The following is a 230,686-nucleotide window of genomic DNA, read 5'->3' as shown; positions in this document are numbered from 1 at the left end:
GTTCCGGGGCAGGACTTTTTGCAGCCTGCGTGGCTGCGGTGCTGGGACAGATCGCGGGCGTTGTTTTGTTTGACATTGTAGTGTTAAAAGAACTGCCCAAGGTGGATTATAACTGGAGCGGAACACAGGCAAGGGCGCTGACCGCATCGGCCATTCTTTTGTTTGTGTCGGTGTTTCTGGATTTTTATATTTTTTCTGCAGCGAAGTATGCCATCGATGCCCACCTGGGCGATGCAGCCAGCGGCTATTTCAATGTGATCTTTATGCCGACCTCGGTTATCAATCTGGCGGCAGGTTTTGTGATCCGCCCATATCTGACCTATTTAACGGACTGCTGGAATGCGCACCGTTTTTCAGATTTTCGAAAAGCTGCTCACGATCATGGCAGTGATCGGTGGTCTGACGGTTCTGGCGGTCGGCGGGACCGTGGTGCTTGGAAAGCCGGTGCTTGTGCTTCTGGAATGGCTGCTTGGTGCGGCATACAGCGGAAAGCTGACAGCACTCTGGCCCGCCTTTGTCATGATCGTGCTGGGCGGCGGTTTTTATGCAGTTTTAAATCTTTATTATTATGCGCTGGTCATTTTGCGGAAGCAGAAGCTGATCTTTGGCATTTATGTGGTGCTCACGGTACTGGCGGCAGTCCTGGCTCCGAAGATGACGGTGGCATTTGGGATTCTGGGCGCGGCAGCAGCCTATCTGGTGCTGATGGTCATCATGGCAGCCGGATTTGTGGGTGGCGCCTGGATCGAAATCAAGAGGGAAATGAAGGAGGAGCGTCATGACGGTTGATGTATTGATCCCGGTGTACAAGCCGGACCGGCGGTTTGCCAGACTGCTTCAGATGCTGAAAAAGCAGACGGTAGTGCCAGACCGGATCATTATCATGAATACAGAAAAAGCGTACTGGAATGCGGACGGATACCGGGATATCCCTGGAATGGAAGTCCATCATCTGACAAAAGAAGAGTTTGACCACGGCGGTACCCGCAATCTGGCGGCGTGGTACTCGGAATCGGACATCATGATCTTTATGACCGATGACGCAGTTCCGCAGGATGAATACCTGATCGAGAACCTGTTAAAGGGACTGGAGCAGAAGGGACCGGACGGCGAAGCGGTGGCAGTGGCTTACGCAAGACAGCTTCCGGCAAAGGACTGCCGCACGATCGAGCGCTATACCCGTGCATTCAACTATCCGGATACGCCGATGGTAAAGACGAAAAAAGATGTCAGTACCATGGGGATCAAGACCTACTTTGCTTCCAATGTGTGCTGTGCGTACCGCAAGGACATTTTCCGCAAGCTGGAGGGCTTTGTGAACAGCACCATCTTTAATGAGGACATGATCTACGCGGCAGCGGCTATGGATGCCGGTTACGCGGTGGCTTATGTGCCGGAGGCCAAGGTAGTCCACTCGCACAATCTGACGCCGATGCAGCAGTTCCACCGCAATTTTGATCTGGCGGTATCCCAGGCGGAGCATCCGGAGGTGTTCGCGGATCTGAAGTCAGAGGGAGAGGGAATCCGCCTCGTGAAACAGACGGCAAAGTACCTGTTGCTGCACTTTAAGGGTTTTCTGATCCCGGAGCTGGTTGTCAGCAGCGGCTGCAAATATCTCGGCTACAAGCTGGGACGAAACTATGAAAAACTTCCGAAAAAGATGATCCTCTGGTGCAGCATGAGCCCGCTATACTGGGAAAAGAAATGGAGGAGAAAAGCATGATGACCACAACCCTGCGCATTGCACTGATCCTGGTGTCTCTTGGCACCTTTTCCATGATCATGCGCAAGATCCGCCAGTCCCGGATGCAGATCGAGAGCGCGATCTTCTGGATTGTGTTAGCCCTGGTGCTGGTGGTGTACAGTGTATTTCCGAAGGTGGCCGATGCCTGCGCCAGCCTGCTTGGAATCTACGCCACAACGAATTTTCTGTTTTTGTTCGCGATCTTTGTGCTGATCTTAAAGGTCTTTTTTATGAGTATCCACATCTCACAGCTGGAGAGTAAGATCAAAGAGCTGGTCCAGGCCATGGCACTTGAGGAGAAAAAGTATGAAGAAGAAAAACGCTAGTCTGATCGCCGGCATTTTGTGCCTTGCGGTTGCAGCTGCCTGGCACAGTCTGGATGTTAAGACCGGGATTCAGGCGACCGGTGCTTCCTGGCAGATGGGACAGTATCTGCTGTTGTCGGCTCTGGTGGCAGCGCTTGCTGCCGTGTGCGGGTATTTCCTGCTGGAAAAGAACATTCCATGGTCATTTCCGAAGCTGGCGGTGCTCATGGCAGGAGGCCTTGGCGTGCTGTATCTCTTTGTGCTGCCGCCGCTTTCGGCGCCGGACGAGATCAGCCATTATGTCAGTGCTTACCGCCTATCCTCCCAGCTAATTGGACAGCCACAGCGCGACCGCTACGGCCGGGTGCTTTTACGGGCGCAGGATGCCTGGGTGGAGGATCTGGACGGGGATTTTATCTACGAACCCGATGAAGATGGAAACCTTCAGGTGACGGAGGAGAGCCACGAACAGGCGGTGAAGCTGGGCGAGACTCTGGATGAGTCCACCTATGAGTTATTTCATGCATTAGGAATCAATGGTCAGTACGCTCCGGAGCGTACTGACGAAATTCAGGCACAGGGTGCTTACGTGAGTTCCACCTACCCGCCGGTCACGACTACGCCGCTTGCCTATGTGCCCCAGGCGATCGGCATCAGCGCGGCAAGGCTTCTGGGGCTGAATACGGTCTGCCTTTTGTACTTTGGACGGTTGTGCAACCTGCTCTTTTTTATAGGAATGCTTTATTTGGCGGTGAAGCGGATCCCGTTTGGGAAAGAAGTGCTTCTGGGCGTGGCACTTCTGCCGATGACGCTGCACCTTGCGGCTTCGTTCTCTTATGATGTCATGATCCTCGGCTGCATGTTCCTTTTAACAGCTGTCTGTCTGGACCTGGCTTTTGAAGCGGAACGGGTCCGCATCCGGGATGTGGTGCTGTTAGCAGTTCTGGCGGCGGTGGCAGGTCCGTGCAAGATGGTCTACGCGCCGATGCTTGGCCTGTGCCTGCTGGTTCCGGTCCGAAAATTTGGCGGTGCAAGAAACTGGTTTGTCAGTGCGTTTGTCGTGGCGGGTGCGTGGGCCGTGTCCATGTATCTGGTTAATAGCCAGGTCATCACCACTTACGCGACGGCGACGGAGGCAGACAGCTATGTGGCTTGGGCAGAAGAAGCCGGTTTCAGCATGAACCTTCTCATCCATAATCCGGTGCTTCTGGTGCGGATGTTTTACCAGACCCTGGTGTGGAATGCGAAAGACATGCATATCACCATGATCGGAGGATGGCTTGGAAATCTGGACCAGGTGCTGGATGTGCCGTATCTGGTTGTGTGGATCCTTACATTATGTCTGATCGGTCTGGCACTGAAGATTCCGGCCGAGCAGATCCGCATGAATCTGCGCCAGCGGTTCTGGGTGGGAGTTCTTGCAGCGGCCTGCGCGGGGCTTACCATGTTGTCCATGCTGATCGCGTGGACACCGCTCAGCTCCCGGGTGATCCTGGGCGTGCAGGGCCGGTATTTCCTGCCATTTCTGCCGGTGCTTCTGCTGGCTTTGAAAAATCATACGGTAGTTTTGACAAAGGATAAAAACCGTAGTATATTGTATCTGATGTGCTGTCTGAACGGTTATGCGCTGGTGCGTCTGTTCAGCATTGTGTGCATCCGTTTGTAAAACCTTAGAGAAATGAAAAGTGAGGAACAAGAATAATGGGAAAGATCAAAGTAACATCCTGTGATATCGAGGGACTTTATGTGATCGAGCCGACCGTATTTAAGGATGAGCGCGGCTATTTTGTAGAAACTTACAACCAGAATGACTTCAAGGAAGCCGGACTGAACATGGTATTTGTACAGGACAACCAGTCCATGTCCGTGAAGGGTGTACTGCGCGGCCTGCATTTCCAGAAACAGTATCCGCAGGGCAAGCTGGTGCGTGCCATCCGTGGTGCCGTATTCGATGTAGCAGTAGACCTGCGTGCAAACTCCAAAACCTACGGAAAGTGGTTTGGCGTGGAGCTGACTGCTGAGAACAAAAAGCAGTTCTACATCCCGGAGGGCTTTGCACACGGCTTCTTAGTGCTGTCCGATGAGGCAGAGTTCGCCTACAAGTGCACCGATTTCTATCATCCGGGCGATGAGGGCGGTCTGGCTTACAACGATCCGGAGATTGGCATTGACTGGCCGTTCGAGGAAGGTGTGGAGCTGATCATCTCTGAGAAAGATAAAAAGTGGAGTGGTCTGAAGGACACCTTCAAATTTAATGAGGAATAAAAATTTATGAATTATGTAATTTCTCTGATGAAAGAAATCGTCAGGAAACGAAAACTCATCTGGGATCTGGCGAAGGCTGATTTCCGAAAGCGCTTTGTCGGTTCGTACTTTGGCATCGTGTGGATGCTGGTGCAGCCGATCGTCACGGTGCTCATCTATTTCTTCATCTTCCAGGTGGGATTTAAGAGTGTGCCGCCGGTTCCGGGAGTGCCGTATGTGCTCTGGCTGATCCCGGGCATTGTGCCGTGGTTTTTCTACAGCGAGGCTTTAAACTGCGTGACAGGGTGTCTGCAGGAATACAGCTATCTGGTGAAGAAGGTTGTGTTCCAGGTTGAGATCCTTCCGATCATCAAGCTGATCTCCTGTATGCTGGTGCATGCCTTTTTCGCAGGGATCATGCTGGTCGTGTTCTTATGCTACGGCAGACTGCCGATGGCAACCTGGATCCAGATCTTGTATTACAGCTTCGCGGCAGCCATGCTGGCCCTGGCATTCGGTTACCTGACCTCTGCGGTCAATGTCTTCTTTAAAGACATGGCGCAGATTGTCAGCATCTGTCTGCAGTTTGGCATGTGGCTGACCCCGATCATGTACCAGGAGACCATGTTTGCGGACAAGGCTCCGTGGTTTGTGACGATCTTAAAGCTGAATCCGTTTTACTATGTGGTTGCCGGATACCGCGACAGCATGCTCACCGGAAACTGGTTCTGGGAACGCCCGAAGCTTGGCATTTATTTCTGGGTGGTAACGCTCGTCATCGGGCTTTTGGGACTCCGGGTGTTTAAACGGTTAAGACCGCATTTTTCTGACGTGTTGTAAGGCTTGAAAAGAAAATGGTTTCTTGCGTTTTAAGCTGGCAGTTCCGGTAAAAAGAAAACGTATGACAGATAAGGGGGAATCATATGACCGAGTTAGAATTTCGCAACAAAGTCACATGGTTCTCTTTTGCGCTCAGTCTCTTGGTGATCTGGGTCCATTCCTATAATGCAGAGCTGTTTCTGGGCTATCAGGCAATGACCGGAACGGTTTATGTGCTGGAGCACCGGATCGGAGACTGGTTTGGGCAGATTGCGGTGCCGGGATTTTTTATGATCTCCGGGTACCAGTTTTACCGGAATTTCAGCTGGGACAAACTGAAAGGCAAATGGCAGAGGCGCGTAAAAAGCCTGCTTGTGCCGTATATTGTCTGGAACTTTCTTTACTATATCTGTTATGTGATCGCAAGCCGCGTTCCGGCACTGTCTGATGTGGTGGGAAAAGGCGTCGTAAAGCTGTCGCTTCAGGCGGGGGTGGAAGCCGTGGTGGCCCACACCTACAACAATGTGTTCTGGTATCTGTACCAGCTCATCTGGCTGGTGGTGCTGGCACCGGTTCTTTATATGCTGCTAAAGCGTGTATGGAGCGGCTGTCTGTTGCTTGCTGCCTGCTGGATTCTGGTGCGGTTTAGTCCATCCGGACTTTTGGTAAACCCGGATGCGCTGATCTATTACGGCACGGGTGCCATGCTTGCACTGCACTGGAAGGCAGTGGCAGAGCAGTGTGAAAGCAGGATGTGCTTTTGGACCGGAATGTTTAGTATGGCAGCAGCGGCGGCCGTCTATTATGTGGGACTCTGGCAGGCACATATCCCATCCTTTGTTTTGTGCCGTGTTCTGGCGGTGGCGGGATTCTGGCTTGTGCTTCCGGGAAAACATCTCCCGGCGGCGAAGGAGTTTATGAAACACAATTTTTTCCTGTATGCGGTTCACTTTGCCATTGTTCGGCTCATCAACAAGACGGCAGCCCGGATCGGAATCATAGGGACAGCAAACTGGTATGGACCGTTCCTTTTGTTTTTGTTCATGCCGGTTCTGGTGCTTGTGATCAGCAGTGTGACCGGGGCATGGATGCGAAGGTACCTGCCGCGTGTATGGAGGTTGCTGACGGGAGACAGATGAATGGGCAGATAAATGGTTATTTTGGGGAATCCGGGGAAGCTGTCTGCGATTGTCTGTCACCATCACAACCACTGTGAAGTGTGATGGATCTGTGATAAATAAATAGGAGGAGATGCGATGATAAAAAATATTGTATTCGACATGGGGAAAGTTCTGATTTACTACGAATCCATGCGGGCATGCCGCCATTTTATTGAAAATGAGGAAGACCAGAAAGCGGTCTGTACGGCTGTGTTCGATTCCCCGGAATGGATCCTGCTGGATATGGGAGTCATTTCTGAAGAAGAGGGACTCAAAAAAATGTGCGCGAGACTTCCAGAGCGTCTGCATGAAGCGGCGAAGCTGTGTTTTGACAACTGGGAGAAATACTGCATGTGGAAAAATAAAGATATGGAGGCACTGGTGCGGGAACTGAAAGCAAAAGGGTATGGCCTTTATGTCTGCTCCAATGCGTCTGTCCGGCTGCCGTCCTGCTACAAAGAGGTGATCCCGGCTGTCGAATGTTTCGATGGACTGCTCTTTTCTGCCGAGGTGAAATGCTTAAAACCGCAGAAAGAGATGTATGAGCATTTCTTCAACCGCTTCAGATTAAAGCCGGAGGAGTGTTATTTTATCGATGATCTGTCGATGAATATTGAGGGAGCAAAAGCCTGTGGTATGGATGGGCATTGCTTCGCAGATGGCAGCATGGAAAATCTGAGAAAGGATTTAGAGAAGGTATTATGAGTAAAGCAAATTTGAATTTTGAGAAGACCAATGAGGAATTGCTTCAGTTCCTCGACAACAGCCCAAGTGCATTCCACGCAACGGCAAATATGTGTGAAATGCTGAAAAACGCTGGATTTACCCGTCTGTATGAAGGAGAAAAATGGAACCTGGAGGCAGGAAATGGTTACTATGTGACCAGAAACGATTCTGCCCTGATCGCATTCAAGATCCCGAAACAGGATTTCGCAGGCTTCCAGATTATGGCAAGCCACAGTGACTCTCCGGTCTTTAAGATCAAGGCGAATGCGGAGATTGCCGTGGAGAACCAGTATGTGAAGCTGAACGTGGAAAAATACGGCGGCATGATCTGCTCCACCTGGCTGGACCGTCCGCTTTCCGTGGCAGGCCGCGTGATCGTGCGCACTGCTGATGGCATTGCAACAAAGTTAGTTAACGTAGACCGTGACCTGATGATCATCCCGAATCTGGCCATTCACATGAACCGCCAGGTGAACGACGGGTATGCGTTCAATGCCCAGAAGGATATGCTTCCGCTCTTCTGCGAAGCTGCCGAAAAGCAGGTAAAGGGCTGCTTTACTGAGCTGATCGCAAATGAGGCCGGTGTAACGGCAGAGGATATCCTGGATATGGATATGTTCTTATATAACCGCATGAAAGGTACCCTGCTCGGTGCAGATGGCGAGTTTATCGCAAGCCGCATTTGGATGATCTGCAGTGTGCATTCGCATCCTTAAAGGGCTTTCTGGCAGCAGAGCCGAAGGACAGCGTAGCTGTTCACTGCGTATACGATAACGAGGAAGTGGGAAGCGGAACCAAACAGGGCGCAGAATCTACGTTCTTAAAGGATGTGTTAAACCGCATCAATACCGGCATGGGCCGCACCCAGGAAGAGTACTTAACCGCACTGGCATCCAGTTTCATGGTATCTGCAGACAATGCGCATGCCATCCATCCGAACCAGCCGGATAAGGCAGATCCGACCAGCCGCCCGTATATGAACCAGGGGATCGTCATCAAATACAGCGCAAACCAGAAGTACTGCACGGATGCAGTTTCAGCAGCCGTATTCAAGACCATCTGCGAGAAGGCAGAGGTTCCGTACCAGGTATTCTTAAACCGTTCCGATATCCTCGGCGGTTCCACCCTGGGCAACATCTCCGGAACCCAGGTTGCATTAAATACCGTAGATATCGGCCTGCCGCAGCTTGCCATGCACTCCAGCTATGAGACCGCTGGAAGCCGCGACACTGCATACCTCATTGAGGCAGCAAAGGTCCTTTATTCCGGAAGCTTTACCGGAAAAGGAGACGGGGCTTACCGTTTAGGTTAAAAAAATTCCATGCACAGGAAATAAATTGCCATTTAGGGCAGAGCGCGTTATAATGGGCGCAAAGATTACTGTCTGCGTGGGAAGTGTAACGCGCAAAAATGGAAAATAAAAATCTTTGAGAAAAACAAAGGAGTTTCATATCATGACAAAGATCAGAACAAGATATGCACCGAGCCCGACCGGCCGCATGCATGTAGGTAACTTAAGAACCGCACTGTACGCATACCTCATCGCCAAGCATGAGGGCGGCGATTTCCTCTTACGTATCGAGGATACCGACCAGGAGCGCTTCGTTGAGGGTGCAACCGAGATCATTTACCGCACTCTGGCTGAGACCGGTCTGGTACACGACGAAGGTCCGGACAAAGACGGCGGCTGCGGTCCGTACGTGCAGAGTGAGCGCCAGAAAGCGGGCATCTACTTAGAGTATGCCAAAAAGCTGGTAGAAAAAGGCGAGGCTTATTACTGCTTCTGCACCCAGGAGCGCTTAAACTCCTTAAAGAAGACCGTAAACGGCGAGGAGATCATGACCTATGACAAGCACTGCCTGCACTTAAGCAAGGAAGAGGTAGAGGCAAACCTGGCAGCAGGCATGCCATATGTCATCCGCCAGAATAACCCGACCGAGGGCACCACAACCTTCCATGACGAGATCTATGGAGACATCACCGTAGACAACTCTGAGTTAGACGATATGGTCCTCATCAAATCCGATGGTTACCCGACCTACAACTTCGCAAACGTGGTAGACGACCATTTAATGGGAATCACCCATGTTGTACGTGGCAACGAGTACCTGTCCTCCTCCCCGAAGTACAACCGTCTGTACGATGCGTTTGGCTGGGAGGTTCCGGTTTATGTACACTGCCCGCTGATCACCGATGAGTTCCACAAAAAGCTTTCCAAGAGAAGCGGCCACTCCTCCTTCGAGGACCTGATCGAGCAGGGCTTTGTATCCGAGGCGGTTGTAAACTATGTGGCACTGCTTGGCTGGTCCCCGACCGACAACCAGGAAATCTTCTCCCTGGAGGAGCTGGTAAAGGCATTTGATTACCACAACATCAGCAAGTCCCCGGCTGTATTCGATATCACAAAATTAAAATGGATGAACGGCGAGTACTTAAAGGCAATGGACGCAGACCGTTTCTACGAGCTGGCAGAGCCGTACTTAAAGGCTGTCATCAAGAAAGATCTCGATTTAAAGAAGATCGCAGGCATGGTAAAGACCCGTATCGAGATTTTCCCGGACATCGAGGCACAGGTAGACTTCTTCCAGGAGCTGCCGGAGTACGATGTGGCTATGTACACCCACAAGAAGATGAAGACTAACTCCGAGAATTCCATGCAGGTATTAAATGATGTGCTGCCGATCCTGGAAGCACAGGAGGATTTCACCAACGATGCACTTTACGCAGCATTATCTGCTTATGTATCCGAGAAAGGCTACAAGACCGGCTTTGTAATGTGGCCGATCCGTACCGCTGTATCCGGCAAGCAGATGACCCCGGCCGGTGCGACCGAGATCATGGAAGTGCTTGGCAAGGAAGAGTCCCTGGCACGTATCCGCAAGGGCATTGAGATGCTTTCTGCAGTGAACGCATAGGAAGCTGCACATGGAGCCTGTCTGGGATGCTTTTGTGACAGAGAGATTTCAGACGGCCAGACGAAGAAAGGAACCGCATACATGGCGTTTCATGAATCACAGCTGCAGGCCATCCATCACCGGCAGGGTCCGATGATGGTGCTTGCAGGACCGGGATCCGGCAAAACCACGGTCATTACCCACCGGGTGAAATATCTGGTGGAAGAGTGCAGCGTGGAGCCGGGAAGCATCCTGGTCATTACCTTTACAAAGGCCGCTGCACAGGAAATGCGGCAGCGATTTGAGAAGCTGACGGAGGGACGCAGACTCCCCGTCAGCTTCGGTACGTTTCACGCAGTATTTTTTGCGATCTTAAAGCGTGTGTACCGCTACGATGCCTCCAATATCGCGCGGGACGAACAGCGCACCGCCATCATCCGGGAGCTGGTAGACCGCTACCAGATGGATGTCGAGGACGAGGCAGAGTTCATTTCCCAGATTCTTTCGGAGATCAGCCTGGTAAAAGGCGAGATGATGAATCTGGACTATTATTATTCCAAAAACTGTTCAGAAGAAATGTTCAAGAAGCTGTACCAGGGCTATGAAAAAGCCATGGTCGAGAAAAGCCTTCTGGATTTTGATGATATGCTGGTGCTCTGCTATGAGCTGTTTACCCAGAGAAAAGACATTCTGGAGGCATGGCAGAGAAAGTACCAGTATATCCTGATCGATGAGTTCCAGGACATCAACCGGGTGCAGTATGAGATTGTCCGGATGCTGGCAGCACCGCAGAATAACCTGTTTATCGTGGGTGATGATGACCAGTCCATTTACCGCTTCCGCGGTGCGAAGCCGGAGATCATGCTCGGGTTTGAGAAGGACTATCCCCAGGCAAAACGCGTTCTTTTGGGGATAAACTACCGCTCTACTTCCAATATTGTGGATTACGCCGGCCGTCTGATCCGCCACAATAAAACCCGTTTCGAGAAAGAAATCCGCGCAGCAAGGGGAGCTGGAAGACCAGTCACGACGGTCGGATTCGCGGATGCCCCGACCGAGACCAGGACGATCATAAAAGAAATCCAGGATTATGTGCAGATGGGCTACCGCCTGTCGGATATTGCCGTGCTCTACCGCACCAGCATGGAGCCGAGACTCCTCATGGAACGGTTGATGGAATACAACATTCCATTCCAGATGCGGGATGCACTGCCAAACATTTATGAGCACTGGATCACCCAGGACCTTCTGACCTACATCCGCATCGCGGCAGACCCGCTGGCGGAAAAACACCAGGCAAAGCGTGCCGATGCCCTGCGCATCATCAACCGGCCGAAGCGCTACATCAGCCGGGAAGCGCTGGATGGGCAGATCGTTTCCTGGAATCAGGTCAAATCCTGGTACCGGTCGAAGGACTGGATGGTGGAGCGCATCGAAGATCTGGAATATGACTTAAAGATACTAAAAAAACTGGCACCGGTGGCTGCAGTCAATTATATCCGCAAAGCCATTGGCTACGACGAATATCTGAAGGATTATGCAGAGTACCGCCGCATGAAGCCGGAGGAACTCCTGGAACTGGCAGACCAGATCCAGGAGAGTGCATCCGGGTATAAGACTATGGATGCCTGGCTCCTTCATATGGAAGAATACGGCGAACAGCTCAAGCAGCAGGCGCAGAACCAGGAAGCACGGGATCAGGACTGCGTGGCTCTTATGACCATGCACAGCTCAAAAGGGCTGGAGTTTCCGATTGTCTATATCATGGATGCAAACGAGCGGGTAACCCCGCACCACAAAGCTGTCCTGGACGCGGATCTCGAAGAAGAACGGCGCATGTTTTACGTAGCCATGACCCGCGCCAAAGACCGGCTCCATGTGTATTACACAAAAGAACGGTACGGAAAACCGCAGGAACGGTCGAGGTTCATTGATGAGTATCTGTATCCGGAAAACACAGCACCTGGGGAATTTAAACCTGGGCCAGCGCCAAAAGGAATGGCAGGGAGGTACAGTAATGGAGGAAAATAGACAGGGTCTTGTGCACATATACTGCGGTGACGGCAAAGGCAAGACCTCTGCAGCCGTGGGTCTGGCTGTTCGTGCGGCAGGTCGCGGCATGAAGGTCCTGGTAGTGCGTTTCTTAAAAACAGAAAACTCCGGGGAAGTGGAAGTGCTTCGGAGTATTCCAGGCATCACCGTCACCCACTGTGACCGTACCTTTGGCTTTGTGTTCCGCATGAACGAGGAACAGAAGGCAGAAGCCGCCCGGTATTACCAGAAACGTTTTGAGACAGCGGAAAAAGAAGCAGAAAGCGGAAACTATGACCTGCTGATCCTGGACGAGATCCTGGCATCCTGCAATTATGGCATGGTGCAGGAACAGTCTGTACTGGAATTTCTGCATACAAAACCAGCGGGGCTTGAGGTTGCCCTGACCGGACGGGACCCGTCGGAGAAAATGGTGGAGCAGGCGGATTATGTATCGGAGATCCACATGGTAAAGCACCCTTACCAAAAGGGAATTCCGGCGAGGAAGGGTATTGAATTTTAAAACAGCCAGCCGAAAGTCAGCCGAAAAAATATCACCGGAATCCGCAAAACATATTGCCTAAAACATTCCGGTCAGCTATAATGAACTGGCAACGTATTGGCAAGAAAAATCAGCGAGGTACATTTTTATGGCAAAGAACCAGAACGAAGAGATGGATTTAGAGCAGGAGGAGATGACTGTAACCCTCACCTTAGATGATGGCAGCGAAGTAGAGTGTGTTGTGCTCACCATCTTTGAGGCAGGCGACCGTGACTATATCGCACTGCTCCCGACCGAGGGCGCAGAGGCAGAAGAGGGCGAGGTATACTTATACCGTTATGAGGAAGATGAAGACGGTAATCCGAGCCTGGATAACATCGAGGATGACGACGAGTATGAAGTTGTAGCAGATGCTTTCGACGAGCTGCTGGATGACCAGGAGTTCGACGAGATCGTAGGCGAGGATGAACTCGACTAAACATAATAATATCGCACGATAACAAACGAGGGGCGAAAGTTCCCGCAGCCGCCATACATGGCGGCTGCGGGAACTTTCGTCCCTTTGATGTTTACTGTGCAATATTGCAATATCGCGAATTGAAAGAAAATCGTCAGATTATTGCAATTCAAATGCGTTGACAAATACCAGTAGAAAAAGGTATCATAAGCTATAGCAATTAGGGTGTTATGACTGGAAAAGGAGATCGATCGTTATGAGAAAAAATATGTTTAAGGTTATGGCGCTGAGCCTGGCTATGGCTACATTATCCAGCACGGCAGCATTTGCAGCAGGCTGGGGCAAGGTTGGCAGTGAGTGGTATTATTACCAGGAGGACGGAACCGTGGCAAGAAATACCTGGATCAATACACTGGTCAGCAACGATGAGTCCGGAGAATTGAGCTACCAGGTTGGCAGCAAGGATTTCGTGACCGAGGAGGGCAAGAGCATTGCCGCTTCCTACTGGGTACAGGGCAATGGTGTTATGGCAACCGGATGCTGGGTAGCGGACGGCGACACCTGGTACCGGGTAGATAACAAGGGCATGATCATGAAAGACCAGGTTTACACCGAGAACAAGGATATGTATTACCTCGATGCCGATGGAAAAATGCTGACCAATGGCTGGTATCAGAACGAGGAAGGCAAGTGGTACTACATGGGTGAGGATGGCAAGCAGTCAAGAATGGCTGGAAGACCATCGACGATGCAGAGTATTACTTCTTAAAGAGCGGTACCATGGCAACGGACGTGAACATTCCGGGCGGCGGACACGTTGGTGCGGATGGCAAGCGCGACCGCTAAGGAAAGGATGGATGCAGGACGATGACAACGTTTATGAAAAAAGCAGCAGTGCTTTGCATGGCAGCAGTGCTGGCATTGTCTTCTGCATTCTGCAGCTTTGCGGAGAACGGCTGGAAACGCAGCGGAAGTGTATGGAATTATTACTATTCCAACGGGAAGATGGCAAAAAACACCTGGATCAAGAATGGCGATGTGCTCTTCTGGATCGAGGAAGATGGCACCATGGCTACCTCCAAGTGGCATGAACAGGATCATATCTGGTACTATCTGGATGCCAGCGGTGCCGCCGTAACCGGCTGGAAAGAGATTGATGACAAGTGGTATTACTTCCGGGAAGACCATGCCATGGCAACGGATGAGACCATTGGAAGCTATTATGTTGGCAAGGACGGAGCCTGGGACAGCCGCAAATGACCGAATGAGGGACAGATGGCAATGACTGCGGGGATGCAAAATCCACAAAACATGTTTTGCCATGTTTGGCAGTCGGAAATATCTGAAAAAGTACTGGAATCGCCGGAGGGGATATGCCTTCCGGCGATATTTTTTACCTTTCTGATAACTGCAAGTTATGAAGACAATTCCTATCTCGTATGGATTTTTCTGTATAAATTCCAGTGTATCAGTTGAAAAATGACAATAAATGCGTTAATATGGGAAGAAATACGTTCCTTTTTGTTCTATAGAATCATTGCCTGAGAAATGAAAAGCTTTGAACAGGAACGAAAATACCACCGATCAAGAAAAAGGGAATGGATCAGAAAGAGGTAAGACATCATGAATTGTAATATCGTAACGATCCCTGGAGATGGAATCGGACCGGAGATTGTGCGCGAGGCGTGCAAAGTCCTTGATAAAGTAGGAGAGGTATACGGACATACTTTCCAGTACACAAAAATCCTGATGGGCGGCTGCTCCATCGACGAATACGGAGTTCCGTTAACCGATGAGGCACTGGAGACCGCAAAGAAGAGCGATGCAGTTTTACTTGGCGCTGTGGGCGGCAATGTAGGAAATTCAAAATGGTACGACGTGGCACCGAACTTAAGACCTGAGGCGGGGCTGCTGGCAATCCGCAAAGGTCTTAATTTATTTGCGAATCTGCGTCCGGCTTACCTTTACAATGAGCTGGCAGATGCATGCCCGTTAAAGAAAGAGAACATCGGCGACGGTTTTGACATGATCATCGTCCGTGAACTGACCGGTGGTCTGTATTTCGGTGAGCGTCATACTGAGGAAGTAAACGGTGTGATGCAGGCAACCGATACCCTGACCTACAACGAAAACGAGATCCGCCGGATTGCCATCAAGGCATTTGACATCGCCATGAAGAGAAGAAAACACGTCATCAGCGTGGATAAGGCAAACGTGCTGGATTCTTCCAGACTCTGGAGAAAGGTAGTCGAGGAAGTTGCCAAGGATTACCCGGAAGTAAAGCTGGAGCATATGCTGGTCGATAACTGTGCTATGCAGCTTGTTATGAACCCGGCTCAGTTCGATGTGGTCCTGACGGAGAATATGTTTGGTGACATCCTTTCGGATGAGGCCAGCATGATCACCGGTTCCATCGGTATGCTGTCTTCTGCAAGCCTAAACGAGACCAAGTTCGGTATGTATGAGCCGAGCCACGGTTCCGCACCGGATATCGCAGGCAAAGACCTGGCAAACCCGATCGCAACCATTCTTTCCGCAGCGATGATGCTTCGTTATTCTTTCGATATGGATAAAGAAGCCGATGCGATCGAGGCAGCTGTGCAGCAGGTACTGACCGACGGTTACCGCACCGGAGATATTTACAGCGAAGGCTGCAAGAAAGTCGGAACCACCCAGATGGGCGATCTGATCGCAGCACGCATCCATTAATTTTCAGAATAAACAGTATAGAATTGACAGGCTGGTGTCCGCGTATGCGGATACCGGCATTCACATGAGGAGGAGTCAGAATATGAGAAGTGATAATGCAAAAGCAGGAATGCAGCAGGCACCGGCCCGCTCCCTGTTCCGTGCACTGGGATTGACCGATGAAGAGATGGAGCGCCCGTTAGTCGGTATTGTAAGCTCCTACAATGAGATCGTTCCGGGACATATGAACCTGGACAAGATCGTGGACGCAGTAAAGCAGGGCGTTGCCATGGCAGGCGGTACCCCGATCGTGTTCCCGGCCATTGCAGTGTGCGACGGTATCGCCATGGGCCATGTGGGAATGAAGTATTCTCTGGTAACCCGTGACCTGATCGCTGACTCTACCGAGTGCATGGCTATGGCACATCAGTTTGACGCACTGGTCATGGTTCCGAACTGTGACAAGAACGTTCCGGGACTTTTAATGGCAGCAGCCCGCTTAAACATCCCTACCGTGTTCGTCAGCGGCGGCCCGATGTTAGCCGGTCACGTAAAAGGTGAGAAGCGCAGCCTTTCCAGTATGTTTGAGGCAGTAGGCTCCTATGCAGCAGGCCTTATGACTGAGGAAGATGTGAAAGAGTTCGAGTGTAAGGTTTGTCCGACCTGTGGCTCCTGCTCCGGTATGTATACCGCAAACAGTATGAACTGCCTGACCGAGGTTCTTGGTATGGGCTTAAAGGGCAACGGTACCATTCCGGCTGTTTATTCCGAGCGTCTGGTTCTTGCAAAGCATGCAGGTATGGCCGTTATGGATATGTTAAAGAAGAACATCCGTCCGAGAGATATCATGACTGAGGCTGCATTCCGCAATGCCCTGACCATGGATATGGCTCTTGGATGCAGCACCAACAGTATGCTGCATCTGCCGGCGATCGCGCATGAGGCAGGCGTTGAGTTAAACGTAGACATCGCAAATGAGATCAGCGCGAAGACTCCGAACCTGTGCCACTTAGCACCGGCCGGACATACTTACATGGAAGATTTAAACGAGGCAGGCGGTATCTACGCAGTGATGAACGAGATCAGTAAGTTAGGTCTCTTAAATCTGGACTGCATGACCGTAACCGGTAAGACCGTCGGCGAGAACATCAAAGACTGTGTCAACAAGAATCCGGAGATCATCCGTCCGGTTGACAACCCATATTCCAAGACCGGCGGTATCGCAGTGCTCCGCGGTAACCTGGCACCGGATTCCTGCGTGGTAAAACGTTCCGCAGTTGCACCGGAGATGCTGGTGCATGAGGGACCGGCCCGCGTCTTCGACAGCGAGGATGAGGCGATCGCAGCCATCAAGGGCGGCAAGATCGTAGCAGGCGATGTTGTAGTCATTCGTTATGAGGGACCGAAGGGCGGCCCGGGCATGAGAGAGATGTTAAACCCGACCTCCGCTATCGTTGGTATGGGCCTTGGCTCTACCGTAGCCCTGATCACCGACGGACGTTTTAGTGGAGCTTCCCGTGGCGCTTCCATCGGACATGTAAGCCCGGAGGCAGCAGCAGGCGGCCCGATCGGATTGGTAGAAGAGGGCGATATCATTTCCATCGATATCAATGCCAACACCATCAACATGAAGGTTTCCGATGAAGAACTGGCAAGACGCCGTGCAAACTGGACTCCGAAGACCAAAGAGGTGACCGGTTACTTAAAGCGTTACGCAGCATTGGTAACCAGCGCAGACAAGGGCGCTATCTTAAAAGGAAACTAATTCATGTAACCCGTACCAGAGATAGATAAGGAGTGTTTTCACATGGCGGAGACCAGAGTACTTAATGGATCAGAAATCCTAATCGAATGTTTAAAAGAACAGGGTGTAAAGACCGTGTTCGGTTATCCGGGAGGAGCCATTTTAAATATCTACGATGCGCTTTACAAGCATCAGGATGAGATTACCCACATCCTGACCTCCCACGAGCAGGGCGCATCCCATGCGGCAGACGGTTATGCGAGAGCCACCGGAAAGGTCGGTGTATGCCTGGCCACTTCCGGTCCGGGTGCGACCAACCTGGTAACCGGTATCGCGACCGCATTTATGGATTCCATCCCGATGATAGCGATCACCTGTAACGTAGGCGTGAGCCTGCTTGGCCGCGACAGCTTCCAGGAGATCGACATCACCGGTGTGACCATGCCGATCACCAAATACAATTTCATTGTAAAAGATATTACAAAGCTGGCAGATACCGTCCGCCGCGCATTTACCATTGCGCAGAGCGGAAGACCCGGCCCGGTCCTCATCGATATCACAAAAGATGTAACTGCGGCAGAGTATGAGTATACGCCGCAGGATCCGGCACCGATTGAGCGTCAGACCGATACTATCCGTGAGGAAGACATCGAGACTGCACTGGAGATGATCCGCAACAGCAAGAAGCCGTTTATTTTCGTAGGCGGCGGTGCCGTGCTTTCCGGTGCATCCGACGAGTTAAAGGTGCTGGCGCACAAGATCCAGGCACCAGTTGCCGATTCCCTGATGGGCAAAGGCGCATTTGACGGAACCGATGAGCTTTACACCGGCATGGTAGGTATGCATGGAACCAAGACTTCCAACTTCGGCATCAGCGAGTGCGATCTGCTGATCGTGGCAGGTGCCCGCTTCAGTGACCGTGTGACCGGAAATGCTTCGAAGTTCGCAAAGAACGCAAAAATCCTTCAGATCGATGTCGATCCGGCTGAGATCAATAAAAACATCCACACCAGCGCAAGCATCATCGGCGATTTAAAGGTTGTCCTGCGCAAGCTGAATGCCCGTCTGGACCCGATGAACCATGAGGAGTGGATCCAGCACGTAGAGCGGATGAAAGACATGTACCCGCTCCGCTACGATAAGACCCAGCTTACCGGCCCGTTTATCATGGAGACGATTGATGAGCTGACCAAAGGCGATGCTATCATCTGTACCGAGGTTGGCCAGCACCAGATGTGGGCTGCCCAGTACTACAAATACAGAAAGCCGAGAACCTTTCTCACTTCCGGCGGTCTTGGCACCATGGGCTACGGCCTCGGTGCTTCCATCGGAGCGAAGATGGCCTGCGGCGATATGGGACATCCGGATACCCCGGTGTTCAACATTGCCGGAGACGGCTGCTTCCGCATGAACATGAATGAGATCGCTACAGCGACCCGCTACAATATCCCGGTCATCCAGGTTGTGGTAAACAACCATGTACTTGGAATGGTGCGCCAGTGGCAGAACCTGTTCTACGGAAAGCGCTATTCACATACCGTATTAAATGACGCAGTTGATTTTGTGAAGCTGGCTGAAGCCATGGGAGCAAAAGCCTACCGCGTGACCAGACAGGAAGATTTGAAGCCGGTCCTGGAAGAGGCCATTGCATTGAATGCACCGGTACTGATCGAGTGCCAGATCAACTGCGATGATAAGGTTTACCCGATGGTATCCCCGGGTGCCCCGATCCAGGATGCATTCGATGATACCGATCTGAAGATCAAATAACTGGAAACGTATCAAACAGTTATATAATTGAATAACAGGATGACTTAGAGAACAGAGAAAAGGTTATCTTTATATTTTGTCCGTAACGATTCGGGACAGGTGTTTTTTGCATACCTCTGTTCCGGATCGTTATTATATATTGATACCAAGGAGATAAAGGTCAGAAATCCGGAGCAGGCTTGCCTGCAGGAGGAGTTTTGAACCTGGTCAAATGGTATCGAAAAAATAAATGGAATATGAAAAGAAGGAGGAAGAAACAATGGGAAGAGTCTACAATTTCTCAGCAGGACCGGCCGTATTACCGGAGGAAGTCCTGAAGGAAGCCGCAGAAGAAATGCTTGATTACAGAGGCACCGGAATGTCAGTGATGGAGATGAGCCATCGATCTAAAGCCTTTGAGACCATCATCGAAGAAGCGGAGCAGGACCTTCGGGATCTGATGAACATTCCGGATAACTACAAAGTGCTGTTCTTGCAGGGAGGCGCCCATCTGCAGTTCTCCGCCATTCCGCAGAACCTGATGAAAAACGGCGTAGCGATTATATCATCACCGGTCAGTGGGCGAAGAAGGCATTCAAAGAAGCGCAGAAATACGGAAAGGCAGTGGCTGTTGCATCAAGTGAAGACAAGACCTTCAGCTACATTCCGAACTGCTCTGACTTGCCGATCGACGATGATGCGGACTATGTTTACATCTGCGAGAATAACACGATCTATGGCACCAAATACAAAACTCTGCCGAACACAAAGGGAAAAACGCTGGTGGCTGATATCTCTTCCTGCTTCCTTTCCGAGCCGGTAGATGTAACCAAGTACGGCCTGCTTTACGGCGGAGCCCAGAAAAATGTCGGACCGGCCGGTGTTGTGATCGTGATCATCCGCGAGGACCTGATCACGGAGGATGTCCTTGCCGGAACCCCGACCATCTGCCAGTACAAGGTGCAGGCAGACGCGAAATCCCTTTACAATACCCCGCCATGCTACGGCATCTACATCTGCGGCAAGGTATTTAAGTGGTTAAAGAAGCGCGGCGGCCTGGAGGCAATGAAAGAGTATAACGAGAAAAAGGCAAAGATCCTCTACGATTTCCTGGATCAGAGCAAGCTGTTCCATGGAACGGTTGCCAAGGAAGACCGCTCCTTAATGAATGTTCCGTTCGTTACCGGCGACAAGGACCTGGATGCAGAATTTGTAAAAGAAGCAACGGCCGCAGGATTTGTAAACTTAAAGGGACACAGAACCGTAGGCGGCATGCGTGCCAGCATCTACAATGCCATGCCGATGGAAGGTGTAGAGAAGCTGGTAGAGTTCATGAAAAAGTTTGAGGAGGCGCATCAGGCATGAGAAAGATCCATTGCATCAACGCCATTTCCAAATATGGCACAGACCAGTTTACGCAGGAGTATCAGCTGACCGATGAGGTAAATGAGGCAGAGGGTATTCTGGTCCGCAGCGCATCCCTTCATGAAATGCAGTTTTCTGACTCCCTGCTTGCTATTGCACGTGCAGGCGCAGGTGTGAATAACATTCCGTTAGAGGCCTGTGCACAGGAGGGCATTGTGGTGTTTAATACCCCGGGTGCCAATGCGAACGGCGTAAAAGAGCTGGTATTGGCAGGACTGTTTTTGGCATCTCGTGACATTGTGGGCGGCATCGAGTGGTGCAAAGCCAACAAAGAGGATGCAAACATTGCCAAATCGGCTGAGAAAGCGAAAAAAGCTTTTGCAGGCTGTGAGATCAAGGGCAAAAAGCTGGGCGTGGTCGGTCTTGGCGCGATCGGTGCCGAGGTTGCAAATACAGCAATCGCCCTGGGCATGGAAGTTTACGGCTATGACCCATACATTTCCGTCAATGCGGCATGGCGTCTTTCCCGTGATGTTAAGCACACCACCAGCTTAGATACCATCTGCCAGGAGTGCGATTACATCACCCTGCATGTCCCGGCTGTGGATTCCACAAAAGGCATGATCAATAAAGATGCACTTGACCAGATGAAAGATGGTGTCGTGATCTTAAACTTTGCCCGTGACATCCTGGTAAATGAGGATGATCTGGCAGAGGCATTGAAGTCAGGCAAAGTCAAAAAATATGTGACCGATTTTGCGAATCCAAAGTCTGTAAATTTGGAGAATACCATTGTGATCCCGCATCTTGGCGCTTCGACTGGGGAGTCCGAGGACAACTGTGCGAAGATGGCTGTTCAGGAGATCATGGATTATATGGAGAACGGCAACATCCGCAATTCCGTGAACTATCCGGCGTGTGATATGGGTGTGAAGAAGACAGCCTGCCGTCTGGCTGTGCTGCATTTAAACATTCCGAACATGATCGGCCAGATCACCGGAGTGCTGGCTGTCGGAAAGATCAACATTTCCGACATGACCAACAAGAGCCGCGATAAGTTCGCATATACGCTGATGGATCTGGAGCATGTGCCGGATGAGACTATGGTGGAGAAGCTCAATGCCATCGAAGGCGTGTGCAGAGTCAGATTGATCTGATGAAGAAAAACGCAGGAATTTCATAGAGACTGCCGGGACAGGGAGGACAGCGCATTAGTGATGTCGGCCTGTTTCCCGTCAGAAAATTAGCGAAGAAGGCTGGGGATATCAAGAAGTCCCCAGCCTTGCTGGTTTCTGGGGAGTCCCAGGTCGACTGCCCGCTCCCGGAGAAAGAGCTTTACATCCCGGTTGGACATTTCCGGGTGCTGCTCTAAGAGGAGGGCAATAGCACCGGAAACATAAGGGGTAGCCATGCTGGTGCCGCTTTTAACGGCATAACCGCCGCCGGGACTGCAGCTTTTGATGGCAGCCCCGGGTGCGACAATGTCCGGCTTGCAGATGCAGGCGCGGGTAGGTCCTCTCCCGGAATAGTCAGACATGCGGTTTCCCATAACGTTGACTTCCTGGTGATCGTCAGAACAGCCAACCGTGATGACCTTGCGGCTGATGCCGGGGGTGGTGATGGTGCCGCTTTTTGGCCCCATATTACCGGCGGCAACGACCACGGTAAAGCCGGAGTCCCAGGCTTCTTCCACACCGCGGACCAGGGCAGAGTTTTCGTTCATGCTCCGGCCAGAAAAGGAGCCGACCGAAACATTGATGATCCGGATATTGTAGCGTTCCCGCTGCTGTATGATGGTATGGAGCCCGGCAAGCACGTCGGAAACATAGCCGCCGCCCCGTTTGTCCAGTACCTTTACAGGGACCAGGTGGCAGCCCGGGGCGATTCCGCAAAAACGCCCGGCGCTTTCTTTTCCGTTCCCGCCGATGATGCCGCAGACATGGGTGCCGTGCCCGTTGTCATCATAGGGGACTCTGCGACGGCGTACCATATCAAAAAACGCAGCGATGCGCGGCTTAAGGTCTTCATGCGGAAAACACCCGGTATCCAGAACTGCTACGCCGATACCGCGCCCGGTAAGGCCGTCCGGGCTGTGTGCAGGGGAAAATGGGGAGGCTGTACTCATGGGGAACCCCGGCATTTTTTTTACTGTTAGGATATTCTGGAGAGAAGGCAGTTGTGCGGCTGCAGACACAGGATGCAGGCAGGAATTTTCTGAACTGGAAAATCCGCACGATAAAGTCCTGTCTGCGGATTTGGCCGATTTAAGAATATCTTCATAATCTATTTAAACATTATACAAACATTTTCGTAAGGCATATGTTATACTAAAGTCAGAAAAAAGATAAACATCTGAACTCCTTAAAACTTTTTTGAAACGGATATGTAAGAAAAACCTGTGCAACCATCACGGCACAGGCTTTTTTCTTTTTATTTCTCGTGTTCTTTTATTTGACATGTACTTTGCGGCATGCTATAGTGAAAGTGCAGTCCAAATGGGCAGTTCTGCCCGTATTTCTAAAAAATTTTAATTCAAAAATTCCCACCCCGAAGAACAATAATTTGTTGACATTTGAAGCAGTTTATACTATGATTATAACATTGGAAAGAACATCTGTTCGCTGCTGGCGCTGGGCCAGTGGGTACGGTGGTTCTACAGTTGGAGGATTATAACATGAATAAAGACGATAAATTAAAAGCATTGGATGCTGCCATTACACAGATTGAGAAGTCTTACGGAAAAGGTTCTATCATGAAGCTGGGAGATTCCGGTGCAAACATGAACATCGAGACCGTCCCGACCGGTTCCATCAGCCTGGATATCGCACTGGGCCTTGGCGGTGTGCCGAAGGGCCGTGTCATCGAGATCTACGGACCGGAGTCCAGTGGTAAAACAACCGTAGCGCTCCATATGGTAGCTGAGGTGCAGAAGCGCGGCGGTATTGCCGGTTTCATCGACGCTGAGCATGCCTTAGACCCGGTATACGCGAAGAACATCGGTGTGGACATCGACAACCTTTACATTTCCCAGCCGGACAACGGCGAGCAGGCGCTGGAGATTACCGAGACCATGGTCCGCTCCGGTGCAGTAGACATTGTCATCGTGGACTCTGTTGCAGCCCTGGTACCAAAGGCCGAGATCGACGGCGAGATGGGTGATTCTCACGTAGGCCTTCAGGCACGTCTTATGTCCCAGGCCTTAAGAAAACTGACCGGTATCATCAGCAAATCCAACTGCTGCGTTATCTTCATCAACCAGCTTCGCGAGAAGGTCGGTGTTATGTTCGGAAACCCGGAGACTACGACCGGTGGCCGTGCACTGAAGTTCTATTCTTCTGTCCGTATGGATGTGCGCCGTGTAGAGTCCATCAAGCAGGGCGGCGAGGTCATCGGTAACCATGTCCGTGTGAAGGTGGTTAAGAACAAGATCGCTCCGCCATTCAAAGAGGCAGAGTTTGACATTATGTTTGGTCAGGGCATTTCCAAAGAAGGCGATATTCTGGACCTTGCAGCCAAGGACGACATCATCGAGAAGAGTGGTGCATGGTATGCTTATGCTGGAGCCAAGATCGGCCAGGGCCGTGAGAATGCCAAGACCTATTTGCGCACACATCCGGCAGTCTGTGCCGAGGTGGAGAGCAAGGTCCGCGAGAAGCATGGCCTTCCGGCGGACGAGACTGTAGCAGCACTGGCTGCAAATGCAGCAGAGGAAGAAGCACAGGACGCAGAAAATACCGGTGCTGAGCTGACAGACGAGGAGTAATTCCATGAAAGTCTGGACCGTACAGGGCAGGGACATGCCGCAAAACAAAAAAACAGATAAGGCAGATGCAGACATCGTCCAGGCGGAAGAAGGCCAGAAGCTTCACGGGCAGTCCTGGAAGACTGCCAAGGCAAAGAAAGGCAGCCAGTCAGGAAGGTTTGCACGTTCAGAAAAAACAGCCCGGGAGTGCGCACTCGCACTCCTGGAGTTTCGTGACCGCACCGAGAGGGAAATGCGCCAGAAGTTAAAAGAACGGGAATATGGCCCGGAAGAGATCGAGGAGACGGTACTCTTTTTAAAGGAGTACCGTTATTTAGACGATGAGGCTTATGCAGGGCGGTATATCCGCTCTTGCGCGTCCCGGAAAAGCCGCCGCCAGATCCGGGCAGATTTAGAGCGCAAGGGAGTTTCGCGGGAGATCATTGACCTCTCTTTCCAGGAGGAGGCGGTGGACGAGGAAAGCCAGATCGAAAAGCTTCTTTTAAAGAAGGGTTATGAGCCGGGAAAGCGCATGGAACCGGCAGATTACCGGAGGCTCATGGGTACTTTGGGACGGCGTGGATTCAGTAGTGAAGCCATCCGCAGGGTCACGGACCGTATGTCTGAAGACGCAGGATAAGGAACGCAACGGACGTGAAGAACTTCCAGAGAGTTATTGACATAATGCACAAAACAGTTTAAAATTGTAGTGTTGTATTGGTGTACAATGAAAACTAAATAAGGAGGTGCTCCTGTGTCAACGATAATAGCAGTTGTAGTTACACTGTGTGTTGTGGCGCCTATTAGCTGGGCTGTTGCGACCGCGCATCGGAAGAATGCTTACGAAAGCAAGATCGGAACCGCGGAAGAAAAAGCCAGGGAAATAATAGATGAAGCGTTAAAGACGGCAGAGACAAAGAAGCGAGAAGCTCTCCTGGAGGCGAAGGAAGAGTCCTTAAAGACTAAGAATGAGCTGGATAAAGAGACAAAGGAAAGAAGAGCTGAACTTCAGCGCTATGAACGACGTGTGCTGAGCAAAGAAGAGAACTTAGACAAAAAAGCAGAGAACATGGAACGGCGGGAAGCCGGACTTGCATCCCGTGAGGAAGCCTTAAACAAGCGTAACAGTGAGGTCGAGGCCCTGTACGAAAAAGGGATACAGGAACTGGAGCGGATTTCCGGTTTAACCTCCGAACAGGCAAAAGAGTATCTGCTCAGATCCGTTGAGGCAGAGGTCAAGCATGACACTGCCAAGATGATCAAAGAGATGGAGAACAAAGCAAAAGAAGAGGCTGACAAAAGGCAAAGGAGTACGTGGTTACTGCAATCCAGCGATGTGCTGCAGACCATGTGGCTGAAACTACCGTGTCTGTGGTACAGCTTCCGAACGATGAGATGAAGGGCCGCATCATTGGACGTGAGGGACGTAATATCCGTACCCTTGAGACCATGACCGGCGTTGAACTGATCATCGACGATACCCCAGAGGCAGTCGTATTGTCCGGATTTGATCCGGTGCGGCGTGAAGTGGCAAGAATTGCCCTGGAGCGACTGATCGTGGATGGACGTATCCATCCGGCGAGAATCGAAGAATGGTAGAAAAAGCGCAGCGTGAGGTAGAAGCAAACATGCGCGAGGATGGTGAGGCTGCAGCCCTTGAGGTTGGCATTCACGGAATCCATCCGGAACTGATCAAACTGCTTGGTAAGATGAAATTCAGAACCAGCTACGGTCAGAATGCGTTAAAGCATTCCATTGAGGTTGCACAGCTGGCAGGTCTTCTGGCCGCTGAGGTCGGAGCAGATGTCCGTCTGGCAAAACGTGCTGGTTTGTTACATGACATTGGAAAATCCATTGACCATGAAGTGGAGGGCTCCCATGTACAGCTTGGTGCAGATCTTTGCAGAAAATACAAAGAGTCTGCTACCGTTATTAACGCAGTAGAGTCCCATCATGGCGATGTTGAACCGCAGGGCCTGATTCCGTGTCTGGTACAGGCTGCAGACACCATTTCCGCAGCAAGACCTGGTGCAAGAAGAGAAACTGTGGAGACATACACCAACAGATTAAAACAGCTTGAAGAGATTACCAACTCCTTTAAGGGAGTAGACAAATCCTTTGCAATCCAGGCTGGCCGTGAGGTTCGTATCATGGTTATCCCGGAGCAGGTAAGTGACGATGACATGGTTCTGATGGCACGTGAGATTTCCAAGCGCATCGAGGATGAGCTGGAATATCCGGGTCAGATCAAGGTTAATGTGATCCGCGAATCCCGTGTGACAGATTACGCAAAATAATCGTTTTTATGCGGACAGCAGTACAGTATAGCAGCAGAAATGAAAGACCGGTATTGAGAAAATGCCGGTCTTTTTTCATTATATACGATATCATGCTCTGCACGCTATTGTGATATAAAAGCTCTATAGCGTTGAATGATATTTATGTCTGAAAATTGACTTTTTTGCTGTCACCCTTTATACTACATAGAAGAAAAGTCAAAATAAGAAACGGCAATGTGAAAGGACATTACACGATTCGAGAAGTCACTTAAGGGTCCAGAACATGATTCTGGACCGTTTTTGTATGATGGGAAATTGCGTCCTGTCATACAAGAACGCGCCAAGGTACATTTTTTTTCAGCTTTTGCGACAATTTTATGGAGAAGGCGGCATACTGCCACGCCATTCTCACATTGTCCTGCGGTTCGTGAAAAGGTATTGAAATGGGGAAGGAGGAAAATTCAACTGCCTGTTTTGACTTGTTCTGAAAAAAATAAAGCCCACCGATATCTGGTGGCGGAATGGAGCATTTCAAATGATTCATGATGGATTTATCTATCTGGCCACTTTAATGCTGCTGGCAGCAATTTTGGTCAATCTTCCTGTGTACCTGCGGGGAAAAGGCGCACAGACTTTTTTTAAATTTGCACCGCCGATCGTTCTGATCTATTTAGGCATGATGCTTTTATGCACTATGAAAGTATGGGATTTGCAGGATACGTCAGCCGTTTATGTAGCAATTAAAAATCCATTACTCTACGCGATGCTGTTTTTAATGCTGTTGCGTTGTGATCTGAAAAAGATTATTAAATTAGGACCGAAAATGCTGATCGGTTTCTTCTCAGCAAGTATTTCAATCGGTGTTGGATTTGTAGTAAGCTATGGTATTTTCCATAAATTACTGGGCCCGGACAGCTGGAAAGCACTTGCAGCACTGTGCGGAAGCTGGTTAGGCGGCGGCAGTAATATGCTGGCGGTTCAGGCAATTCTGGATGTAAGTGAAGAAAGTCTGGCATATGCCTGGTAATGGACTCGGTTTGTGCAGTGATCTATGTTATGTTCCTTCTGTGGGTGATCAATTTCTCTAAGGAATTCAACTCCTGGACAAAGGCAGATGTACGTCTGATCGATGAAGTAGGAGCATCTCTGGAAAAAGAGGCAAGGGAGGACAAGAGACCTCTTGCATGGAAAAACATGCTTCTTTTGATCGGTGTATCCTTTTTTGTATCCTCTCTGTCCAAGGATGCCGGTGTTATGGTTGCTTCCGTTCTGCCTGTTTTTGATAAGGCAACCTGGACGGTCCTTCTCGTAACAGCTGCCGGCCTGATCGCAGCGATGACTCCGTTTGGAAAGATTAAGGGAACGGAAGAGGTTTCCAATATCATTCTTTACATTGTCGTTGCGATGATCGCTTCCAGAGCAGATATCTCTGCTATGGGAAATGCACCGGTATGGCTGGCAGCCGGATTCCTGATCCTGCTGATCCATGTAACGGTTATGGTAATCCTCGCAAAGCTGATCCGGCTGGATATCTTTACCTGTGGCGTTGCTTCGCTGGCGAATATCGGAGGAACTGCGACAGCACCGGTACTTGCAGGTGCATATAGTAACGCACTGGTCCCGATCGGTATTCTGATGGCTCTCCTCGGCAATATTATTGGAACGCCGGGCGGCGCATTTGTAGGATACTTAATGAGCCTGATCGGGTAGAGAACAACAATTGAAACGGGTAACACAAGAGAAACGAAATGAAAGACCGGTATTGAGAAAATGCCGGTCTTTTTTCTTACGTTTTTATGAGAAAACTTACGAATTTGCCAGATAGCTTGACATTGGAAATAGGATGTAATAGAGTGAAACTGTAATAATCCATTTGTAGCTGGAAGAAAAACAGCTAATCCAACTTGATAGAAAATGCTAAAAAACAGCAAGGAACCAATGATAACGGTGAGGGTATCAAAACAGTTGCAAATAAAGATAGAAAGCGAGTGGGGAATATGATGAGTAAAAAGAGATGGATCGGAATGCTTACGATGGCAGCATTGTTCGCCGGACTGATGGCGATGCCGGTTATGGCGGCCAGCAGAAAGAAAATCAAATCGGTAAATATAAAAGTAGAGGCATCGATCACGCCGGAAACCCGGATTGGTTCGGAAGATATCGATGTCGATGTTAAGGACAGCAGTAAGTATTCCTATGATACTTATGAAGTAAATAACAGTGGTTTTGAGTGGGTAGCAACGGATGTTCCGGAAATTACGATTTATCTGCGTGCGGAAGACGGATATTATTTTTCGGTTACAAAACTGAGCGATATTAAACTGGATGGCGCAACTCTGGTAAAAGCATCGAAAGCAGATTCATCGGAAACATTAAAGGTGGTTGTAAAGCTTCCTTCCCTGTCTGAGTATGTAGCAGATTTTTCAGAGGAAGAGACGGTAAATCTGACCAACAATGGTTTTGCAACCTGGAACCCGATTTCTGGTGCAGGAAGCTATGAGGTAATGGTTTACCGCGATGGCAATGCAGTCGGTGTGACTGCCCGTACAACCACAGAAACAAACTATAACCTGAAAAACGAGGTGACCAGGGCAGCCAGCTATCAGGTAAAGGTTCGTCCGGTAAATGGAGAAAATGCTTCCAACAAAGGCAAGTGGGTAGAATCCAACGTGGTTTCCTACAATGCGGACCAGGTTAAGGCAATCCGCGCAGGTGAGGCTGGCGGTCTCCCAGTTTCCGGTGAGTGGAAGAGCGATAACAATGGCTGGTGGTATCAGCACAGCGATGGCACCTACAGCAAGAATGCATGGGAAGAGATTGATGGCAAGTGGTATGTATTCGATGAGAATGGATACATGAGAACCGGCTGGATCGACTGGAATGGTGAACAGTATTATTGTGATAATTCCGGTGCCATGCTGAAAAACACCACGACTCCGGATGGCTATATTCTGGATTACGATGGAAGAATCAAGAGAAACTAATAAAACAGTATACCGTAATCATTTCACACATAGGATTGAAGCTATGTCAGAGGTGGCATATGCGTGACGATTAAGGTATCAGACCCCGCCGGAAACGGCGGGGTCTTTCATGTCCAGCACCCGAGAATATTCCCTGGTTTCCGGATTCTTTACGGTTTCAGACCGGTTCAGCTGCAGAAACTTTACAATCTCATAGCAGTTGATCCAGATTTCATGATTTCCATCCTTCTGGGATTCATCAAAGATCAGCTGCATGCCAAAGTGCAGATGCGGTTCTTCAATGTTGTTGGTGTTTTCCGTGCGGCTGTAGCCGGTGCGGCCCAGATAGCCGATCACATCTCCGGCCTGGACGATGCTTCCCGCTTTTAAGGATTTGTGATAGGGATAGTTCTTTCGCAGGTGCGCATAGTAATAATAGCGTTTTTTATCAAAGCTGCGGATACCGAGCCGCCAGCCGCCATACTGGTTCCAGCCGATGGCTTCCACGTAGCCAGATTCCACGGCAATGATGGGAGTCCCAACCTGCCCCATCATATCATGACCCAAATGCTGGCGTTTGAAACCATAACTGCGTGCAGCACCAAAATCATCGAAATCCTGATAAGGAAAGTTTTTGGCAATGGGAGAAAAGGCTTTGAGGCCGTATTTGCGGACCCAGCGGTAAGCTGGGGTGCGGCTGCCCAAAGCAGAGTTATGGGCAGCATCCGGATCAGCACCGGGAGCCGTACCAGGGCCAGCATCAGAAGCAGAACCAGAAGCAGAACCAGAAGCAGAACCAGAAGCAGAACCAGAAGCAGAATCATCATTGATGTTCTGGGCGACAGGTCCTGTATCTCATAAACACCCACCATCCCGCCCAGAACTGCAGTATAAGCCTCTAAATAATATGCATAGTATTTCATCCCATCGGTCAGAGATGCCATGGTTGCTCCGCTTTTGAGCTTTTCGGCAAGTGTGTCCATGTCGGATGCCTTGTAGCGCGAAAAATCCCCGCCATAGCGTGCGGCAAGATAGGCAAGAAGCTCGATCCAGTTTAAGTGATAATCGGTCGTGTAGCTGTCGACATCCAGACGGAGTGCCTGGCGGAGCGCCTCATTGGTTACAGTAAAGTCGACCCAGTGGATAAAATCTTTTTTTTCGTTATGGGAGGTTGCGCTATCAGAATGTGTACTTACATGGGCAGCAGCAGGGCTGCCTGATTGAAATAGCTGTGCCAGAGGAAGCGGAAACGCGTAAGAGAAAAAAAGCAGGGCTAATGTCAGGATTTCTGCATAAATCAGAAATTGTGTAAAGCGAAAGCATTGTGTGTATAAGAGAAAAAGGACACTGCACTGGGAATGGCGCATGTCCTTTTTGTCTGTCTGTTTTGGATCGTTCATGGCTGAAAACCTCCCATAAAAAGAAATACGGCAGACTGGTAAAGTTCTTTGCCATTTCATTTTATGAGAGGGAGACGGTCGATATGTATTGAGAAAGCTTGTAACTGTCCGGCTTCTTTAGCATTAAGAAAGCGTCAGGATATCGCGGTCCTCCGGAATATAGAGATTGCCGTGGTAATAAGCCTTTCCCTCGGCCATATAAAGCTCTTTCCGTTTTCCGACGGATTTATCTTCGGTATGCCAGAGCACCAGATTCGGGATATGAAGGCTTTCTGCAAGCTCAGCGGCATCCTTGACGGTGCTGTGGTGCTTCTCGTAAGGTTTGAAACGATCGCGCTCATCGTAGAGACAGAACGCTTCGTGAAGCAGCCAGTCGCTGCCTTTGACGTATGGTTCGCAGGCGGCATTATATGGCTCGTCTCCGGCACAGGTCAGTTTCTTGCCGTTTTTTAAGACGGTAGTAAAGCCAAACTGGCGTGCTTTGGTGGAGTGGATATCGAAAAAGGTGACATCGTAATCCAGAATGTGCAGGGTTTCGCTATCGTGAACCGGAATCAAGTGGATGCGGTCACCAATCAGACGGTAGAATTTGTCCTGCAAGGTCAGCTTGCAAAAGGTATCGATGGTGGATACCAGACCGTCGTGACAGTAGATGTTAAAATCACCCTCATATTTGCCGTTTTTCATGCGGGTTGCAATGAAACGTACTAGCCAGATGACGCCAAGAATATGATCAGTATGCTCATGGGTAACAAAGAGATGGTGAATCTGCGGATAATCGATCTTCATATCTTCCAAAATACGGAGAATGCCGTTTCCGCCACCGGCATCGACCATGAAATACTGGTCTTCATCGCGCAGGGCAAAGCAGGTATTGTAATAATGAGTGGCATTTGCATTGCCGGTTCCAAACACATAAAGCTCTTCCATAATTTTTTTCACTCCTTGTAAATAAAAACTAACAAAGTAACAACTTTTCAATTTGTTGTATTTATGGTACTATACTTCTAGGAAAAAAGCAATGTGGCTGCTGCAGAAGCAATACGTGCCTGAGCAGCAATACGAGGGCTTGATAGGAGGAGCATCGTGAGCAAAGAAGAATTTCTCCGGGGACTGGAGAATGCGCTTTCCGGCAATGTACCACCGCAGGTAGTGCGCGACCAGCTCCGTTATTATGATGATTATATCCGTTCTGAGCGCCAAAATGGCCGCACAGAATCGGACATTATGGAAGAGCTTGGTGACCCGCGGCTGATTGCCCGCACGATCATGGACACCACGCCTGGGGCGGCAGAGGGAGAATACGAGGAGTATCATCCGTTTGGCGGATTTACGGGAAATAGTGAAAGAAGCAGACAGGACGAACAACAGCAGACAGCATACGGAACCTATGGCAGCAACGGGAATATTCATTACTATAACCTGAATAAATGGTATTGGAAGCTTCTGGCAGTTGTAATCGTGATTGCGTTTTTTACGCTAGTGCTTACGATCATAGGAGGACTTCTGACTTTGGTAATACCGCTGCTTCCGGTAATCGGAATTGTAATTTTGATCATGTGGCTTGTGCAGGGGCCGCGCCGATAAAACACTGCTGTTCATGCAAGTGTGCCCGGCAGCTTTAGCGCTGCTGTTCATTTTAGTATCTTCTGCAGCACGAAAGTTGCAAATTAAGAACCAGACAGTTCACGTTTTTTGTACGGAACGGTCTGGTTCTTTTGATTTCATAGGAAATTGCGTTCCAAGAAACAAAAATGCTCTGCGAGAATGCATGTTTTTTACATTTATCACAGAAATATGAAGGAAATTATTAAGAAATAGTAAATTCTGCCCAGATTGCTTGACGGAAAAGCGTCACACGTGTATAATCAGTTTGTAACATAGTTAACAATTACGTAATATTTAGAAATAAATCATTCACGATTGGAGAGCGGTTCATGAAGAAAACAGTATTATACATAGCAGCAGTGCTGGCAGTATCAGGCGGTTTAATGTGGCAGAAACCTATGGTTGCACACGCAGAGCCGGAAGTGATCCAGGAAGCTCCGGTTTCTACTGTACTTGAAGTGGCAGCGGAAGAGGATTCCGACGAAGACAACGGACCGGCTCCAGAGATTCAGGCAGCAAAGAAGCTGGAGGAGGAGCTTGCAGCAGCAGAAACAGCTGCAGCAGAGGCAGCAGCCCAGACAGCCAGTGCCCGCCAGAATCTCGTGGACTATGCGCTCCAGTTTGTGGGCGGCCCGTACCGCGCAGGCGGCAATGACCCGCATACCGGTGTTGACTGTTCCGGTTTTGTGCGCTATGTCATGCAGCATGGCGCAGGTATCAGCATGAACCGTTCCTCTGGTTCCCAGGCAACCCAGGGACATGCAGTAAACTCCAGCCAGATGCAGCCGGGCGACCTGTTATTCTATTCCGGTGGTTCAGGCATCAACCATGTAGCTATGTATATCGGCGATGGAAAAATCGTTCATGCCTCCACCTATGCAACCGGCATCAAAATTTCCAAGTGGAATTACCGTAATCCAGTCAAGATTGTAAGCATGTTCTAGCAGATATTGAAGAAACCAGCCGCCACATTCTCGTGGTTTCAGTCGTGGGTTCTTCACGCATGGAATCTGGAACTTGGGAACTTAAAAACGTGTATCCAAAAAACAATCGGACGTTGCTTTTTCCATTGTTTTCCATTATAATGAGGTTGAAGAATGCTGATCCCCTTAATCAGCTTCTTCAACCTTATTAATTATTTATACTCCCTAAGAAAAGCCAGATAGCTCCCCTGTCTGGCTTTTCGCTTTGTGTGCATTCCTGTCTGGTCAGCACGTTGATGTGAAAAGAAAATTCGGAAAAAACAGCTATTGCAGGTGTTTAAAAACTGGAAAAAACCGACAGCTGCGCATCGGTATATTCTCCTTTCAAATTCGCATACTAATCCCGTAACAAATTTGTTAAAGCCAAACAGGAGGTATGCACAATGAGAGATCATTACAGTGATATGGACAACAGCAGAGACTGCCACACTTCCAATTCTATGGATTCTGAGCGGAACAGCAGCCAGAATACCAGCCGCAATTCCAGTCAGAATAAGACCCAGAATACCAGCCGCAATTCCAGTCAGAATAAGACCCAGAACGGCAGCCGTAATTACAGCCAGAATAAGACTCAGAACAGCAGCCGTAATTCCGGTCAGGATAATATGCAGAACAGTACCAAGAACCGGGCACAGAACAGCAGCAGAAGTAATATGGACAACTCTGCAAGAAATTAAGGATATCAAGTTACAATCGGACAACGACTTAGCAAAAGAGGCCGCCTTCTTTATTAGGAAGACGGTCTTTTTATTTTGTAGGAAATTGCATTCTTTCTTTATTCCAACATTATTGCATGGGAAATGTGCATAGATTTCCGATAAAAAATTGTCAAGAATGCTGAAAGTAGGAAATTAGGAGAAAAAATGTGCATCTTGAATTGACGTTAAAAATATAACATGTTATATTTTATAAAACATAACGCGTTATATTTTTAAGGGCAGAAACCGGGTCAAGGATTTCTGTTCAACGATTTTACCAAAGCAGACAAGGAGAAGAAAATGGAAAGAAAAAAGAATAGGGCAGTCTCGTTTTTTGCTGCCTGTATGGCAATTCTGGTCATGTGCTCAGTTCTGGTCTGGGGCTTTCAGACCAGCTGGGGCAATGTAGCGGTCAAACGGCTGAACCTCACCAGTCAGGATGGAACTACTGTAAGTTCCCTTATCTACATACCGAAAAACGCAACCAATGAGACACCGGCTCCGGTAGCAGTCATTTACCATGGACGTTCCAACCATGCCCATTCCAACGATACCTGGAGCATGGAGCTGGCACGCCGCGGTTATGTAGTTTTATCACCGGATTTGCAGGGCGGCGGTGAATCCGACCCGTCTGTAGACCGCAGCATCCAGGCAAAAAGTGTTGCAGAGTACGCAAACAGCCTGCCTTATGTAGAGAAGGATGCGATCAATCTGATCGGTTATTCTGCGGGAACCCAGACAGTTCTTCAGACTTATAAAGCAATGCCGGATCAGATCAAGAGCATCTGTGAGGTATTTGGTCCGTTTATGATCCAGATGGCAGGCGGTATCGATGATGTGGACACGAATTTCTGTCTGATCAAGTCCGACGCAGACCAGTACGACTATTTCTTTATTGGGGATCCGCAGGCTTGTACAGAGTATGTGACAAAAGCAGCTGGTCTTCCGGAGGTTGTTTCCGGAAAAGATTATGACCGGAATGGCAAGCTGTTCCGCTATTCTGAGATCAGCGGAACCCTGCATCAGACTGGAAATATCAGTGGTGAGACGATCCAGGCAATTTTATCCTTCGAATCTACGGTCAATGAAGAACCGGTCAGCCGTCCGGCAGATGATACGGCATGGCTTCCGCAGCAGATCTTTTCTGGAATTGCCTGCGTGACCATGATGTTTTTACTGGCGGCTCTGGTGAACCTGCTGATGCAGAATCCCTTCTTTGCATCAGCAGCGAATCCGGTGCCGGTAAAAGCGCCGAGAAGTGGGGCCAAGGCATGGATTCTGGATGTTCTCTTTGCAGTGATCATCCCGATGATCATTTTTGTTCCGGTGTCTGCTTATGTGATGGTATGGACCGGAGCCGGAACTGTCTGGTCTAAGGTTCTGACATCCGCAAACTTAAATGGTATCATGGGCTGGCTTCTGGTATTGGCAGCGATCGGTATCGTGCGGATGCTTCTGACTGCTTCCAAGCGGAAAAAAGAAGGAAATCCGATGCATCTGTCCGAGTTTGCTCTGGGTGGTGCAGCAGAAAGCAGGATTGACTGGACCAAACCGGCAAAGGGATTCCTTATGGGCTTGATTTGCGTAACCTTTGTGTTTGTATGGCTGGGACTGTTAGAGGGCTTCCTTGGCATCAACTGTCAGGTGTGGAACCTTTCTACTTATTTAAAAATGTGTCCGATGCGGATCTTCCGCGCAATTCCGTATGTGCTGATCATTTTCTTTGTGATGTTCACCGGAAATATGAGTCAGAGAGTGCTGCCTTCCACCGGAAATGAAAAGAAGGATATGTGGATCGCCGTTGCAGTGAATACGGTGATGACGGCGCTTGCATTGTTCTTACTCCTTCTGATCCAGTACGGCGGAAGTATGATGCTTGGAACCGGCCAGACCCTGATTCCGCAGATCGATGTATATGGAACCGGAAAAAATACCAGCTGCGGAGCACTGGACTTTGCCTTTGGTTACTGCTATATGATGGGCGGCACAACCGGAGTTGTAACCTATCTGTACCGTAAATTCGGCAATATCTGGGTAGGTGTGATCCCGGCTGCAATGTTTGCTGGTATGGTGACCTTATCCGGTTTTACTCTGATTGGCTAATGCCACTGCTTTGTTTGCCTCACTGATTCCGTACAGATTGTTCTTTAGGCAGGATATGCATGGCAAAATAGAAATTTCGTTTCTTTTCAAATATAGAAAAATGGATTATAATGTTTTTTACGTAAGCATTCAGTCGTGATATGGTTACGATCTTATCTAGTTTGAGCAGGAGACATGCAGATGAGCAAGGACAGACAGCAGGAAAAAGCCAGGCGATCCAGGGAAAAGCTGTTAGAGGCAGCGGGAAAACTATTTTCTGAAAAAAAGATATCCGATGTCGGTGTCCGGGAGATTGCGTCCGCGGCTGGCTGTACAACTGGAACCTTTTATCATTATTTTACTGGAAAAGATGACATGATCGACCAGCTGTATCAGGATCACGATATAGAAATGGGAAGGCTTCTGCATCAGTGGGCACAGGAACAGGGACCGTACTGTGATAAGATCCGGACGTTTTTTGCACAGACGTTATCTGCCGCAGTGTTGGCGGACGGATGGGAATTTACCTGCTACCGCATCTTCCAGATGCGAAAGCACAGCGATGATAGAGACCGGCTTTATATGGGGATGCAGGAACTGATCCAGAAGGCCATCGATGCAGGTGAGCTGCAGACAGATGCTTCTGCCAAAGAGATCAATGGATATCTGTTTGTTGTTTTCCGGGGAGTTTTGTATGAATGGTGCCTGTGTCCGCCGGAACAAGTATTTTTGCTGGACGAGCGCCTGAAACAGATGACCGGGTATGCGTTGCAGTCATTTCAGAAAAAATAGGAAGGAAGTCTCGAAAGGGGCTTCCTTTTGCTTGTTCTGTCAGAAATTGAGTCTTGTGAAGCAAAAAAGTTCCGCTGGGATGCGTCAGGATCCCGTTGCTGGACACGCCTGCGTAAACAATAGTACCAAAATGTCGGCGGTACAGCTGCGGATTGTCCAAATTCCGTTCCCTTGCATAAGATACAGTAAGAAGCAGGGACAGGCGGGGGATAGGCGGTATGTGGGATCTGATCAGCGGGGCACAGCTGGATGAATATCTGGACCGGGAAATACCACTGTTTTTGGTGGATATGAGGAATCCGGATGCATATTGCAAAGCGCATATCCGGGGAGCGGTAAACATTCCGGCAAATGAACTGAAACAGCGTGTCCGGGAACTTCCGACGGACCGCCTGATCGTTTTATACTGCTATCACGGACCGAACAGCATGCGGGCAGCAAGGTGGCTGGCTTCGCTCGGATACGAGGCGGTTGATGTATACGGCGGGATCCAGGCCTACCGCGGAAAATACCTGGAGTGGGAGTGAGGAAATTTTCCATTGCCGGGCACGCATGCGTGAACAGTAACATGCAAGAAATACGAAACATAGGGTAATTCGTTGACAAGTTTATGGGTGGGTAATAAAATAACAGTATTAATGTCAAGGAAAGATGAGGAAAAAATCAATGAAATACATGTTTGCATCTGATATTCACGGTTCTGCGCATTACTGCAGAAAGCTTCTGGAGGTTTACCGCGAGTCTGGCGCAGAGCGCCTGATCCTGCTTGGAGACCTTTTATATCATGGACCACGCAATGATCTCCCAGAGGAGTATGCGCCAAAGCAGGTCATTGCTATGTTAAATGAGTACAAGAACGAGATCATTGCCGTGCGCGGAAACTGCGAGGCTGAGGTGGACCAGATGGTTTTAGAGTTCCCGGTTATGGCAGATTATGCTATTCTGGTGCTGAATGGCCTGACCTTCTTTGCTACCCACGGACACCTGTTCAACCAGGACCAGATGCCGCCGCTTAAAGCTGGTGATATTCTGGTACATGGACATACTCATCTTCTGAAAGCAGAAAAGGTGAACGGACATTACATCTTAAATCCGGGTTCCACCTCCATCCCGAAGGGTGGAAATCCGGCAACTTATGCAATTCTGGAAGACCAGGATTTTAAGATCTTCGACTTTGACGGAAATGTAGTCAAAGAGGCAAAACTGGGTTAATTAGGAAAGGAACGGTATGGCGACAAAAGTATATGAACTGATTGCACCTTGCCATTTTGGGCTGGAAGCAGTATTGAAAAAAGAAATCCTGGATCTTGGCTACGAGATTTCCCAGGTGGAAGATGGAAAAGTAACCTTTTGGGGAGATGCGGAGGCTATTTGCCGGGCAAACATTTTTCTGCGCACGACAGAGCGCATCCTGTTAAAGGTGGGAGCTTCAAGGCAACAACCTTTGAGGAGCTGTTCCAGGAGACCAAGGCGCTACCGTGGGAGGAGTACATCCCGCAGGATGGCCGTTTCTGGGTCAAGAAGGCCAATTCCATCAAGAGTAAGCTCTTTAGCCCGTCGGATATCCAGTCTATTATGAAAAAGGCCATGGTAGACCGCATGAAGCAGGCGTACGAGGTTTCTGTGATTCCGGAGACCGGGGCAGATTATCCGGTGAGGGTATCTCTGTATAAAGATATTGTGACAGTGGCGCTGGACACCACCGGAGAGTCCCTGCATAAGCGCGGCTACCGCAAGATGACCAGTAAAGCTCCGATCGAGGAGACACTGGCGGCAGCTCTCATTATGCTGACTCCGTGGAACAAAGACCGTATTCTGGTCGACCCGTTCTGCGGAAGCGGAACCTTCCCGATTGAGGCAGCCATGATGGCAGCGAACATGGCACCGGGTATGAACCGCTCTTTTCTGTCTGAAAACTGGAAGCAGATCATCCCGCGCAAGTGCTGGTATGAGGCGATGGATGAGGCCCATGAGATGGTGGACGATACCGTGACTGTGGACATCCAGGGCTACGATCTGGATCCGGAGGTCATCAAGGCAGCCAGAGCTAATGCAGAGCTTGCCGGTGTGGCGCACATGATCCATTTCCAGCAGCGTCCGGTTGCAGAGCTGAGCCATCCGAAAAAATATGGTTTCCTGATCACAAACCCGCCGTATGGCGAGCGAATTGAAGATAAGAAAAATCTTCCGGCTCTCTATACCCAGATCGGTGACCGCTTTAAGGCATTGGACAGCTGGTCTGCATTTATCATCACTTCTTATGAAGATGTAGAAAAATATATGGGCCGCAAGGCAGATAAAAACCGTAAGATCTACAATGGTATGATGAAGACTTATTTTTATCAGTTCCTTGGACCGAAACCGCCGAGAAGAAAGCCGGATGGAGAATTTCGCAAGTAGTGTGGAGAAAGACCAAGTTGAAACAATGTTTTAGAAAAACCTGCGGGATGCTTGCCGCATTCTTATTCATTGCTTCCATAAGCGGATGCCAGGCATTGCCAAAGCCTGAACCGGGAAGTGTTTTTGAGTCGAGGCAGGCGCAGTGGAAGAATCGGGGAAAGCCGGATAAGCAGGAAGGCGGATCAAAGACAAGTAAACAGGAAAGCGAATCAAAGGCAGGCAAACAGGGAATCGAACCAAAGGCAGAGAAAAAAGCGGAAGATAAAACGGAGAAAGAATTATCGGATCAGAGTGCATTGGAAAACGGGGATAAGGTGGAAAAAGGCGATCTCCCTTCCCGTTACGATGCGCGTATTGATGGCCGCACGGCCCCGGTAAAAAATCAGGGTGACCTGGGCACCTGCTGGGCATTTGCATCGCTTTTGTCACTTGAAAGCAGCATGTTGCCGGGCAAATCATACGATTTTTCTGAGGACCATATGTCCCACGATCCGTATTTCCTTCTGGACCAGAAGAGCGGCGGAGATTATATTATGTCCATGGCATACCTGCTTTCCTGGCGCGGACCTGTTCTGGAGGAGGAGGATCCTTACGGGGACGGCATTTCGCCGGAGGGCTTAAAGGCAGTCTGTCATGTGCAGGAAATCCAGATTCTGCCGGAATATGACCGTGATGCCATCAAAGAGGCGGTGTACCGGACCGGAGGCGTGCAGAGCGCCCTTTACACAACGCTTCAGGGCCAGACACAGGACAGCCGTTATTATAAGAAGGAAAACGGGGCTTATTATTATTCCGGGACGCAGCAGCCCAACCATGACGTGGTGATCGTGGGCTGGGACGATGATTATCCGGCTGAAAATTTTACAACCCTGCCGCCGGAAAACGGTGCATTTCTCTGCGAAAACAGCTGGGGAACCGGATTCGGAAAAGACGGGTTTTTCTATGTTTCCTATTATGATACTAATCTGGGAGCAACCAATCTGGTTTATTCTGGCGTAGAACCGGCAGATAATTATGATGAGATTTATCAGAGTGATCTCTGCGGCTGGCTGGGACAGATCGGCTACGGAGGTGAGACGATCTGGGCGGCAAATGTGTACCAGGCGACTGCGAGCGAACAGGAAAGTCAGGAGTCTGGGAACGCTCAGAAAGACTCAAAATCCGGGAACGGACAGAAAAAACAGACGGCTGGAAAAACACAGAAGGTTCAGGCGGCAGGATTTTATGCAGTTGGCCAGAATACCGAGTATGAGATCAGCATTCTAAAGAATGTGCCGGAGCATCCGTCTGATGCAGACTGGAGAGCTTTGAAACGGCAGAAGCTTGGAACGACAAACGGAAGTGTTTCTTATGCGGGATATTATACGATCCCGCTTGCAGAGCCGGTGGAGCTTGAGCCGGGAAAACGTTTTGCCGTGCTGGTTGAGCTCAAAACACCGGGCGCAGTCCACCCTATGGCGATCGAGTATGATTCGCAGGATGGACGGTGCCGGGTTGATCTTACCGATGGTGAGGGCTATATCAGCGCGGACGGGGATCTGTGGGAATCTGCGGAGGAGCAGCAGGCCTGCAATCTTTGTCTGAAAGCATACACGGCATGGGAGTAATCGGAAAGCATGCGCAGTGTTGGAGAAATTCCTGAAAGCATACATTGAGCTGGAACATTTCCCGACGCGTGAATGGGAATGACTGGAGAAATAAGGAGAATATCATGAAAAAACACAGAATCGTATTTGCGACCGGCAATGCCGGAAAGATGAAAGAAATCCGCCAGATCATGGCAGATCTTGACTGCGAAGTGGTATCCATGAAGGAAGCCGGAGCAAATCCGGAAATTGTGGAAAATGGAACTTCCTTTGCGGAAAACGCTGAGATCAAAGCCCGTGCAGTCTGGAACTGCACCGGCGATATTGTGCTGGCCGATGACTCCGGACTCGTGGTAGATTACATCGGCGGCGAGCCAGGCATCTACTCTGCCCGCTATATGGGAGAGGATACCTCCTATGAGATCAAAAACCAGAATATCATTGACCGTCTTGCAGATGCGAAGGGAGAGGAGCGCAGTGCCCGCTTTGTCTGCAACATTGCAGCGGTGCTTCCGGACGGACGCGTGCTTCACACAGAGGCGGCGATGGAAGGACAGATTGCTGAAAAGCCGGCCGGATGCGGCGGCTTTGGCTATGATCCGATCCTGTACCTGCCGGAATTTGGCATGACCTCTGCGGAGCTACCATGGAGCAGAAAAATGCGATCAGCCACCGCGGGAAAGCGTTGGAGGCAATGAAACGGGAGTTAGCGCATTACTTTGAGGAGGAATCCTGATGAAGATACTGATCGTGAGCGATACTCACAGAAAAGACGGAAATTTGTACGATGTGATCGAGAAGGAGAAGCCGCTCGACATGCTCATTCATTTAGGCGATGCGGAGGGAAGCGAATATGTCATTGCAGACTGGCTGAATGAGGGGTGTGAGCTTGTGATGGTTCAGGGCAACAATGACTTCTTTTCTAAGCTGGACCGCGAGATTGAGCTGGATCTGGGACCACACCGCGCTTTTCTGACCCACGGTCATTACTATAATGTATCGCTGGATGTGGACCGGCTGTGGGAGGAAGCATCCGACCGGGGCTGCGACATCGCCATGTTCGGCCACACGCACCGTCCGTATCTGGAAGAGCGGGAAGGGATCACGCTCTTAAACCCAGGAAGCCTGTCTTATCCGCGCCAGGAGGGCAGAATGCCTTCTTATATTGTCATGGATCTGGAAGACGATGGAACCGCGAAATATCATCTGATGTTTCTGGGAGATTAGCGTAAGAAAAAAATGTAAAAAAAGTTTTGAAAAAGTGTTGACAAAATAAGACCTGTATTATATAATTACTCTCGCGTTGTTCGATGGCTCTCGAAAGAGCGCGGGAGAACAAACAGGTTTTCAGTGATCCGGGGTGTGGCTCAGCTTGGCTAGAGCACCTGGTTTGGGACCAGGGGGTCGCAGGTTCGAATCCTGTCACCCCGATTGAAAATGAATACGCGGGTGTAGTTCAATGGTAGAACACCAGCCTTCCAAGCTGGATACGTGGGTTCGATTCCCATCACCCGCTCTTGAAAAGCTAGTCTTTTCAAAAGTGAGTCTGTAGCTCAGCTGGATAGAGCAACGGCCTTCTAAGCCGTGGGTCGGGGGTTCGAATCCCTTCAGGCTCGTTTCTTTCACGAAAGTGAAAGATGAATTTCATAATGGTGGGTATAGCGCAGCTGGTTAGCGCGCCAGATTGTGGCTCTGGAGGCCGAGGGTTCGAATCCCTCTATCCACCCTGATTGTTAAGTCCTTATGCAAGCAATGCGTAAGGATTTTTTACAATCTGATATTTGCTCAAAGTGCGGTGAAGAAGTCCTGAAAGAGTTGATTATATCAGGAAGACTGCAGCAGTTTGAGGCAGACAATTTCATATCCGCGGGCATGGCGGAATTGGCAGACGCGCCAGATTTAGGTTCTGGTGTCACCGACGTGCAGGTTCAAGTCCTGTTGCCCGCATAACAAAAAAGCTCTGGAAAACAGAGCTTTTTGCGTATTTGTGCAACAAAAAAGCCCTGTTCTTCAGGGCCTTTTGTGTATCTGGCAGGGTCTTGTGATATTTTGTGCTGCAGAACCCTGCCAGTCTTATTTCACGGATTATTTGCTCAATGTTCCATTCTCGAAGTAATCGATCTTCATGGAGTGGCGTACATCGGCCAGAGTCTTTGCAGCAGTTGCCTCTGCACGCTTGCTGCCCTCTGCCAGAATGTCGTAAACATCCGGAAGACGCTGCTCCCAGTCTTTTCTGCGCTCACGGATCGGAGCCAGCTCAGCCTGGATCACATTGTTTAAGAACTTCTTGACCTTGACATCGCCAAGGCCGCCGCGGCGGTAGTGGTCTTTCAGCTCGTCCAGGTTGTTGTAATCCGGCAGGAACTCTGCGAAATGCTCCGGACGGCAGAATGCATCGAGGTAGATAAATACCGGGTTGCCCTCAACCTGTCCCGGATCTTCCACACGAAGGTGGTTCGGATCGGTGAACATGGACATGATCTTTTTGCGGATATCCTCCGGCTCATCGGATAAGTAGATGCAGTTTCCGAGGGATTTACTCATTTTTGCCTTGCCATCGATACCTGGCAGACGCAGGCATGCCTGGTTCTGCGGAAGGATGATCTGCGGCTCAACCAGAGTCTCACCGTATACAGAGTTGAATTTGTGCACGATCTCGCGGCACTGCTCGATCATCGGCATCTGGTCTTCGCCAGCCGGTACGGAGGTTGCCTTGAATGCGGTGATGTCTGCAGCCTGGCTGATCGGGTAGGTGAAGAAGCCGACCGGGATGCTTGCCTCGAAATTACGCATTTTGATTTCGGATTTTACGGTTGGGTTTCTCTGAAGGCGGGAAACGGTAACCAGGTTCATGTAATAGAAGCTCAGCTCGGTCAGCTGCGGAACCATGGACTGGATGAAAATAGTGGATTTCTCCGGATCCAGACCGCAAGCTAGGTAGTCAAGCGCAACCTGGATGATGTTGTCGCGGACTTTCTCCGGGTGTTCTGCGTTGTCGGTCAAAGCCTGCGCATCGGCGATCATGATGTAGATTTCATCAAATTTGCCGGAGTTCTGCAGTCTGACACGCTCTTTTAATGAGCCAACATAGTGGCCAACATGAAGGCGGCCGGTAGGACGGTCGCCGGTCAGAATGATCTGTTTCATAAATGATATGGACTCCTTTATTCTTTGTGCGGCTCAGCCGCTGATTCTTCTATTATAATTCTTTCCGTGGGGCACGTCAACTGAATCGAAGGTTTCGGGAGGGGGATTTTCCGAATTTGGAATGCAAAGCTATTGCTTTTTTGACTGGAATCAGATATAATAGACAGGCGTTTATATTCGTATAAATCATTGGGCCATCGCCAAGCGGTAAGGCACAGGACTTTGACTCCTGCACTCGAGGGTTCGAATCCCGCTGGCCCAGCTACAAAAAAGACGAGAAAACTTTTACCTATATGGAAGGTTTTCTCGTCTTTTTTGTGTGCTCTTCATAATCTTCACAAGTGGAAGTTTCAGTGAAAAAATTTTATTGCTGTATACATGAAGTGTATGAGAATATTTGTTTTGAAGTGAGAGCAGTAAACAAAAAACACCAGAGCATTTGCTCTGGTGTTTTCTCGCTTTGATTCTTGATTCTATGACCTCATCGGGAATCGAACCCGAGTTTACGCCGTGAGAGGGCGTCGTCTTAACCGCTTGACCATGAGGCCAGAATCGAGGCGACAAGATTCGAACTTGCGACCTCTGCGTCCCGAACGCAGCGCTCTACCAAACTGAGCCACGCCTCGAAGCGACTCCAATAATATAGCACCTTTTGAAAAATAATGCAAGCACTTTTTTGAAAAAATTTGAAAAAAATTTTATCTTTTTTTGGAAGCGGTTTTTTGCTGCTGAAAAGTGTGAAACGGGCAGGGGAAAAAAGAAAAAGGGAAATCCATGCCGTGTATGAAAGAAAAAACACGTATTTTTCCCGTTTTATGCAATTTGCTAATTGATAAAAATGTGTCAATATGAGAAAATAAACCTATAGTATGCACAGAAAACAGGAGTGTTATGCGCATTCGTGTAAGTCATATGTTTTAATGGATTTGTGAACCAGAATCAATGGGTCAGTACGAACAAGTTTGGAGGATTGAGTTATGAGAGTTACGATCTGTATTGGAAGTGCATGTCACTTAAAGGGATCCAGAGAGATCATCCAGCGTCTTCAGGAACTGGTAAAAGAGCATGGTGTTTCGGATAAGGTAGATTTAAACGGAGCATTCTGCAGCGGAAACTGTGTAAATGGTGTCTGCGTGACGGTAGACGGGGAATTATTCTCCTTAAAGCCGGAAACAACCGATGACTTCTTTGCAAAGGAAATTTTAGGGAGGCTGTAAGCATGGCGATCATTGACTTTAAAGCTACAAAATGCCGTCACTGTTACAAGTGTGTGCGAAACTGCGAAGTCAAAGCCATCATGGTAAAGGACGGCCGTGCGGAGATCATGCCGGACAACTGTATTTTATGCGGGCGCTGCCTGCAGATCTGCCCCCAGTCTGCCAAGACACTGGTCAGTGATCTTGGAAGGGTAAAAGATATGATCGAGGCGGGGGAGAAGGTCGTTGTTTCCATTGCGCCATCTTACATGGGCCTTTTGAAATACCATACTATCGGTCAGGTGCGCTGCGCGCTCATGCGTTTAGGCTTTACCGATGTGCGTGAGACCGCAGAGGGCGCTGCGCTGGTGACAGCGGAGTACGCAAGGCTGCTTTCTGAGGGGACGATGGAAAATATCATCAGTACCTGCTGCCCAAGCGTGAATGCGCTGATCGAGAAATATTACCCGCAGCTGATTCCGTATCTGGCCCCGGTGGTTTCTCCCATGATCGCGCATGGCCGCATGATCAAACAGGAACTGGGAAGCGACACGAAAGTGGTGTTTTTAGGTCCCTGCATTGCCAAAAAGCAGGAAGCGTTAGATCCGCGCCATGCGGACTGCGTCGATGCCGTTTTAAATTTCAACGACATCAGCCGCTGGCTGAATGAGGAAGACATTGTCATTGAAGACTGTGAGGACACGCCGTTTGAGCGGCTGGACCCGCGGGTAAACCGGCTCTATCCGGTGACCAGTGGAGTGATCAATTCGGTTATGGTCACAGAGGAAAAGCAGGACAAATACCGCAAGTTTTATGTGCATGGGGAGAGCAACTGTATCGATCTGTGCCAGAGTATGGTCCGCGGCGAGATCACCGGCTGCTTCATTGAGATGAACATGTGCTCAGGGGGCTGCATCAAGGGGCCGACTGTAAATGATAAGTCGATCTCACGGTTTAAGGTGAAGCTCGACATGGAAGATCGGATTTCCCGTGACCCGGTACCGGAAGCGGAAACAAAGCCGCTGCTGGAAGAAGTATCCCTGCACAAGGTATTTCTGGACCGCACGCCAAAGGATCCGGTTCCTTCCGAAGAAGAAATCCGCGATATTCTTGCAAAGACTGGCAAGGTGCGTCCGGACGATGAGTTAAACTGCGGTGCCTGCGGGTATCCGACCTGCCGCGAAAAGGCCATTGCAGTGTACCAGAAGAAGGCAGAGCTTGACATGTGCATCCCGTTCATGTACGAGAAGTCTAAGTCCTTTGCGAATCTGGTCATGGAGACATCCCCGAATGTGGTCCTGATCGTCGATGCAGATATGAAGCTTCTGGAGTATTCTGCTGTGGGCGAAAAATATTTTGGAAAGACCCGTGCGGAAGCACTGCAGATGTACCTTTACGAGTTCATCGATCCGTCGGATTTCCAGTGGGTGTTCGATACGCACCAGAATATCCACGGCAAAAAGGTGCATTATCCAGAGTTTAAGCTGGATACGCTTCAGAATATTGTATACATACCGGAGCAGAATGTGGTGCTTGCTACCTTTATCGATATTACGAAAGAGGAAGAGCAGGCCAGACTGGAGTATGAGCGCAAGCTAGACACCATCGACCTGGCGCAGAAGGTCATCCACAAGCAGATGATGGTAGCCCAGGAGATCGCGGGCCTTCTCGGCGAGACAACGGCAGAGACCAAGACGACGCTGACGAAGCTTTGCAGATCCCTTCTGGAGGATGGAAGCGACAACGGAGGTAAGTAGAATGGCAATTACCGTAGATGTTGCTTATAAAAGCCTGAATAAGTTTTCGGAGGTCCTCTGCGGGGACAAGGTCGAGCTGTTAAAAACAGACGATTCTAACATCATGATCCTGGCAGACGGCATGGGAAGCGGCGTAAAGGCGAATATCCTTGCCACGCTGACCTCCAAGATCCTGGGAACCATGTTTTTAAACGGGGCAACCCTGGAAGAGTGCGTGGAGACGATCGTGGAGACGCTGCCCATCTGTAAGGTGCGGCAGGTCGCATATTCCACATTCAGCATTTTGCAGGTCTTTCACAGCGGAGATGCGTATCTGGTCGAGTTTGACAATCCGAGCTGCATCTTTATCCGGAATGGCCAGCTGGTGCCGATCCCGCAGAATATCCGGGAAGTCCAGGGCAAAAAGATTAATGAATTCCGTTTTAAGGTCCAGCGCGGAGATGCGCTGATCCTCATGAGCGATGGAACCGTCCATGCAGGTGTGGGCCAGCTTTTAAACTTCGGCTGGCTTTGGGAAGATATTGCCAAATATGCAGTAAAACAGTACGCGCTGACAATATCGGCCATGCGTCTGGCGGCATCCATCTGCCAGGCGTGCGATGAGCTTTACCAGTACCGGCCGGGTGATGACACCACGGTGGCGTGCATGCGCATCATCAACGCGAAGCCGGTACATCTGATGACTGGACCGGCCCAGGATCCTTCCATGGATGAAGAGATGGTGAAGAGCTTTATGTCCGGTGACGATTCCACCAGGCGGATCGTCTGCGGCGGAACCAGCGCCACCATTGTCTCCAGGGTTTTAAAGAAACGTCTGGATGTGTCCATGGAATACGTAGATCCCGACATTCCGCCGATCGCGTATATGGATGGCATCGAACTGGTGACGGAAGGTGTTCTGACGCTGAACCGTGTGGTACAGCTGTTAAGAAGATATGTCAAGAATGAGACGGTATCCGAGCAGTTCTTCCTGGAACTGGACAAGCCAAACGGCGCGTCCATGGTAGCCAAGATGCTGATCGAGGACTGTACGGAGCTGCATCTGTATGTCGGAAAAGCCATCAACAGTGCTTACCAGAATCCGGGATTGCCGTTCGATTTAGGCATCCGTCAGAATCTGGTAGAGCAGCTGAAGACGGTTGTGGAAGATATGGGAAAACAGGTAACTGTAACTTATTATTAAATGATATGAAAATAGAGAGTTGAGGAAGGGTCCGAAAGGCGGACATCCGGAAATGAGGAGGAAAAGAAAACTATGGTAACAAATGACGCAACAATCTTACGCATCAAACACGACGTACTGTATGAGGTAGCAAAGCTGGCATGGGCTGGCGAGCTGGATGAGGAACACAAGGATCAGGTTCCGTACACCATCATCCCGGGACCGCAGGCACAGTTCCGCTGCTGCATTTATAAGGAGCGCGAGATTATCCGTCAGCGTGTCCGCCTGGCAGAGGGCAAATGCCCGACCAGTGGTAAAGATTCCAGAAACGTGGTCCAGGTCATTGGGGCAGCCTGTGAGGAGTGTCCGATCGCATCTTACACGGTAACCGATAACTGCAGAAAATGTATGGGAAAGGCCTGCCAGAATTCCTGTAATTTCGGAGCTATCAGCATGGGGGATACCCGCGCCCACATTGATCCGAACAAGTGTAAGGAATGCGGCAAGTGCGCAAATGCCTGCCCGTACAACGCGATCGCACATCTGGAGCGCCCGTGCAAGAAGGCCTGCCCGGTAGACGCGATTACCTACGACGAGTATGGCGTATGCGAGATTGATGAAAATAAGTGCATCCAATGCGGCGCCTGCATCCACAGCTGTCCGTTCGGTGCAGTCGGCTCCAAAACCTTTATGGTAGATGTCATCAACATGATCAATGCAGGCAAGAAGGTAGTAGCATGGTGGCACCGGCAACGGAGGGCCAGTTTGGAGCTGACATTACCATGGCAAGCTGGAAGACCGCGTTAAAGAAGGTTGGCTTCGCAGATATGGTAGAGGTTGCCTTAGGCGGCGATATGACCGCTGCAGCAGAAGCAGCTGAGTGGGCGGAGGCTTACAAAGAGGGTAAGAAGATGACCACCTCCTGCTGCCCGGCCTTCGTAAACATGATCAAGCAGCACTTCCCGCAGCTGTTAGATAACATGTCCACCACCGTATCCCCGATGTGCGCGATCTCCAGAATGCTGAAAGAGAAGGACCCGGAGACCGTTACCGTATTCATCGGACCGTGTATTGCAAAGAAAAGCGAGACTCTGGACTTAAACATCAAGGACAACGCGGATTATGCCATGACCTTTGGTGAGATCCGTGCCATGATGCGCGCGAAAGGCGTAGAACTTGAGCCGGAGGAAAACACCTATCAGGAAGGTTCTGTATTCGGCAAGCGTTTCGGCAACGCAGGCGGCGTAACCGCGGCGGTGGTAGAGTGCTTCAAGGAAATGAACGAGGATATCACCCCGAATGTAATGAAGTGCAACGGCGCTGCAGAGTGTAAGAAAGCCCTGCTTCTCATGAAAGTCGGCAAGCTTCCGGCAGATTTTGTAGAGGGTATGGCCTGTGTAGGCGGCTGTGTAGGCGGTCCGAGCAAGCATAAGACCGAGCTGGAGGCAAAGAAGGCAAGAGACCTTCTCATCGGTCAGGCAGATGACCGCGAAGTGCATGCAAACTTGAAGAATCTGGGCGTAGACCAGGTGGCAATGCACAGACACTAAGTAAACAATATCACACAGTAACGAACGAGGGCCGAAAGGTTTCGTCCCCGCCATTCGGTGGGGACGGAACCTTCCGGCCCATTTGTGTTTACTGTGCGATATTGTTTAGATTTCGTTTACTTTGCGTTTGATGTATGTAGTGTGCAGCAGGTGATGTGCCTTCTGGCTTCCTGGTTCGCCGAGGAACGTTGCGTACAGCTCCTTGATGGCCGGATTCTCGTGGGATTTGCGGATCGGGTTGTTTTTGTCGGAGTCGTAGAGGACTTTCGCACGCAGGCCGCGGATATCGACGGTGTTGCGTACATAGCCCGGCTGCTGCGGCTGGCCGCCGCCGTTGATGCATCCGCCCGGGCAGCCCATGATCTCGATGAAGTGGTAAGTTGCTTCGCCGGATTTGACTTTCTCAAGCAGCTTCTTTGCGTTGCCGAGGCCGGAGGCGATGGCAACTTTGACTTCCAGTCCGGCTACCGGGTAGGTAGCTTCCTTGATGCCTTCCATGCCGCGGACATCGGTGAAGTCCAGATTCTTTAATTCTTCGCCGGTGAGGGTCTCGACTGCAGTACGCAGTGCAGCCTCCATAACACCGCCGGTTGCGCCGAAGATGACAGCAGCACCGGTTCCAAGACCGAGCGGTGCGTCGTATTCTTCGTCTGGAAGTGTGTTGAATTTCAGGCCGACTTTGCGGATCATGCGGGCAAGCTCTCTGGTGGTCAGGGAGTAGTCAACATCCGGGACGCCGTTTGCGGCTTCATCCGGCCGCTGAATCTCGAATTTCTTTGCGGTACACGGCATGATGGAAACAGACACGATGTCCTTCGGATCCAGTCCCATCTTTTCTGCGTAGTAGGATTTGGCGATGGCACCGAACATTTGCTGTGGGGATTTGCAGCTGGAGAGGTTCTCGGTCATATCCGGGAAGTAGTGTTCGCAGTATTTGATCCAGCCCGGGGAGCAGGAGGTGATGAGCGGAAGCACGCCGCCGTTCTGCACGCGGTCTAAGAATTCATGCGCTTCTTCCATGATAGTTAAGTCAGCGCTGAAGTTGGTGTCGAATACCTTGTCAAAGCCGATGCGGCGCAGCGCAGCTGCCATCTTGCCCTGTACGTTGGTGCCGATCGGATAACCGAATTCTTCGCCTAAAGCTGCGCGGACAGCCGGGGCGGTCTGCACGATGACATGTTTCTTCGGATCTGCGATCGCTGCCAGAACTTCGTCCACCTGGGATTTTTCCTGCAGGGCACCGGTCGGGCAGACTGCGATACACTGGCCACAGGAGACGCAGGAGGTCTCGCCCAGGCCCATGTCGAAAGCAGAGCCGATAAAGGTAGCAAAGCCACGCATGTTGGCACCGATGACGCCAATGCCCTGTACCTTTTCGCAGACTGCAGAGCAGCGGCGGCACAGGATACATTTGCTGTTGTCGCGGATCATGTGAACGGCACTGTCGTCGATCATGGACGGGGTGCGCTCACCATCGTAATAGCCTTCGTCGGTCACGCCGAGTTCTTTACAGAGCTGCTGCAGCTCGCAGTTTCCGCTGCGGACGCAGGATAAGCACTTGCGGTCGTGGTTGGAAAGTAAAAGCTGCAGGGTTTTTCTGCGGGATTCCAGTACTTTCGGGGTATTGGTCCATACTTCCATGCCTTCATTGATCGGATAGACGCAGGAAACTACCAGGCTTCTTGCGCCTTTTACTTCTACCACGCAGATACGGCATGCGCCGATCTCGTTGATGTCTTTTAAAAAGCAGAGTGTCGGAATTTCAATGTGCGCCAGTCTTGCTGCCTCCAGAATGGTGGAGCCTTTTGGAGCACTGACTTCTATGCCGTTAATTTTGATCGTAATATTCTCCATATCCATCCTCCATTACTGTTTGTAGATTGCGCCGAACTTACATTTCTCCATGCAGGCACCGCACTTGACGCACTTGTCGGTGTCGATGATGTGCGGATTCTTGACTGTGCCGATGATGGCGCCAACCGGGCAGTTTCTTGCACACAGGGTACAGCCCTTACATTTGTCTGCGTCGATGTGGTAGGAGAGCAGGGCCTTGCAGACGCCTGCAGGACAGCGTTTCTCTTTGATATGTGCCTCGTACTCATCGCGGAAGTAGCGGAGGGTGGAAAGCACCGGGTTTGGAGCCGTCTGGCCAAGACCGCAGGCGGAGTTTTCCTTGACGTAGTAGCAGAGCTCTTCGAGCTTGTCTAAGTCTTCCATGGTTGCGGTGCCCTTGGTGATCTTGGTGAGGATCTCCAGCATGCGCTTGGTGCCGATACGGCACGGTGTACATTTGCCGCAGGATTCTTCAACGGTGAACTCCAGGAAGAATTTTGCGATGTCTACCATACAGTCGGTCTCGTCCATAACGATGAGGCCGCCGGAGCCCATCATGGAACCGATGGAAATGAGGTTATCGTAGTCAATCGGGATATCGAAATGCTTCGCCGGGATACATCCGCCGGACGGACCGCCGGTCTGTGCCGCCTTGAACTTCTTGCCGTTCGGAATACCGCCGCCGATCTCCTCGATGACTTCGCGCAGGGTGGTACCCATCGGAATCTCGACCAGACCGGTGTTGTGGATTTTGCCGCCCAGGGCGAAGACCTTGGTGCCCTTGGATTTTTCGGTACCCATGGAAGCGAACCATTCCGGACCATTTAAGATGATCTGCGGGATGTTTGCAAAGGTTTCTACGTTATTTAAGATGGTCGGTTTGCCGAACAGGCCCTTCTGTGCCGGGAACGGAGGACGCGGTCTTGGCTCGCCGCGGTTGCCTTCGATGGAGGTCATGAGGGCGGTTTCCTCGCCGCAGACGAATGCTCCGGCACCGAGACGCAGGTCAATGTCGAAATCGAAGCCACTGCCGAAGATATCTTTGCCTAAGAGCTCCATCTCGCGAGCTTGTTTGATTGCAATTTTCAGTCGCTCAACGGCAATCGGGTACTCTGCACGCACGTAGATGTAGCCCTGGCTTGCGCCGATCGCATAACCGGCAATCGCCATAGCCTCCAGGACAGCGTGCGGGTCGCCCTCTAAGACGGAGCGGTCCATGAATGCGCCCGGGTCACCCTCGTCGGCGTTACAGCAGACGTATTTCTGGTCGGCATCGTTCTGCTTTGCCAGCTTCCATTTGAGGCCGGTCGGGAATCCGCCGCCGCCGCGTCCGCGCAGGCCGGAATCTAACAGGCACTGGATGACGTCGTCCGGAGTCATCTCGGTGAGAACCTTACCGAGGGCAGCGTAGCCGCCGGTTCCGATGTACTCTTCAATGACTTCCGGGTTGATGATACCGCAGTTGCGAAGTGCGATGCGGTGCTGCTTCTTGTAGAAGTTGGTGTCGATAAGAGCCTTGACGCCGGCCGGGGTAACGGTCTCCTGGTAAAGAAGACGGGTAACGACACGTCCTTTTAATAAGTGCTCCTGAACGATCTCAGGAATATCTTCTACCTTGACCATAGAGTAGAAGCTTGCGTCCGGGTAGACGATCATGATCGGACCCAGGGCGCAGAGACCATGGCATCCGGTCTGGACAACGGAGACTTCCTTTTCCAGTCCGGCTTTTTTGATCTCTTCTTTTAAGGTTTCCATAATCTGCTGGCTTCCGGAGGAGGTACAGCCTGTTCCGCCGCAAACCAATACATGTGAACGATACATCCGCTTTCCTCCTTATTTCAGATCTGCTGAATTTAATGTGTATTCTTCTACGATATGTCCGCCGATGAGGTGGCGCTCTACAACCTCGGCTGCCTTGTCTGCATTCATCTTAATGTAGGTGATCTTCGGTTTGCCAGGTTCCATGACCTCTACGATCGGCTCATACTGGCAAAGACCGATGCATCCGGTCTGGGTAACGGAAACTTTATCGGTCAGACCTTTTTCCTGAACGAGTGTGGAAAGGGTGTTAAGGACCGGTCTTGCGCCGCTGGCAATGCCGCAGGTAGCCATGCCGACCACAACGCGGGTGTGGGTGTGGTCTTCCGCACGCATGCTGACCTGACTTTGCATTCTCTCGCGGATCGCTCTTAATTCTTCAAGACTTTTCATGTTCGATTAATCCTCCTGTTCTGACGGGGTTTTTGGAAAACAGACCTGTAATCCAAATTTAATAAACAGCTCCTCCGTCGGTTTCGAGTTTGTTTTCTGTCAGATAATCCCTGATATAATTGGAAATTTCAGGTGCGTCAAAAGGAACGCCGCCCAGGATTTCTCGCATTTCGCGGGTGTCGAGCGTGAATTCATTTTGACGATAACGGTAACGGTAGAGAAAATCGGTATCCGGGTGCCCGAGAATCAGGGTGTGGATGGTGGCAGTCATGTCGCCAAGCGGCATCCGGTCGATGTGACCGAGTGCAAAGACCGCGGTGACCGTGGTTCCTTTCCCGGGTTCCGACTCCATCCGGAAGCTTCCGCCGGTGCTTTCCGCAGCGAGCTTGAAAAAAGGAACACCGAGCCCCACTTTTCTGGTTGTGCGGCTGGTGTAGAATGGGTCCGTGACCCGCTCTAACTGTTCGCTTGTCATGCCGCAGCCGTCGTCAGTAATGATGACGGTCAGCCTGTCCGTTTCCGGCTGGATATCTACCGTGATCCGGATGAAAGATGCGCCTGCCCGGGTGGAATTTTCTGCTACATCAAGAATGTTCAAAGAAATTTCCGGCATCATAGGCTACTGGTATTTGGCAAGGATGCCAGGAATATCGTCCGGGGTAAGCCGTCCGTAAACTTCGTCGTTGATCATCATGACCGGAGCCAGTCCGCAGGCGCCGACACAGCGGCAGGAATCCAGGGAAAAACGTCCGTCCGGGGTGCACTCCCCGTTGGTGATGCCGAGCAGTTCTTCCAGTTTGGAAAAGATCGCACCGGAGCCTTTGACGTAGCAGGCTGTGCCTAAGCATACGGAAATCTGATATTTGCCCTTTGGCTGCAGGGCAAACTGGGAATAGAATGTGGAAACGCCGTAGATTTTTTCTAACGGGATTCCGGTTTCGTCGGAAATCATAGTCTGGACTTCGATCGGCAGATAGCCGTAAATTTCCTGCGCCTGCTGCATGATCGGCATCAGTGCGCCTTTGGTGTCTTTCAATTCAGCAATCACCTTTTTCAGAGCCGCTTCCTGCTCGGGGGTTCCGCTGAAAGGAACACATTCTTTTTTACAAGCCATGGTAACCCTCCTCCTTATTGCTATTGTGAAATGTTTATAATATCTTAACATGAAGATGAAAAAAAATCTACAAATTTTCTGTGTTAATTTAAAAACGCAATTCATCTTTTTGTTGATTATTAACAGAAAAGATGATATTCTTACCTTGGAAATATGTTTAGTCTGACAAAAATGTGACAAAATAAAACCTAAAAAAATGACGGAAAATGGCTAAATCAATATGGCCGGTTATAGCCATCTGCGATCATTTACAGGTATCCTATGACAGGGGGAATCTGCTTATGACAGCAAGAGATGTTCAGAAAATCCTCGGGGCGAGAGTCCTTACGGGAGAAGCGTTTCTGGACCGTGAGATCACAAGCGCCTGCGCATCCGATATGATGAGCGATGTGCTGGCTTTTTCCAAAGATCATTCGGTCCTCATTACAGGACTGTGCAATCCGCAGGTGATCCGGACTGCAGAGATGTTAGACATTGTGTGTGTGATCTTTGTCCGCAAAAAAAAACCAGATGAGACGATTCTTTCCATGGCAAAAGAACGTGAACTTATTGTCATGGAAACGGGGCATCGCATGTATTCCACCTGCGGTATGCTCTACCAGGCGGGATTAGGCGGAGGTGCAGTCTAATGGAAAATGCGATCGTATTACAGTATCATATCTCGGCAGATGACTTTACCCGGGCGGGGGAGGCCAGCAGTGATGTAAAAGGGAAATTGAAGCAGCTTGGCATCAGCCCGGCGACCGTGCGCAAGGTTGCCATTGCCATGTATGAGGGCGAGATCAATATGGTGATTCATGCAAAGGGCGGTGAGATCACGGTAGAAATCACGCCGCAGAAGGTCCGGATGATCTTAGATGATGTAGGTCCTGGCATTCCGGATATTGAGCGTGCCATGCAGGAGGGCTATTCCACGGCACCGGATGAGGTACGAAATCTTGGCTTTGGAGCAGGAATGGGACTTCCGAATATGAAAAAATATACCGATGATATGAAAATAGAGACAGAGATTGGCGTCGGGACCAAGATCACGATGGAAGTATTACTTGGGTGAGCATGTGCCGGGCGGGACTGGAAAAATCCCGCTGCTGGTGTACAGCATGCGAACGGCAACAAAATGATAGTTGGAGGTGAGAACGGATGGATAAGTTTTACCATTCCGTACGTCTGGATGAGGACTTGTGCAAAGGCTGCATCAATTGCATCAAACGCTGCCCCACCCAGGCCATCCGCGTGCAGGATGGAAAAGCCCGGATCAACAAAAAGTTCTGCATCGACTGCGGAGCCTGTATCCGGGTATGCCCGCATCATGCAAAGCATGCGGTTTATGATCCGCTTGAGGAAATGAATCGTTTTCAATATACGGTGGTGCTTCCGGCCCCTTCTTTATATAGCCAGTTTAATAATCTGGACGATATCAACATTGTGCTGCATGCCCTTTTGCATATGGGCTTTGACGATGTGTTTGAGGTGAGTGCCGCGGCGGAGCTGGTCAGCGAAGCAACCCGCTCTTACATAACCGAACACGAAGAACAGCTGCCTCTGATCAGTACGGCCTGTCCGAGCGTGGTACGGCTGATCCGGGTGCGTTTTCCGAATCTGATCCCGCATCTTTTGCCGTTAAATCCGCCAGTGGAAGTGGCAGCGGGACTTGCAGTGAAGCGGGCTATGGAAAAAACAGGACTTCCAAGGGAAAAAATCGGAATCTGTTTCCTTTCCCCGTGTGCGTCCAAGGTGACTTATGCGAGATCTCCGATCGGGACAAAAAAGAGTGAGATCGACTGTGTGTTTGCGATCAAGGATGTATATCCGCAGCTTTTAAAATATATGAAGCAGGTGGAGGAAGATCCGGAAAATATCAGCATTTCCGGCAAGATCGGCATCAGCTGGGGACACAGCGGCGGAGAGGCCGGAGGTCTGTTTACGGAGAGTTATCTGGCGGCAGATGGAATAGAAAATGTCATCCGGGTGCTGGAGGATATGGAAGACCAGAAATTTACCGATTTAAAATTTGTGGAGCTGGATGCCTGCAGCGGCGGCTGTGTAGGAGGAGTGCTGACGGTAGAAAACCCTTATGTTGCCGAAGTAAAGCTAAAACATCTGCGCAAGTATATGCCGGTTGCAAGAAGTCATATGGATGCAGAGACTGAGGAGAAAGCAGAAGGCTTGCTCCCATGGACAGAAAATGTTGAATATGAGCCGGTCTACAACCTGGGCGAAAGCATGATGGAGAGCTTTGCCCGTTTAAGCCGGATTGAGGCTTTGAGCAAACAGCTTCCGGGACTCGACTGCGGTGCCTGCGGGGCGCCATCCTGCCGGGCACTTGCAGAGGATATTGCAAGAGGCGAGGCGAAGGAAGAGGACTGTGTGTATGTGATGAAGGAGCGGATGCAGAAGTTCTTGGAGGAACAAAAACGTGAAAAAAGCGAAAATGCGGACGAAAACACAGGAGAAAACACAGTCTGAGTGACAGAATGTGCAGAAAAGGCCTGCAAAAAGACAGGTGATAAGGAGGAATTATGAACGTAAAACAGCTTCTTGACAGTAAAAAATTTCAGGTAATCCATGCAGGCGATGATCTGGAGCGGAAAATTACGACCCCGTTTTGCTGCGATCTTCTTAGTGTAGCCATGGGAAAGGCTCCGGCCGGATGTGTCTGGGTCACGGTTATGGGAAATATGAATACACTGGCCGTGGCCACGCTGGCAGATGCGGCCTGTATTGTGCTGGCGGAAGATGCTGCGCTGGATGAGACAGCAAAAAAGAAAGCAGCGCAGCAGGACATTACGGTGCTGGCTACGGAGCTTCCGGTGTTTGACGCGGCACTCTGGATCTGGCAGCAGATGCAGGGTGGGGAGCAGGAATTATGAACCGGGATGCGCATGCGGTGCAGGCGCAGGAAAAACTGTCGGAACGATGTTCGGATTGCGCAACCCTGAGCTATGACCTGCATATCCATTCCTGTCTTTCTCCATGCGGGGACGATGACATGACACCGGGAAATATTGTGGGTATGGCAGCGATCAAAGGGCTGGATGTGATCGCAGTGACGGACCATAATTCCTGCAAAAACTGTCCAGCGGTCATGAAGCTGGCGGAACAGTATGGAATTCTGGTCATTCCGGGCATGGAACTGACCACGGCAGAGGAAGTTCATGCAGTCTGCCTTTTCCCGGAGCTTTCCGCTGCGCTGGAGTTTGACCGGTTTGTCTATGAAAAACTGATAAAATTTCCAAACCGGGAAGACATCTTTGGAAAGCAGCAGATCATGAACGAAGAAGACATCTGTATCGGCATCGAGCCGAACCTGCTGATCAACAGCACATCGCTTTCCTTTGATGAACTCTGGGATATTGTGGCTGGGCAGTACGGTGGCATCATGATCCCGGCCCATATCGATAAAAATGCCAACAGCCTGCTCTCGAATCTGGGCTTTGTGCCGCCGGAGAGCCAGTTTAGAACCATCGAGCTGCACGACATGGAAAAGCTTTCCAAGCTGCAAAAGAGCAATCCATATCTTACACAGTGCCGCACGATCTGTAACTCCGACGCACATTATCTGGAACATATCCATGAGGCAGAGTATACCATGGCGGTGAAGGAGCGTAGTGCGGCTGGGGTGATCGCGTATCTGAGGGGAGAATTGTAATAGTAATAATATGTAAAATTTTCATGCGCATAAAATGAATTTATAATAAAATAAAATCTATAAATTTGATTTTAAACAGGCAGATTCCTATAATGTAGCTAAAAGTAAAAACACCATAGATAAATTTATGGGGAACAGGAGAAGAGTCATGAATCAATTATTAGGAATCTGCCTTGTCATTTGTCTTTTGACAATCCTGGGTTATGTCTGGGGGAAAATGACACTTGGCACAGTTGCGGCGTGCAGTATGCTTTTGTTTCTGCTGACAGGCTGCATTTCAGCGAAGGATGCATTGGGCAATATTGGAAACAGCAATGTCATTATGGTGCTCAGTATGTTTGTAGTATCCGCTGGATTTAACAAGACACAGTTTGTTAAGATGATCGGACGAAGTGTAAACGTACTGTCTAAGGGAAGCATTACAAAAGTTATGTTTGGCTTTATCTTTGCATCCGTCCTTGCGGCGACTTTAACCGGAAGTGCGGCAGCAGCGTTTTGTATTATGGCTCCGATTGTGGCAGCGAGTTGTGAGGAATTACATATTAGTCCAAGCAAAGTTACGTTCTGTGTTGGTCTTACCTGCATCGCAGCTTGTGGAATTATTCCGGTAGGCGGATCACTTGCGATGTTTGCAGAATTAAATGGATATATTACAGCAAATGACTACGCAGAGTATCAGCTGGCTGTCACAGATCTTTTTAAAGGACGCTGGATGAGCCTTGTGGTACTGGTTATTTATTGTGTATTCCTTGGCTATCGTTTTTCACCGGAACAACCTGTGATTCAGATGGAAAATGGAGCAGATCTGGCTGTAAAGAATAAGAAAGCAGAAGCGTTATCTCCTGCTAAAGAAAAATGTGGATATCTGGTATTCTTTTTGGTAAGTCTGGCATTGATCTTCAACACGCAGTTGAATGCAGGTTTACAGGCGGTGGGTCTGGCACCGTTGGCTTCCTGGGAAATTGTACTTGCAGGTGCTGTGATCATGGTTTTGACTGGCGTTCTTTCCAGTAAAGAAGCATTTGCGTCTGTTCCGTGGGATCTCGGTTTTTTGATTGCAGGAAGCCTTTGCATGGGATCTGCCCTGGCGAATACTGGTGGTGGAGATCTGATTGGTGGAGCCATTGCTTCGGTTGCAGGAAATCTGGGGAATCCGTATCTCGTAGGTGCTGTATTTTATCTGGTTCCGTTTTTCCTCACCCAGATCATGCAGAACCGTACGGTTATGGCAACGTTCCAGCCGATCGCGATTCTTGCATGTAAGGGTATGGGGGTAAGCTGTGTTGAACCGGTGCTTCTGATTGCATCAGCCTGCTGTACCGCATTTATGACGCCAATGGCAACTGCGTGTGTTCCGATGATTATGGATATCGGTGGATACGATGTGAAGTCTCAGTTGAAGCAGTCCGTGTTTCCGGCGATTCTTTTATCGTTGGTAAATATTTTCTGGATCATGACGGTATATCCGTTCTAAGCAGAACAGCGATTACAAAATATAATATGGAGGCAAAGAAATATGGAAGCAAAAACATTTCCTTCCTGCATGGCAGATCTTGAGGTAGATCTGATGCATCCAAACCGGACGCTGGTCCATGGTTTATTTGAAGAGCATACGCTGGTTCATGGCACATCGCGCAGATTTCTCACGTATATTCCGGAAAATCTGGAATACTGTCAGCCATGTCTGGTAACCGCAATTCCTTCCGGGGTGCATCCGGAAGCATATCTGGAAACTTCTGGTTTAAAAGATTTTGCAGAGGAAAAACAGCTGTTTCTGCATGTGGCTTATCCGGAGGATCATTGGAATCCGGACGGAAGTGATGCAGATTATCTGAATGCGATTTATGTGACGATCCAGGCGAGAGACTTTTACATTACTATGCAGGATAATATTTATCTTTGTGGAATCGGGGATGCTTCGTTTGCAGCGCATCAGGCAGCAAAACGTATGGCCAGTGAGTGGAGCGGACTGATGACGTTCGGCGAGCTGAATGGAAATCTTACTCAGGATGCACAGATATTGCATGGGGAGGAAAGCCAGGGCGAAGTAGAACTGAAAATCATGGGAACGAGGGCGCAGCTTCCGGTCTGGATGCGGATATCAGAACGAAACAGCCGGGAGAATTGTTCTGCGATCGCATACTGGAAAGAGCAAAATCACGTGACCGGAATCGCATTGTCCGGAGGTGGGGCAGATGAAATCTGGGCTCCGACTCCGGTCAGGGTCCGCAGTGAGGTGAATGAAGAGTATATTGCGCAGGTCCGGGTTGCAGTTGACACAGAAGATTTTTCCGTGAAGTACATAGAACAGGCATGGGAGTATATTGGCCTAGCACGTCGTCACAGAGGACAGGGCAGAAAGTGTCTGCGTTATTTCAAAGACCCGATTGCCTGCGGGGCAGTGAAATGGGAAAAGAAGGTGGACGGCATCATGCGTACCTGGTATGAATATGTGCCGTCCAGCTGCACACCGGATAAAACATGGCCGCTTGTTTTTGTATTTCATGGACGCGGAGGTACCGCAGAAACCTTCTTTGACCTGAGTGGAATTTCCGCTCTTGCAGAAGAACGACAGTTTATTGCCGTAATCCCACAGGCTGGAATTTACCAGCAAAAAGAGCATGGATTAAGAAATGTGCTGCTTTGGTGCGGGGAATATCAGGGAAAGTCGATCGACGATGTGAAATTTATCCGGGAGATTTATGCAGATATCCAGACCCGCTATGGCATCGACCAGAGTCGTGTCTATGCCATGGGACAGTCCAGCGGCGGGATGATGAGCGATGTGCTTGGCTATGCAGCCGGAGATATTTTTACTGCAGTGGCGCCATGGTCTGCTTTGCGTTCAAACGATATCACGAAAACGAATTATCAGCCGGGCAGCCGGACCGTTCCGACAATGTGGATTTACGGAGACCAGGATTTTTTATGTGCTTCGCATCAGGAAGATCCGGAATTGCCGTTTTCACCGGCACCAAGTATGCGCATTGCATTAATGGAAAAGATTAAGAGCAGGCATCTGGATATTTCCAGAGTGGAAAGTTGGTCGGATTGCCCCATCACCTGGTATTCTTTCCCAAATGAGCAGGGCATTCCGATGCTGGTGGCTGGTGTGGTGTCAAATATGGTCCATGCCAATTATCCAGAGGAAAGCTGGATCTCCTATGACCAGTTTTTGTGCCAGTTTACGAAAGATGAAGAAGGAAATACGTATTATCGCGGGAAAAAAGTGATCTTACAATAGTGAATTTTTGTAATATTCCTGGAACAGCGCAATAAAAGCCTTCTGCGCATTGGAAAGATAGTTTTTTCCCGGAGTTACAATATCAAAGACACGGGATGCAAGCGGAGAATCAATTTTGTAGTACACCATTTCCGGGTGTTTTCCAATAACCATCCAGTCGCTGATGAGGGTAGCTCCGATTCCGGACTGTGCCAGGTGGTAAGCGGTGACCAGCTGGGAAACCTGCATGGCAACCGGAGGTATAACGCCTGCTTCCTGAAAAAGAATCTGGGAGCGGCTGTACAGGTTGTTTCCGGGAGAGAGTAAAATAAATGGGGTATCAGCAAATGCTTCCATCGTGACAGCCGGACAATTTTCTTCCAGATAACGGTGGGAAAGAATATCGCTGGTGGTAAGCGCAGCCTTTCTTAAGTGGTCGTTGACTGGAAAACGGGTAGAGACAGCCAGGAGAATCGTGTCTTTGAAACCTGGAACCCGGCGTAATTTATCATGAGGATCTGGTGTACAGTTAAAGGTCAGGTCGATCAGATCTTCTTTCAGCATATCCAAAAGTTCATTGGACCCGGCTTCGGTCAGCTGCAGATCGATGCCGGGCCATTTTTTTTTGAAATCTGCAATGACCGGAGGCAGAATATAAGAATTAAAATAATGGGATCCTCCGACACGCAGATTGCCGGTTTTAAGAGACGTCAGGTCTCCAAGCTGTTGGGCCAATTCGTTTTCCAGGTGCATGATCTGACGGATTTTTTCAATATAAAGTTTTCCAGCCTCTGTTAATTCCAGAGGCTTTTTGTCGCGGTTAAATAAAGGCATGCCGATCTCAGTTTCTACTTTCTGGATGGAAATACTGAGGGCGGGCTGGGTCATGTAAAGGGATTCAGCGGCTTTGGAGAAGCTGCCTTTCTGATATACGGTATAGATATATTTCATTTCCTGCTGCATAAGATACCTCGTATAAAATTGATTTATAATAAAATAAAAACGATAAATTTGATTTAATTATAGCGCGAACTTATAATAAGGACAACAGAAAAAATAAAAACCTGACACAAAACGATGATGGTATCAGGGGCAAAAAGATTGGAAATCCGTTGGAAGCTTGTGCACAAGACAATTTTTGAACCCAACATCATATTGTGTCAAAACCGGATAATTCGGAGAATAGGAGTCGAGATGAAGATTGATGCAATTATGCTGGATCCCAAAGACAACGTAGTGACCTGCGTGCGGGATGTTGCGGCTGGCGAAACGGTTTGCTACCGAAATGGAGATGCGTTCCTGAATGTGGATGCGAAAGAAAATATCCCATTCGGACATAAGATCGCACTGGAGGAAGTTGCGAAGGAGGCAGAAATTTATAAATATGGAGAGCTGATTGGAAAAGCAATGTCTCCGATCGGAAAAGGCTGCCTGGTAGATCACAAAAATATTTACAGTGTTCCGCGTGATTATGAAAGTGAGTATGTGCCGGAGGCATAAAAATTAGGAGGAAAGTTATGAAATTTATGGGTTATCGTCGTTCAGATGGACGTGTAGGAATTCGAAATCATGTATTAATTTTACCGGCTTGTGCCTGCGGAAGTGAATCCAGCCGCATTGTAGCTAGTCAGGTAAGAGGAGCCGTTAACATTGTGTTTAACACGGGCTGCTCCGATGTTGCTGCAAACACGGCAATGTCGCAGAAAGTTCTGACCGGTTTTGCCTGCAACCCGAACGTATACGGAGTTGTGATCATCGGACTGGGCTGTGAGACTGTTCCGCATAAAGAATTGAGAGAAAAAATTCAGGCCATGACCGACAAACCGGTGGTATCGTTTGGTATCCAGGAAGAGGGCGGCACCTTAAAGACCATTGAAAAAGCAGTGCGTGCTGCAAGAGATATGGCTGCACAGGCAGCGCTTGTTCAGAAAGAGGAGTGTGACATTTCCGAACTGCTTATGGGAATCGAGTGCGGCGGTTCTGATGCAACCTCCGGAATCGCTTCCAACCCTGCAGTAGGAGAACTGAGCGACCTTCTGGTAGATCTTGGTGCTTCCACCATCATGAGTGAGTCGATTGAGTGGATTGGCGGTGAGCATCTGCTGGCAAAGCGTGCGGCAACTCCGGAAATCCATAACCAGATCATCAAAGTATGCGAAGATTATGAAAAACATTTGAAGGCAGCAGGTCAGGATTGCCGTGCCGGACAGCCGACACCAGGCAATAAGGCTGGCGGTCTTTCCACTCTGGATGAGAAGAGCCTGGGCTGTATCCGCAAGGGCGGTACCAGACCGATCGTAGAAGTGCTTGAGCAGGCAGAACGCCCAACGAAGCACGGCGCTATCGTTATGGATACGGCAGGTTATGATATTTCTTCCGTAACATCCATGGTAGCAGCAGGATGTGCCTGCGTTGTCTTCACGACCGGACGCGGAACCCCAACCGGAAATGCGATTGCTCCGGTATTGAAGGTGACCGCAAACAAACGGACCTATCAGATGATGGAAGACAATATGGATGTCGACTTAAGCGGCATTATGGATGGAACCGCTACGATTCAGGAGAGCGGAAAAATGCTGTTAGAAGAGATCAATCAGGTTTGCAATGGAAAAATGACAAAAGCAGAGGCATATGGTTTTTCTGACATCGCAGTAGACCATGTATGCCGGTTTGTCTAGGAAGGCGGAGAAAATGCGATGAATCCGATTAAGATGTGGAACAAATTAAGTCTTTTTACAAAAATCATGATTGGTTTTGTATTGGGAATCGCAGCAGGTGTCATTTTGGGCGAATCCGCAACGAAACTTGCATTTCTGGGAACCATCCTGACAAGACTTCTGACTATGGTAGTTGCGCCGCTGGTTCTGGGACTTCTGATCTGTGCAGCAGCCGATGTGAAAGATTTCAAGACACTTGGTAAGATTGGCGGAAAGACGCTGGCAATCTTCCTTGGCGGTACTGCTGTAGCGGTAGCCATTGGCCTGGTACTTTGCAACGTGATGCAGATCGGTGCGGGATTTGTCATGGAAACGCAGGCAGCTTATGATGCAAAGGAAATCCCGAGCATTGCAGACACGCTGATGAACATCATTCCGACCAACCCATTCAATTCCTTAAGTGAGCAGAACCTGCTGCAGATCATTTGCTTTGCTCTTCTGCTGGGATTCTCCCTCATCAAACTGGGAGACAAGGGGGCTCCGGTACTGGATTTCTTCCGCGCATGGACCGAAGCATGGAAAGAAATCACCAACATTGTTCTGGAATTTACTCCGTATGGGGTATTTGGTCTGATGGCAAACATCGTCGGAAAGTACGGCATGGATGTTCTTCTTCCTTATATTAAGACCATCGGAGCATGTTATCTGACCTGTGCGCTGTTTACGATCATCGTGCAGGGAGGTCTGATGGTTGGGCTTTACGGCGGCATCAGCCCGGTGAAATTCTTTGGCACCATGAAAGAAGCAATTCTGTTCGTATTCGCAACCTGCTCCAGTGTAGCAACCATTCCTCTGAACTTAAAATGTACCAAGGCACTTGGTGTCGATGATAAGATCGCAGACTTCGTCATTCCCTTCGGCGCAGTCATGAACATGAATGGTACGGCAATTTACGAGGCAGTTGCAGTTATTTTCGCATCCCAGGTATTCGGCATCGAACTCACTGTAACCCAGCAGATCATGGTTATGGTGACTGCAGTCCTGGCATCTGTCGGTACAGCAGGAATCCCGGGATCCGGTCTCGTCATGATGACAATCGTTCTGAATGCGGTAAACCTTCCGTTAGAGACGATCGGTCTGTTAGCCGGAATCGACCGTATTCTGAATATGGCCCGTGTTATTCCGAATATTGTCGGTGACGCAGCGGCAGCAGTTGTGGTAGCAAAGAGTGAAGGTGCTTTGCATCCGCAGAAATAATCTAATAGTGAAATCCCATTTTTGCCAGGGGCATTCCGTGATATTGCGGAATGCCCTGTTTTGCAAAGTCTTAATAATTCATTACAAAGCAGGTGAAATGGTTGCCTCAGTAGTGAATTTCGATTAAGATAGAACTCAGATAAGACAGCAGTGATGCAGCTGAATAATTATGATACAAGAAGATAGGGGAGGAATGGGAAAATGAAACTCAAAAAATGGATCACACTGGGAGCGGCTCTCAGCTTTTTGCTTGCAGCACAGCCTGCATATGCAGCGCCGGTGGTTACTGCAGGCGTAAATCAGAGTGTGCAGACTCCGGAGGAGGCAGCACAGGAGGCAGTTCAGTCATCTGGTGTTGTTGCGGGAGAGGCACCGGCTGGCAACGATAACCAGGCGGCAGCATCAAATCAGGCACCGACACAGGCAAACGCAGCGAGCCAGGCACCGACTGCAGCAGAGACAGCTCAGCAGTCAGACAGCGCCAACTTACACCAGTCCCCGACCATTACATCCGGCCAGAACCAGACCGCAGCGCCGGGAACAGCAGAAACAAACGCATCTTCCGCGCCGGTTTCTGCAGGTGAGGTGACCGGCATCCCGGAGGGTCCTGGCGGCATCAAGAGTGATCCGGTGACACCGGTACTGCCGGAGGAGAAGGCGGCGCAGGACGCAGCCCAGGCGGCGGACGCGGGACAGGCTGCAGCGCAGCAGGCAGGAACCGTAGACCCGTCCAGACCGATGGTGGCTCTGACCTTCGATGACGGACCGCAGCCGTCTGTTGGAAACCGCATTATGGATTGTCTGGCGCAGTATGGCGGAAAGGCAACCTTCTTTATGGTGGGTGACCGTGTTGGCTCCTACAAGACAGAGGTGCGGCGCATGGTGGCAGAGGGACACGAGGTCGCAAACCATACCATGAACCACAAATACCTGCAGAAACTTGGTGCAGCACAGATCCAGGCGCAGGTCAACCAGGGAAATGATGCGATCCAGGCAGCCTGTGGTGTCCGCCCGACCCTGCTTCGTCTCCCGGGTGGAAACCATAACGCAACCGTAATGGCAAATGCCGGAATGCCGATGATCCAGTGGAATGTGGATACACTCGACTGGAAGACCAGAAATGCGGACAAGACGGTAGCTGCCGTGTTGAACCATGTCAAAGACGGAGATATCATCCTGATGCATGAGCTTTACGCTTCGACCGGAGATGCAGTTTTGCGTATTGTGCCGGAGCTTCACAAACGTGGCTTCCAGATGGTGACCGTGAGCCAGATGGCGGCAGCAAAAGGAAAGACGCTTGAGGCCGGGAAGCTATACTCCAGTTTCAATTAATAAACGGATTTCGGAAATGAATCTGCAAAAATGATAATACGGGGAGGAACAAGAACGCCATGAAGATATTACATATCGGCAATGTGAACAATGTGGAGAATTACACAAAGAAAACGCCGTTTACAGAGAGCGCAGAGGTTGTCAATGCACCGCTTGGCCTGACAGATGAAGCCTATGCAGGGCTGGCACCGGATGCAGAGATGATCATTGTAGACGCGATCACGGAGATTTCGGAAAAGCTGATCGAAAAGCTGCCAGACTTAAAGCTGATCCATTCGGAAGGTGTTGCCTTTAACCGGATCGACCTGGCTGCCGCAGGAAAACGGGGGATTTATGTCTGCAACTGTGCAGGGATGAATGCCAAGGCAGTGGCAGAGCAGACGCTTCTTCTGATGCTTGGCGTGGTCAAAAATGTAGTATCCGGGGATGCTGCCGTGCGCGATGGAAACCAGATGGATGTAAAGATGGCTTATATGGGAGCCGGAAGCCTGATGGAGCTGGCAGACTGTAAGGCTGGCCTGATCGGTTTTGGCGCGATCGGCAAGGCAACTGCCAGAATGCTTCAGGGTTTTGGTGTTGAGGTTTATTATACAAAACGCCACCGCTTAACGGCAGAAGAAGAGAAGGAGTATCAGGTCTGCTATCTTCCTATGGACGAGCTGCTTAAGACCTGTGATATGCTGAGCCTGCATCTTCCGGTTACGCAGGAAACGACTGGTATGTGCAACCGGGAGTTCTTCGGAAAATGCCGGAAGGGCAGTTATTTCATTAACACATCCCGTGGCGAGCTGGTGGACGATGATGCACTGTTGGAGGCTTTGCAGAACGGAACCATTGCAATGGCTGGTCTGGATACCTTAGATCATGAGCCAGTGCAGAAGGATCACCCGATGCTTTCCTGGCCGAGGGAGATTCTGGACCGGATCGTATTCAGCCCGCACATCGGAGGCATTACAGGAAGCAGCTTCCGCCGCGGTTATGGTATGATCTGGGATGATATCGAGAAGGTCGCAAAAGGAGAAGTGCCGGGGCATATCGTGAACTGGAAGGAATTGGAGCAGTAATAAGAAGTGACAAAATGAAGTAATAAAAATAAAGCAATAAAATACGGGAGAAGCTGTTGCGGATGCAGCTTCTCCCGTTTTTTTATACCTGCTCTGCGATCTCGTACAGCAGATGCTCGGAATCCTCCCAGCCAAGACATGGGTCAGTGATAGATTTTCCGTAGCAGTGCTCGCCGATCTTCTGGTTGCCTGGCTCGATGTAGCTTTCAATCATGACACCCTTAACCAGCTTGTTTAAGTCAGCGGAATGTCTGCGGCTGTGCAGGATCTCCTTGACGATACGGATCTGCTCCATGTACTGCTTGTTGGAGTTGGAATGGTTTGCATCTACGATGCAGGCCGGATTGACCAGATCGCGTTTTGCATACAGCTCGTGGAGCAGCATCAGATCCTCGTAATGGTAGTTCGGCAGGCACTGGCCGTGCTTGCTGACTGCACCGCGCAGGATGGTGTGGGTGTACGGGTTGCCGTCGGTCTTTACCTCCCAGTCACGCATAATGAATTCGTGGCTGTGCTGGCCGGCCTGGACGGAGTTCATCATAACGGATAAGTCACCGCTGGTCGGGTTTTTCATGCCAACCGGAACGTGGCAGCCGCTGGATACCAGGCGGTGCTGCTGGTTTTCTACGGAACGGGCACCGACTGCGATGTAGGACATGATATCGTCTAAGTAGCTGACGTTATCCGGGTAAAGCATCTCATCTGCGGTGGAGAATCCGGTCTCCTTTAAGACACGCATATGCAGATGACGGATCGCATGAAGTCCCTCTGCCATGCTCGGGCGTTTTTCCGGGTCCGGCTGGTGGAGCATGCCCTTGTAGCCATCACCGGTGGTACGCGGCTTGTTGGTGTAAACACGCGGTACGATCAGCAGGCGGTCCTTGGTCTTTTCCTGGACATTGATCAGGCGGCTGGTGTAATCCAGCACTGCATCCTCGTTGTCTGCGGAGCACGGTCCGATGATGACCAGAAATTTGTCGCTCTCGCCGCGGATGACTTTTTTGACTTCCTCATCGCGCTCTGCCTTGCGTGCTACGAATTCCGCCGGAAGCGGGAACTGTTCTTTGATCTCTGCCGGGGTCGGCAGCTTGTTTATAAATTCGAATGCCATAATTTTCTCCTCGTTTTGTAAATAATGTGCTGTAAAAATGCGGTTGTGTCTGATGCGTGTGGATAAGCAATGATCTGTGCACGTTTAAGTTCAGCGACACAAATGAATTCACACGTTGGCGCGTTAAAGCGTATTATAGTATGCCTGTGACAAAAATGCAAGCATAAAATCTGCATGCTGCTGACGTAATCCCAGAATTGGTTACTGTTCACGCATGCGTGCCCAGCAGCGCCAGGATCCGTTTTGCTGTCTGCTGCGGTGTGCGGTCATTTTTAACCGTAAAGTCTGCGTAGGTCTGGTAGGACACGGCACGCTTTTCGTAGCGTTCCCGCAGTTCTTCTTTGGTATTGTTCTTGATGAGCGGCCGCTCGGGAGTCTGCATGAGGCTGCGGTAGCAGTCTTCGAAGGGGCGGTTTAAATAAATGATGGTGCCGGCTTCGGAGAGAAGCTTTCCATTGCGTTCCGAGGCCAGCATGCCGCCGCCTGTGGAGATGACACAGGTGGATAGCAGGAAGCCTGCCGGGCGATTTCATGCTCCAGATCACGGAAACAGGCCTCGCCCTTTTCGGCAAAGAGCTGCTGGGGGGTCTGCCCGGTCTGCTCCTCAAGCAGTGTGTCCGTATCGAAGAAAGGAACACCAAGCTGCTTTGCAAGTTCTTTTCCTACGGTTGTTTTTCCACTGCTGGTATATCCGCACAGAAAAACAGGTTTTGTTATCATGTTGCGATTCCTCACTTTATTCAGAGTCAATACCAGAATCATAACATTTTTATAGAAAGAACACAATCCCGGATTATTTCGCGGACACTGGCACTGGTTCGCTGGCAGGGATTTCCTGAAGTGGAATAACTGCCATAACTAACTGTTATGATTTAAAACTTTAACTCGCAAAAGCTTTGTGTTGAATCCTGTCTTTTCCTGTGTTATAATCTGGATTAGCACTGCACGGCGTAAAATGGCCATTGGGCTTTCGGAATCCGGTGCTGCCGGATCCGCAGCGCTTATGGCGAAGCGCACCGTGCTCTGGGGAAGAACGTAGAAAAAGAGGAGTGTAGTAACTATGAGAAAAATCATTGCACTGGCTACGGCTGCCGCAATGTGCCTGTCCATGACAGCATGCAGCGTTTCCGTATCCACATCCGAGACAACAAAAGCAGCAGAGACTACCGCAGAGACCACTGCAGCAGAAAGCAGCGAGGCAGCAGCAGACAGCGATCTGGTGGCAACTGCAGATTACCCGACCAAACCGATCAACATGATCATCCTTACGGAGCAGGCGGAACCACCGATGTGTGGGGCAGAAAGCTTGCAGCCCTTCTTGAAAAATATTTAGGACAGTCCATCACCGTGACCAACCAGGGCGGCGCATCCGGTTCCATCGGCTGCCAGTCCGTAAAAGAGCAGCCGTCTGACGGCTACACCCTGTTAGTCTGCGCAGAGACTATGGGTACCTACCGCACCATGAACATCTGCGACCTGGATTACGAGGATTTCACTGTTATCTCCCCGTTAGTCGGTGACCCGAAGGTTCTGGTCGTTGGCAAGGATTCCAAGTACAACACTCTGGAAGACCTGCTCGATGATATCAAGGCAAATCCTGGAAAAGTGACCATGTCCCATTCCGGCCCTGGCGGAAGCGGCCACAATCAGGGTCTTGTATTAAAAGAGCTTGGCTACGACGTAGCAATGACCAGCTTCGATTCCGGTAACGATGCATTACTTGGCGTGATCGGCGGACAGGTAGACTTCACCAACCCGAACATCTCTACTCTGGGCGGTTACATCGAAAGCGGCGACGTAAAACCGTTAGCAGTATTCTCCAACGAGAGAATGGAAGCATACCCGGATATCCCGGCATTCACTGAGGTGGTTCCGGAGTCCGAGAAATACTTAAATATCCCGTACACCCTGTTAAGCTTCGTTGTAAACAATGATACTCCGCAGGAGGTTGTTGACGTATTAAAGGCAGCTGCCAAGAAGGTATTCGCAGATCCGGAGTGGACTGATTTTGTAAAGCAGAATGCGGCAGATCCGGTATTTGAGAAATACATCGACGATGCTTCTATTAAAGAATTTTACGACAACTGGAAATCTGTAATCTGCTGGCTGCAGTATGACAACGGCGTTGCAGAGAAGAGCCCGGAAGAGTTCGGCATTGCAAGAATTGAGGAGTAATCCATGAAAAACAAAGTACCTTCTTTAATTGCAGAGGGAATCTTATTTTGCGGGAGCGGCATTTTGCTGCTCTCGTATTCTCTTATGTCCTATGCAAAATCCTTTAACAAAGCATGGAGCCAGTCTCCATACCTGTTCCCGGCCTTAGTTGGCGCGGCGCTGGTCGGACTTTCTGTCTGGATCATGGGCCAGGGAGTCCTTGCCATGAAGCGGGCAGCGGCTGGAAGTGCTGCAGTGCAGAATGGTGCGGCACAAAACAGTGAGAGCCAGAGCGCAGGAACACAGGGCGGTGCGGCACAAAACACGGGAGATCAGAATGCTGCTGCCGCAAAAATGGCGGGCAGCACAAAGTCCCGCAGCAAGCTGCTTAGCATTCTGGTTGTGCTGGTTCTTTGCTGCCTGTATTATCTGGTCCTTGCAGAGGTTTCCATTCCGCGTGTGACCATCGGTATCCTGTCCTTAAGCATCACCATCTCCATCTTTGAGGTGGCAACGGTCGTATTCCTGATCGCCATGATGGCATTTATGGGTGTGCGCAAGGTGCCGATTCTGGTCCTGGTCCCGCTTGGAACCTCCCTGTTTTTAAGTATTGCATTCCGCACATGCCTGCATGTGATGCTGCCATAGTAAAGAAAGGAGAGAAAACAGATGTTAGAAATGTTATCCATCGTAGATCTGCGGTTCCTCCTTATGGTCCTTTTGGGATCTGTGGCGGGCCTGTTTGTCGGTGCCATTCCGGGTCTTTCCGTATCTATGGCAACCGCACTTTTAGTATCCATCACCTACACCTGGGATCATTCTGATGCCCTGGCAATGATCATGGGTGTTTATGTAGTCGGTGTGTTCTCCGGAGCAGTATCCGCAATCCTGATCAACATTCCGGGTGCACCGTCCTCTGTCGTAACAACTCTGGACGGTTACCCGATGTCGAAAAAAGGACAGTCCTATAAGGCATTGTTCACCGCGACTATTTATTCCTTCCTGGGAAGTGTTTTCGGTTTTATCGCACTGGGACTTTTAGCTGAGCCGGTATCGGCCATTGCCATCAAATTCACCAAGATGGATTACTTCCTGCTGGCACTCTTTGGTCTGGTGACCGTCGGTTCGGTCAGCACCAAAAATTATGCAAAGGGCCTGGTCAGCGTTATGCTTGGCCTGATCATCAGCATGATCGGTCTGGACCCGCTGATGGGAACCAAGCGGCTGACCTTTGGAATCCAGAACCTGGCAGGCGGTATCAGCACGGTACCGGCGCTGGTCGGTTTCTTTGGCTTTGCGGAGGTTTTAAGTGTTGTATACAATCTGGGGCAGGAACAGAATGTCCTGTCCATGGAAAAAACAAAAGTTAGTTTAAAAGAGGTGCTGAAGCACTGGAAGCTTTCCCTGTATACCTCTACGATCGGCATGCTGGTAGGTGCCCTGCCTGGCGCAGGCGGTCCAGTGGCATCGTTTATTGCATATAATGAGGCAAAGCGGATCGTGAAAAATCCGAAAGTTCCATTTGGAGAGGGCGCAGTAGAGGGTATTATGGCCAGCGAGTCCTCAAACAATGCCTGCATCGGCGGTGCACTTATTCCGATGCTGACCCTGGCAGTTCCGGGCGATGCTGTAACGGCCATTATCCTATCCGTGTTCTATGTACACGGACTGCAGCCAGGCCCGATGTTCATCCGGAAAAATCCGGAGGCATTCCACGCGATCCTGGTGGCCGGCATCATTGCCTGCTTCGCATTGCTTCTTCTGGGACTTTTAGTGGCACCGCATATCAGCCGTGTCATCACGATTCCGAAAAATGTTATGATCCCGGTGGTAACCAGCCTCTGCGTGATCGGATCCTTCGCCTGCAATAACCGCCTGTTCGACGTGGCGCTGATGTTTGCCTTTGGACTGATCGGCTTTTTGATGCGCCGGTTCGACTATCCGGTCGCTCCGCTGATCCTTGCCATGGTGCTGGGACAGATGATGGATTCCAACTTCCGTCAGGCAGTTTCCCTGGCATCTTCATCGGATCACCCGCTCATGACAACCTTCGGCCACTGGCAGACCATTCTGCTGGTCATCTGTATTGCATGGGTATTGCTTGGGAACATCCCGTGGACAAAACCGTATGTGGAGAAGCTGACGGGAATGTTTAAGAAAAAAACGGCAGAAGCCTAAGGCTTGAGGTCCGGCATGTTACGCAGGAGGAGCGCAGATGGGTTGCTGAGAAGCAAAAACAGGTCGAAGCTGTTGGGAAGGAATGGGCAGGAGGAACCGGCCGAATATCTGCGGAGAATCTGAAAGAGGCAGAGCTGACTCAGGAGCGCGTGTACGAGCTGGCGGAGTATCTGAGATAAAATAAAATAAACAGGAGGGAAAGCACTATGAAATTAACATGGATTGGACATTCTTGCTTTAAGCTGGAATCAAACGGTTACACGCTCATTCTGGACCCGTACGAGGATAACTATGTGCCGGGGCTTGCACCGGTGCGGGAAAGGGCAGATGCCGTATTCTGCAGCCACGAGCACAGTGACCACAATGGGAGAGAGACTGTAACCTTGAAACAGGACAGCGCTCCATCGCCATTTACGGTCACAGAGATCCACACCTGGCATGACGAGGCACAGGGCACGAAGCGGGGCACAAACTGCATCCGTATCTTCGATGACGGAACCTACCGCGTGGCGCATCTGGGAGATCTTGGATGCGAGCTTGAACCAGAGCAGACCGAACAGCTAAAAGGACTCGATGCAGTCATGATCCCGGTCGGCGGCTTTTATACCATCGATGCTGCCCAGGCCAAGGCTCTTATTGACCAGATCCAGCCGAGAGTCACTATTCCCATGCACTACCGTGGTGAATCCTTCGGCTATGACGTTCTGGGAACCCTGGAGGATTTCACGGCGCTGTGTGACTGCGTAGTAGAATATCCGGGCAATTCCATAGAGCTCAATGAGGAGATGCTGCAGCAGGTGGCAGTGGTGAAACCGCAAAATATAGCAATTTGATTAACTTTAATAGGGCCGTGTGAGTTGCCGGAAGGCAACTCACACGGCCCTTGTTGTACATTTGAATTGTTGATTTACTGCGGATCCGGCACATCTTCTGGCATTGTGCGGAAAAACTGCACAACCATGGGCAGTGTGATGGCTGCGGCAATGACATCCGCGATAGTCTGGGCCATCTGGATTCCAAGAAGGCCCAATGTGTGGCTGAGAATCCACAGGACCGGAATAAAGACCAGTCCGCTTCGGATCATGGAGAGGAAGGTTGCTTTCCCGCTGCGCCCGATGCTCTGGAACATCATATTTCCGCAGAGGGAAAATGGCATGAAGAAAAGGGCGAAGCACTGGATGCGCAGTGCTGTTGTACCGATTGAGATAACCGCCGGATCATCCCGGAACATTTTCACAATAAAGCTGGAAAAGCCGATTCCAATCAGGGCGGAAAGGCTCATAACGACCAGGCTGCTGCGGATGCTGAACCAGAAGGCTTCCCGCACGCGGCTGTATTTTTTTGCCCCGTAGTTAAAAGCGCTGACTGGCTGGAAGCCCTGGCCAATACCGAGCGCGATGCAGAACAGGAACATGATAATCCTTGTGACAATACTCATGGCGGCAATGGCGGCATCGCCGTACGGAGCAGAGCACAAGTTCAGAATCATGACAGAAATGCTGTTGAGCCCCTGGCGCATCAGGCTTGGGAAACCGGTTGCAATGATATTTTTTACATCCGCAAAGCTGTGTGTTACGTAGCGGATATGAATGCGGCTCTGGACTTTCCCCTTGAGAAACGGGCTGATCAGGATCGCCATGCTGATGTACTGGGAAACGGCGGTGGAAATACCGGCACCGCGGACCCCGAGATTCAGTCCGAAGATCAGAAACATATCCCCGAAGATGTTGAGAATGCCGCCGGATGCCAGACCAAGCATGGCAAAGAAGGCCTTTCCTTCGTATCGGAGGATATTGTTCATGACACAGCTGGATGCCATGGCCGGTGCGGCAATGAGAACCCAGGTACTGTATTCAATGGCGTGGGGAAGAATGGAATCAGTGCTTCCCAAAAGCCGCATAAATGGTGCATGGAACAGAAAGCCGAATACACAGATGCAGCCTCCGGCAAGCAGTGACAAAAAGAAGCTGGTGGAAGCAAATACGCGGGCACTCTCTACGTCGTGTCCGCCCAGCTTGCGGCTGATGTTGCTTCCGGCACCATGTCCGAACATAAATCCAAATGCGTTAATGATCGCCATCAGCGCAAATACCACGCCGGTGGCGCCGCTGACACTGGTTCCGAGCTGGCTGACAAAGAAGGTGTCTGCCATATTGTAGATGCTGGTCACCAGCATGCTGACGGTGGTGGGAAGTCCCAGCCGCAGTACCAGCCGGGGAACCGGCGTTTTTGTCATTTTGTCATATTGTTCCTGTGCACTGTCTCGTTCCATATTGTCTGTAACCTGCCTTTTGCTTATCGTTTTTTATTAATCCAATTTCCAGTCTTTTAAAGGTTTTAGCTCAATACGGGTTCCATTCGGAAGGGAAAACCAGTGATCGTTGATGACGATTGTAGGATAAGCTTTGATCTTTTCCATAATTTCCGGGATAGAATCGACCGCGATGGAAATGTGATCGTATCCATTTTGGCCGTCGACGCAGATTTCTTTTGTCTCACAGAGCTGGATGCCTTCCTGGTACCAGCATTTTCTGGCTGGTTTTTCTCCAATTTCCCGCCACATGTGCATGCCAAATACATCTTCAAAAAATTTCTGTGCTTCTTCATAAGAAGTGGTGCGGATTGCTGCATGATCGAGTTTTGCCATAGTATCTTCTCCTGTTTTTTGTTGATTCTTATATTACGATAACGCATTTGGAAGTAAATAGCAAATAGAAAATAGATATGCGGTGCATACAAAATTTGATATAATGATGCTGAGAGGAAAAGGTTTTTGCTTCTGCGATACCAGAGTGTTTTTGCGAAGGTGAATGGGCTGCGCGTGAACCGTACTGTGAATGGTAAGCGGAGTGAAAACCGGAAGAGGAAAAGGTACGGATTACGATGGAGCAGGAACTCTGGAATTGGACAGAATCAGCGGTGGAAATGATCCCGTTTGCGCTGCTGGCTGGTTTTTATAAAGAAAAAGAAATCCGCATTACAAAGCTCTCAGAGGAAGGATTTTGTTTTCGGACTGTACAAAAGATTGAAAAAATCGATACGGATTTTTTGCTTTCTTTTTATGATATGGAACGGAATCAGTATGAGGAGAGAATGGTCCGGGCAATGTGCTGGAAGCTGGAAGGTCAGACGGAGTTCTTCTATATTTATGCGGTGACTGTAACACAGGAAGATTACTGTCAGGCAGTGCGGAAGCTGTTCGGGCAGTATGACCGCTATATCCGGCTGAAGCTGGAGGAGGACGATGGACTTCTAGCGGAAACACTGACGGGGTATCCGGCTCTGGAGGATGAGATTTTTGCAGATTCTTTTGCGGAGCAGATGCAGAACTGGTATGAAGAGACCGGGTTAAACAAAGAATGGGAAGCGGAAATGAGCAGGAAAAATGCAGAAACAGGAGATGTGATGGAGTGCTCCGGGGTAGGGGAAAAGGCAAAAATGAAACCGGAACAGGAATGCCAACGAAACTTGGAACAGGAGCAGAAGCGAAAAAGCAGCCTGGAAGATGAGGTGGAACTGGCTCTGGAATTGGACCATCCAGCGCAGTATGCGGCATTTCTGGAGGAGGACCTTGCAGAACTTTTGCGCCATTACAAAACGAAAGATCCGATCATAAAACGCTGCTTTTCTCATAAAAATCCAGACCGCATTTACATCGGAAATGCATTTTGTCCTTTGTTATTTCCGGAGGAAGCAGTTCTGTCTGCCATGTTAAAAAAGGCAGAAGAGCAGAAGCTTGCAGTTACGGTTACGTTCTCTTATGTAAGAGAAGAACAGCTGGAATATACAGAAATACTATTGCAAAAATTGGAAGACTGGTGTGCAGAATACGGGGCAGAAATCGAAATTGCAGTGAATGACTGGGCTATGGCAGATATGCTAAAAGAGCGGACCGGACATTTAAAACCGTGCCTTGGCACGCTGTTGAATAAGCGGAAAAAAGACCCGCGTATGGCATACAAAATGGGAGACCACAGGCTGTTGGAAGAAAATAGTCTGAACACAGATTTCTACCGTGATGATCTAAAACAGCGTTTTGGAATCATACGTTTTGAATGGGAAAGCTGCGGTTATGAGCAGAAGCTTCCAAACGCAGAAAACCATCTGCATCTGCCGTTTTACCAGACGAATACTTCTCAGTATTGCACCTTGTATGCAGGGGTTTGCTGGAAAGACAGGGGAAAACAGCAGATGGTGACAGAGTGCAGCAGGCTTTGCCAGGCAGCAGCATATCTGTACCCGGAACATTTGCATATGGTGGGGCGTGGAAACTCGTTGTTTGGAATGGATACGGATATTATGAGACAAACCGGCATTGCAAACCAGGATTGGGACAAGACGGTGGCATTTTGCAGGAATCACCGGATCAGCGCCTGGTGGTGGCCTGCTGGTGGTAAGGCAGATGGATATGGGAAAAGATTCTATGATACCAGGGCGCCAAGGTTTGAAAACTGATACAGGCTTACTCACAAGAGAATTTGATAAAGGCAGTGGAGAAAGCAAAATAGAAAGAAGACAAAAGCAGTAAAACAAAAGCAGTAAAACAAAAGCAGGAAAACAAAAGCAGGAAAACGAGGAGGCAGATAAAGAACTGTGGCAGAAAACAGAATGAAAATCGTAGCGGGACTTGGCTCGATCGAAGAATATATCCGGTTTTGTGAGGCAGGTGCAGACGAATTTTTTGCCGGGTATGTGCCGTATGAATGGAACCGGAAATATGGCACGCTGATGTCGTTAAACCGCAGGGAAGTGTTTTGCAGCAATGTGCAGCTTGGGGCATTTTCGGAGCTGGAAATTCTGGCTGCGATGGTTCAAAAATACAAAAGGCCGGTGCACTTAACCTTCAATGCGCTGTATTATCTCCCGGAGCAATATCTGGAGATCGCGGACATTATTAAGCATTGCATGGAGCTGGGTTATCAGACCTTTATTGTGGCAGATCCGGCTCTGATCGTTTATCTCAGGGCACAAAAAATAGATTGCCAGATCCACCTGAGTGGGGAAACAGGGGAGGTGAACAGTCGTATGCTTTCTGTGTTTCAGGAGTATGGGATTCAGCGCCTGATCTTTCATAGAAAGAATAGCTTTTCTGACATGAGATCCGTGATCCGGAATGGAAAACGGGAGGGAAAAACGCTGGAATATGAGGCCTTTGTCTTAAATGAACTGTGTCAGTTTAGCGGAGCATTCTGTAACTCCCTGCATTGTGATGAAATGGGGTATCTGTGCCGGGTTCCGTATTGCCTGGGACCGCTTAGACGAGGAAAAATGCAGGTATATGGTGTGAAGGCGGAAGGTCAGAATATAGAAGAGCAGGACAATGAAGAATGGAATGTTGAAGCAATGGGTGACAGAGAACTGGCTGATAAGGCGCATAATATAGAAGCATGGAATGACAGAGAACGATATGCAGAAGATGGCTATCTCTGTGGTGCTACCGGCTGCGGACTTTGCGCTTTGTATCAGTTGCAAAAGGCGGGAGTTACGCATTTGAAACTGGTCGGACGTGGAAATTATGTAGATTTTATGGAACGGGATATCCGGAATCTGAAGAGAGCATTGGAAATTTTGCAGGAATCGGTCCGTAGTGCAGGGCTAAACGCTGCTGGCGGTATACCGACAGACGAAATCGCAACGCGAAAGGTTGCCAGAAATGCAGGAACTTGTCTGGAAGAATTTTATAAAAGGCAGATGAAACAGGAATTATTTCCGCATGGCTGCAGCGGAAACTGTTATTACCGGGAAGCTTCCCTGGGCAAATCCGCTGCCGGTTCGTGATTATGCACGGTGAGAAATTGTTACTGGACACGTATGCGTGTACAGTAACGTGAAAATTTCTGGAACCTGGATTTGCCCTGGACAGCTATTGGCATCAGTTCCCCATACTTTCGTGGATCAGCTTTAATACGTTAGCCAGCTCTTTTGCACTGACCTGACCCGGTGCAGAAGTTTTGCCGACTGACCCGAAGGTTAAAGAAGAGCCAAAAACTTCCCCGCACAGGCGGCTGATCATGCCAAGCGGCCCCATGGACATAGTAATGAGCGGGCGTGTGGTGCGGCGGTCCATTTCCTCTGTGGCGGAAAGGAGCGTTACTACATCCTTCCGGGACTGCGGCATAACGGCAATCTTTAAGATGTCAGCGCCCATCAGGTCCATTTTTTTTAGGATGGAAAGGATCTCTTCCTGCGTTGGCGTGGACTGGAAGTTGTGGCTGGAGGCAACGACCGGAATTCCTGCACGGTGTGCGGTATCAAGAATGGAACGGACGGTATCATCGCCGGTGAAGATCTCAACATCGATCAGGTCTGCAAGGCCGTTCTCTGCCACCTGGCAGTTTAACTGCTGGTAAGAAGCGGGGGAGATGCTTTTTGCTCCGCCCTCCTTCGCCGTGCGGAAAGTAAAAAGGACCGGAATGTCTCCCAGGACTTCGTGGAGATCCTTGAGTACCGCTTGGGCAGCTTCCGGGTCTTCGGCCTGGTCAAAATGGTCGCAGCGCCACTCTATGATGTCCGGACAGGCCATCAGGACATTTTTGGCAGCGGTAAGAATGGAATCGGATGTGTTTTCGACAATTGGTATACAGATTTTAGGGACGCCATCCCCAATCTGGATGTTTCTGACATGAACGGGCTGTTTCATAATAAAGCCTCCTGAAGTGTAAAATGAATCTTTGCAGAACTGCTGTGTTCATTATAGCAAGTGGAGGATTTATTTGCAAATGTTCGTGCTTCACAGATGAATTATGATAAAAGCATATTGTGAAACAGATGTCAAGTCTTGAATGCGAATATTCTCTGCTATATAATGGGAATCCATAGAAATAACATGCAGATTCTGGAAAACCGGAAACAGACTGCAAATTTAACAGACAGGTGAGGAATATGAACAAAAAGAATTTTGAAACGGTATTGGAACAGTACATGGGCCGCCTGGCAGGTCTTGAGCAGGCAGATGACAGCGATCAGGTTTACAAATGGCGTGCAGTGGGCTGTTTTAAGCGGTTTTGGAATTTGGAAGCGGCAGATTTTGCCGGAATGTTTGAAAAGGCTATGCAGGAGGCTGGAAATCTTCTTGACGATGCAGCCATGCAGCCGGTAGCAGGTCTTCGGATGCTGCTTGCGAGGGAGCCAGAGGTCGAGTACGTGAGAGAGTGCTTCCGCTTTTTATTCAGTGATGACGGAGGAGACCTTAAAAAGCGCCAGGACCGCGCTGAGTTCTTTGCAGATAAGATCAACGAGCGTATCCGTTATTACGAGCGTACAACGAAGAAATATCTTCAGAACCGGGATCATGTTATCTACTATCTGAATCTCTGGAAACCGGAAGAAAACTATGTGTTTGAAGCATCCTCCGCTTCTGGCTGGGCAGCCTGCACAGAGTTTGACGGAGATTTCAGCAGTAAGAACTTCTCCCTGGAGAGTTATTACCAGATGTGCGACGAGCTGCTGGAGGAGATCCGCGAGAATGAGGAACTGACAGGGCTTTACAGCAATCTGTTTGAGGAAGAATTAGATGGCTACGATGACCAGCTTCATATTCTGGTATATGATATCATGGACTGTGCGAGTCTGTACCGCTATTATGCAGGCATGGACATCCGTAAAGTACCGGGAAGAGAGCGCACAAAAGCGGCGGAAGCTAAGGCAGCGCAGGAAAAGCTGAAGCAGGAGATTGAATTAAAGGAAAAACGCCTAAAGGAGCTGCAGGAAAAACCGGTGAACCTTCCGGATGTAGTTGGAAAACAGGTAAGCCATAAGACGTATGGTACTGGTGTGGTACAGTCGAATGATAACGGAACCCTTCTGGTTCATTTTGAAAAGGCAGATAAGAAATTCAAGTATCCGTCAGTGTTTACCCAGGGCTTTTTAAGCTTTGCAGGGGAAGAAACCCAGACCGGGGAAATGTCAGAATTTGAGGCAGACCAGAAGAAAAAAGCAGCGCTGGAGAAGGAAATCGCGCAGCTGAAAAAATCGCTGGGAAGCATTACTTTATAATATCATTTTACAAAAAACAGGCATCCGCATGATGTGATATGCCCCTGTCAAGCAGACGGGGACATATCAACGATCAGCGGTGCCTGTTTTTTTGTTGTCCTTTTTACCGTTTTTTGTTATGTGCCTTTCGTTGATAGCAGTCCCATGGCCATCCGATGAGGCAGATAAGTGCAAAGGTGGCTGCGGTCAGGGCAAAGGTGGAAAGGCGTGTCGGCATCCATTCCATGGGCTTTAATTCCACACCGGTCGTGCGCAAAATGAGCTCCACAAAGAAATACAAAGCAAAGCTCTGGATGGAAAACAGCAGCATGGAGCGGCGGCCGCAAAACTGCCAGAATCTGGAAAATACACTGCCCGAAAAAGCCGGGCGGGCAGCCATGCGGGCTGCAAGAAGCAGTGCGGCAATGCCGGAAAATGCAGCCCCGAAATAGTAAGGCGGAGCGGTGTAGCGGCAGTCACAAAGATTCACGTAAGTGCTGAGCTCTGGACCGAAAAAGAAGCTTAAGACTGCGAAAAACGGAATCAGAAAACCAGTATATGGCTCCATCTTTTCCAGAAGCTTTTCCTGGTTTGCGTAGTACCCGGCGATTAGGAACACAGCTGCGCAGAGCGCGGAATCCAGTTTCAAGGGAAGCCGGTCCATGACCGGGATAAGCGGATCAGCAAGGCGGATATAGGTCCCCGCAAGCACCAGGGCTGCGAGCGCATAGCAGCGCACGCTCAGAGAGCGATTGTCAAAGAGCTTCAGCCAGATGAGGGCATACAATCCGGCAAAAAACAATGCCGGGAGGAACCATAACTGCCCTACATAGATCTGCTGTGGCTGTCCGTAGTAAAAGATCCAGGTCAGGATATGCTTCCATCCGTATTCATCGATCGCAAGATGATAATACGGGCGGATGGTGCAGATAGCGAGTGCGGTCAGTGTGACCGCAAAATAAGGAAGGATGAGTGTCCTTCCTCTTTTTTTGATGTAATCCAGGCATGTCTTGTATTTTTCCGGACGGAAGGTCATGCCGGAGAGAAAGAAAAAGGCCGGCATGTGGAACGCGTAGATCCACCGGAAAATGGTATGATGCATGGTCACGACATGGCCCAGCACCACCAGAAACAGGGCAAAGCCCTTGGCAATGTCGATATCGCTTCTTCGCGTTGTACTCATTTGTAACGTTTCCCCCAGTAATAGAAAAAATGTCTGCCAAAGAAACCGCTCTTTGGCATAAGCATGTGCAGGGCACATGCGCTGCTGCTTTTTAGTGTATAGAAGGGCATGCACAGCTTGCCCGTTCGATCAGCTGATGCGGCACTAAAATTTTGGTGGCCGGAAGCTCAGGACGCTCGATATGGCTGATCATTTGACCGGCTGCTTCTATGCCAAGCTGGCAGGAATTGATGTCAATTGAGGTCAGCTGCGGTGAGGTGAGCCTTGCAAACAAAGAATTGTTAAAGGAAAGAATGGAGAGGTCCCTTGGAATGGAAAGGCCGGTTTCCATGCAGATGCGTTCCAGCGTCAGTGCGAGGATATCGTCGCTGACCACGATCGCGGTGGGGCGGTCAGCAGATTCCAGTAATGCGTGGACCGGAGTGTGACCCTCTGCCGTGATGGATGGAAGCTCCAGACAGTATCCGGGCTTCGGCAAAATCCCATGGCGCGCCAGAGCAAGCAGGTAACCACTTTTCCGGTCTGCGGAGAAAACCAGGCTGTTATCGACTCCAAGATAGGCGATCTTACGGTGACCGAGCTGGTAAAGATATTCTGTTGCCTCGTCACCGGCCAGCAGGTTGTCGTTGTCGATGTAAACCGTCTGGTTTGCGTACTGGCAGGCCTTCCCGATGAGCACGTAGGGCAGCTTTTCCCGGTGGAGAAATTCGATGACCGGGTCATTCTGCCTGGAGTAAAGCAGGATAAAGCCATCTGCCTGGCCGATACGGGTCATGGAACGGACCGCTTCGAGCACTTCCTCCTCATCCTGCCCGGTCACAATGGTGCTGATGTACTGCTGCTGGTTGCAGACCTGGCTGATGCCACGGATCGCTTCCAGATAAAAGGAGTTTTCATAAACTTCACGCGCAGAGACCGGTAAGATGATCCCTATGGTGCGTGTGTTGCGGGAGGCCAGGTTACTGGCCTGGAAATTGGGCTCGTATCCCAGCTCTTTCATGGCACTGCGTACTTTTTGTTTGGTTTCTTCGCTGATGGAAGGACTGTTTTTGCAGGTGCGGGAAACCGTAGAAGCGGATACCCCGGCCAGCGCAGCTACATCTTTGATGGTTACGGACATCGGTGCTGCTTCCTTTCTATATAGATGTGTTTCTCTTTCAAGTGTTTGTTATGTCAGTTTTGGGTTCGGCTGTTTTGCCGCAGTTCACGTATGTGGGCATAGCTGCTGAACCGTTATGCTGCTTCTTATTTTACGGGATTGCAGAAAAAAAGTCAACGATACTATGCAAATACATGCAAAAGTTGCATAAAAATAGAAACAAAAATTTCTGGACATTCCGCACAAAACAAAAGCATAAAAGTTGTGAAAATCAGAGAATCCACGCGAAATAAAAGAATGTTATTGCATTCTTTGTGCAAACCGGATATAGTTAATGCAAACGGTTGCATAGATTGCGCAAATAATAACGCATGGCAGAAAAAGCGCAGGAAGAATCGGACAGCAAGTGCCAGGGCGTACGCAAACGCGATCAGGAATGCAGCCAGAGAACATGAGGGGGATTTTTTATGAAATGCAGTAAGATTTTCTCTCCGATGACGGGAGAAGCGGTAGGGTTGGAACAGGTTCCAGATCCGGTGTTTTCCCAGAAGATCGTCGGGGATGGCATGGCGGTAATCCCGTCCGAGGGAAATATTGTAAGCCCGGTAGACGGAGAAGTGATCTCCGTGGCAGATACCAGACATGCGTTTGGACTGCGCACGGCAGATGGAGTGGAGCTGCTGATCCATGTAGGCCTTGAGACGGTTCATTTAAACGGAGCCTGCTTTCAGGTTTTTGTGAAACCGGGAGATCAGGTGAAGGTGGGTGACCGCCTGGCAGAGGTGGACCTGGAATATTTAAAGGAGCATAACATCAACCCGGTGACCCCGGTTCTGGTGTGCGGCGGCATGGAAGGCAAGAAACTTTGTCCGACAGAGGGTGCCGTGAAAGCGGGAGAGACTGTGCTGATGCAGGTGGAAGCAGGAAGCGGGGAAACCGCAGCTACAGACAACAAGGCAGCGGACAAAAAAGCGGCGAATGAAAAAAACAATGCAGAGGAAAAGACAGGTCAGACAGATAAAACAGCTGGCGGCCAGAACCCGAAAAAGAAACCTGCCTTAAGCTTTAACTTCGATTTTCTTCAGAAGCTCGGCAAGGTTTTGATGACGGTTATCGCGGTTATGCCGGCAGCCGGTTTCATGATCAGTCTTGGCAAACTGGTCCAGATGGGCGGGGCTGATCTGTCCGTCCTGATGACGATCGGAAGCACGATGGAAAATATCGGCTGGGCCGTGATCAACAATCTGCATATTTTGTTTGCAATCGCAATCGGCGGTTCCTGGGCGAAGGAGCGTGCAGGCGGTGCATTTGCGGCGATCATTACTTTTATTTTGATCAACCAGATCACGGGTTCCATTTTTGGTGTAACCTCCGCGATGTTAAATGACCCGGATGCAGTGACCCATACGCTGTTTGGACAGGAAATCCTGGTAAATGGTTATTTCACTTCCGTTCTTGGCGCACCGGCTCTGAATATGGGTGTGTTTGTCGGAATCATTTCCGGTTTTGCAGGTGGTATGATCTACAACCGTTATTACAATTTCCGCAAATTGCCGGATGCGCTGGCATTCTTTAACGGAAAACGGTTTGTTCCGATGGTCTGCATTGCCTGGTCTGTGATCATTTCCCTGGTCCTGGCCGTGATCTGGCCGGTGGTACAGTCTGGCATTAACGCGTTTGGTGTGTGGATCGCGAATTCTTCTTCCACATCCCCAATCCTGGCCCCGTTTATCTACGGAACCCTGGAGCGTCTGCTGCTGCCGTTTGGCCTGCACCATATGCTGACGATCCCGATGAACTATACTTCCTTTGGCGGAACCTATACCATTGCAACCGGTATCAACGCCGGAACCCAGGTGTTTGGCCAGGATCCGCTGTGGCTGGCATGGGCAACTGACCTGATCAACTACAAGAATGCCGGTGATATGGCAGCGTACCAGAACCTGCTTACCACCGTGACCCCGGCCCGCTTCAAGGTTGGCCAGATGATCGGCGCGACCGGTCTGCTTCTTGGAATTGCCCTGGCGATGTACCGCAGAGTCGATGCGGATAAACGGCAGAATTACCGTTCCATGTTTGTTTCCACGATTTTAGCAGTATTCCTGACTGGTGTTACGGAGCCGCTGGAATTTATGTTTATGTTTTGCGCACTGCCGCTGTATGTGGTTTACGCAGTACTGCAGGGATGCGCTTTTGCTATGGCTGGTGTGATCCACCTGCGTCTCCATTCCTTTGGAAACCTGGAATTTTTCACCCGTATCCCGATGTCCATCAAGGCTGGTCTGGGCGGTGACCTGATCAACTTTGTAATCTGCGTTGTGGTATTTTTCGTGATCGGCTACTTTGTTGCATATTTCATGATCGGAAAATTCCAGTTCGCAACCCCGGGACGTCTCGGAAACTATACCGATGAAGGTGCAGCCGACGATGGCGCAAAGTCTGCAGGTGGTAGTGGAAATAAGCAGGCGGATGGAAATACAGCCGGAACGCTGCCGGAAAATGGAAACGGAGCTGGAAATAACAGCGGTGCCAATGGCACTGGGGCAGCAAGTGGCAGCCAGGCCGAGCGCATCATTGCACTTCTCGGCGGAAGAGAGAACATTGTTCTGGTCGATGCCTGCATGACCCGCCTCAGAGTTACGGTAAACGATCTGGATAAGGTTGCCGAGCTTCCGGAGTGGAAGAAGGAAGGCGCATTGGGACTGATCAAAAAAGATCAGGGAATCCAGGCTGTTTACGGACCGAAGGCCGATGTCTTAAAGTCGGATATTAATGATATTCTGTGATACCAGGGTCGAAAGGTCAAAAATCCGATGCAAGAGGATTTTTGAACCAAATTCTGTAGGAAAAAGAGGAAACATGCATGAAACTGATCACACTCAACACGCACAGTCTGATCGAGGAGCACTATGAGGAAAAATTACGTGCCTTCGCAGACTTGATCTGCAAAGAACGCCCGGATATCCTGGCTATGCAGGAGGTCAACCAGCTGGCCAGCGAAGAGATCCTGCCGGATGAGACGATCCCGGGATTTGTGCGCTGCAGCGGCTTTTCCCTTCCACTTCGGAAGGGAAACCATGCGGCGCGGCTGGCGGGGCTGCTTTCGGCGCGCGGCCTTTCGTATTCCTGGACCTGGATCTCGGCAAAGCTGGGCTATGACCGTTATGACGAGGGTATGGCATTGTTTAGCTTAAAAGCGATCGCGGATACCGATCAGTTTCAGATCAGCCGGTCTTCGGATTACCATTACTGGAAGACCCGCCGGGTGCTTGGCATCCGCACAAAAGAGGATCCGGATACCTGGTTTTACACGGTCCATATGGGCTGGTGGGAAGATGAGGAAGACCCGTTTGCCGGGCAGTGGGAAACCTTAAACCGGAAGCTCCGGGAACAGGGAAGACTGTCCGGAACCGGAAGAGTCTGGCTTCTTGGTGATTTCAACAGTCCGTCCGCAGTCGCAGGTGAGGGCTACAGCCTGATCCGGCAGAGCGGCTGGCTGGACAGCTATCGTCTGGCGCAGAAAAAAGACGATGGCGCAACCGTGGATCATGTGATCGATGGCTGGAGGGAGCGGATGGCAGAAGGGGAGAGCTGCCGTCTGGATTATATTTTCAGCAGCCGTCCGGAAGCAGTCGCACAGAGCCGTGTGATCTGCAACGGGACATTTTATCCGGTTGTGTCAGACCATTTTGGAGTTATGGCAGAGATATTATAAGGGAGTATTTTCGATATGAACAGATCAGCAGGAGTTTTACTGCCGCTTAGCAGTCTGCCGTCCGAGTACGGCATTGGATGTTTTTCAAAAAGCGCTTATGAATTTGTGGACTGGTTAAAGGAAGCCGGACAGAGCTACTGGCAGATCCTTCCGCTCGGACCGACCAGCTACGGGGATTCGCCGTATCAGTCCTTTTCTACGTTTGCGGGAAATCCGTATTTTATCAGTCTGGAGACCCTGATCGAGGAAGGCGTTCTCACAAAAGAGGAATGCGATGCCGTCGATTTCGGGAAGAAAGAGCGGGATATTGATTATGAAAAGCTGTATCTGGGCCGTTACCCGCTGCTTCGGAAAGCGTATGAGCGCAGCCACATCCACGAAAATCCGGATTACCAGAAATTCGTGGCAGAAAACAGCTGGTGGCTTTCGGACTACGCGCTTTTCATGGCAGTGAAGGACCGGTTCGATGGCGTGGAATGGACCAAATGGGCAGAGGATATCCGCCTGCGCTGGGGCAATGCCATGGACTATTACCGCAGGGAGCTGTATTTTGACATTGAGTTCCAGCAGTATCTGCAGTATCAGTTTTACCGTCAGTGGAACCAGTTAAAGACTTATGCCAATGAACGTGGAATCCAGCTGATCGGCGATATTCCGATCTACGTTTCCATGGACAGTGCCGATGCCTGGGCGCATCCGGAATTGTTCCAGCTAGACAGCGAAAATGTGCCGCTGGCTGTGGCAGGCTGCCCGCCGGATGGCTTTTCGGCCGATGGACAGCTTTGGGGAAACCCGCTTTACCGCTGGGAGTATCACCGGGAGACGGGGTATCAGTGGTGGATCTCCAGACTAGCACACTGCTTCCGGCTGTATGATGTGGTGCGGATCGATCATTTCCGTGGATTTGATGAATACTATTCGATCCCTTACGGAGAAACCTCCGCGATCCATGGGCACTGGGAAAAGGGACCGGGCATCGACCTTTTCCGCAAGGTGGAGCAGGCGCTTGGCTGGAAACAGGTCATTGCAGAGGACCTGGGTTATGTGACCGATTCCGTGCGCAGGCTGGTACAGGAGAGCGGTTTTCCGGGCATGAAGGTGCTGGAGTTTGCATTTGATTCCAGAGATTCCGGCTGTGCCAACGACTATCTGCCGCACAACTATCCGGAAAATTCTGTGGCCTATACCGGAACCCATGACAATGAGACGCTTGCCGGATGGTGGAAGAGCATCACTCCGGCTGAGCAGAAGATGGCGCGGGATTATCTCTGCGACCAGTACACGCCGCAGTCGAAGCTTGGAAAATCGTTCATCAGTCTGATTCTTAGAAGCCGTGCGGCACTCTGCGTGATCCCGGTCCAGGACTATATGGGACTCGACAACCGCAGCCGCATCAATAAGCCGTCCACCGTGGGAACGAACTGGAGATGGCGCCTTGGGGAAAATGACCTGACGGAAGACCTAAAGGACGAGATCCGGGGTATGACACTGCGCTACGGAAGGATGAACTGGGGTTGAAAAAGAACCCAAAAGCCTGTATAATTAGGAACAGTGCAGCCAGAAGACATTTTTATTTGCCAATGCGTAAACAAAAATTTTGAACTGCTGCAGTTCAGGCCGCGATCAGGCGGCTGAAAAATAGAAAGACAGGCGGAGCCGTATGGCTGAATATCCGTGAACAGGAACGAATATACAGTATGGCCGCGGACAGGAGAGTAGCGAAATGAGTGAAGCAAAGGACAGACTGCTTGCGCAGATGAAAGACCCAGAGGGCGCAGTTTACGCACTGATATCTGGATTTACAAAAGAACCATATGTGGAATGTGACAAGGAACCTACGATGACAAGGTATTTATCTATCTGTCTGAGGATGCGGCAAAGGCAAAAGCAGAAGAGTTAAAAGAAGAAAAGATTCCGGTGGGAGCTGCAACGATTCTTGCAAACCATATGCTGTTATTTTTTACAAACCTTTACACGATGGGTGTCAATGCGCTGGAAATCTATTACGATGACCAGAAAGAGCTGGTCCAGATCGACGAATTTGCAAAGCGCAGAGAAAACCCGCAGCTGGAAGAGGGCAAAAAGTGGATCGAGAATCCACAGCTTCATCTGACTGCCCTGTATTTGCGCAGGAGGTCCGCAGACCGAAGGAGCTCAGGACCCGAAGCGTATGGCAGAGCTTCAGGAGGAGATGGCAGCTGACTTCCTGAAGAGCGAATTCATCTTTGCCCTGCAGCAGGACGGCAAGGGAACCCCGCTTGTCAAGCTGAATACCGGTGACAAATACCAGCTGGTATTTACCGATGCAGTGGAATTCAGCCGTTTTAACCGCAACAATGCGTTCAAGCCGGTGATCGTAGGAGCTGCCCAGCTTCCGAAGGTATTGGACAAAGAGGCAAAGGGCGTTGTTTTAAATATCATGGGTGTCAACCTTCCGCTGGCAGTGAACCGTCCGGTTCCGGCACCGGCCGATCCGGCAGCCCGTGCACAGGCAGCATCCGACCAGGCAATCGCACAGGCAGCTTCCGCAGCGCTTCAGAGACAGGCCGCAGAGAAGAAGAACAATTAACAACTTGTTAAGATTTGTGAAAATTGGAAAAAAGCATAGCGGTTTCTGGAAAAATCTGCTATGCTTCCTTTATAAGAGAAAGGGAGTAGCTGACAGGCTGCCAGCCATGGCAGATGTTTGCAGAACCGTCAGTACGGTTTCGAAGATACGAAACCCGGTTAGTGACTAAGCAGCGAGACTTTCACCGTATAACCAGAACAGGTGCGGTGGGGGCCTCGCTTTTTATATGATAGGAAATTGCGTCCTATCATATAAAAATGCTCCGCGAGGAAGCGCACTCGGCGCAAAGGTAGATGGTTGCTGAAGCAACCGCGCCTCGGCGCGAGAATGTGCCAAGGCACATTCTTTTTTGTTTTCTATTTACAGACCCCACCGACCGGAAAAAGAGGAGGAACGACTATGAAAATGATCATGGAATTGTTATTGCTTGCAGGTGGATTTTTTATGCTCGTGAGGGGAGCGGACTGGTTTGTGGATGGAAGCTCGGGAATTGCAGACCGTTTCGGGGTACCGCAGCTGGTGATCGGTCTGACGATCGTTGCCATGGGAACCAGCGCGCCGGAAGCGGCGGTTAGCACTACGGCAGCGCTGAAGGGGAATGCGGAGATCACCATTGGAAATATTGTGGGGAGTAATATTTTAAATATTCTGATCATTTTGGGCATTACAGCCACGATCACGACGTTAGCTGTGGCAAGATCAACGGTACGGATTGAAATCCCGTATATGATCTTCATCACGGTGGTGCTGCTTTTGGCTGGCATGAGCGGCAATGTTGTAGGACGTGGGGAAGGAGCCATGCTGTGGGTTTTGTTCCTCATCTATCTGGGTTACCTGTTGTACATGGCCATGAATGGAAGGGAAGAGGCGGTAAAAGAGCAGCAAATGGTGCCGCTTTGGCGGATGTTTCTGGGTGCGCTTATTGGACTTTTTCTGATTGTGGCAGGAAGCGACGTGACGGTGAATGCGGCTACGGAAATTGCAAAACTGATGGGAATGAGTGAGCGTTTTATCGGTCTTACCATTGTTGCACTCGGCACGTCCCTGCCGGAACTGTTTACTTCGGTGTCCGCTGCATTAAAAGGAAAAGCCGATATTGCCATCGGAAACATTGTAGGAAGCAATATTTTTAATATTTTGTTTGTAGTTGGAACGGCAGCGCTCATCACACCGGTAAGTTTTCAGCCGAATTTCCGGATGGATACCGTGGTTGCAATCGGAGCGGCTGTGCTGCTTTTTCTTGGAACGTTCCGGAAACAGAAACTCGGCAGAGGCATTGGCATTTTGATGCTTCTGTGCTACACTGCATATTTTGCGTGGTTAATTTTGTAAATTCAAATAAAATGTAAGAAAACCGTCAGGTGCATTTACTTGACGGTTTTTCAGACGGCTTCTATAATGGGACATATATCTGTCGGGGCAGTACGTTCCTGCAAGGAAGGGCGCCTGGCGTACGCTGTGCAGCCGGGAAACTGTTTCGGGCGTGTGTTGACTCGTTTGGGAGGATTATTATGAAAATAAGCTGGAAAAGAAATGCAAAGAGTGCCGTGTTTGCGATTGGGGCTGCTCTTTTATGGCCTGTCAGTGCCTATGCAAATGAAACAACCTTTGTATCTGGGACCTCGGTCAACGGTCTGGGCATCAGCAATATGACTGTAGAGCAGGCGACGCAGCGTGTTGCGGATTTTTACGCTAGTGATTATAAACTTACGATCAGGGAAAAAGGCGGAAAGACGGAAGTGATCACGGGACCGGAAATTGGCTTTTCGGTTGGGCTGCCGGAAGGATATCTGCAGCAGATCCTGGATGAACAGAATGCATCCGGCCGGCTTTCCGGACCAGACGCAGACAATAAGCACCGCACTGAGATGACAGGAAGCTTTGACCAGGCAGCGCTTGATGCAAAGATTGGAAACTTAAATGCCATCAGCGGCAGCAGCATTGTTACAACGGCAGATGCATACGTATCCGGATATCAGGAGGGTCAGCCTTTTACCATCGTCCCGGAAGTACGTGGCAACAACGTGGACCGCGAAAAGACAGCGCAGCTCATCCGCGATGCCGCAGCAAAGGGCGAGACTGAGGTGGACCTGGAAGCAGCAGGCTGCTACTATACACCTTCTGTCACCAAGGATGATGAAGCATTAAAGACGCTCTGTGGCACCATGAACCAGTGCCGGGAGATGACGGTTACCTATACCTTTGGAGAGCAGAGCGAAACACTGGATTCTGCCTCAATCTGTTCCTGGATCACGGGAAGTGCAGAGGGGCAGATCCAGCTTGATATGGAAAAAGTCCGTGCGTATGTGAAGACCCTGGCAGATAAATACGATACTGCCGGGACTGCACGGACCTTCCACACCGCGACGGGAAGAGATGTCAGCGTGAGCGGATCTTTTGGATGGAAGATCGATCAGGCAGCAGAAGCAGATGCGCTTGCCGCAGTCATCCGCACGGCCCAGTCCCAGAGCCGGGAGCCGGTCTATGCGTCTCGTGCAGTGGACCGCAGTGCGGCAGAATGGGGAACGACTTATGTGGAGGCAGATCTGACTGCCCAGCATGTATACATGATCAAAGAAGGAACGGTTGTTTGGGATGCACCTTGTGTCACCGGTAATGTATCGAAAAATTATACGACACCGCCGGGACTCTACAGACTGACCTACAAGCAGCGTGACCGCGTCCTGCGCGGGCAGAAGCAGGCAGACGGCAAATATGAATATGAGACACCGGTATCTTACTGGATGCCGTTTAACGGAGGCATTGGCTTCCACGATGCAAACTGGCGCAGCAAATTTGGCGGGACTATTTACCAGACAAGCGGAAGCCACGGCTGTGTGAACCTGCCGCCGCAGAAGGCAGCAGCACTTTATGATCTGGTTTATACGGGGATTCCGGTCATTTGCTACAATTAAATAAACCTTGAGGTCATGGACATTGTGAGCGTTTACAGTGAAGCATGATCCGGTATCACAGGGACCAGAAGCTTTTGGCCGCGGCATTATTATATAGAAGGAACAGAATTAGATTTATGGAAACAGGAAATCAGCAGGCGGGCTACGGCCGCAGCCGCGGAAAGTGGAATAAAAGGAAACAACAGGAGAGACTGGCACAGAAGGAAAGCCAGAAGCTGGTGGAGCCGCAGAAGCAGCAGAACCAGCAGAGTGCTCCGCTGGGACAGCAGGGACAGGAGCCGGAACGGGAAAATAACGGGAAGAAGATTGCGGTCATAGCCGGTGCGGCAGCGCTGGCAGTAGTAGTTGCAGCCGGAGCCGTCTATGTGGGCCTGGGCCAGAAATATAAGAGGGTCTATTTCCCAAACACGACGATCAACGGGCTGGATGTATCCGGTCTTACTCCGGAGGAAACCAAAGACCGGATCACGGCAGAGACCAGCGGATATACCCTGACATTGCAGGAACGCGGCGGGGCCAGTGAGGTTATAAGCGGAAGCGATATTGGCTTTCACCCGGAATTTGACGGAACCCTGGAGCAGATCTTAAATGACCAGAGTGTTTTTGCATGGGGGTTTCATATTGGAAGGTATGTGGATTACACAATCGACACCATGGCTGTGTTTGATGAAGCGAAGCTTTCTGATGCGGTAGCTGCACTTTCCTGTTTAAAGCCGGAGCAGGCGGTTGAGCCGGAGAATGCCTACATATCGGATTACATTTCCGGGACTGGTTATGAAATCGTGCCGGAGAATGAGGGCGCCAGACCGGACTTGGAGCTGCTCTCATCTGCTGTCCATGAGGCAATCCTGAATTTCCAGGAAACACTTTCCCTGGAGGATGCAGGAGTTTATAAAAAACCGCAGATCACAGCAGACGATGAGGCACTGAATGCAGAGCTTGCGGCATGGAATAAGTATGTGCAGACCCGCGTGACGTACCGGTTTGGCAGTAAGAGTGAGATCCTGGACGGGGAAAAGCTTCATACCTGGCTGGTAAGCGATGGCCAGGGCGGTGTTTCCCTGGATGAGTCAAAAATCAGTGAGTATGTATCCTGGATGGCCCAGAACTATAATACCGCTTATAAACCGAAAACCTTCCGGACCTCCTATGGACAGTCTGTGACCATCAGTAAGAGTGTTTATGGCTGGAAGATCAACCAGAGTGAGGAGGCAGCTGCGCTAAAGCAGATCCTTCTTTCCTGCGAGAGCCAGGAGCGGGAGCCGGTCTACAGCCAGACAGCAGCATCCCACGACGGAAACGATTACGGAACAACCTACGCAGAAATCAATCTGACAGCCCAGCATATGTTTTTTTATAAGGAAGGAAAACTGGTCGTACAGTCTGATTTTGTATCGGGAAATGAATCCCGCGGCTGGAGTACCCCGGCTGGAGTATATCCGCTGACCTACAAGCAGAGAAATGCTACATTAAAGGGCGAAAACTATTCGACCCCGGTATCCTACTGGATGCCGTTCAACGGCGGTATCGGAATGCACGATGCTACTGGCGTTCCAGCTTCGGTGGAAAAATCTACAAAACGAACGGCTCCCATGGCTGTATCAATCTGCCTCCGGCAGTAGCCAAGACCGTTTATGAAAATATTTCTGCTGGAATGCCGGTCATCTGCTACCATTTAGATGGAACCGGGGATGGCAAGACCAGCACAGCGGCCCAGAATGGGGCAGTAGAAAGTAATGCCCAGCAGACTACGGCAGCGCAGACTCCGGCAGAGACGAAGGCGCAGCAGACAGGTGGTACGCAGGCGGCAGAGACAAAGCCGCAATCCCAGAATGGAGGAAGTAGCCAGTCAAAGCCGCAGGAGAGTGCCGCGCAGCCGACTACAGCCGCGCAGGCCCAGCCAGGGGCAGCAGCCCAGCCAACTACGGCCGCAACCCAGCCAGGTGGTTCATCCCAGGCCCAGCCAGGGGCAGCAGCCCAGCAACAGCCGTCGGGCAATACCTCTGGCTCCGGCGGTGCGCAGGCATATCCGGGACAGAATGGTGCGTCCCAGGGCAGTTCCTCCGGAAATTCCCAGTCCGGACCAGGCGGCAGCGCTGGTGGAACACAGAGTACGCCAGGTGCGTCAGGAAACACCCAGGCAGGGCCAGGAAGCACACCGGGTTCCGGAACAAGCGTCTCTCCGTCCCCGGCACAGACTCCGGGACCGGGAGGACAGTAAGACAATCGATACAAAATCCCGTTGCTGGGCACGCATGCGTGAACAGTAACTGGTTTTGACATGGAAAAAGAAAGCAATTGACAAAGCCACAGGCGGGTTGTATGATAAAAAAAGCAAAAAACCATAAGATACGCAAAAAAGAAAGCAAAGAAGCCTTCAACCAAGGGGTTTCTTTGCTTTCTTGATGCACGAGGAGGAAACATTATGAAGAAAAGCGCAAAGAAATTAATGGCAGCCGCTATGGCAGCCCTGATGGCAGCATCCATGACTGCATGCGGCGGCAGCAAGACCGAGACCACTGCAGCAGACACCGCAGCAGCTGAGAGCAAGGCAGATGCAGCAGAGACTACAGCAGCTGGTGAGACCGAGGCAGCAAAAGATGGCGAGAAGAAAGTATTAAAGGTAGCGATGGAGTGTGCATACGCACCGTACAACTGGACCCAGCCGGACGATTCCAACGGTGCCGTTCCGATCGCAGACAGCAACGAGTACGCTTACGGCTACGATGTCATGATGGCAAAGAAGATCTGTGAGGAGTTAGGCTATGATCTCCAGATCGTCCGTCTTGACTGGGATTCTCTGATCCCGGCTATCCAGTCCGGTCAGGTTGACTGCGTCATCGCAGGCCAGTCCATCACCGAGGAGCGTCTGCAGGCCGTTGACTTCTCCGAGCCGTACTACTATGCAACCATCGTTACCCTGGTAAAAGAAGACGGCAAGTACGCAAATGCAACCAGCGTAGCAGACTTAGCTGGCGCAACCTGTACTTCCCAGCAGAGCACGATCTGGTATCAGAACTGCCTGCCGCAGATCCCGGACGCAAACATCCTGGCTGCAACCGCAAGTGCACCGGATATGCTCATGTCCTTAAACGCAGACAAGTGTGACCTCGTTGTAACCGACCAGCCGACCGGTAAAGGCGCTTTGGTTGCTTATCCGAACTTCAAGATGCTTGAGTTTGGCGGCGGCGACAACGACTTCCAGGTAAGCGATGAGGATATCAACATCGGTATCTCCATGAAGAAGGGCAACACCGAGTTAAAAGAAGCCATCGACAGCGTCCTCACCAAGATGACCAAAGATGATTTCTCTGCCATGATGGACGAGGCAATTTCCGTTCAGCCGTTAGCTAACTAGGATTGCGCTTCAAATAAAGCGAATCTAGCGAACGAAGTTATATCATTCCTGCAATGATGCAGGGCTGCAGACGCGTCATTTGGCGCGTCTGTGTAGTTACAGTTATTGAATATTCAGAGGAGAAAGTATTATGCCAACAGACTTTTTCGGCCGTGTAATGGTCGTATTCCAGAGATACGGAATGTCTATGCTGCAGGGTGCAGGAGTCAGCATCCGCATTGCGCTGGTGGGTACCCTGGTGGGCTGCATCATTGGTTTCGCAGTGGGTATTGTGCAGACCATTCCGGTTGAAGCAAAAGACAACCCGGTAAAAAAGGTAGTTTTGTGGATCATTAAGCTGATCATGAACGCCTACGTGGAATTCTTCCGCGGAACCCCGATGATGGCGCAGGCCATGTTTATCTATTATGGTATGCTTCCGCTTTTAGGCTTAAACTTAAGCATGTGGCAGGCAGCCTATTTTATTCTGTCCATCAACACCGGTGCGTACATGGCTGAGACCGTCCGCGGCGGTATCCTTTCCATTGACCCGGGCCAGACTGAGGGCGCAAAGGCCATCGGTATGACCCATGTACAGACCATGCTGTATGTCATTCTGCCGCAGGCACTCAGAAACATCATGCCGCAGATCGGCAACAACCTGATCATCAACATCAAGGACAGCTGCGTGCTTTCCGTCATCGGTGTGGCAGAGCTTCTGTACAAGACGAAATCTGCTGCAGGTGCGCTGTACATGAACTTTGAGACCTACACCATCACCATGATCGTGTACTTTATCATGACCTTTACCTGCTCCCGCATCCTGCGGTGGCTGGAGAACCGCATGGACGGTTCCGACAACTACGATCTGGCAACCACGGATACCCTGGCACACACCAGCGGCATGTACCGTTATGAAGAGAAAAAGAAGGAGGAAGACTAACGATGGCAGAGAATCATGTATTGGAAATTCGTCATTTGAGCAAATCCTTCGGCAAGCATGTAGTCCTGCGTGACATTGACTTTACCGTAGACACCGGCGATGTAACCTGTATCATCGGGGCATCCGGTTCCGGTAAATCCACGCTGCTTCGCTGCATCAACATGCTGGAGACTCCGACCACCGGAGAAATCCTCTATCATGAGAAGGACATCACTGACAAGGGTGTGAATGTTCCGGCATACCGCTCCAAGGTAGGCATGGTGTTCCAGAGTTTTACCTGTTTAACAACCTGACCGTTCTGGAAAACTGCATGATCGGCCAGACCAAGGTGTTAAAGCGTTCTAAGGAAGATGCAAAGGCCATGGCCATGAAATATCTGGAAAAGGTAGGCATGGCGCCCTACATCAATGCGAAGCCGAAGCAGATTTCCGGCGGACAGAAGCAGCGTGTGGCAATCGCCCGCGCCCTGGCTATGGAGCCGGAGGTGCTCTTATTCGATGAGCCGACTTCCGCACTCGACCCGCAGATGGTAGGCGAGGTACTGGCGGTTATGCGTACCCTCGCAAAAGAAGGCATCACCATGATCATTGTAACCCATGAGATGGCCTTTGCCCGTGATGTTTCCAACCATGTGGTATTCATGGCGGACGGAGTCATCGAAGAGGAAGGAAAGCCGGCAGATATCTTCGGCAATCCGCAGAAGGCAAAGACACAGGAGTTCTTGAGCCGGTTTATTCAGGGTTAGGAATTTTGGAATAAAACAAGTAAGGTCTCTTTCATTTCAGGTCCCGGACCAGATTCCTGGTGTTGCAGCGTCGGTTTTCCGCAATTTATCTCAGGAACTTTTGGAAGTGATCTATTATAATCAGGGAGAGCAGGAAGTGGCGAGAGTCCGCAAAGGGATCGGGACAGAAGATGTCAGCGGTGATTATGTGAACTATCCGGAGATTAAGACAGAAAACGTAAATGGGAAATCCGTGACCATGAAGGGGCAGGAAGAAAAAGTCGTGCTTGCCATCTGGAACGATGGGGAGTACAGTTATGCTGTATCTGTTGAGAAATCCATCAGCGTGGATGAAATGACGGAACTAGTTTCTGTGGTCGAATAGGTTGTGTCTGGCATTTGCGCACGACACGAATGGTAACAATGATTGTGTCGTGAAGACATGGAGCTGTTGCCGTAAAATCAAAAAAATGTGAGAAATAAGAAGTTGGGAAATCAGAAAAAATGCAGGACCCGGTCAGACGATCAGGTTCTGCATTTTTTCCTGTTTGAAATAATCTCTTATGTACTGGCGGAGTGCTTGCTCCGGTTTGTTCTGGATCCAGCCCTTCCGGTGGACGAAAGCGATTTTTCTCCAGATCGGCGGATTCATGGAGTAGTATTTGATGTTTTGATGGTCCTTCGCACAGGTTTTGGCAATAAAGGCGATGCCGATTCCCATCTCGACCATGGAGCGGATGGTGATGATGCTGTTTGTCTCGCACATGGTTCGTGGCTGGAACTGGATATCCGCAAAGATCTGTCGGAAAGCACGCGGAGCGTGGATGCTTTTTTCGACAGGATAAAATTATCATTTCGGAAAATACGGGCAAAATCATCCCAGGTGATGGGGGTCTGGTTATTTTCCGTGGCGTAGGGATGAGTTGCTGGAATCCCCAAAAGCACCTCTTCCTGCCCGATGAGCTCCAGCTGATTTTTATCAAAGGATGCAGTATCGTTGAGGGCGATCATGGCACAGTCAATATTTTCATCGAGAATCAGCTTCTGGATGTTGGGAAGATTGGTCTCGGTGATCTCGATCGTGACTTCTGGGAACTCTTTTTTGTATTCCGGAATCAGGGTCGTGAGCATTTTTAAACCAAACAGGGATGTGATCCCAAGTGTGATATGGCTTTTATTATTCAGACTGCGCATCTGATAGTAAAGGTCATTTTTTATGTGAATAACATGTTCAGCTGCCTTGATATAAAGCTTGCCGGCCTCTGTCAGCTCCAGCTTTCCTTTGGCCCGGATGAAGAGTGGAACACCGATTTCCTGCTCCAGCCTTGCAAGGTACTGGCTCAGGGAGGACTGGGAAATATACAGTTCTTCCGCCGCTTTTGTGATGTTCTGTTTTTTAGCAATGGTCAGGATGTAATTCAGATATTTAGTGTCCGTATCGGGTTCCTCCTTTGTATTATGCTCGTGCTCGTGACACAGTCACTCGCTTGCCTCGCCGTTCGCCATAATCATGCAAGCATGCTTCTGGCTCTCTTGCTGCTCGTTACATTATAACGCATCGGATTGTATTTTTTAAAGAAATATTTTGTGAAAATGAAAAATAAGTAAAAATGATGGATTGCATCATTTTTAAATATTGGTCAGAAATTTGTCAATCATTTATAATCAGCTTTGCAAAGAACAAATGTGACTGAATCAGCTTTGCTGAACAGTTACCAATCATGATAGGAAAAAGGAGTAGGGAAGATGAGCTTTAGCAAAACACCTGTTGTAACAGAGATGAAGGTCATTCCGGTAGCTGGCTATGACAGCATGGAAATGACATTAAGTGGAGCACATGCACCATTTTTCACCAGAAACCTCGTTATTTTAAAGGACAGTGCGGGCCACACCGGTATCGGTGAGATCCACGGTGGGGAATATACCTGTGAGTGCCTGACAAACTGCATTCCGCTGGTAGTGGGACAGGAAATCGGAAAGTACCGTTCCGTACTGGGAACCATCCACAGAGGCGGCAAAAAGGCTGCAGAGGATGACGGGGAAGGAATTCAGACTCTGGATATCAGCAAGCTGAAGTTCGTGGTAAAGGCAGAGTGGGCGATCGAGTGCGCGTTCCTGGATCTTCTGGGACAGTATCTGGGCCTGCCGGTGTGCGAGCTTCTTGCGGAAGGAAAGCAGAGAGATAAGGTAGAGACACTGGGCTACCTGTTCTATGTATCTGATCGTCACAAAACCGATCTTCCTTACCTGGATGAGAATAACAGCAGCGATCCGTGGTTCCGCATGAGAAGAAATGAAATGGTAAGCCATGAGCAGATCGTGGAGCAGGCTTGCTGCCTTCAGGAAAAATACGGATTCCGCAACTTCAAGTTAAAAGGCGGTGTATTTGCGGGTGCTTACGAGATGGATACGATCCGCGCACTGAAAAAACAGTTCCCAAATGGCCGTATCAACATTGACCCGAACGGCGCATGGAGCCTGGCAGAAGCCATTGAGCTGTGCAAGGATATGAAAAATGTACTGACTTATGTAGAAGATCCGTGCGGACCGGAGGCAGGTTTCTCCAGCAGAGAAATCATGAGCGAGTTCAAGACCGCTACCGGCCTTCCGGTTGCAACCAATATGATCGCAACCAACTGGAGACAGTTCTACCATGCAGCTTCCCTGAAGGCTGTGGATATCGTACTTGCAGATCCGCATTTCTGGGGATTAGAGGGAAGCCTTCGCATGGCACAGATCTTAAACGACTGGGGTCTTACCTGGGGAAGCCATTCCAACAACCATTTCGATATCACACTGACTACCTTCGCACATGTAGCGGCAGCAGCACCTGGAAAGCCAACCGCACTGGATACTCACTGGATCTGGCAGGATGGACAGGGTCTCTTAGAGGATGCTCCGAAGATCAAAGACGGATATCTGGAGGTTCCGGACCGTCCGGGACTTGGTGTAACCCTGAATATGGACCGTGTTATGGAAGCAAACAAGCTGTACAATCAGATGCCGTCTCATGACCGCGACGATGCTATGGCAATGCAGTATCTGATCCCGAACTGGAAATACGATTCCAAGAAACCGTGTCTCGTTCGCTAAACGCTACAGGTGGAAAAAATCATGAGCTATACCGCACTTGTCGGATTTGTGATGATGATCCTTATCACAGTCCTTTTGCTTAAAAAGAAAGTCAGTACCTGTTCGCATTTACGGGATCATTCCGATCATCGGAGCATTCCTGATCGGATCAAGTGTCAGTGAAATCTGCGATTATGTACTCCACTGCATGTGCGGTATTCCTTTCCGGTGTTATAGCAGGTGTTCTGTCTGAGAGTGGCATGATGGATGCCATGGTACAGTTCCTGATCAATATCATTGCTGTGTGTGCCGCAGGAAATTTATAGCTATGTTTTTGGGGTTGCCAGTTTTCCTGACATTGTATCCACGATCCAGACAAGCACAATGAGTCCCAGAAGAATGGCACCAGCCTGGCTCCAGTTATATTTGTTCATGGCAAAGATCAGCGGAGCTCCGATCCCGCCTGCACCGACCAGGCCAAGCACGGATGCCTCGCGGATATTGACATCGAACCGGTAGAGGATCGCGGAAGCAAATACCGGGGCAATCTGCGGAAAAATGGCGTGACGGATTGCTGCAAGTGGTGCGATTCCCATGGCAAGGAGAGCCCGGTAAGGGCCTAAATCCAGTGCATCCAGACATTCCGTGAAGCGCTTGGTTAAAAGGCCGATGCTGCACATGGCCAGGGTCAGTACTCCGGTGAAAGCGCCAGGACCGGATACCCGGATAAAAATCAGTCCATAAATGAGAAATGGAACCGATCGGATGGCAATCACCAAAAGCTGAAACAATGCACATACCGGCACGGGTGTAAAGCGCCGTGTGCCGAAAAATGCGAGAGGTGCTGCAATCAGTGCACCAATCCCGGTTCCAACAATGGAAATACAGACGGTCTCAATCAAAAGATAGAGAAGGCCGTCTTTTTTCATGGAAAAAAAGAAGCTCCAGTTGGGATGAAGGAAGCCGGACAGCATGTGCTGCAGGTTTCCGGGACTGGTGTGGGAAAAATCCGGCGGGGTTTGTGTGATGAGACAGCAGGCAAATAGAAAAATGAGCGCAAGTGAAAGTAAGCGGAGCATGTATTTGCGGTGCAGTCCGGACGAGGTCTGCAGCAGGAATTCTCTGCGGATCAGGCCGGAGAGCGCGCGGCTTATGGATTCAATCACACATACAGCAAGAAACAGCAGCAGAAGAATGGCTCCGACCTTATGAAATTCCCGCCAGGAAATCTTTTCATTTAAGATCAGACCAATGCCTCCGGCACCTACATAGCCGAGAATGGAACTGTGCCGCACGTTGGTTTCTAGAAGATACAGGGCATTGGTTAAGTAAGAAGGAAGAATTTCCGGCAGTACCGTGTGAAAAAATGCCGGAAATGCGCTGCATCCCATGGAACGGAGTGCCAGGTAAGCGCTTAAGTTGCTGCTGTCTGCGTCCTCGTAAGTGAGTTTTGTCATAATGGCAAAGGTGTAGAGCGTGATCGCAGCGGTTCCGGCAAAGGTTCCGAGTCCAAATAAAAAGGTGGCGATCAGTGCCAGCACAAGCGCCGGGAACGAACGCAGGATCTGGATCACAAAGCGGGTAAACCGGCGGAAAAATGCTGGAAACTGTAAGGCAACAGAACTGGCCGGAGCTGCAAACAGTGCCAGAACCGAGCCGAGGATCGTGCCAGTCACAGACATCTGCAGCGTATAAAAAAGCGGGGCAACAATTTTCGGAAGATAGGAAAAATCCGGACGGATTATATCGGCAGCCAGGTCCGTCAGATGGCTCCGGCGTGCAAAAAAATAAGCCGGATCGCAGCCGGTGAAGGCTGCGGCGGCAAAAAAGACAAAAAGAAAGAGAGACCAGCCCAGAATACGGAAGATGGTTTTTCTTTTGTAATGAAGATTTAGTGTCATGGGTGCTCTCCTCTGAAACGGTTTGTTCTCATTGTTCACGTGGACGTGTCTGGTAACGGTTCGTTTCCCTTTCTATATAGTTTGGCTGTATTTTTCAGTGTTGCATACCGGGAAAACGTCGGCAGGAAATTGCTGATTCTTTCATGTCTCGTTTTTACAGGAATGTTATTCTTGTTCCTGATAGATTTGCTGCAGCATCTCTTTGTCCAGCGCATCGGGCCGGCCGTCGAAAGCAACAGTTCCGTCTTTCAGGCCGATGATGCGACCTGAAAACTCCAGGGAAAATTCCAGGTTGTGGCTGTTCATCAAAACGGTGACACCCTCTGTCTGCTGGATTTCCTTTAAAAGTTCCAGGATCTGTCTGCCGGTGACCGGATCGAGGGAAGCGGCAGGTTCATCGGCAAGAAGTAGCAGCGGGTGGCGCATCAGCGCACGGGCAATGGCAACCCGCTGTTTCTGTCCGCCGGACAGGTTTTTTACAGATTCTTCTGCTTTTTCTTCAAGACCGACCCGCTTTAAAAGCGAGAGCGCTTCGTTCTGTTGTTCTCTGGAATAAAGTCCGATCACTGCAGAAAGAAGGTTCATGTCAGGAAGACAGGCGGTAAGGACATTAGCCAGACAGGTGGAGTTTTCTACAAGACAGAAATCCTGATAGATGGTGCCAATGGAGCGCCGGATCTGCTTTTGCTCCCGCTTAGTTATGGTGGAAACATCGTTTCCGTCGAACAAAAGAGTTCCGGATGTTACCGTATCCATCCCGTTTAAAATGCGGAAAAGCGTGGTTTTTCCGGCGCCGGAAGCGCCAATGACAGAGACAAATTCACCCTGGGAAACGGTAAAAGTTACATTGTTCAGGGCTGTGGTCCCGTTTGGAAATTGTTTTTCTAAGTGTTTGAGTGCGATTTCCATAAAATACCTGCCTGTGGTCTCGTGCGAAATTATTTTGGGGCAAATGCAAAAATCCGCAGGCAGGGCAGCTGCCTGTGCCGTGCGGACTTTGCATATCGTGAAACATTTAGTTTAAGGATTTCAAGAGGTCCTGTGCAGCGCGTTCGCCGTCGTAGTTTGCATCGTCGCCCCATTCATAACCAACCTGGCTGAATACGCTGATGATGTCCTTGCCCTCGTCGGTGTTTGCAATTTCAATGAAGGAATCGCCAAGTGCCTTGCGGAAATCTTCATCCTGCATCAGGTCAGAGTTTTTGCTGTAGGCGATCATATCGTTGTAGATGCCCTCCGTAACGCCGATCACACCGGTCTGGTTCACCATGTCATCGGTGCCGCCGAATTTTTCTTTCCAGTCTGCTGCGTATTTGGTACGGATGTGTCCGTAGGAAACCATGATATCGGCCTGGCCGGAAGCGAGGCGGGAGAGGGAGGTGGTGTAGGAGTCAGACTGAACGGCATTGTCAAGGTCGGCAATGGTCTTGCCGTAACGCTCCTGTAGCCACAGTGCCGGATAAATGTAACCGGATGCGGAGGTCGGTCCCATAACAGCCCAGGTTGCGCTGTTTAAATCGTCCCAGGTCAGTTCCTCACCGTTGTTTACTTTTGCAAGCAGCTCCTGGCCTTTTTCGCTTGGTCCGGCCAGAAGAATGGAGCGGTAGTAGGTGCTCATTTTATCGGTATTTTCCTCAATCGTGCCGTCATTCCAGTCTTTCGGATTTTCAGAATCCTTGTTGATGGCGTAGCGCAGTGCGGTCAGAAGTACATCGCAGTCATCGGAGAACAGTACATAGTTGCCGCCGGAGATAAAGCCGATGTCGGCACTTCCCGCGCTCAAAGCTTCGCCGACCGCAGTGTAGCTGGTACCGACAGTCATGTCGATATCTGATACATCATAACCTTTGGTCAGAAGCGTTTCTTTTAACAGGTTTTCCAGCGGCTCGGTGGCAGTGGTGATGGTATCCGCATCGGCGTAAGGGGAAAAGGCAATCTTTAAAGAATCTACTGCCTTCGGTTCTGTGGCAGATTCTGTCTCAGAGGAAGCTTCGGCAGAAGAATCGGAAGAAGTTTCAGCAGAGGAATCTGCGGAAGCTGCTGCTTCAGAAGCAGCCGGTGCATCCGTCTTGGAAGAACAACCGGTGATAAGACCCAGGCAGAGCGCCAGGGAAAGAGCTGGTACAACAAATTTTCTCATAATACTACCTCCATGGCCCGTTTCGGGCAGAATAAATTTTCGTGTAGCTGCCGTGAAAAATGTGGTTGCTGTTCGCAGCAGTTACGGGATTCTGCTGAAAGGGTTCGAAAAGGTACAAAAAAAGCATGCCACAGCATGCCTGAACATGACTTTCAGACAGAATGCTGACAGCCTGTATCTGGGCAGAGTACAAGCTGGGGACGGTCGATCCTTTCTGGGATCCTCTCAGCCCGGAACACGGACTCCCTCGCAATCTGGTTTTCGTCATCGCAGTAATTTTTCTGATCGTAGTGTCAGGGCGCTCCCCCTCACACTGCATTCCGTTAACCGATTAGGATTGTACCACAGGAATGTGGAAATGGCAAGAATGGAAAATTGTGCAGGATTGCTGTGAGCGACCGTTACGGATAAAGAAAAATACGGCTGAAGGATGAAAATTCCGTAATGAAAGCGTAAGGAAGTAGTAAGTGCACCGTTCTTGCGCAAGGGGGCATGTTTTGTATAATGAAATTAGAAGAAAGTAATTGGAAATTGGAAGGAGGCGGCACGATGAAGCAGACAAAACATATCTGGTGGACATTTTCCGTGTGGGAAGCAGATGCGCTCCGGCAGTATCTGGAACAGCTGGCACAGGAAGGATGGTATCCGGAGAGCATTGGCGGGGGAGGTATGAAATGTTACCGTGCAGACCCGGAAAAACGACGTTATGCCGCGGTTTTGGCGCCAAAGACTTCTGTGCTTACCGGTGCAGATTCCTGGGACGCCGGAAAATTCCGGGAGCGCTGTGAGGCAGCCGGATGGAAATTCCAGTGCAGCGGCATCAACTGGCAGATTTTTTATACCACGGATGAGACATTGGAACGAACCGAAGAGATGAGCGATGCGAATCAGTTTTTGATTCAGAAAACGCTGGCATTTGGCTGGTCGACCCGGATTTTATATCCGCTGATCGTAGTGCTGCAGGGGTGGTTATTGTATCAGGGTCTGCGATATCCCGCAGAAACGATGGCGGATCCCTGGAGCATGTTTTCCGGTGCGGTGTGCCTGCTGTTGATCTTTTCTTATGGCATTCCCTATCTACAGCTGATTCGTTGGGTAAGAAGCAGTGAACATGCGTTAAGAGAACGCGGAAAACTTCCGGTCATAGATCTGAAACGCAGGATGAAGTCCAAGAAGCGTATGGCAGCTCTGCTGTTTGGCATAATCCTCCTTTTCCTTATTCTGGCTTTTTCAACTTCAGTCCACTTGCTTGTGACGGTATTAACCTCCAGCCTGATCCTATGCGGAAGTGCATGTTTGGTATTAAGCTGGATCCGGAAACATGGAAGCGGAGATCAGAGAGAAAACTGGATCGGATATCTGGTCGGGGTGACTGCGATCTGCATGATCCTGGTTCCACTGTCCGGAGCCCTGACCGGGCATTTGATCGGGAATGAAGAAGAAAGTACAAACGTAAAGCAGACGGTATTTGCCACCTGGCAGAGCAATACGGTTCAGGCTGACAAAGCCGGGAATCCGGTAGTTGTGAATGTTTATAAAAGCCGGATTCCGTGGATCATACAAAAGACCAGACAGAATTACCCGAAAGATCTGACAAAACTGTGGGATTGCAGGGAAGTGGAGGTGCCAGAGGTATTGAGCGCGTTGCCGGATGGGGCGCAGGTTTCCTGGTATCGTTATTATATACGGAATGAGACAGAAAACGGGAATGCGGAAAACCAAAGTGCTGAGAATCAAAATGTCAAGAATCAAGCAGCAGAAAGCGAAGATGCAAGAAGTGCAGACACAAAAAGCGGAGAAGTCATAGCGGCAGATGAGCGGACTGCACAGGAATTACAGAAGGAACAGGACGCAATAAAGACTGCAGAAGCGGCTGCCACAGAGGCGTATATTGCGTTGGATGAAGTGGTCCTGAGCGATGAGAACCGCCTGGTGATCCTGGATTATGGCGGCGGAACGGATGCAGACGGAGTGGAAGAAGCGGTACAGGGATTTCTGGAACCGGTATTGAAGTAGAAACGTATTAATCTATGTCGTTACCGGCCGGCACACATAAAAAATCCATATTTTCTTTCGTACACTGTCCTGGTGTGATCCGTTTTCCGGTTTTGGGGCAGAAAAAGTCACTGTTTGCTTCCAGCGTGATGACATCGCCTGCCTGAAAGGTTCCATCGGTACAGGATTTTGTAACAGAATAAAAAGCACCGGGAGTCAGGGAAAGTTGTTTTATGGTGTTGCGCAGCAGTGTTCCTTTTTCAAAAAGCTCCTCCCATGACAGTAATTTGTCACTGTATTTTTCTGAATTTTTATGATTGGTTACAGATGGATTTCGTTTCATGGTCTGTTCCTTTTCTTGAATTTATCCTACTTTATCATACTTTATACTACTTAGCAATATCGAATCCTCCAACATGCTATAGTCAAAAAAGTTTACGGAATCCGTAGACAATACAAAAGAAGAAGGAGGATAACGGAATGAGGCCGTTAAAGGGAAAAGTCAGTATCACACTGGATAGTGACGTTATTCAGATTATCAGAGATTACGCAGAGGAGGATGACCGGTCGTTTAGTCAGTATATCAATATGGTGTTGAAAGAATATATCAACAGGCAAGGCAGGACTGCATTAACAAAGTCTTGAGCTTGCCTGTTTTTATTATACAACGAAACTATGATATAGCAAGGTGAAATGGCAATATTATCCGATTATAAACAATAACAATATCTCACAGTAAACACAAATGGGCCGGAAGGTTCCGTCCCCGCCGAATGGCGGGGACGAAACCTTTCGGCCCTCGTTCGTTACTGTGCGATATTGTTATTTGATTTTGTCTCCGAGTATCCGTATCCAGTAGTCGCGTGTCTCAGCGACAACAACACCGCTGAGTGCCAGCAGTGCGATCAGGTTCGGCAGTGCCATCAGCGCATTGAAGATATCGGCGATGGTCCACACGGCTTCTACGGTCATGAACGGTCCGATAAAAATAGCCAGGATATACAGGAAACGGTATGCCATGACGGCGTTTTTGCTTCCGTTTGAGAGGTACTCCAGGCAGCGTTCTCCGTAGTAGTTCCAACCGATGATGGTGGTGAATGCGAAGAAGATCAGGCACATCATCAGGAGAAATGCGGAAAACTGCGGCGGGACCGGAAGTCCCTGCTGGAATGCGCGTGTGGTTACGGCAACACCTTCCAGTCCGACGGTATGGGAACCGGTCAGGACGATGCAAAGACCAGTCATGGTACACACGATAATGGTATCGATAAAGGTTCCGGTCATGGTAACCAGACCCTGGCGGGCCGGTTCTTTGGTCTGTGCTGCAGCTGCAGCGATCGGAGCGCTTCCGAGTCCGGCTTCATTGGAGAAGATACCGCGGGCGATCCCCTTTTGCATGGCAACAAGAATCGCGCCAAGTGCACCGCCGGCAGCGGCCCGAAGTCCAAACGCACTCTGGATGATCTCGGCAAATGCAGCCGGAATGCGGGAAGCATTCAGAACCAGAATAACGACGCAGGATGCAATGTAGAAAACTGCCATAAACGGTACTACAATAGAAGAAACACTTGCGATACGCTGAATGCCGCCAAGCACGACCAGAGCCACGCAGATGGTTAAAATGATGCCGGTTGCGATAACGGCGATGCTGTAATCGTGCCCGAAGAGATTGATCACGTGCACATTATTTTTATCGAAAAAGTCTCCGGCAGCGGCAGTGATGCCGTTTACCTGGGTGAAGGTACCGATTCCGAGAAGGCCGACACCGGCACCAAAGAATGCGAAAATCTTACCAAGCCAGCGCCAGTTTTGGCCCATTCCGTTTTCAATATAGTAGAACGGTCCGCCGAGTACATGCCCGCTTTCATCGACAACACGGTATTTGATGGCGAGAACGCCCTCGGAATATTTGGTTGCCATGCCGAATAAGGCTGCGATCCACATCCAGAACAGGGCACCTGCGCCGCCTGCAACGAGGGCGGTTGCGACGCCGACGATGTTGCCGGTACCGATGGTTGCGGACAAGGCGGTACAGAGGGCTGCAAAGCTGCTGACCTCACCGTGGCCTTCGCCTTCATTCTGGAACATGTACTTACAGGCCATGCCCAGCTTGTGGAACTGGATGCCGCGCAGGCGGACCGTCAAAAAGATTCCGGTTGCCAGAATCAGAACGATCAGGGGGACGCCCCATACAAAGCCATCCAGCCAGTTCAGAAACTTACTTACATTAGTTAACATAATACTCACTCTTTCTCCCTTAGGGGTTTTGTTTGATAGAAGCTCTGGGGGAAGAAAACCGGAAGAAAACCAGTTTTTGGTAAACAAAAAAGGAAGTATTCCAACTGCGTGACTGCAGGTGAAAAACTCCCTCTAAAGAGTGTGGAAAGACGGATGCATTGCTGCATCATGTGCTCTGTCCTTTTGCCTGAGAGATTGGCACGTTTCGTGCTGTACACCTTCGGCGCTCCATACATGAGACTCTCCAGAGTTTGCTTCTTGCAAAGAAGCATAGACGATTTGCTTTAGAAATGCAAGTGTATTTTCAAAAAACAGGAAAAGTCTTTGAAAAAATACAATTTTATAAAGTACTGCTTGCATATACTTATAAGAAATGTGTATAATAGAAGTTCTAGGGCATTTAGGCCCTTACATGAAAGAGGAAAACGTATGAACAACGAAAAAGATTTTTTGGGGACAGAGCCCATCGGAAAACTGCTCCGATCTCTGGCTATTCCGACCATTACGGCACAGCTGATCAACATGCTGTATAATATTGTAGATCGTATTTACATCGGTCACATTCCGGAATCCGGCGCACTGGCCTTGACCGGAGTCGGAGTCTGCATGCCACTCATTATGATCGTTTCGGCATTTGCGGCCTGGTGGGAAGCGGAGGTGCCCCGCGTGCTTCCATCCACATGGGAAAGCAGGATTATGATCAGGCAGAGAAAATTTTAGGGAACTGTTTTACGCTTCAGGTGGTAATTTCCGTGATCCTGACAGCGATTCTGTTTTTATTTAACCGGAACCTGCTTCTGGCTTTCGGTGCCAGCGAGAACACGATAGGGTATGCAGTCAGCTATATGAATCTGTATTCCCTGGGAACGATTTTTGTGCAGCTGACACTCGGTATGAATATGTTTATCACAGCCCAGGGCTTTGCAAAAACCGGCATGCTTTCCGTACTTATCGGTGCAGTTACAAACATTGTCCTGGATCCGGTATTTATCTTTGGAATGCATATGGGAGTCCGTGGAGCGGCACTTGCAACAGTCATTTCCCAGGCGGTTTCCACGGTCTGGGTTCTGGCGTTTTTAACCGGAAAAAAGACACGCTTAAAGATTCGTTTTAGTACAATGGGACTGAATCCATCCATCATTCTGCCATGTGTGGCTCTGGGTGCAGCGACCTTCGTTATGCAGTCCAGTGAGAGTGTGATTTCAGTCTGCTTTAACTCCTCTCTGTTAAAATACGGCGGTGATATTGCAGTCGGCGCCATGACCATTTTAACCAGTGCCATGCAGTTTGCGATGCTTCCGCTGCAGGGACTTGGTCAGGGTGCCCAGCCGATCATCAGCTACAATTACGGCGCACGGAATGCAGAGCGTGTAAAGGGCGCGTTTAAGCTTCTGTTAAAGGTAAGCCTGACCTATTCGGTCCTGATCTGGCTGTTTGTGGAGCTGGTTCCGCAGGCCTTTGCAGGGATGTTTACTGCGGATGCAGAGCTTCTTGCATTTACGTCCCGCGCACTCCGCATCTACATGGGCTGCATCTTTATGTTTGGCATTCAGATCGCCTGCCAGATGACATTTACCTCCATTGGCTTTGCAAAGGAATCAATCGTTGTGGCAGTAACCAGAAAGTTTATCTTGCTGCTTCCGCTGATCTATATCCTCCCGCATGTGCTGGCAGGCAACCAGACTATGGCGGTTTATACGGCAGAACCGGTTGCAGATTTCCTGGCAGTATCGTTTACGATACTCTTATTCAGACGGCAGTTTAAGAAGGCTTTGAGTACGCTTGTGTAGGAAAATTCCTATCTGCAACAGAGGCAGGAACGGAAGCGAAATGGTGCGATGCATCGCTGCATTTGAGCCAAAAAACAGTAACAAGGTGGCATATTTCGTCAAAAACGCGGCGGAATGTGCCACCTTTGTAGTTACAAAAAATATTGCGTGCTATAGTGTTTCCAACAGAAAATGGCATAGAGCCAGAGGGGATACTTACTTATGGATCTTGGAACATTTTATGAGAAACACAAGCAGTTTTACTATTGGTTTTTATATCGGAAATTGAAAAATACCGGGCTGCCGTACCATGCGGAAGACATCATTCATGATGCAGTTGTAGCCATTATCGCGAATGAAAAACATCTGGAAATCTTCGAAAATCTGACAGAAAAACAGGCGAAACAATATTTTAAAACGTGTCTGGTCAACCGGCTGATCGATACCATACGGCAGGAAAAACGAAAGCGGGAGCAGTTAGAAGAGCTGGAACGGACAGAAAGAAGCGAGCTTAGAGAGGAGACCAGTGCATGCAGCATGGAAAATGCAGTCATCGAAAAGCTGAATCTGGAAAGCTGTGCACCTGGTGTCCTATGTCTTTTTAGCAGCAAGGAAATGGAACTGATCCGGCTTGTCTTTTTGCAGGAGCTTCCTTACCGGGAGGTGGCAAGAATAGACCGTGTGAGGGAAAGCGCCATTGCTATGCGGGTGGTCAGACTTCGAAAAAAGATATGGAAAATCTGCCTGAAACAGCATGTTTTTGATGAATTTGTGGAAAAACGAATAAAAACGCTGCCAATTGGTTCATAAATTAAAATTTTGGACTTGCCAAGCAAAAAAACTTGTGTTATTATGATGTCAATTTTCAGAGGAACACTTCTGAAAGAAAACCAAACAAATGGCAGTGAAGGAGACTCTTGCCAGCAGGACTTCGACAGGAAGAGGGCGTCACCGACTGAGAGCGCCGTCAGGTTGGACTCTGGCTCACAGGGAACACTCCGGAGCCGGTATTTCGAAAGACATAGACTGTTAAACGGTTCAAGTTGCCAGTCATGTGCGTAGGGGTATCCGTAGGACACACGTTACGTGTCTTAAAAGAGTGGAGCCGCTTTCGTTCAAAGGGGAAAGAAAGTCAGGTCTCAATGCGGGTGGTACCGCGGAACATAACAAAATCATAGTGTCCCGTCCCGGAATATGTAACAGTATTCCGCGACGGGATTTTTTGTGTTACATATCAGAAATTCACCAACGTGTATTTCCTGATAGTTTCCCAAAATTCCTTCCGGAATACAGAACCACCACATTCAGGTAAGGAGAGAACAGCATGGAATTTTTAACAGGTGTAAAGGAAAAGGAAACCATCGGAATCAGCGAAATCTTAAGCGGAGATTATGTCGGAAAGGTCGTAAAAATGAACGGTGCAGTCCACAACATCCGTGATATGGGTGAGTTTGCATTTGTTATTTTGCGCAAGGCAGAAGGTCTGGTGCAGTGTGTGTATGAGGAACGAAAAACCGACTTCGATCTAAAAGAACTGAAGGAAGAATCCGCTGTGGAAGTGACCGGTGTGGTTACTTTGGAGGAGCGTGCCCCGCAGGGATTTGAACTCCGTCTTACCGGTATCCGGGTATTGTCCCAGCCGTCCGAGGTTATGCCGATCGCCATCAACAAATGGAAGATGAATACCTCCTTAGAGACACGTTTAAGTCTTCGTCCGGTATCCTTAAGAAATGTCCGCGAACGTGCAAAATTCAAAGTTCAGGAAGGCATTGTACGCGCTTTCCGTGAGTTTTTGTCCAGTCAGGGATTCACCGAAGTGCATACCCCGAAGATCGTATCCCGCGGCGCAGAGGGCGGCGCAAACGTCTTTAAATTAAACTACTTCAACAAAAAAGCAGAGCTTGGACAGAGTCCGCAGTTCTACAAACAGATGATGGTCGGCGTGTTTGACCGTGTATTTGAGGTGGCTCCGGTGTTCCGTGCCGAGAAGCACAACACCACCCGTCATTTAAACGAATATATCGGACTGGATTTTGAGATGGGCTATATCGACAGCTTTGAAGATGTCATGGCGATGGAGACCGGATTCTTAAAATATACCATGGAGCTGTTAAAGAAAGATTATAAGAAAGAGCTGGACATGCTTGACATCGATCTTCCATCCATCACCCAGATCCCGCAGGTCCGTTTCGATGAGGCAAAGCAGCTGGTATCGGAAAAATATAACCGGAAGATCCGCAACCCATTCGACTTAGAGCCAGAGGAGGAAGTGCTGATCGGCCGTTATTTCAAGGAAGAGTACGACAGCGATTTCGTGTTTGTCACCCATTATCCATCGAAAAAACGTCCGTTTTACGCCATGGATGACCCGGCAGATGAGCGTTTCACCTTAAGTTTTGACCTGCTGTATAAGGGTCTGGAAATCACCACCGGAGGTCAGCGTATCCACGATTACCAGATGATCCTGGAGAAGATGGCGAAGCGCGGAATGGACCCGGAAGACATCAAGGATTACCTGATGATCTTCAAATATGGCATGCCGCCGCACGGTGGTCTTGGCATCGGCTTAGAGCGTTTGACCATGCGCCTGTTAGACGAGCAGAATGTACGTGAGACTTCATTGTTCCCGCGTGACGTGACCAGACTGGAACCGTAATCAGCGTAATCAGTTTTGAAAAACGCAGTGGCAAGGCGATAAAAATGGAAGTTTCTGTGACAGTGCCGGTGCAAACGAAAAATACCATGGCAGTTGGAGAAACAGACAGGGTGCCGGTGCAACCTGGAAACCGGCAGGAAAGGATTGAAAATATGGCAAATATCATCAGCGATGAAACCATCGAATATGTAGGAATTCTGGCAAAACTGGAACTCTCGGACGAAGAAAAAGAGGCTGCAAAACAGGATATGGGCCGGATGTTAGACTATATTGACAAGTTAAACGAACTGGATACGACCGGAGTCGAGCCGATGTCGCATGTATTTCCGGTGACAAATGTGTTCCGGGAAGATGTGGTAACCAATGGAGATGAGCGGGATAAGATCCTGCTGAATGCGCCGGAGCAGAAGGATGGAGCGTTTAAGGTTCCGAAGACGGTAGAATAAAGGGAGGAAACGACGTGAGTATCTTAGATTTAACAGCGGTAGAGCTTGGAAAAAAGATCAAATCCGGCGAGATTACGGCAGTGGAAGCCACAAAGGCAGCCCTTGTGCAGATCAGGCACTGGAGCCGGTATTAAATTGTTATGTGACCGTAGATGAGGAAGGTGCGTTAAAGCGTGCCGGAGAAGTGCAGAAGCAGATTGAAGACGGAACATTGACCGGCCCGCTTGCCGGTGTTCCGATTGCTATTAAGGATAATATGTGTACAGAGGGCCTGCTGACAACCTGCAGTTCCAAAATTCTGGATAACTTCAAGCCGACTTACACGGCCGAGGCAGTAAAAAACCTGGAGGCAGCAGGTGCTATCATTCTTGGTAAGACAAACATGGATGAGTTTGCCATGGGAAGCACCACCGAGACTTCTGCTTACGGCGAGACGAAAAACCCGTGGAACCCGGAACATGTGCCGGGCGGTTCCTCCGGTGGTTCCTGTGCGGCAGTGGCAGCAAATGAGTGCTTCTTCGCATTGGGCTCCGATACCGGCGGTTCCATCCGCCAGCCGAGTTCTTTCTGCGGTGTCACCGGCATCAAGCCAACCTACGGAACCGTTTCCCGTTATGGCCTGATTGCCTATGGTTCTTCCCTGGACCAGATCGGACCGGTCGCAAAGGATGTGACGGACTGTGCTACGATCCTGGAAGCAATTTCTTCCTATGATAAGAAGGACAGCACTTCCATGAAACGAGAGGACTGCGATTTTACCTCTGCCCTGGTGGACGATGTAAAGGGCATGCGCATCGGCATCCCGCGTGATTACTTTGGCGAGGGCCTGGATCCGGAAGTGAAGGATGCCATCTTAAAGGCAGCAAAGGTTCTGGAAGAGAAGGGCGCTATTGTCGAAGAGTTTGACTTAAGCCTGGTGGAATACGCCATTCCGGCTTACTATGTCATCGCTTCCGCAGAAGCAAGCTCCAATTTATCCCGTTTCGATGGTGTAAAATACGGACACCGTGCAAAGGAATACGAGGGTCTTCACAACATGTACAAAAAGAGCCGTTCCGAGGGCTTTGGCCCGGAGGTAAAACGCCGTATCATGCTTGGTTCCTTCGTTTTAAGCAGCGGCTATTACGATGCTTACTATTTAAAGGCACTCCGCACCAAGGCGCTCATTAAGAAAGCCTTCGATCAGGCCTTTGAAAAATACGATGTCATTTTAGGACCGGCGGCACCGACCACCGCGCCGAAGTTAGGCGAGTCCTTAAGTGATCCGCTTCAGATGTATCTAGGTGATATCTATACCATTTCCGTAAACCTGGCAGGACTTCCGGGCATGACCATTCCCTGCGGAAAAGATTCCAAGGGACTGCCGATCGGTCTGCAGCTGATTGGAGACTGCTTCAAGGAAAAGAACATCATCCGCGCCGGTTATGCGTATGAATGCAGCAGAAGCTACGAAACACCGGAACTGGCAAAAGCGGCAGAAGCGAAGCTGGATGGAGAGCCAGTCATGGCGAAAGCGGCAGAAGCGAAGCTGGATGGAGAGCCAGTCATGGCGAAAGAGGCAGAAGCGAAGCAGGACAGAGAGCCGGCCGTATCAAAACAGGCAGAAGCAAAAGCAGTAGAAAAGGAGGCGCAGTAACATGAGCAAACAGTATGAGACCGTCATTGGCCTGGAGGTTCACGTAGAACTGGCGACCAAAACCAAAATTTTCTGCGGCTGTTCCACCGCATTCGGCGGTGCGCCAAACACCCATACCTGCCCGGTCTGCACCGGTATGCCGGGTTCCCTTCCGGTTTTAAACAAGCAGGTTGTAGAGTACGCACTGGCAGTCGGACTGGCTACGAACTGCGGCATCAACCAGTACTGCAAATTCGACCGGAAGAACTATTTCTACCCGGATAACCCGCAGAACTATCAGATCTCCCAGCTGTATCTGCCAATCTGCCATGACGGCTGGGTCGAGATCGATACCGCTGCAGGTAAGAAAAAGATCGGTATCCACGAAATCCACATGGAGGAGGATGCCGGAAAGCTGGTCCATGATGAGTGGGAGGACTGCTCTCTGGTTGATTACAACCGAAGCGGTGTTCCGTTAATTGAGATCGTGTCCGAGCCGGATATGCGCAGCGCTGACGAGGTCATTGCCTATCTGGAAAAACTTCGCCTGATCATCCAGTACCTTGGCGCTTCCGACTGTAAGCTGCAGGAGGGCTCCATGCGTGCGGATGTCAACCTCTCTGTCCGCGAAGTGGGCGCACCGGAGTTCGGTACCAGAACTGAGATGAAAAACTTAAACTCCTTCAAGGCCATTGCCCGTGCAATCGAGGGCGAGCGTACCCGTCAGATCGAGCTGATCGAGGAGGGCAAAAAGGTGATCCAGGAAACGCGCCGCTGGGATGACAACAAGGAATCCTCCCATGCAATGCGTTCCAAGGAAGATGCGCAGGATTACCGTTACTTTCCGGATCCGGATCTGGTGCCGGTATGGATTTCGGATGAGTGGATCGAGCGGGTAAAGGCAGCACAGCCGGAGCTTCGCACCGAGAAGCTGGCACGCTATGAGAGTGAGTACGGACTGCCACAGTACGATGCGGAAATCCTGACCGGATCCAAGCATCTGGCTGATGTATTTGAGCGGACTGTAGCGATCTGCGGCAAGCCAAAGGAGGTTTCCAACTGGCTGATGACAGAGGCTATGCGCCTGTTAAAAGAGCAGGAGCAGGAGCCGGAAGACATGACCTTCTCCCCGGAGAATCTGGCAAAGCTCATCAGCCTGATAGAGAAGAACGTTATTAACCGTACGGTTGCGAAGGATGTGTTCGAGGCTGTGTTTAAGGAAGATGTGGATCCGGAACGTTACGTTGAGGAACACGGCTTAAAGGTGGTAAATGATACCGATGCGCTGACAAAGACCATCGAGGAGCTTCTGGAGAAAAACCCGCAGTCTGTTGCGGATTTCAAGGCAGGAAAAGAGAAAGCCATGGGCTTTATCGTAGGTCAGACCATGCGTGCCATGAAGGGCAAGGCAGACCCGGCTGTGGTGAATCAGCTGGTGCGTGAACGGATGTCCCGGTAAAAAAGACAGTTTTCACTCAGATGTCTTTGCAGGAAAATCAGAGACAGAAATCGAATATATATTCTATTAAATTTGTGAAAAATGCGATTGTAATACCGATATATTTCGTGTAGAATGGAATGCAAACCAAGAACACCGGGTGTCAGTGCCTGGGTGAAGAAAGGGAGTACACAGCTGATGAGGAGGAAAAAGAAGATGCAGCCATATGCAGAGATGAGCACAGAGGAACTGCAGGAGCTCAGAAAGCAGCTTTCTGCCCAGTACAAAGAGTTTCAGGGAAAGGATTTAAGACTGGACATGTCCAGAGGTAAGCCGAGCGTGGAGCAGCTGGATCTTTCCATGGGAATGATGGATGTATTAAGCAGCAGTGATGACTTAACCTGTGAAGACGGAACCGACTGCCGTAACTATGGTGGACTGACCGGAATTAGGGAAGCCAAAGAGCTGATCGGAGACATGATGGAGGTAGCTCCGGATTACATCATCATTTACGGCAATTCCAGCCTGAATGTTATGTTCGATACCGTATCCCGATCCATGACTCACGGCGTAATGGGATGTACTCCGTGGTGCAAATTAGATAAAGTGAAGTTCCTTTGCCCGGTACCGGGTTATGACCGTCATTTTGCCATTACCCAGTATTTCGGCATTGAGATGATCAATGTTCCGATGACTCCGGATGGCCCGGACATGGATATGGTGGAAAGACTTGTGGCAGAGGATGACAGCATTAAGGGTATCTGGTGCGTGCCGAAGTATTCCAATCCGACCGGAACCAGCTATTCCGATGAGACCGTCCGCCGTTTTGCAAGACTGAAACCGGCCGCTCCGGATTTCCGTATCTACTGGGATAATGCTTATGGCGTACATCATTTATACGATCACGATCAGGACCACCTGATCGAGATCCTGGCAGAGTGTAAGCGTGCCGGCAACCCGGATATGGTTTACAAATTCGCTTCCACCTCAAAAATCAGTTTCCCGGGTTCCGGTATTGCAGCCATCGCAACCTCCCGCAACAACCTGGAGGATATTGAGAAGCAGTTGAAATTCCAGACCATCAGCCATGATAAGGTAAACCAGCTGCGTCATGTCCGTTACTTTGGTGATATCCATGGCATGGTAGAGCATATGCGCAAGCATGCGGATATCCTGCGTCCGAAGTTTGAGGCAGTCATTGATACCCTGGAGCGTGAGCTTGGCGGTCTTGGTATCGGAACATGGACCAAGCCAAAGGGAGGCTACTTTATCGCCTTCGATTCCCTGGACGGCTGTGCAAAGGCTATTGTAGCGCGCTGTAAGAAAGCCGGTCTGGTTATGACCGGTGCCGGAGCAACCTATCCGTACGGCAAAGACCCGCATGATACCAATATCCGAATCGCACCGTCCTATCCGCCGCTGAGTGATCTGATCCTGGCAATGGATCTGTTCGCGCTGTGCACGAAGATCGTAAGTATTGATAAGATCCTGAAAGACCGGGCAGAGGCACAGAAAGCACCGGAGCAGGCATAACGTGTTCTAAAAAAACAAAATAGAAAAGAAAAAATCCATGTTGTTTGCGTGTGAACGTAAGCAGCATGGATTTTTTGTTTCTGAAATACAGAACTCTGTTGCGCAAACGGATTGTCATTCACAGGAATGAGCACAGCCATGTGCAAAGAATGCCCCAAGGTATCATTGAAAAAAAAAGGAGGCATACGTATAATGGAAGTATAAGAAATGGTCAGTAAGCGCGCAAGAGTCTGTTTCTGAAATAGAGAATAAGGAGCTGGAACATTGAATAGAGACATTATTTATAAGGAACTTGTTCAACTGGATCTGGAAGCAGAAAGTACAGATGAGGTGTTTTCTATCCTGGCAGAGAAATTGGAAAAAGCGGGATATATTCGTTCAGGCTTTTTAGAAGCAATCAAGGAACGGGAAAAAAATTATCCTACGGCATTGCCGATTGAACCTTATCCGGTGGCAATTCCGCATACAGATCCTAAATGTATTGTAAAGCCGTTTGTTGCATGTGTTCGGTTAAAACATCCTATTCCATGGAGAGAAATGGCAGCAAATGAGATTATCCATCAGGTGAAATTTGCATTTATGCTTGGTTTCCAGGAAGCAGATGCAGGAGAAAGCCATATAGAACTTTTACAGATTCTGGTCAATAACCTGCAAAAGGTAGAGCTGATGGAAAAATTGGACCATGCAAACACGGTTGAGGAGTATTGGAAACTGATTATATCAATGGATGGATTGGAGGATTCATAATGAAAAAGATTGTAGTAGCATGTGCGAGCGGAGTAGCAACTTCCCAGGCAGTAGCAAGTAAGGTAAATCGTCTTCTGAAAGAAAATCATGTGGATGCAGCAGTGAAAGCAGTAAACATTCGTTCCCTGGATACGGAATTAAGAGACAGTGTGGCATATATTTCCATTACAAAAACGACAAAGGAATATCCGGTTCCGGTAATTAATGGAATTGCATTTTTAACCGGAGTAAAACAGGCAGATGAATTAAATAAACTGATTGAACTTTGTAAATAGCAGGAGGAAATTATGGAGATACTTACTCAGATAGTGAACTTTTTTCTGGGCCTTGGAGCGTCAGTATTTGTTCCGTTTATTATGATCATTGCCGGATTGATCGTGAGAATGAAAGTTAAAGATGCGATTTCATCTGGTATTACGCTGGCCGTAGCCTTTACCGGAATGAACCTGATTATCAGCTTCATGAAGGATTCACTGAATCCGGCGGCACAGGCAATTATGTCAGCAACGGGCATGTCATTTCCGGTTGTTGACGGTGGATGGACTACTATGGCCACCATTTCCTGGTCCTGGCCGTATGCATTTTTAATGTTTCCGTTGCTGATCGGAATCAATGTGTTAATGATCCTGTTAAATAAAACGAACACGATCAATGCGGATCTGTGGAATGTATGGCTGAAGATTTTCACAGCAGTTGCAGTGGCATCCATTACAAAGAGTGTTATTCTGGCATTTGTGGTGGCAGCAGTGCAGGTTGTGGTAGAACTGAAATCGGCAGATGCCAACCAGCATAGAATCGAAAAATTGACAGGAATCCCGGGAGTGACCTGTACGCATACAACATTAACCTTTTGCGCAGTTATGTATCCGATTGCCTGCCTGCTGAAGAAAATTCCGGGTATGGATCGCAAGTTCGATACTGAAACTCTGAGAAACAAGTTTGGTATTTTTGCTGAGAATCATGTGCTGGGATTTATTTTAGGATGTTTATTTGGTGCGGTGGCAAGATATGCTTTTGCCGATGTGTTGATCCTGGGTGTAAAGTCGGCGACTGCCATGACACTTTTCCCGGTAGTAGCTAAGTATTTTATGCAGGCATTATCACCTATTTCTGAGGCAATGAGCGAATTTATGAATAAGAAATTCGAAGGAAAAGAGCTCAACGTTGGTCTTGACTGGCCGATTATGGGAGGATGCAACGAAATCTGGCTTACGATTCTCTGGAGCATTCCATTTATGCTGTTGTTTTCTGCGATTTTACCTGGAAACGGAATTCTTCCGTTTGCCGGCCTGATGGGCTCATCCCTGGCAGTTCCAGCATTTCTTGTAACACAGGGAAATCTGATTCAGATGTTTATTCTTGCGGCAATCAGCTGTCCCATCTTTTTATGGGTGGGAACTGCATTTGCTCCGTTTATGACAGAGCTTGCAACGGTTACCGGAAGTGTATCACTCAATGCAGGAGAACTGATCAGTAACAGCCTGATCAATGGACCGGTATTTACATATTCTATTTCACACGTGTTCCAGTTCCTGCAGGGCAATTTTATTCCGCTGATCATTTTAGTGGTTTGGTTTGTATGCTTTATTTCTTATTATAAGGCACTGAGAAAGGAAGAAGCCGAAGATCTGGCCCAGGAAGGGGAAAAATAGTTCTGAAAGGAGAGATTGAAGGTGTACCTGGATCAAAGGGGAGTTAAGATATTAAAGATGATCGTGAATGATCCGTCGGTTTCAGGAAAAGAACTGGAACAGTCCTTAGGGCTGAGCAGGAAACAGATCAGCTACAGCCTTGGAAAAATTAACGATTACCTGAAAAAGAATGGTTTCGAGGAAATCAAATGGCTGAAAACGGGGAGATTTCTGGTTTCGCTTGCGGTAATCAGGGAATATCAGTCAGAAGATTCGAAAACAGCCGAGTACACCTATGTTCTCTCAGATGAAGAACGATACAGCTGGCTGACCTTACGTCTGTTATGTCACACAGAAGAATTGTCTACATATCATTTTACAGATGAATTGAAAATCAGTAAAAATACGTTGATGAGTGATCTGAAACGGGTTCAGGAAATTATGAAATCTTATGGCCTGGAGCTGAATTACGACAGAAAGCGTGGATATGTGGTTTATGGAGAGGAATATGACAAGCGTGGATTGATTATCCAGGCATTAAGGGAGAATTTGAATATTCCTGGAGGCGAGGAACGTCTCGCTGTGGTTTACCACATAAAACAGACAGAGCTGGAACAGCTGAGATCAGATATAAAAGAAATAGAAGAGAAGCTGTCTGTCTGTTATGCAGATGAACGGATGAAAGAATTTCCATATATTCTGGCATTCCTTTTACGGCAGATTCGGAACGGATGCCTGCTGCAGAACTTGCCGGAGTCCTGCAGGCATGTAACCGGCACCAAAGAATATATGGTTATGTCCTTTTTTTGCATAAAGCATGGAATTGACAGTGAAAAAGAAAAAATCTTTTTTACAATACAGCTCCAGATTTCCAAGTATTCCAGCCGGAATGAAGCAGGTGAAAATCAGGCACAGCTGAAAGCAGCAGCACAGGATGCAATCAAGTGCTTTGAACGGATCAGTTGTGTACAGATTTCTGATAAGGAAGGTCTTTTGGAGGCATTGTTACAGCATTTACAGCCGGCGGTATACCGGATCCGGTATCATTATCATGTGCAGCCTGATATCTCAGATATGATTCTTCCAAAATATCAGTACTTGCACGAAATTGTAAAGCTATCTGTATTTCCATTGGAAACGCTGCTTGGAGAAACAATGCCGGATCGTGAAACGATTTACATAACCGCATTGATTGGAGCATGGCTGCGAAAGGAAGGTCTTCTGGGAACCATGCAGCCAAGAAAAAAAGCAGTTGTTGTATGCAGCAATGGAATTACAGTGTCGCATTTTTTACACATTACATTGGAAGAAATGTTTCCGGAAATTGAATTTACAGCTTGCCTTTCCATCCGTGGATTCGAAGAATATCAGAAAGATTTCCAGATTGTTTTTACAACGACAAGATTAAACACAGACAAGATTCAGTTTGTGGTAACCCCTTCATTTAATGAGTACACAGGAAAGATTTTTCGTCAAAAAGTACTTCGGGAGCTGGAGGGAGTCAGCTATGAAAATGTAACGACAGAAGGGATTATGGCTTTGATAGAGCGTTATGCAGTCGTTCAGGAACGGGATAAACTGGAAAAAAGCCTGCACCAGTATTTGTCATCATTTTCCGGAAAAGCATATCCGGAATTGCGGAATGAAGGACTTTGCCTGCGGGATCTGCTGAAGCCGGAAAATATAGAATTTGCGGCGGAGATTTATCCATGGGATGAGGCAATTCGAAATGCGTCCAATGTTTTATGGGAAAACGGAAGCATTGAGCTGCGCTATATTAATAAGATGATCCGGCTGATTCAGGAAAATCAGCCATATATCATGCTGGCGGATGGTGTGATTGTTGCGCATGCAGGTGTAGATGACGGAGTAGCCAGGCCCGCAATGTCACTTTACCGAATGCCAGAGAGAATATCAATAGATGGATATATGGACGCAGATATCATTATGGTTTTGGCTACTCCGGATAAAACGATCCATTTAACAGCGTTGTATCAGCTGATTCATCTTCTGGAAAATGAAGTTAACTTAAATAAGATCCGGATGGCTGAAAACACAGAGGAACTGGTACAGCTGATTGAATGGGAAAGCAGTCTGAAAATATAGGATGGAGGAATTGTGGATATGTCAGATGCATTACAAAAAGCAAAAGAGGAAGTCTTATGGGGCTGCCGTCTGATGGTGGAAAGAGGTTATCTGTTAGGAACAGTAGGAAATCTGAGTGCCAGAGCGGATGGAACAGATCTGGTCGTTATCACACCGACAAGTCTGCCATATGATACGATGACAGAAGAGGATCTGGTTGTGGTAAATCTGAATGGAGAGATAGTCTCAGGAAAACACCAGCCATCTATTGAGTGTTCCATGCATTTAGGGGTATATCGGGCACGTCCGGAACTTCGGGCCCTGGTACATACCCATTCAAAATATGCAACAACGGTTAGTTTGATTAAGGAACTGGATATCATGCCGGCAATTGATACCGAACAGTCTTTATATCTGGGTGGAGATATTAATATTGTTCCGTTTGCATTTCCTGGATCCAAAGAACTGGCTGAATATGTAAAGGAGGGAATTGGAACTAATGCCGGGCTTCTGATGGCAAATCATGGAGCGTTAGGAGTAGGAATTTCCATGAAAGATGCAGTAATTGCATCCGATATTATTGAACGCAACAGCGAGATGTATCTGCTGTTAAAAGCGGGGGGATTCGATTATAAACCAATGACAGAGGATTATAAGGTGTTTGTAAAAGAAAAATCAAAAAAGAAGCGTCAGGTTATTAGTGCTTAACAGAGAGAATTGAAAAGGGGCTGCCACAAAATCTGTGACAGCCCCTTTGATTTCTTAGTGCAAATCTACCGTACTATTGAGTTCTTGTGCCATTTCCTGCCAATGGTCCATTCTGCGCTTTAATTCAGCCTTACTTTCTTCATCCTCACGGAATCTGCAAAGATCCCGATGATGTTTGACAGAATTGTGTCAGAACCTGCACCTCTGACATTTGACGAGGATGGAAATCTGTTTTAAAAAAGGCGGCCTACCGGGCCGCCTTTACTGCATTTTGGATTGCCTCTGCCATGACTTCTGCCGCCAGTGTTCCGGCAACATTTAAGTCTGCTTCTACGGTTCCGATGGAGGCGGCATAGATGGAATCGCCATCGGCCATGGTGCCTACCGGGTTAATGCAGCGTGCGTAGCCGCTGCGAGCCATGGAAGCAATTTTGCTTAATTCTGCTTTGGAAAACGCGCCGTTGGTGATAATAGCACCGATGGTGGTATTGGCTTTGCTGTTTGGATCGTGTTGGAATTGGTCGGTTCTCTGGCTGAATTTGTAAAGCTCTTCCAGTGTATCAAAGAATCCGCTGCCATCTGGTTTTCTTGGACCGGCAATTTTTTCGCCGGTAGTCGGATTGAAGACATCGCCGAAGGCATTTAAGATTACAACTGCGGCAATCTTTAAGTTACCGATGGAGACTGCATACATGCCAAGACCGGTTTTGGTTGCTTTGTCGCGGCCATAGATTTTGCCAACACTGGCGCCGGTACCTCCGCCTAAGATGCCGGATACCGGATGCGGATGTTCTGCATCCTGACAGGCAGCATAGCCCATAGCAGCATCCGGTCGGATATCAGAACGTCCAATACTCAGGTCGTAGATACAGGAATGGCAGACTAATGGTACTTTCGCAAATCCGGTTTCATAACCAATACCGTGTTCTTCCAGATAGCGCATGACCCCGTCACTGGCAGCCAGGCCGAAGGCAGAGCCGCCGGAGAGTACAATGGCATTGAGCGGATTGTCTGCAGTGATGGGGGATGTAAGTGGCGTTTCCCGGGAAGCAGGTCCCCCTCCGCTGATATCAATACCGGCTTTTGCACCGTGGTCGAAGAGCAGAACCGTTACACCGGTCATGGCCTCATAATCCTGGGCGTTGCCGATGCGAAGACCCTCAAGATCAGTAATGGGAATCTCTCTGACAGAGTCGAATAATTTCATGATGAACCCTCCATGTTTGAAATAGTTAAGCCGCAGGATTCCTGCGGCTTATGAAATCGTTTCGTAACTGTTCAGTACCTTCACAGTCACGAGCAAAAATTCATGAAAAATATATAGCCCGTTTTTACTGGCGGAATGCTGCACCCAGTGCACGGGATACAGCGCTTCCGAGTATGGTGCATGCCACAGCCTCGATCGCACCCTGAACGCCTACAAACAGGATAACGAAGATCAGTGGGTTTGCTGCGCCAAGACCGGATGCAAGGTTCTGGATGTACTCGGTGTTATAGAAAAATAGCACCAGGGAACCCATAAAGAACAGGGTGTTGAGCAGCGGGCAGGCCAGGCTGGCAACGATATAGGCACCGTTTTTGGAAAACTTCTTTACCAGCTGGAAGATCAGGCCGCAGATCCATCCTTCCAGGATTCTTGGAACCAGGCAGGTGAATAAAAGGCCGAACGGGTTGATCTGCAGAAGTGCTGCGCTGAAAGCGGAACCGCCGGTTAAAGCCATGGCAACGCTGGTCAGACCGAAGGCTGCACCGCAGATGGCACCGGCTGTAGGTCCAAGGATAATGGCACCGACGGCAACCGGAACGGTTAAAAAGGTAATGGTAAGTCCCGGAGTACGCAGATAGCCCAGCGGCGAGAATGCCATGACTACGATAATAGCCACCATAAGGGCCAGCTTCACCATAAAGGAAGTCCGGGAGTGGGAAAGTTCAGAGCTGATTTGGTTTTTTGTTGCTGTTTTCATTGTTTTCTCCTTTTTCGCTGATAAAACGGCATGCTCTGCCGCATCCCTGCGGAGTGCTTTTGTCCCCTGTTTTTCAGCATTTAAATTAGATTGATTGGGGATACAATGAACGGAAACTTAAGAAGGCAGACGGAAACAGGACAGAATAAAGAAGTGTGTTACGAGACACGCAGTGCGTGAAAGGTAACAGGAATACTGCTCCCTGTGAACGGATAGAAATGAGAACAAAGTTTGTTGCAGCCAAAATGGTCCGCACGGAATTCTCTTTCTTTTCGTAACTGCATAGACTTCATGCTTCTGTTCACGCGAGTGTTCCAGAAAACGGAATTTGCTGCAGTCACGGGTTTTTGTATGAATCGAGCGCAGTCTGTTGCGTCCGGCTGTAAAATGATACATTTTCCTAAGAATAACGTTCATCTTTACTATAGCATAAATCTTCCAAACCGCAAGTGTTTCTGGAGATACATAGGAATTTTTTGGATTTTATGATAGAATAAAATGGTATCCGTACTAATCTGGAAGAAACAAAACAGAAAAGGAGCAAAATACTCCCATCGTTTCTGACGGAAAAGCTGGATGCGGAAAGAGAGGAAAGATTTCATGAAAAAAACAATCGCAACCCTGTTGGCCTGTGCCATGACTGCTACGGTTCTGACCGGATGCTCTGGCGCAGATAAGACGCAGACTTCTGCCGCAGAAACGACAGCAGAGCAGACAAGTGCTGATAAAACAGCGGAGGAGACCACAGAGGCACAAACAGGGGAAGAATCTGAAGCAGCGGATGCAGCAACGACCGGTGCACCGACACTCCGTGTTGGCTCGTTAAAGGGGCCGACCACCATTGGACTGGTATCCCTGATGGATGAGGCTTCCAAGGGCGAGTCCGAGGGAGCTTATGAGTTTACCATGGCGGCAGATGCTTCCGAGCTGGCAGCACAGGTGGTTTCTGGTGATCTGGATATTGCGCTGGTCCCGGCGAATCTGGCCAGTGTCCTGTATCAGAAAACCAAGCAGGGAATCGAGGTCATTGATATCAATACGCTGGGTGTGCTGTATGTAGTTTCTGCAGACGATTCTATCCATAACATTGCAGACCTGAAGGGAAAAACCATATACATGACCGGAAAAGGAACCACACCGGATTATGCACTTCAGTATCTGATCGGTGCAAACAGCATGACACCGGATGATGTGACGATCGAGTATAAATCTGAGGCAACGGAGGTCGCAGCGGTATTAAAAGAAAATCCAGATGCCATCGGCCTTCTGCCGCAGCCGTTCGTGACTGCAACCATGGCCCAGAATGAGAATTTAAAAATGGTCCTGAACCTGACAGAAGAGTGGGATAAGACCCAGCCGGAAAATGGAAGTTCTCTGGTGACTGGTGTTACGGTATGCCGCAAAGAGGTGCTTGAGCAGAATCCGGAAGAGGTGGAGACCTTTTTAAAGGAACACAAGGAATCTGCAGACTGGGTGAATACCAATGTAGCAGATGCAGCAGAGCTGGTAGCGGCAGCTGGTATCATCGAAAAGGCCCCGGTGGCCCAGAAAGCAATTCCGTACTGCAGCATTGTCTGCATCGATGGGGAGGATATGAAGACCAGACTGTCCGGTTATCTGGAAGCTCTTTTTGAGCTAGATCCTTCTTCCGTAGGCGGCCAGGTACCGGATGACGGCTTCTATTACCTGCATGAGTAAGCGGAAGAAACGCTACTGTTCCCATGTTGCGCAAACGAAGAAACTGCTGATTATCTGCCTGTGGCTGGTATTCTGGCAGACATCAGCTTTCGTGGTGCACAATTCCATTATGCTTGTGGGGCCTTTCGAGGCCCTTCAGGCATTGTGGCGGCAGCTCCCGTCTGCAGATTTCTGGCGTTCTGTTTTTGGCTCCTTCAGCCGCATCAGCATCGGCTTTTTTTCGGCATTTGCAGCCGGGATACTGCTAGGTGCTCTTGCGTATGCAGTGCCGCTTCTGGAAGAAATCCTGGAACCGTTCATGCTGTTTCTGAAAGCAGTTCCGGTGGCATCCTTCATTATCCTTGTCTTAATCTGGGCCGGCTCTCGCAATCTCTCCGTGGTAATCTCGTTTCTGGTGGTATTGCCGGTCATCTATGTGAATACGATAGCCGGCCTGAAAAGCACGGACTGGAAACTTCTGGAGATGGCAGAGGTGTTCCATATGCCGGTGTGGAAGCGCATCCGCTTTATTTATCTGCCGGCGCTGATGCCGTATCTTTTAAGCGGCTGCCGCATTGCACTGGGGATGAGCTGGAAATCCGGCGCCGCAGCGGAGGTGATCGGACTGCCGGAGCACTCCATTGGTGAGCAGTTGTATCTGGCAAAAATCTATCTGGAGACGGCAGACCTGTTTGCCTGGACGCTGGTGATCATTCTGATCAGTGCGGTCTTTGAATGGCTGGTACTGTTTTCATTATCCAGGTTATGTCCACAGAAAGGAGAGGGGAAGCATGAAGCTGCAGATTCATGACTTGTGCAAACAATTTGACGGACACTTGGTTCTGGATCATGTTTCCATGGAACTGGTGAGCGGGCATATCTACTGTCTTATGGCACCCTCCGGAACGGGAAAAACCACGTTGTTTCGGATCCTCATGGGGCTGGAACACGCAGACAGCGGTGAAATCATAGTACAAAGAAAAACAAAAGAAGCTGGCCAAGCGGCAGATGAAAAAGTAGCAGATTGGCAGGAGAACGAAACGCTGCAGAATCTTTGCATCGGTGCCGTTTTTCAGGAAGATCGTCTGTGTGAGGCTTTTTCAGCAGTGGAAAATGTGCTCATGACGGCAGCCTCTTCCATGAGCCGGGCAGAAGCGGAGCGGGAACTCCGGGAGCTTTTGCCGCAGGAAGCACTGAACCGCCCGGTAGCCACCTTAAGTGGCGGCCAGAAACGGCGGGTGGCCCTTTGCCGTGCCCTCTGCGCACCATCGGACCTGTTGATCCTGGATGAGCCGTTTACCGGGCTGGATGCCGGGACCAGAATGGAAGGAATCCGTTATCTGCAAAAAAAGAGTGCTGGGAAGCTTACGCTTCTCAGCACACATCAGGAAGATGATATTCCCACCCTAAATGGAATCCGTATTACCATTTGAAAGGTGTTTTGTTTTAATAAGCGATGATCTCGTAACCATCTTCCGTTACCAGAACCTGGATCTCCCACTGGCAGATGGCTTTCCGTCTTCGGTATACACGGTCCAGTCGTCATCTGCGTCAACGAAAACATCCGGTTTTCCCATGTTTACCATCGGCTCGATGGTGAACATCATACCCGGAACCATGAGCATTTCGGTGCCGCGCTCGGAAACATAGCTGACCCACGGCTCCTCATGGAACTGAATGCCAACGCCGTGACCGCCAATCTCGCGGACGACGCTATAGCCGTTCTCACGGACAAAGTCATGGATCGCAGCACCCATATCGCCCAGGAAATGCCACGGCTTTACTTCTTTTAAGCCAACCTCGATGCTCTGTTTGGTGATCTCCACCAGACGTTTTTTCTCCGGGGAGACATCGCCGATGCAGAACATACGGGAGGAATCGGAATAGTAGCCGTTTAAGATCGTAGAGCAGTCTACGTTGATGATATCGCCATCCTGCAGGACACGGTCCGGGTCCGGGATGCCGTGGCACACGACCTCGTTGATGGAGGTGCAGACACTTTTGGGGAAGCCTTCGAAATTTAACGGAGCCGGAATCGCACCGCGTTTGGTTGTCTCGTCGTAAACCCACTGGTCAATCTCCTCGGTGGTGACGCCAGCCTTGATGTGCGCTGCAACATAGTCCAGAACCTCGATGTTGACCTTTGCGCTGGCCTTGATCTTTTCAATCTGCTCCGGAGTCTTGATCATGTTGTGCTCCGGAACAATGCAGCCCTTGTTCTCGTACATCTTCAGCTTTTCATCGAAATCGTAGTGGCATTTTTTGTATTTGAGTCCGCTGCCGCACCAGCAGGGACTGTTTCTGTCGATCATATGCATGGGGAAACCTCTTTTCCTATTTTCTGTAACTGCGCAGATATGCACCGTTACATTTTTTCTATCATCAAGCGTAGCATGGAAATTTGGTTTGTCAAGTGAAAATGGCATTATTGAATAGAAAATAACAATTTAAGATATGGCAAAGGGCCGTGTGAGTTGCCGAAAGGCAACTCACACGGCCCTATTAAAGTTAATCAAATTGTTTATTTCAGCTTCTCTCCGGTGAGCATTTCATAGCTCTGCAGATATTTATCGATGGTCTTCTGGACGACATCTTCCGGCAGGGTCCAGTCATTGTCCGGATTTGCTTTGAGCCAGTCACGTGCAAACTGCTTGTCGAAGGACGGCTGGCTGTGACCAACCTCGTAGCCTTCTACCGGCCAGAAGCGGGAGCTGTCCGGAGTCAGCATCTCGTCACCAATGACGATGTTGCCATTCTCATCCAGACCAAACTCAAACTTGGTATCTGCAATGATGATGCCGTGACTGTAAGCGTAGTCAGCGCATTTCTTGTAAAGTGCGATGGTGCAGTCACGAAGCTTTGCTGCGTATTCGGCACCCTTGCCCGGGAAGTATTTCTCCAGGTGGCCGATGCTCTGCTCGTAGGTGATGTTTTCGTCGTGGTCACCGATTTCTGCCTTGGTGGAAGGAGTGTAGATCGGCTCAGGCAGCTTCTGGCATTCCTGCAAGCCTTCCGGCAGCTTCACGCCACATGCGGTTCCGTTTTCTTTATAGCTTGCCCAGCCGCTTCCGGTGATGTAGCCGCGGACGATGCACTCTAACGGGAGCATGGTCAGCTTCCGGCACATCATGGTCTTGCCTTCGAATTCCGGAGTCTGGAAGTATTCCGGCATTTCTTTTACATTGGTGGTAATCATATGGTTCGGCAGAATGTCTTTGGTCAGATCGAACCAAAACTTGGACATTTGGGTCAGAACTTTACCTTTGTTGGTAACGGTGTTGTGGAGGATCACATCAAAGCAGCTGATGCGGTCGGTGGCTACCATGATCAGGCTGTCTCCATTGTCATAGATTTCGCGTACCTTTCCTTCTTTAACTGGTTTCATCTTCATACCTCACTGAATGTTTTTTATGGTTTGCGGCTGTGAAATACAGGGCAGCTGCAAGAACTGTAAAGTTACGGTTATGGGGGGAAGTGCCTGGAAAGCAGCTTCTGCTAATAGGATATACGCAAAACAAATAAATAGCAAGTCTTTTATTAAAAAAACTTATAAAATTTTTTGGACTGGGGTGGGAGTGCTTTACAATTCTAGCTCCGTGCCATATAATGGGGCATAAGTGATTTACTGATATTTATATGGAGAAAAAAATGATAACTAAATTATGGAAGAAACTCGTAAACCGGGAGACCATTTCCTACCTGGTCTTCGGTGTGCTGACCACTCTGGTGGACTGGGTCAGCTACTGGTACATGCGCCGTGTCGGGATCGATTACCGGGTTGCTACGGCAGGCTCATGGGCAGCAGCGGTCCTGTTTGCTTTTGTGACGAACAAGCTGTTTGTATTTGGCAGCTTTGACCTTCATCCGAAAAAGGTCTGGTCGGAATTTGTGCCTTTTGTGGCCTGCAGGGCCGCAACCGGTGTTTTTACCATGGTGGCAATGATCGCTATGGTAGACGGTCTGGGAATTAAGCAGGATTTCATTTGCAAGATCGTAGTATCGGCGATTTCCTTGGTGCTGAACTATGCATTTAGCAAATGGTTTATTTTTAAGAAGGAATCATAACTGCATAAGTGTTCCAAGGTAACGGAAATGTTAACAGTGACAGGAAAAAATGATCATCGTAAGTAGGGAGATGCAGCATGCAAAGCGAAAAAATCGCCTGTGTTACGAGAGAACTAGAGGATTTACTTATGATTGAGGAAAAAAGAGGCACGCTTCAGGAAAAAAAGGGGAGTGTTGCTGACTTGTTAGCGGAGATGGAGAGCGCAGTTGCCAGTGTGGAAGCGAAGCGTGGTCAGAATGAGAAATTGCCGGAGAAAATGGAACATCTGCAAGGGGTGGAAACCGCTGAAGCGCCAGAAAAGATAGAACCGCTGGAAAAAGCAGGAATGCCGGAGGATGCAGAGATGCCTAAGCGAGCAGGAATGCCGAAGAATGCAGAAGTGACGAAAAAAGCAGGAATGCCGGAACGGGCGGAAACATGGGAATGCGCAAAACGGAATGAGGTAAAATCAGAAGCACCGAAAACGGAAGCCGCAGAACCGAAAACAGTAAAATCTGTGAGAAAAGAACCCAGGAAGCGTTTCACCCGCCCGGAAAAGCGTGCAAAAAAACGCCTGCGCAAACAGGCCATGGAAGAGGAGGACCTGATCCGTTCCGGCGATGCCTGGTTGCAGCTTTTTTGATCCCGGTGGTGATCATGCTGATCATTTTCGTGCAGCGGGGAATCTTCCCGTTTGGAGAGGAAACCTTTCTTCGGACGGATATGTATCATCAGTATGCACCGTTTTTCTCAGAATTCCAGTACAAGCTGAAGAGCGGAGGCAGTCTTCTCTATAGCTGGGATGTCGGCATGGGTGTGAACTTTTCAGCACTGTATGCCTACTATCTGGCGAGTCCGTTTAACTGGCTTTTGATCCTTTGCCCGAAGAATCTGGTCATTGAGTTTATGACTTACCAGATCGTGTTAAAGATTGGGCTTTGTGGTCTCACCATGGCTTATTATTTAAGAAAGCATTGCAGGACCAACGATTTTGGTGTGGCATTTTTCGGTATCTTTTACGCCTTGTCGGGCTATATGGCTGCCTATAGCTGGAACATTATGTGGCTGGACTGCATTATTTTGTTCCCGCTGATCGTTTTGGGGCTGGAGCGGCTGGTGAAAGATGGAAAAGGAATACTTTACTGCCTGACGCTCGGCATGTCCATTCTTTCTAATTATTATATCTCCATCATGACCTGCATTTTTATGGTGCTGTATTTTATCGCACTGCTGGTTTTAGATGAGGATATGCACTGGGAGAAATTTATCGGGCGCGGCTTCCAGTTTGCGGTCTATTCCCTGCTGGCGGGCGGCCTGTCGGCGGTAGTTTTGCTTCCGGAGGTTTTTGCCCTGCAGATGACCGCTTCGGGCGATGTGAGCTTTCCGAAAACATTTTCCCAGTATTTCCCAATCTTTGATATGATCGCTCGCCATATCGGCAACGTGGAGACGGAGATCGGACTGGACCACTGGCCGAATGTGTATTGCGGAGTAGCAGTGCTGATGTTTTTTATCCTTTACCTGCTTTGCAAAAAGATATCTGCAAAGGAAAAGGCGGTTTACTGTGTTATGCTGCTGTTCTTCTTTGCGAGCTTTTCGTTCAATGTCTTGAATTTTATCTGGCACGGCTTTCATTATCCAAACAGCCTGCCTTGCAGACAGTCCTACATTTACATTTTCATGGTGCTGTTTGCCTGCTACCGGGCTTACATGTATCTGAAGGAAACGCCGTGGAAGCATGTGACGGCAGCGTTTGCCGGTTCCGTGGTCTTTGTGTTGATGGCACAGAAACTGGTGACGGAGGATCACTTCCATTTTATTGTATATTATGTGGCGATTTTGTTCCTTGCACTGTATCTTGGGGCCATCGCCCTTTACCAGAGAGGCAGGCGTTATTATTTTCCGGCGCTGTTTTATGCGCTGGCGGTTGTTTCCATTGAGGCAGCGGTAAATACGGCTGTGACCAGTGTGACAACAACCAGCCGGACGGCCTATACGGACGATAATGCAGCATCGGAGAAGCTGGTGGATTCAGTTCAGCCAAACGACTCTTTCTTCCGCATGGAAAAGGTGACGCGGAAAACCAAGAACGATGGAGCCTGGATGCATTTTCCATCGGTTTCCCTGTTTTCCTCCACGGCAAATGCGGACCTCTCGGCATTGTTTAAGAAGCTGGGATGTGAAAGCTCCACGAATGCTTACAGCATCACCGGAAGCACACCGCTTGTCGATGCCCTGTTTTCCGTAAAATACGGCATTTATTCGGAAAAGCCGGATGACACGTCTCTTCGCACGGTGATCGGAGAACAGGACGGAGTCTGGCTGTACCAGAATAACTACACCTTACCGGTTGGATTTTATGTGGAGCCGGATTTTGAATCCCGGTGGAATCTGGAAACCGGCAATCCTGCGGATGTGCAGAACAGTCTGGCCGATGCGCTTGGGGCAGAGCAGGTTATGAACCTGGTTCTGGACACAAGTACTGAGGGCAGTGACCTGACCTTTTATCCGGAAACAAGCGGGGAATATTACGCTTACGTGGGAAATAAAAAGATTGAAAAAGTGACTGCCACGACTTGGAAGGGCACGAAAACCTTTACGAATGTGGACCGCGGTTACCTTCTGGAGCTGGGCTACTGTGTAGCCGGGGAAGCAGTTACCCTGACTGCGGAGGACAGCAAGGAGGAAATGTGGGCTGATGTGTACCGCTTCTCAGAAAACGGACTTGGCTCCATTGCCGCAAAGCTTTCCGCACATCCGTGGAGCCTGACGAGCTGGACAGATACCTCTTTAGAGGGAATGATCAGCTGCGATCAGGAAGGATGGATGTTCACTTCGATCCCTTACGATGAAGGATGGAAAATCCTGGTCGACGGAAAAGAGCAGAAGCCGGAAAAAATCCTGGATTCGTTTGTGGGCATCTGGCTGAGTGCCGGGAGTCATACCGTAGCCATGGAATACACCCCGAAGGGACTGATCCCGGGCGCGCTGATCTCGGGCGGTAGTGCAGTGCTGCTGGCGCTGATCGCACTGGGTGGCTGGCTGCTTCGCAGATACCGGGAAGAGCAGGCGTATGAGCAGGATGCGGACGCATATGAACACTGTGAATATGACGGGGAAGAAAGAAGTATGCATGCGCAGACCGGGAGAGAAACAGAATATCCGGATTTTGAGAGGATAGATCCCCAAATGCAGGATTTTGAGGAAACGGAAATGGAAAATCCAGAAATGGAAGAGTCGGAACATCCGGCTAAATGGTAACTTGAGGCAGTTATACTGCTGAAAATAATAGGTTACTGTTTTGTATGCCTGAACAGTAATCATGATACAAATATGAAAAAAGAGGAGACTAACACTATGAAATTATGGGGCGGACGCTTCACCAAGGAAGAAAACCAGCTGGTACACAACTTCAACGAGTCCTTATCTTTTGACCAGAAGTTTTATCATCAGGACATTCAGGGCAGCATTGCACACGTTACCATGCTGGCAAAGCAGGGCATTGTGTCTGAAGAAGACCGCAAGGCGATTATTGATGGCTTAAACAGCATTCTGGCCGACATTGAGTCCGGCAAGCTGGTATTTACCAAAGAGCATGAGGATATTCATTCCTTTGTAGAGGCAAATCTGATTGAGCGCATTGGTGATGCAGGCAAGCGCCTTCACACCGGACGCAGCAGAAACGACCAGGTTGCACTCGATATGAAGCTTTACTGCCGAGACGAGATCGATGAGATTGACGTTCTGGTTAAAAAACTATTAGAAGAGCTGTTAAAGATCATGGAAGCAAACATCGACACCTATATGCCGGGCTTTACCCATCTGCAGAAGGCACAGCCTGTTACCCTGGCTCACCATATGGGCGCTTATTTTGAGATGTTCTCCAGAGACAGAAGCCGCCTGCACGACATCCGCAAGCGCATGAACTATTGCCCGCTGGGCTCCGGCGCACTGGCAGGAACCACCTACCCGCTGGACCGCGCTTACACGGCTGAGCTGCTTGGCTTTGACGGACCGACCTTAAACAGCATGGATTCCGTATCCGACCGTGATTACGTGATCGAGCTGTTATCTGCCCTCTCCACCATTGCCATGCATTTAAGCCGCTTCTCTGAGGAAATCATCATCTGGAACAGCAACGAATACCGCTTTGTGGAGATCGACGATGCGTACAGCACCGGAAGCAGCATCATGCCGCAGAAGAAGAATCCGGATATCGCAGAGCTGGTACGCGGTAAGACCGGTCGTGTGTATGGCGCACTGATGTCCATTCTGACCACCATGAAGGGCATCCCGTTAGCATACGACAAAGACATGCAGGAAGACAAAGAGCTGACCTTCGATGCCATCGACACCGTAAAAGGCTGTCTGGCACTGTTCACCGGTATGGTCTCCACCATGACCTTTAATAAAGAAGTTATGGAAGCAAGTGCAAAGAATGGCTTCACCAATGCAACCGACGCAGCTGATTACCTGGTAAACCATGGTGTCCCGTTCCGTGACGCACACGGCATTGTAGGCCAGCTGGTGCTGTTCTGCATCGACAAGGGCATTGCACTGGACGATATGACCTTGGAGGAGTTTAAGGCCATCAGCCCGGTATTCGAGGAAGATGTCTACGAGGCTATTAGCATGAAGACCTGCGTAGAGAAGAGAACCACCATCGGCGCGTCTGGTCAGGAAGCAATGAAGAAGGTCATTGCGATCTACAAAGAGCAGCTGAAGTAAACAATATCGCACAGTAAACCCAAATGGGCCGGAAGGTTCCGTCCCCGCCGAATGGCGGGGACGAAACCTTTCGGCCCTTGTTCGTTACTGTGTGATATTGTTATATTTTATCCGAGCACCAGGAACACTTCCTGCGTCTGCTTTCCGTGCTGGCGGGTCTGTGCGTGGGTGTCGAAGAAGATATCGACGTGGTTTCCTTTGACACCGCCTCCGCGGTCCTCTGCGGTGTAGATGACTCCGCCTATCATAACCTTGCTTCCGTAAGGAATGATGCGCGGGTCTACGGCGATGGTGTGGCTGGATTTTGCAATGGAGCCGGTGCTGGTGCGGCGTCCCCAGCCTTCTGAGCACTGTTTGCACGGGCAGTAGCCGGTGGTGCGGAAGAAACCAAGGGATTTTAAGCCGATTGCAGTGTGCTCATGGTCATGGGCATCGCCGGAAGCATTGCTTTCTTCTTTATTATTCTTTGCAACTTCCCCCTTAGTATAGGTTTTGGGGTTGGAGAGTGCTTTGCCGTCTACATTTCCTTCTATTAAATAGGTTCCGTCCGGGAGAGTGTCCCAGTTCATGGCAATGCGGAAGCCGTGGCGCCCGTTTCCGACTCCGTTTTCCTCCAGATCGGAGCGGTAGGTGATGGCGGTCTGGTGGAAGCTCTTTACCTGCTCGCCGGTTTCTTTATTGGTGATGGTAACAGTGACCGGAACTGCAGTGTTTGGCTGCGTGGAGTCCCAGCCCCAGCCGACAATGGTATTTCCTTCAAAATCATCGAAGGAGCCATCTAAGTCCGATGCCAGGGCAGTGAAAGTGCCGCTTATGAGAAACAGTGCAGTAGTCAGTAGTGTTACAAAAAATTTTTTGTTCATTAACATAAGATCAATCCTTCCTTTTTCCAAATTTGTTACAGTGACGATCTCGGTCGCAGGGTGCAGGCGTGCTTGTTTTTGCCTGTATCTTATTTGGTATTTCTGCAGCTTAGGCTGCAAAGTCTGTTATGCGTAAAAAAGAAATATTTGATTCACACAAAATAAATATATGTAACAAATTTGTAATATATGAACGATAAGACCCTATTTTACATGATTTTTTTGATTTGTCAAGGAAAAAACGAACTATCCCTAAAAATCACAGAAAAAACATAGTTTTTTTCGCCAAACCTCTTGACAAACGACATAGGGTAAAGTATATTAATCACAGAATGTTAGCACTCCTTAATGGCGAGTGCTAATAAAGAAAAGGAGGCGGCAGAATGGAACTGGATGATCGTAAGGTTACGATATTAAAAGCCATCATCAAAACTTATCTGGAAACAGGTGAGCCGGTAGGTTCCAGAACCATTTCCAAATACACGGATCTGAAATTAAGTTCCGCAACCATCCGGAACGAGATGTCGGACCTGGAGGAGATGGGGTACATTCAGCAGCCGCACACCTCGGCAGGGCGTATTCCTTCCGATAAAGGCTACCGCTTCTATGTAGACCAGATCATGCAGGAGAAGGAGCAGGAGGTTACCGAAGTCAAGAGTCTGATGATCAAGCGGGTTGACCGGGTGGAACTGGTATTAAAGAAGCTGGCACAGCTCCTTGCCAACAACACCAACTACGCTGCCATGATCAGCGGACCGCAGTACCATCAGAACAAACTGAAATTCATCCAGCTTTCCCAGATGGAAGAAAACAAGCTGCTGGTGGTCATCGTGGTGGAAGGAAACCTCATCAAGAACGCCATGGTGGACATTCCGGAGCCGGTCAGCCAGGAGGAAATCCTGAACTTAAACATTCTGCTGAACAGCGCGCTGAACGGTCTCACCATTGAGCAGATCAATTTAGATGTGATCACGAAGCTCAAACAGCAGGCCGGTGCCCATAGCCAGATCATCGATCTGGTGCTGAATGAAGTGGCGGGAGCCATCCGGGCCGACGAGGAAGACCTTCAGATCTACACCAGCGGCGCGACCAACATCTTCAAGTATCCGGAACTGAGCGACGGCGAGAAAGCAAGCCAGCTGATCAGTACCCTGGAACAGAAAGATAAGCTTCAGGAGCTGATCACAGATGTAAATGAATCCGAGGACAACAATGGAATCCAGGTTTATATCGGAGATGAGACACCGCTCCAGACCATGAAGGACTGCAGCGTGGTCACTGCCAACTATGAACTGGGCGAAGGAATCCGCGGTACCATCGGTATCATCGGACCGAAACGGATGGATTACGAAAAGGTACTCAGCACGCTGAAGCATCTGATGAAGCAGCTGGATGCCACATTTAAAAACGAAGAAAATTAGAGTTGCCAGGACGGCAGCGGATGATCATAAAGAAAGGTGAATCACCATGAGCCAGACAGAGAAAGAAATGAAGCAGGGCGCGGCAGCGGCGGAGAACGAAAACCTCGAAGCTGAGCACGCCGAAACAGATAACGGCGAAACTTCCGCAGGAACAGAGGAAAACAAAACTGCAGAGAAGGAAACCGAGACCAAAGAAAACAACGACGCAAAAGAAGATGAGAAGGATGCCAAAGCAGCAAAGAAGGATCCAAAGGATGCCCAGATCGAGGACCTGCAGGACCGCTTAAAACGGCAGATGGCTGAATTCGATAACTTCCGTAAGCGTACGGAAAAAGAAAAGGCAGCCATGTACGAGGTCGGAGCGAAGGACATCATCGAGAAGATCCTTCCGGTGCTCGACAACTTCGAGCGGGGCCTGGCAGCCGTGCCGGAGGATGAGAAGGGTTCTTCCTTCGCCGAAGGCATTGAAAAGATCTACAAGCAGTTCGTAAAAACCCTGGAAGATGCCGGAGTGGAAACGATCGAGGCAGTAGGCCAGCAGTTCGACCCGAACTTACACAACGCAGTGATGCATGTGGAGGACGAGAAGTATGGCGAGAATGAGATCGCCATGGAGCTGCAGAAGGGTTACAAGTACCGCGGCAGCGTGGTACGTCACAGCATGGTCCAGGTAGCAAACTAAACTGGCTGTGCGTAACAAAGCGTATTAACAAAATTTTGTTTCAGTATAGATTAGGAGGAAATCACTATGAGTAAGATTATTGGTATTGACTTAGGAACCACAAACAGCTGTGTAGCAGTTATGGAGGGTGGTAAACCGGTAGTTATCCCGAACCAGGAAGGTTCCAGAACCACACCGTCTGTTGTAGCATTTACCAAGACCGGTGAGCGTCTGGTCGGCGAGCCGGCAAAGCGTCAGGCTGTTACCAACGCAGACAGAACCATCGCTTCCATCAAGAGACATATGGGTACCGACTATAAAGTAACTATCGACGGTAAGAGCTATACTCCTCAGGAAATCTCCGCTATGATCCTGCAGAAGTTAAAAGCAGATGCAGAGGCTTATCTGGGTGAGAGCGTAACCGAGGCAGTTATCACCGTTCCGGCATATTTCAACGATGCACAGCGTCAGGCAACCAAGGATGCTGGTAAGATCGCAGGCCTGGATGTAAAGCGTATCATCAACGAGCCGACCGCAGCTGCACTGGCATATGGCCTGGACAACGAGAATGAGCAGAAGATCATGGTATACGACTTAGGCGGCGGTACCTTCGATGTATCCCTCATCGAGATCGGTGACGGCGTTATCGAAGTTCTTTCCACCAACGGCGATACCCACTTAGGCGGCGATGATTTCGATAACCGTATTACCCAGTGGCTGGTTGACGAGTTCAAGAAGGCTGAGGGCGTAGACCTGTCTGGCGATAAGATGGCGATGCAGAGACTGAAAGAGGCTGCTGAGAAAGCAAAGAAAGAGCTTTCTACCGCAACCACCACCAACATCAACCTGCCGTTCATCACTGCAACCGCAGAGGGCCCGAAGCATCTGGATATGAACTTAACCAGAGCAAAATTCGACGAGTTGACCCACGACCTCATCGAGAGAACCGCAATCCCGGTACAGAATGCATTAAAAGATGGCGGCGTAACCACTGCTGAGCTTGGCAAGGTTCTGTTAGTCGGCGGTTCCACCCGTATGCTGGCAGCTCAGGAGAAAGTAAAACAGATGACCGGCAAAGAGCCGAATAAATCCCTTAACCCAGATGAGTGCGTAGCGATCGGTGCTGCTATCCAGGGTGGTAAGCTTGCAGGCGATGCAGGCGCAGGTGATATCCTTCTTCTGGATGTAACTCCGCTGTCTTTGTCCATCGAGACCATGGGCGGTATCGCTACCAGACTGATCGAGAGAAACACCACCATCCCGACCAAGAAGAGCCAGATTTTCTCTACCGCGGCTGATAACCAGGAAGCAGTAGATATCCACGTTGTACAGGGTGAGCGTGAGTTCGCACGTGACAACAAGACTCTGGGCCAGTTCCGTCTGGATGGCATCCTTCCGGCAAGAAGAGGTGTTCCGCAGATCGAGGTTACCTTCGATATCGATGCAAACGGTATCGTAAATGTATCCGCTAAGGATCTTGGTACCGGCAAAGAGCAGCACATCACCATTACTTCCGGTTCCAACATGTCTGAGGCTGATATCGATAAGGCAGTCAAAGAGGCTGCTGAGTTCGAGGCTCAGGATAAGAAGAGAAAAGAAGCAATCGATGCAAGAAACGACGCAGATGCTATGGTATTCCAGACCGAGAAGGCATTAAGCGAGGTTGGCGATAAGATCGACGCAAACGACAAGGCTGCTGTAGAGGCTGACTTAAATGCCCTGAAGGAAGCGATCAACCGTGCTCCGATCGACAACATGACCGATGCTCAGGTTGAGGACATCAAGGCTGGCAAAGAGAAACTGATGAACAGCGCACAGGCATTGTTCAGCAAGGTTTATGAGGCAGCCCAGGGTGCCGCAAACGCACAGGGCGCAGCAGGTGCACAGGGTGCAGCTGGCGCAGCAGGCGGCAACGCAGGCGCAAACAACGACGATGTCATCGACGGTGACTTCAAAGAAGTATAATAAAAGGATAGTGCGTCATGGCAGAGACTAAGAGAGATTATTACGAGGTCCTCGGCGTTCCGAAGAACGCCGACGAGGCCGCATTAAAGAAAGCATATCGTGTCCTTGCAAAAAAGTATCACCCGGATGCAAATCCGGGTGATGCCGAGGCCGAGCGTAAGTTCAAGGAAGCATCTGAGGCATACAGCGTGTTAAGTGACCCGGAGAAGAGAAGAAAGTATGACCAGTTCGGTCATGCTGCATTCGAGGGCGGCGCAGGCGGCGGTGCCGGCGGATTCGGTGGTTTCGATTTCAACGGAGCCGACATGGGAGACATCTTCGGAGATATCTTCGGAGATATCTTCGGCGGCGGAAGAAGCCGCGGCGGCAGCCAGTATAACGGTCCGATGCGCGGTGCCAATGTAAGGGCAGCAGTTCGCATTACCTTCGAGGAGGCAGTGTTTGGCTGTGAGAAGGAAATTGAGATCAACTATAAAGAAGAGTGTGCAACCTGCCACGGTACCGGCGCAAAGCCTGGTACTTCACCGGAAACCTGCAAGAAGTGCGGCGGTAAAGGTAAGATCATCTACACCCAGCAGTCCTTCTTCGGTCAGGTACAGAATGTCCAGACCTGTCCGGACTGCGGCGGCAAGGGCAAAGTCATCAAAGAGAAATGCTCTGACTGCTATGGCACTGGTTATATCACCAAAAAGAAGAAATTCAAAGTTACCATTCCGGCCGGTATCGACAACGGGCAGAGTGTACGCTGCGCAGGCGGCGGTGAGCCTGGCGTAAACGGCGGCGAGAGAGGAGACCTCTTAGTTGAGGCAGTAGTATCCCAGCATCCGGTATTCAAGCGTCAGGATGTCAACATCTTCTCCACCGTACCAATCTCCTTCGCAACAGCAGCACTGGGCGGTCCGATCCGCATCAAGACGGTAGATGGCGAGGTAGAGTACGAGGTCAAGGCAGGAACCCAGACCGATACCCGTGTCCGCTTAAAGGGCAAGGGTGTACCGTCCTTACGTAACCGCAACCTCCGCGGTGACCATTATGTTACCCTGGTGGTACAGGTACCGGAGCGCTTAACCGAGGCTCAGAGAGAGGCACTGAAGAACTTCGATGCCGTGATGCACGGGGAAGTTCCGGCTGAGACGAAGCATAAGAAAAAAGGACTTTTTAAATAAATAAAAAAGAAAACGCCTCACCGGTGGACAAAACACCGGTGGGGCGCTTTCTTTTTGCCTGGCATACAAAAAACGCGCCAGTGACGCGTTTTTCGTTGGTTGCAACCCTAATTTTTAAGGTTTTTTGAAAATAGCCATGTCCGGAAAAGAAAACGCAGCGGGTGTGATAGAGTGTAATGCATCAAAGGATTTCGTAAATAGTTTGATTTGTGATTGGTTTTGCCTTGTTTTCTTTTACAGAACAGGACTCTTTTCATCCGTTCATAAGGTTAATGCAAAAGATCGTTGTTTTATTGCATGGTCAGGAAAAAAGTTTGAAATTTTTTGTGGAAGCGTGAAAAAGTAAGGAGCCGGTCTGAAAAGAGGCAGTCTGAAGGAACCAGGGGCTGTGAAAAATCCAGAACGTGCAAGGAATCATAATGCTGGGACTGTATGGGAGATAAGTGTGCACTTATAAGCACAACAAATAATATATATAAGTAAAAACTATAAATACTAATAAGCAGAAAAAACACGCTATTCTTCGACGAAAAATTAACAAATCGAAACGCAACTGAATTCTGACAAATTCCAGCCTGATTCCGGCAGAATCCCATTATTGAACGCTATAGGAAACATGTCGAAATATTCATGTTTTTTTACAAAAACAAGCGGCGGTTTCACTCTGCTAACATCGTTCGCGAATTAACAAAAATTTCGGCCAAAAACTGTGAATCTGACATGTTTTCAAAGGAAAAAACGATTGTTATATTGTATACAATATGTAATTTTTGATTGTCGTAAACCGCGAATTATGTTATACTGACCATGATGGCAAAACGAGAGATTTTGTCGATAGCAAGTTGAAAATGTATAGAAAGAGGGTAAAGGAAAATGGGATTGGCTACATTTAAAGGCGGCGTTCATCCTTACGAGGGTAAAGAACTGTCCGAGAGCAAGCCGGTACAGGTCCTGATGCCGAAGGGAGATCTGGTATTCCCGATGTCCCAGGGAATCGGCGCACCGGCGAACCCGCTGGTAAAGAAGGGCGACAGAGTCCTGGCTGGTCAGATCATCGGTGAAGCAGGCGGATTCATTTCTGCAAATGTCATCTGCTCCGTATCCGGTACTGTTAAGGCTGTAGAGCCGAGACGTGTTGCCAGCGGCGGCATGGTAAATTCCGTTGTAGTGGAAAATGATGGACTGTATGAGGCAGTAGAAGGCATGGGCGCAGACCGTGACCCGTCCACCCTGTCCAAGCAGGAAATCCGCGATATCGTAAAAGCAGCTGGTATCGTAGGTATGGGCGGCGCTGGTTTCCCGACCAACGTAAAGCTGTCTCCGAAGAACGAAGATGCAATCGAGTACATTCTCATCAATGGTGCAGAGTGTGAGCCGTATCTGACTTCTGACTATCGCTGCATGATGGAGGATCCGGAAAAAATCATCGGCGGTCTGAAAGTTATCCTTCAGCTGTTTGACAAGGCAAAGGGCGTGATCGGCATTGAGAACAACAAGCCGGAAGCAATCAAAAAGCTGAAAGAGTTAGTAAAAGACGAGCCGCGTATCGAGGTATGCGAGCTTCTGACCAAGTACCCGCAGGGTGGTGAGCGTTCCTTAATCTACGCAATCACCGGCAGAAAAGTAAACTCCTCCATGCTTCCTGCAGATGCAGGCTGCATCGTGGACAACATTGCTACTGTGATTGCTATTTACGATGCAGTATGCAAGACTACTCCTCTGATCGAGCGTGTATTCACCGTAACCGGCGATGCGATCGCAGATCCGAGAAACTTCCGTATTAAGATCGGAACCAACACCCAGGAACTGATCGAGGCAGCAGGCGGATTCAAGACCGAGCCGGAGAAAGTCATTTCCGGTGGTCCTATGATGGGCTTTGCTATGTTCGACTTAGACGTTCCGGTCATCAAGACCAACGGTTCTGTCCTGTGCATGACCAAGGACCAGGTGGCAGCAAACGTGGAGACTCCGTGTATCCGCTGCGGTAAGTGCGTAAGCGCATGCCCGAGCCATATTGTTCCGGTTATGATGATGAAAGCAGCATTAAAGGGCGACTGCGATACCTTTGAGAAACTCAACGGTATGGAGTGTATGGAGTGCGGAAGCTGTACCTTCGTATGTCCGGCAAAACGTCCTCTGACCCAGGCTTTCAAGGAAATGAGAAAAACGGTTGCAGCCAACCGCAGAAAAAAAGCACAGGGGGGAAAGTAAACCATGGCTAAATTATTTAACGTATCCTCATCCCCGCATGTGCGGAGCGAGGAAACTACCCGCAGCATCATGATGGACGTGGCAATTGCCATGCTGCCGGCCACCGCTTTCGGTGTATTCCAGTTCGGCCTGCATGCTCTGCTCGTGATCATTGCGACTGTATTTGCATGCGTACTGAGTGAGTACGTATTTGAAAAAGTAACCAAGAAAACAATTACCATCAGCGATTTCAGTGCCGTTGTAACCGGTATGATCCTTGCACTGAACTGCCCGTCTGAAATTCCGTTATGGATCCCGATGCTCGGCGGCGTATTTGCGATCGTGATCGTGAAACAGATCTACGGTGGTCTGGGTCAGAACTTCATGAACCCGGCACTGGCAGCAAGATGCTTCCTGCTTATTTCCTTCGCAGGCAAGATGTCTTCCTTCACCCTGGATGGCGTAACCACCGCTACTCCTCTGAACGTGATGAAGACTGCATGGAAGGCTGGCGAGTCTAACCTTGGCGTAGACCTTATGGCTATGTTCATCGGTAAGATCCCGGGAACCATCGGTGAGGTTTCTGTAGTAGCCCTGTTAATCGGTGCTGCTTACCTGGTATTTAAGAAAGTAATTTCCCTGCGCATTCCGTTAACCTATATCGCAACGGTTGCAGTATTCGTATTCATCTTCGGCAGACAGGATCTGAACTTTGTTCTGGCTCACATCTGCGGCGGCGGACTGATCTTCGGTGCATTCTTCATGGCAACCGACTATGTAACCAGCCCGATCACCCCGAAGGGACAGATCGTATTCGGTATTCTGCTTGGCGTGCTGACCGGAACATTCCGTCTGTTTGGTGGTTCTGCAGAGGGTGTTTCCTATGCAATCATCATCAGCAACCTGCTGGTTCCGCTGATTGAGCGCTATACCCTTCCGGTAGCATTTGGAAAGGAGGGCAAAAAGGCATGAGTAAAGGTGGATTTATGAAAGATGCCTTCGTTCTGTGCGGCATTACCCTGGTAGCCGGCGCATTACTGGGCGGCGTTTATGAAATGACAAAAGCTCCGATCGATGCAGCAAACCTGGCAGCAAAAGAGGCAGCTTACCGTACCGTATTCCCGGACGCAGCAAGCTTCGACGCAGGTGACCTGGCAGACAAGATTCCGGCAGCAAACGAGGAGATCGCAGGACTTGGCTACGGCAAAGTTATGGTAGATGAAGCTGTAGCAGCAAGCGATGCTTCCGGCGCAGCAGCAGGCTACGTTGTAACCGCTACTTCCAACGACGGTTTCGGCGGTGCGATCACCGTTTCCGTAGGTATTCAGTCTGACGGTACCGTAAATGGTATCGAGTTCTTAACCCTGGCTGAGACCGCAGGTCTTGGTATGAATGCGGACAAGCCTGAGTGGAAAGGTCAGTTTGCAGGCAAGAAGGCAGAAGTGTTCTCCGTAACCAAAGACGGCGCAACTTCTGACGATCAGATCAACGCAATCAGTGGCGCTACCATTACATCAAGAGCAGTCACGAATGCGGTGAATGCGGCAGTTTATTTTGTAGATAACTGCCTGGCACAGTAGGAGGTAGGAAGTCATGAATAAATGTATCGAACGTTTATACAACGGTATTATTAAAGAGAACCCGACCTTCGTCCTGATGCTTGGTATGTGTCCGACCCTGGCAGTAACCACCACCGCGATCAACGGTATCGGTATGGGACTGTCCACCACGGCGGTTCTGGTTTTCTCTAACCTTATTATTTCCGCACTGCGGAAGATTATTCCGGATCGTGTACGTATTCCGGCATACATCGTAATCGTAGCATCCCTGGTTACCATCGTTCAGCTGCTTTTACAGGCATATGTACCGAGCCTGTACAGCGCACTGGGTATCTACATCCCGCTGATCGTTGTTAACTGTATCATCCTGGGTCGTGCAGAGGCATATGCAGCAAAGAACGGCCCAATCGAGTCCGCATTCGATGGTATCGGTATGGGCCTTGGTTTCACCGTAGGTTTAACCTGTATCGCAATCGTGCGTGAGCTTATTGGCGGTGGTTCCTTCTTCGGCATGGAGATCATTCCGGAGGACTTCCACGTAACCATCATCGGCCTGGCACCGGGTGCATTCTTTGTACTGGCTTGCCTGACCGCACTGCAGAACAAGTTCAAAGCTCCGAGTGCAACCAACGGTTCCGTACCGCAGTCCACACTGGCATGCGGCGGCAACTGCGCATCCTGCAGCGGTTCTGCATGTTCCTCTAACCACTCTGTCCTGGAAGAGAAAAAGGCAGAAGAGCTCAAGAAAGCAGAAGAGGCCAAGAAGGCAGCAGCTGCAGCAGCTCTCGCTAAGAAGCAGGCAGCAGAGGCAGCTAAGGCAGCAGCCGAGGCTGAAAAGAAAGACGAATAAGGAGGGACAGGTAAATGAAAGAGTTAATTTTAATTATTGTCGGATCTGCTCTGGTTAACAACATCATCCTGAGCCAGTTCCAGGGCCTGTGTCCGTTCCTTGGTGTTTCCAAGAAGGTTGACACCTCCATTGGTATGGGTGCAGCCGTTATCTTCGTAATTACGCTGGCAAGCATTGCAACAAACCTGGTTTACTCTCTGGTGCTGGTTCCGCTGCACTTAGAGTACTTACAGACGATTGCCTTCATTCTGGTAATTGCAGCACTGGTACAGTTCGTTGAGATGTTCTTAAAGAAGAGCATGCCGTCCCTGTACTCCGCGCTGGGTGTATTCCTTCCGCTGATTACGACCAACTGTGCAGTTCTGGGTTCTGCCCTGACCAACGTACAGAAGGGTTATAACTTCATTTTCAGTGTAGCAAACGGATTCGGTACTGCGGTTGGTTTCACCGTCGCAATCGTACTGCTGGCAAGCATTCGTGAGAGTATTGAAGACAATGATATCCCATACAATTTCCAGGGTTCTCCGATCGTTCTGATTACCTCTGGTCTGATGGCGATTGCCTTCATGGGCTTCTCCGGACTGATTTAATGGGAGGTAGTAGAATATGACAGGTTTGCTTTTAGCGGCAGTTGTCATCGGTGCCATCGGTATCATCATCGGTGTGCTCCTGGGCATTGCCAGTGAGAAGTTTAAAGTTGAGGTTGACGAAAAAGAAGTTCTGGTCCGTGCAGAACTTCCGGGCAACAACTGTGGTGGTTGTGGTTTCCCGGGATGTGACGGTCTGGCTGCAGCAATCGCTGCAGGCACCGCTCCGGTTAACGGATGTCCGGTCGGCGGCGCTCCGGTAGCAGACAAGATCGCTGCGATCATGGGTGTTGAGAGCGGCAGCTCTGAGAAGAAGGTAGCTTTCGTAAAATGTAAAGGTACCTGCGACAAGACCAACGTGAAGTACAACTACTATGGAATTACCGATTGTTCCATGGTAACCGTAGCACCGGGTTCCGGCGAGAAGGCTTGTGCTTACGGCTGTATGGGTTACGGTTCCTGTGTAAAGGCATGTCAGTTCGACGCAATCCACGTAGTAGACGGTGTTGCTGTTGTTGACAAAGAGAAGTGCGTAGCCTGCGGCAAGTGCGTAGCTACCTGCCCGAAGGGCCTGATCGAGCTTGTTCCTTACAAGGCAGAGCATCTGGTTCAGTGTTCTTCCCACGACAAAGGACCGGCAGTCAAGAAGGTTTGTACCGCTGGCTGTATCGGATGTACCCTGTGTACCAAACAGTGTGAGTCCGATGCGATCCATATGGAGAACAACGTAGCTGTGATCGATTACGAGAAGTGCACCAACTGCGGCAAGTGCGCAGAGAAGTGCCCGGCTAAGGTTATTATCTAATCTTATTAAAATGAAAGAGTTCCGCGCTCCTGCAGTCCTTATGGACTGCAAGGGCACGGAACTTTTTTTATATCTCCACCTCACAATACGTATCAATATACTCCACAAATCTCGGCAGAGCCAGTGTCAGGAGACCCCGCACAGAGCCATCTACGATTCCACGCTCCATCAAGCGTTTGCGGTAGACGTTGAGAAGCTGCGGGGAGAGGGAAAGCTTCGTCCGGATATCGATTGTTTTTTCCAGGCCGGTCGAAATCACGTAAACGATCTTGCGGTCGAGGTCGGAAAGCTCACTCCATATTTTTTCATAGGCATAGGAGGCCAGTGCCTCATCAAATTCCGGCAGAATTTCCTCCAGGCTTGCATTGTGCTCCCATTTGAGGTATCCAAGAATCTGGAAAGCAAAAGGATAGCCTTTGGTAACGCGGGCCATCTGTACAGCTGCTTTTGGCGGAAGATTAAAAACTGTACGGTAGCTGGTGGTCATGGATGGAATGCTCAAAGGTTCCAGAAAGACTTTTGGCGCCCGGTACAAATTATTTATATTTATATATTTTTATTTATACGTATTTATCATATCAAAATGGCAAGGATATATGCAAGCGAACTTTTATCAGAAAAACATCAAAATGCATAGCAATTTATAAGAATAGATGATAAAATAGGGATGTTGTTAAAAAATCGTAAAATGTTATTGTTACTAAAAGGAGAGTTTTATGAATCTGGAAAAGCTATTTCATCTCAAAGAAAACCATACCGATGTGAAAACGGAGGTCATGGCAGGTATTACCACGTTTATGACTATGGCCTATATTCTGGCGGTCAACCCAAGTGTGCTGGGCGCGTCCGGCATGGACAGCGGAGCGGTTTTCACCGCAACAGCGCTTGCATCCGCAATCGGAACCCTGCTCATGGCATTATTCTCAAATTACCCGTTTGTACTGGCACCGGGCATGGGACTGAATGCTTACTTTGCGTATACGGTAGTTCTCTCCATGGGTTACACCTGGGAGATGGCACTGGCAGCAGTATTTGTGGAAGGTGCACTCTTTCTGGTATTGTCTTTAACCAATGTGCGTGAGCAGATCTTCAACTCCATCCCGATGAACTTAAAGTATGCGGTATCTGCTGGTATCGGTTTGTTTATCGCATTTATCGGACTGCAGAATGCAAAGATCGTTGTAGATAGTGCAACCCTGGTAGGAATGTATTCCTTTAAGTCATCGATCGCAAACGGCCTGTTCCACAGCGAAGGAATCACCGTTTTACTTGCGCTCATTGGAATCCTGATCACCGGAGTGCTGCTGGTAAAAAATGTAAAGGGAAATATCCTCTGGGGTATCCTGATCACCTGGGCACTTGGCATTGTATGCCAGCTGACCGGTCTGTATCAGATTAACCCAGAAGCCGGCTGCTACAGTCTGCTCCCGGATTTCTCCAATGGAATCGCAATTCCGAGCCTGGCACCGACCTTTATGAAGCTGGACTTCAGCCGTGTGGCATCTATTGATTTCGTGGTTGTGATGTTTGCTTTCCTGTTTGTAGATATGTTTGATACCTTGGGAACCTTGATCGGTGTGGCATCCAAAGCGAACATGCTGGATGAGCAGGGCCGCCTGCCGCGTATCCGTGGTGCTTTGCTTTCTGACTCCATTGCTACCGCAGTCGGTGCAGTGCTTGGTACCTCTACGACCACAACCTTCGTAGAGAGTGCATCTGGTGTAGCAGAGGGCGGAAGAACCGGCCTGACTGCAGTGGTATCTGCAATCCTGTTTGCATTATCCCTGTTCCTGTCCCCGATCTTCTTAGCAATTCCGTCCTTCGCAACGGCACCGGCACTGATCACCGTAGGATTTTTGATGCTGACCTCAATCTTGAAGGTAAACTTTGAGGATTATACCGAGGCGATCCCGGCATACATCGCAGTGATCACTATGCCGTTTATGTACAGCATTTCCGAAGGAATCGCCATGGGTGTTATCTCCTATGTGCTCATCAACCTGGTGACCGGAAAGGCAAAGGAGAAGCACATCACACCGCTGATGTACGTGCTGGCTGTGCTGTTTGTGCTGAAATATATTCTGCTGTAATCTTGGCGCAAGATACTTTCTGTGGTATTACGGAAAGATTTGAACTGTGTTATGGTAATTGAATGATTGTGGAAAAGATCCCGTGGAACTGCCGTATGGATGTTCCATCCGGGATCTTTTTCTTTTGATTGTAGAATCAGGTCCTTTCTATTGTAGAGCGGGATTATTTCTATATTGATAAGACAGAGTTTATCCGGCAGTGGTGGGAACGTGGTGACAGTGCAACGCTGATCAACCGTCCGCGCCGTTTTGGAAAGACCCTGAACATGAGCATGTTGGAGCAGTTTTTTTCCGTGGAATATGCGGGGAGGAGCAATCTGTTTGTGAAGTTTTCTTATTTAAAAGACAGCGAAAAACTGACGGATACAGACCGTGCATTTTTCAACCGGATGCTGTCTGAACAGGGGAGAGACAGCGACGCGACATCATCTCTGTACCAGTTATCCAGCTTTCTGAACCGGTACTATGGAAAAAAGGTGATCATACTGCTGGATGAATACGATACGCCAATGCAGGAGGCTTATGCAGATGATTACTGGGAGAAAATAGTGCCTTTTACAAGAAGTCTGTTCAATTCCACATTTAAGAACAATCCATATATGGAACGTGGAATGATGACTGGAATCACAACGATCAGCAAGGAATCAATTTTCTCGGATCTAAATAATCTGAAAGTGATTACGACTACATCAGAAGAATATGCGGATGCGTTTGGCTTTACAGAGCAGGAAGTATTCCAGGCATTGGACGAATTTCACATGGCTGGAGAACGGGAAACAGTAAAGCTGTGATACGACGGATTTACGTTTGAAGGGAAACAAGTTCTGATCATAAAAGGCTGAGAAAGACAGGGCCTGTGGCTCTCTGGTTCTTCAGAGAGCGGCAGGCCCTGTTTGCAGCAGTGATATTTGCCGGATATACTGTGAAACAATAATATTATTTTTCATCCACCACCTGGAAGATGTAGAACTTTAAATAATAGGAAGCCTGTTCACCGCCGGTCCAAAGAATCGGATGGTCGGCTGCCTGGGTGCGGTATTCGACCTGGCGGAGACGTTTGTGTACGTTTCCTGCAGCTTCGCGGATGGTCTTGGTGAACAGTTCCGGATCCATGAAATGGGAGCAGGAGCAGGTCGCAAGATAGCCACCGTCCTTCACCAGCTTCATGCCGCGCAGGTTGATCTCGCGGTAGCCTTTCACAGCATTTTTGATGGAGCTGCGGGACTTCGTGAAAGCAGGCGGGTCCAGAATGACAACATCGAACTTCTCGCCCTTTTCCTCCAGCTCCGGAAGCAGATCGAACACATCGGCACACTGGAAGGTGACGCGGTCGGAAAGACCGTTTAACTCTGCGTTCTCGCGGGCCTGTGCCACACCCAGTTCTGAAGCATCGACACCAAGAACGGAAGCGGCTCCGGCGATGCCTGCGTTTAAGGCAAAGGAACCGGTGTGGGTAAAGCAGTCCAGAACCTTTTTGCCCTTGCACAGCTTCTGGATCGCAAGGCGGTTATACTTCTGGTCGAGGAAGAAGCCGGTTTTCTGGCCGTCCTGCACGTCGACGATGTAGCGGACACCGTTTTCCACGATCTCTACTTTGGTGTCGAATGGCTCGCCGATAAAGCCTTTTACGCGCTCCATGCCTTCCTGAAGACGTACCTTTGCATCGCTGCGCTCGTAAACGCCGCGGATGGAGATACCGTCTTCTGCCAGAACCTTTTTCAGTTTGTCCAGGATCACCGGTTTCCAGCGGTCAATGCCCAATGCGAGGGATTCGACAACCAGAACATCGGAAAACTTGTCGATGACGATGCCCGGCAGGAAATCTGCCTCGCCGAAGATCAGGCGGCAGCTGGAGGTATCCACGGTGGATTTGCGGTATTCCCAGGCATTGCGGACACGCATCTCGATGAATGCGTCATCTACAACGGTATCTTTTTTGCGGGTCATCATGCGGACGGTGATCTTGGAACGGGTGTTGATAAAGCCCTGTCCCATAGGATAGCCGTCGAAGTCGGAGACGGTGACCATATCACCGTTCTCAAAATCCCCTTCAATTTTATCGATCTCGTTGTCGTAGATCCAGGCGCCGCCGGATTTTAAGGTGCGGCCTTCGCCTTTCTTTAAAATAACATTTGCAGACATAATAGATATGCTCCTTTATGATTTTTTTGCTTCTCTCTTCGCCTCTAAGTTGGAAACAACCATGGTGCAGGCTGCGTCACCGGTGATGTTGACGGTGGTACGAGCCATATCGAAGATACGGTCCACACCGGCTACCAGGGCGATGCCATCGACCGGAAGTCCGACAGAGGTCAGTACCATAGCCAGCATGATCATACCGGCACCTCCATGCATTTCATGAAAATCTCGTTTAAGTCATTGAAAGCATTTACGACGCGGACATTTTTCCGCCGACCAGACCAATGGTAACGGCAAACGCGGTCGTGAACAGGTAGAAGATGACGGTCTTCAGTCCGATCGCGCACCGACTTTTTTGATATCACTCATGGAAATGATGCCGCACATAATGGAAAACAGAACAATCGGTACGACGATGAACTTGACCAGATTCAGAAAGATGGTTCCGAATGGTTTAATAAAGGTTTCTGCAAAATCTGCGTGACTCTGCAGCAGCAGTCCGGCGACGATGGCGAGGACCAGTGCAATGAAGATTTTCATTGCCAATGACATTTTCTTTTTTCGTTTATACTTGTATACCCCTTTCTCTTTGGTAATGTTTGTAAAAGATCACTACTGGACACGTTTTTGTGAGCAGTAATGAAAAATCTGAATTGGGGAAAAGCATTGGTGCGGGAAAGCCCGATTGGCTGCTGATGCAGTAAAAAAGGAGACACTGCACCTGAACACACAATGTCCCCGTTGACATTACTTTTATCTTAGCATATCCTTAACGGATGCGCAACCGCTATTGAAGGTGCAAAAAAAGCATGATAGAATAGAAATAATCATGAAAAAACAACAGAACCCCTCTTATATAGGAAGGAAAAAACGTATCTATATGAAAGAAAGCAGAACGGAAGAAACAAGAACGGCGGAAGTGAGAATGACGGAAACGAGAGCAGCAGAAACGGGAACGGAAGAAGCGAGAATGACGGAAGCGAGCAAAAGAAGAAGGAATAAAACGGGATCAGCAGAAACTGCAATGCTACCGGCTCTGCAAAAGCACGACCGGACGAAATATAAGCTGGCGGCCTCCATCAAGGAATGTATGAAGACCACGCCGGTCGACCGCATCACTGTAAAGGATATCGTGGAGGGCAGCGGACTCACCCGTCAGACTTTCTACCGCAATTTCAAGGACAAGTATGACCTCATCAACTGGTATTTCGATAAGCTGGTGCTACAGTCGTTTGAGCAGATCGGTATGGGAAATACGGTGGGCGAGAGCCTGACCCAGAAATTTGAGTTCATTTTAAATGAGAAAGCATTTTTTACCGAGGCATTCCGCTCCGATGACTATAACTCGGTTAAGGAGCATGACTTTGAGCTGATCCTGCAGTTTTACAAGGATCTGATCGCTCGAAAGACCAGCCGTCCGCTGGGAGAGGAACTTGAGTTTTTACTGGAGATGTATTGCCGCGGTTCGGTGTACATGACAGAAAAATGGGTGCTTGGCGGCATGAAGGATTCACCGCGCCGGATGTCTGATAAGCTGGTTGAGGCGATGCCGCCGAAGCTGGAAAAAGTCTTTTCAGAACTGGAACTCTTATAAAATGTTACAAATTAAACAAAATAAATTGTGAGGAATCCACAAAAATGAGAAGAAAGTGACAGAAGTGATACTTTGTCACTTTCTTTTTCTCATTATACTTGTTAAAATAATATCAGTTCGTGAGAGGAAAAATGCCAAACGATTTCGTTTTGGCAAAGTGTCACGAAGAAATTCAGCAAAACAAGAAATCAAATGAGCACAGACTCAAGGAGGATTTTATCATGGCAAACAGAATCGTTTTAAATGAAACTTCTTATCATGGCGCAGGCGCTATCAAAGAGATCGCAAATGAGGTAAAGACCAGAGGCTTTGCAAAAGCTTTCGTATGTTCTGATCCGGATCTGATCAAATTTGGCGTAACCAAGAAAGTAACCGACGTATTAGACGAGGCTGGTCTTGCTTATGAGATCTACTCCAACATCAAACCGAACCCAACCATCGAGAACGTGCAGACTGGTGTTGCAGCATTCAAGGCATCTGGCGCTGACTACCTGATCGCAATCGGCGGTGGTTCCTCCATGGATACCGCAAAAGCAATCGGCATCATCATCAACAACCCGGAGTTCGAGGATGTCAGAAGTCTTGAGGGCGTAGCACCGACCAAGAAACCGTGCGTACCGATCATCGCAGTTCCAACCACTGCAGGTACCGCAGCAGAGGTTACCATCAACTACGTAATCACCGATGTTGAGAAAAAACGTAAATTCGTTTGTGTAGATACCCACGATATCCCGGTTGTTGCAGTGATCGACCCGGATATGATGTCCAGCATGCCGAAGGGCCTGACCGCTTCCACTGGTATGGATGCATTAACCCACGCAATCGAGGGTTACATCACCAAGGGTGCATGGGAGATGACCGATATGTTCCACTTAAAAGCAATCGAGATCATTTCCAAATCCCTGCGCGGCGCAGTAGCAAACACCCCAGAGGGCAGAGAAGGCATGGCACTTGGTCAGTATGTAGCAGGTATGGGCTTTTCTAACGTAGGTCTTGGTATTGTTCATTCCATGGCACACTCCCTGGGTGCTGTTTATGATACCCCGCACGGTGTAGCAAACGCAATCCTTCTGCCGACGATCATGGAGTACAACGCTCCGTGCACCGGTGACAAGTACAAATACATCGCAAAGGCAATGGGCGTTGAAGGTGTCGATTCCATGAGCCAGGAAGAGTACCGCAAGGCAGCAGTCGATGCCGTGAAGAAACTGTCCGCAGATGTAGGTATCCCGGCAGACTTAAAGGCAATCGTAAAAGAAGAGGATCTGGACTTCCTGTCCGAGTCCGCATACGCAGATGCATGCCGTCCGGGCAACCCGAGAGACACCTCTGTAGAAGAGATCAAAGAGCTGTATAAGTCTCTGATGTAATAGCAATCTGATACATAAAACACGAAAGGACCGAAAGCTTCCGCCCCGCCGTATGGCTGGGCAGGAACTTTCGGTCCTTATTCATTGTGTTAACAATGCTGTTATATTGTTTCTTCTCCGCTCCGGTGCGCAGCCGGTGTCTGTCCGGTATATTTCTTGAATAGCACATAATAATATTTCACATTGGAGAATCCCACATTCCGCGCGATGCTGTCTATGGATTCCTGACTGTTTCGCAGGAGTGTTTTGCTTTCCTCCAGGCGGCAGGTGTTGATGCAGTCGTTGATGGAGTGACCGTAGGCGCTGCGGAACATGCGCCCCAAGTAGGCGTTGTTTAATTGCAGGCGGTCGGCAATGCTCTGGGCATTCAGTTCCGGATCGTGGTATTCCTGCTCTACGATTTCCTTTACCTTTTGCGCCAGATTGGAGTATTTCTGTGCTTTTTTCTCACTGTAATTTTCGCAGATCACAGCAAAAGCTTTTTCGAAAGTCCGGTCAATCTCGGAAAAATCGGAGATCTGCTCTACATGTTCCGGCAGCAGGCGTTCTTCCTCTGTAAGAAGATCGGAATGCAGGTCTTTTAAGATCCGGCAGATCGTGTCTTCCGTACGGTTCAGGATATACTGGAACGAATCGTAGCGGTAGGTATAAAGCCGGTCCCGGATTTCCTGCCACTTGGCGAGGCTGGATTCCAGCTTGCCGGCTTTTAAGCGTGCAGTCAGTTCTGTAAAATCTTTGGTGGAAACCGAGTTTTCCGCAGTCTTCTTTTCCAATTCAGTTTCCATAACAACGGTTTGTGCCGCATCCAGTACCAGCGCCAGGCGGTGCAGCTCCCGCAGATTGCCAAAGTGAGAGGTCAGTTCCTGAAAATCAGAAAAGAGTGTGCTGACAAATACCCGGCATTCCAGCGTATCCGCAAGCTGTTTTGCGAATGCGTTCTGTGCATCCGGAAAAGCGTAAGAGGCAATGCAGGCATAAATATTGTCGGATTTTGTGATCAGGATTTCCGGGTGCTCCTGCAGGGCGGCACGGTAAATATCACTGCGGTGATGTGCCTGAATGAGCATCAGTCCATAGGGCGGGACAGCTGTCTTGAAAAGGCGGTCTGCATCTGCCGGGCGTTTTTCCAGCAGCATATCATAAAGAATCTGCTCCAGACTGGTGCGCTCGGATTTGGAAACGACATTCTCAAGCTGTTTTTTTAGCGGAAGTGTTTCTTCATTTGCTGTTGCTTTGAGTGCAGAATCTGTTTCTGGCTCACCAGTCAGACAGGAGTCAATCTGCCGGATGGCATCTTTCATTCGGAGCATAGGCAGAAAACTGTAAAACAGAAGTGCCAGAAGCAAAGCACCGAACAGAAAGCTTAAGCCGATGATGATGCGGGTCGTGATCTGGCGGAACCGGTAAAAACGGGGAACCAGCTCCCGGATGGAGGTGATCCGCAGATAAATATGTCCGCTATCCGGTGACTCATAGTAGAGACAGATTTCATTCCGGTTTTTCCGAGAATGTAGCCGGATGGCGGATTCTCGGTATCTTCATGGATCTGCTTGTAGTAAGGCTGGCTGGAGGCGCAGAGGGCTTCATCTGCGTAGAGCAGAGGGTTACCGGCAAGGTCCAGAACGATAAAGTCGGAGGAAGGATTGGCTAACAGAAGAAAGTTCTGGTACCAGTCATCGTGAATGGTGACAACCAGTGCGTTTGGCTTCGGCGTGCGGTCCGGGTAGAGCTCATAGAAGATAAAGGCATAGTAATTGTGGTCGCTGTGTTCCTCGTCCCCGTCTTCGTGGCAGTAGACTGCATGGAAGCGCTGGTCTACAGAACGGTCAGAGAGGAGATCGCGGATGGGAATTGCATTGACATCCTCCAGCTTGCGGGCAAAGAACGGACCGGTAGAGTAAACCGTATCCGTGTAACCGTTGTAAACGTAGATGGCTTCCGTGAAATCTGCCGCATTCAGGGAACTGTTCAAGTCCTTCATGATGTAAGATTTTTCTGCCTCGGTAAAGCCGTCTTTCCGGAACAGCGTGGAAATCGTATTAGAATAGAAAAGCTGCCGCTCGAAATTTACCATGGAAGAATTCAGGGTTTCCGTCATGGCATTCACGGAAACGGCAAAGTCGCGGTTGGAATCGGAAATGGCATCGTAGGTGATCTGCTCAAAAAAGCGGGTCATGGAAAATAAAAGGGATACTGCGAGTGCCAGAGTAAGAACACCGGCCAGGATATAGCGGAACTGCCGCTTTAAGGTTCCGGTCAGTTTTCTGTCAGAAACAGGAAAAGGGAGGAAACGGTCTGTTGTTTTACCCATAAAAAACTACCTCCAGGTTCAAAAATTGTACATAGTTCAATTTCCGTATATTTTGTACTTTACACATATTACCACAAAATATACAATGAACTCAACAACAAACGACAAAGAAACATACAAAACGCATAAAAGATGTTGAATTGTCGTTAAGATTCAAGTTTAAAAAAGGAACTTTATATTAAGGAGGGTTATGAAATGAGAAAATGGAGAAAAGCAGCAGCAATGTGTATGGCAGCCGTTATGATGTGTTCCATGACAGCGTGCGGATCCGGTAATAAGGAAAGCGCAGGCACAAGTGCAGCACCGGCAGAGACCAAAGCAGAAGCAAAGAGTGAAGGAAGTGAAGCAGTTTCTGGCGAGAGTTCTGCATCTGCCTGGACCCCGGAAGAAAATGTGACCATGATCGTAGCGTATAAAGCAGGTTCCGGTACCGATAATACCGCACGTGTTCTTTCCCAGTATGCAACCAAATATGTAGGAAAGACCATTGTCATCGATAACCAGGAAGGTGGTTCCGGTTCCATTGGCTGGACTGCTCTGGCAAACGCAAAGCCGGATGGTTATACACTGGGGTTTGTAAATCTGCCGACTCTTTGTTCTAATATTGTAGACGGACTTGCTAATTATACAATGGAAGACTACGTTCCGATCTGCAACCATGTAAATGAGACGGCACTGGTTCTGGTGGCAGCAAACAGCCAGTTTAATACGCTGGATGATCTGGTTGCTTATGCAAAAGAGCATCCGGGTGAATTAAAGGCATCCACCAACGGCAACAAGGCATCCAACCACATCGGCGCACAGCTTCTTGCAAACAGTGCAGACTTTGAATACACCGACATCCCTTATGGCGGTACCGCAGACCAGCTGCTGGCATTAAGACAAGGCGAGGTTGATTTCTCTGTAGCAAAAGAGGCAGATATTGCATCCATGACTTCGGAAGTAAAAGTTCTTGGCGTATTCAGCCCGGAGCGTATGGAGTCCATGCCGGATGTTCCGACACTTGGCGAGCTCGGCTATTATGACCAGTGGTATGGCAGTGCCCGTGCCATCGTAGCACCGAAGGGAACTCCGCAGGAGATCATCGACTTCTATGCAGATGCATTCAAGCAGGCTATGGAAGATCCGGAATATGTGGAAGCAGCAGAAAAAGCAGGCGTAACCACCGCTTATATGAATCCGGCCGAAACCCAGAAGCTGCTGGATGACCAGTACACCTTCTGTACGGATGTTACCTCCAAACTCTGGAACGATTAAGCTTGTGCAGCAAGAGTCAGATTGGTTTTGATTTTCCATGAGACAGAAATCAGGCTGTTTCATCTTGCATATGGGGACTGCGAACAATGGGAACAGTCCCCATATGCGCTAAGAATGGATGCATGTCTGTAAAACAGGCACAAAGGAAATCTGAGTATACATTTCGGCGGAAAGGAATGAGAGCATGAAAAAAACAGACATTGGTGTTGTAGGATTTATGTATGCAGTCGCTCTGTTATTTTTATCCATGACCTTAAAGCTTCCGAAACCAGCGCAGGCATATCCACTTTTTATCATTGTGCTTTTGCTGGGACTGACCACACTTTATGTGGTGCAGATGATCATCGGGGCAAAAAAGAAGGGCGTTGAGAGTGGTCTGGAGGATTTTAAAGGATTTCTTCCAAAACAGTTTTTTCCAATTCTGGTCATGATCGTGGTGTATCTGGTTCTGATGTATTTTGTGGGATTTTACATTTCCACGGCACTGTTCATGGTAGTATCCCTGTTATTTCTCAAAGTGAAAAAATGGCAGATCCTGCTGTCGACAGCAGTCATCCTGCTTTTGGTATACTGCGCATTTACCCTGTTCCTTGGCGTGAAGCTGCCGATGGGAATTGTGTTCGCATAGAGAGGAGGTCTGGCATATGTTAGGTACATTAAGCTTAATGGGCGGCGGTTTCATCAGTGCGCTGAATCCCATCAATATTCTGGCGATCATAGCCGGAACCACCATTGGTATCGTCATCGGATGTCTTCCGGGACTTTCTGCAGCCATGGGTGTTGCATTACTGTTACCGATGACCTTCTCCATGGGAGCATCCACCGGTTTGATCATTCTGGGGGCGATCTACTGTGGCGCGATTTTTGGCGGATCTATTTCCGCGATTCTGATCCATACACCGGGTACACCGGCATCTGCAGCGACTGCCATCGAGGGATATCAGATGACGCTGCAGGGCAAAGCAGGAAAGGCACTTGGAACGGCATGTATCGCTTCCTTCTTCGGTGGACTGCTTTCCTGCATCTCCCTTTATTTTTTTGCGCCAATTTTGGCCCAGTTAGCTATGAAATTCGGTTCACCTGAATATTTCTGGCTCTCCATTTTCGGTCTGACCATCATTGCAGGCGTCTCCTCCAAGTCTATGGTCAAGGGTCTGATCTCCGGTGCACTGGGGCTGCTTCTTTCCACCATCGGCATGGATCCGATGGAGGGTGTGCAGCGTTTCATGTTCGGCCAGTCTTCCTTATATGAAGGTATCAATGTGACCTGTGCCCTCATTGGTCTCTTCTCCATGAGCCAGGCTCTTATTCTGGCAGAAAAAGAAATACGTGCGCGTGGAACCGCAAAGAAATTCAAAGACCGGATGTTATTAAATAAAGAAGAAATAAAACAGATTGCACCTACCGTGGGACGTTCCTGGATCATTGGAAACCTGATCGGAATCCTGCCGGGCGCCGGAGCTTCCATTGCCTGCTTTTTAGGCTACAACACATCCCGCCAGTTCTCCAAACACAAAGAAGAATTTGGACACGGCAGCATTGAAGGTGTAGCGGGTTCTGAGGCAGCGAACAATGCCGTACCGGCGGCTCCCTGATCCCGATGCTGACCCTTGGTATTCCGGGGGAGAGCGTTACGGCAGTGCTGATGGGCGGCCTGATCATTCAGGGGCTGACTCCCGGACCGGATCTGTTTGTGGGTGAGACCGCAAAGATGACCTACACCTTCTTTGCCGGCTTTGTACTGACCCAGTTTGCAATGCTCGGCATCGGCCTGTTAGGCTGCCGGATTTTTGCACAGATTTCCAGACTGTCCGACGCGATTCTGATTCCGGCAGTATCCGTACTCTGTGTGGTTGGTTCCTATGCGATCCACAAAAACTTCCTGGACGTTGTCATCATGATGATCTTCGGCGTATTAGGATACCTGCTCCGCAAGTTTGACTTAAACAATGCGGCAGTTGTACTCGCTCTGATTCTTGGACCGATCGGTGAAAAAGGTCTGCGTCGTTCTCTGGCACTGTCCAAAGGCAGTCCAGCCATCCTGTTCTCCACTCCGGTATGTTGGGTGCTGATTGTCCTTTGCATCTTCGGTATTCTGTCCCCGATCTTCATGAACCGGGTGGAAAAAATGTCCATGGAAAAGGCGGAAGAACAATGACAGGCCTCTGGCGAAGTCTGATGGATGCAGCATCAGGCTGGAATACTCTGGCAATTTTTCTGCGGCTGGTGCTGGCGATGCTGAGCGGCATGGCCGTCGGTATCGACCGCGGACTCAAACGGCGCGGCGCAGGCGTCAAGACCCATGTGCTGGTCTGCCTGGGCTCTGCCCTGGTCATGATGACCAGTGAATACATGGTGTATGCATTCCCGGGGGAAAAACTGGACCTGGCGAGACTTGGAGCCAGGTCATAAGCGGTATCGGTTTTCTGGGAGTTGGAACCATTTTGGTGACAGGAAAAAACCAGATACGGGGTCTCACCACCGCAGCGGGACTGTGGACCAGCGCCTGTGTGGGACTGGCCATCGGCATCGGCTTTGCGGAGGGGGCCATCTTCACCCTGATCTTCATGATGCTCACATTAAAGGTGCTGACCCGGGTCGATGTCCTGCTCCACCGCTATGCCAAAGTCTTTGACCTCTATATCGAGTTTGATTCCAGCAAAAATGTCAGCCAGTTCCTGCAGCGCATGCAGGAACTGGAAGTCAAGGTCAACACGCTGGAACTGACAAAAGGAAAAGGCCCGGATAAAGTGCCAAGCGTTGTCATCAGCATAGAAATGCAGAAAAAAAGAATGCGGGTGAATTTGCTGGATGAGATCCGGACGTTGGAATTTGTGAGGTATGTGGAGGAGTTGTGAGGGTTGGGGGGAGAGATATTGCTCCCTGAAATTGGTGAAAATGAGAAAATGGCTGTCCCGGCTTGCGCAAGTGCGTGCGGGATAGCTGTTTTTATTTGTTATCGGTTCATTCGATTTCTGCGCTTTCGGCAAGCGGCAGATGAAAATATGGATGCGATTTATGTCAATTATGGTCGAGAAGAATTTCTTGCATTTTCCTGAACATGACCAGTAAAAATGGCACTCCGGAATTGATTAGTTTGTTACAATATATGAAAGACACAAGAAGCGATAATCCCAATATTTTGTGTTGGGATAACCGCCTTACCCAGATTGATGAAGTTGTAAAAGAGGTAAAGCAGTCAGAAGAATGGGAGGCTGTGCAGATGAGCATTTTATTGATAGGCATGGAGCGGGGACAGAAAATAGGAGAGGCTTTAGGAGAAGCCCGGGGAGAAGCTTATGTGTTGACGGATTTGATAATCAAAAAAATGAAAAGAGGTCTTGCACCGGAGCAGATTGCAGATATGTTGGAAATTAATCTTGCCATAGTGAAAGAAATATGCAACGTAGCCAAAGACTATGCACCGGATTATGATGTGAAAAAAATCAGTGAAGTTTATCAGAAGGAATCATTATGTCCAACCGCAAAATAAGTAACAATGAAATAAGACATGAAAAAGATGCCGCAGAATGGAGTTATCGGTATCTGTCAGCTGTTTAAAATAGCAGAGCATTCATTCGATTTCAATACTTTCTGCAAGCTGCTCCAACTCTTCCAAAGAGAATCCTTCATCGGTTGCAAACGATTCAAATGGGGTAGCCTCATCGAGAAATCTGCTCGGTACATGCAGATTTGCGCATAATGTTGATTACAGGAAATGCAACCCTTTGCATAATCGATGGAGCAGATGCAGCTGTTCATGGACTTGCAGGTGGAAATTTTGTGAGCTTTATCTGTCATCTGAATCTGGTAGGATGGGCAAGGCTGGTGATGTTGGTATTAAAAGAACTGGCAATTCGACTAGGCTCGGTGGCGGACCAGATCATAGAACGATTCTGGGATGAAATGGCAAATCATCTGACTCCGGTAGAGCGGGAGCGGATTCATGCATTTTATCAGCGTATGCAGGAATACGACCAGTATCTGGATTTACTGCTTGCCGAGTATGTGAAACAGGTAGAGAAAGAATACCGGGAATTATATCAGGAAATCCAGGAGACGTTCCGGGACGATACTTTTGTCGGTGAGCGGGCGGAGCATTCTGTGAGGCTGGCAGAGGCTGCGGGAGTAAAAAAAGAAAAGATTGTGCGAAGCCTGGATGACTTGGATGACCTGTTTTTGTAGCAGCGATGAGCATACAAGGGTATATATGAAAGATTGTATGCTAGTAGAAAATATAAGTGAAAATAAAAAGGAGTGCTACGAAAGGGTGTTGAAAATCCCACTCCGATGTGATATGATTTTTTCATTAGCGGACATTTCCAGATGCCGCAGCCAATACAAATGCAATGGTGCATCCTCTTAAGGAGGCAATGCACCATTTTTTGGTTGCAGCAATAGAACTCTCGTTACTGTTCACAGATAGGGATTTTCTGAACTGAAAATCCCGTATGATGCAGTTTTGGCAGCAGATTTTGCCGATTTGGAATGCGAAGCATCGGCAAAATCATGTTGTTGGGCACGCATGCGTGAACAGCAGCGAAAATTTGGTTCGCATCAAGGAGGATATTATGAAAAAGAAGCTCAGTCTTATGCTGGCGGCTGCACTGACGGCTGGCCTGGCGCTGACCGGCTGCGGCGGCAGCAAAACTTCCGATACAATAGAGAATACAGCGAGCGCAGAGAGTGAAACTGCTGCTGAGGTGAAGGGCGTGGACGTGGATACGACCGGTTACCTGGTAGCTGCATTGAATGCGGATATCCAGACGGCAGATGTCCAGAAGACCTCTAAGGATTACGAGGTTCCGTTCAATATTTTCGATCGTCTGGTTGATGTTGAGGTCGACGCGGACGGCAATTCCAAGATCGTTCCGAGTCTGGCTGAGAATTGGGATATTTCTGACGATGGCCTGGAGTACACGTTCCATTTAAGACAGGGCGTGAAGTTCCACAATGGCAATGATTTTACCGCGGAGGATGTGGCTTACACCTTCCACCGCATGCTGACCGTTGAGGGTGGCGTGAATACCGAGTTTATCGACCAGATCAAGGGTGCGAATGAGCTCTTGGCTGGCGAGACCGATACACTGGAGGGTGTTGAGGTGGTGGACGATTACACCATCAAAGTGACTTTAAAGGAGCCGTTTGCCGGTTTCCTGGCAAGCATTTCTTCCCCGGGTGTTTCCATTTATGACAGCGAGGCCACCGAAGCAGCAGGTGATCAGTTTGGTATGGATCCGGCAGTGACCGTTGGTACCGGTCCGTTTGAGTTTTCTTCCTGGAGCTTTAACAACCAGCTGGTTCTGACCCGCAACGAGGATTACTGGAAGGGTGCTTCCAAGCTTCCGGGTGTTGTCATCAAGATCATTCCGGATACCGAGACCCAGTCCATGATGTTTGAGAGCGGCGAGCTTGACATTCTCGACCTGGACTATGCGGCAGATTCTGTTGACCGCTTTACCGAGACGTATCCGGACCAGATCGTGCAGGGACCGCGTGTTGGTATCGTGTACTTTACCATGAACTTTAATAAGGAGCCGTTCCAGGATGTCAGAGTCCGCAAGGCGGTTCAGATGTCCATCGACCGCCAGGCAATCCTGGATGCGCTTTACGGCGGCAGAGGACAGGTGGAGCAGGGAATCTTCCCGCACGGCCTCATCGGCTTTAACCCGGATCAGGAAGAGATCAAGTACGATCCGGAGGCTGCAAAGGCGCTGCTTGCCGAGGCTGGCTATGCCGATGGCTTCGACATGGAGATTGCAGCAGACAGCTCTGCTTCTGACACCATGACCATGGCGCTGGAGATTGTCAGCGACCAGCTTGCTGGGGTTGGAATCCGCGCAGAGATCAAGAATTACGATGAATCTACCTGGTTAGAGACCAGAAAATCCGGTGAGCTTGGTTCCTTCATGTCTACCTGGTCTGCCGATTACAACGACCCGGACAACTTCATTTATACCTTCTTCGGAAATGAAGAGAAGACGAAGATCCGTTCTATCAACTACCCGGATACGGAAGTGATGAACCGTGTAGCGAAGGCGCGTACCATTGTGAACGAAGACGAGCGTCTGGCTGAGTACAAGGCACTGGAAGAGAAGATCGTCCACGAGGATGCGGCATGGGTGCCGATGTTCTCCAGACTGCATCTGTTCGCAGTCAGCAAGCGGGTTGAGGGCTTTGCACCGTTATGGAGCGGTCTGAGTGACCAGCTTTTCTACAACGTATCAATCAACGAGTAGGATCGTGACCGGAGGGAGTTTCCGAAAGGGACTCCCTCTTTTGCCATGTAGAAACGCAGAGGAAGGAAACATTCATGGCCGGTCTGCATGTCAACGGGCATGCCAGATTGTGTGTCTGCATAGAAGGAGGAGAAGGTTTTGTTTAAGAAGATACTGAAGCGGATTCTGATTTCTATTCCGGTTCTGGTGGGCGTGGTGCTTCTGATTTTCATCATGCTGCGCATTGTCCCGGGCGACCCGGTTACCACCATGATGGGCGAGCATGTGAATCCGGCGGTGATCGAGAAGATCAGCAAAGAGATGGGGCTGGATAAGCCTTTGTATGTTCAGTTTTTCCAGTATATTGCCCACGCGCTGCGGGGCGATTTCGGCACGTCCTATCGGCTGAACCGGAATGTGACGAAGATTATTTTAGAGGCATTTCCGAACACGGTAAAGCTGTCGCTTCTGGCGGCGGTAGTTGCCTGGGTGATCGGCATTGTGGCAGGTATTATTGCGGCGGTGCGCCAGAATAAGCTGCTGGACCGCCTGTTTATGGGTGGTGCCTGATCGGTGTTTCCATGCCGGTCTTTATGACGGCGCTGGTACTCCAGTATTTATTTGCGTTTAAGTTCAAGTGGTTCCCGGTTTCCGGTTTTGATTCCTTCCGTGCAATGATCCTTCCGGCGATCGTGCTGGGGTGGAACTCTGCGGGAAGCATTGCCCGCATGACCCGCTCCAACTTGGTTGAGATCATGCAGAATGACTTTATCCGCACAGCGCGGGCTAAGGGTCTGTTGGAGTCTGGTGTCATTGTAAAGCATGCGCTGAAAAATGCCATGCTCCCGGTTGTGACGATGATGGCGCTGCAGGTGTCCAGCATGCTGTCCGGCGCTGTTTTAACGGAGAGTGTGTTCGGTGTTCCGGGCATTGGTCGTCTGGCAGTCAATGCCATTGAGACCAGAGATATGCCGCTTTTGCAGGGCACCGTTATTTTTACTACGATCCTGATCATTGCAGGAAACCTGGTGGCAGACCTGCTTTATAATGTACTGGATCCGAGAATCAGGGAGGGCGCGTAAGATGGAAAGAAAAACAAGTATGGAAAATCTGTCTGAAAACAGCCGGACCGGTGTGGGCAGCAGCGTGCAGCAGGATGGCACAAATGCAAAAAACATGCAGACAGATTTCAGCGCTCAGATCGGCGAGGCAGACACCTGGCTGGACAAGGCGAAGATTCTGGTACGCCAGAATAAGCTGGCAGCATTTTCTGCACTCTTGATCATCCTTATGATCCTGATCGCAATCTTTGCCCCGGTGGTGGCGCCTTACGATCATTTACAGCAGAGCCTGGCAGACCGCCTGCAGCATCCGAGCGCAGCGCACTGGCTGGGAACCGATGAGCTGGGGCGCGATGTCTTAAGCCGCATTATTTTCGGTGCCCGCATTTCCTTAACGATTGGTCTGGTGCCGACGCTCATTTCCATGGCAATCGGCACCGTGCTTGGCATGTATGCCGGTTTCTATGGCGGAAAGGTCGATTTCATCATCATGCGTCTGGCGGATGTGATGCTGGCATTCCCGTCCCTGCTTCTGGCTATGGTGGTCATGTATACCATGGGTGGTGGTCTGATCAACATCTTCATTGCATTAAGCCTGGTAAACTGGGCGGGAACGGCCCGCATTGTCCGATCCCAGACCCTTTCTTTAAAGGAAAAGGAGTATGTGGAGGCGGCACGCAGCATTGGCGTGAAAAAATGGGTCATCATGTTCCGGCACATCCTGCCGAACTGCATTCCTTCCCTGATCGTGCTGTTTACGTTAAATATTCCGTCTGCAATTTTGTCCGAGGCATCATTAAGCTTCCTGGGTGTCGGCGCACAGCCGCCGAGTGCCAGCTGGGGACTGATGGTTGTGCGCGGAAAGAAATATCTGTTTTCCGAGCCGTGGCTTTCCATTGCGCCGAGTGTTGCGATCATGATCGTGGTGATGGCATTTAACTTCCTGGGCGATGGTCTGCGCGATGTGCTGGACCCGTATCTGAAGGAGCAGTAAGGCCGGAACTGCATGGAAAAAGACAGCAGTGGTGACTGGCTGTGCCTGACGGGCAGGAGCAGTTGCCAGCAGAGAAGGAGCATTTTTGCCTGACAGGGGCAGGAATGAAAAGGAGAAGAACATGAACGATTCAATCGTATTAGATATCCGTGATCTGAAATCCCACTTCTTTACCGCGAAGGGGGAGGTGCCGGCAGTGGATGGCGTCAGCATTGAGGTACCGGCCGGAAAGATCATTGGCATTGTAGGAGAGAGCGGATGCGGAAAGAGTATGACCGCCATGTCTGTTATGGGACTTTTGCGTTACCCGGGCAAAGTGGTAGGCGGAAGCATTACCCTGGAGGGACGCGACATTACCCACCTTTCCCCGCGGGAACTGGCGAAGGTGCGCGGAAATGAGATCTCGATGATCTTCCAGGAGCCGATGACCTCGTTAAACCCGGTTTATCCGGTGGGAAAGCAGGTGCAGGAGGCCATTCTTTTGCATCAGAAAGTTTCAAAAGAAGAAGCAAAGCAGCGCGTTATTGACATTTTCCGTGCAGTCGGAATCCCGGAGCCGGAGAAGCGCTATAAGAGTTATCCGCATCAGCTTTCCGGCGGTCTGCGCCAGAGAGTTATGATCGGTATGGCTATGGTGTGCCGCCCGAAGGTGATGATCGCCGACGAGCCGACCACGGCGCTGGACGTGACCATTGAAGCACAGATCTTGCAGCTGATGAAGAAACTCTGTGAGGACCAGGGAACCTCGATCATCCTCATCACCCACAACATGGGTGTGGTGGCGGAAATCTGCGACTATGTGTATGTCATGTATGCGGGCAAGGTCATGGAGCAGGCAGAGACCTTTGAGCTGTTTGACCATACCGCGCACCCCTATACGCAGGGACTTTTAAAGTCCATTCCGAAGCTGGATGGACAGGAAAAACGGCTTTACACGATCGAGGGCGTGGTGCCGAACCTCTTACATCTGCCGAAGGGCTGCCGCTTCTGTACCCGCTGCGAATATGCGGTGGAGCGGTGCAGAAATGAAGAACCGCAGATGTATGAGAGTGCCGAAGGGCATAAGGTGCGGTGCTTTCGGAGCGAAAATGCCGGAGCAGAGGAGGTGAGCGTGAATGGAGACAACTGAAAACACAACATGGCTGGCAGATCAGCCATGTCTGGATGGGCTGGCAGAAAACCAGCAGACAGAAAACAGCACGAGTGAACGCAAGCTTCTGCTTCGCACCAATCATCTGGTAAAGGAATTCCCTATTGGCGGCACAAAGAAGGATCCGCTGGTGGTGCATGCAGTGTCTGATGTCAACCTGGAAATTTACGAAGGTGAGACGCTGGCGCTGGTCGGAGAATCTGGCTGCGGAAAGAGTACGTTAGGGCGCTTGCTGATCCGTCTTCTGGAGGCAACCTCCGGTAAGGTGGAGTTTGAGGGGCAGGATATCACTGCCATGAAAGAGTCGGAGTTTGCAAAGATCCGCAGACAGCTGCAGATCATCTTCCAGGATCCGTACGCTTCCTTAAATCCGCGTATGAGCGTGGCGAAGATCATTGCAGAGCCGCTGACAACTTATGGAATGAAAGACAAAAAGCAGTTGGAAACACGGGTGAAGGAGCTCATGAAAGAGGTCGGATCCCGGAAGAATTTTATAACCGTTATCCGCACCAGTTCTCCGGCGGACAGCGCCAGCGAATTGGCATTGCCCGTGCCATCGCACTGAATCCGAGACTGATCGTCTGCGATGAGCCGGTATCCGCGCTGGACGTTTCCATCCAGTCCCAGGTGTTAAACCTGTTAAAGGATCTGCAGGAAGAGTATAAGCTGACGTATCTGTTTATTTCCCACGATCTGAGCGTAGTGAAATTTATCGCAGACCGTGTGTGTGTCATGTTTTTGGGAAGCATCTGCGAGATCGGGGATACGGAGTCGCTGTATGCGCATCCGCTGCACCCGTACACCCGCTTTCTTATGAACGCGATCCCGAAGGCAGACCCGCATCTTCGGACCAAAGAAAAGGAGTTGCTGGTCGGCGAGATCCCGTCTCCGGTGAATCCGCCGTCTGGCTGTAAATTCCACACCCGCTGCCCTTATGCACAGGAAATTTGTGGAAAAGAGCAGCCGCCATGTAAGCGTTTTGGGGATAGAACGGTGTTCTGTCATTTCCCGCTTGAGAGCGCGGAGCAATAGAAAAGAGGAAACAGATCATGGAATTTGTATTTGAGCATGTGCGAAAAGAAGAGGCGGACGAAGTCCTGGACCTCTACCGTTCGCTGATCGGCACTCCGTTTTGCGCCTGGACTGCGGATTATCCATCCCGCAGTGATGTAGACTTTGATTTATCCCGCAATGCATTATTCTGTCTGCGGAACGAAGAAAACGGAGAGATCGCCGGAGTTATCTCCATCGATGAAGATCCAAAGGTGGAAACGCTGTCCTGCTGGACGAAAGAACTTCAGCCGGGGCGGGAACTTTCCAGGCTCGGTGTGCGCGAAAGCTACCAGAACCAGGGAATTGCCAGAAAGCTGATGGCGGGGGCGATAGAGGAACTGCGCAGCCAGGGATTCAAAAGTGTACACATCCTGGTGGCAAAGGAAAATAAAAAAGCACTGGCGTCTTATAAGGTGTTTGAATATGAAACAGTCGGGGAGTGTTTTTTACACGAACACGATTACTGGTGTTACGAAAAAGCATTATAATAGAAAGAAAAAAGCTGATGACTTCTGCGGAAAAAACGCAGGGCATCAGCTTTTTTGATATGGATCCGGCTGTGACGGTAGGAATCCTGGATCCGCTTAGTTTGTTTTCTCGGTGAGCAGTTCCAGAAGCGCAATCGGAGCCAGAGGTCTGGAAAAATAATATCCCTGGATCATATTGACACCCCACTGTTCCAGCAGGTCCAGTTCTTCCTGGGTTTCCACACCCTCTGAAATGATCAGGTAGCCCATCCGCTGGAATGCAGCCACAATACTTTGATAGAAGGTAGCGGCTTTGACATCAGAACAGATGTGAAAGAGCAGGGAGCGGTCCAGCTTGATCGCAGCAAATGGAAGCCGCATGACGGTATTAAAGTTTGCGTAGCCGGAGCCGAAATCATCCAGGCACAAGAGAATCCCGGCATTGGAAAATTCTTCGACAGCCTGATTCAGGATGTTATTGTATTCGGTTGCCACGGTTTCCGTAATTTCAAATTGGAAATAGGAATGCGGGAGACCGAATTCATCTATGATCCGGATAAAACGGCTGCTGCAGTCATTTTTGATCAGATCCAGCGGAGAAAGGTTGAATTTGACCGTATGGAGCTGCTTCATCAGATCTTCATGGTCTTTGAGGAAGCGGCAGACACGGCGAAACTGCAGGTCGCTGATCTGGTCGACCAACCTGTTCCTTTCTGCAATCTGAATGAACATATCGGGAGAAATCCAGCCGTACGTCGGATGACGCAGGCGGCTTAAGGCTTCCAGGGAAACGAAGCATTTTTCATCCAGGGAGTAGACCGGCTGGTAATAGACTTCAAACAGATCCTCTTCAATGGCGGTATGCAGAAACTGTTCGATTTCTTTATTATACACAAAGCTGCTCATGGTTTTCTGGTCATCCTGAACGGTTTCAATGATGCCATTTCGCGGAGCAAGAGATTCCAGGTATTCTGCGTATTCCAGGATGGCCCCTCCATCATCCAGCTTTTCTGCATTGAGGATACCGCAAAGAATGGCAGGGGAGGATAGCTTGTCAGAGGTTTCTGCATTCAAACCGGAATTCTGCTGAAAAAGCTTTTTTATTTCCGTCAGGAAATATTCATATTCCTGCAGGGAAGAGGCCAGTACGAGAAATCGTTTTCCGGTGATGCGGAAAACCTGCAGTCCGCAGATTTCTTGAAGCTGTTCGGAGATGAGCTTTAGAAACTGGTCCCCACTCTGGGTACCGGCTGCCCGGTTGATCTGGTTTAACTGGTAAAAGGTTATGGTGATCACGTGGAAACTTTTCTTTTCCGCGAGAAATTCTTCTGTTTTTCGGATGAAGTATGGTTTGTCATAGAGCCCGGTCAGACTGTCGGTATTGGCATGTGGATTGTTAATGGTCAAAAACAGTGTCAGGACTGCAAGGCTGAGCCCAAATCCAGTCATCAAAAGCGGTTGATACAGCGCCTGAACGATGACACCGAAAGCCGACAGTACAAGAATCTGAAACAGTGCCTTGCTGGTCGCTGGACCAAGTGCTTTTCTCCGGAAAATGATGATCAGAGTGGCTTCTGCAATATGGAGCAGGGCACAGTAATACATGAGCATGTACAGTGGGCCTTTTACGTAACCGGTCTGAGATTCAAAGAAAAACATATTGCCGGTAAACTGATTGCTCAGGATCAAAAAGAGCAGGATAAGTGTTGGAAAGCCCAGGATGAACATTTCACCGGGATGAATGTGCTCTTTTTTATGAAAGGTCCGGATGTAACAGACCAGAACGAAAGGAAGCAAGGTCTGCATCAGGTAAAAGATGGTAGTGGACAAAATGGCGCCCATTCCAAAATCACTATGACCGGAAGCAATGTAGTAAGTGCTGATCAGTTCAAAAAATACGTCCAGAATTCCAAGCACTGCCAAATGAAGAAATGTGCGGTTATTCAGATCGTTTGGGCGCTTCTGATTAAAAAACTGCCACAGAACGATGGTAAGAATGATGAACGCGGCAATCAGAAAATCGGAATTATAACTCATAAGGATTCCTCCTGTTCGGACATTCTTTTGTATGGATTGCTGACCTGGGAAGCGGCGGTCTGTCCGCTGCTTTTGTGCTGGTCATAATCGGCCTGGCTCTTCCAGCTGCTGATACTCTGTGTATTTCCCAGGCTGTCTTTAAAATAGCTGTGTCCCAATGTAAGACATACCTGGCAGCGGCTGCTGCCGGACGCATTGAATCTGCGAATCTCTTTCTGCAGCATGGTTTCATAGTCAGAAAAAGAAATTTTTGGATCGGTAAGAATGACGGCAAATTCATTTCCATCGGTACGGAAACATTCAATCGGTTCCGGTGAAAGTTCCCTGCAGACATTCTGGATACACTGCGCGGCACTGATGATCAGTTCATTTCCGGCACTCATGCCATAGGCCGCATTGGCTTCTTTCAGATCCTCCAGTTTCAGAAATGCCAGGAATGCATTTGCGTATTCATCAGAATGCCGTTCCAGTTTTGCAAGATAGTGTTCGAAGGCTTTTTTGTTTTTCAAGCCGGTCATCCGGTCTTCCATGGACATTTTTTCCAGGATTTCCTGTTCCATGCGGAAGCGGATATCGTTTGTGATCTTACAGATCAGACCCCAGAACAGAAGCAGGATATACAGCATGATTCCAAACTGGAAGATGGCATCATACCAGTAGATCTTAAAGAGCCAGTATAAGATCAGGGAGATAATGCCGCCCACGCCAAGGATCGCGAATGCAATCAGACAAAGCCCGGCTCCCCGGTTGTGTGTGGTCAGGTATTCGCGGCGTAACAGCAAAATCATGGTAATGACTCCGGAAAACAGCAGGATATGTGTGAGGAAAAGCATATGGATAAACGGTATGCCTGTCAAAAGGTACCAGATCCCCTGGAAAAAAGCATTGGCATAGAGGGCTGCGATCCAGAGACCGGGAAGCGGACTCCTTTTTAATGTCACAGTATTTTGTACGAAGTGAAGCATGGGAACGGACATCAGCATGAATGCGTAAAAGGAGATGAGGCTTCCAATCGCAATTTCTTTTCCATATACATGATAAATCCCTGAGTCGGTAAAGGACCACAGAGAACACAGGAATAGAAACAGTGCGACATCCAGAAAACGTGGTTCGTGAAAATCGTGATATTTCAGGTACAGGTAAATGGCAAGGGAAAGAATCCCAATGCCCAGCATGCCCGCCAGGACGGCAAAGGAAAGCGCATGGTCAATCAGATGCTGTCTTGTCACTGCTGAAATGGGACCGAAAATGGGCGCGTAAATAAACTGAGGGCTGTCTGGCATGTTTCTATAGACCAGGCAAAGCGGACTGCTTCCGGTCGTTTGTGGGAGGAAAACATCAGCCAGAGTTTTCCCTTCATCTGGTCATTTTTCAGAAACGCATTTTCCCGGTACTGATAAAGAAGGGAGTCTCCCATGCGGATCTCAAGGCCATACTGGATGCCGCGGGCGGAAAAAAATTTCCCGGCATCGGATCTGGTCAGTTTGTCACAATACAGCGTGAGGCTGCCGTCAGGTCCCGGTGTCAGGTTTGCCGGAAGTCTCACTTCGATGCGCTGTCCGTCCTGCAGCCGGTACCAGTCGCTCACAACGGATACAGGCGCGTTCACGGCAGGCTCTGGTTTATAAAAGCAAAATGACAGAAAGACCAGACACAGCAGCAGAAAACCAATTGCTGCGTATTCCAGTTTTTTCCATTTCGAAAGTTTATTCATGATCCATCTCCTAATGTAGAATGCAGGTATAAAATTTTGCCTGATAGTCTTATTATATCGTACAGAGTGTTTGGATGACAAGATTAGATGGCAAAAATGAGAATCTTCGCTTTACAAACCGTGGGAAATACAGTAAAATAGCGCCTGGGAATGAAGTTCTCCCGTGGGAAACCAAAACCGCTGAAATAAGGCTGATGACTTCTGTGAGAAAATCACAGGGGTCACCAGCTTTTTTTGCATTGCATATCGAGGAGTCACCAGTGGCGCGTCCGATGATTTCGCGTACAATAAGGAGGAAAAAATATGTTAACATCACTATCATTCATTTTTCTGGCAGGTCTGGCCATGGCGGCGATCTGTGCACGTATGAAACTGCCGCGCATCATCGGTATGCTTCTGACCGGTATTGTGCTTGGGCCGTATGTGCTGGATCTGCTGGATCCGTCCATTTTGTCAATCTCATCAGAGCTGAGGCAGATGGCGCTGATCATCATTCTGGTAAAGGCCGGACTATCCTTGAACCTGGCCGATCTAAAGAAGGTGGGCCGGCCTGCCGTGATGATGGCCTGCGTTCCGGCGAGCTTTGAGCTTCTTGGGTATGTATTGTTTGCGCCTGTGATCCTTGGTGTGAACCGGATCGAGGCCGCTGTTATGGGAGCTGTTCTGGCCGCTGTTTCACCGGCCGTTGTTGTGCCGCGCATGGTGAAGCTGATCGAAAACGGATACGGTACGAAAAAGAGCATTCCGCAGATGATACTGGCGGGTGCTTCTTGCGATGATATTTTTGTCATTGTCCTGTTTTCTACGTTTTCCGGGATGGCGCAGGGCGGAAGTGCAAGACTGATGGATTTTGTGAATATCCCGGTCTCCATCATCAGCGGCGTGATCGTTGGTGAGGTGGCAGGATGGCTGCTGAGTCTGTTCTTTGAGACGGCTTATGCGAAGGAGCATTATGTCCGCAACAGCATGAAAGTGATCATCGTACTCGGAGTTTCCTTCCTTCTCATGTCGGTGGAAACCTGGTTAAAGCCATTCATTTCCGTGTCCGGGTTTCTGGCTGTGGTCAGCATGGCCTGCGTGCTGAAATTGCGCAGTATCAAAGAGGTGTCTGCACGTTTGTCTGAAAAGTTTGGAAAGCTGTGGCTTGCAGCAGAGGTACTTTTGTTTGTGATGGTGGGTGCGGCGGTGGATATCCGTTATACTGTAGGAGCTGGACTGGCGGCGGTTGTTATGATCGCAGTTGCCCTGTTTTTCCGTACCGTGGGTGTGCTGCTCTGTCTGGTAAAGACAGCGCTGAACTGGAAGGAGCGTCTGTTCTGCGTGATTGCTTACCTGCCGAAGGCAACTGTGCAGGCCGCGATCGGTTCTGTTCCGATGGCGATGGGATTGCCCTGCGGGCAGATCGTACTTTCTGTGGCAGTCATGGCGATTCTCATCACGGCACCGCTTGGTGCGTTTGGCATGGATAGCAGCTTTGAACAACTGCTGGGAAATAACACTCTGATAAAAATTGACAAAAAACGATAAAATTCAGAAAAAAGCCAGGATCAGTTTTTGAAAGCTCTTGGTTGTTGCGAGCTGATCGAAGAATACCAGGTTATGGAATATGTATGGGAGATAGTGGACAGCGAAATTTTCCTGTGAAATTTTTATAAAATAAAGCCATTCTGTGCTGACAATTTCACAAAAATCGGATATACTTGTGCCTGGTAATTGCGGAGTATTACGCAGTTGCCAGGTTTTCAGATCGTATAGAAAGAGAGTGATACCCTATGATAGATGAAATTATGGAATACAACCGGAAATTTGTGGAGAACAAGGGCTACGAGCCATACTTAACCAGCAAGTACCCGGACAAAAAGCTGGCTATTTTAACCTGTATGGATACCCGCCTGTTGGAGCTTCTTCCGGCGGCACTTGGCATCAAAAACGGCGACGCCAAGATCATCAAGAATGCCGGCGGCGTGATCGTGCATCCTTACGGCAGCGTGGTGCGAAGCCTGCTGGTCGGCATTCTGGAGCTGGGCGTAGAGGAGGTTATGGTCATTGGCCATACCGACTGCGGCGTGCAGGGCATGGATGGAAATGAGATGTTAGAGAAGCTGGTGGAGCGCGGCATTGACCAGCAGCACATTGATATTGTGCGTCACAGTGGTGTTGACCTGGAGCGCTGGCTTGGCGGCTTTGAGTCTGTGGAATCTTCCGTTCACGAGACTGTGCGCCGCTTAAAGGAGCATCCGCTGATGCCAAAGGATGTGCGCATCAACGGATTTATCATGGATTCTGCGACCGGAGAGTTAAGACGGGTCGAGGGCTAAAATAAGAAGTCTACCGGTTGACATAGCGCCACAGCGTGGTGCGGCTGATGCCGAGCCGTTTTGCGGCGGCGGTCTGGTTCCCATCGCAGAGTGCCAGAACGTGCAGCACAATGTCGCGGCTGATCTGGTCTAAGGACTGCTCCAGGTTTAAGGAGAAGGCTGGTTTTTCTTCGGCGGCTGGCTGCCCGTGAGACATCTCATGAGATATTTCATGGGACGTGGCGTGTGCGGGATGTTCGGCCGGAAACAGAACAGATTCTTCTTTTAATATAGTTTCAATGGTTTCACCGGATATATAGGCGGTGCTGGTTCCCAGCACTGCCTTTTTTAGTATCCGTTTAAACTGCGTCCGGTTGCAGGGGTAGTCGTAATCCAGAAGAAGGCGTGCGGCCTCATCGCTCAGGCCGACTACCTGGCGGCCAAGGTCCTGGTTTAACGTATCGATGTAAAGACTGGCCGAAGCGACCAGATCGTTTTTCTGTTCCCGCATCGGATTGGTGGGAAGCGGGATGCAGCCGAGCATGTTGCTGTATTCCAGGGCAGCGTGGGGAAGATGTCCGTCCCTTGACTGGGTGCAGGAAAAAATCAGCCGGTTGCGGACATGAAGGTTCGTATCCAGGATAATGGATAGAAGATGCTTCTGGCGCTGCAAGGAGAGCACGCCCAGGTTGGAAATGTAGATCGTGTTCCCATTATCCGTGAAGGGGGAATTGTAGTGGTTGATCAAGAAATTCCAGGTCTTGTCGTTTAACAGGGCACAGTTGATCACATACAGCGGATTGTTGCAGCGATGGCTCTTGGCGTAGTAAATGTAGGCAATACGGTCCTTACTGGTCCCAATCTCGCCGGTGATCATGAGCGGTGCGTCGGAGGCGGCGAATTTTTCGGTGGCAGCGATGATGCCGCGTGCGAGCTCTGTGTTGCTGTAAAAGCTTTCAGAAAAGTTTTTTTCTGCCCTTTCTTTGTCCATAATGGTGATGCCGTATTTGGAATGGCTGAGCGGGATCTTGGATGGCATGATACGGAAAATGAGGTAGGACTCCGCTCCCTCCTCGGAGAAGCTGGAGCGGATGGAATAGAGCTGGTTTTCCAAGGTAATGAAAAAGGAACGGCGAGGGATGTTTTTGGATTTGGAGATTTCTTTTTCAGGCAGTCAATGAAGGCATCCTCTTTTCCTGCATCCAGGGTGGAGTACAGGCAGTTTCCGTTTAGGTCCAGGATGAGGTGGCGGTTGGAGCTGCTGTGGATCAGGGTCTGCAGCATGGCGTTGGAGGATAGCAGTCTCTGGTTCTGGTGCCAGGTGCGGATGGCCCCCTCGATCGCCAGCCGCACACTTTCTGCGCTGGAGGTCAGGATGATCGGGGTGATGCCGATCAGCTTTGCGTGGTCGTAGGGGATCATATCGCAGATAACGGTTTTGTAGCCCTGTTCCTTCATATTATCAAGCAGGCGGTCAGAGTCCTTCCAGCTTTCCGGGGAAAAGGAAAAAATGTCCAGCTTGATCTGCAAAAGATCGCAGAGATTTTTAGCAATGGTGGTCAGGGACTGGAAGCCAAGCAGTGCAAATTTGGTCCCGGTGTTCTGGGCCATTTTGATACAGCGCAGAACATCGTAGTAGCCGATACCGATATCGATGACAGGAATGTGGACAGCCTGTGAGATCATGTTTGCGGTATTTGCACGGGATACGATGATGTCGTATTGCTCGCTGTAGCGTCTGGCAACGGCAAGTCCCTGCTCCATATTACCGGCCATGGCGTTGAGCTCAATTTCCGGGTACTGCAGTGCACATTGTTTCATGAGTGTGACAAGTCCTTTATAAGGTGCGATTCCAAGAATGCGGATTTTTTTCGTCATAAAAACCTCCAAGTGTTACAAAGTTAAACATATTATACAATAAATTCATTGAAAATCAAAGCTATTTGCGTGTAGAATATAAATCGTATGAGAAATAAATCTTAAATTTTTGAAAATTAAGATATAAGTGTTTCAAAAATAAACAGTAAGAGAGGGGTGAACACAGTTGGAGGACAAATACCTGATCATTGCGGACGATTTCACTGGCGCGAATGACACTGGTGTGCAGCTTCGGAGAAGGGGCTTTGCAACGGAGGTGTTGTTTTCCGGGAAACCGGTCGGAACGGAGCATTCGGTTGTGATCGATACGGAATCGCGGACGGTACATCCGGACCACGCATATGAGATCGTATCCCATGCGGTAGAGTCGGTGGATTTCTCAGGTTTCCGCTATGTGATCAAGAAGGTGGATTCTACCATGCGAGGAAACATTGCGGCGGAGGTCAAAGCGGTCGATGAAAAGTTCCAGCCGGAGCTGGTCGTTTTTGCACCGGCGCTTCCAGATCTGGGGCGTACAACGGTAGATGGAGTCCAGTGCTTAAACGGTGTGGAGATCTGCCGGACAGAGCTGGCTCTGGATCCGAAAAACCCGGTTGTGGAAGACAATCTGGTCCGTATGCTTGCAACAAGCTATGACGAAAAGGTATTTTTAAAACGCCTTCCCGATGTGCGCAGCAGGGATTTAAGCTTTGACGAGGGAAGAATTTACGCCTGCGATGCAGAGACGAACGACGATCTGAAAAAGATCCTGGTTGCAGCCGGACAGACCGGGAAAAAGGTGTTATACATCGGAACGGCTGGACTTGCGGACAATCTCATGCAGTTGGAGCGTCCGTCCCTTCCGGCGTTTGGTGTCGTGGCGAGTGTCAGCACTGTCACAAACCGCCAGATGAAATATTGTGAGAAAAAGGGAATCCGCATGGTGCAGATTCCGATGCACCGGATCCTTTCCGGCGAGGAGGATACGGCTTCCTATCTGGAGCAGACCATAGAATTCTTAAAGAATGGGGAGGACACCATTCTTCTTGCGAACACCTCGTATGACAGGGAGGAGCTGGAGCTTTCTTTTGAGGCAGGCGAAAAGCTTGGCCTCGGACCGGTAGAGACCGGCGATAAGGTCCGTTCCATCATCGGTCATCTGGCCTTGCAGGTACTGAATCAGGTTCCGGTATCCGGAGTATTCCTGACCGGAGGCGATACTGCATTGGGAATGCTGGCAAACATCGGGGCAGACGGATCGGAGATCCTCTCCGAGATCCGGGTAGGCATCCCGTTAGTCCGGGTGAAGGGCGGTTCCTTCGAGGGCTTAAAGCTGGTTACCAAGGCGGGAGCGTTCGGGGAAGACGACGCGGTTGCATTTGCACTGAGAAAGTTAAAGGAAACGATTTAATCCATATATCATGAAGGAGGAATCACAATGAAAGAATTTGCATTACCTTACGGAAAAGAAAAATTAACAGCAAAGATCGAAGATGAGCATTTTGCAGGTGTTCTCTTATCTGAGCTTCACAGCTACAAGGCACCGAAGAGCGGTGCAGAGCTGGTACAGGATGCCCTGGAGCACCCGATCGGAACCCCGAGACTGTGCGATATGGCAGCAGGCAAGAAAAAGATCGTGGTTATTTCTTCTGACCATACCAGACCAGTACCGAGCCATATCATGATGCCTCTGATCTTAGCCGAGATCCGTAAAGGAAACCCGGATGCCGACATCACCATCTTGATCTCTACCGGTCTTCACAGAACTACAACTAAGGAAGAGCTGGCAGCAAAATTTGGTCCAGAGATCATGGCAAACGAGAAGATTGTAGTGCATGATTGCGACGATAAGGACAATCTGGTTTACTTAGGAAAGCTTCCGTCCGGCGGCAACCTGATTATCAACCGTCTGGCAGCAGAGGCTGACCTGTTAGTAGCAGAGGGCTTTATTGAGCCACACTTCTTCGCTGGCTTCTCCGGCGGCAGAAAGAGTGTCCTTCCGGGCGTTGCAAGCCGTGAGACTGTTATGTACAACCACAACTCCGGTTTCATTGCTGACCCGCATGCACGTACCGGCGTGATCGAGGGCAACCCGATCCACAACGATATGCTGTACGCAGCAAGAGCAGCAAGACTGGACTTCATCGTTAATGTTGTCATCGACGCAGCACATGATCCGATCTTTGCAGTAGCTGGTGACTGCGATCTGGCTCACAGAGTTGGCCGTGAGTTCCTTGCTTCCAAGTGCCAGGTAGATGCGATCCCGGCAGATATCGCAATCTCCACCAACGGTGGTTACCCGCTGGATCAGAATATTTACCAGTCTGTAAAGGGCATGACCGCAGCAGAGGCAACTGTAAAAGAGGGCGGCGTGATCATCATGCTTTCCAAGGCAGCAGACGGACATGGCGGCAAGTACTTCCATGAGACCTTCCGCGATGAAAAAGATCTGAACCGTATGATGCAGACCTTCCTCGACAGAAAGCCGGAGGAGACCATCATTGACCAGTGGCAGTCCCAGATCTTTGCAAGACTGCTGTTAAAGGCAACCGTAGTCTTTGTTTCCTCCTGCGATGACCAGCTGGTAGAGGATTTGCATATGGTTCCGGCACACAGCATGGAAGAGGCTATGGAGAAGGCAAAAGCAATCGTGAAGAAGGACGATTACAAGGTAACCGTAATCCCGGATGGCGTATCCGTGATCGTAAGAGAATAATCGAAAGAGGAGGAATATTATGAAATTTATCCTGATACCGGATTCCTTTAAAGGAACCTTAAGCTCTGAGCAGATCTGCGAGATCGCAAAGGAAAAGGTAGAGAAGCATTTTCCTGGGGCAGAAACCGCATGTGTTCCGGTTGCGGACGGTGGTGAAGGCTCTGTAGACGCATTCTTGACTGCGCTTGGCGGCAGCAAGGTATCCGTAAAGGTAAAGAATCCTTACTTCGAGGACATGGATTCCTACTACGGACTGATCCATGAAGGAAAAACTGCAGTCATCGAGATGGCTTCCTGTGCAGGTCTTCCGTTAGTAGAGGACAGAAAGAACCCGAAGCTGACCACGACCTATGGCGTTGGCCAGCTGATCCTTGCAGCAGCAGAGAGCGGCGTTGAGAAGATCATCGTAGGTCTTGGCGGCTCCAGCACCAACGATGGTGGATGCGGGGCAGCAGCTGCAGTAGGCATCAAGTTCTACGACAAGGACGGCAAGGAGTTTGTTCCGACCGGCGGAACCACCGCAGACATCGCAAAGATCGACCTGAGCGGAAAAGCAAAGGTTCTCGACCAGGTTGAGATCGTTACCATGTGCGATATCGACAACCCGATGTACGGACCGACCGGAGCATCTTACATCTTCGGACCTCAGAAGGGTGCTGACGAGGCAATGGTTGAGGAGCTGGATGCAGGCATTAAGAATTTAAGCCGCGTGATCGCAGAAGCAACCGGCGAGGACATCAGCCAGGTACCGGGAACTGGTGCAGCAGGTGCCATGGGTGCCGGCATGATCGCTTTCTTTGGCTCCCGTCTCCAGATGGGCATCCAGACTGTACTGGATACCGTAAACTTCGACGAGATGATCAAGGATGCAGATTACATCATTACCGGAGAGGGCAAGCTGGATTCCCAGAGCCTTCGCGGAAAGGTAGTTATCGGCATCGCAGAGCGTGCGAAGAAACAGAATAAGAATGTGATCGCTGTTGTAGGTGGTGCAGATGACAGTGAGATTGATAAAGCATACGAGATGGGCGTGACCGCAGTATTCCCGATCAACCGCCTGCCACAGGATTTCTCGGTCAGCCGTCACCACAGCAAGGAAAACCTTGGCTACACGGTCGATAACATTTTAAGATTACTTGCAACAAAGTAAATGCTTTAAAAGGGGGATAACAGAATGAACATTTTAAAAACTGTGAAAAAGATTCCTGGCGGATTAATGGTAGTTCCGCTGCTGTTAGGTGCGATCATCAACACGTTTTTCGGCGGCACCATCTGGACCATGTTTGATGGTACCTTTACCACTTACCTCTGGAAATCCGGTGCAATGCCGATCCTGGCAGTATTCATTTTCTGTAACGCGACAACCATCAACTTTAAGAAGGCTGGTGTTACGATCTATAAAGGCGTAACGATCACGCTGGTAAAGGTTGGTATGGGTATCATCATCGGCTTGATCTGCGGTAAGCTCTTTGGCGAGGCTGGCTTCCTTGGCCTGTCTACCCTGGCAATCGTAGGTGCGCTTGCTAACTCAAACGGTGGTCTGTACGCAGCTCTTGCAGGTGAGTACGGTGATGCGACTGACGTAGGTGCAGTTTCCATCCTGTCCATCAACGATGGCCCGTTCTTCACCATGGTAGCATTAGGCGCTGCCGGTGTTGCAAAGATCCCGATGTCTGTTTTAGTTGGATGTATCATTCCAGTTATCGTAGGCTGCATTCTTGGTAACCTGGACGAAGATATCCGTAAGTTCTGCGAGCCGGGTGCTTCCATGCTGATCCCGTTCTTCGCATTCCCGCTGGGTGCAGGCTTAAACATCATGAACCTGTTAAAGGCAGGCGCTCCTGGCATCCTCTTAGGTATTGGATGTACCGTGATCACCGGTCTTGCCGGTTACCTGGTTTACAAGCTGTTAAAAATGGATTATCCTGAGGTTGGTGGTGCGATCGGTACTACTGCAGGAAACGCAGCAGCAACTCCGGCATCCGTAGCAGCAGTAGATGCAACCCTGTTAGCAGTATCTGAGGCAGCAACTGCACAGATCACCGCAGCGATCATTGTTACCGCGATCTGCTGTCCGTTACTGGTATCTACCCTTCACAAGATGGAAGAGAAGCGCAGAGCAGCTAAGAAATAAAAAAATGAATGGATTTTTGGCCCGTGACTGTGAAGCATTGGCAAAATCCGTTGTGTAATCGCTCAGGAAAGGGCCGGATGGATTGACGCCTCCGGCCCTTTCCGTGTAAGATAGAAGTGTGATATGAAATGGAAGATTCAGGAGGTTTTGGTATGAGCGAAAAGAAGATTGTGGGAATTACCATGGGAGACCCGGCCAGCATTGGACCGGAGATCACCGTGAAGGCTTTTGCGGACAAGTCTTTATATGACCTGTGCCGTCCGGTCGTAGTGGGAGATGCCTGTGTGATGGAGGCAGCATTGCCGATCGTAGGACACACGGAGATGAAGATCAACCCGGTCAAGGATGTTGCGGATGCAAAATTTGAGTACGGGACCATCGATGTGCTGGATATGGGACTGGTCGATATGGACCAGTTAAAACGAGGAGAAGTTTCCGCTATGTGCGGCGAGGCAGCCTTCCAGTATGTGGCAAAGGTGATCAACCTTGCGTTAGAGCATAAGGTGGATGCAACCGTCACCAACGCCTTTAACAAAGAGGCTGTTAACCTGGCTGGACATCATTATTCCGGTCACACCGAAATCTATGCAGAGATGACTGGAACCAAAAACTACACCATGATGCTGGCCCATGAGAACTTAAGAGTGGTTCATGTTTCCACTCATGTATCCCTGCGCGAGGCATGCGACCGCGTGAAGAAGCAGCGTGTGCTGGATGTCATCCGGATTGCAGATAAGGCATGTAAGGAGCTGGGAATCAAGGAGCCGAAGATCGGTGTTGCTGGCCTGAACCCGCACAGCGGCGAGCACGGACTGTTTGGCCATGAGGAGATTGATGAGATCATCCCGGCAATCGAGGCAGCCAGGCAGAGGGCATCAACGCAGACGGCCCGGTACCGCCGGACAGCTTATTCTCCAAGGCAAGAGGCGCTGGTATGACATTGTGGTTGCCATGTACCACGACCAGGGACATATTCCGTTAAAGGTAGTAGGCTTTGTATACAATCATGAGAAAAAGGCGTGGGATGCAGTTTCCGGTGTGAACATTACCCTGGGACTTCCGATCATCCGTGTATCCGTAGACCACGGAACCGCCTTTGACCAGGCAGGAACCGGAACTGCCAGCGAGCTGAGCCTGCGTAATTCCATCGAATACGCAGTCATGTTTGCAAATAACCGGCAGTCATAACATTTAGGCTGCTGCAGAACAAACTGCGGCAGCCAGTTCAAGTGAAAAAAGCCGGACAGTCCCCGAGGCACTGTCCGGCACATAAATCTGGCAAGATACAGGGACATCGGCGCAGACGCTGGTGTCTCCTGTTTTTTAATGTAAGGAAATTCTTCTAGCGCATGACATTTGTGTCCCCGGTTTTCATAATGCGGAGGATTTCGTCTTCGCTGACCAGATTGAAGTCATGCTGGATCATCAGCTTCATAACGCTGGCGGTAATGGAAAAGTCGATCAGCTTCTGTGGGGAAAACTGGTGGACAAGCCCATGAATCAGGGCACCGGCAAAGGCATCCCCTGCGCCGACAGCTTCGAAGCTATGCACGGTATGGACAGGACTTTCGTAAAAATGTCCGTCTTTCAAATAAATGCCCATCCAGTCCCCGTCCTCAGCGGTTTTCAAATTGCGCAGGACGCTGGCAACTGCGCTGCAATTTGGGTAAAGCTCCTGAATTTTCTGCATGCCCTGGCGGTAGGTCTCAATCTGGTCGATGCCGTGTGCATATCCCCGTCGAAGGCGTGGATGCCGAGAGTTGCCTCGAAATCTTCATCGTTGGCGATACACAGGTCTACATACTGCATCAGCTCCTTCATGACGGACTGGGCCTTCTCGCGGGACCACATTTTCGCGCGGTAATTTAAGTCGCAGATGACGGTGATGCCATGTGCGTGGCAGTACTGCAGTGCATCGCGTACAGCCTGTTCTACAGAAGTGCTGATGGCAGGTGTGACACCGGAAAAGAAGAAAATATCCACACCGTCAAGCAGTGCTTTCCAGTCAAATTCGCTGGCATCGGCTTCGGCCAGGGCACTTCCTGCACGATCGTAAAGTACATTAGTTGGGCGGATATCGCTGCCCTTTTCAAAGTAATAAATGCCGAGTCTTGGACCGCCACGCAGAATGCGGGAGGTATCGACCCCGTAGCGGCGCAGCTCATTAAATGCGGCATCGCCTACCGGGTTTTTTGGAAGTTTGGTAACGAATGCAGCGTCATCACCAAGGGTGGCAAGTGACACGGCAACATTCGATTCCGCACCGCCGTAGCTGGCCTCAAACCCGTCTGTCTGCACGATCCGCAGGTGGTCCGGTGTTTTTAAACGGAGCATGATTTCTCCGAAGGTAAGTATTTTCATGGAAATATCATCCTTTCAATGGAATTGCAATTTAATTTCTGGTTCTCTTTCGCTCATTATCTCGTGGTTTCACCACTCAATAATTTCGCCGTTCGCCAGAAATCTGCAAGCAGCTTTCTGGCTCTCTTTCGCTCATTATACCACGCTTTTGAGTAGAGAGAATGTATTTTGTGGCTGAAAGAGGGGAAAAGCTGTGGTAGAATGTTATTGTACACGGATAGGAATTTTTTGAACTGAGAAAATTGCGCTGTGAAAGGCTTGGGTTAGCAAATAGCAAGCGTAACTGGCATGGCGTGTGCAGAAAGAGGAATCAGTATGGACGAACGTTTACAGAAGCAGATTGACTTTATTCTGGAAATCGATAAAGAGAAAAATATTTTCCGTCAGACGCACCTGACGGGACACGGGCGTAATGAGAACGACGCGGAGCACGCCTGGCATATGGCGATCATGGCATATCTTTTGCAGGAATATTCCAATGAAAAGATTGATGTGGCGCGGGTTATGCTCATGTGCCTGATCCATGATGTGGTGGAGATCGATGCGGGGGACACCTACGCCTACGATACGGAAGGATTGAAAACCCAGAAGGCAAGGGAAAACGCAGCAAAAGAACGCATCTATTCCCTGCTCCCGGATGACCAGAAAGAGAAGCTGGTGGAAATCTTCGATGAATTTGAAGAGCGCAAGACCCCGGAAGCAAAATTTGCAAGAGCGCTGGATAACCTGCAGCCGCTTTTATTGAATAACAGCAATGACGGTGGAGACTGGAAACGTCACGATGTTACGGCCAAGCAGGTTTACGGAAGACAGTCCCGTACCCGCGAAGGCTCGGAAAAGCTGTTCGAGATCACGGACCAGATCCTGAAAGAGAATATTGTGAAGGGGAATATTAAAGAGTAATTTTATATAGGAAATACAAACGGGGCGAAAGTTCCCGCAGCCGCCATGTCTGGCAGCTGCGGACTTTCGCCCCTTGTTTGTTATTGTACGGAATTATTATTTCGTTGCAGGTGCTTCTTCCTCGGTATCTTCCTCAACCTTTGCATATTCACCAAGATGGAACAGCTGGGAATCGGCAGTGGTAACTACGGTAACACCTTTTTCTTCCAGCTTCAGGTCTTTGACATACAACGTCTTGGTTCCCTGCGGAAGTTTTGCCAGATCGATCTCGATCGGGTCAAGCAGATGTGCCGGGTCTGCTTTGTAATGAATCTCGGTAATCTCCGGTTCGAAGACGCCCTGAACGACTTCTTCATTTACAAAGGTGACCGGAACGGTTGCAGATACAACTTCACCTGCGACCAGTGCCTGGAAATCCAGTGCCAGGATTTTTTTGCTCAGTGGATCGTAATCAATATTTTTTACCAGGGCATCGACCTTTTCACCTGCGATATCCAGCATGGTCTGTGCACCCTCTTTGGCTTTTTTAATGAAGCTCAAGGCATCCTTTTCTGCGTATTTCAGAGCTACATTTTCTTTCATCTCACGACCATATAAAACGCCGGTGGTGTAGCCTTCTCTTCTTAATTTTTTTGCCTTTACCTCAGGGTCTCTTTTTTCAGCTGCTAATGTCATCATAATAATCTGCCTCCTACTTTGAATGGCCGGAGAAAGAAATCCTTCCGGTCTTATAATCGTTATTCATTCGTGTAGCTGGAGAGCTTGATGTGTTGCTTTAAACATCGATTGGTTCTTCTTGCACTGACTGTATTATAGCACTTCTGGAAAAAAGTGAACCTTGAAAAAGTTACAAAAAAACAGTACACAAAGAAATAAAATTAGCAATATTTTCAGAAATTAGCACTCTTTTATGCAGACTGCTAATAATAAACGGGAGGAAATTAGGCATTTTCCCGGATTTTGATGGAGTGCTCAACAAAATTTTTTTCCTGAACCGGTAGTGTCCCGGCAGTCAGATATTCAAAAAGCAGATTCAGGGAGAGGGAACCCTGTCTGCGGGGCTGCTGGCTGATGGTGGCGGATATGACACCGGAGCGCAGCATATCCAGGGTCGTGGGGACTTCATCAAAGGTAACAACTTTTGGATGACGCCCGGATTCCTGAATGGCTTTGCAGCCGCCGGATACACCGGCAGCAACAAAGAACAGGGCATCAAGATGTGGATTTTGCTGCAAAAGCTGCTTTGTCAGTGCATAACTTTCAAATTCGTCGTCATGATTTTCCAGAATCTCGGCGATGTGGATTCTGGGATAGGACGATTCCAATGTTTCAGTGAGCCCGCGGATACGTTCGGAGTGGCATAGCACATTCTGGGAACCGGTGATAATGCCGAGTTCTGTTTCTCCATCGGTCATGAGTGCAAGGAGTCCGGCAGCAGTCTGGCCACCACGGACGTAATCACTGCCGACGTAGGCCATTCGCCGGGAACCGCAGATATCTGTGTTGACTGTGATGACCGGAATCCCACGGGAAACCAATGTGTCGATCTTTTCCTGGATTGCGGGATGGTTGTATGGTGCCAGCAGCAGTCCCTGGATGCCTTCCTCCAGCAGTTCATCGATGGCAGCAAGCTGGGCAGTTACGTCGAATTCGACCCGTCTGGTCAGCGTTGTTACGCCATAGTCGGCAAGTTCCCGGGCTTTTGCCTGTACACCCTCGCTGACTTCATCAAAAAAGGGGTTATTCTTGCTAAATAGGATAACGCCGATCTTATTTTTTTTCTTTTGTGCAGCCAGGGCCAGCCCGGCTTTGTTGGGACGGTAGTCCAGGGCTTTTGCGATTTCCCGTATTTTATCGGCGGTCTGCGGACTGACACCGCTCCGGTTATTCAGGACCCGGTCCACGGTCCCGCGGGAGACCCCGGCCAGTTCTGCGATATCTTTGATTCGTGCCATGAAAATCCTCCATGCAGTTTTCTGTATTTCCCGGATCCGTACAGATCAGATAGAAAAGAGCGCTGCTGTTTGCGCAGCGCATGAACATCAACAAAAGAACCGGGGTACAGGAACATATTATTTATGAAATAAACAATACACAAAATAGGGGAAAAAGTCAAATGAAAGGAAGCGTGCACGAGCACGCAAATAAAACGAATAAGTGGACTGATATAGGAAAAAGAAACAGAAAACGAAGCGTAAAAGCAAAAAACAGGAAAGAAATTTGTACATTTTAAATAAAAAAAGTTGCGATATGAAAAATATCATGTCAAAGTATTGAAAAGTGTTCTCAAAAACGATAAGATAAGAGCTAGAAACGTGCACGTGCACGTAATTGATTGTGTATTGCAAAAAGGGAGGATTGGATATGCTGTATATCGGAATAGATCTCGGAACATCGGCAGTGAAGCTGCTTTTGATGGATGGAGCAGGCCAGATCAAAAAGATCGTTTCTAAAGAGTATCCTATTTATTTTCCACATCCCGGCTGGTCGGAACAGAAACCGGAAGACTGGTTTACCGGTACTATGGACGGTCTAAAGGAACTGCTTGACGGCTGTGCCAAAGACCAGGTGGCAGGCATCAGCTTTGGCGGGCAGATGCACGGCCTTGTGATCCTGGACCAGAACGACCAGGTGATCCGCCCGGCGCTTTTGTGGAACGATGGACGGACCTGGGAGGAATGTGATTATCTGAATAACGTCATTGGCAAAGAAAAACTTTCGGAATATACGGCCAATATTGCTTTTACGGGATTTACCGCACCGAAGATTTTATGGATTAAAAATAAGGAACCGGAACATTTTGCGCGGATCGTGAAGATCATGCTCCCGAAGGATTACATCGCTTACCGTCTGACCGGGGTGCATTGCACCGATGTGTCGGATGCGTCCGGCATGCTGTTGTTTGATGTGAAGAACCGATGCTGGTCGAAAGAAATGTGCGAGATCTGCGGAGTCCGTGGGGAACAGCTGGCAAAGGTCTATGAGTCTTACGAGTGCGTGGGAACCGTACTCCCGGAAATCGCGGATGAGCTTGGGATCTCTCATACAGTACGGGTAGCAGCAGGTGCCGGAGACAATGCAGCAGCCGCAGTTGGAACCGGTACCGTGGGAGATGGCATGTGCAATATTTCCCTTGGAACCAGTGGGACCATTTTTATTGCCTCCGAAAAATTTGGTGTGGACAGGCATAACGCACTGCATGCGTTTGCCCATGCGGATGGACATTATCACCTGATGGGCTGCATGCTCAGTGCGGCTTCCTGCAATAAGTGGTGGATGGATGGAATCCTGCAAACTTCGGATTATGCAAAAGAGCAGGAGATGATTGGAAAGCTGGGAGATAATCATGTGTATTTTCTTCCATATCTTATGGGCGAGCGTTCTCCGCACAACGATCCGAATGCCCGCGGCACGTTCATCGGCCTGACCATGGACACCAGCCGTGCCGATATGACCCAGGCAGTGCTGGAGGGTGTGGCTTTTGCACTGCGTGATTCCCTGGAAGTAGCAAAATCCCTTGGAATTCAGATCGGGCGCACGAAGATATGCGGCGGCGGTGCGAAAAGTCCGCTGTGGAGAAAGATCATTGCAAATGTCCTGAACCTGAAGGTGGACATGATCGAGAGTGAAGAGGGACCGGCTCTGGGCGGTGCTATGCTGGCTGCAGTGGCCTGCGGGGAATATGAGAGCGTGGAGGAAGCAGCCCATAAGATCGTGAAGATTACCGGAACAGTAGAGCCGGAACCGGAACTGGTGGCAAAATATGAAGCACGTTACCAGGTGTTCCGTCAGATCTATCCGGTCTGTAAACCGTTATTTGCGCTGATGAAATAGGGAGGAATATGCCATGGAAATAAAGAAAGTGACAGATCCGGAATTCCGGAAATATGGAAAAATAGTGGAGAAGATTGATTTTTCCGGACTGATCCGGGCACTGGAGGAAAAACGCCGCTTCCGGAAGCTGTTGTGTATGAACCTTCCGTAGAAGCTTTGGAGGCGGAACCGGTATTTCAGTTATTAGAGGGGAAGGCATATGGAGAGATGCCGGTACAGATTGGCTATTGCAATGGGCATAACCACAAACTGAATGCATTGGAGTACCACCGTTCTTCAGAAATCAATGTGGCAGCTACGGATGCGATTCTTCTGGTTGGGCATCAGCAGGATATCACACCGGAATTTACTTATGACACGTCTCTGGTGGAAGCATTTTTACTGCCTAAGGGAACGGCAGTAGAAGTGTATGCCACAACCCTGCATTATGCGCCGTGCAGCGTGGGAAACCAGGGCTTCCGGGTTGGGATCATACTTCCGCGCGGAACGAATTATCCGTTGAAAGATGTACATGCAGGCTGGGAAGACCAGCTGCTTGCGGCAACCAATAAATGGCTGATCGGACATCCGGAAGGTGGTTTGCCGGAGGGAAGCCATCTGGGACTGGTTGGAGAGAATATCACAGTATAGGATTCATTCAATTTTATTTTAGGAGGATAAAAGCATGAATAACATTCCAGAAGTAAAAGTAGGCATTGTTGCGGTGAGCCGTGACTGTTTCCCGGAGTCTTTGTCTGTGAACCGCAGAAAAGCACTGGTGGATGCGTACAGCAAAAAGTACGATGCAAAAGACATCTACGAGTGTCCGGTATGTATCGTAGAGAGTGAGATCCATATGGTGCAGGCACTTGAGAACATCAAGGCAGCCGGCTGTAATGCGCTGGTTGTATATCTTGGAAACTTCGGACCGGAGATTTCCGAGACTCTGCTGGCAAAACATTTTGACGGGCCGAAAATGTTTGTTGCCGCAGCAGAGGAGAGCAAGGATAACCTGGTTCAGGGACGCGGAGATGCTTACTGCGGCATGCTGAATGCAAGCTACAATCTGGCATTGCGCAATATCAAGGCTTATATTCCGGAGTATCCGGTCGGAACCGCAGACGAGTGCGCAGATATGATCCATGAATTTCTGCCGATCGCAAGAGCGGTGATTGGACTGTCTGATTTAAAGATCATCAGCTTTGGTCCGAGACCGTTAAATTTCCTGGCATGCAATGCTCCGATCAAGCAGCTTTATAATCTGGGCGTGGAGATCGAGGAGAACTCGGAACTGGATCTGTTTGAAGCCTTCAACAAGCATGAGGGAGACCCGAGAATCCCGGATGTTGTGGCAGATATGGAACAAGAACTGGGTGAGGGCAACAAGAAGCCGGAGATCCTGCCAAAGCTTGCACAGTATGAGCTGACCCTGCTTGACTGGATCGAGGCACACAAGGGCTACCGCAAATATGTGGCGATCGCCGGAAAATGCTGGCCAGCATTCCAGACTCAGTTTGGCTTTGTGCCTTGTTATGTCAACAGCCGTCTGACCGGACGCGGTATCCCGGTATCCTGTGAGGTGGATATCTACGGCTGTTTAAGTGAGTTCATTGGAACCTGCGTGAGCCAGGATGCCGTGACACTTCTGGACATCAACAATACCGTGCCGTACGATCTTTACGATAGCGAGATCAAGGATAAATTTGACTACAAGAGCCATGATGTATTTATGGGCTTCCACTGCGGCAATACCACCACGAAAAAGCTTTCCTTCTGTCAGATGAAGTATCAGCTCATTATGGCAAGAAGCCTTCCGGAAGAGGTAACCCAGGGAACCCTTGAGGGCGATATTGTTCCTGGTGATATTACGTTCTTCCGTCTGCAGAGCACCGCAGACAACAAACTGAGAGCTTATGTGGCAAACGGAGAGGTTCTTCCGGTGGCAACGCATTCCTTTGGAAGCATTGGCGTATTCGCAATTCCGGAGATGAAACGTTTCTACCGTCATGTGCTGATTGAGGGTAATTTCCCGCATCACGGTGCCGTGGCATTCGGCCATTACGGAAAAGCACTGTATGAAGTATTTAAATACATTGGCGTTGATGTGAAGGAAATTGGTTACAACCAGCCGACGGGTGTACGCTATCCGACAGAAAATCCTTTTGCATAAAATGAACGGATTTCTATAACGAAAAACAGGGTGAAGTCTCAGAAAGAGGGGCTTCACCCTGTTTTTGTCTGCGGTGCATATGGAGAAGATGCCAGTGCGTATCCGATGATTCTTAGGACATCAGGATGATTAATATTCGATATAAGGGTGCGCCAGCCAGTAGTCGGCGGCCATGCGGATAAATGTTTCCATGGCGGCATTGATATAATGGTTTTTGGCATAGGCAGTAGACAGCTCCCAGTAGGATTCCGGCCCGAGTGTGAAATAGGCTACATCATCATCTTCTATGGCATAATAGCGTGGAATAATAGAACAGCACTGTCCATTGGCGGCGAGACGCTGCATGGTCCGCATACTGATGGATTCAAACAGCAGCTTCGGTTTGAATCCGGCTTTCACGAAAAGCCGGTCGATAACAGCGCGCAGGGTTGAGGTCCTGCGTACCAGGGTAAACAGGTCATCCTTAAATTCCGTCAGGGAAATCTCTGGATAGTTTTCCGGAGCGCGTTTGTCCTGGTAGGCCAGCGGGTGGGTCCTTGGAACGCACAGATAGAAGGGCTCGTACAGGATATGCCGGTAGACGATATGCTTATATGGTAACATCCTCTTTTTATTATTTTCCGGGGCTGCCGGTGTTTCAGAGCCGGGACCTGGTTCACTGGGAGCAGATCGGAAACGCGATCTCGAGACCGGATCAGTTGGACTTCAGAAACTGCGACAGCTCGGAAGGGTTGTGGGCAGCTACGATTCGGTATCATGAAGGTACGTTTTATATCATTAATACACTGGATGTGCAGGGACGGACTTACCGTTATAACTATATTGTGACGGCGAAAGATCCGGCAGGTCCATGGTCCGATGCGGTGATTATTGAGGGAGCCGATGGAATCGATCCGTCTCTGTTCTTTGACCAGGATGGGAAAATGTGGTACTGCAGCAATTTAATTCCGGAAGATCTGAAGTTTCCATATCATAAGGTCATTTACGCCTGCGAACTGGATCCGGAAACCTTTCAGATTTGTGGGGAAAAGCACATTATCTTCGATTCCAATGTGGATCATACATTGTTTACAGAGGCTCCTCATATTTATGAGATTCACGGGATGTACTATTTGATGACGGCCAGCGGAGGAACCCAGACTAACCACTGCGTGAACATTTACCGCAGCGAAACGCTTCTGGGACCTTACGAACCATGTCCAAGAAACCCAATCGTGACAAACCGCAATGTCCGGCTGAATAATGACCTCGGCATTGCGGTGGTTGGACACGGAGACTTGATCGAAACCCAGAAGGGTGAGTGGTATATGGTTCTTCTTGGTATCCGTCCATATCAGAAATACATAGAGGATTATGACCGGTACCTGCCAAGAAAATGGATCCGCGAACCAGACCGCAACAAGGACGCACAGTTTAATCTTGGCCGGGAGGTCTGCATGATCCCTATGGCCTGGGATTACGATAACTGGCCGATTGTGGACAACCACAACGGCATGGTAAATCCCATGGAGCGTAAGCCGGATCTGGACGAATGGCGGCCGCCGCTTAAGAGCCGGGTAGATAACTTTGAAGATCCGGTTCTGGACATGATCTGGTGCATGCGCCGTCCGGTGAAGACTCCGTTCTACACCTTAACGGAGCGGCCAGGCTACCTGCGGCTTTATGGAAATGACGCAAAGGCTGAGGACACCCGCACCCAGGCCCTCCTGGTACACTGCTGGCAGAAGGTCAGAATGGAATCCACGGAACCATCGAAGTAGCTGAGATGATGGGAAGCGCGGTACACCTGCATGCATCGGCCTGCGGAAAAGACACAATCATTATTGTAGATACCATGAACCTGGATAAGGGCCAGAACCTTTCCATTGGTGCAAATGTTCAGTTCACGTTTGACGGAACTGTAGCGCATGTATTCTCCAAAGATGGATTAAATCTGGAAATGAAATAGAAAATCGTAATGCCTTCGGGGCGCAGCTTGAAAAAAGCTGCGCCCTGTTGTGCTTTTTGGCTAGCTGTTTCAATTCAAATAATTCCGCATGCTTTTCAGCGCATTCTTCTCCAGCCTTGACACCTGTGCCTGGCTGATATGGATTTCTTCTGCCACTTCGGTCTGGGTCTTTCCCTCGAAAAAACGAAGGTCTATGATGTGCCGTTCCCGCTTCGGCAGCCGGTCCATGGCTTCCCGCAGGGAGATTTCTTCGACCCAGCTTTCCTCGGAACTCTTTTTATCCTTGATCTGGTCCATGACGTAGAGCGGGTCACCGCCATCGGTAAAGATAGGCTCGTACAGGCTGACCGGACTCTGGATGGCGTCCAGCGCATAGGTGATCTCTTCTTTGCTGATCCCAATCTCCTGGGCAATTTCCATGAGGGTTGGTTCGCGGGAATTTTTGCGGGTCAGTCCTTCTCTTGCATAGATGGCTTTGTAGGCGGTATCCCGGAGGGAGCGGCTGACCCGGATCGAATTGTTGTCACGCAGATAGCGACGCACCTCCCCTAAGATCATGGGAACCGCATACGTAGAAAAGCGGACATTCTGGGTGATATCAAAATTGTCAATGGCCTTGATCAGGCCAATGCAGCCGATCTGAAACAAGTCATCGACATTTTCATTGCTGCTGGAAAAACGCTGGATCACGCTTAAGACCAGTCGTAAATTTCCTTTGATGTACTGTTCTCTGGCGTCTTCATCGCCATCCAAAATGCGCCGGAAAAGCGCATCTTTTTCCTCGTTCGTAAGCAGGGGCAGCTTCGCCGTATTGACTCCGCAGATTTCCACTTTGTAGCCTGCCATGTTCCTTACCTCCGCAGATGATGTTTATGGGCTGTAACGATTCAGCATGAGATTTTGTTATGAACCGTTACATTTGATTTCTATAAAGATGATTTACGGAAATGAGGGGATTTATACGTTGATGGCGCTTCCAGAAACTGGATTTTACATTGCAATTAGGAGAAAGGTTGTTTATGATAAAGTCAGAATACTTGCAGTGCATAAGGTGAAACAATCCGGTATCATAGAGGAAGTGAGACAAGTGTGCAGCGGGTAGAACTGGATAAAGGAGCAAAGAACAATGGGACATTTTTATTTCGTAAGACACGGCCAGACCATCTGGAATGTAGAAGGAAAAATCTGCGGGGCAACCGATATTGCCCTGACGGACCTGGGACACAAACAGGCGATAGAAACAGGAAAAAAGATTTTGGAGGAGCACATTCATGCGGACGAGATTTTGTATTCTCCGCTGATGCGCGCGGCGGATACGGCAAAACATATTTCTGAGATGACCGGGATCCCAGCCCGGGTGGAATCGCGCCTGAAGGAGCAGAACTTTGGCAAATGGGAGTCTACGCCGCGAAAGGGCGCGGAATTTCAGCAGGCGAAGCAGTCGTTTGCCTGCAGCTATGAGGGCGGCGAGTCCATGCTGCGTCTGGCCCAGCGGATTTACAATCTGCTGGATGAGATCAAGGCGCAGTCGGATGAGAAAACCTATATTCTGGTGGCGCATAATGGAATTGCCCGGGTAGTACAGTCCTATTTTACGGATATGACAAACGAGGAGTTCGCGGCGTATGGTGTGAAAAACTGTGAGGTTGTGCGGTACGACTTCTGAGAATTCTCGTAAAGCAGCAGAATGAGCGTATGCAATGGCTGGAAAAATATAAAACAAACACTTGACGTAAAGCTGGGTTTAGGAGCTATGATATCTTTAGAATGGTAAAAAAGGAGGATTTATCTATGAGCGACCAGAAACCAGTTGCAGCAACCAATGGCGACCAGTATGTACCATATGACCAGAGAACCGGCGAGGAGTCCGTTGTTTATTTTACCAGAGACCTTTCCGAGGAAGGGTTAAAGAAGGTTTATAACCGCATTAAGGAGCATATTTCCGGAAAGACCGGCGTGAAGCTTCACACCGGTGAGAAGAACGGTCCGAATATCATCCCGCGTCCGTGGGTAAAGGAGCTTCTGGCTTACGAGCTTCCGGATGCAAACATTGTGGAGACCAACACTTACTACGAGGGAGACCGCTATACCACCGAGCAGCATCGGGAGACCTTAAAGGTAAATGGCTGGACTTTCTGCCCGGTCGACATTATGGATGAGGACGGAACTGCCATGCTTCCGGTTAAAGATGGCAAATGGTTTACCGAGATGAGCGTTGGCAAGAATCTGTTAAACTATGATTCCCTGCTTGTCCTGACTCATTTTAAGGGTCATGTGATGGGCGGCTTCGGCGGTTCCAACAAGAACATTGGTATTGGCTGTGCAGACGGAAGAGTCGGCAAGGCGATGATCCACACGGTAGAAGGTTCTGATAATATGTGGAGCATTGCTACGGAGGAGCTGATGGAGCGGATCACCGAGTCTACAAAGTCTGTTGTTGACCATTTTGGTGACCACATTGCATTTGTGAATGTGATGCGCAACATGTCTGTTTCCTGTGACTGCGAAGGCGTTGCAGCAAAGCCGGTTGTTACCCCGGATGTGGGCATTGTGGCATCTGCAGATATTCTGGCAGCAGATCAGGCCTGCGTGGATATGGTCTTTGCCATGAAAGAGGACGAGCACAAGGCTCTGACAAAGCGCATGCTCACCCGCCACAGCATGCGCCAGCTTTCCTATATGAAGGAAATGGGCATGGGCAATAACCGCTATCGTCTGATCGACCTCGATAACGATGATGAGGTGATCGATGCAGCAAAGGCTGTTGAGGGTGTGGTACCGTTTGGCCAGGTAAGAAAAATCAAATACAGCAAATAAGAGATTGATCTTTTCATAAAATGGAGAGAGGTCCGGGAAAGCGCGAAAAAGGAATGCTTTTCCCGGACCTTTTTGTTGATAAGGAAGCTTTTATGAAGTAAAATAAAACAGTCTGTAGAATTTGACCGATATATTTAGGAGAAACGATTATGAATACAAAATTATCATTCGCAAGTGACTACATGGAAGGTGCGCATCCTTCTATTTTAGAAACATTACAGGAAACCAATTTTCTGGCATCTCCGGGCTATGGAACGGATTCCTTCACGGAGTCTGCAAAGCAGAAGATCCGCGAGGCCTGCAAGGCGCCGGATGCAGAGGTGTATTTTCTGGTTGGAGGAACCCAGACCAATGCTACGGTGATCGATGGACTTTTGCAGTCTTACCAGGGTGTGATTGCTGCAGATACCGGTCATGTCAGCATGCACGAGGCGGGTGCGATCGAGCATAGCGGGCACAAGGTGCTGACGCTGCCTCATGAGCTTGGGAAGCTTTCGGCAGAGGAAATTCGTGCATACCTGAAAACATTTTGGAGCGATGAAACCACGAGCATATGGTCATGCCTGGTATGGTTTACATTTCCCAGCCGACGGAGTATGGCACGCTTTACTCCAAAAAGGAATTAGAGGATATCAGCAGCGTCTGCCGTGAATATCAGATCCCGCTTTATGTGGACGGCGCCCGTCTGGCGTACGCGCTTGCGTCTCCCGCAAACGATGTTTCCCTGCAGGACCTGGCCGGGTTATGTGATGTTTTCTATATTGGCGGCACCAAGTGCGGAGCATTGTTTGGCGAGGCGGTTGTGATTCCGAAAGCCGGACAGATCCCGCATTTCTTCACAATCATCAAGCAGCATGGTGCGCTTTTGGCAAAGGGAAGAATCCTGGGAATCCAGTTTGATGTTTTGTTTACGGAGCAGCTTTATGAGCAGATTGGAAAAACAGCGGTTGCATTGGCAGCAAAGATTCAGGATACGATAAAAGCAGCCGGAATTCCGCTGTATCTGGAATCTCCGACCAATCAGGTCTTCTGTATTATGGAAAACTCCCGCTTGGAAGCATTAGGAAATGAGGTGGAGTACAGCTTCTGGGAAAAGGCTGATGAAACCCATACAGTCATCCGCTTTGCGACAAGCTGGGCAACACAGGAGGAAAACGTGGAGAAGCTGTGTGAATTGCTGAGAAGAGAATAGCGGAAAGTGTTACGATTTGCAGGCAGGAATTTCCTGAATCAGCAGATGCGTTACTAGTGCCTTCCCGATATGCAGTGCAATTAAAAATGTGTTTTTTGTGTTAATTTTTCTCCCTCCCCTTGTTATTTGGAAAATGCGTGTTATAATACAAATAGAACAAAACTATAACGACAACAATAACATTTTTCTTCAGGCAGTAGCCGCTTCAGAAGGTAAGGTGAGAAATATGGCAGCAAAGAAAGATTTTTATGAAGTTCTCGGTGTTTCCAAAACAGCGAGTGACGCAGAAATAAAGAAAGCATACCGTAAGCTGGCAAAGAAGTATCATCCAGACAGCAATCCGAATGATACCGTGGCAGCAGAACGGTTTAAAGAGATCAATGAAGCATATGATGTTTTAAGTGATCCGGAGAAAAAGAAACTCTACGACCAGTTTGGCGCGGCAGCGTTTGAAGCCGGGTTTGATCCGAAGGCAGCAGCCGGAGGATATGGCGGCTTTGGTGGCTTTGGCGGCGGCTTCCACGGATTTTCCGGCGGCACAGGTGGTTTTCACGGTTTTTCGGGTGATCCAAACGGCGGCTATCAGGAGTTCCATTTCGAGGGCAATCCGGAAGATATGGACGATATTTTTGGCGGCATGTTCGGAGGTATGTTCGGTGGACACGGAAGCAGGCAGAAAGGCACTGGCTCGAACAATCAATCTGGAGGAAGCGGACGAAGCAGTTTCCATGGTGGTTTTGGCAGCAGTGGCTTTCAGAGCCGTGGCCAGGATGTAACCTCCGACTTGATGGTTACGTTTGATGAGGCAGCATTTGGCTGCGACAAGATCATCACCCTGACCGGCTCGGATGGACGCAAGCAGACCTTAAAACTGCATATTCCAGCCGGTATGGAGGATGGCAAGAGCATCCGTCTGCAGGGAAAAGGCGGTGCCGGAATCGGCGGCGCACAGGCCGGAGATCTTTTGATCTGCATTCATGTCAGTGAAAAACCTGGATTTACCAGAAAAGGAGCAGATGTGTATACGACAGCCAACATTCCGTTTACGACAGCAGTTCTTGGTGGGGAAGCAATCATCCAGACGCTAAATGGACGGGTATCCTGCCACATCAAACCGGGAATCCAGTCTGGTTCCAAGATCCGTCTGAAGGGCAAAGGCGTAGCCAATATGCGTGACCCGAAGACCTTTGGCGACTTATATGTCACCGTTCAGATTGAAGTGCCGACGAATCTGTCGGCAGAAGCACTTGCGAAACTGAAAGAATTTGAGAAGGCCAGCAGTGGAAAGAAGGGCGGATTTCACGCCGCGTAAATGAGAAGGGACTTGTGTGTGAAATGACTGATCTATAGAGTGGATTATTTCACCGTGCAGTCCCTTTTTGGGGGATAAAGAACCTGCTCATATCAGTATGTTCCAATTCCAACAGCTTTACTTTATTACCAATCCCGCCTGCATATCCGGTCAGACTTCCATTCGTGCCACCACCCGGTGGCAAGGCACGATAATGGAAACCGGATTATGCCCGACAGCGCCGCCGACAGCCTGGGCTGACATTTTTGCGAGTCCATGCCGGTCGGCCAGTTTCCTGGCAAGAGCTCCGTAGGTAACGGTCTGTCCATAGGGAATTTCCAGTAGCAGCTTCCAGACCTCCATGCGGAAATCGGAGCCGGTCAGATGAAGCTTTGGTGTGAAATCGGGTTCCTTTCCCTGAAAATAGAGATCCAGCCAACGGCGGGTATCAGTAAGAATTTCAGAAGCTTCTTTCTGACCGGCAGCAGCACTGCCGGTCGGAGTCTTCTCAATTTTTTTATATTCTTTGTTCTCTAAAGTATCTGCAAAATATTTCCCATTTTCCAGCCACAGTCCGGTAAGACCTGCCGAATCAGCTGCAAGCAGGAGCGTCCCGAGGGGCGAAAAATAGGTGGATGTGTATATCATAAAAAATCCCCCATGTAGTGCTACTGCTTCTGCCTCGTAAAATGCAAGATCACATGTATCAGCCGTTTTTCATCAATCGGCTTTGCCAGATGCGCATTCATTCCAGCTTCCTTGGAACGGCGGATATCTTCGGAGAATGCGTTGGCGGTCATGGCGATGATGGGGACGGAAGCAGCCTGCGGGTGCCAGGAAGAACGGATTGCCTGTGTGGCTTCCAGTCCGTTCATTTCCGGCATCATGACATCCATAAGGATGATGTCGTAATAGCCGACAGGGGCTTCCAGAAATTTTTTGACAGCAGCTTTTCCATTGTGTGCAGTGTCGACGCTGGCACCGGCATGCGCCAGCAAATATTGTGCAATCTCCAGATTTAAGTCGTTATCTTCGACCAGAAGAATGTGCAGACCGTTTAAGGTTAAGGTTTCCTCGCGTTGTTCGGATGCAGCAGGTGGATTCGGATCCAGTTCCATTGGAATTTCCAAGGTAAAGCCGAGGATGCCGTTCATCGGGGTGCAATAGAAGCCCCCTTTGAAATCCACGCTTATGCTGCTATGCCCTGATACTGTTTGTTTCCTGCATATGTGCAGGATAAATTATGCCTTGTTTTTTTCGTAAAGGATCATGAGTCCCTTTAACAGAAGGGCATCGTCGTAAATGATCTTGTGGCGGCAGAGCGGAACCACAAAGCGGGAAAGTCCGCCGGTCGCAATGATTGTGGCTGGTTCGCCGATTTCTTCTTCCATATGGTCAATAATTCCGTCGATCATGCCGGCATTGCCGTACATGATGCCGCTGCGCATACAGTCAATGGTGTTTTTCCCGATGACACGCTTTGGAATGTCAAGGCTGATGGATGGCAGCTGTGCCGTTTTGCTGCTTAAGGAGTCTAAGGAGACCCGGAGACCCGGATAGATGATTCCGCCGATGTAATTTCCGCTTTTATCAACCACGGACATGGTTGTTGCGGTTCCCATATCGATGATGATGATCGGCCCCGGGTATTCGCGGATCGCTGCAACGGCGTCTACGATCATGTCGCTTCCCACAGTCTTCGGGTTATCCATGATGATATTCATGCCGGTTTTGATACCAGCGCCGACCAGCATGGGATGATAACCTAAAATCTTCTTTACGGCAGAAGAAATCGGTGCGTTGAGCGGCGGAACGACAGACGACATAATGGCCCCTTCAATGTCGGATGGATTGATCTGGTGGATTTCCAGAATGTTCTTGATGTTGATGGCATACTCAGTGCCGGTTTTGGCGTGGTCTGTGGTGACGCGCTCTACAAAATAGGTTTTCTGGGAATCGATACAGCCGATAACAATGTTGGTATTTCCCATATCCAGTGCTAAAATCATGGATGAAGCTCCTTTTTTCTTTATTGTCTGCAGCAATGAAACGTTTGTTTGCAGCCGAATTTTTCTGGGTCTGCACAGCAAAGATACAGACGTATAGATTATCTACAATCCTACCATATTTTACAGGGAAAGACAATCGGAATACACGCGTCTTGTCGTTTCTGCCCCTTTTATTGGCGGTTGAAATATGATATACTTACAAGACTGTTTGTATGAAAAATGAGGAGGCTTTGACTCTTATGTTAAAAGGAAAAACTGTGGTGCTGGGTGTCAGCGGCGGAATCGCTGCCTACAAGATCGCAAGCCTGGCAAGCATGCTGGTAAAGCAGCATGCCAATGTGCGTGTGATCATGACACAGAATGCTACCAATTTTATTACCCCGACGACGTTTGAAACCTTGACCGGGCAGAAATGCCTGGTGGACACCTTTGACCGGAATTTTGAGTTCCAGGTGGAGCATGTATCGCTGGCAAAGCAGGCAGATATTTTTATGATCGCACCTGCTACGGCCAATGTGATCGCCAAGGTAGCCCATGGTCTGGCAGATGACATGCTGACGACGACGTTTCTGGCCTGCAAAAAGCCGAAATATATCGTACCGGCCATGAATACCCAGATGTACGAAAACCAGATCACGCAGGACAATCTGGAAATCTGCAGAAAGTATGGCATGCATGTCATTGATCCGGCGAGCGGTTATCTGGCCTGCGGTGATACCGGAGCCGGAAAGATGCCGGAGCCGGAGACCTTGTTTGAGTATATTCTGCAGGAGCTTGCCTGCGAGAAGGATCTTGCCGGAAAAAAGGTTCTGGTAACAGCCGGACCGACCAGGGAGGCGATCGATCCGGTACGTTATATCACCAACCATTCTACCGGAAAAATGGGCTATGCCATCGCGCGGGCAGCCGCAAGGAGAGGTGCCGAGGTGACGCTGGTGAGCGGACCGGTGGATCTAAAAGCGCCGCTTGGCGTGAAGCTGGTGCCGGTGGTCAGTGCAAAGGATATGTTCGATGCCGTGACCTCGGTCAGTGACCAGCAGGATGCCATCATCAAGGCGGCAGCGGTAGCCGATTACCGCCCGGCGGTTGTGGGTGCGGAGAAGACCAAAAAGAGTGATGGCAACATGAACATTGAGCTGGAGCGCACGGATGACATTCTGGCATGGCTGGGTGCGCACCGGAGAGCGGGGCAGGTGCTTTGTGGTTTCTCTATGGAGACCCAGAATATGCTGGAGAATTCCCAGGCGAAGCTTGCAAAGAAAAAGGTGGACATGATCGTGGCCAACAGTCTGCGGACAGCCGGAGCCGGATTCGGCACCGATACCAACATCGTGACGGTCATCACGAAGGATGGCGCCGAGGAGCTGGAGCTGATGAGCAAGGATGCGGTGGCGCACGAACTTCTGAATCGTATTTTTCCACATGCTTAGTCCTTGCAAAAGCAGAGTGTGTCTGGTAAACTATAAGTTTGGAACGAGAAATAAAAGCGGATAGATTCAGACCGCTTTCACCTTATATACATTCGGAAATTTCGAATGTACGATATAGAACGGAGGACAAACTTTTGTCGAATATAACAGAAGAAATCAAGAAACGAAGAACCTTTGCGATCATTTCCCATCCGGATGCCGGTAAGACAACCCTGACGGAGAAATTCCTGCTTTACGGAGGTGCCATCAACCTGGCTGGTACCGTAAAGGGAAGAAAGGCCGCAAAGCATGCCGTATCCGACTGGATGGAGATCGAGAAGGAGAGAGGTATTTCTGTAACCTCATCTGTTATGCAGTTTGAATACGATAACTACTGCATCAACATTCTGGATACCCCGGGACACCAGGACTTCTCTGAGGATACCTACCGTACCCTGATGGCGGCCGACAGTGCAGTCATGGTCATCGACGGTTCCAAGGGTGTTGAGGCACAGACCATTAAGCTGTTCAAGGTCTGTGTCATGAGAGGCATCCCGATCTTTACTTTCATCAACAAGATGGACCGCGAGGCACGCGACCCGTTTGAGCTGATGGATGAGATTGAGAACGTGCTTGGCATCCGCACCTGCCCGATCAACTGGCCGATCGGCTGTGGAAAGAACTTCAAGGGTGTGTATGACCGCCACGAGAAGACCATTACCACCTTCACGGCTGCCATGGGCGGACAGAAGGAGATCGATTCCCAGACCTTCCCGGTAGAGGGAACCGATGTCGAGGCGGTGATCGGAGCCGATTACCACCAGCAGCTGTTAGATGAGATCGAGCTTTTGGATGGCGCTGCCGATGAGTTTGACCAGGAACGTGTCAGCCGCGGTAATTTATCCCCGGTATTTTTCGGTTCCGCACTGACCAACTTCGGTGTCGAGACTTTCCTGCAGCATTTCCTGAAGATGACAACCTCCCCGCTGCCGAGAAAGGCGATCACAAGAGAAATCAGTCCGTTTAACGACGATTTCTCCGCGTTTGTCTTCAAGATCCAGGCAAACATGAATAAGGCACACCGCGACCGTATCGCGTTTATGCGTATCGTGTCTGGCAAGTTCGAGGCCGGCATGGAAGTAAACCATGTGCAGGGCGGCAAGAAGATCCGCCTGTCCCAGCCGCAGCAGATGATGGCGCAGGACAGAAAGATCGTCGAGGAAGCATATGCAGGCGATATCATCGGTGTGTTCGATCCGGGTATTTTCTCGATTGGTGATACCTTATGTCTCTCCAACGAGAAGTTTGAGTTTGAGGGCATCCCGACCTTCGCACCGGAGCATTTCGCACGCGTGCGCCAGATCGACACCATGAAGCGCAAACAGTTCTTAAAGGGTGTCAGCCAGATCGCCCAGGAGGGCGCGATCCAGATCTTCCAGGAGTTCAACACCGGTATGGAGGAGATCATCGTCGGCGTAGTCGGTGAGCTGCAGTTTGAGGTTCTGACTTACCGTCTGGAGAATGAGTACAATGTAGAGGTGAAGCTGGAGAAGCTGCCGTACGAGTATATCCGCTGGATCGAGAACAAGGACGAGATCGATGTGGCCAAGATCCAGGGTACCTCCGACATGAAGCGCATCAAGGACTTAAAGGACAACCCGCTTCTGATCTTTGTCAACAGCTGGAGTATCGGCATGGTAGAGGACCGTAACCCGGGATTAAAGCTGAGTGAGTTCGGGCGTAACTAGAAGTCATAAAAAATATATGGAGGAAATAAATCATGAGCAAGATTGACGTAGTAAGAGCTGCAATGGTAGAGGCAATGAAGGCAAAAGACAAGGCTAGAAAAGACTCCCTGTCCATGCTGCTTTCCGCACTGAAGAACGCGCAGATCGACAAGCGCGAGGAGCTGACTGAGGATGAAGAGAACGCAGTAGTAAAGAAGGAAATCCGCCAGACCCAGGAAACCTACGACATGGCTCCGGCAGACCGTACCGACATCCGCGAGGAGGCTGCTGCAAGACTTGCCGTTTACAAAGAGTTCGCTCCGGAAGATATGAACGTAGAGCAGATCACGGAGGTGATCAAAGGAGTTCTTGCAGAGCTTGGCATTGAGCAGCCGACCGGGGCAGACAAGGGCAAGATCATGAAGGTTCTGATGCCGAAGGTAAAAGGCAAAGCAGATGGTAAGCTGGTAAACCAGACTCTTGCCGGTATGATGAAATAAATCATTTCTGGACGCATTTGTGTGAATAACAGCGAAATGCTGTAAAATGATAAAAATAATAGACTTTGGGGGTTAATCTTATGTACAAAGAGAAAATCAGCGCCTGGGTGGACGCTCACAAAGATGAGATGATCGAGGATATCTGTGAACTCTGCCGCATCAACAGTGAAAAGATGCCGGAGGAAGAAGATATGGACATGCCGTTTGGCCCGGGTGCCGCAGAGTGTCTGGATACGGCTCTGGATATGGCAGAGGGTTACGGTTTTGAAACCTGCTCTTATGACGGATATGTGGGCTGCGTGGATATGAATGAACTTCCGCACCAGCTGGATATCCTGGCACATCTGGATGTTGTTCCGGCAGGAGAGGGCTGGACTGTGACAGAACCGTTCAAACCGGTTGTAAAAGACGGAAAGCTTTACGGCCGCGGTACTGCAGATGATAAAGGTCCGGCTGTGGCAGCACTGTATGCCATGCGTGCAGTCAAAGAGCTTGGCATCCCGCTTAAGAAAAATGTCCGCCTGATCCTTGGTACGGATGAAGAGTGCGGCAGCAGCGATATCAAGTATTATTACAGCCAGGAAAAGGAAGCACCAATGACTTTTTCCCCGGATGCAGCTTATCCGCTGGTAAATACAGAAAAAGGACGTTTCCCTGGCCACTTCACTGCAAAATTCGCCTGCTCGGATGCACTCCCGAAGCTGGTTTCCATTCAGGCGGGAACCAAGGTCAACGTGGTTCCAGGAAAGGCAAAGGCTGTCGTGGAAGGCTTTACGGCAGATGTGTTAGAAACAGCTGCGGCTGAGACAGAGACAGAAACCGGGATCCGCTTCGATTTTGCGGTTGAGGGAGCAGTCACTACGGTAACGGCAACCGGAATTGGTGCGCACGCATCGACTCCGGAGGTGGGAAACAACGCGCTGACCGGACTTTTAGTATTCCTTGGAAAGCTGGCATTTGCACCGTGTGAGCAGATCGATATGGTGCGCAAGGCAGCAGCCCTGATCCCGCACGGCGATGTGAACGGACAGACGCTTGGCGTATCCATGGAGGATGAGCTTTCCGGAAAGCTGACCTTATCTTTTAATATGCTGACGGTCGATGCCGGAAGCCTGGACGGGGAATTTGATGGCCGTGTGCCGGTATGCGGAAATAATGACAACGTGCTTGAGGTTGTGAGAAGCCGCATGGCAGAGCAGGGTCTGACCCTGTTAAATAAAGAGATGGCTCCGCCACATCATGTGCCGGGCGATTCCAAATTTGTAAAGACACTTCTTGCAGCTTTTGAAATGTACACAGGCCGCAAGGGCGAGTGCCAGTCCATGGGCGGCGGCACATATGTGCATAATCTGAAAAATGGCGTGGCATTCGGTGCAGCGATGCCGGAAACCGACAACAAGATGCACGGTCCGGACGAGTTCGCGGTTGTGGATGAGCTGGTGGTAAGTGCCAAGATCTTTGCACAGGCCATCGTGGACCTTTGCAAATAATGGGATGTTGTTTGGCAACGCAGGAACAGTAAGGATTTTCTGGGCGGAAAATCCCGTATGATATCGTTTATGCAACAAAATAGCAGAGGGTGAGTAAGAATGAGAAATCATGTTTACTCACCCTTTTTGTATTTAAATAAAAACACTTATAAACCTATTGACATAGTAGGTAAAGGTAGTTATAATACAAAACATCGAATCACCTACGGAAATACAGGGTGATTAAAAAATCAAACAGACGTAAGACCAGTGAAAGACGAATAGGAAAGGCAGGTACATACCATGAGCAAAAATTACAAGTTTGAGACCCTTCAGCTTCACGTAGGACAGGAGAATGCAGATCCGGCAACCGATTCCAGAGCAGTACCGATCTACGCAACCACCTCTTATGTATTTAAAGATTCCGCACAGGCAGCAGGACGTTTCGCTTTAAGCGAGCCGGGCAATATCTACACCCGTCTGATGAACCCGACCTCCGATGTATTCGAGAAGAGAGTTGCAGCCTTAGAGGGTGGTATCGGAGCACTGGCTACCGCATCTGGTTCCGCAGCGATCGCTTATGCGATCCAGAACATCGCAAAGGCAGGAGACCACATCGTATCCTCCACCAACCTGTACGGCGGAACCACCAACCTGTTTGAGAACACACTGCCGGAGCAGGGAATCACCGCTACCCTGGTTGATCCGTCCGATCCGGAAAACTTCGAGAAAGCAATCCAGCCAAACACCAAGCTGCTGTATTCCGAGACACTTGGCAACCCGAACTCCGATGTGGTAGATCTGGAAGCAATCGCAGCCATTGCACACCGTCATGGTATTCCACTTATCGTGGACAGCACCTTTGCAACCCCGTATCTGTTACGTCCGATCGAGCATGGTGCTGATATCGTAGTACATTCCGCTACCAAGTTCATGGGCGGCCATGGTACCGTAATGGGCGGTGTTGTCGTAGACGGTGGTAAGTTCGACTGGGCCCAGAACGATAAGTTCCCGGGATTAAGCAAACCGAACCCGTCTTACCATGGTATCGTATTTACCGAAGCATGCGGAAATGCTGCTTACATCACCAAGCTCCGCACCACGCTGATGAGAGACTTAGGTGCTACCATTTCCCCGTTCAACTCCTTCCTGTTACTGCAGGGCCTGGAGACTCTGTCCTTAAGAGTAGAGCGTCACGTAGAGAATGCCTTAAAGGTTGTTAATTTCTTAAAGAATCATCCGCAGGTAGAAAAAGTAAACCATCCGTCCCTGGCAACCGGCCGCCAGAAAGAGCTGTATGACCACTACTTCCCGAATGGTGCAGGTTCTATCTTTACTTTTGAGATCAAGGGCGATGTAAACACCGCAAAGAAGTTTACCGAGAGCCTGGAGTTATTCTCCCTGCTGGCAAATGTGGCAGATGTAAAATCCCTGGTTATCCATCCGGCATCCACCACACATTCCCAGTTAGACGAGGAAGGCCTGCTGGCATGCGGCATTAAGCCAACCACCATCCGTCTTTCTATCGGTACCGAGCATATCGATGACATCATTGATGACTTAAAGCATGGCTTTGAGGCAGTAAAGTAAAGAATACAAAACAAAATATAAGATCGTTACAAAGAAAAGGATAAGGTATCCTGCAGTTTTCCCCCAACATAGACTGCAGGATGCAAAATCCACAGCTGTTTGTGCAGCGCGTGGGCAGTGACCATAGACACAATGCAGCACAAGGAGGACATCATCATGGCAAATATCTATACTTCAGCAGATCAGCTGATTGGAAAAACTCCGCTTCTGGAGCTTACCCATATCGAAAAGAAATTAGGTTTAAAGGCGAAAATCCTGGCAAAGCTTGAGTATTTTAACCCGGCAGGCTCCGTAAAGGACCGTATTGCAAAAGCGATGATCGATGCGGCAGAAAAGAGCGGCCAGTTAAAGCCAGGCTCCGTGATCATTGAGCCGACCTCCGGAAACACCGGAATCGGTCTTGCATCTGTGGCAGCAGCACGCGGATACCGCATCATCATTGTAATGCCGGAGACCATGTCTGTGGAACGCCGCCAGTTAATGAAAGCTTATGGCGCAGAGCTGGTACTGACTGAGGGAGCAAAGGGCATGAAGGGCGCGATTGCCAAGGCCGATGAGCTCGCCAAAGAGATCCCGGGTGCGTTTGTAACCGGACAGTTCGTAAACCCGGCAAACCCGCAGGCTCATTTCGAGACCACAGGACCGGAGATCTGGGCAGACACCGACGGAGCAGTAGACTATTTCGTAGCAGGTGTCGGCACTGGCGGAACCATTACCGGAACCGGCCGTTACTTAAAGTCCCAGAACCCGGATGTGAAGGTTGTTGCAGTAGAACCGGCTTCTTCTGCAGTGCTTTCTACCGGTGTGGCAGGACCGCATAAGATCCAGGGAATCGGCGCTGGCTTTGTTCCAGATGTGCTGGATACAAAAATTTATGACGAGATTATTCCGGTCAGCAACGATGACGCGTTTGCGACCGGCAAGGAAATTGGTAAAAATGAAGGCGTGCTGGTAGGAATTTCCTCCGGTGCTGCTGTATGGGCAGCCATTGAACTGGCAAAACGCCCGGAAAATGAGGGTAAGACGATCGTTGTGCTTCTCCCGGATACCGGAGAGCGCTATCTGTCCACCCCATTATTTGCAGACTAAGACAGAAGGTTTTGCAGCCTGTGATTTGTGATACGCAAAACAGCCTGCGAGACAGTGAAAGAGAAAATAGAGAAGGATGGTTTGGAGATTATGATGATTTCAACAAGAGGAAGATATGCACTGCGCGTGATGGTGGACTTGGCAGAACATACCACCGGGGCTTTTACTCCGTTAAAGGAGGTGGCTGAGCGCCAGGAAATTTCCCAGAAATACCTGGAATCGATCATGTCCAATCTGTCCAAATCAGGCTTTGTAGAAGGTGCACAGGGAAAAGGCGGCGGATACCGCCTGACCCGCGCCCCGGAAGATTATAAAGTGGGCGAGATCCTGCGCCTGACAGAGGGACCGCTTGTGCCGGTTGCCTGTCTGGAGCCGGGGTCTAAACCCTGTTCCATGTCATCACACTGCAGGACCCTTCCCATGTGGAACCGTCTCAACCATGTGATCAATGATTTCTTTGACAGCTATACCATCGCCGACCTGATGCAGACCGAAGATGGTGGGGACTACATTATTTAAAGATAACCTTGACAAACCTACTAACCTGGCGTACAATACGCCACATAAGGTAGAAAATACAAACTACGGAAACGAGGAACCAGTTATGACTCAGTTTAAGACCATGCAGATGAATATGGCTATGATGTGCGGCATGATGATGAACATGTGCCGTATGTTCGTGTGTGATCAAATTCATCCATAATCTGCAGGGTCAGGAAAGAGCATAGAAGAAGCTGAAAGAATCATAGAAGAGACGCATTCTAATTGCCGCAAGCCTTTGCAGGTTTTGCGGCTTTTGTTATATCATGGAATGTGTGAAGCTGCTATTGTATCTGGCAGAATTTCTGGACAGCAATGTTCCTTTATTTTCGCATACAGGAAAGGAAAATATCATGGCATTCGAGGAAACCATCATCGAGTTAAAGCACATGGGTAAGGAATTTAAGACGGCGAATGGTCCGGTTAAAGCCTTAGATGACATTAACCTGGAAATCCGCCGGGGTGAGATCTTTGGTATTATCGGACTTTCCGGAGCCGGAAAGAGCACGCTGGTGCGCTGCATCAACATGCTGGAGATCCCTACCTCCGGGGAAGTGCTTTTTGAGGGAGAAAATCTGGCGGCTTTGAGCGAAGCAGGCCAGCGCAAGGCGCGGCAGTCCATGGGCATGATCTTCCAGCAGTTCAATCTGCTGGCGCAGCGAAACATTCTGAAAAATGTGTGCTTCCCTATGGAAATCGCAGGAGTTCCAAAACAGCAGGCGAAGGAACGCGCCATGGAGCTTTTAAAGCTGGTTGGCCTGGAGGATCGGGCAAAGGCATATCCGGCTCAGCTTTCCGGCGGACAACGGCAGAGGGTAGCCATTGCCCGTGCCATTGCCACTAACCCGAAGGTGCTTCTCTGCGACGAAGCTACCAGCGCACTGGACCCGAACACCACCAAATCGATTCTCGAACTCATCAAGCAGATCAACCGGGACCTTGGCATTACGGTGATCGTGATCACTCACGAGATGGCAGTTATTGAGGCAATCTGTGACCGGGTTGCTATCATCGACCACAGCCAGATCGCGGAATCCGGGCGGGTATCGGAAATCTTCTCCGAGCCGAAATCGAAGATTGGCCGCCAGCTGATCCTGGGCGATGCAGTGGAAAATGTGAAATTTGACAACTCCAGAAAGATCCGCATTACCTTCGACGGGCGCTCCTCGATGGAACCGGTTCTGGCCAACATGATCCTGGCAAGCAAGGTGCCGGTGAACATTCTGTACGCATCGACAAAAGACATCGGAGGCACGGCCTACGGGCAGATGATCATTCAGCTTCCGGAGGATGAGGCAGATGCAGCGCGTGCCCTGCATTACTTAAAAACCGTACAGGTACCGTTTGAGGAGGTGAATGGCGATGTTATTTAGTCAGCAGATCTTAGAACTGATCCGCAATGGAATCGGGGAAACCTTATGTATGGTGATCATTTCCACCGTGGTTTCCTATATCATCGGAATTCCGCTTGGCATCATCCTGGTGGTGACCGACAAAGAAGGAATCCGTCCGGTGCCGGTGCTGCAGAAGGTGCTTGGCCTGGTCATCAACCTGCTCCGCTCCGTTCCATTCCTCATTCTTCTGATCATGATGATCCCAGTGACCAGAAAGATCGTGGGAACGAGCCTTGGCTGGAAAGCAGTGGTGCCGCCGCTTGTGGCATCTGCGGCTCCCTACATTGCCCGCATGGTAGAATCATCCTTTAAGGAAATCGATGCCGGAGTGATCGAGGCAGCAAAATCCATGGGTGCCTCCACCTTCCAGATCATCTGGAAAGTGCTGCTCCCGGAATCAAAGCCGTCCCTTCTGATCGGCGCGGCAATCTCGACCACGACCATTCTTGGCTATTCCGCTATGGCAGGTGCAGTCGGCGGAGGCGGCCTGGGCGGTATCGCGATCAACTATGGTTATTACCGTTATGAGACCGACATCATGCTGGTGACTGTGGCAATCCTGGTCATCATCGTTCAGATCATCCAGGAGATCGGCATGAGACTGGCAAGAAAGAGTGACAAGAGAATCCGTTAAAACGGGATTTAGCAGCCGCAAACGGCTGTCGGCCAAAGGCCATATAAATCAAAATTATTTATCGAGGAGGATAAGTATTATGAAAAAGAACATTGGTGTAATCGCAGCAGCATTTTTAGCAGCAGCAGCCCTGACCGCATGCGGCGGCAGCAAACCGGCTGAGACCACTGCAGCAGAGACAAAGGCAGAGGCAGCAGAGACTACCGCAGCAGAGTCTGGCGCAGAGGCTGAGAGCAGCGAAGCAGAAGCAAAGACCGATGATTTAAAGGAACTGACCGTAGGCGCAAGCCCGGCTCCTCACGCAGAGATTCTGGAGGCTGCAAGGGAAGAGCTTGCAAAGAAGGGTTACGATCTCAAGATCGTTGAGTATACCGACTATGTACAGCCGAACCTGGCACTGGATGCAGGCGATCTGGATGCAAACTACTTCCAGCATCTTCCGTATCTGGAGCAGTTCAATGAGGAGAGAGGGACCAAGTTAGTCAGTGCAGGCAAGATCCACTATGAGCCGTTCGGCATCTACGCAGGCAAGACCGCATCCTTAGACGAGCTGGCAGACGGCGCAAAGGTTGCTGTACCGAACGATGCGACCAACGAGGCACGTGCACTGCTTCTTCTGGAAGCACAGGGCCTGTTAAAGCTGAAAGATGGTGCAGGCTTAAAGGCAACTAAGACCGACATTGTGGAGAATCCGAAGAACCTGGATATCCTGGAGGTTGAGGCAGCACAGGTTCCGCGTTCTCTTCCGGATGTTGACATTGCAGTTATCAACGGTAACTACGCGATCGAGGCTGGCTTAAAGGTATCTGACGCACTGGCCGTTGAGGCTTCTGACTCTGAGGCAGCAACCACCTACGGCAATGTCGTAGCTGTTCAGGAGGGCAAGGAAGAGGATGAGAAGACCAAAGCACTCATGGAGGCTCTGACCAGCGATGCAGTGAAAGAGTACATCGAGCAGACCTACGAGGGCGCTGTTGTTCCGTTATTCTAATCAAAGAGTCCTAAACAAGGTATGAATTGAAAAAATGCTGATCGCCGTTTACAGCCGCTGAAAAAATGACAGGCGGGTGCGGTGACAAACAGAAGATGATACGCATAGACTACAGTAAGGAATTTCAGGTTCCGGATGTGGGCTATGCGTATTTTTGATCTAAAAAAAAAGAAGTCATCAATATCTGTGACTGCAAAAAGCTGGGCTTTGTGGGCGATGTGGAGTTTGATCCGGAAACCGGCTGTATCACGCATCTGATCGTTCCGGGGCCGGGGTGCTTGTGCGGGATCTTCGGACGGGAAAAGGAATATATCATTCCATTTAAGAATGTGTGTCAGATCGGCAGCGATATCATTCTGGTGGAAGTAAAAAAGCTAAAGGACATTGAAAAACCGTGCAAATGCGAGTAAGGGGATTACAGTGGCCTGTGCGTCATACGACAGCAGTTTACTTGTTTGGAGGGGAAGCATCGGTGCTGCTTTCGTTTGCACGATGCCTGAACCGTATCATGGAAAGGGCATGAAACCGAATTTGCTTGCGAAGAAGGTTCAGATGGGTTAAAATAGAAACAAAGAATTGCGCAGGAGGAAAAATTTTGAAGTGTCCGTTTTGTAACGCAGCCGATACCAAGGTCATTGATTCGAGACCGGCAGAGGACAATAGTTCCATCCGCCGCCGTCGTCAGTGCGTGGTCTGCGGAAAGCGTTTTACTACATATGAAAAACTGGAAACCATGCCACTCATGGTCATTAAAAAGGATCAGACCAGAGAACCGTATGACCGTTCCAAGATCGAGGCTGGAGTTGTTCATTCCTGCCATAAGCGTCCGGTGTCCATTCAGCAGATCAACCAGATGATCGACGAGATTGAAAACCAGATTTTTACCATGGAGGACCGGGAAGTAGAAAGCTCCGAGATTGGAGAACTCGTCATGCAGAAATTAAAGCAGCTGGACGAGGTGGCCTATGTGCGTTTTGCGTCCGTTTACCGGGAATTTAAAGATGTGAATACCTTTATGGAGGAGCTTGGAAAGCTTCTGGAAAATAAACGAAAGTAGGCAGGAAAAGAAACGTGATATTAGAACCATTTTACCCGAAAGAATGGCTGGACAGCACCTACGAGATCGACTGGGAGCAGTGGAAAAGAAAAGGAATCCGGGGCGTTTTGTTTGATATTGACAATACACTGGTTCCACACGGTGCTCCGGCAGACAGCCGTGCGATCGCACTGTTTGAAAAGCTGCATGCGCTTGGTTTCCAGACATGCCTTCTGTCCAATAACAAGGAGCCGCGGGTGAAATCCTTTGCGGACCAGGTCCATTCCCCTTATATTTACAAGGCAGGAAAGCCGGGAGTGAAAAATTATAACCAGTCGGTACAGGAAATGGGACTTTGCAAGGAAGAGGTCCTGTTTGTGGGCGACCAGCTATTTACCGACGTGTACGGGGCGAACCGGGCCGGGATTTATGGAATCCTGGTAAAGCCGATCAACCCGAAGGAAGAGATCCAGATCGTGTTAAAACGGTACCTGGAAGCGGTTGTGCTTTATTTTTACAGGAAGCACAACAAGTAAGATCAGAAGATTAGAAAATCCGAGAATGTGCTACTGGCACTTCCACAATATGCAGTACAGCAAAAAAGAGGCGGTTCCCATGCTGTGTGGGAATCGCCTCTTTTGTTTAATCTTTGATCAAAAATGTGCGGAGTATTAAACTCTGGACAGGTACTCACCAGTACGGGTGTCGATCTTGATCTTGTCACCGTTGTCAACGAACAGCGGAACGTATACGGTTGCGCCAGTCTCAACGGTTGCCGGCTTGGTAGCGCCCTGTGCGGTATCGCCCTTGAAGCCCGGCTCGGTGTTGGTGATCTCGAGCTCTACGAATAACGGCGGCTCTACGGAGAATACTTTGCCGTTGTAAGAGCAGATCTTAACAACCTCGTTCTCCTTAACGAACTTTAATGCGTCACCGATCACGTCGGAAGTCAGAGCCATCTGCTCGTAGTTCTCCATGTTCATGAAGTTGTACAGATCGCCGTCCTCGTACAAATACTGCATATCTACGCGGTCGATTCTTGCAGACGGGAACTTCTCGGTCGGACGGAATGTTCTCTCAACTACGGAACCGGTCATAACGTTTTTAATTTTGGTTCTTACGAAAGCAGCACCCTTACCTGGTTTTACGTGCTGGAATTCTACAATCTGGTATACTGCACCCTCGATTTCCAGGGTAATGCCGTTTCTAAAATCACCTGCTGAAATCATGTGATATTCCTCCTTGAATTTGCGTACTCGCTATTAATCTACTATATTCTATACTAAAAGCCTGTATTTTTCAACTGTTTTTTGGCTTAAACAGGCCTTTTGTTGCAATTTGTTCCTGAATCGGGTATAATAATAGTTCAGAAAAACGAGGAAAAGAAATGTTACTGGCCGTGCAAGCGTGTTCAGCAGCAAAGAAACCAATAAAGGAGAAAACAAGGTGAAAAGAATTCTGGATCTGATCGCAGACGAAATGCAGTCTGCATTTACCGCCTGCGGCTATGACGCATCCTACGCAAAGGTTGTCTTATCCAACCGCCCGGACTTATGTGAGTACCAGTGCAACGGTGCTATGGCTGCAGCCAAGGCTTATAAAAAGAAACCCATCGACATTGCAAATGAGGTGGTAGAGAAGTTAAACGGCGACAACATGTTTTCCGAGATTAACGCCGTGATGCCGGGCTTCATCAACATCCGCTTAAATGCAGCTTATCTGGCTGATTACATGAACGGCATGGCAAAGGAAGAAAAGCTTGGCGTGGAGGAAGAAGGTCACGGCGAGACCATCATCGTTGACTACGGCGGAGCCAATGTGGCAAAACCGCTCCATGTCGGTCATCTGCGCTCTGCTGTCATCGGTGAGAGCGTAAAACGCATGGGCCGCTACTTAGGCTACAACATGATCGGCGATGTACATCTGGGCGACTGGGGCCTGCAGATGGGACTCATCATCGAGGAGCTGCGCGACCGTAAGCCGGATCTCGTTTATTTCGATGAAACCTATACCGGAGAGTATCCGTCCGAGCCGCCGTTTACCATCAGCGAGCTGGAGGACATCTACCCGACCGCAAGCGGCAAATCCAAGGTGGACGAGGCATTCAAGGAGCGTGCACAGACCGCAACCTTTAAGCTTCAGAAGGGCTATGCGCCGTATACTGCCATCTGGAAACACATCATGAAGGTTTCCCTGGCTGACTTAAAGAAGAACTACGGCAATCTGGACGTTCATTTTGAACTCTGGAAAGGAGAGAGCGACGCAGAGGAGTACATTCCGTGGCTGATCCAGGATCTGCAGGACAAGGGTCTGGCATACGAGAGCCAGGGTGCCCTGGTTGTAGACGTGACTGAGCCGACCGACTCCAAGGAGCTGCCGCCGTGTATCGTGCGCAAGTCCGATGGTGCTGCCCTTTACGCAACCTCTGATCTGGGAACCATTCTGGAGCGTGAGAAGGACTTCCAGCCGGTAAAATACATTTATGTTGCCGACAAACGTCAGGAACTTCACTTTAAGCAGGTCTTCCGCGTAGCAAAGAAGGCTGGTTATGTAAAAGCGGAAACCCCGATGGTGCATATCGGTTTTGGTACCATGAACGGAAAGGACGGAAAACCGTTTAAGACCAGAGATGGCGGCGTTATGCGTCTGGAGCATCTCATTGCAGATATCAATGCAGCTGTTTATGACCGTATCATGGAAAACCGCAGCATGGATGAGGCTGAGGCGAAGGAGACCGCAAAGATCGTCGGCCTTGCAGCCTTAAAATATGGTGACTTATCCAATCAGGCAGCAAAGGATTACATTTTTGATATCGACCGCTTTATCTCCTTCGAGGGAAATACCGGTCCATATATCCTGTATACCATCGTCCGCATCAAATCCATTCTGGGCAAATACGAGGCACAGAATCCGGACGCAAAAGCAGACACTATTCTCCCGGCAGCCAGCGATGCGGAAAAAGCATTGATGCTGGAGCTGTCCAAATACAACGACGTGATGGAAAATGCATTCGCAGAGACTGCACCGCACAAGATCTGCCAGTACATCTTCGATCTGTCCAATGCCTTCAACAGCTTCTACCACGATACCCGTATCCTGGCAGAAGAGGACAAGGAGCGCCAGGCAAGCTGGATCGCGCTCATCACACTGGTAAAACGCGTGCTCGAGGCCTGCATCCAGGTACTCGGATTTGAGGCACCGTCTAGAATGTAACGTTACAGCAGTGACATGCAGAGGACAGTGAATTCCGGAGGCGAGTGAGCTTGCTCACAGAGCCTCTGGATTCGCTGGAATCTATAGGCGAAGCCCGCGCAGCGAGATGGAGCGAAGCGGAATCGAGCTGGGGCATGTCAGCTCGGAAAAGTTGGTGAAGAAACTTCTGTTCACAAGAACGCGAGGAGGCATTATATGAAGATCATGGAGTCTGCCACCAGCACATTCTGGAAGGGAGAGCAGGGAATCCAGGCCTCCGTCCAGGATGGGGATCGGTTATACAAAGTAAATTTATATGTCAAGGGTAGTCAGGTTCGCGACTACTCTTGTTCTTGTGTGAATGGAAATTCCTACAAGGGCATGTGCGCACATGCAAAGCTTGTATGGGAACAATGGAAAAAAGAACAGGAGCTGCATTCAGGCCGTCCTGTCTCTACCTCACAGGAGATCCGCACCATGATCCGGGAGTATACCAACCGGGAAGTGGCAAAGATCATAGAGGATTCTGAGGAGACAGAGATCCGGCTGGTGCCGCGCCTGATGTTAAAAAACGGTTCTGCCAGTCTGGAATTTAAGCTGGGGCGGGATCGTTTTTATATTATCAAGGATCTGCTGGCATTTGCGGAGGCAGTGCGAACCGGAGCCAGTGTCTCTTACGGAAAACAGCTGACGTTTCACCACAGTCTGAATGCGTTTGCACAGGAGGACCGGGAGCTTTGTGCCCTGCTGTTAGAATTGGTGCAGGTTTATCAGGAACATTTCGAACAGTTCCGGAAGAGCTCGTTTGTGACGATGCAGGGTCTCCGCACCCTGAATTTAAACCGGGCAAACCGGGACCGCTTCTTTCAGCTTATGGAGGACCGGGAACTGGAAGTCGAATTTGGCGATGGAAGCCATGTCAATGTGAAGGTGCAGCAGGAATGCATGCGGCTGCCGGTCCAGATCTGCCGCGCAGGCCGTGACGGCATTGCCGTGTCAGTGGACCAGGAGCTGTTTGGAATTCCGGGAGAACGCGGCTGGTATGTAGGAGACCAGACCCGCCTTGTATGTCTGGATGAAATGGAATCCAGGGAGCTGGGGGTATTTTTAGAACAGGTTTTGAAGGATAAAAAGAGCCATACGTTAGATATTCAGGACCGGGACATTCCGTTGTTTTACGAGCGTGTCCTGCAAAAAATACTTCCCTATGCAGAATTGACGGTGAACGATGTGGACCTGGAAAGCTACCGCCCGAAAGAGTTGAAGGCGCAGTTCTCGTTCGACAGCACCGGCCCGGATGAGATCACCATGAAGCCACTGCTTTCGTACGGAGATTTTTCGTTCTCTCCATTAAATGACGATAAGGTTCCGCGGATCATCTGCCGCGATGTCCCGGCCGAATTTAAGATCAGCCAGGTGATCACAAAATATTTCCAGTACCGCGACGGCGAGTCGGAATTTCTGGTGATCCGGGGCGATGAAGACGCGCTGTACCGCCTGCTTTCGGAGGGCATGGAGGAGTTTATGTCCTTAGGTCAGGTGCTGGTGACGGATGCGGCGAGAAAGATCCGCGTGCTGCCGTCACCGCAGGTGAAGGTAGGGGTGCAGACCTCCGGAAGATGGCTGGAGCTGAACGTGGATGCGGAGGGCATGAGCCGGAGCGAGCTGCTTGATATCCTTGCCGGTTACGATCCGAAGAAGAAGTATTACCGCTTAAAGAGCGGAGAATTTTTAGACGTTGATGAAAACGGGCTGATGACGGTAGCCCGCATGACGGACAGTCTCGGGATTGGGCGGGAGGAATTGTTATCCGGTACCGTCAAAGTCCCGGTCTACCGGGCCCTTTATCTGGATTGTATGTTAAAAGAGGGCAACGGCATCACGTTTTACCGCGATAATCTGTTCCGCGCAGTTGTGCGCGGTATGAAGTCGGTGGAAGACAGTGATTATGTGGTCCCAGACTCGTTAAAGCAGGTGCTGCGCGGTTACCAGAAGACCGGCTACCGATGGCTGAAAACCCTGGATGTAAATGGGTTTGGCGGCATTCTGGCCGATGACATGGGACTTGGAAAAACCATCCAGATCATAACGCTTTTGCAGGCAGAGGCAAAAGAACGCCCGGACTCCCAGACTCTGATCGTATGTCCGGCTTCCCTGGTTTACAACTGGGAAAACGAATTAAAACGCTTCGCACCGGGACTGACCGTACAGACGGTAACCGGGACTGCGCCGGAGCGGGAGGAGATTCTGCGGCAGGCGGCTGAAGTGAAAGCGGAAGCCAAGAAACAGGCTGCAAAATCTGCAGAAGCAAATTCCATGGAACCTGTCACGAAATCTGTCGGGGACAATTTGGAATCTATTCAAAAGGATATGGAATCTGTTCAAGACAGTTTGAAATCAGGAAAGGAAAATCTGAGAGTGGCATCAGATCAGGAATCCGTGACAGTAATCCGGCACCCTCAGATTTTAATTACTTCATATGACCTTCTAAAAAGGGACATCGCATTTTACGAGCCGTTCCAGTTCCGTTTTCAGGTGATCGATGAGGCGCAGTATATCAAGAATCCGTTGACGCAGAGCGCCAAGTCCGTGAAGCTGATCAAAGCGCAGACGCGGTATGCCCTGACCGGTACTCCGATTGAGAACCGCCTGTCTGAGCTCTGGAGTATTTTCGATTACTTAATGCCGGGATTCTTATTTACCTATTCCCGGTTCCGCAAGCAGTTCGAGACTCCGATCACCAAAGATGGAGACGGGCGCGCGCTGGAGAATCTGCGCCGTCTTTCTGCTCCGTTTGTGCTTCGCCGGTTAAAGAAGGATGTGTTAAAGGATCTTCCGGACAAGTTAGAGACGGTTGTATACTCTATGGCGGAAGAAGAACAGAAGCAGCTGTATACAGCACACGCTCTGGCACTAAAAGAAGAACTGGAGCAGATGAGCGGTGATACCTATGGAAGCGAGCACATCCAGTACTGGCAGAGCTGACCAAGCTGCGTCAGATCTGCTGCGACCCGTCCTTATGCTTCGACCGCTACAAAGGCGGTTCGGCAAAGCTCGATACCTGTATGGAACTGATCACAGGCGGTATCGCAGGTGGACACAAGATCCTCTTATTCTCCCAGTTTACTTCCATGTTAGAACTGATCGGAGCGCGTTTAAAGAAAGAGGGAATCGCTTTCCATGAACTGACGGGAGCAACGCCGAAGGAAGAGCGCATCCGCATGGCCGGGGCCTTCCAGACTGACGATACGCCGGTGTTTCTCATTTCCTTAAAGGCCGGAGGAACCGGACTGAACTTAACCGCTGCCGATGTTGTCATCCACTACGATCCGTGGTGGAATGTAGCAGCCCAGAACCAGGCAACCGACCGCGCACACCGCATCGGCCAGGAAAAACAGGTATCCGTATTTAAGCTGATCATGAAAGATACCGTAGAGGAAAATATCTTAAAGCTTCAGGAACAGAAGCGGGATCTGGCCGACCAGATCATATCCGGAGAGCAGGTGTCCATCGGAAGCCTCAGCAAAGAAGAACTGCTGAAAATCCTGTCTCCACAGTAAATAAACAATATCGTACAGTAAACACAAATGGGCCGGAAGTCGTACCCGCCGAATGGCGGGGACGAAACCTTCCGGCCCTCGTTCGTTACTGTGCGATATTGTTATGCAGCTGCTTCTGAGCGGTTGCCAGCATCAGCTTGATACGGTTTAACTGGTTTACCTCGCTGGCGCCCGGATCGTAGTCGACTGCGATGATGTTTGCCTCCGGGTGGGAAGCACGCAGCTCTTTGATGACACCTTTTCCTACGATATGGTTTGGCAGGCAGCCAAACGGCTGGGTGCAGACGATATTCTTCACACCGCTGTGGATCAGCTCCAGCATCTCGCCGGTTAAGAACCAGCCTTCACCGGTCTGGTTACCCAGGGAAACATAGTGCTTTGCCATGTCAGCCAGATCGCTGATGCGGGACGGCGGGGTGAAGTTTTTGCTGGCTTCCAGCTCCTTGCGTGCAGTCTTGCGGAAATACTCTAAGAGAGAGATCCCCAGGTTGCACAGGCGGGCGGTGGAGCGCTTGCCGCCAAGGTGGTCTGCCTTGAAGTTACTGTTATAGAAGCAGTATAAAAGGAAGTCCATCAGATCCGGCATAACAGCCTCAGCTCCCTCGGATTCCAGCAGGTCCACGATGTGGTTGTTGGCAAGCGGGGAGAATTTTACCAGAATCTCGCCGACAATGCCGACCTTCGGCTTCTTAATATCTAACCGCGGCAGCTCGTCGAAGTCGTGGATGATTCCCTTAATGTTTCTTCCAAATTCCATCATGTTTGCGGAGCACTTGGAAAGGCTCTTGATGCAGCGGGCCTTCCATTTCTCATGCAGTGCGTTTGCGGAACCCGGAACCTTTTCGTAAGGACGGGTGGCATAGAGCACGCGCATGAAAATATCGCCGTAAACAACGCCCTGCATGGCCTTGGTGATGAGTCCCGGTGTGAAGGTGAAACCAGGGTTGGTCTCCATGCCGTTCGCATTGACGGAGATGACCGGGATCTGCGGCATACCGGCTTTTTCCAGTGCACGGCGGATAAAGCCAATGTAGTTGGAAGCACGGCAGCCACCGCCGGTCTGGCTCATCAGGACTGCAGTGTGGTCCAGGTCATATTTGCCGGATAACAGCGCATCCATGATCTGGCCGATGACGATCAGGGACGGATAGCAGGCATCGTTGTTGACGTACTGCAGTCCGACATCGACCGCATTTTTGCTGTCATTCTGCAGCACCTCGATCTTGTAGCCGAATGCACGGATAGCCGGTTCGATCAGCTCAAAGTGGATCGGAGACATCTGCGGGCAGAGCAGGGTGTAGTCTTTCTTCATTTCCTTGGTGAAGACAACACGGTTGTAAGCGCTGGATACGACCTTGCGCTCGAAATGCTTCTGCTGGCGCACCTTTAAGGCTGCAATCAGGGAACGGATACGGATTCTTGCCGCACCGAGGTTATTGACCTCATCGATCTTTAATACAGTGTAGATCTTGCCGGAGCCGGTCAGGATATCGTGTACCTGGTCGGTGGTAACGGCATCCAGGCCGCAGCCGAAGGAGTTGAGCTGGATTAAATCCAGGCATTCGCTGTTCTTTACATAGGTGGCAGCGCGGTACAGTCTGGAGTGGTACATCCACTGGTCGGTGACGATGAGCGGGCGCTCTGCATCGGCCAGGTGGGAGATGGAATCTTCCGTCAGGACTGCAAAGCCGTAGGAGGTGATTAGCTCCGGGATACCGTGGTTGATCTCCGGGTCTACGTGGTAAGGGCGGCCGGCCAGGACGATGCCGTGGCGGTCGTGCTCCTTTAACCAGGCAATGGTTTCCTCGCCTTTTTTCTCCATGTCATGGCGGGACGCAAGAAGCTCTTCCCATGCAGTGTGTGCTGCTTTCTGCACTTCTACAGAAGAAATATGGTATTCCTTGCCAAATTCCACAATCAGCTGTCTGGTCAGCACTTCTTCGTTAGTAAAAGCAAAGAACGGATTCATAAAGTGGACATCGAACTCAGAGAGCTCTTCCACATTGTTTTTGATGTTTTCCGCGTAGGAGGTAACCATCGGGCAGTTGTAGTGGTTGCCTGCTTGAGGTGTCTCGTTGCGCTCGTACGGAATGCACGGATAGAAGATATCGCGCACACCCTGACGGATCAGCCAGGAAATATGGCCGTGCACCAGCTTTGCCGGGTAGCACTCAGACTCACTCGGGATGGACTCGATGCCAAGCTCATAGATTTGTCTGGTGGACTGCGGGGAAAGGATGACACGGAAGCCCAGTTCCTTTAGGAACGTAGCCCAGAACGGGAAATTCTCGTACATGTTCAGAACACGCGGAACACCGATGGTGCCGCGGGTGGCTTCATCAGCCGGGAGTGGCTCATAGTCAAACATCCGGTGATATTTGTAAGCGAACAGGTTCGGGATTTCTTTCTTTGCTTTTTCTTTTCCAAGACCGCGCTCGCAGCGGTTTCCGCTGACAAACTGACGTCCGCCGTCGAAACGGTTGATGGTGAGGACGCAGTGGTTGGTGCAGCCCTTGCAGCGTGCCATGGAAGTCTCATATTTTAAGGAAAGGATCCGGTCAAGCGGAAGCATGGAGGTGCCCTTTTCATGGTTGCAGCGCTCTCTTGCGATCAGCGCGGCACCGAACGCGCCCATGATACCGGCGATGTCCGGGCGGACTGCTTCACATCCGGCAATCTTTTCAAAGCTTCTGAGCACGGCATCGTTGTAGAAGGTGCCGCCCTGAACAACCACATGGGTGCCCAGGTCCGAAGCATTGGTGATCTTGATTACCTTAAATAATGCATTTTTGATGACGGAGTAAGCAAGACCGGCAGAGATATCGGCTACGGTAGCGCCTTCCTTCTGTGCCTGCTTTACGTTTGAGTTCATGAATACGGTGCAGCGGGTACCAAGGTCCGTCGGGTTCTTGGCAAAAAGCGCTTCCTTCGCGAAGTCAATGACGGAATAATTCAGGGACTTTGCAAAGGTCTCGATGAAGGAACCACAGCCGGAAGAACATGCCTCGTTCAGCTGCACGCTGTCCACGGTATGGTCTTTGATGCGGATGCACTTCATGTCCTGTCCGCCAATGTCCAGGATGCAGTCTACATCCGGCTCAAAGAATGCTGCTGCGTAGTAGTGGGAGATGGTTTCAACCTCTCCTTCATCTAACATCAGGGCAGATTTTAATAAGGCCTCGCCATAACCGGTCGAGCAGGACCAGGCAATGTGTGCGGTTTCCGGAAGCTTTTCCTTAATCTCGGAAATCGCGCGGATGGCGGTGGCGATGGTGCTTCCGTTGTTGTTGTCATAGAAGCTGTAGAGAAGGCTTCCGTCCTCGCCGACCAGGGCCACCTTGGTGGTGGTGGAACCGGCGTCGATTCCCAGGTAACAATTGCCGCTGTATGTGGATAAGTCTCCTTTTTTTACCTGATGCTGTGCATGACGGGTCTGGAACGCATCGTAATCGGCCTGGGATGCAAAGAGCGGCTCCATACGTTTTACCTCAAACTCCATCTTAATGCCGGAGGTAAGACGTTCGATCATATCGGTCAGGGATACGGTTACCTTCTCGTCTGCATTCATGGCTGCACCGATGGCAGCGAACAGATGGGAGTGGTCCGGTGCGACAATATGGTCTGCATCCAGATTCAGGGTGCGGATAAAGGCCTGGCGCAGCTCCGGCAGGAAATGCAGCGGGCCGCCGAGAAATGCCACGGTGCCGCGGATCGGTTTTCCGCAGGCAAGACCGCTGATGGTCTGGTTGACCACAGCCTGGAAAATGGATGCGGAAAGATCTTCCCTGGTAGCGCCCTCATTGATGAGCGGCTGGATATCAGATTTTGCGAAAACGCCGCAGCGGGCTGCAATCGGGTAGATCATCTGGTAATTTTTGGCATACTCGTTTAGACCGGAAGCATCGGTCTGTAAGAGGGATGCCATCTGGTCAATAAAGGAACCGGTACCGCCGGCGCAGATTCCGTTCATGCGCTGGTCGATACCGCCGGTAAAGTAAATAATCTTTGCGTCCTCGCCGCCCAGCTCAATGGCAACATCGGTCTGCGGGGCATAGTCCTGCAGGGCAGTAGCAACCGCTACGACCTCCTGAGTGAACGGAACCTCTAAGTGACCGGACAGGGTCAGGCCGCCGGATCCGGTAATGCTTGGGGAGACAGTCATCTCGCCCAGCTTTTCTTTTGCTCTTGATAATAAAAGAGCGAGCGTCTCCTGAATGTTAGCATAGTGGCGCTCGTAATCGGTAAATAACATATGATGTTCGCTGTCTAAGACTGCGATTTTTACGGTAGTGGAACCAATATCGATTCCAAGAGTATTATTATGTAATAAATTCATTTGATGCGGGGAAAACCCCTGCCTCCTTATCTAAAAAGACACACTTCCTCAGCGTACAGTGCAGAGTTTAACATAAAATCTCACATAATACAATTTGTGTATGTGTAAAAATTTAGTTAAGAAATCTGGAAACTTCTGTCAGAATTGAAAAAGAACGATCAATAGATTTGACAAACAAGAACTCAGAAATTATAATAAGATAGCCGAAACAGGGAAAGGAACGAAAAATCATATGATACGCATATTTAAAACGGAAGATGGAGCGATTCATCAGGTTGACGAAGCGGAATCCGGCTGCTGGATCGCACTGACAAATCCGACTGCAACCGAGATCCTTGAGATCGCGGAACGCTATGAGATCGATCCGGATCATGTCCGGGCCCCTCTGGATGAAGAAGAACGATCCCGTATCGAACTGGAAGAGCATTACAGTCTGATCCTGGTCGATATCCCTGTTATCGAGGAACGTAACGAAAAAGACTGGTATGTGACCATCCCTATGGGCATCATCATGTCAGACAGCATTATCATTACCGTGTGTCTGGAAGAAACACCAGTATTAAACGCATTCATGGACGGAAGAGTCCGTGACTTCTATACTTATATGAAGACACGCTTCATTCTCCAGATCCTTTACAAGAATGCATCCCTTTATCTGCAGTATCTGCGCATCATCGACAAGAAGAGCGATATCGTAGAAAAAGAGCTTTACAAATCCCCGCGAAACCAGGAACTTATCGAGATTCTGGAGCTGCAAAAGAGCTTGGTGTACTTTACCACATCCCTGCGCTCCAATGAGGTCGTACTGGAGAAGCTGCTAAAGAGTGAGAAAATCAAAAAGTATCCGGAGGATACCGAGCTTCTGGACGATGTCATCATCGAGAACAAGCAGGCAATCGAGATGGCCAACATCTACAGCGGCATTTTAAGCGGCACCATGGACGCGTTTGCTTCGGTTATTTCCAATAACCTGAACATCGTCATGAAGTTTCTGGCCACCATCACGATCGTCATGTCGATCCCGACCATGGTTTCCAGCTTTTACGGCATGAACGTGTTAAGCAGCAGCATGCCATTTGCAACAAATCCGTACGGCTTTTCCATTGTGATCGTGCTTTCCATCGTGCTGACCTGTGCGGTGGCATGGGTTTTTGCAAAACGGAACCTGTTCTGAGTGGATGAGTGCTGTTGTGGCGGGCAGTTGCCAGCACAGTGACTGCATCTGTTTTTTGCAGCCAGAACGGAACCGATAAAAAAGACAGAAAGGAAATTGCATGAAATTTTTCACGGATTTCGAACGAAAGTATCGGAAATATGCCATCCGGAACCTGATGTATTACATCACGATCCTTTATGCGGCCGGTCTGGTGGTATGGCTTTTAGATCCCATGATCTACTACAATTATTTGAGCTTAAATGTAGGCATGATCTTACGTGGGCAGATCTGGCGTCTTGCCACATTTCTGATCTATCCGCCGGCCTTCGGCTCCTGGAGCTTTACCCAGATTTTTTATGGCCTGATCGCATTGTTTCTATATTATAATCTGGGGCAGACACTGGAATATGTCTGGGGCTCTTTCCGCTTCAATGTATTCTTTATCATGGGAATCCTGGCGCAGATCGTGGCCGCATTCGTTGGCTACTTTGTGTTTGGCCAGAATTGGCTGTTAACCACAGGCTTTTTGAATGCATCGTTGTTCTTTGCTTTTTGCATCATCAATCCGGACGCGCAGTTTTACATGTTCTTTGTGCTGCCGGTAAAAGCAAAATGGATCGCGATCGCCGAGGCAGCCGTTTATCTTTACGATTTTATCATGGGAAATATTGCGGTGAAAGTAGAGCTGGTACTTTCCATGATCACCATCATCCTGTTTTTTGCCATGACCCGAAACTACAAGCGCTATGCGCCAAAGGAGATCAAACGCCGGCAGGAATTTAAGCAGCAGGCGAAGATCGTGGTTCCGGGAAAGACCCGTCACCGCTGTGCGGTGTGCGGCCGGACCGAGCTGGACAATCCGGAGCTGGAGTTCCGCTATTGTTCCAAATGCGAGGGTAACTATGAGTACTGTCAGGATCATTTGTACACGCACAAGCATGTTACAAAGGATTCTGTGCAAGAATAGATTTATAAAATAATTTTGGAGGACAACACATCTATGAAAAAGACAAAGATCATCTGCACCATGGGACCGAACACCAATGACCGCAACCTGATGAAGGCGCTTGCTGAGAACGGCATGGATATTGCACGTTTCAACTTCTCCCACGGCGACTATGAGGAGCAGAAATCCCGTCTGGATATGTTAAAGAGCATCCGCGATGAGCTGGATCTGCCGATCGCAGCCCTGCTGGATACCAAGGGACCGGAGATCCGTACCGGCCTGTTAAAAGATGAGAAAAAAGTAACCTTAGTTGAGGGACAGACTTATACCCTGACCACCCGCGAGATCGTTGGTGACGACCAGATCGGTTTCATCAACTACAGCGGACTTCCGGCAGACGTTGAGGCTGGCAATACCATCCTGATCGATGACGGCCTGATCGAGCTGAAGGTTCAGGAAGTAGTAAACGGCACCGATATCGTCTGCACCGTAGTAAACGGCGGCGAGCTTGGCATGCGCAAGGGCGTAAACGTACCGAACGTAAAGATCAAGCTTCCGGCACTGACTGAGAAGGATAAAGCAGATATCCGTTTCGGTATCGAGCAGGGCTTCGATTTCATTGCAGCTTCCTTCGTTCGTACTGCAGATGCGGTTCGTGAGATCCGTGCGATGTTAGACGAGGCTGGTTCCCACATCCAGATCATTGCAAAGATCGAGAACGCAGAGGGTATCGAGAACCTGGATGACATCATTGAGGCCAGTGACGGCATCATGGTAGCTCGTGGTGACATGGGCGTAGAGATCCCGGCTGAGCAGGTTCCGCACATCCAGAAGACCATCATCCGCAAGTGTAATCTGGCATGCAAGCCGGTTATCACCGCAACCCAGATGCTGGATTCCATGATCCGCAACCCGCGCCCGACCCGTGCAGAGGTAACCGACGTTGCAAACGCAGTATACGATGGTACCGATGCAGTGATGCTGTCCGGCGAGACTGCAATGGGTAAATATCCGGTAGAGGCATTAAAGATGATGGCTCAGATCTGCGAGACTTCCGAGCGGTACTTAGACTACAATGCATACCGCATGAGAAGAGTATCCACCGCAAACCGCAAGAACATTTCCAACGCAGTTTGCTACTCTTCCGTATCCACTGCGCATGATCTGGAAGCAGATGTCATCATCGCTCCGTCCATCAGCGGATTTACCACCCGCCTGCTCTCCAAGTGGAGACCGAGCACAACCGTAATCGGCCTGTCCCCGAGCGCAACCGCAGTACGCCAGATGCAGATCTACTGGGGCGTAAAGCCGTACCAGGCAAAGCGCGCAGATTCTACCGACCTTCTGATTGAGTCTTCCGTTGAGCTTCTGAAGGAGAAGAACGTGATCAAGAGCGGCGATGTTGCAGTTGTAACTGCTGGTGTAGTAAACAAGAATACCCGTCACGAGCCGGCGAGCAGCACCAACATCATGCGTGTGGTAGTGGTTGAGTAATTTGAATAATTTTTGTATTAATTTTTCATATTAATCGAAAGAACTAGACAAGGAAGTCTGATATGGGTTACAATCAGTTTGATTGCGGCCTGTTCAGGCTTCCTGTTTTTTCGTTTATAGGAATTATAGCCTATGAAACAAAAACACCCTGCACACCAAGGAGGTTGTGTCTTGATGCGGGCATGTGGAAAGATAAATCCTGCAAGAGCAGATTTTGTATAGAGAGGAGATACCGATGGAGAAAAAACCATTTGTAACAAAAGCACAGTTAGAGGAGATCACAAAGACCTACCCGACCCCGTTTCATCTGTACGATGAAAAAGGGATCCGAGAGAATGCAAAGCGCTTAAAAGAGGCATTTTCCTGGAATAAGGGTTACAAGGAATATTTCGCAGTAAAGGCAACTCCGAACCCATACATTCTGAAAATCCTGCAGGAATACGGCTGCGGCACCGATTGTTCCTCTGCAACCGAGCTGATGATGTCTGACGCAACCGGCTTTTCCGGTCACAACATCATGTTTTCTTCCAATGATACTCCGCCGGAAGAGTTCAAGCTGGCAAATGACCTGGGTGCCATCATCAACCTGGATGATATTACCCATATTGAGTGCGTAGAAAAGGTTCTTGGTTATATTCCGAAGACCATCAGCTGCCGCTATAATCCGGGCGGACTGTTCAAGATCAGCAATGATATCATGGACAACCCGGGCGATGCGAAATACGGCATGACCACCGAGCAGATGTTCGAGGCGTATAAGATCCTGAAAGAAAAAGGCGCTGAAAACTTCGGTATGCACGCATTCCTGGCAAGCAACACCGTAACCAACGATTATTATCCGATGTTAGCAAAGGTTCTCTTCGAGCTTGCTGTTAAGCTGAAAGAAGAGACCGGCGCCCACATCACCTTCATCAACCTTTCCGGTGGAATCGGTATTCCTTACCGTCCGGACCAGGAGCCGAACGACATTATGGCGATCGGCGAAGGCGTACGCAAGGTTTATGAGGAAGTTCTGGTACCGGCTGGCATGGGCGATGTAGCCATCTACACCGAGCTTGGCCGTTTCATGCTTGGACCTTACGGCTGTCTGGTTACCAAGGCCATCCACGAGAAGCACACCCACAAGGAGTACATCGGCGTCGATGCCTGCGCAGTCAACCTGATGCGCCCGGCTATGTATGGTGCTTACCATCATATCACCGTAGCTGGAAAAGAAGATGCTCCGTGCGACCACAAGTACGATGTAACCGGTTCTCTCTGCGAGAACAACGATAAGTTCGCCATCGACCGCATGCTCCCGAAGATTGATATGGGTGATTTGTTAGTCATTCACGACACCGGAGCACATGGCTTCGCTATGGGCTATAACTATAACGGAAAGCTCAAATCCGCCGAGCTCTTATTAAAGGAAGATGGCTCCGTGCAGATGATCCGCCGTGCCGAGACACCGCAGGATTACTTCGCAACACTGGATATCTGCCCGATGATGGAGAAATATCTGAAATAACAATTTAAGTATATGACAAGGGCCTGTGAGTTGCCGAAAGGCAACTCACACGGCCCTATTAAAGTTAATCAAATTGTTAATTTGCTTTACAAAACGGTATAATATCCACTTATGGATAATATACAGATTTCGGCCAAACTGATTTAATAGAATAAGATTGTAGCTAAGTGTGCAAAATGCAGTTGGATAAGCTTATAAATCAGGAGGGACGGACATGATAACGTATGATCCGCTTTGGGAGACCATGAAGACCCGTGGTGTTTCCCAGTACCGGCTGATCAAAAATTATGGTGTCAGTTCCGGGCAGATCAACCGATTGAAGAAAAATGCGTATGTTTCAACGCATACGATCGAGGTGCTGTGCCAGATTTTAAACTGCAGGGTAGAAGATATTATGCAGTATGATGAAAAAAATACAGGAGAAAAAGAATAGCAGGAAGGGCTGAAAACGAAAAGCCCGATAGTGAATAGTAAGCGTTTTGTTTTATATGTAAGTGGAGAAGGGGCTGTCGCACTAACGTGCGGCAGCTCATTTTATATATCCAACACAAAACGCCGAGCTTCGAAAAGCCCGGCGTTCGTGGTATAATCAGTTTATGCGACTAAACAAAATAATACAGAGGGATTATACCTCATTTTCGCTGTATTATCAAATCAAACTTCCGCTGGATTTAGAGATTTCT

At 49.6% G+C, this 230,686-nt stretch carries 203 protein-coding genes, 8 tRNA genes, 17 pseudogenes and 2 riboswitches (1 of these 230 cut by a window edge); of the genes and pseudogenes, 176 read left to right on the top strand and 52 right to left on the bottom strand.

Features of this window, described 5'->3' with window-relative positions; genetic code table 11:
- The 20 genes and pseudogenes from DXA97_RS01100 to DXA97_RS00995 form a co-directional block, all read left to right on the top strand.
- A protein-coding gene (locus DXA97_RS01100; RefSeq protein WP_243107498.1) for a hypothetical protein crosses the window boundary here: on the top strand, window positions 1-782 show its 3' portion. 508 nt of this gene lie to the left of the window's left edge; the window shows 782 of its 1,290 coding nt (coding positions 509-1,290); its start codon lies beyond the left edge, outside the window; it ends in the stop codon at window positions 780-782.
- Window positions 779-1,723 carry a glycosyltransferase family 2 protein gene (locus DXA97_RS01095; protein WP_118718265.1) on the top strand — a complete coding sequence of 315 codons (945 nt, stop codon included), beginning with the start codon at window positions 779-781 and terminating at the stop codon, window positions 1,721-1,723. The genes DXA97_RS01100 and DXA97_RS01095 overlap by 4 nt, the downstream gene beginning before the upstream one ends.
- A complete protein-coding gene (locus tag DXA97_RS01090) occupies window positions 1,720-2,070 on the top strand; it encodes a DUF2304 domain-containing protein (protein ID WP_118541385.1) in 351 nt (116 codons plus the stop codon). Before DXA97_RS01095 ends, DXA97_RS01090 begins: the two co-directional genes overlap by 4 nt.
- Window positions 2,051-3,715, top strand: a complete 1,665-nt coding sequence (locus DXA97_RS01085; RefSeq protein WP_243107497.1) for a DUF2142 domain-containing protein — start codon at window positions 2,051-2,053, stop codon at window positions 3,713-3,715. Before DXA97_RS01090 ends, DXA97_RS01085 begins: the two co-directional genes overlap by 20 nt.
- Window positions 3,716-3,750: 35 nt before the next feature.
- Window positions 3,751-4,314, top strand: a complete 564-nt coding sequence (rfbC, locus tag DXA97_RS01080) for a dTDP-4-dehydrorhamnose 3,5-epimerase (RefSeq protein ID WP_118541387.1) — start codon at window positions 3,751-3,753, stop codon at window positions 4,312-4,314.
- Window positions 4,315-4,320: 6 nt separating this feature from the next.
- Window positions 4,321-5,133 (top strand): ABC transporter permease, encoded by an 813-nt coding sequence (locus DXA97_RS01075; protein WP_118541389.1) that lies wholly within the window; start codon window positions 4,321-4,323, stop codon window positions 5,131-5,133.
- A gap of 83 nt (window positions 5,134-5,216) precedes the next feature.
- A complete protein-coding gene (locus tag DXA97_RS01070) occupies window positions 5,217-6,251 on the top strand; it encodes an acyltransferase (RefSeq protein WP_118718264.1) in 1,035 nt (344 codons plus the stop codon).
- 117 nt (window positions 6,252-6,368) lie between these two features.
- Complete coding sequence (locus tag DXA97_RS01065) at window positions 6,369-6,977, top strand: HAD family phosphatase (RefSeq protein ID WP_118718263.1); 609 nt, start codon at window positions 6,369-6,371, stop codon at window positions 6,975-6,977.
- Window positions 6,974-8,310 (top strand): annotated as a pseudogene (locus DXA97_RS01060) (M18 family aminopeptidase). The gene DXA97_RS01065 and the pseudogene DXA97_RS01060 overlap by 4 nt, the downstream one beginning before the upstream one ends.
- Before the next feature lie 142 nt (window positions 8,311-8,452).
- A complete protein-coding gene (gltX, locus tag DXA97_RS01055) occupies window positions 8,453-9,913 on the top strand; it encodes a glutamate--tRNA ligase (protein WP_118718262.1) in 1,461 nt (486 codons plus the stop codon).
- A gap of 81 nt (window positions 9,914-9,994) precedes the next feature.
- Window positions 9,995-11,923, top strand: coding sequence for an ATP-dependent helicase (locus tag DXA97_RS01050; protein ID WP_118718261.1), 1,929 nt, complete (start codon window positions 9,995-9,997; stop codon window positions 11,921-11,923).
- Window positions 11,910-12,446: a cob(I)yrinic acid a,c-diamide adenosyltransferase gene (locus DXA97_RS01045; protein WP_118718260.1), complete on the top strand. Its 537-nt coding sequence runs from the start codon at window positions 11,910-11,912 to the stop codon at window positions 12,444-12,446. The genes DXA97_RS01050 and DXA97_RS01045 overlap by 14 nt, the downstream gene beginning before the upstream one ends.
- 127 nt (window positions 12,447-12,573) lie before the next feature.
- Entirely contained in the window at window positions 12,574-12,903 is a 330-nt protein-coding gene (locus DXA97_RS01040) for a DUF1292 domain-containing protein (RefSeq protein ID WP_118541399.1), read from the top strand.
- Window positions 12,904-13,138: 235 nt separating this feature from the next.
- Window positions 13,139-13,651 (top strand): hypothetical protein, encoded by a 513-nt coding sequence (locus DXA97_RS01035; RefSeq protein ID WP_118718366.1) that lies wholly within the window; start codon window positions 13,139-13,141, stop codon window positions 13,649-13,651.
- Window positions 13,652-13,749: 98 nt separating this feature from the next.
- On the top strand, window positions 13,750-14,142 hold the full coding sequence (locus DXA97_RS01025; RefSeq protein WP_118708332.1) for a hypothetical protein: 393 nt from the start codon (window positions 13,750-13,752) through the stop codon (window positions 14,140-14,142).
- Window positions 14,143-14,505: 363 nt separating this feature from the next.
- Window positions 14,506-15,591, top strand: a complete 1,086-nt coding sequence (gene leuB / locus DXA97_RS01015) for a 3-isopropylmalate dehydrogenase (protein ID WP_118718258.1) — start codon at window positions 14,506-14,508, stop codon at window positions 15,589-15,591.
- Between the two features lie 82 nt (window positions 15,592-15,673).
- Entirely contained in the window at window positions 15,674-17,335 is a 1,662-nt protein-coding gene (gene ilvD, locus DXA97_RS01010; protein WP_118718257.1) for a dihydroxy-acid dehydratase, read from the top strand.
- 42 nt (window positions 17,336-17,377) lie between these two features.
- A complete protein-coding gene (ilvB, locus tag DXA97_RS01005) occupies window positions 17,378-19,084 on the top strand; it encodes a biosynthetic-type acetolactate synthase large subunit (RefSeq protein WP_118718256.1) in 1,707 nt (568 codons plus the stop codon).
- A gap of 259 nt (window positions 19,085-19,343) precedes the next feature.
- A pseudogene (gene serC, locus DXA97_RS01000) lies at window positions 19,344-20,428 on the top strand (3-phosphoserine/phosphohydroxythreonine transaminase).
- Window positions 20,425-21,585, top strand: coding sequence for a phosphoglycerate dehydrogenase (locus DXA97_RS00995; RefSeq protein WP_118718255.1), 1,161 nt, complete (start codon window positions 20,425-20,427; stop codon window positions 21,583-21,585). The pseudogene serC and the gene DXA97_RS00995 overlap by 4 nt, the downstream one beginning before the upstream one ends.
- 86 nt (window positions 21,586-21,671) lie before the next feature.
- Here the strand turns inward: DXA97_RS00995 and DXA97_RS00990 are convergent, their stop codons facing one another.
- A complete protein-coding gene (locus tag DXA97_RS00990) occupies window positions 21,672-22,553 on the bottom strand; it encodes a S8 family peptidase (protein ID WP_118718254.1) in 882 nt (293 codons plus the stop codon).
- A gap of 549 nt (window positions 22,554-23,102) precedes the next feature.
- Between DXA97_RS00990 and recA the strand changes: the two genes are divergently transcribed.
- The 6 genes and pseudogenes from recA (at window position 23,103) to DXA97_RS00965 (ending at window position 29,433) form a co-directional block, all read left to right on the top strand.
- Window positions 23,103-24,191, top strand: a complete 1,089-nt coding sequence (gene recA / locus DXA97_RS00985) for a recombinase RecA (protein ID WP_118718253.1) — start codon at window positions 23,103-23,105, stop codon at window positions 24,189-24,191.
- Between the two features lie 4 nt (window positions 24,192-24,195).
- Window positions 24,196-24,810 carry a regulatory protein RecX gene (locus DXA97_RS00980; RefSeq protein WP_118718252.1) on the top strand — a complete coding sequence of 205 codons (615 nt, stop codon included), beginning with the start codon at window positions 24,196-24,198 and terminating at the stop codon, window positions 24,808-24,810.
- Between the two features lie 114 nt (window positions 24,811-24,924).
- Window positions 24,925-26,467: pseudogene (rny, locus tag DXA97_RS00975) on the top strand (ribonuclease Y).
- A gap of 517 nt (window positions 26,468-26,984) precedes the next feature.
- Window positions 26,985-27,476 carry a DUF819 family protein gene (locus DXA97_RS20570; protein WP_243107496.1) on the top strand — a complete coding sequence of 164 codons (492 nt, stop codon included), beginning with the start codon at window positions 26,985-26,987 and terminating at the stop codon, window positions 27,474-27,476.
- On the top strand, window positions 27,476-28,159 hold the full coding sequence (locus tag DXA97_RS20565) for a DUF819 family protein (protein ID WP_243107495.1): 684 nt from the start codon (window positions 27,476-27,478) through the stop codon (window positions 28,157-28,159). Before DXA97_RS20570 ends, DXA97_RS20565 begins: the two co-directional genes overlap by 1 nt.
- A 287-nt stretch (window positions 28,160-28,446) precedes the next feature.
- On the top strand, window positions 28,447-29,433 hold the full coding sequence (locus DXA97_RS00965) for a hypothetical protein (protein WP_147353347.1): 987 nt from the start codon (window positions 28,447-28,449) through the stop codon (window positions 29,431-29,433).
- Window positions 29,434-29,511: 78 nt separating this feature from the next.
- On the opposite strand, the pseudogene DXA97_RS20560 reads toward DXA97_RS00965, so the two are convergent.
- Both DXA97_RS20560 and DXA97_RS00955 read right to left on the bottom strand, forming a co-directional pair.
- Window positions 29,512-30,090: pseudogene (locus tag DXA97_RS20560) on the bottom strand (M23 family metallopeptidase); the annotation flags it as partial.
- 845 nt (window positions 30,091-30,935) lie between these two features.
- Entirely contained in the window at window positions 30,936-31,742 is an 807-nt protein-coding gene (locus DXA97_RS00955; protein ID WP_118718250.1) for an MBL fold metallo-hydrolase, read from the bottom strand.
- Window positions 31,743-31,898: 156 nt separating this feature from the next.
- On the opposite strand from DXA97_RS00955, the gene DXA97_RS00950 reads away from it, so the two are divergent.
- The 16 genes and pseudogenes from DXA97_RS00950 to DXA97_RS00875 all read left to right on the top strand — a co-directional run bounded on the left by DXA97_RS00950 (window position 31,899) and on the right by DXA97_RS00875 (window position 42,908).
- Entirely contained in the window at window positions 31,899-32,399 is a 501-nt protein-coding gene (locus DXA97_RS00950) for a DUF1700 domain-containing protein (protein WP_182436762.1), read from the top strand.
- Window positions 32,400-32,749: 350 nt separating this feature from the next.
- Complete coding sequence (locus DXA97_RS00945; RefSeq protein ID WP_118718248.1) at window positions 32,750-33,364, top strand: C40 family peptidase; 615 nt, start codon at window positions 32,750-32,752, stop codon at window positions 33,362-33,364.
- A 422-nt stretch (window positions 33,365-33,786) separates the two neighbouring features.
- Window positions 33,787-34,080, top strand: a complete 294-nt coding sequence (locus tag DXA97_RS00940; RefSeq protein WP_118718247.1) for a hypothetical protein — start codon at window positions 33,787-33,789, stop codon at window positions 34,078-34,080.
- A 321-nt stretch (window positions 34,081-34,401) separates the two neighbouring features.
- Window positions 34,402-36,204: an alpha/beta hydrolase gene (locus tag DXA97_RS00935; RefSeq protein WP_118718246.1), complete on the top strand. Its 1,803-nt coding sequence runs from the start codon at window positions 34,402-34,404 to the stop codon at window positions 36,202-36,204.
- Window positions 36,205-36,384: 180 nt separating this feature from the next.
- Entirely contained in the window at window positions 36,385-36,975 is a 591-nt protein-coding gene (locus DXA97_RS00930) for a TetR/AcrR family transcriptional regulator (RefSeq protein ID WP_182436761.1), read from the top strand.
- A 218-nt stretch (window positions 36,976-37,193) separates the two neighbouring features.
- The gene (locus tag DXA97_RS00925; protein ID WP_118718244.1) at window positions 37,194-37,502 is read left to right on the top strand and encodes a rhodanese-like domain-containing protein; all 309 of its coding nucleotides are present in this window, start codon (window positions 37,194-37,196) and stop codon (window positions 37,500-37,502) included.
- A gap of 139 nt (window positions 37,503-37,641) precedes the next feature.
- On the top strand, window positions 37,642-38,187 hold the full coding sequence (gene yfcE, locus DXA97_RS00920; RefSeq protein ID WP_118718243.1) for a phosphodiesterase: 546 nt from the start codon (window positions 37,642-37,644) through the stop codon (window positions 38,185-38,187).
- A gap of 16 nt (window positions 38,188-38,203) precedes the next feature.
- Window positions 38,204-39,375: pseudogene (locus DXA97_RS00915) on the top strand (class I SAM-dependent RNA methyltransferase).
- 17 nt (window positions 39,376-39,392) lie between these two features.
- Window positions 39,393-40,982 carry a lectin like domain-containing protein gene (locus DXA97_RS00910; RefSeq protein ID WP_182436760.1) on the top strand — a complete coding sequence of 530 codons (1,590 nt, stop codon included), beginning with the start codon at window positions 39,393-39,395 and terminating at the stop codon, window positions 40,980-40,982.
- 104 nt (window positions 40,983-41,086) lie between these two features.
- Window positions 41,087-41,697, top strand: a pseudogene (gene rdgB / locus DXA97_RS00905) (RdgB/HAM1 family non-canonical purine NTP pyrophosphatase).
- Complete coding sequence (locus DXA97_RS00900) at window positions 41,697-42,188, top strand: metallophosphoesterase (protein ID WP_118541465.1); 492 nt, start codon at window positions 41,697-41,699, stop codon at window positions 42,186-42,188. Before rdgB ends, DXA97_RS00900 begins: the two are co-directional and overlap by 1 nt.
- A 129-nt stretch (window positions 42,189-42,317) precedes the next feature.
- Window positions 42,318-42,392 (top strand) — tRNA-Pro (locus DXA97_RS00895).
- 14 nt (window positions 42,393-42,406) lie between these two features.
- Window positions 42,407-42,477 (top strand) — tRNA-Gly (locus tag DXA97_RS00890).
- 26 nt (window positions 42,478-42,503) lie between these two features.
- Window positions 42,504-42,577: transfer RNA gene (locus tag DXA97_RS00885), tRNA-Arg, on the top strand.
- A gap of 36 nt (window positions 42,578-42,613) precedes the next feature.
- Window positions 42,614-42,687 (top strand) — tRNA-His (locus DXA97_RS00880).
- Between the two features lie 140 nt (window positions 42,688-42,827).
- Window positions 42,828-42,908: transfer RNA gene (locus DXA97_RS00875), tRNA-Leu, on the top strand.
- 138 nt (window positions 42,909-43,046) lie between these two features.
- Here DXA97_RS00875 and trpS read toward each other — a convergent pair.
- Window positions 43,047-44,108, bottom strand: a complete 1,062-nt coding sequence (trpS, locus tag DXA97_RS00870; protein ID WP_118541467.1) for a tryptophan--tRNA ligase — start codon at window positions 44,106-44,108, stop codon at window positions 43,047-43,049.
- Between the two features lie 190 nt (window positions 44,109-44,298).
- Here trpS and DXA97_RS00865 point away from each other — a divergent pair.
- Window positions 44,299-44,370: transfer RNA gene (locus tag DXA97_RS00865), tRNA-Gln, on the top strand.
- Window positions 44,371-44,584: 214 nt separating this feature from the next.
- On the opposite strand, the gene DXA97_RS00860 is transcribed toward DXA97_RS00865, so the two are convergent.
- Together DXA97_RS00860 and DXA97_RS00855 are read right to left on the bottom strand one after the other, a co-directional pair.
- Window positions 44,585-44,656, bottom strand: a tRNA-Glu gene (locus tag DXA97_RS00860).
- Between the two features lie 4 nt (window positions 44,657-44,660).
- A tRNA-Pro gene (locus tag DXA97_RS00855) sits at window positions 44,661-44,734 on the bottom strand.
- Window positions 44,735-45,085: 351 nt separating this feature from the next.
- Between DXA97_RS00855 and DXA97_RS00850 the strand changes: the two genes are divergently transcribed.
- From DXA97_RS00850 to DXA97_RS00835, 4 genes and pseudogenes are all read left to right on the top strand, one after another.
- A complete protein-coding gene (locus tag DXA97_RS00850; RefSeq protein ID WP_118541471.1) occupies window positions 45,086-45,325 on the top strand; it encodes an NAD(P)H-dependent oxidoreductase subunit E in 240 nt (79 codons plus the stop codon).
- Between the two features lie 2 nt (window positions 45,326-45,327).
- Window positions 45,328-47,061 (top strand): [Fe-Fe] hydrogenase large subunit C-terminal domain-containing protein, encoded by a 1,734-nt coding sequence (locus DXA97_RS00845; RefSeq protein ID WP_118718242.1) that lies wholly within the window; start codon window positions 45,328-45,330, stop codon window positions 47,059-47,061.
- A 1-nt stretch (window position 47,062) separates the two neighbouring features.
- Complete coding sequence (locus DXA97_RS00840) at window positions 47,063-48,244, top strand: SpoIIE family protein phosphatase (protein ID WP_118718241.1); 1,182 nt, start codon at window positions 47,063-47,065, stop codon at window positions 48,242-48,244.
- 72 nt (window positions 48,245-48,316) lie between these two features.
- Window positions 48,317-49,773: pseudogene (locus DXA97_RS00835) on the top strand (4Fe-4S dicluster domain-containing protein).
- A 105-nt stretch (window positions 49,774-49,878) separates the two neighbouring features.
- Here DXA97_RS00835 and DXA97_RS00830 read toward each other — a convergent pair.
- The 5 genes from DXA97_RS00830 to nuoE are packed head-to-tail and all read right to left on the bottom strand — an operon-like array spanning window position 49,879 to window position 54,931.
- Window positions 49,879-51,627 carry an NADH-dependent [FeFe] hydrogenase, group A6 gene (locus DXA97_RS00830; protein WP_118718240.1) on the bottom strand — a complete coding sequence of 583 codons (1,749 nt, stop codon included), beginning with the start codon at window positions 51,625-51,627 and terminating at the stop codon, window positions 49,879-49,881.
- Window positions 51,628-51,639: 12 nt separating this feature from the next.
- Entirely contained in the window at window positions 51,640-53,427 is a 1,788-nt protein-coding gene (nuoF, locus tag DXA97_RS00825; protein ID WP_118718239.1) for an NADH-quinone oxidoreductase subunit NuoF, read from the bottom strand.
- Window positions 53,428-53,439: 12 nt separating this feature from the next.
- On the bottom strand, window positions 53,440-53,817 hold the full coding sequence (locus DXA97_RS00820; protein ID WP_118541624.1) for a (2Fe-2S) ferredoxin domain-containing protein: 378 nt from the start codon (window positions 53,815-53,817) through the stop codon (window positions 53,440-53,442).
- Window positions 53,818-53,875: 58 nt separating this feature from the next.
- A complete protein-coding gene (locus tag DXA97_RS00815; protein WP_118706659.1) occupies window positions 53,876-54,433 on the bottom strand; it encodes a sensor histidine kinase in 558 nt (185 codons plus the stop codon).
- A gap of 3 nt (window positions 54,434-54,436) precedes the next feature.
- A complete protein-coding gene (nuoE, locus tag DXA97_RS00810; protein ID WP_118718238.1) occupies window positions 54,437-54,931 on the bottom strand; it encodes an NADH-quinone oxidoreductase subunit NuoE in 495 nt (164 codons plus the stop codon).
- A gap of 281 nt (window positions 54,932-55,212) precedes the next feature.
- On the opposite strand from nuoE, the gene DXA97_RS00805 reads away from it, so the two are divergent.
- The 7 genes from DXA97_RS00805 (at window position 55,213) to DXA97_RS00775 (ending at window position 61,824) form a co-directional block, all read left to right on the top strand.
- Window positions 55,213-55,560 (top strand): DRTGG domain-containing protein, encoded by a 348-nt coding sequence (locus DXA97_RS00805; RefSeq protein WP_118718237.1) that lies wholly within the window; start codon window positions 55,213-55,215, stop codon window positions 55,558-55,560.
- Complete coding sequence (locus DXA97_RS00800) at window positions 55,560-55,985, top strand: ATP-binding protein (RefSeq protein WP_118541632.1); 426 nt, start codon at window positions 55,560-55,562, stop codon at window positions 55,983-55,985. Before DXA97_RS00805 ends, DXA97_RS00800 begins: the two co-directional genes overlap by 1 nt.
- Window positions 55,986-56,071: 86 nt before the next feature.
- Entirely contained in the window at window positions 56,072-57,397 is a 1,326-nt protein-coding gene (locus DXA97_RS00795) for a [Fe-Fe] hydrogenase large subunit C-terminal domain-containing protein (protein ID WP_118718236.1), read from the top strand.
- A 53-nt stretch (window positions 57,398-57,450) separates the two neighbouring features.
- On the top strand, window positions 57,451-57,801 hold the full coding sequence (locus DXA97_RS00790; RefSeq protein WP_118718235.1) for a hypothetical protein: 351 nt from the start codon (window positions 57,451-57,453) through the stop codon (window positions 57,799-57,801).
- Window positions 57,798-58,580 carry a PHP domain-containing protein gene (locus DXA97_RS00785; RefSeq protein WP_118718234.1) on the top strand — a complete coding sequence of 261 codons (783 nt, stop codon included), beginning with the start codon at window positions 57,798-57,800 and terminating at the stop codon, window positions 58,578-58,580. Before DXA97_RS00790 ends, DXA97_RS00785 begins: the two co-directional genes overlap by 4 nt.
- Window positions 58,581-58,728: 148 nt before the next feature.
- Window positions 58,729-60,054 carry an SLC13 family permease gene (locus DXA97_RS00780; protein WP_118718233.1) on the top strand — a complete coding sequence of 442 codons (1,326 nt, stop codon included), beginning with the start codon at window positions 58,729-58,731 and terminating at the stop codon, window positions 60,052-60,054.
- A gap of 42 nt (window positions 60,055-60,096) precedes the next feature.
- Window positions 60,097-61,824 (top strand): PHB depolymerase family esterase, encoded by a 1,728-nt coding sequence (locus DXA97_RS00775; RefSeq protein WP_118718232.1) that lies wholly within the window; start codon window positions 60,097-60,099, stop codon window positions 61,822-61,824.
- Here DXA97_RS00775 and DXA97_RS00770 read toward each other — a convergent pair.
- Window positions 61,816-62,766: a LysR family transcriptional regulator gene (locus DXA97_RS00770; RefSeq protein ID WP_118718231.1), complete on the bottom strand. Its 951-nt coding sequence runs from the start codon at window positions 62,764-62,766 to the stop codon at window positions 61,816-61,818. The genes DXA97_RS00775 and DXA97_RS00770 overlap by 9 nt on opposite strands.
- A 231-nt stretch (window positions 62,767-62,997) precedes the next feature.
- Here DXA97_RS00770 and DXA97_RS00765 point away from each other — a divergent pair, with 231 nt between their 5' ends.
- The 5 genes from DXA97_RS00765 (at window position 62,998) to DXA97_RS00745 (ending at window position 68,113) form a co-directional block, all read left to right on the top strand.
- On the top strand, window positions 62,998-63,303 hold the full coding sequence (locus DXA97_RS00765) for a UxaA family hydrolase (protein ID WP_118718230.1): 306 nt from the start codon (window positions 62,998-63,000) through the stop codon (window positions 63,301-63,303).
- A gap of 17 nt (window positions 63,304-63,320) precedes the next feature.
- Entirely contained in the window at window positions 63,321-64,481 is a 1,161-nt protein-coding gene (locus DXA97_RS00760) for a UxaA family hydrolase (protein WP_118706679.1), read from the top strand.
- A gap of 18 nt (window positions 64,482-64,499) precedes the next feature.
- Window positions 64,500-65,717 (top strand): dicarboxylate/amino acid:cation symporter, encoded by a 1,218-nt coding sequence (locus DXA97_RS00755; protein ID WP_118718229.1) that lies wholly within the window; start codon window positions 64,500-64,502, stop codon window positions 65,715-65,717.
- A gap of 201 nt (window positions 65,718-65,918) precedes the next feature.
- Window positions 65,919-67,049 carry a polysaccharide deacetylase family protein gene (locus tag DXA97_RS19965; RefSeq protein ID WP_182436759.1) on the top strand — a complete coding sequence of 377 codons (1,131 nt, stop codon included), beginning with the start codon at window positions 65,919-65,921 and terminating at the stop codon, window positions 67,047-67,049.
- A gap of 59 nt (window positions 67,050-67,108) precedes the next feature.
- Window positions 67,109-68,113, top strand: coding sequence for an NAD(P)-dependent oxidoreductase (locus DXA97_RS00745; protein WP_118718228.1), 1,005 nt, complete (start codon window positions 67,109-67,111; stop codon window positions 68,111-68,113).
- An 82-nt stretch (window positions 68,114-68,195) separates the two neighbouring features.
- Here the strand turns inward: DXA97_RS00745 and DXA97_RS00740 are convergent, their stop codons facing one another.
- Complete coding sequence (locus tag DXA97_RS00740; RefSeq protein WP_118718227.1) at window positions 68,196-69,224, bottom strand: 3-deoxy-7-phosphoheptulonate synthase; 1,029 nt, start codon at window positions 69,222-69,224, stop codon at window positions 68,196-68,198.
- A 208-nt stretch (window positions 69,225-69,432) separates the two neighbouring features.
- A complete protein-coding gene (locus tag DXA97_RS21430; RefSeq protein ID WP_279221116.1) occupies window positions 69,433-69,717 on the bottom strand; it encodes a shikimate kinase in 285 nt (94 codons plus the stop codon).
- A gap of 38 nt (window positions 69,718-69,755) precedes the next feature.
- Between DXA97_RS21430 and DXA97_RS21425 the strand changes: the two genes are divergently transcribed.
- From DXA97_RS21425 to DXA97_RS00705, 6 genes are all read left to right on the top strand, one after another.
- A complete protein-coding gene (locus DXA97_RS21425) occupies window positions 69,756-70,073 on the top strand; it encodes a hypothetical protein (RefSeq protein WP_279221111.1) in 318 nt (105 codons plus the stop codon).
- 211 nt (window positions 70,074-70,284) lie between these two features.
- Window positions 70,285-70,557, top strand: coding sequence for a hypothetical protein (locus tag DXA97_RS19960; protein WP_182436757.1), 273 nt, complete (start codon window positions 70,285-70,287; stop codon window positions 70,555-70,557).
- Entirely contained in the window at window positions 70,515-71,399 is an 885-nt protein-coding gene (locus tag DXA97_RS00720; RefSeq protein WP_182436756.1) for a tripartite tricarboxylate transporter substrate binding protein, read from the top strand. Before DXA97_RS19960 ends, DXA97_RS00720 begins: the two co-directional genes overlap by 43 nt.
- Before the next feature lie 3 nt (window positions 71,400-71,402).
- On the top strand, window positions 71,403-72,026 hold the full coding sequence (locus DXA97_RS00715; RefSeq protein ID WP_118718222.1) for a tripartite tricarboxylate transporter TctB family protein: 624 nt from the start codon (window positions 71,403-71,405) through the stop codon (window positions 72,024-72,026).
- Between the two features lie 21 nt (window positions 72,027-72,047).
- Complete coding sequence (locus DXA97_RS00710; protein WP_118718221.1) at window positions 72,048-73,556, top strand: tripartite tricarboxylate transporter permease; 1,509 nt, start codon at window positions 72,048-72,050, stop codon at window positions 73,554-73,556.
- A gap of 206 nt (window positions 73,557-73,762) precedes the next feature.
- Window positions 73,763-74,389, top strand: a complete 627-nt coding sequence (locus DXA97_RS00705; RefSeq protein WP_118718220.1) for an MBL fold metallo-hydrolase — start codon at window positions 73,763-73,765, stop codon at window positions 74,387-74,389.
- Window positions 74,390-74,463: 74 nt separating this feature from the next.
- Here the strand turns inward: DXA97_RS00705 and DXA97_RS00700 are convergent, their stop codons facing one another.
- Window positions 74,464-75,828: an MATE family efflux transporter gene (locus DXA97_RS00700; RefSeq protein WP_118718219.1), complete on the bottom strand. Its 1,365-nt coding sequence runs from the start codon at window positions 75,826-75,828 to the stop codon at window positions 74,464-74,466.
- 36 nt (window positions 75,829-75,864) lie between these two features.
- Window positions 75,865-76,203, bottom strand: coding sequence for a VOC family protein (locus DXA97_RS00695; RefSeq protein WP_118718218.1), 339 nt, complete (start codon window positions 76,201-76,203; stop codon window positions 75,865-75,867).
- A gap of 236 nt (window positions 76,204-76,439) precedes the next feature.
- Between DXA97_RS00695 and DXA97_RS00690 the strand changes: the two genes are divergently transcribed.
- Both DXA97_RS00690 and DXA97_RS00685 read left to right on the top strand, forming a co-directional pair.
- Window positions 76,440-78,011 (top strand): hypothetical protein, encoded by a 1,572-nt coding sequence (locus DXA97_RS00690; RefSeq protein ID WP_118718217.1) that lies wholly within the window; start codon window positions 76,440-76,442, stop codon window positions 78,009-78,011.
- A gap of 138 nt (window positions 78,012-78,149) precedes the next feature.
- Entirely contained in the window at window positions 78,150-79,334 is a 1,185-nt protein-coding gene (locus tag DXA97_RS00685; protein WP_243107494.1) for a U32 family peptidase, read from the top strand.
- A 94-nt stretch (window positions 79,335-79,428) separates the two neighbouring features.
- On the opposite strand, the gene aroD is transcribed toward DXA97_RS00685, so the two are convergent.
- The gene (gene aroD / locus DXA97_RS00680; RefSeq protein WP_118718216.1) at window positions 79,429-80,196 is read right to left on the bottom strand and encodes a type I 3-dehydroquinate dehydratase; all 768 of its coding nucleotides are present in this window, start codon (window positions 80,194-80,196) and stop codon (window positions 79,429-79,431) included.
- 242 nt (window positions 80,197-80,438) lie between these two features.
- Here aroD and DXA97_RS00675 point away from each other — a divergent pair, with 242 nt between their 5' ends.
- Complete coding sequence (locus DXA97_RS00675) at window positions 80,439-81,551, top strand: hypothetical protein (RefSeq protein ID WP_118718215.1); 1,113 nt, start codon at window positions 80,439-80,441, stop codon at window positions 81,549-81,551.
- 103 nt (window positions 81,552-81,654) lie between these two features.
- Here the strand turns inward: DXA97_RS00675 and DXA97_RS00670 are convergent, their stop codons facing one another.
- Window positions 81,655-82,713 (bottom strand): acyltransferase family protein, encoded by a 1,059-nt coding sequence (locus DXA97_RS00670; protein ID WP_182436755.1) that lies wholly within the window; start codon window positions 82,711-82,713, stop codon window positions 81,655-81,657.
- Window positions 82,714-82,804: 91 nt separating this feature from the next.
- Complete coding sequence (locus DXA97_RS00665; RefSeq protein ID WP_118718213.1) at window positions 82,805-83,833, bottom strand: LacI family DNA-binding transcriptional regulator; 1,029 nt, start codon at window positions 83,831-83,833, stop codon at window positions 82,805-82,807.
- A 446-nt stretch (window positions 83,834-84,279) separates the two neighbouring features.
- Here DXA97_RS00665 and DXA97_RS00660 point away from each other — a divergent pair, with 446 nt between their 5' ends.
- The 14 genes and pseudogenes from DXA97_RS00660 to DXA97_RS00600 all read left to right on the top strand — a co-directional run bounded on the left by DXA97_RS00660 (window position 84,280) and on the right by DXA97_RS00600 (window position 98,400).
- Window positions 84,280-86,598 carry a PTS transporter subunit IIBC gene (locus DXA97_RS00660; RefSeq protein ID WP_118718212.1) on the top strand — a complete coding sequence of 773 codons (2,319 nt, stop codon included), beginning with the start codon at window positions 84,280-84,282 and terminating at the stop codon, window positions 86,596-86,598.
- Between the two features lie 77 nt (window positions 86,599-86,675).
- A complete protein-coding gene (locus tag DXA97_RS00655; RefSeq protein WP_118718211.1) occupies window positions 86,676-87,527 on the top strand; it encodes an endonuclease/exonuclease/phosphatase family protein in 852 nt (283 codons plus the stop codon).
- 15 nt (window positions 87,528-87,542) lie between these two features.
- Complete coding sequence (gene malQ, locus DXA97_RS00650; protein WP_118718210.1) at window positions 87,543-89,045, top strand: 4-alpha-glucanotransferase; 1,503 nt, start codon at window positions 87,543-87,545, stop codon at window positions 89,043-89,045.
- Between the two features lie 205 nt (window positions 89,046-89,250).
- Window positions 89,251-89,427: a hypothetical protein gene (locus tag DXA97_RS19955; protein WP_182436754.1), complete on the top strand. Its 177-nt coding sequence runs from the start codon at window positions 89,251-89,253 to the stop codon at window positions 89,425-89,427.
- Window positions 89,428-89,444: 17 nt separating this feature from the next.
- Window positions 89,445-89,729, top strand: coding sequence for a hypothetical protein (locus tag DXA97_RS00645; RefSeq protein WP_118718209.1), 285 nt, complete (start codon window positions 89,445-89,447; stop codon window positions 89,727-89,729).
- On the top strand, window positions 89,698-90,096 hold the full coding sequence (locus tag DXA97_RS00640) for an SseB family protein (RefSeq protein ID WP_118718208.1): 399 nt from the start codon (window positions 89,698-89,700) through the stop codon (window positions 90,094-90,096). The genes DXA97_RS00645 and DXA97_RS00640 overlap by 32 nt, the downstream gene beginning before the upstream one ends.
- A gap of 399 nt (window positions 90,097-90,495) precedes the next feature.
- Window positions 90,496-91,428 (top strand): calcium/sodium antiporter, encoded by a 933-nt coding sequence (locus DXA97_RS00635; protein ID WP_118718207.1) that lies wholly within the window; start codon window positions 90,496-90,498, stop codon window positions 91,426-91,428.
- A gap of 179 nt (window positions 91,429-91,607) precedes the next feature.
- The gene (locus DXA97_RS00630; RefSeq protein WP_118718206.1) at window positions 91,608-93,011 is read left to right on the top strand and encodes a L,D-transpeptidase family protein; all 1,404 of its coding nucleotides are present in this window, start codon (window positions 91,608-91,610) and stop codon (window positions 93,009-93,011) included.
- 116 nt (window positions 93,012-93,127) lie between these two features.
- Window positions 93,128-94,633 carry a L,D-transpeptidase family protein gene (locus DXA97_RS00625; RefSeq protein WP_182436753.1) on the top strand — a complete coding sequence of 502 codons (1,506 nt, stop codon included), beginning with the start codon at window positions 93,128-93,130 and terminating at the stop codon, window positions 94,631-94,633.
- A 32-nt stretch (window positions 94,634-94,665) separates the two neighbouring features.
- Window positions 94,666-95,232, top strand: a complete 567-nt coding sequence (locus DXA97_RS00620; protein ID WP_182436752.1) for a hypothetical protein — start codon at window positions 94,666-94,668, stop codon at window positions 95,230-95,232.
- A 204-nt stretch (window positions 95,233-95,436) separates the two neighbouring features.
- On the top strand, window positions 95,437-96,369 hold the full coding sequence (locus DXA97_RS00615; RefSeq protein ID WP_118718203.1) for a transporter substrate-binding domain-containing protein: 933 nt from the start codon (window positions 95,437-95,439) through the stop codon (window positions 96,367-96,369).
- A gap of 130 nt (window positions 96,370-96,499) precedes the next feature.
- Entirely contained in the window at window positions 96,500-97,291 is a 792-nt protein-coding gene (locus DXA97_RS00610; protein ID WP_118541510.1) for an amino acid ABC transporter permease, read from the top strand.
- A 2-nt stretch (window positions 97,292-97,293) separates the two neighbouring features.
- A pseudogene (locus tag DXA97_RS00605) lies at window positions 97,294-98,036 on the top strand (amino acid ABC transporter ATP-binding protein).
- A gap of 106 nt (window positions 98,037-98,142) precedes the next feature.
- A complete protein-coding gene (locus DXA97_RS00600) occupies window positions 98,143-98,400 on the top strand; it encodes a hypothetical protein (protein ID WP_118718202.1) in 258 nt (85 codons plus the stop codon).
- 132 nt (window positions 98,401-98,532) lie between these two features.
- Here DXA97_RS00600 and DXA97_RS00595 read toward each other — a convergent pair.
- Window positions 98,533-99,146 (bottom strand): annotated as a pseudogene (locus tag DXA97_RS00595) (LysR family transcriptional regulator substrate-binding protein).
- 36 nt (window positions 99,147-99,182) lie between these two features.
- Here DXA97_RS00595 and DXA97_RS21760 point away from each other — a divergent pair.
- The 3 genes from DXA97_RS21760 to DXA97_RS19950 all read left to right on the top strand — a co-directional run bounded on the left by DXA97_RS21760 (window position 99,183) and on the right by DXA97_RS19950 (window position 101,413).
- Window positions 99,183-99,569 carry a hypothetical protein gene (locus tag DXA97_RS21760; protein WP_347561416.1) on the top strand — a complete coding sequence of 129 codons (387 nt, stop codon included), beginning with the start codon at window positions 99,183-99,185 and terminating at the stop codon, window positions 99,567-99,569.
- A 192-nt stretch (window positions 99,570-99,761) separates the two neighbouring features.
- A complete protein-coding gene (locus DXA97_RS00590) occupies window positions 99,762-101,108 on the top strand; it encodes an enolase C-terminal domain-like protein (RefSeq protein ID WP_118718201.1) in 1,347 nt (448 codons plus the stop codon).
- Between the two features lie 158 nt (window positions 101,109-101,266).
- Window positions 101,267-101,413, top strand: a complete 147-nt coding sequence (locus DXA97_RS19950; RefSeq protein WP_182436751.1) for a hypothetical protein — start codon at window positions 101,267-101,269, stop codon at window positions 101,411-101,413.
- Here DXA97_RS19950 and phnE read toward each other — a convergent pair whose 3' ends face one another.
- The 3 genes from phnE to DXA97_RS00575 form a co-directional block, all read right to left on the bottom strand.
- Complete coding sequence (gene phnE, locus DXA97_RS00585; protein WP_118718200.1) at window positions 101,414-102,988, bottom strand: phosphonate ABC transporter, permease protein PhnE; 1,575 nt, start codon at window positions 102,986-102,988, stop codon at window positions 101,414-101,416.
- A gap of 165 nt (window positions 102,989-103,153) precedes the next feature.
- The gene (gene phnC / locus DXA97_RS00580; protein WP_118718199.1) at window positions 103,154-103,897 is read right to left on the bottom strand and encodes a phosphonate ABC transporter ATP-binding protein; all 744 of its coding nucleotides are present in this window, start codon (window positions 103,895-103,897) and stop codon (window positions 103,154-103,156) included.
- A gap of 106 nt (window positions 103,898-104,003) precedes the next feature.
- Window positions 104,004-105,128 carry a PhnD/SsuA/transferrin family substrate-binding protein gene (locus tag DXA97_RS00575; protein WP_118718198.1) on the bottom strand — a complete coding sequence of 375 codons (1,125 nt, stop codon included), beginning with the start codon at window positions 105,126-105,128 and terminating at the stop codon, window positions 104,004-104,006.
- 549 nt (window positions 105,129-105,677) lie between these two features.
- Between DXA97_RS00575 and DXA97_RS00570 the strand changes: the two genes are divergently transcribed.
- Entirely contained in the window at window positions 105,678-107,144 is a 1,467-nt protein-coding gene (locus tag DXA97_RS00570) for a DUF2812 domain-containing protein (protein WP_182436750.1), read from the top strand.
- A gap of 7 nt (window positions 107,145-107,151) precedes the next feature.
- Here the strand turns inward: DXA97_RS00570 and DXA97_RS00565 are convergent, their stop codons facing one another.
- Window positions 107,152-107,466 carry a hypothetical protein gene (locus tag DXA97_RS00565; protein ID WP_118718196.1) on the bottom strand — a complete coding sequence of 105 codons (315 nt, stop codon included), beginning with the start codon at window positions 107,464-107,466 and terminating at the stop codon, window positions 107,152-107,154.
- A 137-nt stretch (window positions 107,467-107,603) separates the two neighbouring features.
- Here DXA97_RS00565 and DXA97_RS00560 point away from each other — a divergent pair, with 137 nt between their 5' ends.
- Window positions 107,604-107,768, top strand: coding sequence for a toxin-antitoxin system protein (locus DXA97_RS00560; RefSeq protein WP_118718195.1), 165 nt, complete (start codon window positions 107,604-107,606; stop codon window positions 107,766-107,768).
- A 177-nt stretch (window positions 107,769-107,945) separates the two neighbouring features.
- On the opposite strand, the gene DXA97_RS00555 is transcribed toward DXA97_RS00560, so the two are convergent.
- Window positions 107,946-109,361 carry a sodium:alanine symporter family protein gene (locus DXA97_RS00555; RefSeq protein ID WP_118718194.1) on the bottom strand — a complete coding sequence of 472 codons (1,416 nt, stop codon included), beginning with the start codon at window positions 109,359-109,361 and terminating at the stop codon, window positions 107,946-107,948.
- 165 nt (window positions 109,362-109,526) lie between these two features.
- Window positions 109,527-109,619, bottom strand: a riboswitch (glycine riboswitch).
- 171 nt (window positions 109,620-109,790) lie between these two features.
- Between DXA97_RS00555 and DXA97_RS00550 the strand changes: the two are divergent.
- From DXA97_RS00550 to DXA97_RS00495, 12 genes and pseudogenes are all read left to right on the top strand, one after another.
- Window positions 109,791-111,151: pseudogene (locus DXA97_RS00550) on the top strand (MATE family efflux transporter).
- Window positions 111,152-111,352: 201 nt separating this feature from the next.
- Window positions 111,353-111,940, top strand: coding sequence for a sigma-70 family RNA polymerase sigma factor (locus tag DXA97_RS00545; RefSeq protein WP_118718193.1), 588 nt, complete (start codon window positions 111,353-111,355; stop codon window positions 111,938-111,940).
- A 514-nt stretch (window positions 111,941-112,454) separates the two neighbouring features.
- Window positions 112,455-113,786, top strand: coding sequence for an aspartate--tRNA(Asn) ligase (aspS, locus tag DXA97_RS00540; RefSeq protein ID WP_118718192.1), 1,332 nt, complete (start codon window positions 112,455-112,457; stop codon window positions 113,784-113,786).
- A gap of 152 nt (window positions 113,787-113,938) precedes the next feature.
- Window positions 113,939-114,232, top strand: a complete 294-nt coding sequence (gatC, locus tag DXA97_RS00535) for an Asp-tRNA(Asn)/Glu-tRNA(Gln) amidotransferase subunit GatC (RefSeq protein ID WP_118541725.1) — start codon at window positions 113,939-113,941, stop codon at window positions 114,230-114,232.
- 14 nt (window positions 114,233-114,246) lie between these two features.
- Window positions 114,247-115,685 (top strand): annotated as a pseudogene (gene gatA, locus DXA97_RS00530) (Asp-tRNA(Asn)/Glu-tRNA(Gln) amidotransferase subunit GatA); the annotation flags it as partial.
- A 184-nt stretch (window positions 115,686-115,869) separates the two neighbouring features.
- Entirely contained in the window at window positions 115,870-117,306 is a 1,437-nt protein-coding gene (gene gatB / locus DXA97_RS00525) for an Asp-tRNA(Asn)/Glu-tRNA(Gln) amidotransferase subunit GatB (RefSeq protein ID WP_118718191.1), read from the top strand.
- A 195-nt stretch (window positions 117,307-117,501) separates the two neighbouring features.
- Window positions 117,502-118,818: an aminotransferase class I/II-fold pyridoxal phosphate-dependent enzyme gene (locus DXA97_RS00520; RefSeq protein ID WP_118718190.1), complete on the top strand. Its 1,317-nt coding sequence runs from the start codon at window positions 117,502-117,504 to the stop codon at window positions 118,816-118,818.
- Between the two features lie 264 nt (window positions 118,819-119,082).
- Window positions 119,083-119,565, top strand: coding sequence for a PTS sugar transporter subunit IIA (locus tag DXA97_RS00515; RefSeq protein ID WP_118718189.1), 483 nt, complete (start codon window positions 119,083-119,085; stop codon window positions 119,563-119,565).
- On the top strand, window positions 119,565-119,840 hold the full coding sequence (locus tag DXA97_RS00510) for a PTS sugar transporter subunit IIB (RefSeq protein WP_118541558.1): 276 nt from the start codon (window positions 119,565-119,567) through the stop codon (window positions 119,838-119,840). Before DXA97_RS00515 ends, DXA97_RS00510 begins: the two co-directional genes overlap by 1 nt.
- Before the next feature lie 12 nt (window positions 119,841-119,852).
- The gene (locus tag DXA97_RS00505; RefSeq protein ID WP_118718188.1) at window positions 119,853-121,217 is read left to right on the top strand and encodes a PTS transporter subunit IIC; all 1,365 of its coding nucleotides are present in this window, start codon (window positions 119,853-119,855) and stop codon (window positions 121,215-121,217) included.
- A 21-nt stretch (window positions 121,218-121,238) separates the two neighbouring features.
- Window positions 121,239-123,302, top strand: coding sequence for a BglG family transcription antiterminator (locus tag DXA97_RS00500; RefSeq protein ID WP_118718187.1), 2,064 nt, complete (start codon window positions 121,239-121,241; stop codon window positions 123,300-123,302).
- Between the two features lie 18 nt (window positions 123,303-123,320).
- On the top strand, window positions 123,321-123,989 hold the full coding sequence (locus tag DXA97_RS00495; protein ID WP_118718186.1) for a class II aldolase/adducin family protein: 669 nt from the start codon (window positions 123,321-123,323) through the stop codon (window positions 123,987-123,989).
- Between the two features lie 247 nt (window positions 123,990-124,236).
- Here DXA97_RS00495 and DXA97_RS00490 read toward each other — a convergent pair whose 3' ends face one another.
- On the bottom strand, window positions 124,237-125,196 hold the full coding sequence (locus tag DXA97_RS00490) for a P1 family peptidase (protein WP_118718185.1): 960 nt from the start codon (window positions 125,194-125,196) through the stop codon (window positions 124,237-124,239).
- A 124-nt stretch (window positions 125,197-125,320) separates the two neighbouring features.
- Complete coding sequence (locus tag DXA97_RS00485) at window positions 125,321-125,953, bottom strand: ECF transporter S component (protein ID WP_118718184.1); 633 nt, start codon at window positions 125,951-125,953, stop codon at window positions 125,321-125,323.
- Window positions 125,954-126,553: 600 nt separating this feature from the next.
- On the opposite strand from DXA97_RS00485, the gene DXA97_RS00480 reads away from it, so the two are divergent.
- Genes DXA97_RS00480 through DXA97_RS00470 form a run of 3 tightly spaced genes read left to right on the top strand, consistent with a single transcriptional unit; the run spans window position 126,554 to window position 129,063 of the window.
- Entirely contained in the window at window positions 126,554-127,651 is a 1,098-nt protein-coding gene (locus DXA97_RS00480) for an MqnA/MqnD/SBP family protein (protein ID WP_118718361.1), read from the top strand.
- Complete coding sequence (locus DXA97_RS00475; RefSeq protein WP_347561403.1) at window positions 127,623-128,441, top strand: ABC transporter permease subunit; 819 nt, start codon at window positions 127,623-127,625, stop codon at window positions 128,439-128,441. Before DXA97_RS00480 ends, DXA97_RS00475 begins: the two co-directional genes overlap by 29 nt.
- A complete protein-coding gene (locus DXA97_RS00470; RefSeq protein WP_118718183.1) occupies window positions 128,422-129,063 on the top strand; it encodes an ABC transporter ATP-binding protein in 642 nt (213 codons plus the stop codon). Before DXA97_RS00475 ends, DXA97_RS00470 begins: the two co-directional genes overlap by 20 nt.
- Before the next feature lie 13 nt (window positions 129,064-129,076).
- On the opposite strand, the pseudogene DXA97_RS00465 reads toward DXA97_RS00470, so the two are convergent.
- Both DXA97_RS00465 and DXA97_RS00460 read right to left on the bottom strand, forming a co-directional pair.
- Window positions 129,077-129,948, bottom strand: a pseudogene (locus DXA97_RS00465) (methionyl aminopeptidase).
- Window positions 129,949-130,151: 203 nt separating this feature from the next.
- Entirely contained in the window at window positions 130,152-131,021 is an 870-nt protein-coding gene (locus DXA97_RS00460; RefSeq protein WP_118718182.1) for a phosphoribosylaminoimidazolesuccinocarboxamide synthase, read from the bottom strand.
- A 257-nt stretch (window positions 131,022-131,278) separates the two neighbouring features.
- Here DXA97_RS00460 and DXA97_RS00455 point away from each other — a divergent pair, with 257 nt between their 5' ends.
- The 4 genes from DXA97_RS00455 to argH all read left to right on the top strand — a co-directional run bounded on the left by DXA97_RS00455 (window position 131,279) and on the right by argH (window position 136,403).
- Window positions 131,279-131,695 carry a GtrA family protein gene (locus tag DXA97_RS00455; protein WP_182436748.1) on the top strand — a complete coding sequence of 139 codons (417 nt, stop codon included), beginning with the start codon at window positions 131,279-131,281 and terminating at the stop codon, window positions 131,693-131,695.
- A 77-nt stretch (window positions 131,696-131,772) separates the two neighbouring features.
- A complete protein-coding gene (locus DXA97_RS00450) occupies window positions 131,773-132,318 on the top strand; it encodes a hypothetical protein (RefSeq protein WP_147355524.1) in 546 nt (181 codons plus the stop codon).
- A gap of 14 nt (window positions 132,319-132,332) precedes the next feature.
- A complete protein-coding gene (locus DXA97_RS00445; RefSeq protein WP_118718359.1) occupies window positions 132,333-134,936 on the top strand; it encodes a YfhO family protein in 2,604 nt (867 codons plus the stop codon).
- Between the two features lie 96 nt (window positions 134,937-135,032).
- Window positions 135,033-136,403: an argininosuccinate lyase gene (argH, locus tag DXA97_RS00440; protein ID WP_118718179.1), complete on the top strand. Its 1,371-nt coding sequence runs from the start codon at window positions 135,033-135,035 to the stop codon at window positions 136,401-136,403.
- A 107-nt stretch (window positions 136,404-136,510) separates the two neighbouring features.
- Here argH and DXA97_RS21420 read toward each other — a convergent pair whose 3' ends face one another.
- Window positions 136,511-137,272, bottom strand: coding sequence for a 3D domain-containing protein (locus tag DXA97_RS21420; RefSeq protein ID WP_118718178.1), 762 nt, complete (start codon window positions 137,270-137,272; stop codon window positions 136,511-136,513).
- Window positions 137,273-137,649: 377 nt separating this feature from the next.
- Between DXA97_RS21420 and hrcA the strand changes: the two genes are divergently transcribed.
- The 10 genes from hrcA to DXA97_RS00385 all read left to right on the top strand — a co-directional run bounded on the left by hrcA (window position 137,650) and on the right by DXA97_RS00385 (window position 148,470).
- Window positions 137,650-138,687, top strand: a complete 1,038-nt coding sequence (gene hrcA / locus DXA97_RS00430) for a heat-inducible transcriptional repressor HrcA (protein ID WP_118718177.1) — start codon at window positions 137,650-137,652, stop codon at window positions 138,685-138,687.
- 46 nt (window positions 138,688-138,733) lie between these two features.
- Window positions 138,734-139,369 carry a nucleotide exchange factor GrpE gene (gene grpE, locus DXA97_RS00425; RefSeq protein WP_347561402.1) on the top strand — a complete coding sequence of 212 codons (636 nt, stop codon included), beginning with the start codon at window positions 138,734-138,736 and terminating at the stop codon, window positions 139,367-139,369.
- Between the two features lie 66 nt (window positions 139,370-139,435).
- Entirely contained in the window at window positions 139,436-141,313 is a 1,878-nt protein-coding gene (gene dnaK, locus DXA97_RS00420; RefSeq protein WP_118718176.1) for a molecular chaperone DnaK, read from the top strand.
- Window positions 141,314-141,330: 17 nt separating this feature from the next.
- The gene (gene dnaJ / locus DXA97_RS00415) at window positions 141,331-142,479 is read left to right on the top strand and encodes a molecular chaperone DnaJ (RefSeq protein ID WP_118718175.1); all 1,149 of its coding nucleotides are present in this window, start codon (window positions 141,331-141,333) and stop codon (window positions 142,477-142,479) included.
- Between the two features lie 873 nt (window positions 142,480-143,352).
- Window positions 143,353-144,690 (top strand): electron transport complex subunit RsxC, encoded by a 1,338-nt coding sequence (rsxC, locus tag DXA97_RS00410; RefSeq protein ID WP_118541606.1) that lies wholly within the window; start codon window positions 143,353-143,355, stop codon window positions 144,688-144,690.
- A 3-nt stretch (window positions 144,691-144,693) separates the two neighbouring features.
- Window positions 144,694-145,641, top strand: coding sequence for an RnfABCDGE type electron transport complex subunit D (locus DXA97_RS00405; RefSeq protein WP_118718174.1), 948 nt, complete (start codon window positions 144,694-144,696; stop codon window positions 145,639-145,641).
- A complete protein-coding gene (locus DXA97_RS00400) occupies window positions 145,638-146,249 on the top strand; it encodes an RnfABCDGE type electron transport complex subunit G (protein ID WP_118541610.1) in 612 nt (203 codons plus the stop codon). The genes DXA97_RS00405 and DXA97_RS00400 overlap by 4 nt, the downstream gene beginning before the upstream one ends.
- A 13-nt stretch (window positions 146,250-146,262) precedes the next feature.
- Complete coding sequence (locus DXA97_RS00395; RefSeq protein WP_118541612.1) at window positions 146,263-147,078, top strand: electron transport complex subunit E; 816 nt, start codon at window positions 146,263-146,265, stop codon at window positions 147,076-147,078.
- Between the two features lie 14 nt (window positions 147,079-147,092).
- Window positions 147,093-147,668 carry an electron transport complex subunit RsxA gene (gene rsxA, locus DXA97_RS00390; RefSeq protein ID WP_118541614.1) on the top strand — a complete coding sequence of 192 codons (576 nt, stop codon included), beginning with the start codon at window positions 147,093-147,095 and terminating at the stop codon, window positions 147,666-147,668.
- Between the two features lie 16 nt (window positions 147,669-147,684).
- The gene (locus DXA97_RS00385) at window positions 147,685-148,470 is read left to right on the top strand and encodes an RnfABCDGE type electron transport complex subunit B (RefSeq protein WP_118718173.1); all 786 of its coding nucleotides are present in this window, start codon (window positions 147,685-147,687) and stop codon (window positions 148,468-148,470) included.
- 67 nt (window positions 148,471-148,537) lie between these two features.
- Here the strand turns inward: DXA97_RS00385 and DXA97_RS00380 are convergent, their stop codons facing one another.
- Window positions 148,538-148,957 carry a hypothetical protein gene (locus DXA97_RS00380; protein ID WP_243107493.1) on the bottom strand — a complete coding sequence of 140 codons (420 nt, stop codon included), beginning with the start codon at window positions 148,955-148,957 and terminating at the stop codon, window positions 148,538-148,540.
- Between the two features lie 229 nt (window positions 148,958-149,186).
- Between DXA97_RS00380 and DXA97_RS00375 the strand changes: the two genes are divergently transcribed.
- Together DXA97_RS00375 and DXA97_RS00370 are read left to right on the top strand one after the other, a co-directional pair.
- Window positions 149,187-150,560, top strand: coding sequence for an NCS2 family permease (locus DXA97_RS00375; RefSeq protein ID WP_118718172.1), 1,374 nt, complete (start codon window positions 149,187-149,189; stop codon window positions 150,558-150,560).
- Between the two features lie 149 nt (window positions 150,561-150,709).
- Complete coding sequence (locus DXA97_RS00370) at window positions 150,710-151,351, top strand: AAA family ATPase (RefSeq protein ID WP_118718171.1); 642 nt, start codon at window positions 150,710-150,712, stop codon at window positions 151,349-151,351.
- Between the two features lie 145 nt (window positions 151,352-151,496).
- Here DXA97_RS00370 and DXA97_RS00365 read toward each other — a convergent pair whose 3' ends face one another.
- The 3 genes from DXA97_RS00365 to DXA97_RS21750 all read right to left on the bottom strand — a co-directional run bounded on the left by DXA97_RS00365 (window position 151,497) and on the right by DXA97_RS21750 (window position 153,251).
- Window positions 151,497-152,702, bottom strand: a complete 1,206-nt coding sequence (locus DXA97_RS00365) for a class I SAM-dependent rRNA methyltransferase (RefSeq protein ID WP_118718170.1) — start codon at window positions 152,700-152,702, stop codon at window positions 151,497-151,499.
- A gap of 15 nt (window positions 152,703-152,717) precedes the next feature.
- On the bottom strand, window positions 152,718-152,897 hold the full coding sequence (locus DXA97_RS21755) for a cation:dicarboxylase symporter family transporter (protein ID WP_347560300.1): 180 nt from the start codon (window positions 152,895-152,897) through the stop codon (window positions 152,718-152,720).
- A gap of 132 nt (window positions 152,898-153,029) precedes the next feature.
- Window positions 153,030-153,251, bottom strand: a complete 222-nt coding sequence (locus DXA97_RS21750; RefSeq protein ID WP_347560299.1) for a cation:dicarboxylase symporter family transporter — start codon at window positions 153,249-153,251, stop codon at window positions 153,030-153,032.
- A gap of 328 nt (window positions 153,252-153,579) precedes the next feature.
- On the opposite strand from DXA97_RS21750, the gene DXA97_RS00355 reads away from it, so the two are divergent.
- Window positions 153,580-154,293, top strand: coding sequence for a TetR/AcrR family transcriptional regulator C-terminal domain-containing protein (locus DXA97_RS00355; protein WP_347560298.1), 714 nt, complete (start codon window positions 153,580-153,582; stop codon window positions 154,291-154,293).
- A 221-nt stretch (window positions 154,294-154,514) separates the two neighbouring features.
- Window positions 154,515-155,663: a lactaldehyde reductase gene (gene fucO / locus DXA97_RS00350; RefSeq protein ID WP_118541656.1), complete on the top strand. Its 1,149-nt coding sequence runs from the start codon at window positions 154,515-154,517 to the stop codon at window positions 155,661-155,663.
- A gap of 101 nt (window positions 155,664-155,764) precedes the next feature.
- On the opposite strand, the gene DXA97_RS00345 is transcribed toward fucO, so the two are convergent.
- Window positions 155,765-156,973: a helix-turn-helix transcriptional regulator gene (locus tag DXA97_RS00345; RefSeq protein WP_147355523.1), complete on the bottom strand. Its 1,209-nt coding sequence runs from the start codon at window positions 156,971-156,973 to the stop codon at window positions 155,765-155,767.
- 53 nt (window positions 156,974-157,026) lie between these two features.
- A complete protein-coding gene (locus tag DXA97_RS00340) occupies window positions 157,027-157,974 on the bottom strand; it encodes a hypothetical protein (protein WP_118718168.1) in 948 nt (315 codons plus the stop codon).
- Window positions 157,975-158,169: 195 nt separating this feature from the next.
- Between DXA97_RS00340 and DXA97_RS00335 the strand changes: the two genes are divergently transcribed.
- The 17 genes and pseudogenes from DXA97_RS00335 (at window position 158,170) to DXA97_RS00270 (ending at window position 170,195) form a co-directional block, all read left to right on the top strand.
- Window positions 158,170-159,231, top strand: a complete 1,062-nt coding sequence (locus DXA97_RS00335; protein ID WP_118718167.1) for a tripartite tricarboxylate transporter substrate binding protein — start codon at window positions 158,170-158,172, stop codon at window positions 159,229-159,231.
- Window positions 159,232-159,415: 184 nt separating this feature from the next.
- Entirely contained in the window at window positions 159,416-159,859 is a 444-nt protein-coding gene (locus DXA97_RS00330; RefSeq protein WP_118541662.1) for a tripartite tricarboxylate transporter TctB family protein, read from the top strand.
- Between the two features lie 16 nt (window positions 159,860-159,875).
- Entirely contained in the window at window positions 159,876-160,826 is a 951-nt protein-coding gene (locus DXA97_RS20545; RefSeq protein WP_243107492.1) for a tripartite tricarboxylate transporter permease, read from the top strand.
- Window positions 160,827-160,831: 5 nt separating this feature from the next.
- Window positions 160,832-161,389, top strand: coding sequence for a tripartite tricarboxylate transporter permease (locus tag DXA97_RS20540; RefSeq protein ID WP_243107491.1), 558 nt, complete (start codon window positions 160,832-160,834; stop codon window positions 161,387-161,389).
- On the top strand, window positions 161,386-161,643 hold the full coding sequence (locus DXA97_RS21415; RefSeq protein WP_279221110.1) for an MgtC/SapB family protein: 258 nt from the start codon (window positions 161,386-161,388) through the stop codon (window positions 161,641-161,643). Before DXA97_RS20540 ends, DXA97_RS21415 begins: the two co-directional genes overlap by 4 nt.
- Before the next feature lie 35 nt (window positions 161,644-161,678).
- Window positions 161,679-162,089, top strand: coding sequence for an MgtC/SapB family protein (locus tag DXA97_RS00320; RefSeq protein ID WP_279221115.1), 411 nt, complete (start codon window positions 161,679-161,681; stop codon window positions 162,087-162,089).
- 3 nt (window positions 162,090-162,092) lie between these two features.
- The gene (locus DXA97_RS00315; RefSeq protein WP_118718166.1) at window positions 162,093-162,290 is read left to right on the top strand and encodes a hypothetical protein; all 198 of its coding nucleotides are present in this window, start codon (window positions 162,093-162,095) and stop codon (window positions 162,288-162,290) included.
- 2 nt (window positions 162,291-162,292) lie between these two features.
- The gene (locus DXA97_RS19945) at window positions 162,293-162,724 is read left to right on the top strand and encodes a hypothetical protein (RefSeq protein ID WP_182436747.1); all 432 of its coding nucleotides are present in this window, start codon (window positions 162,293-162,295) and stop codon (window positions 162,722-162,724) included.
- 290 nt (window positions 162,725-163,014) lie between these two features.
- The gene (locus DXA97_RS00300) at window positions 163,015-163,416 is read left to right on the top strand and encodes a hypothetical protein (protein WP_147353374.1); all 402 of its coding nucleotides are present in this window, start codon (window positions 163,015-163,017) and stop codon (window positions 163,414-163,416) included.
- A gap of 386 nt (window positions 163,417-163,802) precedes the next feature.
- Complete coding sequence (locus tag DXA97_RS00295) at window positions 163,803-165,470, top strand: ABC transporter substrate-binding protein (RefSeq protein ID WP_118718163.1); 1,668 nt, start codon at window positions 163,803-163,805, stop codon at window positions 165,468-165,470.
- A gap of 138 nt (window positions 165,471-165,608) precedes the next feature.
- Entirely contained in the window at window positions 165,609-166,019 is a 411-nt protein-coding gene (locus DXA97_RS20535; RefSeq protein WP_243107490.1) for an ABC transporter permease, read from the top strand.
- Window positions 166,020-166,030: 11 nt separating this feature from the next.
- A complete protein-coding gene (locus DXA97_RS20530; RefSeq protein WP_243107489.1) occupies window positions 166,031-166,531 on the top strand; it encodes an ABC transporter permease in 501 nt (166 codons plus the stop codon).
- A gap of 1 nt (window position 166,532) precedes the next feature.
- A complete protein-coding gene (locus DXA97_RS00285) occupies window positions 166,533-167,504 on the top strand; it encodes an ABC transporter permease (RefSeq protein WP_347561401.1) in 972 nt (323 codons plus the stop codon).
- Window positions 167,505-167,625: 121 nt separating this feature from the next.
- The gene (locus DXA97_RS00280; RefSeq protein ID WP_118718162.1) at window positions 167,626-168,633 is read left to right on the top strand and encodes an ABC transporter ATP-binding protein; all 1,008 of its coding nucleotides are present in this window, start codon (window positions 167,626-167,628) and stop codon (window positions 168,631-168,633) included.
- Window positions 168,620-169,191 (top strand): annotated as a pseudogene (locus DXA97_RS21745) (dipeptide/oligopeptide/nickel ABC transporter ATP-binding protein); the annotation flags it as partial. The gene DXA97_RS00280 and the pseudogene DXA97_RS21745, both read left to right, overlap by 14 nt.
- A 90-nt stretch (window positions 169,192-169,281) precedes the next feature.
- Entirely contained in the window at window positions 169,282-169,686 is a 405-nt protein-coding gene (locus DXA97_RS21740) for an ABC transporter ATP-binding protein (RefSeq protein ID WP_347561415.1), read from the top strand.
- Between the two features lie 17 nt (window positions 169,687-169,703).
- On the top strand, window positions 169,704-170,195 hold the full coding sequence (locus DXA97_RS00270; protein WP_118718161.1) for a GNAT family N-acetyltransferase: 492 nt from the start codon (window positions 169,704-169,706) through the stop codon (window positions 170,193-170,195).
- A gap of 96 nt (window positions 170,196-170,291) precedes the next feature.
- On the opposite strand, the gene DXA97_RS00265 is transcribed toward DXA97_RS00270, so the two are convergent.
- From DXA97_RS00265 to DXA97_RS00255, 3 genes are read right to left on the bottom strand one after another with little or no spacing between them, the layout of a single operon-like run.
- Window positions 170,292-172,211, bottom strand: coding sequence for a GGDEF domain-containing phosphodiesterase (locus DXA97_RS00265; protein WP_118718160.1), 1,920 nt, complete (start codon window positions 172,209-172,211; stop codon window positions 170,292-170,294).
- Window positions 172,208-173,440, bottom strand: coding sequence for a diguanylate cyclase (locus DXA97_RS00260; protein WP_182436746.1), 1,233 nt, complete (start codon window positions 173,438-173,440; stop codon window positions 172,208-172,210). Before DXA97_RS00260 ends, DXA97_RS00265 begins: the two co-directional genes overlap by 4 nt.
- A complete protein-coding gene (locus tag DXA97_RS00255; protein WP_118718158.1) occupies window positions 173,437-173,925 on the bottom strand; it encodes a hypothetical protein in 489 nt (162 codons plus the stop codon). The genes DXA97_RS00260 and DXA97_RS00255 overlap by 4 nt, the downstream gene beginning before the upstream one ends.
- Before the next feature lie 137 nt (window positions 173,926-174,062).
- Window positions 174,063-174,136: riboswitch (Fluoride riboswitch) on the top strand.
- 92 nt (window positions 174,137-174,228) lie between these two features.
- Here DXA97_RS00255 and DXA97_RS00250 point away from each other — a divergent pair.
- On the top strand, window positions 174,229-175,452 hold the full coding sequence (locus tag DXA97_RS00250) for a cation:proton antiporter (RefSeq protein ID WP_118718157.1): 1,224 nt from the start codon (window positions 174,229-174,231) through the stop codon (window positions 175,450-175,452).
- Window positions 175,453-175,697: 245 nt separating this feature from the next.
- The gene (locus tag DXA97_RS00245; RefSeq protein WP_118718156.1) at window positions 175,698-176,243 is read left to right on the top strand and encodes a carbonic anhydrase; all 546 of its coding nucleotides are present in this window, start codon (window positions 175,698-175,700) and stop codon (window positions 176,241-176,243) included.
- A gap of 10 nt (window positions 176,244-176,253) precedes the next feature.
- Here the strand turns inward: DXA97_RS00245 and DXA97_RS20525 are convergent, their stop codons facing one another.
- Window positions 176,254-177,099 carry a helix-turn-helix domain-containing protein gene (locus DXA97_RS20525; protein ID WP_243107511.1) on the bottom strand — a complete coding sequence of 282 codons (846 nt, stop codon included), beginning with the start codon at window positions 177,097-177,099 and terminating at the stop codon, window positions 176,254-176,256.
- A complete protein-coding gene (locus DXA97_RS20520) occupies window positions 177,096-178,100 on the bottom strand; it encodes a PrpR N-terminal domain-containing protein (RefSeq protein ID WP_243107488.1) in 1,005 nt (334 codons plus the stop codon). The genes DXA97_RS20525 and DXA97_RS20520 overlap by 4 nt, the downstream gene beginning before the upstream one ends.
- Window positions 178,101-178,266: 166 nt before the next feature.
- On the opposite strand from DXA97_RS20520, the gene DXA97_RS00235 reads away from it, so the two are divergent.
- From DXA97_RS00235 to pdxA, 5 genes and pseudogenes are all read left to right on the top strand, one after another.
- A complete protein-coding gene (locus DXA97_RS00235) occupies window positions 178,267-179,490 on the top strand; it encodes a four-carbon acid sugar kinase family protein (protein ID WP_118718155.1) in 1,224 nt (407 codons plus the stop codon).
- 27 nt (window positions 179,491-179,517) lie between these two features.
- A complete protein-coding gene (gene larA, locus DXA97_RS00230; protein ID WP_118718154.1) occupies window positions 179,518-180,795 on the top strand; it encodes a nickel-dependent lactate racemase in 1,278 nt (425 codons plus the stop codon).
- 16 nt (window positions 180,796-180,811) lie between these two features.
- Window positions 180,812-181,945, top strand: a complete 1,134-nt coding sequence (locus tag DXA97_RS00225; RefSeq protein WP_347561414.1) for a glycerate kinase — start codon at window positions 180,812-180,814, stop codon at window positions 181,943-181,945.
- Window positions 181,946-181,969: 24 nt separating this feature from the next.
- Window positions 181,970-182,929, top strand: coding sequence for a 2-keto-3-deoxygluconate permease (locus DXA97_RS00220; RefSeq protein ID WP_118718152.1), 960 nt, complete (start codon window positions 181,970-181,972; stop codon window positions 182,927-182,929).
- 152 nt (window positions 182,930-183,081) lie between these two features.
- Window positions 183,082-184,117: pseudogene (gene pdxA / locus DXA97_RS00215) on the top strand (4-hydroxythreonine-4-phosphate dehydrogenase PdxA).
- Window positions 184,118-184,271: 154 nt separating this feature from the next.
- On the opposite strand, the gene DXA97_RS20515 reads toward pdxA, so the two are convergent.
- Together DXA97_RS20515 and DXA97_RS00210 are read right to left on the bottom strand one after the other, a co-directional pair.
- Window positions 184,272-184,532: a PfkB family carbohydrate kinase gene (locus DXA97_RS20515; protein WP_243107487.1), complete on the bottom strand. Its 261-nt coding sequence runs from the start codon at window positions 184,530-184,532 to the stop codon at window positions 184,272-184,274.
- Window positions 184,533-184,555: 23 nt separating this feature from the next.
- Window positions 184,556-185,290 (bottom strand): sugar kinase, encoded by a 735-nt coding sequence (locus DXA97_RS00210; protein ID WP_243107486.1) that lies wholly within the window; start codon window positions 185,288-185,290, stop codon window positions 184,556-184,558.
- Window positions 185,291-185,605: 315 nt separating this feature from the next.
- On the opposite strand from DXA97_RS00210, the gene DXA97_RS00205 reads away from it, so the two are divergent.
- On the top strand, window positions 185,606-186,193 hold the full coding sequence (locus DXA97_RS00205) for an HD domain-containing protein (protein ID WP_118718151.1): 588 nt from the start codon (window positions 185,606-185,608) through the stop codon (window positions 186,191-186,193).
- A 96-nt stretch (window positions 186,194-186,289) separates the two neighbouring features.
- Here DXA97_RS00205 and DXA97_RS00200 read toward each other — a convergent pair whose 3' ends face one another.
- Entirely contained in the window at window positions 186,290-186,871 is a 582-nt protein-coding gene (locus tag DXA97_RS00200) for a 50S ribosomal protein L25 (protein WP_118718150.1), read from the bottom strand.
- A 263-nt stretch (window positions 186,872-187,134) separates the two neighbouring features.
- On the bottom strand, window positions 187,135-188,148 hold the full coding sequence (locus DXA97_RS00195) for a LacI family DNA-binding transcriptional regulator (protein WP_118718149.1): 1,014 nt from the start codon (window positions 188,146-188,148) through the stop codon (window positions 187,135-187,137).
- A gap of 409 nt (window positions 188,149-188,557) precedes the next feature.
- Here DXA97_RS00195 and xylB point away from each other — a divergent pair, with 409 nt between their 5' ends.
- The 4 genes from xylB to DXA97_RS00180 are packed head-to-tail and all read left to right on the top strand — an operon-like array spanning window position 188,558 to window position 192,176.
- Complete coding sequence (gene xylB / locus DXA97_RS00190) at window positions 188,558-190,027, top strand: xylulokinase (RefSeq protein WP_118718148.1); 1,470 nt, start codon at window positions 188,558-188,560, stop codon at window positions 190,025-190,027.
- Window positions 190,028-190,040: 13 nt separating this feature from the next.
- Window positions 190,041-190,178 carry a hypothetical protein gene (locus tag DXA97_RS21735; protein ID WP_347561400.1) on the top strand — a complete coding sequence of 46 codons (138 nt, stop codon included), beginning with the start codon at window positions 190,041-190,043 and terminating at the stop codon, window positions 190,176-190,178.
- A complete protein-coding gene (locus DXA97_RS00185) occupies window positions 190,160-190,657 on the top strand; it encodes a DUF4867 family protein (protein WP_347561399.1) in 498 nt (165 codons plus the stop codon). The genes DXA97_RS21735 and DXA97_RS00185 overlap by 19 nt, the downstream gene beginning before the upstream one ends.
- A 34-nt stretch (window positions 190,658-190,691) precedes the next feature.
- Window positions 190,692-192,176, top strand: coding sequence for an L-fucose/L-arabinose isomerase family protein (locus DXA97_RS00180; protein WP_118718147.1), 1,485 nt, complete (start codon window positions 190,692-190,694; stop codon window positions 192,174-192,176).
- Window positions 192,177-192,305: 129 nt separating this feature from the next.
- Here DXA97_RS00180 and DXA97_RS00175 read toward each other — a convergent pair whose 3' ends face one another.
- Window positions 192,306-192,779, bottom strand: coding sequence for a LysR family transcriptional regulator substrate-binding protein (locus tag DXA97_RS00175; protein WP_118718146.1), 474 nt, complete (start codon window positions 192,777-192,779; stop codon window positions 192,306-192,308).
- On the opposite strand from DXA97_RS00175, the gene DXA97_RS00170 reads away from it, so the two are divergent.
- Together DXA97_RS00170 and DXA97_RS00165 are read left to right on the top strand one after the other, a co-directional pair.
- Complete coding sequence (locus DXA97_RS00170; protein WP_118718145.1) at window positions 192,770-193,936, top strand: glycoside hydrolase family 43 protein; 1,167 nt, start codon at window positions 192,770-192,772, stop codon at window positions 193,934-193,936. The two genes, DXA97_RS00175 and DXA97_RS00170, sit on opposite strands and share 10 nt — an antisense overlap.
- Before the next feature lie 5 nt (window positions 193,937-193,941).
- Entirely contained in the window at window positions 193,942-194,124 is a 183-nt protein-coding gene (locus DXA97_RS00165) for a hypothetical protein (protein WP_118718144.1), read from the top strand.
- Between the two features lie 69 nt (window positions 194,125-194,193).
- Here DXA97_RS00165 and sigG read toward each other — a convergent pair whose 3' ends face one another.
- On the bottom strand, window positions 194,194-194,970 hold the full coding sequence (gene sigG / locus DXA97_RS00160) for an RNA polymerase sporulation sigma factor SigG (protein ID WP_118718143.1): 777 nt from the start codon (window positions 194,968-194,970) through the stop codon (window positions 194,194-194,196).
- A gap of 280 nt (window positions 194,971-195,250) precedes the next feature.
- Here sigG and DXA97_RS00155 point away from each other — a divergent pair, with 280 nt between their 5' ends.
- The 4 genes and pseudogenes from DXA97_RS00155 (at window position 195,251) to DXA97_RS00140 (ending at window position 199,445) form a co-directional block, all read left to right on the top strand.
- Window positions 195,251-195,790 carry a histidine phosphatase family protein gene (locus tag DXA97_RS00155; protein ID WP_118718142.1) on the top strand — a complete coding sequence of 180 codons (540 nt, stop codon included), beginning with the start codon at window positions 195,251-195,253 and terminating at the stop codon, window positions 195,788-195,790.
- 125 nt (window positions 195,791-195,915) lie between these two features.
- On the top strand, window positions 195,916-196,941 hold the full coding sequence (locus tag DXA97_RS00150; RefSeq protein WP_118718141.1) for a DUF362 domain-containing protein: 1,026 nt from the start codon (window positions 195,916-195,918) through the stop codon (window positions 196,939-196,941).
- A gap of 149 nt (window positions 196,942-197,090) precedes the next feature.
- Window positions 197,091-198,133, top strand: a pseudogene (locus DXA97_RS00145) (aminotransferase class I/II-fold pyridoxal phosphate-dependent enzyme).
- Between the two features lie 226 nt (window positions 198,134-198,359).
- Complete coding sequence (locus DXA97_RS00140; protein WP_118718140.1) at window positions 198,360-199,445, top strand: J domain-containing protein; 1,086 nt, start codon at window positions 198,360-198,362, stop codon at window positions 199,443-199,445.
- Window positions 199,446-199,494: 49 nt separating this feature from the next.
- Here DXA97_RS00140 and DXA97_RS00135 read toward each other — a convergent pair.
- The 3 genes and pseudogenes from DXA97_RS00135 to DXA97_RS00125 form a co-directional block, all read right to left on the bottom strand.
- A pseudogene (locus DXA97_RS00135) lies at window positions 199,495-200,072 on the bottom strand (methylated-DNA--[protein]-cysteine S-methyltransferase).
- 20 nt (window positions 200,073-200,092) lie between these two features.
- Window positions 200,093-200,611 (bottom strand): response regulator, encoded by a 519-nt coding sequence (locus tag DXA97_RS00130; RefSeq protein ID WP_243107485.1) that lies wholly within the window; start codon window positions 200,609-200,611, stop codon window positions 200,093-200,095.
- 54 nt (window positions 200,612-200,665) lie between these two features.
- Window positions 200,666-201,433 carry a type III pantothenate kinase gene (locus tag DXA97_RS00125; RefSeq protein WP_118718138.1) on the bottom strand — a complete coding sequence of 256 codons (768 nt, stop codon included), beginning with the start codon at window positions 201,431-201,433 and terminating at the stop codon, window positions 200,666-200,668.
- Between the two features lie 239 nt (window positions 201,434-201,672).
- On the opposite strand from DXA97_RS00125, the gene coaBC reads away from it, so the two are divergent.
- From coaBC to DXA97_RS00055, 13 genes and pseudogenes are all read left to right on the top strand, one after another.
- Window positions 201,673-202,863, top strand: coding sequence for a bifunctional phosphopantothenoylcysteine decarboxylase/phosphopantothenate--cysteine ligase CoaBC (coaBC, locus tag DXA97_RS00120; protein ID WP_118718137.1), 1,191 nt, complete (start codon window positions 201,673-201,675; stop codon window positions 202,861-202,863).
- Between the two features lie 134 nt (window positions 202,864-202,997).
- Window positions 202,998-204,590, top strand: coding sequence for a peptide chain release factor 3 (locus DXA97_RS00115; RefSeq protein ID WP_118543620.1), 1,593 nt, complete (start codon window positions 202,998-203,000; stop codon window positions 204,588-204,590).
- A gap of 32 nt (window positions 204,591-204,622) precedes the next feature.
- Window positions 204,623-205,069: a GatB/YqeY domain-containing protein gene (locus tag DXA97_RS00110; RefSeq protein WP_118543619.1), complete on the top strand. Its 447-nt coding sequence runs from the start codon at window positions 204,623-204,625 to the stop codon at window positions 205,067-205,069.
- 80 nt (window positions 205,070-205,149) lie between these two features.
- Window positions 205,150-206,559, top strand: a complete 1,410-nt coding sequence (gene pepV / locus DXA97_RS00105) for a dipeptidase PepV (RefSeq protein ID WP_118718136.1) — start codon at window positions 205,150-205,152, stop codon at window positions 206,557-206,559.
- 282 nt (window positions 206,560-206,841) lie between these two features.
- Entirely contained in the window at window positions 206,842-208,128 is a 1,287-nt protein-coding gene (locus tag DXA97_RS00100; RefSeq protein WP_118718135.1) for an O-acetylhomoserine aminocarboxypropyltransferase/cysteine synthase family protein, read from the top strand.
- A 156-nt stretch (window positions 208,129-208,284) separates the two neighbouring features.
- Window positions 208,285-209,217: a cysteine synthase A gene (cysK, locus tag DXA97_RS00095; protein ID WP_118718134.1), complete on the top strand. Its 933-nt coding sequence runs from the start codon at window positions 208,285-208,287 to the stop codon at window positions 209,215-209,217.
- A 90-nt stretch (window positions 209,218-209,307) separates the two neighbouring features.
- A complete protein-coding gene (locus DXA97_RS00090) occupies window positions 209,308-209,736 on the top strand; it encodes an RrF2 family transcriptional regulator (protein ID WP_118718356.1) in 429 nt (142 codons plus the stop codon).
- 374 nt (window positions 209,737-210,110) lie between these two features.
- Window positions 210,111-211,130 (top strand): ATP-binding cassette domain-containing protein, encoded by a 1,020-nt coding sequence (locus DXA97_RS00080; RefSeq protein WP_118718355.1) that lies wholly within the window; start codon window positions 210,111-210,113, stop codon window positions 211,128-211,130.
- Entirely contained in the window at window positions 211,120-211,785 is a 666-nt protein-coding gene (locus DXA97_RS00075; RefSeq protein WP_182436745.1) for a methionine ABC transporter permease, read from the top strand. The genes DXA97_RS00080 and DXA97_RS00075 overlap by 11 nt, the downstream gene beginning before the upstream one ends.
- A 79-nt stretch (window positions 211,786-211,864) precedes the next feature.
- Entirely contained in the window at window positions 211,865-212,776 is a 912-nt protein-coding gene (locus DXA97_RS00070) for a MetQ/NlpA family ABC transporter substrate-binding protein (RefSeq protein WP_118718132.1), read from the top strand.
- Window positions 212,777-212,949: 173 nt separating this feature from the next.
- Window positions 212,950-213,186 (top strand): annotated as a pseudogene (locus tag DXA97_RS00065) (PRC-barrel domain-containing protein); the annotation flags it as partial.
- 185 nt (window positions 213,187-213,371) lie between these two features.
- The gene (nrdR, locus tag DXA97_RS00060; protein WP_118718130.1) at window positions 213,372-213,833 is read left to right on the top strand and encodes a transcriptional regulator NrdR; all 462 of its coding nucleotides are present in this window, start codon (window positions 213,372-213,374) and stop codon (window positions 213,831-213,833) included.
- A gap of 17 nt (window positions 213,834-213,850) precedes the next feature.
- The gene (locus DXA97_RS00055) at window positions 213,851-214,348 is read left to right on the top strand and encodes a YqeG family HAD IIIA-type phosphatase (protein WP_118718353.1); all 498 of its coding nucleotides are present in this window, start codon (window positions 213,851-213,853) and stop codon (window positions 214,346-214,348) included.
- A gap of 135 nt (window positions 214,349-214,483) precedes the next feature.
- Here DXA97_RS00055 and efp read toward each other — a convergent pair whose 3' ends face one another.
- The gene (efp, locus tag DXA97_RS00050) at window positions 214,484-215,041 is read right to left on the bottom strand and encodes an elongation factor P (RefSeq protein WP_118718129.1); all 558 of its coding nucleotides are present in this window, start codon (window positions 215,039-215,041) and stop codon (window positions 214,484-214,486) included.
- A 217-nt stretch (window positions 215,042-215,258) separates the two neighbouring features.
- Here efp and argS point away from each other — a divergent pair, with 217 nt between their 5' ends.
- The 3 genes from argS (at window position 215,259) to DXA97_RS21725 (ending at window position 220,564) form a co-directional block, all read left to right on the top strand.
- Window positions 215,259-217,025, top strand: a complete 1,767-nt coding sequence (gene argS, locus DXA97_RS00045) for an arginine--tRNA ligase (protein ID WP_118718352.1) — start codon at window positions 215,259-215,261, stop codon at window positions 217,023-217,025.
- 195 nt (window positions 217,026-217,220) lie between these two features.
- Complete coding sequence (locus tag DXA97_RS21730) at window positions 217,221-219,989, top strand: SNF2 helicase associated domain-containing protein (protein ID WP_118718128.1); 2,769 nt, start codon at window positions 217,221-217,223, stop codon at window positions 219,987-219,989.
- Window positions 219,990-220,069: 80 nt separating this feature from the next.
- Window positions 220,070-220,564, top strand: coding sequence for a C-terminal helicase domain-containing protein (locus DXA97_RS21725; RefSeq protein ID WP_118718127.1), 495 nt, complete (start codon window positions 220,070-220,072; stop codon window positions 220,562-220,564).
- Between the two features lie 85 nt (window positions 220,565-220,649).
- On the opposite strand, the gene DXA97_RS00030 is transcribed toward DXA97_RS21725, so the two are convergent.
- Window positions 220,650-224,900 (bottom strand): 2-hydroxyacyl-CoA dehydratase, encoded by a 4,251-nt coding sequence (locus tag DXA97_RS00030; protein WP_118718126.1) that lies wholly within the window; start codon window positions 224,898-224,900, stop codon window positions 220,650-220,652.
- Window positions 224,901-225,132: 232 nt separating this feature from the next.
- Here DXA97_RS00030 and DXA97_RS00025 point away from each other — a divergent pair, with 232 nt between their 5' ends.
- From DXA97_RS00025 to DXA97_RS00005, 5 genes are all read left to right on the top strand, one after another.
- Window positions 225,133-226,074, top strand: a complete 942-nt coding sequence (locus DXA97_RS00025) for a magnesium transporter CorA family protein (protein WP_118718125.1) — start codon at window positions 225,133-225,135, stop codon at window positions 226,072-226,074.
- Window positions 226,075-226,174: 100 nt separating this feature from the next.
- The gene (locus DXA97_RS00020; RefSeq protein ID WP_118718124.1) at window positions 226,175-227,023 is read left to right on the top strand and encodes a hypothetical protein; all 849 of its coding nucleotides are present in this window, start codon (window positions 226,175-226,177) and stop codon (window positions 227,021-227,023) included.
- Window positions 227,024-227,056: 33 nt separating this feature from the next.
- Complete coding sequence (gene pyk / locus DXA97_RS00015; protein WP_118718123.1) at window positions 227,057-228,496, top strand: pyruvate kinase; 1,440 nt, start codon at window positions 227,057-227,059, stop codon at window positions 228,494-228,496.
- Window positions 228,497-228,731: 235 nt separating this feature from the next.
- Window positions 228,732-230,003, top strand: coding sequence for a diaminopimelate decarboxylase (locus DXA97_RS00010; protein WP_118718122.1), 1,272 nt, complete (start codon window positions 228,732-228,734; stop codon window positions 230,001-230,003).
- 214 nt (window positions 230,004-230,217) lie between these two features.
- Window positions 230,218-230,436: a helix-turn-helix transcriptional regulator gene (locus DXA97_RS00005; RefSeq protein ID WP_118718121.1), complete on the top strand. Its 219-nt coding sequence runs from the start codon at window positions 230,218-230,220 to the stop codon at window positions 230,434-230,436.
- Window positions 230,437-230,686 lie beyond the last annotated feature (250 nt).

It is taken from the genome of Clostridium sp. OF09-36 (genome assembly GCF_003481985.1).
Lineage (GTDB): Bacteria > Bacillota > Clostridia > Lachnospirales > Lachnospiraceae > Brotaphodocola.
This window is presented reverse-complemented; position numbering and strand designations above follow the sequence as displayed.

Bases quoted from the DNA above. Each gene is read 5' to 3' on its own strand.
- DXA97_RS00710 (WP_118718221.1), top strand. From the start codon at position 72,048: ATGTTAGAAATGTTATCCATCGTAGATCTGCGGTTCCTCCTTATGGTC.
- DXA97_RS00090 (WP_118718356.1), top strand. From the start codon at position 209,308: ATGATGATTTCAACAAGAGGAAGATATGCACTGCGCGTGATGGTGGAC.
- DXA97_RS00280 (WP_118718162.1), top strand. From the start codon at position 167,626: ATGAACGATTCAATCGTATTAGATATCCGTGATCTGAAATCCCACTTC.
- gatB (WP_118718191.1), top strand. From the start codon at position 115,870: ATGAGCAAACAGTATGAGACCGTCATTGGCCTGGAGGTTCACGTAGAA.
- DXA97_RS00995 (WP_118718255.1), top strand. From the start codon at position 20,425: ATGAGAAAGATCCATTGCATCAACGCCATTTCCAAATATGGCACAGAC.
- DXA97_RS00165 (WP_118718144.1), top strand. From the start codon at position 193,942: ATGATGGGAAGCGCGGTACACCTGCATGCATCGGCCTGCGGAAAAGAC.
- DXA97_RS00590 (WP_118718201.1), top strand. From the start codon at position 99,762: ATGAGCTTTAGCAAAACACCTGTTGTAACAGAGATGAAGGTCATTCCG.
- leuB (WP_118718258.1), top strand. From the start codon at position 14,506: ATGAATTGTAATATCGTAACGATCCCTGGAGATGGAATCGGACCGGAG.
- DXA97_RS01050 (WP_118718261.1), top strand. From the start codon at position 9,995: ATGGCGTTTCATGAATCACAGCTGCAGGCCATCCATCACCGGCAGGGT.
- DXA97_RS00450 (WP_147355524.1), top strand. From the start codon at position 131,773: ATGCAAAGCGAAAAAATCGCCTGTGTTACGAGAGAACTAGAGGATTTA.
- DXA97_RS00740 (WP_118718227.1), bottom strand. From the start codon at position 69,224: ATGGCATTCGAATTTATAAACAAGCTGCCGACCCCGGCAGAGATCAAA.
- DXA97_RS00990 (WP_118718254.1), bottom strand. From the start codon at position 22,553: ATGAGTACAGCCTCCCCATTTTCCCCTGCACACAGCCCGGACGGCCTT.
- DXA97_RS00660 (WP_118718212.1), top strand. From the start codon at position 84,280: ATGAAATGCAGTAAGATTTTCTCTCCGATGACGGGAGAAGCGGTAGGG.
- DXA97_RS00570 (WP_182436750.1), top strand. From the start codon at position 105,678: ATGAAGCAGACAAAACATATCTGGTGGACATTTTCCGTGTGGGAAGCA.
- DXA97_RS00200 (WP_118718150.1), bottom strand. From the start codon at position 186,871: ATGATGACATTAGCAGCTGAAAAAAGAGACCCTGAGGTAAAGGCAAAA.
- ilvD (WP_118718257.1), top strand. From the start codon at position 15,674: ATGAGAAGTGATAATGCAAAAGCAGGAATGCAGCAGGCACCGGCCCGC.
- DXA97_RS00405 (WP_118718174.1), top strand. From the start codon at position 144,694: ATGGCTAAATTATTTAACGTATCCTCATCCCCGCATGTGCGGAGCGAG.
- DXA97_RS20545 (WP_243107492.1), top strand. From the start codon at position 159,876: ATGTTAGGTACATTAAGCTTAATGGGCGGCGGTTTCATCAGTGCGCTG.
- DXA97_RS00565 (WP_118718196.1), bottom strand. From the start codon at position 107,466: ATGAAACGAAATCCATCTGTAACCAATCATAAAAATTCAGAAAAATAC.
- DXA97_RS00270 (WP_118718161.1), top strand. From the start codon at position 169,704: ATGGAATTTGTATTTGAGCATGTGCGAAAAGAAGAGGCGGACGAAGTC.
- DXA97_RS21420 (WP_118718178.1), bottom strand. From the start codon at position 137,272: ATGTTAATGAACAAAAAATTTTTTGTAACACTACTGACTACTGCACTG.
- DXA97_RS20525 (WP_243107511.1), bottom strand. From the start codon at position 177,099: ATGATCACCGGCGAGATTGGGACCAGTAAGGACCGTATTGCCTACATT.
- DXA97_RS00345 (WP_147355523.1), bottom strand. From the start codon at position 156,973: ATGCTCCGAATGAAAGATGCCATCCGGCAGATTGACTCCTGTCTGACT.
- DXA97_RS00615 (WP_118718203.1), top strand. From the start codon at position 95,437: ATGAAGAAAAGCGCAAAGAAATTAATGGCAGCCGCTATGGCAGCCCTG.
- grpE (WP_347561402.1), top strand. From the start codon at position 138,734: ATGAGCCAGACAGAGAAAGAAATGAAGCAGGGCGCGGCAGCGGCGGAG.
- DXA97_RS00555 (WP_118718194.1), bottom strand. From the start codon at position 109,361: ATGTTAACTAATGTAAGTAAGTTTCTGAACTGGCTGGATGGCTTTGTA.
- DXA97_RS00845 (WP_118718242.1), top strand. From the start codon at position 45,328: ATGGCGATCATTGACTTTAAAGCTACAAAATGCCGTCACTGTTACAAG.
- DXA97_RS21725 (WP_118718127.1), top strand. From the start codon at position 220,070: ATGGAACTGATCACAGGCGGTATCGCAGGTGGACACAAGATCCTCTTA.
- DXA97_RS00140 (WP_118718140.1), top strand. From the start codon at position 198,360: ATGGCAGCAAAGAAAGATTTTTATGAAGTTCTCGGTGTTTCCAAAACA.
- rfbC (WP_118541387.1), top strand. From the start codon at position 3,751: ATGGGAAAGATCAAAGTAACATCCTGTGATATCGAGGGACTTTATGTG.
- dnaJ (WP_118718175.1), top strand. From the start codon at position 141,331: ATGGCAGAGACTAAGAGAGATTATTACGAGGTCCTCGGCGTTCCGAAG.
- DXA97_RS20565 (WP_243107495.1), top strand. From the start codon at position 27,476: ATGGACTCGGTTTGTGCAGTGATCTATGTTATGTTCCTTCTGTGGGTG.
- DXA97_RS00485 (WP_118718184.1), bottom strand. From the start codon at position 125,953: ATGAAAACAGCAACAAAAAACCAAATCAGCTCTGAACTTTCCCACTCC.
- DXA97_RS20520 (WP_243107488.1), bottom strand. From the start codon at position 178,100: ATGACGAAAAAAATCCGCATTCTTGGAATCGCACCTTATAAAGGACTT.
- DXA97_RS00900 (WP_118541465.1), top strand. From the start codon at position 41,697: ATGAAGATACTGATCGTGAGCGATACTCACAGAAAAGACGGAAATTTG.
- DXA97_RS00340 (WP_118718168.1), bottom strand. From the start codon at position 157,974: ATGGGTAAAACAACAGACCGTTTCCTCCCTTTTCCTGTTTCTGACAGA.
- larA (WP_118718154.1), top strand. From the start codon at position 179,518: ATGAAAGAATTTGCATTACCTTACGGAAAAGAAAAATTAACAGCAAAG.
- DXA97_RS21425 (WP_279221111.1), top strand. From the start codon at position 69,756: ATGCTCCAGATCACGGAAACAGGCCTCGCCCTTTTCGGCAAAGAGCTG.
- DXA97_RS00760 (WP_118706679.1), top strand. From the start codon at position 63,321: ATGAAATTTATGGGTTATCGTCGTTCAGATGGACGTGTAGGAATTCGA.
- DXA97_RS00575 (WP_118718198.1), bottom strand. From the start codon at position 105,128: ATGAGAAAATTTGTTGTACCAGCTCTTTCCCTGGCGCTCTGCCTGGGT.
- DXA97_RS00295 (WP_118718163.1), top strand. From the start codon at position 163,803: ATGAAAAAGAAGCTCAGTCTTATGCTGGCGGCTGCACTGACGGCTGGC.
- DXA97_RS00745 (WP_118718228.1), top strand. From the start codon at position 67,109: ATGAAGATATTACATATCGGCAATGTGAACAATGTGGAGAATTACACA.
- DXA97_RS21755 (WP_347560300.1), bottom strand. From the start codon at position 152,897: ATGATCATGCTGGCTATGGTACTGACCTCTGTCGGACTTCCGGTCGAT.
- DXA97_RS00815 (WP_118706659.1), bottom strand. From the start codon at position 54,433: ATGATGCCGGAAATTTCTTTGAACATTCTTGATGTAGCAGAAAATTCC.
- DXA97_RS20530 (WP_243107489.1), top strand. From the start codon at position 166,031: ATGCCGGTCTTTATGACGGCGCTGGTACTCCAGTATTTATTTGCGTTT.
- DXA97_RS00620 (WP_182436752.1), top strand. From the start codon at position 94,666: ATGCCGGTCATCTGCTACCATTTAGATGGAACCGGGGATGGCAAGACC.
- DXA97_RS00255 (WP_118718158.1), bottom strand. From the start codon at position 173,925: ATGAATAAACTTTCGAAATGGAAAAAACTGGAATACGCAGCAATTGGT.
- rsxC (WP_118541606.1), top strand. From the start codon at position 143,353: ATGGGATTGGCTACATTTAAAGGCGGCGTTCATCCTTACGAGGGTAAA.
- DXA97_RS01070 (WP_118718264.1), top strand. From the start codon at position 5,217: ATGACCGAGTTAGAATTTCGCAACAAAGTCACATGGTTCTCTTTTGCG.
- DXA97_RS00285 (WP_347561401.1), top strand. From the start codon at position 166,533: ATGGAAAGAAAAACAAGTATGGAAAATCTGTCTGAAAACAGCCGGACC.
- DXA97_RS00705 (WP_118718220.1), top strand. From the start codon at position 73,763: ATGAAATTAACATGGATTGGACATTCTTGCTTTAAGCTGGAATCAAAC.
- DXA97_RS00980 (WP_118718252.1), top strand. From the start codon at position 24,196: ATGAAAGTCTGGACCGTACAGGGCAGGGACATGCCGCAAAACAAAAAA.
- phnC (WP_118718199.1), bottom strand. From the start codon at position 103,897: ATGGAAATCGCACTCAAACACTTAGAAAAACAATTTCCAAACGGGACC.
- DXA97_RS00195 (WP_118718149.1), bottom strand. From the start codon at position 188,148: ATGGCACGAATCAAAGATATCGCAGAACTGGCCGGGGTCTCCCGCGGG.
- DXA97_RS00385 (WP_118718173.1), top strand. From the start codon at position 147,685: ATGACAGGTTTGCTTTTAGCGGCAGTTGTCATCGGTGCCATCGGTATC.
- DXA97_RS00070 (WP_118718132.1), top strand. From the start codon at position 211,865: ATGAAAAAGAACATTGGTGTAATCGCAGCAGCATTTTTAGCAGCAGCA.
- dnaK (WP_118718176.1), top strand. From the start codon at position 139,436: ATGAGTAAGATTATTGGTATTGACTTAGGAACCACAAACAGCTGTGTA.
- hrcA (WP_118718177.1), top strand. From the start codon at position 137,650: ATGGAACTGGATGATCGTAAGGTTACGATATTAAAAGCCATCATCAAA.
- yfcE (WP_118718243.1), top strand. From the start codon at position 37,642: ATGAAATACATGTTTGCATCTGATATTCACGGTTCTGCGCATTACTGC.
- DXA97_RS00080 (WP_118718355.1), top strand. From the start codon at position 210,111: ATGGCATTCGAGGAAACCATCATCGAGTTAAAGCACATGGGTAAGGAA.
- DXA97_RS00640 (WP_118718208.1), top strand. From the start codon at position 89,698: ATGGCAGAGCTTCAGGAGGAGATGGCAGCTGACTTCCTGAAGAGCGAA.
- aspS (WP_118718192.1), top strand. From the start codon at position 112,455: ATGGAATTTTTAACAGGTGTAAAGGAAAAGGAAACCATCGGAATCAGC.
- DXA97_RS00175 (WP_118718146.1), bottom strand. From the start codon at position 192,779: ATGTTACCATATAAGCATATCGTCTACCGGCATATCCTGTACGAGCCC.
- DXA97_RS00775 (WP_118718232.1), top strand. From the start codon at position 60,097: ATGGAAGCAAAAACATTTCCTTCCTGCATGGCAGATCTTGAGGTAGAT.
- DXA97_RS01040 (WP_118541399.1), top strand. From the start codon at position 12,574: ATGGCAAAGAACCAGAACGAAGAGATGGATTTAGAGCAGGAGGAGATG.
- DXA97_RS00110 (WP_118543619.1), top strand. From the start codon at position 204,623: ATGAGCAAGATTGACGTAGTAAGAGCTGCAATGGTAGAGGCAATGAAG.
- DXA97_RS00220 (WP_118718152.1), top strand. From the start codon at position 181,970: ATGAACATTTTAAAAACTGTGAAAAAGATTCCTGGCGGATTAATGGTA.
- DXA97_RS00850 (WP_118541471.1), top strand. From the start codon at position 45,086: ATGAGAGTTACGATCTGTATTGGAAGTGCATGTCACTTAAAGGGATCC.
- DXA97_RS00330 (WP_118541662.1), top strand. From the start codon at position 159,416: ATGAAAAAAACAGACATTGGTGTTGTAGGATTTATGTATGCAGTCGCT.
- DXA97_RS20540 (WP_243107491.1), top strand. From the start codon at position 160,832: ATGCTGACCCTTGGTATTCCGGGGGAGAGCGTTACGGCAGTGCTGATG.
- DXA97_RS01095 (WP_118718265.1), top strand. From the start codon at position 779: ATGACGGTTGATGTATTGATCCCGGTGTACAAGCCGGACCGGCGGTTT.
- DXA97_RS00700 (WP_118718219.1), bottom strand. From the start codon at position 75,828: ATGGAACGAGACAGTGCACAGGAACAATATGACAAAATGACAAAAACG.
- DXA97_RS00945 (WP_118718248.1), top strand. From the start codon at position 32,750: ATGAAGAAAACAGTATTATACATAGCAGCAGTGCTGGCAGTATCAGGC.
- DXA97_RS19955 (WP_182436754.1), top strand. From the start codon at position 89,251: ATGAGTGAAGCAAAGGACAGACTGCTTGCGCAGATGAAAGACCCAGAG.
- DXA97_RS21735 (WP_347561400.1), top strand. From the start codon at position 190,041: ATGGAAATAAAGAAAGTGACAGATCCGGAATTCCGGAAATATGGAAAA.
- trpS (WP_118541467.1), bottom strand. From the start codon at position 44,108: ATGAAACAGATCATTCTGACCGGCGACCGTCCTACCGGCCGCCTTCAT.
- efp (WP_118718129.1), bottom strand. From the start codon at position 215,041: ATGATTTCAGCAGGTGATTTTAGAAACGGCATTACCCTGGAAATCGAG.
- DXA97_RS00520 (WP_118718190.1), top strand. From the start codon at position 117,502: ATGCAGCCATATGCAGAGATGAGCACAGAGGAACTGCAGGAGCTCAGA.
- DXA97_RS00170 (WP_118718145.1), top strand. From the start codon at position 192,770: ATGGTAACATCCTCTTTTTATTATTTTCCGGGGCTGCCGGTGTTTCAG.
- DXA97_RS00100 (WP_118718135.1), top strand. From the start codon at position 206,842: ATGAGCAAAAATTACAAGTTTGAGACCCTTCAGCTTCACGTAGGACAG.
- DXA97_RS00335 (WP_118718167.1), top strand. From the start codon at position 158,170: ATGAGAAAATGGAGAAAAGCAGCAGCAATGTGTATGGCAGCCGTTATG.
- DXA97_RS01035 (WP_118718366.1), top strand. From the start codon at position 13,139: ATGAGAAAAAATATGTTTAAGGTTATGGCGCTGAGCCTGGCTATGGCT.
- DXA97_RS00480 (WP_118718361.1), top strand. From the start codon at position 126,554: ATGAAAAAAACAATCGCAACCCTGTTGGCCTGTGCCATGACTGCTACG.
- DXA97_RS00965 (WP_147353347.1), top strand. From the start codon at position 28,447: ATGATGAGTAAAAAGAGATGGATCGGAATGCTTACGATGGCAGCATTG.
- DXA97_RS00010 (WP_118718122.1), top strand. From the start codon at position 228,732: ATGGAGAAAAAACCATTTGTAACAAAAGCACAGTTAGAGGAGATCACA.
- DXA97_RS00470 (WP_118718183.1), top strand. From the start codon at position 128,422: ATGAAGCTGCAGATTCATGACTTGTGCAAACAATTTGACGGACACTTG.
- DXA97_RS00795 (WP_118718236.1), top strand. From the start codon at position 56,072: ATGGATAAGTTTTACCATTCCGTACGTCTGGATGAGGACTTGTGCAAA.
- DXA97_RS01045 (WP_118718260.1), top strand. From the start codon at position 11,910: ATGGAGGAAAATAGACAGGGTCTTGTGCACATATACTGCGGTGACGGC.
- gatC (WP_118541725.1), top strand. From the start codon at position 113,939: ATGGCAAATATCATCAGCGATGAAACCATCGAATATGTAGGAATTCTG.
- coaBC (WP_118718137.1), top strand. From the start codon at position 201,673: ATGTTAAAAGGAAAAACTGTGGTGCTGGGTGTCAGCGGCGGAATCGCT.
- DXA97_RS00245 (WP_118718156.1), top strand. From the start codon at position 175,698: ATGATAGATGAAATTATGGAATACAACCGGAAATTTGTGGAGAACAAG.
- DXA97_RS00840 (WP_118718241.1), top strand. From the start codon at position 47,063: ATGGCAATTACCGTAGATGTTGCTTATAAAAGCCTGAATAAGTTTTCG.
- DXA97_RS00460 (WP_118718182.1), bottom strand. From the start codon at position 131,021: ATGAAGATGAAACCAGTTAAAGAAGGAAAGGTACGCGAAATCTATGAC.
- DXA97_RS00505 (WP_118718188.1), top strand. From the start codon at position 119,853: ATGGAGATACTTACTCAGATAGTGAACTTTTTTCTGGGCCTTGGAGCG.
- DXA97_RS00690 (WP_118718217.1), top strand. From the start codon at position 76,440: ATGGAGCAGGAACTCTGGAATTGGACAGAATCAGCGGTGGAAATGATC.
- DXA97_RS00025 (WP_118718125.1), top strand. From the start codon at position 225,133: ATGATACGCATATTTAAAACGGAAGATGGAGCGATTCATCAGGTTGAC.
- DXA97_RS19960 (WP_182436757.1), top strand. From the start codon at position 70,285: ATGAGAAAAATCATTGCACTGGCTACGGCTGCCGCAATGTGCCTGTCC.
- DXA97_RS00545 (WP_118718193.1), top strand. From the start codon at position 111,353: ATGGATCTTGGAACATTTTATGAGAAACACAAGCAGTTTTACTATTGG.
- DXA97_RS00560 (WP_118718195.1), top strand. From the start codon at position 107,604: ATGAGGCCGTTAAAGGGAAAAGTCAGTATCACACTGGATAGTGACGTT.
- DXA97_RS00510 (WP_118541558.1), top strand. From the start codon at position 119,565: ATGAAAAAGATTGTAGTAGCATGTGCGAGCGGAGTAGCAACTTCCCAG.
- DXA97_RS00250 (WP_118718157.1), top strand. From the start codon at position 174,229: ATGTTAACATCACTATCATTCATTTTTCTGGCAGGTCTGGCCATGGCG.
- DXA97_RS00490 (WP_118718185.1), bottom strand. From the start codon at position 125,196: ATGAAATTATTCGACTCTGTCAGAGAGATTCCCATTACTGATCTTGAG.
- DXA97_RS00830 (WP_118718240.1), bottom strand. From the start codon at position 51,627: ATGGAGAATATTACGATCAAAATTAACGGCATAGAAGTCAGTGCTCCA.
- DXA97_RS00210 (WP_243107486.1), bottom strand. From the start codon at position 185,290: ATGAAAATACTTACCTTCGGAGAAATCATGCTCCGTTTAAAAACACCG.
- DXA97_RS00355 (WP_347560298.1), top strand. From the start codon at position 153,580: ATGAAAGAAAGCAGAACGGAAGAAACAAGAACGGCGGAAGTGAGAATG.
- pepV (WP_118718136.1), top strand. From the start codon at position 205,150: ATGTACAAAGAGAAAATCAGCGCCTGGGTGGACGCTCACAAAGATGAG.
- DXA97_RS00655 (WP_118718211.1), top strand. From the start codon at position 86,676: ATGAAACTGATCACACTCAACACGCACAGTCTGATCGAGGAGCACTAT.
- DXA97_RS19945 (WP_182436747.1), top strand. From the start codon at position 162,293: ATGACCAGTAAAAATGGCACTCCGGAATTGATTAGTTTGTTACAATAT.
- DXA97_RS01065 (WP_118718263.1), top strand. From the start codon at position 6,369: ATGATAAAAAATATTGTATTCGACATGGGGAAAGTTCTGATTTACTAC.
- DXA97_RS21730 (WP_118718128.1), top strand. From the start codon at position 217,221: ATGAAGATCATGGAGTCTGCCACCAGCACATTCTGGAAGGGAGAGCAG.
- DXA97_RS00495 (WP_118718186.1), top strand. From the start codon at position 123,321: ATGTCAGATGCATTACAAAAAGCAAAAGAGGAAGTCTTATGGGGCTGC.
- DXA97_RS00395 (WP_118541612.1), top strand. From the start codon at position 146,263: ATGAATAAATGTATCGAACGTTTATACAACGGTATTATTAAAGAGAAC.
- DXA97_RS00955 (WP_118718250.1), bottom strand. From the start codon at position 31,742: ATGGAAGAGCTTTATGTGTTTGGAACCGGCAATGCAAATGCCACTCAT.
- DXA97_RS00180 (WP_118718147.1), top strand. From the start codon at position 190,692: ATGAATAACATTCCAGAAGTAAAAGTAGGCATTGTTGCGGTGAGCCGT.
- DXA97_RS00475 (WP_347561403.1), top strand. From the start codon at position 127,623: ATGACGGCTTCTATTACCTGCATGAGTAAGCGGAAGAAACGCTACTGT.
- DXA97_RS00455 (WP_182436748.1), top strand. From the start codon at position 131,279: ATGATAACTAAATTATGGAAGAAACTCGTAAACCGGGAGACCATTTCC.
- DXA97_RS00925 (WP_118718244.1), top strand. From the start codon at position 37,194: ATGTGGGATCTGATCAGCGGGGCACAGCTGGATGAATATCTGGACCGG.
- DXA97_RS01085 (WP_243107497.1), top strand. From the start codon at position 2,051: ATGAAGAAGAAAAACGCTAGTCTGATCGCCGGCATTTTGTGCCTTGCG.
- DXA97_RS00805 (WP_118718237.1), top strand. From the start codon at position 55,213: ATGACAGCAAGAGATGTTCAGAAAATCCTCGGGGCGAGAGTCCTTACG.
- DXA97_RS00930 (WP_182436761.1), top strand. From the start codon at position 36,385: ATGAGCAAGGACAGACAGCAGGAAAAAGCCAGGCGATCCAGGGAAAAG.
- gltX (WP_118718262.1), top strand. From the start codon at position 8,453: ATGACAAAGATCAGAACAAGATATGCACCGAGCCCGACCGGCCGCATG.
- DXA97_RS00630 (WP_118718206.1), top strand. From the start codon at position 91,608: ATGAAAATAAGCTGGAAAAGAAATGCAAAGAGTGCCGTGTTTGCGATT.
- DXA97_RS00205 (WP_118718151.1), top strand. From the start codon at position 185,606: ATGGACGAACGTTTACAGAAGCAGATTGACTTTATTCTGGAAATCGAT.
- nuoE (WP_118718238.1), bottom strand. From the start codon at position 54,931: ATGGCTTGTAAAAAAGAATGTGTTCCTTTCAGCGGAACCCCCGAGCAG.
- DXA97_RS00800 (WP_118541632.1), top strand. From the start codon at position 55,560: ATGGAAAATGCGATCGTATTACAGTATCATATCTCGGCAGATGACTTT.
- DXA97_RS00715 (WP_118718222.1), top strand. From the start codon at position 71,403: ATGAAAAACAAAGTACCTTCTTTAATTGCAGAGGGAATCTTATTTTGC.
- argH (WP_118718179.1), top strand. From the start codon at position 135,033: ATGAAATTATGGGGCGGACGCTTCACCAAGGAAGAAAACCAGCTGGTA.
- DXA97_RS00780 (WP_118718233.1), top strand. From the start codon at position 58,729: ATGAATCAATTATTAGGAATCTGCCTTGTCATTTGTCTTTTGACAATC.
- DXA97_RS21750 (WP_347560299.1), bottom strand. From the start codon at position 153,251: ATGTCATTGGCAATGAAAATCTTCATTGCACTGGTCCTCGCCATCGTC.
- recA (WP_118718253.1), top strand. From the start codon at position 23,103: ATGAATAAAGACGATAAATTAAAAGCATTGGATGCTGCCATTACACAG.
- DXA97_RS00375 (WP_118718172.1), top strand. From the start codon at position 149,187: ATGAATCTGGAAAAGCTATTTCATCTCAAAGAAAACCATACCGATGTG.
- ilvB (WP_118718256.1), top strand. From the start codon at position 17,378: ATGGCGGAGACCAGAGTACTTAATGGATCAGAAATCCTAATCGAATGT.
- DXA97_RS00935 (WP_118718246.1), top strand. From the start codon at position 34,402: ATGGAAAGAAAAAAGAATAGGGCAGTCTCGTTTTTTGCTGCCTGTATG.
- sigG (WP_118718143.1), bottom strand. From the start codon at position 194,970: ATGGCAGGCTACAAAGTGGAAATCTGCGGAGTCAATACGGCGAAGCTG.
- DXA97_RS00670 (WP_182436755.1), bottom strand. From the start codon at position 82,713: ATGAGTACAACGCGAAGAAGCGATATCGACATTGCCAAGGGCTTTGCC.
- nuoF (WP_118718239.1), bottom strand. From the start codon at position 53,427: ATGTATCGTTCACATGTATTGGTTTGCGGCGGAACAGGCTGTACCTCC.
- DXA97_RS01075 (WP_118541389.1), top strand. From the start codon at position 4,321: ATGAATTATGTAATTTCTCTGATGAAAGAAATCGTCAGGAAACGAAAA.
- DXA97_RS00635 (WP_118718207.1), top strand. From the start codon at position 90,496: ATGAAAATGATCATGGAATTGTTATTGCTTGCAGGTGGATTTTTTATG.
- DXA97_RS00625 (WP_182436753.1), top strand. From the start codon at position 93,128: ATGGAAACAGGAAATCAGCAGGCGGGCTACGGCCGCAGCCGCGGAAAG.
- DXA97_RS00445 (WP_118718359.1), top strand. From the start codon at position 132,333: ATGCTGATCATTTTCGTGCAGCGGGGAATCTTCCCGTTTGGAGAGGAA.
- malQ (WP_118718210.1), top strand. From the start codon at position 87,543: ATGAACAGATCAGCAGGAGTTTTACTGCCGCTTAGCAGTCTGCCGTCC.
- DXA97_RS00820 (WP_118541624.1), bottom strand. From the start codon at position 53,817: ATGAAAAGTCTTGAAGAATTAAGAGCGATCCGCGAGAGAATGCAAAGT.
- DXA97_RS00020 (WP_118718124.1), top strand. From the start codon at position 226,175: ATGAAATTTTTCACGGATTTCGAACGAAAGTATCGGAAATATGCCATC.
- DXA97_RS00380 (WP_243107493.1), bottom strand. From the start codon at position 148,957: ATGACCACCAGCTACCGTACAGTTTTTAATCTTCCGCCAAAAGCAGCT.
- DXA97_RS01025 (WP_118708332.1), top strand. From the start codon at position 13,750: ATGACAACGTTTATGAAAAAAGCAGCAGTGCTTTGCATGGCAGCAGTG.
- DXA97_RS01090 (WP_118541385.1), top strand. From the start codon at position 1,720: ATGATGACCACAACCCTGCGCATTGCACTGATCCTGGTGTCTCTTGGC.
- DXA97_RS00125 (WP_118718138.1), bottom strand. From the start codon at position 201,433: ATGATTTTAGCACTGGATATGGGAAATACCAACATTGTTATCGGCTGT.
- DXA97_RS00665 (WP_118718213.1), bottom strand. From the start codon at position 83,833: ATGTCCGTAACCATCAAAGATGTAGCTGCGCTGGCCGGGGTATCCGCT.
- xylB (WP_118718148.1), top strand. From the start codon at position 188,558: ATGCTGTATATCGGAATAGATCTCGGAACATCGGCAGTGAAGCTGCTT.
- DXA97_RS00400 (WP_118541610.1), top strand. From the start codon at position 145,638: ATGAGTAAAGGTGGATTTATGAAAGATGCCTTCGTTCTGTGCGGCATT.
- DXA97_RS00610 (WP_118541510.1), top strand. From the start codon at position 96,500: ATGCCAACAGACTTTTTCGGCCGTGTAATGGTCGTATTCCAGAGATAC.
- rsxA (WP_118541614.1), top strand. From the start codon at position 147,093: ATGAAAGAGTTAATTTTAATTATTGTCGGATCTGCTCTGGTTAACAAC.
- DXA97_RS00765 (WP_118718230.1), top strand. From the start codon at position 62,998: ATGAAGATTGATGCAATTATGCTGGATCCCAAAGACAACGTAGTGACC.
- DXA97_RS20570 (WP_243107496.1), top strand. From the start codon at position 26,985: ATGATTCATGATGGATTTATCTATCTGGCCACTTTAATGCTGCTGGCA.
- DXA97_RS00155 (WP_118718142.1), top strand. From the start codon at position 195,251: ATGGGACATTTTTATTTCGTAAGACACGGCCAGACCATCTGGAATGTA.
- DXA97_RS00675 (WP_118718215.1), top strand. From the start codon at position 80,439: ATGAACAAAAAGAATTTTGAAACGGTATTGGAACAGTACATGGGCCGC.
- aroD (WP_118718216.1), bottom strand. From the start codon at position 80,196: ATGAAACAGCCCGTTCATGTCAGAAACATCCAGATTGGGGATGGCGTC.
- DXA97_RS00790 (WP_118718235.1), top strand. From the start codon at position 57,451: ATGAACGTAAAACAGCTTCTTGACAGTAAAAAATTTCAGGTAATCCAT.
- DXA97_RS00785 (WP_118718234.1), top strand. From the start codon at position 57,798: ATGAACCGGGATGCGCATGCGGTGCAGGCGCAGGAAAAACTGTCGGAA.
- pyk (WP_118718123.1), top strand. From the start codon at position 227,057: ATGAAAAAGACAAAGATCATCTGCACCATGGGACCGAACACCAATGAC.
- DXA97_RS21415 (WP_279221110.1), top strand. From the start codon at position 161,386: ATGACAGGCCTCTGGCGAAGTCTGATGGATGCAGCATCAGGCTGGAAT.
- phnE (WP_118718200.1), bottom strand. From the start codon at position 102,988: ATGACACTAAATCTTCATTACAAAAGAAAAACCATCTTCCGTATTCTG.
- DXA97_RS00075 (WP_182436745.1), top strand. From the start codon at position 211,120: ATGTTATTTAGTCAGCAGATCTTAGAACTGATCCGCAATGGAATCGGG.
- DXA97_RS00770 (WP_118718231.1), bottom strand. From the start codon at position 62,766: ATGCAGCAGGAAATGAAATATATCTATACCGTATATCAGAAAGGCAGC.
- DXA97_RS20515 (WP_243107487.1), bottom strand. From the start codon at position 184,532: ATGGGCATTTATTTGAAAGACGGACATTTTTACGAAAGTCCTGTCCAT.
- DXA97_RS00265 (WP_118718160.1), bottom strand. From the start codon at position 172,211: ATGAGTTATAATTCCGATTTTCTGATTGCCGCGTTCATCATTCTTACC.
- DXA97_RS00005 (WP_118718121.1), top strand. From the start codon at position 230,218: ATGATAACGTATGATCCGCTTTGGGAGACCATGAAGACCCGTGGTGTT.
- DXA97_RS00695 (WP_118718218.1), bottom strand. From the start codon at position 76,203: ATGGCAAAACTCGATCATGCAGCAATCCGCACCACTTCTTATGAAGAA.
- DXA97_RS00030 (WP_118718126.1), bottom strand. From the start codon at position 224,900: ATGAATTTATTACATAATAATACTCTTGGAATCGATATTGGTTCCACT.
- fucO (WP_118541656.1), top strand. From the start codon at position 154,515: ATGGCAAACAGAATCGTTTTAAATGAAACTTCTTATCATGGCGCAGGC.
- DXA97_RS00940 (WP_118718247.1), top strand. From the start codon at position 33,787: ATGAGAGATCATTACAGTGATATGGACAACAGCAGAGACTGCCACACT.
- cysK (WP_118718134.1), top strand. From the start codon at position 208,285: ATGGCAAATATCTATACTTCAGCAGATCAGCTGATTGGAAAAACTCCG.
- DXA97_RS21760 (WP_347561416.1), top strand. From the start codon at position 99,183: ATGGCTTTTATTATTCAGACTGCGCATCTGATAGTAAAGGTCATTTTT.
- DXA97_RS00755 (WP_118718229.1), top strand. From the start codon at position 64,500: ATGAATCCGATTAAGATGTGGAACAAATTAAGTCTTTTTACAAAAATC.
- DXA97_RS19965 (WP_182436759.1), top strand. From the start codon at position 65,919: ATGAAACTCAAAAAATGGATCACACTGGGAGCGGCTCTCAGCTTTTTG.
- DXA97_RS00365 (WP_118718170.1), bottom strand. From the start codon at position 152,702: ATGTCTGCAAATGTTATTTTAAAGAAAGGCGAAGGCCGCACCTTAAAA.
- DXA97_RS00150 (WP_118718141.1), top strand. From the start codon at position 195,916: ATGAGCGACCAGAAACCAGTTGCAGCAACCAATGGCGACCAGTATGTA.